This is a genomic window from Blastococcus sp. SYSU D00868, from assembly GCF_054050575.1.
Genome location: NZ_JBJGZO010000006.1, coordinates 1 through 229,944 on the forward strand (window position 1 = coordinate 1; position 229,944 = coordinate 229,944).

The following is a 229,944-nucleotide window of genomic DNA, read 5'->3' on the forward strand; positions in this document are numbered from 1 at the left end:
CCCCCCCCCCCCCCCCCCCCCCCCCCCCCCCCCCCCCCCCCCCCCCCCCCCCCCCCCCCCCCCCCCCCCCCCCCCCCCCCCCCCCCCCCCCCCCCCCCCCCCCCCCCCCCCCCCCCCCCCCACCCCACCCCCCCCCCCCCCCCCCCCCCCCCCCCCCCCCCCCCCCCCCCCCCCCCCCCCCCCCCCCCCCCCCGCCGGTCTGTCCGGCGCCGGAACACCTCCCGGCGCCGGGAGGCACGGGGGTGCGTCATCATGCGGCGGGGCGGCGCGAGCCCGCCCCCGCCCCGGCGCCGTGGCCGATCCCACGGTCCCGGACCGACGATCGACCGGCCCGCGCACCCGCGGGCCGTACCGAGGGAGAGGGCCCATGTCCGCACCGGTCCGACCACCGGCGTACGGCGGCGCCGACGACGGGGTGGCCGCGCCGGCCGTCGAGCTGCGCGGCATCACCAAGCGTTTCCCCGGCGTGGTCGCCAACCGCGACATCGCGCTGCGGGTCCGCCGGGGCGAGGTGCACGCGATCGTCGGCGAGAACGGGGCCGGCAAGTCGACCCTGATGAAGACCCTCTACGGCGAGCACCGGCCGGACGAGGGCCAGATCCTCGTCGACGGCCGCGAGGTCTCCTTCCGCAGCCCGTCGGACGCGATCGCCGCGGGCATCGGCATGGTGCACCAGCACTTCATGCTGGCCGACAACTTCACCGTCCTGGAGAACGTGGTCCTCGGCAGCGAGCCGACCCGCGGCGGACGGCTCGACCGCGCCGCGGCCCGCCGCCGGATCGCCGAGCTCTCCGACCGCTACAACCTCGGGCTCCGCCCCGACGCGCTCGTCGAGGACCTCGGCGTCGGGGACCGGCAGCGGGTCGAGATCGCCAAGGTGCTGTACCGCAACGCGCGCACCCTGATCCTCGACGAGCCCACGGCCGTCCTCGTCCCGCAGGAGGTCGACGAGCTGTTCGGCAACCTCGCCGAGCTCAAGCGTGAGGGGCTCACGGTCATCTTCATCAGCCACAAGCTGGACGAGGTCCGCCGCGTCGCCGACTCGATCACCGTCATCCGCCGCGGCACCACCGTCGGCGTCGCCGACCCGCGGACGACGACGACCAAGCAGCTCGCCGAGATGATGGTCGGCACGGAGCTGCCGACCCCGGAGACGCGGACCTCCACGGTGCGCGACACCCCGGTGCTCCAGCTGGCGTCCGTGACGGTCGCCGGTGCCGACGGCCGCACGCTGGTCGACGACGTCAGCCTCACCGTCCGGGAGGGCGAGGTCGTCGGCATCGCCGGCGTCGAGGGCAACGGCCAGGCCGAGCTGGTGGACGCGATCATGGGGCTGCGCGCCCTCGCCGGCGGGACGGTCACGCTCGCCGGCGACGACGTCACCGCCTGGTCCACCCGGGCGCGCCGGGAGGCCGGCGTCGGCTTCGTCCCGGAGGACCGGCACCGGCAGGGCATGCTGCTCGAGGCGCCGCTGTGGGAGAACCGGGTCCTCGGCCACCAGACCCGGCCGCCGGCGGCGCGGGGCTGGTTCATCGACCGGCGCTCGGCGCGCGCAGACACCGCCCGGATCATGCAGGAGTACGACGTGCGGGCACCCGGGCCGGACACCCTGGCCGTGGCCCTGTCCGGCGGCAACCAGCAGAAGCTGATCGTCGGCCGGGAGATGAGCGCCCGGCCGCGGCTGCTCGTCGCCGCCCACCCGACCCGCGGCGTCGACGTCGGCGCCCAGGCGGTGATCTGGGGGCTGCTCAAGGAGGCCCGCGCCGAGGGGCTGGCGATCGTGCTCATCTCCGCCGACCTCGACGAGCTGATCGGCCTGTCGGACACCCTGCACGTCATGCTCCGCGGCCGGCTGGTGGCCCGGCTCGACCCCGACCGGGTCACCCCGGAGGACCTCGGCGGGTACATGACCGGCGCGCGCACCGCGGCGGGTGCGGCGTGAGCGGCGGGCTGGGCGCGGCCCTGCGGCGGGCCGGCCTCGCGCTGCTCGGGCCGGCGATCGCCGTCGTCTTCGCCCTGGTCGTCTCGGCCCTCGTGGTCGCGCTGATCGGTGAGGACCCGTTCGAGTTCTTGAGCGTGATGTTCAACCTGGGGGACACCCCGGCCGCCCAGGTGCAGTCGATCGTCGTGATCCTGAACCGGGCGATCCCGCTGTTCCTGTCCGGCCTCGCGGTGTCGATCGGGTTCCGGATGGGCCTGTTCAACATCGGTGTCGAGGGCCAGTACCGGCTGGCCACGCTGGTGGCCGCGGCGGCTGGTGCGGCCGTCACCCTGCCGGCACCGCTGCACGTGCTGTTCGTGATCGTCGTCGCCATCGCCGTCGGGGCCGGGTGGGCCGGCATCGCCGCCGTGCTCAAGGTGACCCGCGGGGTGAGCGAGGTCATCAGCTCGATCATGCTCAACGCGATCGCGCTGGGGCTGGCGGCCTACCTCCTCACCGGCCCGTTCCTCGGCAGCGAGGAGGGCTCGAACATCGTCAACACGACGCCGCTGCCCGACTCGGCGCACGTCCCGCCGCTCACCGGCCTGCTGACCGGGCTGGGCCTGGAGGAGCCGCGGTCGGACCTGTACGGGTTCCTCCTCATCGCCCTCGTGGTCGGGGTGGCCGTGGCCGTCCTGCTGTCGCGGACGCGGTTCGGCTTCGACCTGCGCGCCACGGGCCTGTCGCCGTCGGCCGCCAGCGCCAGCGGGGTCAACGCCCGGACGATGACGGTCAAGGCGATGCTGCTGTCGGGTGCGGTCGCCGGCCTGGTGGGCCTGCCCGAGCTGCTCGGCTCGTCCTACGTGTACTCGACGGAGTTCACCGCCGGCCTGGGCTTCCTGGGCATCGCGGTCGCGCTGCTCGGCAAGAACAGCCCCGGCGGCATCGCCGTCGCCGCGCTGCTGTTCGCCTTCCTCGACCGGGCGGCGCTGCCCCTGCAGTTCGCCGACATCCCGTCGTCGGTCATCACGATCATCCAGGGCACGATCGTGCTCGCCGTCGTCGTCGCCAACGAGATCGCCCGGCGGCTGGCGCTGCGGTCGGCCGAGCGGGGGGCCGCTGCGGTGACCGGCGAGCCGCCGGACACCGGGGGCGGCGGCGGTCCGGTCGCCGCCGGGCCGGCCGGGGACGGGCCGGACGGCGGGCACCGGGTGCGCACCGGACTGCCGGGGACCGAGGAGCCGCGGGCATGACCACGACCGAACCGACGACCTCGGGCACCGGCACGCCGCCGCAGCGCGGCCCCGTGGCCGAGCTGTTCCTCGGCGGCGGGCCCGTCCGCCGTGCCGCCTGGATGGCGCTGGGCCTCATGCTGCTGTTGAGCCTCGCCCGGGTGATCTCCGGCCAGGACCGGCTCACCGCCGCGGCCACCATCTCGCTCGCCCTCGGCCTGACCGTGCCGATCGGGCTCGCGGCCCTCGGCGGGCTGTTCTCCGAACGGGCCGGCGTGGTCAACATCGGGCTCGAGGGCATGATGATCCTCGGCACCTGGGGCGCCGGCTGGGCCGGCTACCAGTGGGGCTGGCAGGGCGCGCTCGTCGGCGGGCTGGTGCTCGGCGCCGTCGGCGGCCTCGTGCACGCCGTCGCCACGGTCACCTTCGGCGTCGACCACGTCGTCTCCGGTGTCGCGATCAACATCCTCGCCGCCGGTGTCGTCCGGTTCCTCTCCGAGCTGCTCTACACCGAGGAGACCGGTGGTGGGCCGGCGCAGTCCCCGCCGATGCGGGGGGACGCCCCGGAGTTCACGGTCCCGCTGCTCTCCGACGGGCTGCGGCACGTGGAGGAGCTCGGCTGGTTCCTGCTCAGCGACGTCGCGGGTGTGCTGCGCGGCCTGGTGACCGACATCAGCTGGTTCACCTTCGGCGTGGTCCTGCTGGTGCCGCTCTCCTGGTTCCTGCTGTGGCGGACGTCGTTCGGGCTGCGCCTGCGGTCGTGCGGCGAGAACCCGGACGCGGCCGACTCGCTCGGCGTCCCGGTCTACCGGTTCAAGTACATCGCGGTCGTCGTCTCCGGCGCGCTGGCCGGGCTCGGCGGCGTGGCGCTCGTCTACTACGCCGACATCTACCGGGAGGGGCAGACCGACGGCCGCGGCTTCATCGGCCTGGCGGCGCTGATCTTCGGCAACTGGCGGCCCGGCGGGCTGGCGGCCGGCGCGGGGCTGTTCGGGTACTCCGACGCCCTCCTGGTGCGCAGCGCCTCCGCGGTGGTCGCGCTGCTGCTGGTGCTCGCGCTGCTGCTGGTCGCCGTCGCCGCCTACCAGCTGTGGCGGCGCAACACGCTCCGCGCGGGGGTCGCGCTCGTCTTCGCGGCGATCGCGCTGACCGGCTACCTGACCATCGACGACCCGAACGGCAGCCTGCTGTCGTTCACGCCGCACCTGGTCACGCTGCTGGTGCTGTCGCTGGCCAGCCAGCGGCTGCGGATGCCCAAGGCCGACGGCCTGGTCTGGCGACGAGGGGAGCACTGACGTGAGCGGAGGGGGCCGCGGGAGCGAACCGACGGCGGAGCCGGAGATCGACTGGGACGCGCTGCGCGCCGCGGCGCGGGAGGCGATGACCCACGCCTACGCGCCGTACTCGCGGTTCCCCGTGGGCGTCGCCGGCCTGGTGGACGACGGCCGCGTGGTCACCGGCTGCAACGTGGAGAACGCCTCCTACGGGCTCGGGCTGTGCGCCGAGTGCGGCATGGTCAGCGACCTGGCCCGCACCGGCGGCGGCCGGCTGGTCGCCGTCGCCTGCGTCGGCGGGGACGGGCAGCCGCTGATGCCGTGCGGCCGCTGCCGCCAGCTGCTGTGGGAGCACGGCGGCGCGGAGATGCTCATCGAGACCGTCTCGCTGGGCATCGTGCCGATGAGCCAGGTGCTGCCCGACGCGTTCGGCCCGGACGACCTGCTGGCGGCCGAGGCGCGGGGGCAGGGCGCGTGAGCGCGCACGACGCGATCGACGTCATCCGCGCCAAGCGGGACGGCGTCGAGCTGACCGCCGACCAGATCCACTGGGTGATCGGCGCCTACACCGCCGGGCGGGTGCCCGACGAGCAGATGAGCGCGCTGCTCATGGCGGTGTTCTTCCGCGGCATGTCGCCGGGGGAGCTCGCCGTCTGGACGCAGGCGATGATCGACTCCGGCGAGCGCAAGGACCTGTCCGCGCTGGGCCGGCCGACCGCGGACAAGCACTCCACCGGCGGGGTCGGCGACAAGACGACGCTGCCCCTGGCGCCGCTGGTGGCCGCCTGCGGCGTGGCGGTGCCGCAGCTGTCCGGCCGCGGGCTCGGGCACACCGGCGGCACGCTGGACAAGCTGGAGGCGATCCCGGGCTGGCGCGCCGACGTCCACGAGGAGGCCTACCTGCGGCAGCTGCGCGAGGTGGGCGCGGTGGTCTGCGCGGCCGGCAACGACCTGGCGCCCGCGGACAAGCTCCTCTACGCGCTGCGCGACGTCACCGGCACGGTCGAGTCGATCCCGCTGATCGCCAGCTCGATCATGAGCAAGAAGATCGCCGAGGGCGCCGACGCGCTGGTCCTCGACGTGAAGACCGGCTCGGGCGCGTTCATGAAGGACCCGGACGCCTCCCGGGAGCTGGCCCGCACGATGGTCGGGCTGGGGGAGGCGGCCGGCGTGCGCACGGTCGCGCTGGTCACGGCGATGGACCGCCCGCTGGGCCGCGCCGCGGGCAACGCCGTCGAGGTCGCCGAGTCGGTGGAGGTGCTGGCCGGCGGCGGGCCGGCCGACCTGGTCGAGCTCACGCTCGCGCTGGCCCGCGAGATGCTGGCCGGCGCCGGGCGGGACGACGTCGACCCGGCCGACGCGCTCGCCGACGGCCGGGCCATGGACGTGTGGCGGCGCATGATCGCCGCCCAGGGCGGGGACCCGGACGCGCCGCTGCCGCAGCCCGCCGAACGGCACGTGGTGACCGCGCCGGCCACCGGCACGCTCACCCGGCTGGACGCCTACGCGCTCGGGGTCGCCGCCTGGCGGCTGGGTGCCGGCCGGGCCCGCAAGGAGGACCCGGTGTCGGCCGCGGCCGGGGTCACCTGGACGGCGACCGTGGGAGAGCGGGTGACCGCGGGCCGGCCGCTGCTGGAGCTGCAGACCGACGACGCCTCGCGCATCCCGCGGGCGCTGGAGGCCCTCGAGGGGGCGGTCGGCGTCGACACCGACGACCGCCCGCTGCCCCTCGTCCTCGACCGGATCACGGCCTGAGCGGAGTCGCTCGGGCGCGCGAACCGCGCTCGAGCGACTCCGCTCGGGGCGGGGTGGCGCCGGTCACGTCGGAGTGCGGAGCACACTGGGTTCCCGTGAGCAGTCCGACCGCGGTCCCGGCGGCCAGCGTGGCGCCGCGTCCCGCCACCCCGCTCGACCCCGACGCGGCGATCTCCGTGCGCGGGCTGGTGCGCCGCTACGGCGAGTTCACCGCGGTCGACGGCCTGGACCTGGACATCCACCGCGGCGAGATCTTCGCCCTGCTGGGCCCCAACGGCGCCGGCAAGACGACGACGGTGGAGATCTGCGAGGGCTTCCGCCGGCGGGACGGCGGGGAGGTCCGGGTGCTCGGCGTCGACCCGGCGACCGGCGGGCGGCGGTGGAAGGCGCAGCTGGGCATCGTGCTGCAGTCCGGCGCCGGCGACAGCCAGCTGACCTGCCGCGAGCTGCTGCGCGCCCAGGCCGCCTACTACCCCGACCCGCGCGACCCCGACGAGGTGCTGGAGCTGGTCGGGCTCACCGAGAAGGCCGGCGTCCGCGGGCGGGCGCTGTCCGGCGGGCAGCGCCGCCGGCTCGACGTCGCGCTAGGCATCGTCGGCCGGCCCGCCCTGCTGTTCCTCGACGAGCCGACCACCGGCTTCGACCCCGAGGCGCGGCGCCAGTTCTGGTCGCTGATCCGGTCGCTGCGCGACCTGGGCACCACGATGCTGCTGACCACCCACTACCTGGACGAGGCCGAGGCGCTGGCCGACCGGGTGGGGGTCATCGCCCGGGGCCGGCTGGTGGAGGTCGCCGTCCCCTCGGTGCTGGGCGGACGGGGGAGCGCGCCCGCGGTCGTCAGCTGGACCGAGGACGGCGCCCGCCGCACGCGGGCCACCCAGGCCCCGACCGCCCTGGTCGCCGAGCTGGCCGCGCGCTTCGGCGGCGAGGTGCCCGACCTGGCGGTGGCCCGCCCGACGCTCGAGGACGTCTACCTGCAGATGATCGGAGACCCGGCGTGACGGCGACCGCGGAACGCGCCCTGCCCTCGGTGGGGTCGGTCTACCGGGCCCGGGCCGGGGTCGAGCTCAAGGAGTTCTTCCGGCAGCGGGAGTCGCTGGTCTTCAGCCTCGCGTTCCCGGTGATCCTGCTCGTCGTCTTCGGGGCGGTGCTCGACTACGACATCGGGCTGGGCATCCCGTTCACCCAGTACTTCATGGCCGGCATCGTCGCCGCGGGCATCCTCGGCGTCAGCCTGCAGAACATGGCGATCTCGATCGCCACGGAGCGCTCCGACGGCACGCTCAAGCACCTCATGGGCACGCCCATGCCGCGCAGCGCGTACTTCGCCGGCAAGGTCGCCCAGGTCCTGGTCACGACCGTGCTGATCCTGGCGATCCTGCTCGCGGTGGGGAACGTCTTCTACGACGTGCCGCTGCCGCGGGGCTCGGACTGGGCGACGTTCGCCTGGGTGACCGTGCTCGGCGCGGCCGCCTGCACGTTGCTGGGCATCGCGGTCTCCAGCCTCGCCCGCAACGGCCGCTCGGCGTCGGCGATGATCACCCCGATCGCGCTGGTGCTGCAGTTCATCTCCGGCGTCTTCTTCCAGTTCAGCCAGGTGCCGACCTGGATGCAGACGATCGCCTCGCTGTTCCCGCTCAAGTGGATGGCGCAGGGCTTCCGGTCGGTGTTCCTGCCCGACGCGCTCGCCGCCGACGAGCCGGCCGGCTCCTGGGAGCTGGACCGGGTCGCGATCGTGCTGGGCCTGTGGTGCGTCGCAGGGCTGGTGCTGTGCGTGCTGACCTTCCGCTGGCAGGACCGGGGGACCGACTGATGCCGCTGACCACCGAGGAGCTCCGCCGCGCCCCCAAGGTGCTGCTGCACGACCACCTGGACGGCGGCCTGCGCCCGCAGACGGTGCTCGAGCTGGCCGACGAGCACGGCTACCGCGACCTGCCGGCCGACGAGGCCGGGGCGCTGGGCCGCTGGTTCCGGGAGGCCGCCGACTCGGGCTCGCTGGTGCGCTACCTGGAGACGTTCGCGCACACCGTCGGCGTCATGCAGCGGCCCGAGGCGGTCCGCCGGGTCGCCCGCGAGTGCGCGCTGGACCTGGCCGCCGACGGCGTCGTCCACGCCGAGGTGCGGATGGCGCCGGAGCTGCTGACCGCGCAGGGCACCCCGATCGAGGAGGCGGTCGAGGCGATCCTCGACGGCTTCGCGGCCGGCAGCGCCGAGGCGGCCGCGGCCGGGACGCCGATCCGGGTCGGCGCGCTGCTGTGCGCGATGCGGCAGGCCGACCGGTGGGACGAGGTGGCCGGGCTGGTGGTCCGCTACCGCGACGCCGGGGTGGTGGGCTTCGACCTGGCCGGCCCGGAGATCGGGTTCCCGCCGGACCGGCACCCCTCGGCGATCGCGCTGCTGGACCGGGCGGGCGCGCACCGCACGATCCACGCCGGGGAGGCCGCCGGGGTGGACAGCATCCGCGCCGCCCTGGACGGAGCCGGCGCCGAGCGGCTCGGGCACGGCGTGCGGATCGCCGACGAGGTCCCCGCCGACGGCCCGCTCGGCCCGCTGGCGCGGCGGGTCCGCGACGAGCGGGTGCCGCTGGAGGTCGCGCCGTCGTCGAACGTGCAGACCGGCGCCTACCCGTCGCTGGCCGGTCACCCGGTGGACCGGCTGTACCGGGCCGGGTTCGTGGTCACGGTCAACACCGACAACCGGCTGATGAGCGGGGTCAGCGCCACCAGCGAGCTCGCCGACGTGGCGGCCACCTTCGGCTGGGGCTGGGACGACGTGCGGCGGGTCACCGAGAACGCGCTGGAGGCCGCCTTCCTCGACCCCGCCGAGCGGGACCGGCTGCTGACCGGCGTCGTCCGTCCGGGGTACGCGGCGCTGCGAGGCTGATCACTCCCGGAATGCCGGGTCGGGGGCCGCTGCTAACCTCGGTGTACCGGCAGTCGCCGGTCATCCTCCCGGACGGTCCGTCCGGGCATGAGCGCATCCGTGCAGATCCTCACCGTCGCCAGACGCGAGCGATCGCCAGTGAGGACGCCGGTCGCCGGTGTCCGCGCACCGCCACGGGACGCGCCCGAGCTGTATCGGAGTCCCACGCTTGACCACGTTCGACGCTGTCGACGTCCAGACCACCCCTGAGATCCCCGCTCCCGAGGACGCCGTCCTCGAGACCACCCCCGAGGCCGCTCCCGAGCCGCAGGGCCCGACCTTCGGTCAGCTGGGGCTGCCCCAGCAGCTGGTGACCGCGCTGGAGCGGCGCGGCATCCGCCACCCGTTCGCCATCCAGGCCTCGGCGCTGCCCGACGCGCTCGCCGGCCGGGACGTGCTCGGCAAGGCCGCCACCGGGTCGGGCAAGACGCTGGCCTTCGGCCTGCCGATGCTCGCCCGCCTCGGCGGCGACGCCCGCCGCGGGCCCCGCTCGCCGCGCGGGCTGGTGCTCGTCCCCACCCGCGAGCTCGCCCAGCAGGTGCACGACAACCTGGCCCCGCTCGGCCAGGCCCTCGGCGTCCAGGTCGCCGCCGTCTACGGCGGGGCCTCGATGTACCGGCAGATCCAGCAGATGCGCCGCGGCGTCGACGTCGTCATCGCCACCCCCGGCCGGCTGCAGGACCTGATCGGCCAGGGCGAGGTGACCCTCGACGAGATCGAGGTGTCGATCGTCGACGAGGCCGACTTCATGTCCGACCTGGGCTTCCTGCCGGTCGTGCAGGAGCTGCTCGACCAGACCCGGCCCGACGCCCAGCGGCTGCTGTTCTCGGCGACGCTGGACGGCGAGGTCGACTCGCTGATCCGCCGCTACCTCAAGGACCCGGCGCGGCACGAGGTGAAGCGGGCGGGCGACGACGCCCCGCCGGCCGAGCACCTCGCGTACAGCGTCGCCTTCCGCGACAAGGTGCCGGTGACCCAGGAGCTGGCCGCCCGGCCGGGCCGGACGATCGTGTTCGTCCGCACCCAGCTCGGCGCCGACCGGCTGGCCGAGAACCTCAAGGCCGTCGGCATCAAGGCCGAGGCCATCCACGGCGGCCTGCCGCAGTCGGCCCGCCGCCGCGCGCTGGAGGCGTTCACCGACGCCCGCAGCCCGGTGCTGGTCGCCACCGACGTCGCCGCCCGCGGCATCCACGTGGACGACGTCTCGCTGGTCCTGCACTACGACCCGCCGGCCGACCACAAGACCTACCTGCACCGCTCCGGCCGCACCGCGCGTGCCGGCGCCGCGGGCGTGGTCCTCTCGCTGCTGCTGCCCGACCAGGTCGGCCAGGCCAAGCGGCGGTTCCGCTCGGCCAAGGTCGACCCGGTGGTCAGCCGCATCCGCCCGGGCGACGCCCCGATCGCCGAGCTCGTCGCCACCGGCGTGCACGTGGAGCCCGTCGAGCGCCCGGTGCGCGAGTCGCGCCGGCCCTCCGGCGGTCACGGCGGCCCCGGCGGCCGTCGTCCGCGCCGGGACGGCGACCGGCCCCGCCGCGACGGCGACCGGCCCCGCCGCCCCTACGGCGAGCGGTCCACGGGCGAGCGCTCCGAGCGCCCTCACCGCGAGCGTCCCGCCGGCGACCGCCCCTACGGCGGCGACCGCCGGTCGAGCTCGTACCGCGGCCAGGGCCGGCGCCCCGGCTCGCACGTCGCCGAGTAACACCTCCGCACCACCGCGAACGGCCGGTCCCGGGATCCCCGGGGCCGGCCGTCCGTCGTCCTACCGGGTCAGCGCCTCGTCGAGGACCCCGCGGTCGACCGCCTCGAGGAACGACGGGAGCCACGGGCGCGGGATCCGCACCCAGCGGGGCCCTGCCGCGCCCTCGGCCCGGAAGACGTACTGCCACCAGGTCGCCGTCTCGAGCTCGACGCGCAGCCTCGGCCGCTCCCGGGTGGCCAGGTCCAGGGGCCGGACGGCGCGGCGCGGCGGGTCGGGATCCGCCGGCGCCGAGCGCTCCGCCGGCAACGGGGAGCGGCCCGTCACGACCGCGTCGAGTGCTGCCAGGTCCGCGGGGTGCAGCAGGTCGGCGAGGCGTCCCGCGAGCAGGTCCACCGCCGCGCGCAGGTGGTCCCCGGCCCGGACGGGGCCTTCCGCCCGGTCACGCAGCACGGCGGCCCGGCTCTCGGCGTACAGATCCGGCCCGAACGCCGTCCGATCCACATAGGTCCCGAAGCGCTGCCGCGACGGCTCCGTGCGGACCGCGAGCCGCGGCGGCAGCCCGGCACGGACCCTCCGGGAGCGGGCGGCCGCGGCGCACAGCTCAGCGGCCGCGAGCGTCACCGCGACGGCGAGGCGCAGCGGCCGGCCGGTCGCGTACTCCCCGCACACCTCCAGCCGGCCCGGCCGCGGTCGGACCAGCATCCCGGGTGAGGCGGGACCCTCCAGCAGCAGCATGAGCGCCGGAGACAGGTGCGCGACGAGCAGCGTGGCGGCCCGCCGGACGTCGCGGTCGGGCACGGACACGCTCACGTGCGTGGAGAAGCCGGCGAGCGCGTGCCCGTCGGGCAGGTGCGCCGAGAGGAACCCGCGGCCGGCCTCGGTCCAGGCGTACAGCTCGTCCACCGCGCCGGGGCCGACGGCGACCGGCGGTGTGACCACCTCGGCCTCGGCGCCGTCCGCGGTGACCACCCCGCCCCAGGCGCCACGGTGGGCGTGCGGGTCCCCGGGGTCGAGGCGCCGTCCCAGACCGAGGCCGTCGACGAGGACGCGGAAGTCCACCGGCCGCCCGCCGGCGAGGACGGCGTACTCGTGCTCGACACCGCAGACCGGCCGGTCGTCGGCAGCCAGGAGCGCGGTGAAGGAGCTGCCGGTCACGGTCAGACGGAGGCGAAGGAGGTGTCGTAGACGACGAAGTCGCAGACGCTGGTGCCGCCGTCGAAGCCCAGCGGCGCGGGGTGCTGCTGGACGGCGGTGCCGCTGAGCCGGTCGCCGTCCACGGCCACCTCGACGACGGTCCGGACGGCGCCGCACTCGGGCCAGGGGCGCCCGAACGCGGACGACTCGAACTGCCCCGTGTACCCGGACCCGGTGGGCGTGAAGGCGACCTCGTCGAGGCAGACGTCCTCGGCCCGGCACAGCCGCACGGTGCACGGACCGTCGCCGTCGCACGCGCCGGTCAGGACGAAGGTGCTGGGGAAGCTGCTGCCGACGGTGACCCGGTCCTCGAGTCCCGGCGCGGCCCGGACGGCGGTCACGGTGAACAGGACCTCCACCCGTCGCGTCCCGCCGACTGCCACGTCGGCCCCGCTGCCGGAGGTGTCGGCCGTCCCGCCGGGACCGGCGGCAGTGACGCCGCGCGAGGGCGACGCCGCGGAGTCCCCGGCGTCGCCGCCGCTCGCGGAGACCACCACGACGGCGACGAGCACGACCAGGAGCACGGCTCCGGCGACGAGCGCGGGGACGCGCCACGGGTGCGGACGGCGGGCCGAGGTGCGGCCCTTGTCGGCACGGCCGCCCGGCTCGCCGGCCAGCCGCCGGCCCGTGACCGGGTCGCGCTCGACCGGCACAGCGGACCGGGCCGGCGGTGGCGCGTCGAGCAGCTCGGGGCGGCCGGCACCGCGCGACCGCGCCCGACGCCCGGTCGGCCGGGTCACCGGCGGGTCACCGGGGGTCGCCGGGGGCTGCCCCGCGGTCGTCGTCCGGGTCCCGGCGGCCGAGCAGGCCGCCGCCGACGTGCCAGCCGCCGCCGTCCTGCGGGCCACCGGACGCCGCGTCGGCGGCCGCGCCGCCCTTCGTGCCGAACGGGTCCGCGGCCGAGTCCGGCGCGAGGGCGCCGCCCTCGGCCCTGAGCGCCGGGATGTCGGGGGAGTGGGACCCCTTGGCCGTCGCGCGGCCCGGCCCCTTGACGTCGGAGGCGGCCGGCCCCTTGACGTCGAACCCGGCGTCCCCCGCGAGATCCGCCGCGGAGACGGCCGGCAGGTTCCCCTTCTCACCCATCAGCGCAGCTCCCGCCGCCGGGCCGCCCCGGTCGGGCGGCGGTCGCGGGAGTATGCCCGACGGCGCTCAGTCGTGGAAGACCAGCGCGCCCTCGACCGCCCGGACGACCTCGTCCCAGTCGGCACGCACCGCGGCGGCGTCCTCGGCGCGCAGCGTGGCCTCGGGCTCGCGGTCGGCGCGGGCCAGCGCCCGGCCCAGCGGCGCCGGCGGGGTGAGCAGCTCGTCGACCCGGGTCAGCCGCGCGTACTCGGCGACGTCCCGGACGCCCTCCACCGGCTGCGCCAGCGCCGAGTGCGTCACCAGGCCGGCGGCGCCGTCGGCCACCTCGGCGAGCACCTCGGCCAGCTCGGTGAGGTCGTAGCGGTCCTGCTCGGCCGGCAGCGGGGGCGTGTCGGTGGTGGCGACCTCCGGCCAGGAGGCGATGCCGGTCAGGTCGTGCTCCTCGTCGCCGGCGCAGAAGCGGGCCAGCTCCGCCGGGGTGGCGAACAGGTAGACCTCGCCGTCGCGGCCGAGGAAGCGGGCCTCGTCCTCGACGTAGCAGCGCAGGGTCAGCCCGGCGCCCTCCGGCACGACGAGCTCGACCGGCAGGATCCCCACGCCCTCCCAGAACGGCGCCGCGGCGGCCACCGCGGCGGGGGAGGCGGTGATCCGGCTGCCGCCGCGGATGGCGCTGGTGCCGGCGGCGGCCGCCGGCGCGGCGGAGGCGCCCCCGGCCGGTGCCGTCGCCCGTGCCGGCGCCCGTGCCGCCGTACCGGCCGCAGCCCCGGCCGCGGCCCGGGCCCCGGCGGTGTCGCCGGCGGCCTCCTCGTCGAGTTCGTCGTCCTCGGGCTCGTCGTCCTCGTCCGCCTCGGCCGCGGACGGGTAGTCCTCGACGCGGACGGTGCCGGCGCCGGTCCAGTCCAGGTGCGCCGACAGCTCCTCGATCACGTCCTCCCACAGCTCGTCGAGCGCGGAGCCCATGCCGACCCAGGCGTCCTCCCCGGCGCGGCCGGCGAAGGCGTCGACGCCCAGGCCCAGCGAGCCGACCTCGGGGCGGGAGACCAGCTCGGCCAGCGCGGCGAACTCGCCGCCGCGCCAGGCCGTGGCCGTCTCGGGGTCCCGCTCCACGTCGACGTCCGGGTCGAACTCGGGGTCGTCGTCGGTGGGGGTGTCACCGGCGAACTCGTCGTCGTCCTCGTCGTCGCTGGTGTCCAGGCACTCGGCCAGCGCGCGGACGATGTCGATCGTCGCGGCGAGCTCCTCGACGGCCCAGCGGTCGGGGTTCTCGGCGGCGATGTCGTAGACGCCGTCGAGGTCGTAGCGGTGGTCGTCGTCGGGGGTCAGGTCGGCCGCGCCCAGCCCGGTGACGACCGGCCACACCGGGTGGTCGGCCAGGTCGTGGTCGCTGGCGGTGCGGCAGAACGTCGCCAGGGCCGCCGGGGTGGGGAACAGGTGGACGCGGGCTGTGGCGCCCTCGGTCGTGCCGAGGAACGCCTGCCACTCCTCGCCGTCCTCCTCCCACGGCGGCGCCCAGAGGGTGTATCCGGTGCGGTCGTCGAGGGTGAGCGCGATGGGGACGATGCTGGGCCTGGCCACCCGCCCATCCTGCCGGGTCGGGCCGGGAGCGCGCCCGGGGGTTCTAGAACCCCTTCGGGTGCCACACCGTCTTGGTCTCCAGGAACGCCCGCATGCGGGTGAGCCCGGGATCCGCCGTCCAGTCCGGCTCCTCGGCCGGCGGGCGCAGCACCCGCTTGATGCTGCCGGCCGCCTCCCGCTCGAACTCCATGGCCCGCTCGGCCGGGGCGCCGGTGAGGTCGATGGCGTCGACGTCGTCGTGCTCGGCCAGCCAGGGCCCCAGCTCGGCGGCGTCGCCCGTGAGCAGGTTGACCACCCCGCCGGGCACGTCGCTGGTCGCCAGCACCTCGCCGAGGGTCACCGCGGGCAGCGGCCGCTTCCGCGAGGTGACGACGACGGCGGTGTTGCCGGCCGCCAGCACCGGCGCGAGCACGCTGACCAGGCCCAGCAGCGACGACCGCTGCGGGGCGAGGACGGCGACCACGCCGGTGGGCTCGGGCAGCGAGAAGTCGAAGTACGGCCCGGCGACCGGGTTGGCGCTGCCGAGCACCGACGCGAGCTTGTCGGTCCACCCGGCGTACCAGACCCAGCGGTCGACGGCGGCGTCGACGGCGGCCCGCGCCCGGCCGGAGGAGAGCCCCTCGCCGGCGGCGACCTCCTCGCAGAACTGCGTGTGCCGGCCCTCCATCACCTCCGCCACCCGGTACAGCACCTGACCGCGGTTGTAGGCGGTCGCGCCCGACCACTTCGGGAAGGCGCCGCGGGCGGCCACGACGGCGTCGCGGGCGTCCTTGCGCGACGCCCACGCGGCGTTGGCGAGGAACCCGCCCTTGGCGTCGGTCACCTCGTAGGTCCGCCCGGACTCCGAGCGGGGGAACGCGCCGCCGAGGTACAGCTTGTAGGTCTTGCGGACCGCGAGCCGCTCGCCGCCGATCACTGCTCGTCTCCTGTCGAGAGGTAGGCGGCCAGCCCGTGCCGGCCGCCCTCGCGGCCGTAGCCGGACTGCTTGTAGCCGCCGAACGGCGACGTCGGGTCGAACTGGTTGAACGTGTTGGCCCACACCACGCCGGCGCGCAACCGGTCGGCGATCGCCAGGATCCGCGAGCCCTTCTCCGACCAGATGCCGGCCGACAGGCCGTAGGTGGAGTTGTTCGCCTTGGCCACGGCCTCGTCCGGCGTGCGGAAGGTGAGCACCGACAGCACGGGGCCGAACACCTCGTCCCGGGCGATGCGGTTGGCGGTGGAGACGCCGGTGAACACCGTCGGCGGGTACCAGAAGCCGCGGTCGGGCAGGTCGCAGGCCGGCTGCCAGCGGGTGGCGCCCTCGGCCTCGCCGACGTCGGACAGCTCCCGGATCCGGGCCAGCTGCTCGGCGGAGTTGATCGCGCCGAGGTCGGTGTTCTTGTCCAGCGGGTCGCCGACGCGCAGCGTGCCGATCCGCCGCTGCAGGGCCGCGATCACCTCGTCGTGCACGTTCTCCTGCACCAGCAGCCGCGAGCCCGCGCAGCAGACGTGGCCCTGGTTGAAGAAGATGCCCTGCACGATGCCCTCGACGGCCTGGTCGATCGGGGCGTCGTCGAAGACGATGTTCGCCGCCTTGCCGCCCAGCTCCAGGGTCAGCTTCTTGCGGGTGCCGGCGACCGCCCGGGCGATCGACCGGCCGACCTCGGTGGAGCCGGTGAACGCGACCTTGTCGACGTCGTCGTGCTCCACCACGGCCCGCCCGGTCTCGCCGGCGCCGGTCACGATGTTCACCACGCCCGGCGGCAGGTCGGCCTGCCGGCAGACCTCGGCGAACAGCAGCGCGGTCAGCGGGGTGGTCTCGGCCGGCTTGAGGACGACGGTGTTGCCGGTGGCCAGCGCCGGGGCGACCTTCCACGCCAGCATCAGCAGCGGGAAGTTCCACGGGATGACCTGCCCGGCCACGCCGAGCGGCCGCGGGTCGGGGCCGAGGCCCGCGTGGGCCAGCTTGTCGGCCCAGCCCGCGTGGTAGAAGAAGTGCGCCGCGGCCAGGGGGACGTCGACGTCGCGGGACTCGCGGATCGGCTTGCCGTTGTCCAGCGACTCCAGCACGGCGAACTCCCGCGCCCGCTCCTGCAGCAGCCGGGCGATGCGGAACAGGTACTTGCCGCGGTCGGCCGGGCGCATCGGCCCCCAGACGCGGGTGAACGCCCGGCGGGCGGCCCTCACCGCGCGGTCGACGTCGGCCTCGGTGCCGACGGCGACCTCGCTGAGCACCTCCTCGGTGGCCGGGTTGACCGTCTTCATGGCCTCCCCGGAGCCGTCGACGAACTCGCCGTCGACGAACAGGCCGTAGGAGGGGGCGATGTCGACGATCGAGCGGGACTCGGGGGCGGGGGCGTACTCGAAGACGCTCATGTCAGTCCACCGAGACGTGGTCGGGGCCGGAGTAGTGGCCGGTGCGGAGCTTCTGCCGCTGCAGGAGCAGGTCGTTGAGCAGGCTGGAGGCGCCGAGGCGGAACCAGTCGGGGGAGAGCCAGTCGGGGCCGGCGGTCTCGTTGACCAGCACGAGGTGCTTGATCGCGTCCTTCGTCGTCCGGATGCCGCCGGCGGGCTTGACGCCGACCTGGCGGCCGGTCGCGGCGCGGAAGTCGCGGACCGCCTCGAGCATCACCAGGCAGACCGGCAGCGTGGCGGCGGGGGAGATCTTGCCGGTGGAGGTCTTGATGAAGTCGCCGCCGGCCAGCATCGCCAGCCAGGAGGCGCGGCGGACGGCGTCCAGGGTGACCAGCTCGCCGGTCTCGAGGATGACCTTGAGGTGCGCGTCGCCGCAGGCCTCCTTGACGGCCACGATCTCGTCGTAGACGTCGAGGTAGCGGCCGGCGAGGAAGGCGCCGCGGTCGATGACCATGTCGATCTCGTCGGCGCCGTTGGCGACGGCGTCCCGCACGTCGGCGAGCTTCACCGCGCGGCTCGCGCGGCCGCTCGGGAACGCGGTGGCGACGGCGGCGACGTGGATCCCGGTGCCGGCCAGCGCCTCCCGGGCGACGCCGGCCAGGTCGCCGTACACGCAGACCGCGGCCACCGGCGGGCAGGTGGGGTCAGCCGGGTCGGGGCGGCGGGCCTTGGCGGCCAGCGAGCGCACCTTGCCGGGGGTGTCGGCGCCCTCGAGGGTGGTCAGGTCGACCATCGAGATCGCGGTGTCGATCGCCCAGGCCTTCGCCGTCGTCTTGATCGACCGGGTGCCGAGCACCGCGACGCGGGACTGGGCGCCGACCTGGTCGACGCCGGGCAGGCCGTGCAGGAAGGCGCGGAAGGCCGAGTCGGAGCGGGTCACGTCCGCGTACGGCGCCGGGGGCTCGCGCCGCGGCGGGGTCCCCGCCGTCGGGGCGTGCGGGTCGAGCACGTGCGTCATGCGGGCCATCATCCCCTGCGGCGGGCCCTGGTCCGACCCGCGGCCACCCGCCCGGGTCAGGAGGTGGGGACGGCGGCGAACTGGGCGCGCAGGGCCTCGAGGTTGGCGCGCATCTGCGGGCGCATGTCGCGGTGCTGGGGGAGCAGGGCGCCGGCCAGCGCGCGCAGCGGCCGCGGCAGGGGGCGGGTGATCGCGTAGGAGTGGGTGACCCGCGTGCCGCCGTCGGCGGGCTCGAGGTCGTAGCGCCAGGTGGTGGAGTCCGGGACGACCGCGGTGGGCAGCGTGCGGAAGGCGAAGGCGCGGCCGGGCTCGGCGGCGAGCACCTGGCAGCGGCGCGACCAGCGGGCCGCCCAGCCCGCCCGGTTCGAGCCGCGGAAGGTGGCGCCCACGGTGCCGGGCGGTGCGCCGGGGAGCCAGACCGCCCGGTGGCACTCCGGGCTGCGCTCGCCGATGCGGGTCACGTCCGCGACGACGGCGTAGACGGCCGCGGGGTCGCCGGGCACCACGACGTCCACGCTGCCCGAGGTGCGCCACGGGCGGCGGGTCCGGGGGCAGGGGGTCACGGCCGGACACGGTCGCCGAGGAGACCGCGCTGGTCAACACCCACCGGGTCGCTACGGTGGCGCCCGTGCAGCTGACCGTCGTCGACCACCCGCTCGCCCGCGCCCGCCTGTCGCACATGCGCGACGAGCGGACCGACAACGCGAGCTTCCGCGCGGCCCTGCGCGACCTCACCCAGATGCTGGTCTACGAGGCCACCCGCGACCTGGCGGTGGCCGAGGAGCCGATCACCACCCCGGTGACGACGACGACGGGCTACCGGGTCGCCGCCCCGCCGCTGATCGTCCCGGTGCTGCGGGCCGGGCTCGGCATGGCCGATGTCGCGCACCGGATGCTGCCGGAGTCGCAGATGGGCTTCGTCGGGCTGGCCCGCGACGAGGAGACCTTCCAGCCCAAGGCGTACATGGCCTCGCTGCCGGAGACGCTCGTCGGCCGGCACGTGTTCGTGCTCGACCCGATGCTGGCCACCGGCGGGTCGCTGGTGCACTGCTGCGGCCTGCTCACCGAGCGGGGCGCCACCGAGATCACCGTGCTGTGCGTGCTGGCCGCGCCGGAGGGGCTGCGCCGGCTGGAGGAGAGCGGGCTCCCGCTGCGGGTGTTCACCACCAGCGTCGACGAGGGGCTCAACGACAGCGCCTACATCGTGCCGGGCCTCGGCGACGCGGGGGACCGCCAGTTCGGGGCGGTCTGAGCCGTGCGCTTCGCCGTGCTGGGCACCGGGTTCTGGGCCCGGGCGGTGCACGCGACCGCGCTGGCCGCCCATCCCGACGCCGAGCTCGTCGCCGTCTGGGGCCGGGACCGGCGCAAGGCGGCCGAGGCCGGCGCGGAGTTCGAGGTGCCCGGCACCGACGACCTCGACGCCGTCCTCGCGCGGGCCGACGCGGTCTCGATCGCGCTGCCGCCGGACGTGCAGGCGCCGCTGGCCGAGCGCGCCGCGGCGGCCGGCAAGCACCTGCTGCTGGAGAAGCCGACCGGGCTGAGCCTGCCGGTGGCCGACCGGCTGGCAGCCGCCGTCCGGGAGGCGGGCGTGGCCTCGGTCGTGTTCTTCACGATGCGCTTCCAGCCGGCGACCTCGACCTGGCTCGCCCAGGCCGCCCGCACCCGGCTCGAGGGCGGCGCGGGCAGCTGGCTGGGCTCGATCGCGGGCTCGCCGTTCGCCGCCTCCCCGTGGCGGCAGGAGCACGGCGCGCTGTGGGACGTCGGGCCGCACGCGCTGTCGCTGCTCGTGCCGGCGCTCGGGCCGGTGGTCGCGGTGCAGGCCGCCGCCGGGCTGCGGGACACGGTGCACCTCGTGCTGCACCACCCCGGCGGCGTCGCGAGCACCGTCACCGTCTCGCACACGGTGGCGCCGATGTCGGCGGGCGTGGAGTTCTACGTGCACGGCGACGCCGGCCGGCTGGTGCTGCTGCCGCAGCAGGACGCGGCGGTCGAGTCGTTCACCGCCGCGGTCGGCGAGCTGCAGGCGGCGGCGCTCACCGGCGGGGCGCACCCGCTCGACGTCCACTTCGGCCGGGACGTCGTCGCCGTCCTCGCCGCCGCCGAGCGCGCGCTGGCCACCGGCTGCCGGGAGGCCGTCGCGTCCTGACCGGGTCAGCGGCGCCGGCGCCACCACAGCGCGAGCCCGCCCGCGACGAGCAGCGCCGCGACCGCGGTGCCGGTCGCGGCCGGCGTGGCCAGCGCGTCGGCCAGCCGGTCCAGGTGCTGCACCGAGGCGCCGGCGCCCACCTGCAGCACGGTGCTGGGCACCAGGCCCAGCGCGGTCGCCGCCACGTACGGGCCGGGCCGGACCGCGGAGAGCCCGGCCGCGTAGCTGACCACGGAGAACGGCGCGGCGGGGAACAGCCGCAGCGTCAGGACGGTGCCGAAGCCGCGGGTGTCGAGGAACCGGTCCGCGCGCGCCAGCCGCGGGCCGGCGAGGGCCGCCACCGCCGGCCGGCCCAGCAGCCGGCCCAGGGCGAACGCGCCGAGCCCGCCGAGCAGCCCGCCGGCCAGCGAGACCGCCAGCCCGGTCCAGAAGCCGGCGACCAGCCCCGCGAGCACCGACAGCGCGGTGCGGGGGACCGGCCCCAGCAGCGCGGCCCCGATCCCGAGGGCGAGCAGCGCCGGGCCGGCGGCTCCGGCGCCGTCGAGCCAGTCGCGGGCGGAGTCGACGGCGGGCAGGTCGACCGCGGCGACCGTCGCGACGCCCCCGGCGACCAGCACGGCGAGCGCCGCGGCGCGCAGCCACGCCCCTCGGCCTCGCTGCGGCGGCGCGTCGCGGGCAGCGAGGTCCTCGGTCACGTCCGGAAGACGACGAGGCGCAGCATCACGAAGTTGACCGCCGTCCCGAAGCCCTGCGACAGCGCCCAGGCCAGGGTGATCCGCCAGCTGCTCTCGGGCAGCACGGCCAGCGCCAGGGCGTTGACGCCGAGGATGACGAAGAACGTCGTCCCGTACAGGAGCGCGAAGCCGGTCGCCCGCCGGGCCGAGCCCTCCACCCGGAAGGCCCAGCGGCGGTTGAGGACGTACGCCGTCGTGGTGCCTGCGACGAAGCTGAGCGCCCGGGCGGCGGTGGTGCCCAGGCCCAGGTGCAGGGCCAGCGTGTAGACGCTGAGGTCCACGACCGCGCCGAGCAGGCCGACGACGACGAACCGCACGAGCTGGTCGAGCAGCCCGCGGCGGCCGCCGGCCGCCTCGTCAGGAGCCGTTCCCGGTCGGTCCGGGTCGCGTTTCAGCACGACCCATCGTGACAGCAGCCCCGGGGACGTCTCCGGGTCACGCGCCGAGGCGGTCGGCCAGCTCGCCGAAGGAGGCGACGGAGAGGTCGGCGTCCGGGTCCGCCGCCGGCGGGGTGCGCCGCCCCCCGAACTCGTCCGGCCGGTGCACGTACGCGGTGCGCAGGCCCCGCTCGCGTGCCGCGGCGAGGTCGTCGGTGTGCGCGGCGACCATCAGCACCTGCCCCGGCTCCAGCCCCAGCAGCCGGGGCGCGGAGTCGTAGACCGCGGCGTCGGGCTTGTAGGCGCCGACCACCTCCGCGCCGAGCACGGCGTCCCAGGGGAGACCGGACCGGCGGGCCAGCGCGACCTGCAGCGCCACGCCGCCGTTGGACAGCGGCGCGAGCACGAACCGCGCCGACAGCCGTCGCAGCCCCGGGACGGCGTCGGGCCACGGGTCCAGCCGGTGCCAGGCGAGCACCAGCTCGTCGCGCACCGCGGCGGGGACGTCGTCGGCGCCGTGGGCGGCGAGGACGCCGTCCACGGACTCGCGGTGCAGCAGGTCCAGCGGCACGAACGGGCGGCGGCCGCTGCGGACCTCCTCCATCGAGGGGGCGTAGCGCCCGCGCCAGTCGTCGGCGAAGCGCTCGGCGTCGACCCGCCCGCCGAGCAGCCGGGCGGCCTCCCGGGCGACGCCGGCGCGCCAGTCGACGACCGTCCCGAAGACGTCGAAGACCAGCGCGCGGACCTCGGTCACAGGCCCAGCGCCGCCGACATCTCCGCGCGCAGCGCGTCGAGCTCGTCGGCCCCGCGGCCGCGGGCGCCCACCACGCCGGCGTCGTCGTGCACCGGGACGACGGTCTCCAGGTAGGCCTTGAGCTTGGGCTCGGTGCCGCTGGGCCGGACGACGACGCGGACGCCGTCGCCGAGCAGCCGGACGGCGTCCACCGGCGGGTCGGCGTCGGCCAGGTCGGTCACCGTGACCGGGCGCCCGAGCAGCGTGGCCGGCGGCCGTGCGCGCAGCCGGGACATGGCGTCGGCGATCAGCGTGAGGTCCTCGACCCGGGCCGAGAGCTGGCCGGTGGCGAACAGCCCGTGCTCGCGGGCCAGCGCGTCGAGTCGGTCGAGCAGGGTGCGCCCCGAGGCCGCGAGCTCCGCGGCGAGCAGCGCCACGGCGAGCGCGGCGGACATGCCGTCCTTGTCGCGGACGACGTCGGGGGCGACGGCGTAGCCGAGCGCCTCCTCGTAGCCGAAGACCAGCGGTTGCCCCGGTGCGCCGGCCCGGATGATCCACTTGAAGCCGGTGGGCGTCTCGGCGAACGGCACGCCGTGCGCGGCGGCCAGGGCGTGCAGCAGCGAGCCGCTGACCAGCGAGGCGGCGTAGGTGCCGCGGACGCCGCGGCGCAGCAGCCAGTCGGCCAACAGCGCGCCCACCTCGTCGCCGGTGAGCTGCCGGCCGCCGCAGACCACCGAGCAGCGGTCGGCGTCGGGGTCCTGGGCGATGCCGACGGCGGCGCCGGTGCGCTCGGCGAGGGCGAGCAGCAGGTCGACCGCGCCGGGCTCCTCCGGGTTGGGGAAGGAGACGGTGGGGAAGCGGGGGTCGGGCGCGTCCTGCTCCGGCACGCCCACCGGCTCGGCGAACCCGGCGGCGGCGAACAGCGTGCGGGTCGTCGCCGCGCCCACGCCGTGCATCGCCGTGTAGGCGATCGTCAGCGCGGCCCGGTCGGCGGCGGGGGTGTCCTCCGGCCGCAGCGCCGCGAGCACGGCGGCGACGTAGTCGGTCTCGACGTCGTCGCCGAGGGTGACCCAGTCGTCGGACAGCGGGACGTCGCGGGCGGCGCCGACGGCGGCGATCGCCGCCTCGATCTCCCGGTCGGCGGGCGGCACCAGCTGGGCGCCGTCGCCGAGGTAGACCTTGTAGCCGTTGTCGTCGGGCGGGTTGTGGCTGGCGGTGACCATCACCCCGGCCACGCAGCCCAGGTGCCGGACGGCGAAGGCCAGCAGCGGCGTGGGCAGGGGGCGCGGCAGCACCTGGACGGCGAACCCGGCCGCGGACAGCACCGACGCCGAGATCCTCGCGAACTCGTCCGACCGGCGACGGGCGTCGAAGCCGATCACCACGCCCCCGCCGGTGTGCCCGGCGCCGGTCAGGTACCGGGCCAGCCCCGCGGCGGCGCGGGTGACCACCGCGGCGTTCATCCCGGCCGGCCCGGCGCGCAGCGGGCCGCGCAGCCCGGCGGTGCCGAAGGTGAGCGGTCCGGCGAAGCGGCGGGCGAGCTCGGCGGCGGCCGCGGGATCGGTCGACGCGGCCTCGACCAGCGCCTCGATCTCGGCGCGGTCACCGGGGTGCGGGTCGGCGGCGGCCCAGGCCCGCGCCTCCTCCAGCGGGCTCACGGCTGCCGGGACACCAGCTCGACGAGGAAGTGGCCCAGCCGGCCGGCGGCCTCCTTGCCCGCGGCGAGCACCTCGAGGTGGTCCAGCGCCTCGCCGGTGATCCCCGCCGCGGCGTTGGTGACCATCGACAGGCCGAACACCTCCAGGCCGGCCGCCCGCGCGGCGATCGCCTCGAGCGCGGTGGACATGCCGACCAGGTCGGCGCCCAGCGTCCGCAGCATGCGGATCTCGGCGGGGGTCTCGAAGTGCGGCCCGGGCAGGGCGGCGTAGACGCCCTCGGTCAGCGACGGGTCGATCTCGCGGGCCAGGGTGCGCAGCCGGGACGAGTACAGGTCGGTCAGGTCGACGAACGTCGGGCCGACCAGCGGCGAGCGGGCGGTGAGGTTCAGGTGGTCGCTGATCAGCACCGGCTGCCCGACCCGGTGCTCCGGGGCCAGCCCGCCGGCGGCGTTGGTCAGGACGACGGTGCGCACGCCCGCGGCCGCCGCGGTGCGCACCCCGTGCACGACCGCGTTCACGCCGCGGCCCTCGTACAGGTGGGTGCGGCCGAGGAACAGCAGGACGCGACGGGAGCCGACCCGCACCGAGCGCACCTCGCCGCCGTGGCCGGCCACGACGGGGGCGGAGAAGCCGGGCAGCTCGTCGATCGCGACGCTGTTGTCGGCCGGGCCGAAGGCCTCCGCCGCGTCGGCCCAGCCCGAGCCCATGACGACGGCGGTGTCGTGCCCCTCGCCGAGCGCGGCCCGGAGGTCGTCGGCGGCCAGCTTGGCCAGGGTTGCGGGATCGGGACCGGGGGACAGCTCGCTCACGGGCCGGACGGTAGCCCAGCCCGCTGCCACGGGAAGCGGGCGGCCGGACGCCTCCGCGGACCCGTCGCCGCGCGTCCGACGACCGGCCGACCGCGCGGGCACGCCGCCTGCCCCCGCGCACGCCGCCTGCCCCCGCGGACGGTGTCCGTGGGGGTGGCGGCGGCGCTGTTCCGGTGCCCGGCCGGCAGCGGCCGGTGGGGTCAGACGGGGACGAACGCGTCGTCCGGGTCGTGGGCGGCGTCGCGGTCGGGGAGCTCCTGCTGGATGGCGAGGGCCGCCTGGCTGAGGAGGTCGTCCCGGTCGAGGAGGATCTCGGTGCCGTCGGGGCGGTAGGTGTGCCAGCGCCCGTCGGGGTCGCGTTCGATGCGGTAGCCGTGATGGACCTTGCCGTGGTGGCGCTCGCACAGCAGGCCGAGGTTGTCCGGGTCGGTCTTGCCGCCGAAGGCCCAGTGGATGCGGTGGTGGGCCTCGCACCACCAGTGCGGGGCGTCGCAGCCGGCGAACACGCAGCCCCGGTCCCGCAGGTCCAGCAGCTGGCGTAGCGGGGCGGGGACGATGCGGACCTCGCGGCCGCGGTGGATCGGTTCCCCGTTCGGGCCCATGACGATCCGGGCGACGGTGGAGTCGCACGCGAGCCAGCGGGCGCGGGCGGCGGAGATGGTGGCGCCGAAGCCCAGCTCCGCGGCGGTCTTGCCGATCGCCGGGTCGACCAGGTCGTCCAGGTCCAGCACGGCGGCGATGCCCGGCCGGCGGGTGCGCTGGATCGGCACCGCTCCGGCGGCCAGGGTGTTGTCGGCCCACTGCACCAGCACGTCGCCGCGGAGCTGGGCCGGGGTGCGCTCGTCCCCGGCGCAGCGGGAGGTCGCGGCCATCGGCTCGATCACCGCCTTCACCTTCTCCCCGCCCACCGCGTCCAGCTCCGCGTAGAGGGTGACGGTGCTGTCGGGATGCGTGATCATCCGCAGCGACCGCTGGGTGATCGGCTCCGGTTCGGGTCCGTCGGGATCCAGCCGGGTCAGGTACTGCTGAACAGCCTCGGCGAGGGTCTGGAAGCTCTGCCCGGCGGCGATCGTGGCCAGCGCCTGGTCGACCTCTGTCAGGTCGATGCCCTGCTCGGCGGCCATCGCCAGGTGCTTCCCCGTGGTGATGGCGGCGATGGCGGTGACGTGCTCGACGCCGATCGCGCCCGAGCTGAACGCGGCGGCGGTGGCCGGCAGCAGCGCCAGCGCCCGGCCGCGGTGCACCAGCGCCGCGGCGGCCTCCTTCTTCAGCCCGGTGTGGGTGCGCAGCCAGGCCTGCATCGTCTTCAACCCGTCGTGCTCGCACGCCAGCCGCCCGTCGGCCACCTGCACCGCGGCGGTCAACCGCGCCTCGACCCGGTTCCGTAGGGCGACCAGCGCGGCCACCTCGGCGAGCAGCTCGCCGTCGGACAGCGCATGCAGGGCCTCGTCGGACGAGTCACCACTGATCGAACACATGTACGGATCCTAGCGGCTCGGCAGGCCTACGACTGACTGAATCCCCAGCTCAGACGCGCGTCCACAGATCGGGTCACCGTCTTGCGGCAGGCTCCGGTGGCGACCCCGGACGGGCGGTCCCGCCCGTCCGGACGGCTCCGGAGGAGGAGATCCCATGCGCAGCGTGACCTACTCGTTGAGCGCCTCGCTCGACGGCTACGTCGTCGGGCCGGACGGCGGCTTCGACTGGTCGGTGCCCGACGAGGAGGTCTTCCGCCTGGCGACCGACGAGACCCGGGGCGTCGGCGTCCACCTCCTGGGCCGGCGGCTGTACGAGACGATGCTCTACTGGGAACCCGACCAGGCCCCGGAGCTGGACGAGGCGGAGCAGGTGTTCGCCACGATCTGGCGGGCGCTGCCGAAGGTGGTCTTCTCCACCACGCTGTCGGAGGTGCGGGGGAACGCCCGCCTGGCCACCGCCGGACTAGCCGAGGAGATCGAGCGGCTGCGTGCCGAGCCGGGGGAGGGCGACATCGCCATCGGCGGCGCGACCCTCGCCGCCGAGGCGGCCGCGCTGGACCTCGTCGACGAGTACCGGGTTCGGGTCCACCCGGTGCTGGTCGGCGGCGGCACCCCGTACTTCGGGCACGACCGGCGCCGGGTGGACCTCGAGCTGGTCGAGGGCCGCGCCCTCTCCTCCGGGGTGGTCTACCTCCGGCACCGCGTGCGCCGGGGGTAGCCCCGCGGGCGCCGCCGGTGGCGCCGCGCGCGCTCGACCGGTGGGACTGCGTGATCGTTCTTAGACTCCGAGGGTGCAGATCCCCTTCAACTCGTCCGAGCGAGCCAGCCTCGGGGTCGAGTGGGAGCTCATGCTGGTCGACCGGCAGACGCGCGAGCTCAGCGCCGGCGCGGTCGAGATCCTGGCCGAGCTGACCCCCGAGGGGGCCACCGAGCCGGCCAAGGCCAAGCACGAGCTGCTCCAGTCGACCGTCGAGGTCATCACCGGCGTCTGCACCACGGTCGCCGAGGCCCAGGCGGACCTCGCCGGCACGGTGGCCGAGGTCGCGGCCGCCGCCGAGCGACGCGGGCTGGCGCTGATGTGCGCCGGCACCCACCCGTTCACCGACTGGCAGACCCAGCGCATCTCGCCGAAGGAGCGCTACCTCCAGCTGGTCGAGAAGATGCAGTGGCTGGCCCGCCGGCTGCAGATCTTCGGCGTGCACGTGCACGTCGGCGTCCGCGCGCCGGAGAAGGCCGTGCCGATCGTCAACGCGCTCACCCAGTACGTGCCGCACTTCCTGGCGCTGTCGGCGTCCTCGCCGTACTGGGTGGGCGCCGACACCGGGCTGGCCTCGGCGCGCAGCAAGGTGTTCGAGTCGATGCCGACCGCCGGCCTGCCCTACCAGCTCTCCGGCTGGGACCAGTTCGAGACCTACATGGAGACGCTGATCTCCACGCACGCGATCGAGACCGTGCGCGAGGTGTGGTGGGACATCCGCCCGCACCCGGACTTCGGCACCGTCGAGCTGCGGATCTGCGACGGCCTGCCCACCCTCGACGAGATCGGCGTGGTGGCCGCCCTCTCGCAGTGCCTGGTCGAGCAGTTCGACAACCAGCTCGACCGCGGCTACACCCTGCCCACCCCGCCGGACTGGGTGCTGCGGGAGAACAAGTGGCGGGCGGCCCGCTACGGCCTCGACGCCGACATCGTGGTCGACGAGAAGGAGACGGTCCGGCCGGTGCGCCAGGCGCTGCTCGACCTCGCCGAGGACCTCGCGCCCACCGCCCGCCGCCTCGGCTGCGCCGAGCAGCTCGCCGACATCGAGCGGGTGCTGGCCGCCGGCGCCTCGTACCAGCGGCAGCGGGCGGTCGCGGCCGCGCACGACGGCGACCTGCGCGCCGTCGTGGACTCCCTGGTCGCCGAGCTCCGCGACGGCCTGGGCGCGGCCCCGCCCGACGCCGGCCTGCCGGACCCGCCGCCGGGCCGGCCCGGCAGCGCCCCCGGGTCCGCGGCATGACGTCGGTCGTCGAGCGCGCGGCCGCGGCGGTCGACCGGTGGACGTCGGAGCGGGAGCAGCGGCTGGTCGCCGTCCGCCGGCACCTGCACGCCCACCCGGAGCTGGCCTACGCCGAGTTCGAGACCACCTCCTTCCTCGAGCAGAAGCTGCGCGACGCGGGACTCACCCCCAAGCGGCTGCCCTCCGGCACCGGGTTGGTGGTCGAGGTGGGGTCGGGGGAGCCGACCGTCGTCGTCCGCGGGGACATCGACGCGCTGCCGCTGGCCGACCTCAAGGACGTCCCGTACGCCTCCACCCGCGAGGGCATGTGCCACGCCTGCGGACACGACGTGCACACCACCGTCGTCCTCGGTGTCGTGCTGGCGCTGGCCGCGCTCGACGAGCTGCCCGGCACCGTGCGGTGCGTGTTCCAGCCCGCCGAGGAGACCGTGCCCGGCGGCGCCACCGAGGTGGTCGCCGCCGGCGTCCTGGACGGGGCCTCGCGGGCGTTCGCGCTGCACTGCGACCCGTCGCTGCCCGCGGGCACGGTCGGCCTGCGCACCGGGTCGATCACCGCCGCCTGCGACCGGATCGACGTCGTCCTCACCGGGCCCGGCGGGCACACCGCCCGGCCGCAGATGACCGTCGACCTGGTCGACGCGCTCGGCAGGCTGATCACCGACCTGCCGGGGCTGCTCTCCCGGCAGGTCGACCCGCGCGCGGGCATGTCGGTCGTGTGGGGGGCGGTCAACGCCGGGGTCGCGGCCAACGCGATCCCGCAGCGCGGCCAGCTGCGCGGCACGGTGCGCGTGCTGGACCGCGACGCCTGGCAGTCGGCCGAGGAGCTGCTGCGCGGCCTGGTCGAGCGGGTCGCCGCCACGACCGGCGCCGGGGTGGAGGTGGACTACGTCCGCGGCGTCCCCCCGGTGGTCAACGACCCCCGGGCGGTGGCGCTGCTGCGGTCGGCGGCGATGGAGACGGTCGGCGCCGACAACCTGCGGCTGTCGCCGCAGAGCATGGGCGGGGAGGACTTCGGCTGGTTCGCCGACGTGCTGCCCATCGCCCTGGCCCGGCTGGGCACCCACGGCGGCGGCCCGCCGCTGGACCTGCACCGCGGCACGTTCGACGTGGACGAGACGGCGATCGGGGTCGGCGTCCGGCTGCTGGCGCGCACGGCGCTGCACGCGCTGGTGGCCGACGTCGGCACTCCCTCGCAGGGGCGGTCCCCGGCCCCCGGGCGTCCGGCGCCGCGGGACCGCCGGTAGAACGTTCCCAGCGCACCGCCTCTCCGGAGGCCCGGACAGCACCGGAGCCCGTCGATGAGTTCCCCCGCACAGCCGGCCCCGGCCGACGCCGACGTCCCGGCCGAGCACGAGGTCCCCGAGGACCTGGTGCTGGCCGGCGAGTTCCCCGCGGCCACCCGCGAGCAGTGGCGCGAGCTCGTGGCCGGGGTGCTGCGCAAGGCCGGCCGCGAGGACCTGCCCGAGCACGCCGAGGACGCCCTGCGCCGCACCGTCGCCACGGGCGTGAGCGTCGCCCCGCTGTACACCGCCGAGGACGCCGGCGACCTGCCCACCGCGGTCGGCGTCCCCGGCCTGTCGCCGTTCGTGCGGGGCGCCCGCGCCGGGGCGCGCGGCGAGACCGCGGCCGGTGGCGCCGACAGCGACGTGCCGGCCGGCTGGGACGTCCGCCAGCGGCACGCCGACCCCGACGTCGACGCCACCCGCGAGGCGATCGCCGCCGACCTGGAGAACGGCGTCTCCTCGCTGTGGCTGGTCCTCGGGGAGGGCGCCGTCCCGGTCGCCTCGCTCGGCGAGGTGCTGGCCGACGTCTACCTCGACCTCGCGCCGGTCACCGTGCAGGGCGGCGCGGCCGCCGCCGGCGCGTTCCTGGCCCTGGTGGAGGACCGCGACGACCTGGCGCCCGGCGGCTCGCTGGGCCTGGACCCGATCGGCGTGCAGGCCGCGACGGGGGAGGAGCAGGACCTCTCCGAGCTCGCCGACGTCGCCCGCCGCGCGCTGGCCCACCCCGGCCTGCGCACCGTCGTCGTCGACGCCACCGTGGTGCACGACGCCGGAGGCGGCGCCGTCGAGGAGCTCGGCTGCTCGCTGGCCGCCGGGGTGGCCTACCTGCGCGCGCTCACCGACGGCGGCCTGTCGGTCGACGAGGCGTTCTCCCAGGTCGAGTTCCGCTACGCCGCCACCGCCGACCAGTTCACGACCATCGCCGCGCTGCGCGCCGCCCGCCGGCTGTGGGACCGGGTCGGCGAGCTCTCCGGCGCCTCGCCCGACGTCCGCGGCCAGCGGCAGCACGCCGTCACCTCCTCGGTGATGACCACCCGCCGCGACCCGTGGGTGAACATGCTGCGGACGACGGTCGCCTGCTTCGCCGCCGGCGTGGGCGGCGCCGACGTCGTCACCGTCCAGCCGTTCGACGCCGCCCTCGGCCTGCCCGATGCCTTCTCCCGGCGGATCGCGCGCAACACCCAGAGCCTGCTCATCGAGGAGGGCTCGCTCGCCCGCGTCCTCGACCCGGCCGGCGGCTCCTGGTACGTCGAGTCGCTCACCGAGGAGCTCGCGCAGGCCGCCTGGGCCTGGTTCACCGAGATCGAGCGGGCCGGCGGCATCGTCCGCGCGCTGTCCGACGGGCTCGTGCGGGAGCGGGTCACCGCGGCCTGGGAGGAGCGGCGGAAGCGGCTGGCGAAGCGCTCCGACGCGATCACCGGCGTCAGCGAGTTCCCCAACCTGACCGAGAAGCTGCCGCAGCGGAAGCCGGCGGTGGAGGTGCTGCCGGCCACCGGCGGCGGCCTGCCGCGGGTGCGGTCGGCGCAGGACTTCGAGGAGCTGCGCGACGCGGCCGATGCCGCGGCCACCCGGCCGCGGGTCTACCTGGCCACGATCGGCCCGGAGGCCCGGCACACCGCCCGCGCCTCCTTCGCCGCCAACCTGTTCCAGGCCGGCGGCCTGGAGACCCCCGCCACCGACGGCGCGAGCGGCCTGGCCGGCGCGGGGACGACGGTGGCCTGCATCTGCGGCACCGACGAGGACTACGCCGGGTCCGCCGCCGCCCTGGCCGCCGACCTGCGCGCCGCCGGCGCCACCTCGGTGTGGCTGGCCGGCAAGCCGTCGCTGGGTGTGGACGGCGTGGACGGGTACGTGTACGCCGGATGCGACGCGCTCGAGGTCCTGCGCGCCGCCCACGAGCAGCTGGGAGTCAAGGCATGACCGGCATCCCCGACTTCGGGTCCGCCGAGCTCGGCCGGCCGGCGGCGCACGCGTCGGCCGACGACTGGGCCAAGCGCTACGAGGAGGCGACCGGGCGCAGCGTCGCCGACGCGACCTGGCACACGCCCGAGGGCATCGACGTCCCGCCGCTGTTCACCCCCGCCGACCTCGCCGGGGTGGACTTCCTGGACACCTTCCCGGGCCTCCCGCCGTTCCTGCGCGGGCCCTACCCGACGATGTACACGACCCAGCCGTGGACGATCCGCCAGTACGCCGGCTTCTCCACCGCCGCGGAGTCCAACGCGTTCTACCGGCGCAACCTCGCCGCGGGGCAGAAGGGCCTGTCGGTCGCCTTCGACCTGGCCACCCACCGCGGGTACGACTCCGACCACCCGCGGGTGAGGGGCGACGTCGGCATGGCCGGCGTCGCGATCGACTCGATCCTGGACATGCGGCAGCTGTTCGACGGCATCCCGCTGGACCAGATGAGCGTCTCGATGACCATGAACGGCGCGGTGCTGCCGGTGCTGGCGCTCTACGTCGTCGCCGCCGAGGAGCAGGGGGTGGCGCCCGAGCAACTGGCCGGGACCATCCAGAACGACATCCTCAAGGAGTTCATGGTCCGCAACACCTACATCTACCCGCCCGGGCCGTCGCTGCAGATCATCAGCGACATCTTCGCCTTCACCGCGCAGCGGATGCCGCGGTTCAACTCGATCTCGATCTCCGGCTACCACATCCAGGAGGCCGGGGCGACCGCCGACCTGGAGCTGGCGTACACGCTGGCCGACGGCGTCGAGTACCTGAAGGCGGGCCAGGCCGCCGGGATGAGCGTGGACACGTTCGCCCCGCGCCTGTCCTTCTTCTGGGCGATCGGCATGAACTTCTTCATGGAGGTCGCCAAGATGCGGGCCGGCCGCCTGCTCTGGGCCAAGCTCGTGAAGGAGGCCGGCGGCACCTCGCCCAAGTCGCAGTCGCTGCGCACCCACTCGCAGACCTCGGGCTGGTCGCTGACCGCGCAGGACGTCTACAACAACGTCGTCCGCACCTGCCTGGAGGCCATGGCCGCCACCCAGGGGCACACCCAGTCGCTGCACACCAACGCCCTCGACGAGGCGCTGGCCCTGCCGACCGACTTCTCCGCCCGCATCGCCCGCAACACCCAGCTGCTGCTGCAGCAGGAGTCGGGCACCACCCGGGTCGCCGACCCGTGGGGCGGCTCGGCCTACGTGGAGAAGCTGACCTACGACCTGGCCCGCCGCGCCTGGGCGCACATCCAGGAGGTCGCCGAGCACGGCGGCATGGCCCGCGCCATCGACGACGGCATCCCGAAGATGCGCATCGAGGAGGCCGCCGCGCGCACCCAGGCCCGCATCGACTCCGGCCGGCAGCCGGTCATCGGCGTGAACAAGTACCGGGTGGACGCCGACGAGGCGATCGAGGTGCTGCGGGTCGACAACGCCCAGGTGCTGGCCGAGCAGACCGCGAAGCTGGAGCGGCTGCGCGCCGAGCGCGACGAGGCGGCCACCCGGGCGGCGCTGGCGGCGCTCACCGACGCCGCGCGCGCCGCCGCGGAGGGACGCCGGGGCAACGACCTCGACACCAACCTGCTCAAGCTGTCGATCGACGCCGCCCGCGCCAAGGCCACGGTGGGGGAGATCTCCGACGCGCTGGAGGCCGTCTACGGGCGACACCAGGCGCAGATCCGCACCATCTCCGGTGTGTACCGCGACGAAGCAGGCGCGTCCGGCCCGGTCGAGGAGACCCGCCGGCTGGCCGAGGAGTTCGAGGAGGCCGAGGGCCGGCGGCCCCGCATCCTCGTGGCGAAGATGGGCCAGGACGGCCACGACCGCGGCCAGAAGGTCATCGCCACCGCGTTCGCCGACCTGGGCTTCGACGTCGACGTGGGCCCGCTGTTCTCCACCCCGGAGGAGGTCGCCCGTCAGGCGGTGGAGGCCGACGTGCACGTCGTCGGCGTCTCCTCGCTGGCCGCCGGGCACCTGACCCTGGTGCCGGCGCTGCGCGAGGCGCTGGCCGAGCTGGGCGCCGACGACGTCGTCATCGTGGTCGGCGGGGTCATCCCGCCCGACGACGTGCCGACGCTGAAGGAGATGGGCGCCGCCGAGGTGTTCCTGCCCGGCACGGTCATCGCCGAGGCGGCCCAGGGCCTGCTGCGGACGCTGTCCTCGCGTCTCGGGCACTGATGGGCCCCACCGACTGATGGGCTCCGTCGACGTCGCGGCGCTGGTCGAGGGGGTCCTGGCCGGTGACCGCCGGTCGATGGCGCGCGCCATCACGCTCGTCGAGTCACGGCGGGCCGACCACCGCGAGCGCGCCCAGGACCTGCTGGTCGAGCTGCTCCCGCACGCCGGCCGTGCCCGGCGGGTCGGGATCAGCGGCGTCCCCGGGGTGGGGAAGTCGACGTTCATCGACCAGCTGGGGACGACGCTGACGGCGGCCGGCTCGCGGGTGGCGGTGCTCGCCGTCGACCCGTCCTCGGCCCGCTCGGGCGGGTCGATCCTCGGCGACAAGACCCGGATGCAGCGGCTGTCGGTCGACCCGCGCGCCTTCGTGCGGCCCTCGCCGACGGCGGGCACCCTCGGCGGCGTGGCGCAGGCGACCCGCGAGTCGATGGTCGTGGTCGAGGCGGCCGGCCACGACGTCGTCCTGGTCGAGACCGTCGGCGTCGGGCAGTCGGAGGTGACCGTCGCCGAGATGGTCGACTCCTTCCTCTTCCTCACCCTCGCCCGCACCGGCGACCAGCTGCAGGGGATCAAGCGCGGCATCCTCGAGATCGCCGACGTGATCGCCGTGAACAAGGCCGACGGCCCCGGCGCCGCCGACGCGCGCACGGCCGCCCGGGAGCTCGCCGGCGCGATCCGCATGCTGCGCGGGCACGGCGAGGACTGGGACGTGCCGGTGCTGACCTGTGCCGGGCTGACCGGCGAGGGGCTCGACGAGGTGTGGGCGAAGCTGGTCGAGCACCAGGACCGGGCGCGGGCGTCGGGGGCGTTCGACGAGCGGCGGCGCACCCAGCAGGTCCGCTGGACCTGGCAGCTCGTGCGCAGCGGGCTGGAGCACCGGCTGAGGGCGCACCCGCGGGTGCGGTCCCGCGCGCCGGAGCTGGAGCGGGCCGTGCTGGCCGGCGAGGTCACCCCCGCCGTGGCGGCCGCGGAGCTGCTCGGGCTGTTCCTCGCCGACCCCGGCCCGCCGCCGGGCAGCGACCCCGCGGCCGCGCCGGCCGACCCCGCGGCCGCGCCGGCCGACCCCGCGGCCGCGCCGGCCGACCCGGGCGCGGCGCGGTGACGACGAGCCCGACGGCCCGCGGCGACGCGACCCCGGCAACCGCGCCGACCACGGAGCCCGACCGCCGGCGGCGGTGGGTGCTGGCCGCCGCCGCGGTCGCCGGGACGCTCGCGGCCGCCTACCTGGCCCTGGCCGGCACCTCCGTCGGGCGGAAGGTCGCCGCCGACGACCTGTGGTTCTTCAACGTCGAGGCGCTCACCCGCACCGGGCTGGGCGCCCGGCCCGCGCTGGTGCTCTGCGGCCTGGCCCTCGCCCTGCTGGCCGGTGCGTGGCTGCTGCTCGGCTGGGCGCTGCGGCTGGGGGCGGGCACCCGCGCCGTCGCCGTCGTCGCGACGCTCTGGGCCGTCCCGTTCGCCGTCGGCATCCCGCTGTTCAGCCCGGACGTCTACCACTACGCCGCCGTCGGCTCGAGCATGCAGCACGGCGTCCAGCCGTTCGTCGACGGCCCGGCCGCCGCCGGGGACATCCCCGGCATCCGCGGCGGTGAGCAGATCTGGCTGGAGAACGCCTCCCCGTACAGCCCGCTGTTCGTCCGGCTCATCGGCGCGCTCGGCTGGCTGCTGGACGAGGACGTGCGCGCCATGGTGGTGGCGCTGCGGGTGCTGACCGTGCTCGCCCTGGTGGTCTCGGCGGTCATCGCGCTGCGCATCGCGCGGCTGTGCGGCCTGGACCCCGCGCTGACGCTGTGGCTGGTCGCGGCCAACCCGCTCGTCCTGATCCACGGCGTCTCCGGCAGCCACAACGACGCGCTCATGCTGGTGTTCGCGCTGGCCGGCGCCTGGGCCGCCCTGCTGCACCGGCCCTACCTCGGCGTCACGCTGTGCGCCCTCGGGGCCGGGGTGAAGATCATGGCCCTGGCCGTCGTCGCGGTCATCGCGGTCGACGCCGCCTGGCGGCACCCGGACACCCGCCGCCGCGTGCGCACGCTGCTGCAGGTCGGCGGGACGGGCCTGGCCGTCTTCCTCGTGGCCGTGACCGCCTGCGGCTACGGGCTCACCTGGGTGCGGAACCTGTCGGTGCCGGGCCTGGCCGTCGAGCCGCTGTCGCCGCCCACGGCTCTCGCGGTCGTCCTCCACCCCGGCGACCCGCCGGTGGACCTCGTGCGGGCCGTCGCGCTCGCCGTCGGCGCCCTGGTCTGCCTGGTCCTGCTCACCCGGGTGCCCCGGTGGGGAGTGCTGCGGAGCACGGCCTGGATCTTCGTGACCATCGTCCTGACCGGCGCCGCGGTGTGGCCCTGGTACCTGGCCTGGCCGCTGGCGTTCCTGGCCCTCACGGGGGTCCGGGCCGACCGCCTCGTGGTGGTCGTCGCCTCGGTGGGCGGGGTCTTCCTCGCCCTGCCGGGCGGGCAGGCGACCCTGCCGCTGCTGGGCCGGCCCCTGGCCGACGCCCTGGTCGTGGCCGCGCTGGTCGCGGTGGGGGCGGGCGTGCTGTGGCACCGCCGCCGCCGGCCGACCGTGCCCGCCGGTGCGCCGGCGTAACGACACCCGTCCGTCCGCGCGCCTCCGCGCGCGTCCCGACGGGGGTGGCACCCTCTCCGCCGTGGTCGAGGGGACGGGCGCGACGCAGGCCCGCCCGGGGCCGCCCCTCGTCGGCGCGGCCGTGGCGGGGACGGCGGCCACGGGCTGGCTCGCGCTGGCCGGGAGCGAGCTGGGCCGCAGCGGCCGGACCGAGGACCTGTGGTTCGACTCCGTGCCGGTGCTGCCCCGGGGCACGCTGGCCGAGCCCGCGGCCGTGGTGCTCACCATGAGCGCGCTGGCCGTGCTCGCCGCGGCCTGGCTGGTGCTCGGGACGGCGCTGCGCCGCGGTGCGGGCCCGCGCGCGGTCCTGCTCGTCGGCGCCGCGTGGTCGGTGCCGCTGCTGGCCGGCCCGCCGCTGTTCAGCCCCGACGTCTACGCCTACGCGGCCATCGGCTCGGCCATCCAGCACGAGGTCGACCCCTACGTCCAGGGCCCGGCCGCCGCCGGGGACGTCCCGGGCACCCGCGGTGCCGAGCCGTTCTGGCGGGACTCGCCGACGCCGTACAGCCCGCCGTTCGTCGTCCTGCTGAACCTCGTCTCGCGGCTGCTCGACGAGGACATGCTGCTGGTCGTGCTCGCCCTGCGGCTGCTGGCCGTCGGGGCCTGGGCGCTGCTCGCCGTCCTGCTGGTGCGGCTCAGCCGGTGCCGCGGGATCGACCCGGCGCGGACCCTCTGGCTGGTCGTCGCCAACCCGCTGCTGCTGGTCCACGCGGTCTCCGGAGCGCACAACGACGCCCTGATGACGCTGCTGGTCGTCGCCGGGATCGGCGCCGCGCTGGTCCGGCGCCCGTACCTGGGGGTCGCGCTGCTCGCCGCGGCGGCGTGCGTGAAGGTCACCGCGCTGGCGCTGGTCCCGGTGGTGGCGGTGCACGCCGCCGTCCGGCAGCCCACCTGGCCCCGCCGGCTGGGCGCCGTCGCCGGCGTCTCGGCGGTCGGGTTCGGCGCGTTCGCCGTCGTGGCCCACGCGGCCGGCTACGGCTGGCGGTGGCTGGACAACCTCGACGTGCCCGGGCGGGCGGTCGAGCCGCTGTCCCCGCCCACGGCGCTGGCGGTGCTGCTGGACGCCGACGACCCGCCGCTGGACGTCGTCCGCTCGATCGGGCTCGCCGTCGGCGTTCTCGTCTGCCTGTTCCTGCTCACCCGGGTGCCGCGCTGGGGCCTGCTGCGGGTCGCCGCGTGGGTGTCGCTGACCGTCGTCCTCTCCGGCGCGGCGGCCTGGCCGTGGTACCTCACCGCGCCGACGGCGCTGCTCGCCCTCACCGGGTGGCGCGGGCACGCCCGGCTGATCGCGGGTTGGTCGGTGGCCGGGCTGTTCCTGGCGCTGCCCGGCGGGCGGCCGACGCTGTCGACGCTCGGGCGGCCGTTCGCCGACGCCGCCGTCCTGGTCGTCCTCGCCGCCGTCGGCGCCGTCGCGGCGCGCACCCGGTCGCGCTCGCCGCGGGAGGGGGCCGCCGTCCCCCCGGCCGCTCAGACGCCGGTGGAGCGGCACTCCCGGGAGCGGAGCTCGCGGACGTAGTCGTCGGGGGCTCCGGCCGCCTGCGCGGCGTCGGCCAGCGCGCCCAGGTAGCGGGCGGAGGGCAGGCCGCCCTCGAACGCGTCCAGCGCGTACACGTAGGCCACCACGTCGCCGGCGAGCGTGTGCGCCCGCAGGTTGAGCTTGCGGTACAGCCCCAGGTCGGCGCCCTCCCAGGCGTCCAGGGCCCGCTCGTCGGCCTCGGTGAGGTCGTACAGCGCGACGAAGACGCCCGGCGCGTCCGGGTCGTCGGCCGGCACGAGCGTCGCGAGCGCGCCCTCCCAGCCGAGCTCCTCGGCGCCGAAGGTCAGCCGCCAGCCGCGGATCCACCCGGTGCCGGTGTGCGGGGAGGCGGGGCAGCGGCGCAGCATCTGTGCCGGGTCCATGTTCGATCCGTAGGCGGCGTAGAGGCCCATCGCGGTCGAGCCTACGGCGGCTGTGGCCGGCCCGACCCCGCGGCTGCCGACGCGGCCCCGGCCGACCGGGGACAATGGGCCCCGCACGTCGCCCGGGCACCCGGAGCCCAGGCACCCCGAGCACCGCAGGAGCTGACCCATGACCCGCATCGTCATCATCGGCGGCGGCCCGGCCGGCTACGAGGCCGCGCTGGTCGGCGCGTCCCTCGGCGCGGAGGTCACCGTGATCGAGCGGGACGGCGTCGGCGGGGCGAGCGTGCTCACCGACTGCGTCCCGTCCAAGGCGTTCATCGCCTCGGCCGGGGCGATGACCGGCGTCCGCGACTCGGCGGCGCTCGGCGTGCTGGGCAGCGACCTGCGCACCGCGGGCATGGACCTGGCGGCGGTCAACCACCGGGTCAAGGGCCTGGCGGTCGCCCAGTCCGCCGACATCCACGCCCGGCTGACCGCCGAGGGCGTGCGGATCGTCGCGGGCCAGGGGCGGCTGGCCGACGACGTCCGGGGCCTGGTCGAGCACCGGGTGGAGGTGCTCGACCGCGAGGGCGCCGTCGCCGAGGTGCTCGAGTGCGACGTCGTCCTCGTCGCGACCGGCGCCGACCCGCGGGTGCTGCCCGGCGCCGAGCCGGACCACGAGCGGATCCTCGACTGGCGCGACGTCTACGAGCTCGAGGACATGCCCGAGCACCTCGTCGTCGTCGGCTCCGGCGTCACCGGCGCGGAGTTCGCCTCCGGCTACCTCGAGGCCGGCGTCCCGGTCACCCTGGTCTCCTCCCGCGACCGCGTGCTGCCCGGGGAGGACGCCGACGCCGCCGAGGTCCTCGAGCAGGTGTTCCAGTCCCGCGGCGGCAAGATCGCCCAGCGCGGGCGGGCGGCCACGGTCGAGCGCACCGAGAAGGGCGTGCTGGTCACGCTGACCGACGGCCGCACGGTCGAGGGGTCGCACGCGCTGATGACCGTCGGCACCGTGCCCAACACCGAGGGGCTCAACCTCGAGCAGTGCGGGGTGGAGCTGGCGCCCAGCGGGCACGTCGTCGTCGACCGGGTGTCGCGGACGTCGGTGCCCGGCATCTACGCCGCCGGCGACGTGACCGGCGTCTTCCAGCTGGCCAGCGTCGCGGCGATGCAGGGCCGGATCGCGATGTGGCACGCGCTCGGCGAGGCCGTGCAGCCGATCCGGCTCAAGACCGTGGCCGCCAACGTGTTCACCCACCCGGAGATCGCGACCGTCGGGGTGCAGGAGGGGTCGTTCCCCGAGGGCATGCCGCTGGACAGCATCCGGCTGCCGCTGGCCACCAACGCCCGCGCCAAGATGGCCGACATGCGCGACGGCTTCGTGAAGCTGTTCGCCCGCAAGTCCACCGGGGTGGTCGTCGGCGGCGTCGTCGTCGCGCCCGGCGCCTCGGAGCTCGTGCTGCCGATCGCGCTCGCGGTCACCAAGGGGCTGACCGTCACCGACCTGGCGCAGACCTTCGCGATCTACCCGTCGCTGTCAGGGTCGATCACCGAGGCCGGCCGCCGGCTGATGGGCGCCGACGCCCTGGCGTAGCCCGGGCCGGGATCAGGTCCCCTGATCATCGAGCGTCCTCCCTCACCTCCCACCGTGAGGGAGGACGCTCCACGATCAGGTGGGCTGATCGTGGCCCGTGGGGCGGCCGTGACGGGGCGTCCGGGGCGGGGGAGGGCCCCGGGACGGATGTGACGGGAGTTCGGCTCAACACCGCCGATCCGGTGCCGACGCGCGCGCGGGCCGCCGATGCAGGAGGGGATGTCTCCCCGCCTGCCGCTGACCGGCCGCCGTCCCCGCCTGCTGCGCGCGACGCTGGTCGCCGCCGCCGCGGCGCTCGTGCCCGTCGCACTCCCGGCCGCGGCCTCCGCCGAGGGCCCGGCCGCCGAGACCGTCGTCGGCGAGCTGGTGCAGGCCTGGCCGGAGGACGTGCTGGCCGGCGAGGACGCCGCCGGGCACGACCACGCCGGGGATGAGCACACCGGGGCCGAGCACACCGGGGCCGGGCATCCCGAGCAGCCGCTGAGCTGGGTGGAGACCGCCGCGGGCGACGCCGTCCGGGTGCCGACCGAGGACGTCGCCGGCCTGCCCGTCGGGTCGACCGTCGAGCTCACCCTCGGTGCCGCCGTCGACGACGAGGCCGGGGTCGCCCACGAGCTGGACCCCGCACGGGAGGTCCTGGCCGGCGAGGTGCGCGACAGCGCGCCGGCCGCCGCGGGGACGCCGAGCAACGCCGTCACCGTGGTCCGGGTCGTGCCGGCCGGCGGCCGGCCGGACGGCACGAGCGTCGCCTCGCTGGTGGCCGCCGTGGACGGCCCGGTCGCCGGCTTCTGGGCCGGGCAGACCGGCGGCGCGGTGCGCTTCGGCGTCACCGCCGCCGCCCCGGACTGGGTGTACGCCACCGCGAGCTGCGCCGACCCGACGGCGCTGTGGGCCGAGGCCGCCGCGGCGGCCGGCTTCACCGCGGGCCCGGGCCGGCACCTGCTCGTCTACGTCAGCAGCCTGCCCGCCGACCTGCCGGGGTGCGCGGTCGCGCTCGGCCAGGTGGGCACCGGTCCAGGCGCCGGCGGCCGCGCCTACGTCCGCGCCGTCCTGCCGACGCTCATCGCCCACGAGCTCGGCCACAACCTCGGGCTCGGCCACTCCTCGGCGCGCCAGTGCGACGCCGCCGTCGAGACCGGCAGCTGCCGCACCGCCGGCTACCGCGACTACTACGACGTCATGGGCGCCTCCTGGGAGCGGGTCGGGTCGCTCAACGCGGCGCAGGCCGACCGGCTGGGCGTGCTGCCGGCCGGCGCCCGGCAGGTGCTGGCCGTCGGCGACCCGGACACGACGGTGACCCTGGCGCCGCTGGGCGGGAGCGCCGGCACGCGGGCGCTGCGGCTGGACGCCGCGGACGGCGGCACCTACTGGCTGGAGTACCGCGCGGCCGCCGGCGTCGACGCCTGGCTCGCCTCGGCCAACCGGTTCCGGCTCGACACCGGCGTCCTGCTGCGCCGGGCCGGTGACGCCACCGACTCCTCGCTCCTGCTCGACGGCACGCCCAGCGCCGCCGGCCGGTGGGACGACGACCTGCAGGCGGCGCTGCCCCTCGGCGTCCCGGTCCCGGTCGGGGGCGGCTTCACCGTGACCGTCCAGGCCACCGGCGCGGTCGGCGCGACGGTGCTCGTCCAGCCCGCCGCCCGGCCCGTCCCGGCGCCGCCGGCCGGCACGGACCCGGGCGCCGCGCCCGACGTCCTCCCCGGCGCCGCCGCCGCGGCGCCCGCCGCCGGGTCGGACGCCCCGGCCGCACCCCCGGGGGAGGCGGGCACCCCGGCCGAGCCGGCGCCCGTCGCCGCCCAGGCCGCCGCCGCCGACGAGCAGACGACGCTCGCGCCGCGGGCCCGCACCACCTCGACCCTGTGGCTGCTGCCGCTGCTCACCGGTCTCGGCGTGACCGGCACCGTCCTCGCCGGCTGGCGGGCGCTGGCCCGGCGCCGCGCCGTCGCCCGCTGACCCCCGTCCGGCTCCAGTCCGGCCGCTCGCGGCCGATGACAGAGGCGGATCCCTACGCCCTGGAGTCGGACGTGCCCGCTGCTCCCCGACCGCCTTCGATGCGGTCGCTGGCCATCGCCGCGATCGCGGCGGCGGTACTCCCCGCGCTCGCGACGCCGTCCCCGGCGTCGGCCACCCCGGCCGACGGGCAGCCGGCGGCCGGGACCACGCTCGTCGGCGAGCTGGTGCAGGGCTTCGCCGACCCCTTCCCCGAGTCCGCCGACGACCCGGCCGCAGCCCCGACGGCCGGTGAGGAGCACCCGGACGACGTCGTCAGCTGGATCCGCCCCGCCAGCGGTGCGGCGGTCCGTGTGCCCACCGAGGACGTCGATCACATCGACCCCGGCGCCACCGTCGAGGTGACCCTCGGCGCGACGGTCGAGGACGAGGTGGCCGCCGCCGACCTCGCCCCGGCGCACGAGGTCCTCGCTGCGGACGTCCTCGCGGAGCCGGCCGCTGTGACCGCGCCGGCCGTCGGTCCCGTCAACCACCCCGTGGAGGTGGTCATGGTCGCGCCGGCCGGGACCAGCGCCAACCGCGCGGCCGACTCCACCACCATCGAGGACGTGATCGCCGCGGTCGACGGTCCGGTGGCCGACTTCTGGTCCGAGCAGACCGGCGGGAACGTGCGCCTCGGTGTGGTGGACAGCCGCCCTGGGTGGCACACCAGCTCCGCCTCCTGCGCCGATCCCTGGGGGATCTGGCAGACCGCCGCCACGGCGGTGGAGTGGACGGGGGACAGCGGCTCGCATCTGTTGGTCTACGTCCCGGCCGACTCGCCGGGCTGTGCCTACGGGCTGGGGACGATCGGGAGCTGGCTGGGCGACGGGGGTCTGGCCTACGTGCAGGACACCGCGACCTCGGTGATCGCCCACGAGTTCGGGCACAACCTCGGTCTCGGGCACTCGTCGCTGCGGCAGTGCGACACCGAGCCCGACGCCGGGGCGTGCCGGACCTCGGCCTACGACGACCTCTACGACGTCATGGGTGGTTCGTGGGACCGCGTCGGCACGTTGAACGTCGCGCAGGCGGACCGGCTGGGCCTCCTGCCTGAGTCCGACGTGTGGCGCGTCGACTCCACGACCACCGTGTCGACGGGCGCCCTGGCGCCGGTCTCGGGCGGCACCGGTGTGCGCGCGCTCCGGCTGGTGATGCCCGGTGGCGGCGACTACTGGCTGGAGTACCGGCCGGCCCTCGGGCGCGATGCCTGGCTGGCGCCCGGTCAGAACCGCTACGGGCTGACCCCCGGCGTCCTGCTGCACCGTTCCGCCGCGGGCGACGACAGTTCCCTCCTGGTGGACGCCACCCCGTCTCTCGTCGCCGACTGGGTCCGGGACGGATCGCAGGTGTTGCCCGTCGGGGTGCCCACCGTCGTCGGCGGCGGGTTCGAGGTCACCGTCCAGGCCACCGGCGCGACCGCAGCCGTCTCCGTCTCGCGTGACGTCACCGGCTCCGGCCCCCTCGCGGTCGCAGCGGCCTGGCGCGCGACGGGAGCCACGGGCGGACCGCTCGGCTCCGCACGGACCCCGCTCCGCTGCGGACTGGCGGCAGGCGGCTGCGTGCGGGACTTCGCCGGAGGCGCGATCGCCTGGTCGCCGTCGACGGGGGCGCACGTCGTCCGCGGGGCGCTGCTCGACATGTGGCGCCGGCTCGGCGCGCAGGACGGGCCGATGGGCTACCCGACCGGCGACGACGCCGGGGTGCCGGGTGGGTTCAAGACCGACTTCGCCGGCGGGTCGATCTACTGGTCGGCGGCCACGGGCGCCACCGGGGTGCGCGGTGCCCTGCGGGACAAGTACGAGGCGGCCGGCGGTCCGGCGGTGTTGGGCTTCCCGGTGGCGCACGACGGGCCCACCTCCGACGGCCGGGGTGCGCTGGTGCGGCTGCAGGGCGGGTGGATCGTGTGGTCGCAGGCGACCGGGGCGCACGTCGTGCGCGGGGCGATCCTGCAGACCTGGCGGGACCTGGGCGCGCAGGGCGGGCCGATGGGCTTCCCGACCGGGGACGACACGGCCGTGCCGGGTGGCTACAAGACGGACTTCGCCGGCGGGTCGATCTACTGGTCGCCGGCCACCGGGACGGCCGGGGTCCGCGGTGCCCTGCGGGACAAGTACGAGGCCGCGGGCGGTCCGGCGGTGTTGGGCTTCCCGGTGGCGCACGACGGCGCGACCGCGGACGGCCGGGGTGCGCTGGTGCGGCTGCAGGGCGGGTGGATCGTGTGGTCGCAGGCGACCGGGGCGCACGTCGTGCGCGGGGCGATCCTGCAGACCTGGCGGGACCTGGGCGCGCAGGGCGGGCCGATGGGCTTCCCGACCGGGGACGACATGGCCGTGCCGGGTGGCTACAAGACGGACTTCGCCGGCGGGTCGATCTACTGGTCGCCGGCCACCGGGACGGCCGGGGTCCGCGGGGCGCTGCGGGACAAGTACGAGGCCGCGGGCGGTCCGGCGGTGTTGGGCTTCCCGGTCGCGCACGACGGCGCGACCGCGGACGGCCGGGGTGCGCTGGTGCGGCTGCAGGGCGGGTGGATCGTGTGGTCGCAGGCGACCGGGGCGCACGTCGTGCGCGGGGCGATCCTGCAGACCTGGCGGGACCTGGGCGCGCAGGGCGGGCCGATGGGCTTCCCGACCGGGGACGACACGGCGGTGCCCGGTGGCTACGAGACCGACTTCGCGAACGGCTCGATCTACTGGTCGGCCGCGACCGGCGCCCAGGGCGTGCGGGGAGCGCTGCGGGCGAGGTACGAGGCCGCGGGCGGTCCGGCGGCGCTCGGCTTCCCGATCGCGCACGACGGGGCGACGGCGGACGGCACCGGCGCGCTGGTGCGGCTGCAGGCTGGCTGGATCGTCTGGTCCCCGGCGACCGGGGCCCAGGTGCTGCGTGGCGCGGTGCTCGACCGGTGGCGGCAGCTGGGCGCCCAGGGCGGCGTCCTGGGCTACCCGACCGGGGACCCGGTCACCGGCGGGGACGGCCGCACGACCAGCCCGTTCCAGCGCGGCACCATCGTGCAGGCCCCCGACGGCACGCTGACGGTGACCACCGGCTGACCGGAGGCACCACGGCGGCACCACGCGACGAGGCCCGCCCCCGGGTACCGGGAGCGGGCCTCGTCGCGCGTGTGGGGACTACTCGGCGTCGGCGATGGTGCAGATGACCGCGCCGCTGGTGACGGTGGCGCCGACCTCGGCCGACAGGCCGGTGACCGTGCCGGCCTTGTGCGCGGTGATCGGCTGCTCCATCTTCATCGCCTCGAGGACGACGACGAGGTCACCGGCCGCGACGGTGGCGCCGTCCTCCACCGCGACCTTGACGATCGTGCCCTGCATGGGCGAGGTCAAGGAGTCGCCGGACGCCGCCGAGCCGCCGTGCCCGCCGCCGCGCTTGCGCGGCTTGGCGCCACCACCGGCGGCCACCGGGGCGCCCCCGCCCAGGGCCAGGCCCGCGGGCAGCGACACCTCGAGCCGGCGCCCACCGACCTCGACGACGACGGTCTGCCGCTCGCCGGGCTCCTCGCCCTCGGCCGGCGCGGCCGAGTACGGCGGGACCTGGTTGTCCCACTCGGTCTCGATCCACCGGGTGTGCACGGTGAACGGCGCGGACGTGAACGCCTCGTCGCGGACGACGGCGCGGTGGAACGGGATGACCGTCGGCATGCCCTCGACGACCAGCTCGTCGAGCGCGCGGGCGGCCCGCTGCAGCGCCTCCTCGCGGGTGGCGCCGGTGACGATCAGCTTGGCCAGCATCGAGTCGAACGCGCCGGCGACCTCGCCGCCGGTCTCCACGCCGGAGTCCCAGCGCACGCCGGGGCCCTGTGGGATCTCCAGCCGGTTCACCGGGCCGGGCGCCGGCATGAAGTTGCGGCCGGCGTCCTCGGCGTTGATCCGGAACTCGATGCTGTGCCCGCGCGGGGTCGGGTCCTCGGTGATCTCCAGCGGCAGGCCCTCGGCGATCCGGAACTGCTGCCGGACCAGGTCGATGCCGCTGGTCTCCTCGCTGACCGGGTGCTCGACCTGCAGCCGGGTGTTGACCTCGAGGAAGGAGATCGAGCCGTCGACGCCCACGAGGTACTCGACGGTGCCGGCCCCGTGGTAGCCGGCCTCGGCGCAGATGGCCTTGGCGGAGGAGTGGATCCGCTCCCGCTGCTCGTCGGTGAGGAACGGCGCGGGGGCCTCCTCGACCAGCTTCTGGTTGCGGCGCTGCAGCGAGCAGTCGCGGGTGCCGACGACGATCACGTTGCCGTGGGTGTCGGCCAGCACCTGGGCCTCGACGTGGCGGGGCTTGTCGAGGAACCGCTCGACGAAGCACTCGCCGCGGCCGAAGGCCGACACGGCCTCGCGGACGGCCGAGTCGAACAGCTCGGGGATCTCCTCCTTGGTGCGGGCGACCTTCAGCCCGCGGCCGCCGCCGCCGAACGCGGCCTTGATGGCCACCGGCAGGCCGTGCTCCTCGGCGAAGGCGATCACCTCGTCGGCGCCGCCGACCGGGTCCTTGGTGCCGGGCACCAGCGGGGCGCCGGCCTTCATGGCGATGTGCCGGGCCTGCACCTTGTCGCCCAGGGCGATGATCGCCTCGGGGGAGGGGCCGATCCAGGTGAGGCCGGCGTCGAGCACGGCGCGGGCGAAGTCGGCGTTCTCCGAGAGGAACCCGTAGCCGGGGTGGATCGCGTCGGCGCCGGACTGCTTCGCCGCGTCGAGGATCTTGTCGATCACCAGGTAGGAGTCGCCGGGCGTCGTCCCGCCGAGGGCGAAGGCCTCGTCCGCGGTGCGCACGTGCAGGGCGTCGCGGTCGGGCTCGGCGTAGACGGCGACGCTGGTGAGCCCCGCGTCCTTGCAGGCGCGGGCGACCCGGACGGCGATCTCCCCCCGGTTGGCGATCAGGACCTTCTGCACCGTGTCTCCTCCGCATGGCCGGCCGCCCCGTGGTGGTTCGCCCACGCGGCGGATCGGTCGGACTCTAGCCAGGTGCCACTCCGGCCCCGGCGACAGGTCGGGAGCCGGGGCTCAGCGGCGCCAGAGGTCGGTCAGCGTGACGCCGCGCGCCGCCAGCTGCAGGCGCAGCGTCGCCAGGGAGAGCCCGACCACCGCCGCGGGGTCGCCCTCGACCCGGCGGACCAGCGGCGCGCCCAGCCCGTCCAGGGTGAAGGCCCCGGCGACGGCCAGCGGCTCACCGGTGGCCAGGTAGGCCTCCAGCTCGGCCGGGGTGGGCCGGGCGAAGTGCACCGTCGTCGACACGACCGCGACGTCCCGGCTGACCACGGCGCCGTCGCGCACCTCGAACAGGGCCTGCCCGGTGTGCAGCACGCCGGAGCGCCCGCCCATGTGCTGCCAGCGGTCGCGGGCCTCGTGCACGTCCGCCGGCTTGCCCATGGCCTGCCCGCGGTACTCGAGCAGCGAGTCGGCCCCGATCACCAGGGCGTCGGTCTCCCGCTCGGCGACCGCGGTGGCCTTGGCCGCGGCCAGCAGGGCCACGCGCTCGGCGACCCGGGGCGCGGTCACGGTGGTCTCGTCGACGTCGCTGACCACGACGGCCGGCGCCAGCCCGGCCTGGCGCAGCAGCGCCAGCCGGGCCGGGGAGGCCGAGGCCAGGACCAGCCGGCGGGGCTCGGGACCCGAGCTCACGCGAGCCTCCCGGACGCCGCCCAGCCGCCCGGCCCGGCGAGCAGGGGACGGCGGTGCTGGTGCACCGGCGAGCCCCACGCGCCGACCGGGACCGGCCGGCGCCGGGGGGCGCGGCGCTGCGCGAGCGCGGCGACGACGACGGTCAGGGCGGCGAGCTCCTCGGCGGTGGGCTCGCCCTTCACCACCCGCAGCAGCGGGCGCTGGGGCTCGTTCGGCTCCGTCACAGGGGGATGTTCCCGTGCTTCTTCGGCGGCAGGGTCTGCCGCTTGTTGGCCAGCAGGCGCAGCGCCTTGGTGACCTCGACGCGGGTCTCGGAGGGGCGGATCACCTGGTCCACATACCCACGATCCGCCGCGATGTACGGCGACAGCAGCGCGTCCTCGTACTCGGTGATGAGCTCGGCGCGGCGGCTGTCGGGGTCCGCGGCGTCGGCGAGCTCCCGCCGGTAGAGGATGTTCACCGCGCCCTGCGCGCCCATGACGGCGACCTGCGCGGTCGGCCAGGCGAGGTTCAGGTCGGCGCCCAGGTGCTTGGAGCCCATGACGTCGTACGCGCCGCCGTAGGCCTTGCGGGTGATCACGGTGATCTTCGGGACGGTCGCCTCGGCGTAGGCGTAGATCAGCTTCGCGCCGCGGCGGATGATCCCGTCCCACTCCTGCGAGGTGCCGGGCAGGAACCCGGGGACGTCGACGAAGGTCAGCACCGGGATGTTGAACGCGTCGCAGGTGCGCACGAACCGGGCGGCCTTCTCGCTGGCGTCGATGTCCAGCGTGCCGGCGAACTGCGTCGGCTGGTTGGCCACGACGCCGACCGGACGGCCCTCGACCCGGCCGAAGCCGACGACGATGTTCGGCGCGAACAGCTGCTGGACCTCGAGGAACTCGCCGTCGTCGAGGATGTGCTCGATGACGGTGTGCATGTCGTAGGGGGTGTTCGCCGAGTCCGGGATGACCGTGTCGAGCTCGCGGTCCTCGTCGGTGACGCCCTCCGGGCTCGCGTCGACCGGCCCCACCTCGACGGCCGGCAGCGGGTCGAGGTTGTTGCTCGGCAGGTAGGACAGCAGCGCCTTGACGTAGTCGAGGGCGTCGGTCTCGTCCTCGGCGAGGTAGTGCGCGACGCCGGACTTCGTGTTGTGCGTGCGGGCGCCGCCCAGCTCCTCGAGCGTGACGTCCTCGCCGGTCACGGTCTTCACGACGTCGGGGCCGGTGATGAACATCTGGCTGGTCTTGTCGACCATGACGATGAAGTCGGTGAGCGCGGGGGAGTAGACGTGCCCGCCGGCCGCGGCGCCCATGACCAGAGAGATCTGCGGGATGACGCCGGAGGCGTGCACGTTGCGCAGGAAGATCTCGCCGTAAAGGCCGAGGGAGACCACGCCCTCCTGGATGCGCGCGCCGCCGCCCTCGTTGATGCCGATGATCGGGCAGCCGTTGCGGATGGCCAGGTCGAGGACCTTCACGATCTTCTCGCCGTAGACCTCGCCGAGGCTGCCGCCGAAGACGGTGACGTCCTGGGAGAAGACGCAGACCGGCCGGCCGTCGACCGTGCCGTAGCCGGTGACCACGCCGTCCCCGAAGGGGCGGCGGGCGTCCATGCCGAAGTTGGTGGACCGGTGCCGGGCGAACTCGTCGAGCTCGGTGAACGAGCCCGGGTCCAGCAGGGCCTCGATGCGCTCGCGGGCGGTCATCTTCCCCGCGGCGTGCTGCTTCTCCACGGCCCGCTCCGAGCCGGCGTGGGTGGCCTCCTCGACCCGCCGCTCGAAGTCCGCCAGCTTGCCGGCGGTGGTGTGGATGTCGATGTCGCCGGGGACGCCGTCGCCCGCGCTCTCCAGTTCAGCCGCGCTCACAGGCCCTGCTCCGCTCCGCTCGGGAATCCTCTCGCCGGCCCTCCGGGGGGCCGGGCTCGCGGCCGTAGCGTAGGGGAGTGGCCGGAGACCCCTCGTCGTCGCCGTCGGACTCGCGTTGGTCGGACCTCGAGCGCCCGGCGCTCGACGCGGGCGCGCTGACCGCCGCGCTCACCCGGGACAGCAGGCTGTGGCGTGCGGTCGAGGTGGTCGAGCGGATCGGCTCGACCAACGCCGCCCTCGCGGCCCGCGCCGCGGACGACGCCCCCGAGGGGACGGTCCTGGTCGCCGAGCACCAGGAGGCCGGCCGCGGGCGGCTGGACCGGACCTGGACGTCGCCGCCGCGGGCCGGGCTGACCGTCTCGGTGCTGCTGCGCCCGGACGTGCCCGCCGCGCGCCGCGGCTGGCTGCCGCTGCTGACCGGCGTCGCGCTGGCCGAGGCGGTGGGCACGGTGCCGGGCATCCGCGCGGCGCTGAAGTGGCCCAACGACCTGCTCGCCGCCGACGGCAGCAAGCTCGCCGGCATCCTCGCCGAGGCGGCCGGCGGGGCCGTCGTCGTCGGCACGGGCGTCAACGTCTCGACCCGGCCGGACGAGCTGCCCGAGGGCGCCTCGTCGCTGGCCATGGAGGTCGGGCGCACCGTGGACCGGGCGCCGGTGCTGCTGGAGTTCCTCCGCGCGCTGGAGCGCCGCTACCTCGCGTGGACGGCGGTGCTCGGCGACCCGGTGCAGAGCGGCCTGGCGCACGACTACCTCGCCTGGAGCGCCACCGTGGGCACCGACGTCGTCGTGACGCTGCCCGACGGCGGCCTGATCGAGGGGACGGCGGAGGCGGTGGACTGGGACGGCCGGCTCGTCGTCCGCAGCGCGGGCGGCCCGGTGGAGCTCGCCAGCGGGGACGTGAGGCACGTGCGGCGACGCGTGTGACGGATGGGTCCGGCCGCGGCACGTCGGGCCGGGCGGCGGCCGATGCAGACCCTACGGTCACCGCGTGCACACAGAGCGCGACGGGACGGGATCGGCGGCCGCGGGGCGGGGCGGGGAGATCCGCGCGCTGACCGGGCTGCGGATCGTCGCCGCCGCGTGGGTGGTCGTCTACCACTTCCCGTGGCGGGAGGACGCCGCGTTCGCCGGCGTCTGGGACACCTTCCGCTGGCTGATCGCGCCCGGCTGGCTGGGCGTCGACGTCTTCTTCGTGCTCAGCGGCTTCGTCATCGCGCACACCTACCTGGACACCCTGGGCCCGCGGCTGCGGCTGCGCCCGGCGGTCGAGTTCCTCTGGGCGCGGATCTGCCGGATCTGGCCGCTGTGGGCGCTGGTGACCGTCGGGTTCTGGCTCTGGCTGCTGGCCAAGAGCACGGTCGTCGCCGACGGCGCGGTGGCCTACCAGCGGGTGCAGCCCGACCTCGGCGTCCTGGACCTGGTCGAGCAGCTGCTGATGGTGCAGCTGTGGCACGGCCCGAGCCTGTTCGGGACCTCCTACGTCGGCCCCGGCTGGTCGGTCAGCGCCGAGTGGGCCGCCTACTGCGCCTTCCCGCTGCTGGTCCTGGCCGCGTGGCGCTGCCGCCGGCTGCCCGCCTGGGTGAGCGGGGCGCTGGCGGTCGGCGCGATGCTGCCCTTCGCCTACCTCTGCTACCGGACCGGGACGCCGACCCACGACTGGATCGGCCTCGGCCGCATCGCCGCCGGGTTCGCCGCCGGCGTCCTCACCTGCCTGGCGGTGCGGCGGCTCCCGCGGGGGCCGCGGACCGCCCGGGCGGCCACCGTCGTCGTCTGGGCCGTGCTCGTCGAGGCGGCGATCGTCGTCGTCTGGGCGACCTGGCGCGCCCAGGACGTGCCCGGCGTCGACCACTACGGCGTCCTGGTGCCGCTGATCCCGGTCCTGGTCGGCGCCCTGGCGCTGAGCCAGGACGGCGTGGCCGGCTTCCTGGCGCGGCCGGCGATGGTCCTCGGCGGCCGCATCTCCTACGCCCTCTACCTGGTGCACATGTGCCTGTTCGAGGTGGGCCGCACCGTGATGGACCGCGTCCCCGCCTTCGCCGACGGCACGGCGCTGGGCACCCTGCTGCTGCCGCAGCTGCTGTTCGTGTCGGTGGCGCTGGCCTACGTGCTGCACCGCTGGGTGGAGGAGCCGGCGCGCCGCCGGCTGCGCGGCCGCGGGCCCGGCCGCTGGGCCCAGGGCCCCCGGGTGCCGGCCGACGGGGCGGACCGCCCCACGGTGCTGCTCCGCCACGAGGGGACGGCGCGCCGCGTGCCCGCGCCGCGGGCGCGGGAACGGGTGGGGACCGTGGGGCCGGTGCGCGTCCCCGAGGACGTCGCAGCGCCCTGAGCGCCCCGGGCTGGGTCATCCTGTGCGCCATGGGCTACCCCGACAAGCTGCTCGCCCGCGACGAAGAGGTCGTGCGTCACCTGCACCCGCACTGGCTGACCGTCTTCTGGCCGGTCGTCGGCTTCCTGGTGATCGTCGGTGCCGCGTCGTTCGGGGCCGCGCTCGTGCCGTCGGACAGCGAGCGGGCCGGCCTGTACCGGCTGCTCATCGCCGGCGCGGCCCTGGTCCTGCTGCTCGTGCTCGTGCTGGTGCCGCTGCTGCGCTGGCGCACGACCCACTACGTGATCACCAGCCACCGGCTGCTGTTCCGCGAGGGGATCCTCGCCCGGAAGGGGCGCGACATCGGGCTGTCGCGGATCACCGACGTCTCCTACAGCCAGAACATCTGGGAGCGGCTCATCCAGTCGGGGACGATCACCATCGAGTCCGCCGGCGACAGCGGCGCCACGGTGCTCCGGCAGATCCCCGACAGCGACGGCGTCCAGCAGCTGATCAACCACATGATCGAGGAGGACGCCGACCGGCGCGGCCGGGAGAACGCCGGCTACCTGCGCGGCGACGACCAGGCCTACGGCGCGCCCACCCACTGACCCGCGGTCGCCCCGCGGAGTGTGACGGATCGGTCACGGCGAGCCTGGCCGGTTCTGTCGGTGGGGCGACCTACCGTCCCGGTCCATGCGGCTCCTGCACACCTCCGACTGGCACGTGGGGCGGTCGCTGCACGGCGTCGACCTGCTCCGCGAGCAGGAGGCCGTGCTCGGCGGCCTGGCCCGGATCGTGACCGACGAGGGCGTCGACGTCGTGGTCGTGGCCGGGGACGTCTACGACCGGGCGGTGCCCTCGGCCGACGCGACCGCGGTCCTCGACCGCGTGCTCACCCGCCTGCGGGCCGCCGGCGCCACCGTCGTCCTCACCCCGGGCAACCACGACTCCGCCCGCCGGCTGGGGTTCGCCGCCGGCCTGCTGGCCGTCTCCGGGGTGCACGTGCGCGCCGCCACCGCGGGCGTCGACGAGCCGGTCCTGCTGGCCGACGAGCACGGCGAGGTCGCCCTCTACGGGTTGCCCTACCTCGAGCCGGAGATCGCCCGCGACGAGCTCGGCGTGACCGGCGCGCGCTCCCACGAGGCCGTGCTCGCCGCCGCGATGGAGCGCGTCCGCGCCGACCTGTACATGCGCCCGGGGGCGCGGTCGGTGGTGCTCGCGCACGCCTTCGTGGGCGGCGGGCTGCCCAGCGAGAGCGAGCGCGACATCAGCGTCGGCGGGGTGGACCGGGTGCCGGTGCCGGTGTTCGACGGCGTCGACTACGTGGCGCTGGGCCACCTGCACCGCCCGCAGACCCTCACCGAGCGGCTGCGCTACAGCGGCTCGCCGCTGGCCTACTCCTTCGGCGAGGCCGGCCAGCAGAAGCAGGTGTGGCTGGTCGACCTCGACGCCTCCGGGCTGGCCGGGGTCCGCGCCGTGCCGCTGCCGGTGCCGCGGCCGCTGGTCGTGCTCGCCGGCACCCTCGACGAGCTGCTCGCCGACCCCGCCCACGCCGCGGCCGAAGAGGCGTTCGTCTCCGCCCGGCTCACCGACCCGGTCCGCCCGGTGGACCCGATGCGGCGGCTGCGCACCCGCTTCCCGTACTGCGCGCACCTCGAGTGGGCCGGCAGCGGCCGGGTCGGCGACGGCCGCAGCTACACCGAGCGGCTCGCCGGCCGCGGCGACCTCGACGTGGTGGGGGAGTTCGTCAGCCACGTCCGCAGCGGCGTCGGCGCCACCCCGGCCGAGCGGGAGCTGCTCGTCCGGGCGCTGGGCGCCGCCGCCCGCGCGGAGGCCGCCGGATGAGGCTGCACCGGCTGTCGCTGACCGCCTTCGGCCCCTTCCCGGCCACCGAGGACGTCGACCTCGACGACCTGGCCCGCGACGGGCTGTTCCTGCTCTGGGGGCCGACCGGCGCGGGCAAGACCACGCTGCTCGACGCGGTCGTCTTCGCCCTCTACGGCACGGTGCCGGGCGCGCGCGGCGAGGAGAAACGGCTGCGCAGCGACCACGCCGACGCCGCCACCCGGACCGAGGTCTCCTGCGAGCTCACCCTCGGCGCGGAGCGGCTGCTGGTCACCCGCCGGCCCGAGCAGACCCGGCCCAAGAAGCGCGGGGCCGGCACCACGACCGAGCCGGCCCGGCTGCTGGTCCAGCGGCAGGGGCCCGACGGCTGGGAGGCGGTGAGCACCCGGATCGACGAGGGCAGCGAGTACCTGCGCGGCCGGCTGGGGCTCGACGTCCACCAGTTCTGCCAGGTGGTGCTGCTGCCGCAGGGCGACTTCGCGCGGTTCCTGCGCGCCGAGCCCGAGCACCGCGCCGAGCTCCTGCGCACGCTGTTCGACGTCGGCCGGTTCGCCCGGGTGGAGGACTGGCTGGCCGGAGAGCGCCGGGCCGCGGAGGAGGCGCTGCGCGGGGAACGGCTGAACCTGTCCACCCTGCTCGCCCGGGTCGCCCAGACCGCCGACGCGGCCGTGCCCGAGGAGCTGGCGCCCGAGCTGGTCGGGGCCGATCCCGGCGGCCCGGTCGACGCGTGGGTCACCCGGCTGCGCACCGGCGCCGCGCGCGACCTGGCCGGCGCCCGGGAGGCCGCCGACGCCGCGGCCGCGGCCGCGACGGCGGCGACGCGGGAGCTGGCCGCCGCGCGCCTGCTGGCCGACCGGCACGCCCGGCGGGCCCGCGCCGAGCAGGAGCTGGCCCGCCTCGCCGCGGCCGAGCCGGCCCTCGCGCCGGTCCGCGCCCGGCTGGACGCCGGCCGGCGCGCCGAGGCGCTCCGGGACGCGCTGGAGGCCGCCGGCCGCGCGGCTGCGGAGGCCGAGCGCGCCGAGGCCGGCCTCGACGCCGCGCGGCGCGCGTGGGCGGCCACCGGCGAGCCGCACGACCCCGCCACCGACGTGGCCCGCCGGCTGCGCGACGCCGCCGCGGAGGCCCGGGCGCTGCAGCCGGAGGCCGGCCGGGCCGCCGAGCTGGCCGACCGGCTCGCCCGGCTGACCGCCGACACCGCCCGTCTGGCCCGGCGCTGCGCCGCCGCCGAGGAGGCCCTCGGCGGGCTGCCGGGGGCGATCGCCGCGGCGCAGACCCGGGTCGACACGGCCGCCGCGGCCGTCGCCGGGCTGCCGGCCCGCGCCGCCGACGCCGAGGCCGCGCGGGACGCGCTCGCCGCCGGGCGCGGCGCCGAGCGGGCGGCCGCGCGGCTGGAGCGGGCCCGCGCCGCCGCCGACGCCGCGCGCGAGCGCCGGCTGACCGCCCGGGAGGAGCTGCTCGACCTGCGCACGCGGCGGCTCGACGGCATGGCCGCCGAGCTCGCCGCCGGCCTGGCCGAGGGCGCCGACTGCCCGGTCTGCGGCTCCGTCGAGCACCCCCGCCCGGCCACCGCCGCCGGCCCGGCGGTCTCGGCAGAGGACGAGGACCGCGCCCGGGAGGCCGCCGACGCCGCCGAGGCCGCCGCCACCGCCGCGATCGCCACCGCCGAGGAGCGCGCCCGCGAGCTCGCCGTGCTGCGCGCCCGGGCGGGGGAGCGGCCGCTGCCCGAGCTCGAGGCCGCCGCGGCCGCCGCCGAGCGGGCCGAGGCCGACCTCGACGCGGCCGCCGCCGACCTGGCCCCGGCCCGCGCCGAGCTCGCCGGGCTCGTCGAGGAGCGGGACGGGCTGACCGCCCGGCTGGCCGCCGACCGCGAGCAGCTGGGCGGCCGCACCGCCGAGCGGGCCACGCTGGAGGCCGAGCTCACCGCGCTCACCGGCCGGCTGGACGCGGTCCGCGGGGAGGACGCCGACCTGGCCGCCCGCGCCCGCCGGCTGACCGCCGCCGCGGAGCGCTGCGAGGCGGTGCTCGACGCCGCGGCCGCCGAGCTGCGGGCCCGGGTGGCGGCCGACGCCGCCCGGCGGGCCGCCGAGGAACGGGCCGCCGGCGCCGGCTTCGACGACGTCCTGGCCGCCGCGGACGCGCTGCTCGACCCGGCCGAGCTGGCCGGGCTCGAGCAGCGGGTCACCGCGCACGAGCGGGCCCGGGACGCGGTCCGCCGCGTGCTGGCGGACCCGGAGCTCGGCGACCTCGGGCCGGCGCCCGACCCGGCGGCGGCCGAGGCCCGCTGCGCCGCCGCCACCGCCGCCCGCGAGGACGCCGTCGCCGCGCTGGACCGGGCCGCCCGGTGCAGCGCCGAGCTCGACGCCCTGGCCGGGGACGTCGTCGCCGCCGAGGTGCGGCTGCACGAGCGGCGGACCGTCGCCGACCAGGTCGCCGGGCTGGCCGACCTGGTCAACGGCCGGGGCGCCAACACCCTGCGGATGCGGCTGCAGTCCTTCGTGCTGGCGGCGCGGCTGGAGCAGGTGGCCGAGGTGGCCGGGCGCCGGCTGCTGGAGATGTCCGGCAGCCGCTACACCTTCCGGCACAGCGACGCGCAGGGCCGGCACGGCGCCCGCGGCGGCCTGGGGCTCGAGGTCTTCGACGAGTACACGGGCACCCTGCGGCCGACCAAGACACTCTCCGGCGGGGAGAGCTTCATGGCCTCGCTCGCCCTGGCGCTGGCCCTCGCCGACGTCGTCACCGCCGAGAGCGGCGGGGTGCAGATGGACACCCTCTTCGTCGACGAGGGGTTCGGCACCCTCGACGCCGGGGCGCTGGACGCGGTGATGGACGTCCTCGACGAGCTGCGGCGCGGCGGCCGGACCGTCGGCGTCATCAGCCACGTCGAGGAGCTGCGCACCCGCATCCCCACCCGCCTCGAGGTGATCAGCGGTCGGTCGGGCTCCCGGCTGGCGGGCTGACCCCGGCCCGGCGGTCGACGGCGGGGAAGACCCAGCTGCGGTAGGCGGTGAACCGGACCAGCGTGCCGACGGCGATCGCCGTGACGTTGGCCGCCTGCAGCTGCAGCGGCCCGGTCAGGCCCAGCCCGTAGCGGGCGACGCCGACGATCGCCACGCCGATCAGCAGGGTCACCACGTTCACCGCGGCGAACAGCAGGCCCTCGCGGGGCAGCCCGGTGCGGGCCCGCCGGGAGAACGACCACCACCGGTGCCCGACGAACGCGACCGCGGCCGACACCGAGGCCGAGGTCGCCTTGGCGAGGACCGGGCTCCAGCCGAGCCCCGAGGCGCACAGCTGGAACAGGCCGACGTCGAGGGCGAAGCACGCCGCCCCGACCACGCCGAAGGCGCCCAGCTCCCGCAGCAGCGACCGCCAGGACCGGCGCAGGCGCACGGTCCACGGGCGGGCGGGCGGCACCCGGTCGATCCTAGGAGGCGACGAGCGGGGGCCGGCCCGGCCCCGCCGGTCAGACGATCCCGGTCAGGGCCTCCTGCAGCGGGCCGGCCAGGCTCAGCGCGAACGTGTCGGTCATGTGGTTGTCCCGGTAGACCAGCACGTTGCCGATGACCGCGGGGCAGACCTCGCTGTTGCACAGGTGCGCCGTCAGGTCGAGCACGTGGACGCCGTCCATGCCCTCGGCGGCGGCGACCAGCGGGTCGGGCTGGTCGTCGACCCCCTCGGCGCGGGGGATGACGCACTCGCTGCTGTCCGGGCCGTGGCGCTCGACGCACTCGGGGCCGACGAAGGACGGCGTCGGGTTGTCGCGGATCACCAGGATCGGGATGCCGGCGGCGACCAGCGGACCCCACAGGTCGCGGTAGCCCTGCACCTGCTGGTCGAAGGACTCCCACCGCCAGGAGTGGTCCTGCGCGTAGCCGGCCGGGTTCATCGCGGAGGTGACCACGGCCCGCGGGTGGATCTCCAGGATCTGGTCCCGGGTGATCGCGTTGGCCTCGGTGCAGTCGACGTCGACCCGCTCGCCCTGGATCGAAGGCGCGGCACCGAAGGGGCACCCGTTGCGGGCCATGCTCTGCAGCCGCCAGCCCTGCGCCTGGGCGATCTCGTCCAGCGGGGTGCTGTACTGCCCGGCGTGCGAGTCGCCCGTCAGGACGACCGTGAACCGGGAGCTCGTGTCGCCGTAGACGCAGGCGTCGCGGTCCATCGTGCGCGGGTCGTAGACCGGGCACTCCTCGTCGTCGACCAGCGGACGGTCGGCGTCGGCGACCGCGGGGTCGGGGATGATCGGGGCGCTCGCGGCCGGCAGGTCCTCGGGCAGGACCTCGGCGCCACCCGGGTGGTCGGCGTCGAGCCGCTGGTCGGCCAGCTGCGCCTGCCGGTGGTCGACGTACAGCCACGGGCCGAGCCCGGCCGCCACGCTGGCGGCGACCAGCAGCGCGCCCAGCCGGAAGGCGCCGCGCGTGGGGGAGCCGCCGTGGCGGGTGCTCCGGCCGCTGCGGAACGGGGCCTCCACGAACCGGGTCGACACCCAGGCCAGCGCGATCGAGACGCCGAGCAGCACCAGGCACTCGACCTTGGTCGGCGGGTGCAGGACGAGGAAGCCGTGGAAGACGATGACCGGCCAGTGCCACAGGTACAGCGAGTAGCTGATGTCGCCGACGAACGTGGCCGGGCGGGTGCTGAGCAGCCGGGACACCGAGGTCTGCCCGGCGGCGTCCGCGGGCGTGCCGACCATGATCACGAACACGGTGCCGAGCACCGGGACGACGGCGATCCAGCCCGGGAAGGCCATCTCGGTGGTGAAGAGGTACGCCGACGCGGCGATCGCCGCGATGCCGACCCAGCCGGCGGCCTCGCGGACGGCGCGCGGCAGCCGCAGCCGGGTGCCCGCCAGGGCGAGCAGGCCGCCGGCGGTCAGCTCCCACATGCGGGTGGTGGTGGCGAAGTAGGCGACGTCGTGGTCGGTGACCGAGAACCACACGGAGTGGACCAGCGAGGCGACGGTGACCAGGACCATCCCGGCGACGATCAGCGCCATCCGGGGGCGGGCCAGGCGGCCGGCCAGCCAGACGAGGGCGATGATCAGCACCGGCGCGACGAGGTAGAACTGCTCCTCGACCGCCAGCGACCAGAAGTGCTGCAGCGGCGAGACGGCCTCGGTCGCGGCGGCGTAGCCGTCGCTGAGCGCCAGCGCCCAGTTCTGGACGTTGAGCGCGGAGGTGATCAGGTCCCTGCCGGTGTCGCCCCACCGGCTCAGCGGCATCAGGACGATCGTCGCGGCCATGACGGCGAGCAGGACCAGCGCCGACGCGGGCAGCAGGCGCCGGATGCGCTTGGCGTAGAAGGACCGCAGCGAGATCGTGCCGGTCCGCGCCGCCTCGCGGCCGAGGGAGCCGACGATGAGGAAGCCGGAGATCACGAAGAAGACGTCGACGCCGACGAAGCCGCCGCGCAGCACGTCGGGCCGCAGGTGGTAGACGACCACGAGCAGGACGGCGACGGCGCGCAGGCCCTGGATGTCCAGCCGCGGCGCGTGGCCGGCGGCCTTCCGCGGGGCCTCGGCCCGGGGTGCCGTCGGAGTCGGGGCGGCCGTTGAGGCCTCCGGCGCGCGGGGCGCCGGGACGGCGGGGAGCGGCCGGGTGGACGGATCGAGGACCTGGGTGTCGTGCACGCGCGTCTGAGCCCCCGTCGGGAAGTGGTCGGCAGCCGGCGGAAGCGCGGCCCAGTATCGGCAGTGACGTGCAGTATCTGAAGGCGTGCGTTCCGTTGCTTCTGCCGAAAATTAGCAGCCGCGGCGCGCGTCGCCCGTGGTGAAACGCTCCGTCACCGGTGCCCCCCACCACCAGCCACACGAGTCACAATCCCGCGCGGCTGACCTCGGCATATGGCGCCAACGAGCCCGGCCGGGACGGGCTCTCGCGGCGTGTCGCGGCCGCCCGCGGCGCTCCCGGACGGCCAGGTGACGCACAGCTGATCGGTCGCGACTCCCCGTCGCGGGCCCGACGCTGGACGGGTGACCGCACCGCTGCCCGCGCTCGTGCCCCGCCGGATCCGGGCCGTCGCGGGCGTGCTCGCGGCGGTCGCCCTGCTTGCGGGGCTCACGGCCTGCGCGCCGGCGGCCGCGGAGCAGGCGGCGGCCACGCCGGACGCCTCGCCCGCGGCCGCCCCCCGCGAGGCCACCGGCGCGGCGGGGACCGCGCCGACCGACGCGCTCGCGTCGACCAGCCGGCCGCCGAAGCGGGTGGCGCCGGTCCTCACGTCCTTCGCCGTGGTCGGCGACTCGATCACCGCCGGCGGCGCGGTGATCGACGGCGCCGTCGTCGCCGGCGGGGCCTCCTGGGTGCCCGCCGCCGACGCCGCCACCGGGCTGCGGCTGGTCGACGGCTGGGCGGTCCCGGGCGCGAGGACGACGGACATGCTCGCCGGGGTTCCCCCCATGGCCGCCGACGTGCTGGTCGTGATGGCCGGCACCAACGACGTGATGCAGGTCCGGCCCTGGGAGGAGTCCGCGGCCGCGCTGGAGGGGATCGTGGCGACCGCCGGGGCGCGGCGGGTGGTCGTCGTCGCGATCGCCCCCAACGACGTCGTGACCCCCGCGCGGCAGCAGTACGACGCGGCGCTGGCCCGGCTCGCGGCCGCGCGGGGCTGGACCCACGTCGACCCGTGGGGCGCCGCCGACGCCGGGGACGGCACGTGGGTCCCCGGCGCCTCGGCCGACGGGGTCCACCCCGAGGCCGCGGTGGCCGCCGAGGCCGGACGGCGGATCGGCGCCGCCCTCGCCGCTCTGCGCTGACCGACCGCGTCCCGGCACGGCCGGCCGGGTGGATCGGGCCGCCGACTAGCCTCGCGGGCGCCATGACTGCCCGCTCCGCTGCCGCCGCCCCGGTCGACGCCCGCACCGGCCTGCCCGTCGTCGCCATGGTGGGCGGGGGGCAGCTGGCCCGCATGACCCACCAGGCCGCGATCGCGCTCGGCCAGTCCCTGCGGGTCCTGGCCACCGACCCCGCCGAGTCCGCGGCCCTGGTCGCCGCCGACGTCCGGCTGGGCGACCACCGCGACCTCGACGCGCTGCGCGCCGTGGCCGAGGGCGCCACCGTGGTCACGTTCGACCACGAGCACGTGCCGACCGGGCACCTGCAGGCGCTCGAGGCCGACGGCGTCCGCGTCGCGCCGGGGTCGGCCGCGCTGGTGCACGCGCAGGACAAGCTCGTCCTGCGGCGGGCCCTCGCCGAGGCGGGGGAGCCCCAGCCGGCCTGGGCGGAGGTGGCCACCGACACCGGGATCGCCGACTTCGCCGGCGCCAACGGCTGGCCGGTGGTCCTGAAGACCCCGCGCGGCGGCTACGACGGGCACGGGGTGTTCGTCGTCGACGACGTCGCCGCCGCGCTCCCGCTGCTGGAACGGCACGGCACCCTGCTGGCCGAGGAGCGGGTGGACATGGTCCGCGAGCTCGCCGTGCAGGTGGCCCGATCGCCGTTCGGGCAGGTCGCGGTGTGGCCGGTGGTGGAGACGGTGCAGCGTGACGGGATCAACACCGAGGTGCTCGCGCCGGCGCCGGGCCTGGACGACGCCACCGCCACCGCCGCCCAGGAGCTGGCCATCCGGATCGCGCAGCGGCTCGGCGTCGTCGGCCTGCTGGCGGTCGAGCTGTTCCAGACAGCCGACGGCGTGGTGGTCAACGAGCTCGCGATGCGGCCGCACAACTCCGGGCACTGGACCATCGAGGGCGCCCGCACCAGCCAGTTCGAGCAGCACCTGCGCGCCGTCCTGGACTACCCGCTCGGGTCGACCGCGATGACCGCGCCCGTCGTGGTCATGGCGAACGTGCTCGGCGGCGACGCCGCCGAGCCCGGGTGGGCCGGGCCCCCGCTCGACGAGCGGGTGCACCACCTCATGGCGCACTGGCCCGACGTCAAGCTGCACTGGTACGGCAAGGGGCAGCGGCGCGGGCGCAAGCTCGGCCACGTCACCGCGCTCGGCGAGGACCTGGCGACCGTCCGGGCCCGCGCGGTCGCCGCGGCCCGGTACCTGGCCGACGGCGTCGTCGACCCGGCGTTCGCGTTCCCCGAGGAGCACTGAGAGAGGAGCGCTGAGGAGCAGCGTGAGCGATCCCCTGGTCGGCATCGTCATGGGCAGCGACTCGGACTGGCCGATGATGCAGCCGGCCGCCGAGGCGCTGGCCGAGTTCGGCGTCCCCCACGAGGTGCACGTCGTCTCCGCGCACCGCACCCCGCGCCGGATGCTCGAGTACGCCGAGTCCGCCGCCGGCCGCGGGCTGCGCGTGGTGATCGCCGGCGCCGGGGGAGCGGCCCACCTGCCCGGGATGGTCGCCGCCGCCACGCCGCTGCCGGTGATCGGCGTGCCGCGCCCGCTGGACCGGCTCGACGGCCTGGACAGCCTGCTGTCGATCGTGCAGATGCCGGCCGGGGTGCCGGTGGCCACCGTCTCGATCGGCGGCGGCCGCAACGCCGGGCTGCTCGCCGTCCGCATCCTGGCCGCCGCCGACGACGCGCTGCGCGCCGCCGTCGAGCGCTTCCAGGCGGGCCTCGCCGAGTCGGTGCTCGCCCGGGACGCGGCGCTGCAGGAGCGGCTGGCGAGCGAGGTCACCCCCCGCTGAGCGGCCGCACCGGTCCGTGGAAGTCCTAGCATCGACGCCGTGAGTGGCACCGGGCTGTACCAGCTGACCGAGGAACACGACGCGATCCGGACCGCGGTCCGCGAGATCGCCGAGCGGGAGATCAAGCCGTTCGCGGCCGAGGTGGACGCCGAGTCGCGCTACCCGATCGAGGCGCAGAAGGCGCTGACCGCCGCCGGGTTCCACGCCACGCACATCCCCGAGGCCTACGGCGGCGAGGGCGCCGACGCGATCGCGACCTGCATCGTGATCGAGGAGGTCGCCCGGGTCGACGTCTCCGCCTCGCTCATCCCGGCGGTGAACAAGCTCGGCTCGATGCCGATCATCCTGTCGGCGTCGGAGGACCTGAAGCAGAAGGTGCTGCCGAGCATCGCGTCGGGCCAGGCGATGATCAGCTACGGCCTGTCCGAGCGCGAGGCCGGCTCCGACGCCGCGGCGATGCGGACCCGCGCCCGCCGCGACGGCGACACCTGGGTGCTCAACGGCACCAAGGCCTGGATCACCAACTCCGGCGTCTCCGAGTGGTACACGGTCATGGCCGTCACCGACCCGGAGAAGCGGGCCAACGGCATCTCCGCCTTCGTCGTGCACCGCGACGACCCGGGCTTCGAGGTCGGCCCGAAGGAGAAGAAGATGGGCATCAAGGGCTCGCCCACCTGCGAGCTCTACTTCACCGACTGCACCATCCCGGCCGACCGGATCATCGGCGCCGAGGGCACCGGCTTCAAGACCGCGCTGCGGACCCTGGACTTCACCCGCCCGACCATCGGCGCGCAGGCGGTCGGCGTCGCCCAGGGCGCGCTGGACGCCGCCGTGGAGTACACCCGCGAGCGCAGGCAGTTCGGCCGCGCGATCAGCGACAACCAGGGCGTGCAGTTCATGCTCGCCGACATGTCCATGCAGATCGAGGCCGCCCGGCACCTGGTCTACGTGGCCGCCGCCCGCGGCGAGGCCGCCCACGACGGCGGCAAGGTCGACCCCGACCTGGGCCGGCTGTGCGCCGCGGCCAAGGCGTTCGCCTCCGACGTGGCGATGAAGGTGACCACCGACGCCGTCCAGCTGTTCGGCGGCGCCGGCTACACCTCCGACTTCCCGGTCGAGCGGATGATGCGCGACGCCAAGATCACCCAGATCTACGAGGGCACCAACCAGATCCAGCGCATGGTGATCGCCCGCAGCCTCCTGAAGTAGCCGGGACCCCACCGGGCGGGGCGGACGGCGGCGTCACCGCGCCAGCGGGACCACGGCGATCGGGCAGGCGGCCCGGTGCAGCAGCCCGTGGGTGGTCGACCCGATCCGCGCGAGCCGGCCCCGCTGCCGGTGCCCCACGACCAGCAGCTGCGCGGTGGCCGCCGCCGCGAGCAGCGCGGCGGCGGCCCGGTCGTGGGCGAGCGTCCCGGTGATCCGCACGCCGGGCTCGCGGTCCCGCCACGGGGCGACGGCGTCGGTCAGCTGCTGCCGTTCCACCTCCTCGACGCCGCTCCAGTCGACGAGCGGCCCGAATCCGCCGACGGCGGCCTCGATCCGCGGCTCCCGCCACGCGTGCACCGCCGCCACGTCGGTGCCGCGGGCGGCGGCCTCGGCCACGGCGAAGGCCAGGACCTCGTCGTCCCCGGGGCGGCCCTCGACCCCCGCGACGACGGGCCCCGTCTCCGCTCCCGTCCCGCCCCACTCGTCGGGCAGGGCGATCACCGGGCACCGCGCGCCCTGGACCACCGCGCCGGCGGTCGACCCGAGGAGCAGCCCGGGCAGCCCGTCCATGCCGCGCCGGCCGACCACCACGAGCGCGGCGTCCGCCGACAGCGCCAGCAGCCCGTCGACCGGGTGGTCGTCGACCACCGCCGCGCTCACGTCGGGCAGCCCGGTCCGCTGCCGCACGGTGCCGGCGGCGGCCTCCACCAGCAGCGTCGCGCTCTCCGCGAACCGTTCGCTGACCTCGCGCGAGGCGATCGGCAGCGCGTCGCCGGACCCCTGCCACGGCGTCACGTGCACGACGAGCAGGCCCACGCCGCGGCGGCGGGCGGCCTCCGCGGCGTAGACCGCGGCCTGCACCGACGGCTCCGACCCGTCGACGCCCACGACCACCCGCCCGCCCGCCGTCCCGCTCCGCCCGGTCACCCGCCGCCTCCGTCCGCACGCGCCGCGCCGTCGTCCGCCGCCGGCCGCAGCACCGCCAGCACCTGCCGGCGGATCTCCAGGTCCTCCCGCGCCGTGACGACCACGGTGCGCACCGCCGCACCCGGCGCGGTGACGTCGGCGTCGGCGCTCGCGGCGCGGTTGCGTTCCCGGTCCACGTCGACCCCGAGGTGGACCAGCCCGTCGGCGGCGGCCTCCCGCACCTGCCAGGCGTGCTCGCCGACGCCGCCGGTCAGCACGAGCAGGTCCAGCCCGCCGGCGGCCGCGGTCATCGCCGCGATCTCGCGGACCAGCCGGTGCCGGTAGACGTCGAAGGCCAGAGCGCAGTCGGGGTCCCCGGCCGCCCGGCCGGCCAGCACCTCCCGCAGGTCGCCGGAGGTGCCCGACAGCCCCTTCAGCCCGGCGTGGTGCTCGAGGACGTCGGCCAGCTCGGCCTCCGGCACGCCGCCGCGCTCCAGCAGCCAGAGCAGCAGTCCGGGGTCGAGGGTGCCGGGGCGCGTGTTCATGACCAGCCCGGCCAGCGGGGTGAACCCCATGGTCGTGTCGACCGACCGCCCGCCGACCACGGCGGCCAGCGAGGCGCCGGCACCGAGGTGGGCCGACACGATGCGCAGCTCCTCGACCGGCCGGCCGACCAGTTCGGCGCCCCGGCGGACGGCGTGGGCGTGGCTGAGGCCGTGGAAGCCGTACCGGCGCAGCCCCCAGCGGGCGTTCCACTCCCGGGGCAGGGCGTAGGTCCGCGCCGCGGGCGGCAGGCCGGCGTGGAAGGTGGTGTCGAAGCACGCCACGGCCGGCGCGCCGGCGAGCAGGTGGCCGGTGGCCCGCATGCCCGCCAGCGCCCGCGGGTTGTGGATCGGCGCGAGGTGGCTGATCGCGCCCAGCTGGGCGACCAGGTCGTCGTCGATCCGCGCGGGGCCGGTGTGCCGGGGCCCGCCGTGCACCACGCGGTGGCCGACGGCGTCGACCGGGCCGCAGGTCGCGAGGAACGTGGCCAGCGGTGCCAGGTGCTCCTCGCCGGCCCAGCCGTCGACCGTCGTCCCCGCGGTCACCGCGCCGTCCTCGTCCAGGCAGCTGAGCTTCAGGCTGCTGGAGCCGGCGTTGACCACGAGCACCCTCATCCCGCCGACGGCTCCCGCAGCGGATCGGCACCGGGGGTCTGCGGACCGCGGACCGGGGACCACTGCCAGTCGCGGATCTCGGGCAGGTCGATGCCGTGGGTGCGCACGTACCGCCGGTGCTCGATGAGCCGGTTGGTCAGCGCCTCCCGCGCGTGCCCGGCGGTGTCGCGCAGGCGCGGGATCCGGTCGATCGCGCTGATCGCGAGGTTGAAGCGGTCGATCCGGTTCATCACGCAGATGTCGAACGGCGTGGTGGTCGTGCCCTCCTCGACGTAGCCGCGGACGTGGACGTTCGCGTGGTTGGTGCGCCGGTAGGTCAGCCGGTGGATGAGCCACGGGTAGCCGTGGTAGGCGAAGACCACCGGCTTGTCCCGGGTGAACAGCGAGTCGAACGCGGCGTCGGACAGGCCGTGCGGGTGCTCGCGCTCGTCCTGCAGCCGCATCAGGTCGACCACGTTGACCACCCGGATCCGCAGGTCGGGGAAGAAGCCGCGGAGGACCTCGACCGCGGCCAGCGTCTCCATCGTCGGCACGTCGCCGGCGCAGGCCATGACGACGTCGGGCTCGCCGCCGGCGTCGGTGCTGGCCCACTCCCAGATGCCGATGCCCTTGGTCGCGTGCACCACGGCCGCGTCGGCGTCCAGGTACTGCAGCTGCGGCTGCTTCCCCGCGACGATCACGTTGACGTACTGCCGGGTGCGCAGGCAGTGGTCGGCCACCGACAGCAGCGTGTTCGCGTCCGGCGGCAGGTACACGCGGATGACGTCGGCCTTCTTGTTGACCACGTGGTCGATGAAGCCGGGGTCCTGGTGGGAGAAGCCGTTGTGGTCCTGCCGCCACACGTGCGAGGTCAGCAGGTAGTTCAGCGAGGCGATCGGGCGCCGCCAGGGGATCCCGTTCGTGGTCTTCAGCCACTTGGCGTGCTGGTTGACCATCGAGTCGACGATGTGGACGAACGCCTCGTAGCAGGAGAAGAACCCGTGCCTGCCGGTGAGCAGGTAGCCCTCCAGCCAGCCCTGGCAGGTGTGCTCGGAGAGGATCTCCATCACCCGGCCGCCGGGCGCGAGGTGGTCGTCGCCGGGCAGCCGCTCGGCCATCCAGGCGCGGTCCGTGGCCTCGAGCACCGCGCCGAGCCGGTTGGAGTTGTTCTCGTCCGGGGCGAACACCCGGAAGTTGCTCGTGTTCGCCCGCACGACGTCGCGGAGGAACTCCCCGAGGACCCGCGTGGACTCCACCGCCCCGGTGCCGGGGGCGGGGACGTCGACGGCGTAGTCGCGGAAGTCCGGCATCCGCAGCGGGGTCAGCAGCTGCCCGCCGTTGGTGTGCGGGTTCGCGCTCATCCGCCGCGGGCCTGCGGGGTGCAGGTCGCGGACCAGGGGGACCGGCGCCCCGGACTCGTCGAACAGCTCCTCGGGTTGGTAGCTGCGCAGCCACTCCTCGAGGACCGCGCGGTGGCCGTCGTCGTCCCGGGCGTTCGCGAACGGCACCTGGTGCGACCGCCAGGTGCCCTCGACCTGGAGGCCGTCCACGACCGCGGGGCCGGTCCAGCCCTTCGGCGAGGCGAGCACGATCATGGGCCAGCGCGGCCGGTCGCGGACGCCGTCCTCGCGGGCCCGGCGCTGGATGTCGGCGATCCGGTCCAGGCAGCGGTCCAGGGTGGCGGCGAACTGCTGGTGCATCGTGGCCGGGTCGTCGCCCTCGACCAGGTACGGCTCGTGGCCGTAGCCGCGCATCAGGTCCAGCAGCTCCTCCCGCGGGATGCGGGCGAGCACCGTCGGGTTGGCGATCTTGTAGCCGTTGAGGTGCAGGATCGGCAGCACGGCGCCGTCGGTCACGGGGTCGGCGAACTTGTTGGCGTGCCAGCTGGTGGCCAGCGGGCCGGTCTCGGCCTCGCCGTCGCCGACGATGGCCGCGACCACGAGGCCGGGGTTGTCGAAGGCCGCGCCGTAGGCGTGGGACAGCGCGTAGCCGAGCTCGCCGCCCTCGTGGATGGAGCCCGGCGTCTCCGGCGCCACGTGGCTGGGGATGCCGCCGGGGAAGGAGAACTGGGTGAACAGCCGCTCCATCCCGGCGGCGTCCTGGGAGACCTCCGGGTAGACCTCGCTGTAGGTGCCCTCCAGCCAGGCCGCCGCGACCGGACCCGGCCCGCCGTGCCCGGGGCCCATCACGTAGAGCATGTCCAGGTCGCGGGCGCGGATGGCCCGGTTGAGGTGTGCGTAGACGAAGTTCAGCCCGGGCGTGGTCCCCCAGTGCCCCAGCAGGCGCGGCTTGACGTGCTCCGGGCGCAGCGGCTCCCGCAGCAGCGGGTTGCCCATCAGGTAGATCTGCCCGACCGAGAGGTAGTTCGCCGCCCGCCACCAGGTGTCCAGTGCGGTCAGCTCGTCGGCGGGCAGCGGATCGGTCACGGCACCGGGGCGTGCCGTCGCGACGACGTCCATGGCGCGATCCCACCGGACGTCGTCCTGCCTCGGCAACCGAGGACGACGCGGGCGCGCCGAGGTGGCTGCCGCGGACGGGCGCGCTCGGCCCAGCCCGGATCCGCGGCCTCTGTGGCGTGCCGGCGGCGAGGCGGATGCCCTGGCGTCCCGTCCCGTCCCGTCGCGATGCGGGCCGAGCACGGACAGGCTCAGCGTGGGCGTTGGCCGGGGGCGGCGGGCCGTGCCAGGCTGAGACGCCCGTCCGCCGTCCGACCGGAGGCCGCGCATGGACTCGACCCGTCCCCCCGACCCCGCCGAGCCCGCGTCCCGCCGAGGTGCCGTGGTCGGCTTCGGCGAGCCCTACGAGCAGGACGGCCTCAGCGTCATCACCGCGACGGTCTCCCGGGCGCACACCGCGACCCGCCGCGCCGGCCGGCCGCAGGAGGCGGGCCTCGACGCCGAGATGGCCGGGACCCGTCCCCTGGGGGCGTTCGTCGTCCGGGGTGGACGGGTGCGCTGGCAGCCGGCGGTCGACCTGACCCGGGTGATCACCACGGCGGAGTGGGTGGTCGGGGGCGTGCTCGTCGCCCGGCGGCTGGCCGCCCGCCCCAGCGGGGCGAAGGCGGTGGTGCAGATGGGCCCCGGTGGCTGGGTCAGCATGAAGGGCGGGGCCATGGCGGTGCGCCCGGCGCGTCGCCTGTGGCGGCGCACCCGGCCCGCCCCGCCGGCTCCCCGGCGGCCGTGGTGGGCCCGGCTGCTCTCGGCGAAGGCCCTCCAGTCCCTGGTGGGGTGACCCCTGCCGCCCCGCGGGTCAGCGCAGGGGCGCCGCGCCGCCCTCCGTCACGGACACGGTCCGGCCCAGCGGGTGGCGGTGCCAGTGCGTGCACGCGCCGGGCGTGACGTGCACGAGGTCGGCGCTGACGTGGCGGGTGTCAGACGGTCAGCAGGGTCTTGATCGCGCGGCGCTCGTCCATCGCGCGGTAGCCCTCGGCGGCCTGCTCCAGCGGCAGGGCGAGGTCGAAGACCCGGCCCGGGTCGATCGCGCGGTCGGTGATCCGGCCGATCAGGTCGGGCAGGAACCGGCGCACGGGCGCCGGCCCGCCGTGCAGGTGGACGCCGGAGAGGAACAGCTCGTCGCCGGGCAGCGCGACGTCGTGGGCGACGCCGACGTAGCCGACGTGCCCGCCCGGCCGGGTGGCCCGGACGGCCTGCATCATCGACTCCTGGGTGCCGACGGCCTCGATCACCGAGTGCGCGCCGAGCCCGCCGGTGAGCTCCCTCAGCTCGGCGACGCCCTCGTCCCCGCGCGTGGTGATCACGTCGGTGGCGCCGAACTCGCGGGCGAGGCGCTGCCGGTCGGCGTGCCGGCTGAAGACGACGATGCGCTCGGCGCCGAGCTGCTCCGCGGCGAGGACGCCGAGCAGGCCGACGGCGCCGTCCCCGACGACCGCGACCGTCTTGCCGGGCCCCGCCTCGGCGGCCACGGCGGCGAACCAGCCGGTGCCGAGCACGTCGGAGGCGGCCAGCAGGGAGGGGACCAGGTCGGCGTCCGGCGTCTCCGGGGTGGCGACGAGCGTGCCGTCGGCCAGCGGGACGCGGGCGTACTCGGCCTGCGTGCCAATGGCGCCCATGGGGTGGGCGTGCACGCAGCGGGACTGGTAGCCGGCCCGGCAGATCTCGCAGGTGTTGTCGGAGGCGAAGAACGAGCCGACGACGAACTGGCCGGGCCGCAGGGTCGACACCTCGCCGCCGACCTCCTCGACCACGCCGACGTACTCGTGGCCCATCGGCGCCGGGCCCGCGACCGTCTCGGCGCCGCGGTAGGGCCACAGGTCCGAGCCGCACACGCAGGTGGCGGCCAGCCGGATGACGGCGTCGGTGGGCTGCTCGATCCGCGGGTCCGGGCGGTCCTCGACGCGGACGTCGCCGGGGGCGTGGAGAACGGCTCCTCGCATGGGTGGGTGCTCCTCGTGCTGTGGGCTGGTGGTGCGTCGGTGCCCACGGAACGCCCCGGGACGCGTGCGCGGGAGGTCGGGTCCCTGGGGGTACGGCCACGCCCCCCACCGGCGACAGGCGGCCGCACCACACCGCCGAGCCGGGCACCCCGGCCGAGGACGGGCGCGCGCTGCTGGCCGGCTGGGCGGCCACCGCGCAGCAGGTGCGCGACGCCGCCGACGCGACCTGGCCGGCGCCCGCCGCGGGACGACGACGGCCGCCCGGTCCAGGGACCGGGCGGCCGTCGTCGCGCAGTGCTGCCGGGCTCAGCCCCGGTAGTTCACGTGCACGTGGTCGAAGTGGTTGGCGGTCGCGCTGCCGCGGTTCTCCATCGCCTTCCAGGCGCCGCCCGGCGAGGTGATGATCCGCTGCTGCCAGATGACGTACTCCACGCCGAGCTCGTCCCAGTGGTCCAGGTGGTACTGGGCGATCGCGTCGCCGAGGCCGGCGTTCGACATGACCATGTAGTCGATGGCCAGGCCGGAGGGGTGGCCGCCCGGGTCGACCGCGCTGGCGCGGGTGCCGCCGAGGGTGATGGACGCGGCGCCCGGGACGTTGGACACCACCGCGTTCGCGGCGTTCTGTGCCTGCGGCTTGATCGCGCCGGCGGTGTTGCTGATGTGCGCGATCGCCGAGGCGACCTGGGCGACGGGCGCCGGAGCGGGCTCCGGAGCCGGCGCGGGGGCCGGGGCCGGGGCGGGCGCGGGGACCGGCGCCGGGGCGGGCGCGGGGGCCGGGGCCGGCGCCGCCTCGGGGGCCGGAGCCGCCTCCGGGGCCGGCGCGGCCTCGGCGGTCGTCTCGGCCAGCGGGGCCGAGTCGCCGGCGGGGCCGGTCGTCGCCGGGGCCTCGGGCGCCGCGCCGGTCAGGGCGAGCACCTGCCCGGGGTAGATCCGGTTCGGGTCGGCGCCGATGACCACGACGTTGCGCTGGTAGAGCTCGCGCCACGGCTGGTCGAAGGAGGCGGCGATCCGCGAGACGGTGTCACCGCGCTCGACGGTGTAGGTGCCGTCGGGGGCGGCGTGCCGGCCGTAGGTGTCGGTGGTGTCCCGGTAGGTCTCCGGGGAGGCCGACGACGAGTCGGCCCAGGTGTGCGGCCGCTCGTGGGTCTCGCCGCCGGTGTGGTCGGGGGTGGTGGGGGAGGCCTGGGCCGCCGGGGTGCCGAGGACGCCGAGCCCGATGAGGGTGGCGCCGGCGGCGATGGGCGCCCGGGAGAGGGCCTTCTTGGTGCGGACATAACGGGCTGCGCGGTGCTTGGACACGGGTGCTGTGATCTCCGATCACCGCCGGTGAGGTGAGCTGTCGGGTTCGGGCGATCGGTGCCCGGCCGCGTGCTGCGGCTTCACCCCGAGGCGTGCGTGCACGCCGTGGAACCGGTGGGTCCCCCACCCCTGCCCCAAGGGATGTCGGAGACGGCCGGTGGGCAGGGTTGGGCGGCCCGGCCGTCACGCCCTCTGTGCGGAGCGCAGCCAAGACGCTACGAGTCGTCATGTCGACTGTCGTCGTGACGCAGATCACTTCTGGCGAACCGGGCAGTTCGACACGGCGTGTTGCCAAACCGTGATGAAACCCACCGGCCACGCGTTCGGGCGCGGCGGGTGACCCACCTCACCCGACCGCTTCGGCCGGTTTACCGACCGAATCGGTCGGTCACGCCTACCGTGGAGGCGTGGCGCGACCGTTCCGGCAGCAGGTGGACGAGGGGATCCTCGACCGCGCCGCGGCGCTGTTCGCCCGCCGGGGCTTCGCGAAGACGTCGGTGCAGGACGTGGCCGCCGCCGTGGGGCTGTCCAAGGCGGGGCTGCTGCACCACTTCCCGAGCAAGGACGCGCTGTACGAGGCCGTGCTGTCGCACGCCGAGGGGATGGGGCGCCGGGTCGGGGGCGCGGTGGCGGACCTCCCGCCGGGCCGCGAGCGTGACCTGCGGGCCCTCGAGATCCTCGTGGACCTCGCCCTGGCCCACCCCGGCATCGTCGCGCTGATGCTCGCCCCGGCCACCGACCCCAGGCCCGCTCCCGAGGAGCCGGCGGCGGCGAGCGCGGAGGTGCTGCGCGCCTTCGGCGTCGATCAGGAGAGGGCGGAGCCCGAGCGGCTCGTCCGCGTCGTCGGAGCCCTCGCCGCCCTGGCCGTGCTCACGCTGGCGGCCCACGCCGAGGACGCGACCACCGCGTGGCGGCCGCACATCGTCGCCACCTGTCTCGACGCGCTCGGCCACCGCCGTCCCGCCGCCCCTCTCCCCGCACCCCACCAGGTGGAGGCCTGATCCCGCATGGCTGTCCTGTTGTCCCGACTCGGGGCCCTCTCGCACCGGCACCGGCTGCCGGTCGTGCTCGTCTGGCTGGTGCTGCTCGTCGGGGGAGGCGTCGGTGCCGTGACGCTCTCCGGCGAGACCACCGGCAGCTTCTCCATCCCCGGCCAGGAGTCGACCAACGCCCTGGAGCGGATCGACGAGCGCTTCGGCTCCGCGGCCGGCGGCGCCACGGCCCGGGTGGTGTTCGCCGCCCCGGACGGCGAGACGCTGGCGACGCCGGACAACGCCGCCGCGGTCACGCAGACGGTCGCCGCGCTGGGGGAGCTGCCCGGCGTCACCGGGGCCACCGACCCGTTCGACCCGCAGAACCCGGCTGTGAACTCGGCGCAGCCGACCATCGGCTACAGCACCGTCAGCTACGACGCGCAGCCCGGCGAGGTGACCCCCGAGCAGCGGGACGCCCTGCTGGCCGCCGTCGCCGACGCCGCGGACACCGGGCTGGCCGTCGAGGTCGGCGGTGAGGCGGTGCAGGCGCCGCCGCACGTCGGCGGCCCGGCCGAGGTGGTCGGCGTCGTCGTGGCCCTCGTGGTCCTCGCGGTCACCTTCGGCTCGCTGCTCGTCGCCGGGATGAACCTGCTCACCGCGGTGGTCGGCGTCGGCATCGGCGTCCTGGGCGTCACGATCGCCACCGGGTTCGTCGACCTGTCCTCCACGACGCCGATCCTGGCCGCGATGCTCGGCCTGGCCGTGGGCATCGACTACGCCCTGTTCATCATCACGCGGTACCGGCAGGAGCTGCGCCGCGGCGCGGACGTCGGCAGCGCGATCGGCACCGCCGTGGGGACCGCGGGCTCCGCGGTCGTCACCGCCGGCCTCACCGTCGTGATCGCCCTGGCCGGCCTCTCGGTCGTCGGCATCCCGTTCCTCACCCAGATGGGCATCGCCGCGGCGGCGACCATCGTCGTCGCCGTCCTCGTGGCGCTCACACTCGTGCCCGCCGTGCTGAGCCTCCTCGGCATGCGCGCGCTGCCCCGCCGGCAGCGCGCGGCCGGCGCCGGGGCCCCGCCGCGCGGCCGCGGCGCGCTCGCCCGGTGGGTCGCCGCGGTGACCCGGCGGCGGGTGCTCTCCCTGGTGGTCACCGTGCTGGCCCTGGGCGCGATCGCGATCCCGTTCGCCTCCATGCAGACCACGCTGGTCCAGGACCCGCCGGAGGGGTCCACCGAGGCCCGCGCCCAGGAGCTGCTCGCCGAGGGCTTCGGAGCCGGTTTCAACGGCCCGCTCGTCGTCCTCTTCGAGGGCGACGGCGCCGCGGCGGCCGCCCAGCAGGCGGTGGAGACGGTCGCCGGCACCGACGACGTGGCGCGCGCCGTCCCCGGGCAGGCGACGACCGACGGCACGGCGGCGACGCTGAACGTCATCCCCGAGTCCGGCCCGTCGGACCCGGCGACCGAGCAGCTGGTCGCCGACCTGCGCGCCGAGCTCGGCGACCTGGACGGCGTCGAGGTGTCGGTGACCGGCCAGACGGCGGTCAGCGTGGACGTCGCGCAGGCGCTCGACGAGGCGCTGCCGGTGTACCTGGTGCTGGTCGTCGGCCTCGCGCTGGTGCTGCTCGTGCTGGTCTTCCGCTCGCTGCTGGTGCCGCTGGTCGGCGTGCTGGGCTTCCTGCTCACCGTCGGCGCCTCGCTCGGCGCGACGGTCGCGGTCTTCCAGTGGGGCTGGCTGGCCGACGTCGTCAACCTCGACGACACCGGCCCGCTGATCAGCCTGGCCCCGATCCTGGTGATCGGGATCCTGTTCGGCCTGGCGATGGACTACCAGATCTTCCTGGTGTCGCGGATGCACGAGGCGCACAGCCACGGCGCCCGGCCGCTCGACGCGATCCGCACCGGCTTCCGGCAGGCCGCCCCCGTCGTCGTGGCGGCCGCGCTGATCATGTTCTCGGTGTTCGCCGGCTTCGTCCCCGCCGGCGAGGCGACGATCAAGATGATCGCCTTCGCGCTGGCCATGGGCATCCTGTTCGACGCCTTCGTGGTCCGTATGGTGCTGGTGCCCGCCGCCCTGGCGCTGCTGGGGGAGCGGGCCTGGTGGCTGCCGCGCCGGCTGGGCTGGCTGCCGCAGCTCGACGTCGAGGGCGCCGCGCTGGAGCGGACGGCGCCGGCCGAGCCCGTGCGCGCCGGCCGCAGCTGACCGCGGCCCCGCCGCGGACGAGGAGGGGGACCGATGGGGCGTTCCGGCAGGGGCGGGTGGCGCGCGCTCGTCGCCGTCCTGGCCGCCGCGGGGCTCGCCGGCTGCTCGGCGGCGTCCGGGGCGGCGACCGGGTCGCCGCCGGCCGGGTCGAGCCCGGCGGCCGGTGAGCCGACCGCGGAGCCGCAGGCGTCGGTCGACGCCGGCCCCGGCAGCCCGGTCGCGGTCTTCCTCGGCGACTCCTACACCGTCGGCCTCGGCGGCCAGGGGTACGTCACCCTCGCCGCCGAGGAGCTCGGCTGGTCGGCGCGCGGCGCCGGCCAGTCCGGCACCGGCTACGTCGCCCGCGGGGTGGCGTACTGGATGGAGCCCTTCGGCGGGCGGGTCGACGAGGTCGCCGCCGCCCGGCCCGACGTCGTGGTGGTGCAGGGCAGCACCAACGACGTCGGCCAGGCCCCGGACGAGGTGCGGGCCGCCGCCGCGGACCTGTTCGCCGAGCTGGCGCAGGCGCTGCCCGACAGCCGGCTGGTCGTGGTGGGCCCGGTGGCCGCGCCGGTCGTCGACCCCGCCGGGGTGCGGGCGATCCGCGACGCCGTCCGCGACTCCGCGGTCGCGGCCGGCCTGCCGTTCGTGGACCCGGTCGCCGAGGAGTGGCTGCAGCCCTCCGACGGCCTGTTCGCCGACGGCCTGCACCCCGACGACGACGGCTACGCGCAGATGGCGGCCGAGCTCGCCGCCGCCCTCGCCGAGCTCGGGTTCTGAGCGGGCCGCCCGATCAGTCGAGCAGCCGGGTGACCGCGGCCAGCCGCCCGTCGCCGGCCATCGCGCTGAGCCACGCCGACCAGCCCGGCCGCGACCGCATCGCCTCCAGCGCGCCCCGGGCGGCGGCCCGGTCTCCTCGGCGGGAGGCGGCCAGCGCCGCGTAGAGGTCGCGGGCGCCCTCGGGGGCGAACAGCGCCAGCAGGTCGTAGTCGCGGTCCTCGTAGGCCCGCTGCAGGTTCCGCAGCATGCGCAGCTGCGCCACCGGGTCGCCGGAGTCGTCGACGCGCAGGTCCACGCGCACGCCGTCGTCCTCCTCGGTCTCCGGCTCGCCGCCGACCACGAGCAGCGCCGCGGACTGCCGGCCGCGCAGGTCGCCACCGGCGTCCTGGCCGGCGGAGAGGGCCGCCAGCAGCCGGTCGGGCAGCGCGCCGGCGGTGACCGTGAAGGCGTGCAGCATCGCGGGCAGCACCGCGTCGGAGGCGAGCATGTTGCCCTGCACGCTGACCGCCTCGGCCACGATGTGCCCGCTGACCGGGAAGGCGCCGGGGCCGGTGTCGGCGGCGACCTCGCCGGTCACCGAGAGCACCGCCAGCTGCCGGTCGGCGTCCTCGGCCGGCGCGTGCGCCGCCCGCCGGACCAGGTCGGCCGGGGGCGTGCCCTCGGCGAGCCCGGCGAGCAGCACCCCGCCGAGCCCGCGCGGGCTGCGGGCCTGGACGGCGACCACGCCGACGCCCGGGCGGGCCCGCGGCACGGCCCGGCCGACGGCGAGGATGCAGGAGGAGACCGCGATGCCGACGTCCCCGGTCGCCGGGTCGCGCGCGACGACGGAGAAGGTCACCGGCGGGCGCCCGCTGGTCAGACGGAGGCGGGGAGCGACATCGTGGCCACGTCGTCGGCGACCGCGAGCGGGGCGCCGGTGGCGGCGACCACCTCGTCGACCTCGACGCCCGGCGCGGTCTCGCGGAGCACGAAGCCGCCCGGGGTGACGTCGACGACGGCCAGGTCGGTGACGACCCGGTCCACGCAGCCCTTGCCGGTCAGCGGCAGGGTGCACTCCTCGACGAGCTTGGGGGACCCGTCGCGGGCGACGTGCTCCATCATGATGATCACCTTGCGGGCGCCGTGGACGAGGTCCATCGCGCCGCCCATCCCGTTGACCATCTTGCCGGGGATGAGCCAGTTGGCCAGGTCGCCGCGGGGGTTGACCTGCATGGCGCCGAGGACGGCGACGTCGAGGTGCTTGCCGCGGATCATCCCGAAGGACATGGACGAGTCGAAGAAGCTGGCGCCGGGCAGGATCGTCACCGTCTCCTTGCCGGCGTTGATCAGGTCCGGGTCCTCCTCGCCCTCGAACGGGTAGGGGCCCACGCCGAGGACGCCGTTCTCCGAGTGCAGCACCACGTGCACGCCGTCGGGGACGAAGTTGGGCACCAGCGTCGGCATGCCGATGCCGAGGTTGACGTAGGAGCCGTCGGTGAGCTCCTGGGCCACCCGGGCGGCGAGCTGGTCGCGGGTCAGCGTCATCGGGCCTGCTCCTCGGTTGCTTCCTCGCCCGCCGCGGCCGGCGTGCCGGCCGAGGGGCGGGGCCGGGTGGTGCGCTTCTCGATGCCCTTGCCCTCGGTGCCGACCTCGACCACGCGGTCGACGAAGACGCCGGGCAGGTGGACGTGCTCGGGCCGGATCTCGCCGGGCTCGACGAGCTGCTCGACCTCGGCGATCGTGATCCGCCCGGCCATGCCGGCCAGCGGGTTGAAGTTGGCCGCCGACTCGTGGAACACCAGGTTGCCGTGCCGGTCGCCGATCGCGGCGCGGACCAGGCCGAAGTCGGCGGTCAGCGCGGTCTCCAGCACGTACTGCTGGCCGTCGAACTCGCGCACCTCCTTCGGCCTGGAGGTGGCGACGACGTTGCCGTCGGCGTCGTAGCGCACGGGGATCCCGCCGTCGGCGACCATCGTGCCGACGCCGGTGGGGGTGTAGAAGGCCGGGATGCCGACGCCGCCGGCGCGCAGCCGCTCGGCCAGCGAGCCCTGCGGGGTCAGCTCGACCTCCAGCTGGCCGGTCAGGTACAGCCGGGCCAGCTCCTTGTTGCCGCCGACGAACGAGCTGATGGTCTTGCGGATCCGCCCGGCGTACAGCAGGACGCCGAGGGCCTGGTCGTCCACGCCGCAGTTGTTGGAGATCGTGGTGAGGTCCCGGACGCCGGCCTGCAGCAGCGCGTCGATCAGGTTGATCGGGACCCCGCAGAGGCCGAACCCGCCGACGGCCAGCGTCGCGCCGTCCCCGACGTCCGCCACGGCCTCGCGCGCGGAGGCCACCACCTTGTCCATGCGCCGATCCACCGTCCGTCGGATGGGAGCCGGCCGGCACCCGCGTCAGGCGGGGCGGCCCAGCTCGCGGATGCCCTCGATCTTGGTGCCGAGCGTAGCCGTGACGCGTTCATCCGTGGCCCGCCGGGGCAGCCGCGAGACGTCGGGCGCGGTCACCAGGACGACGGAGGCCTGCGCGGCCAGCGGCGCCAGCAGCCACGCCACCGGACCGGCCTCGGCGGCGGTGCGGGTGTCCACGAGCACCCGGTCGCCGGCCTGCAGGTCCAGCCGGCCGGCCAGCTCGGTCGCGGTCTCCACCAGGCCGGCGAGGGTGAGCTCCAGCCCGCCGACCACCAGGCCGAGCGCGGCGGGGTCGGGCTGCTGCCAGGGGGTGAAGACGTCGCCGTGGGTGCGGACCTCGACGGCGTAGTCGCGGGCCGGCCCGGTGTAGCCGGCCATCCCCAGCCCCAGCGGGTGCAGCGACAGCCCGACGAGCTCGGGCAGGTCCAGCTCCTCCAGCGGGGGCAGCCGGCCCTGGTCGGCCAGCACGACGTCGGCGTCGGCGAGGGCGCCGTCGTCCTCGGCGGCCGGCTCCAGGACGGTGGCGCCGCAGCCCCAGGCGGCCATCAGCACGGCGGCGGTCTGCCAGTGGGCCGGCAGCACCACGGCGACCCGGCTGCCCGGCCCGACGTCGAACTCCTCCTGCAGCAGGTTGGCGGTCTTGGCCACCCAGTTGGCGAAGGTGGCCGCCGACAGCTCCACCCGGGAGGCGGCGACGTCGTCGTAGTGCGTGAGCAGCGGCGCCGCGCCCGCGCGGCGGACGGTCGCGTCGAGGAGGCCGGACGGGGTGGGTGGTCGCGAGGAGCTCACCGCACGAGAGTGCCCCGGTCGGGCCGGAAGCGCCTCCGAGCCGCCGGTGGCGGGGTCACGACACGGTTACAGTTCCTCGCGATGACTGCGACACCCGGCGGCGGTGGGTCCCCGCTCGCCCGCCTGGACCACGCGCTGCTGCGCAGCACCCGGCGGACGCTGGGGTCGACCCCCGCCGTCCCCCTGGCCCAGGGCCTGTCCCACTTCGGCGAGCACGCCCTGGGCTGGCTCGCGCTGGGCGCGGCCGGCTGGCTGTCCGGCCGGCGCCGCGCCGAGTGGGCGGCCGGGACCGCCGGGGTGGTGGCGGCGCACGCCGCCGGGGTCGTGGTGAAGCGCGTCGTCCGCCGGGTGCGGCCGCAGCTGGAGGACGTGCCCGCCCTGGTGCGCACGCCGAGCCGGCTGTCGTTCCCGAGCGCGCACAGCTGCTCGACCGCCGCGGCCGCGGTGGGCTTCGGGCCGATGGTCGGCCGCCTCCCGATGGCCGGCGTCGCGGGCGCGATGCTGGTGTCGCGGGTGCTGCTGGGGGTGCACTACCCGTCCGACGTCGTCTCCGGGGCGGCGCTGGGCGCCGGCACCGCGGCCGTCGTCCGGCGGCGGCTGGCCCGGCTCGACGGCAGGAAGGCGTGACCGTGACGATCTCCCAGCCCGGCCCCCCGGGGTCCGCCCCGCCGGACGCCGTCGTCCCGGCCGGCGCCCCGGCGCCGCCGGCGACTCCCGCGCAGCCGCCGGCGCCCCCCGCGCAGCCGGCGTCCCCGCCGCCGCTGGCCCCGCGCCTGCCCGGCTGGCGGGGCACCTTCGCCTGGGGCGTCGTGCGCTCCTGGCGGCCGCGCCAATGGGCGAAGAACGTCCTCGTGCTGGCCGCGCCGCTGGCCGCCGGCAAGGTCCTCGAGCCCGACGTCCTGGGCCCCACGGCGGTCGCGTTCGTGCTGTTCTGCCTGGCCGCCTCGGGCGTGTACCTCGTCAACGACACGATCGACGTGGAGGAGGACCGGCGGCACCCGCGCAAGCGGTTCCGGCCGATCGCCGCCGGCGTCGTGCCCAAGGCGCTGGCGATCGCGATGGCGGTGGTCTTCTTCGCCGTCGCGCTGGTCGTCGCCGTGCTGCTCACCCGCCCGGCGCTGGCCTGGGTGCTGGGCAGCTACGTGGTCATCCAGCTCGGCTACTGCCTGTTCCTCAAGAACCAGCCGGTCATCGACCTCGCGGTCGTGGCCTCGGGCTTCCTGCTGCGCGGCATCGCCGGCGGCGTCGCCGCCGGGCTCGCGCTCTCCCAGTGGTTCCTGCTGGTCGCCGCCTTCGGCTCGCTGTTCATGGTGGCCGGCAAGCGCTACTCCGAACTCGTGCTCATCGGGGACGCCGCCGCCACCCGCAAGACGCTGCAGGAGTACTCGGCCAGCTACCTGCGCTTCGTGTGGAGCCTGTCGGCCGGGGTGGCGCTGACCGCCTACAGCCTGTGGGCGTTCGAGATGGGGGAGACCCAGGAGGGCGCTCCCTGGTCGCTGATCTCGATCGCCCCGTTCGTGCTGGCCTTCCTGCTGTACGCCCGGGACGTCGACAAGGGCGCGGCCGGGGCGCCGGAGGACATCGTCCTCGGCGACCGCGTGCTGCTCACCCTCGGCGTGATCTGGGCCGCGACGATGGCCCTGGGGGTCTACGGTGTCTGACCTCGAGCCCACGACGCTCACCGGCTGGGGGCGCACCGCGCCCACCCCGGCCCTGCTGGACCGGGTGCACGACGAGGCCGAGGTCCGCAAGGTGCTCACCGAGGCGCGCGGCTCCGGCGCCCCGAGGGGCGTGGTGGCCCGCGGGCTGGGCCGCAGCTACGGCGACGCCGCGCAGAACGCCGGCGGCCACGTGCTCGACATGACCGGCTCGGACCGGGTGCTGGACGTCGACCTGGCCGCCGCGGAGGTCGAGGTCGAGGCGGGCATCTCCCTCGACCGGCTGATGAACCTCTTCGTGCCGCTCGGCATGTTCGTGCCCGTCACCGCCGGCACCCGCTACGTCACCGTCGGCGGGGCGATCGCCGCGGACATCCACGGCAAGAACCACCACGTCGCCGGCAGCTTCTCCCAGCACGTGCGGTGGCTGGACCTGCTGACCGCCGACGGCCAGGTGCGCCGGGTGGGCCCCGACGCCGACCCCGACCTGTTCTGGGCGACCGCCGGCGGCATGGGCCTGACCGGCGTGATCCTGCGGGCGCGGGTGCGGATGAAGCCGATCGAGACCTCGCGGTGCCTGGTCGACACCGACCGCACGCCGGACCTCGACGCGCTCATGACGCTGCTCGCCGAGACCGACCACCTCTACGACTACTCGGTCGCCTGGATCGACTGCGTCGCCAAGGGTGCCCGCATGGGCCGCTCGGTGCTCACCCGCGGCCGGTTCGCCCGGCGCGACGAGCTGCCCGCGCGCCGGCAGGCCGACCCGCTGCGCTACTCCGGCTCGGTGAAGCTCTCGGTGCCCGACGTCTTCCCGCCCGGCCTGCTCAACGTCGCCACGGTGTCGGCCTTCAACGAGCTCTGGTACCGCAAGGCGCCGAAGCGGAAGCGGGACCAGCTGCAGAGCATCCCGACGTTCTTCCACCCGCTGGACGGGGTGGGCGCCTGGAACCGGATCTACGGCCCCCGTGGCTTCGTGCAGTACCAGGTCACCGTGCCGTTCGGGCACGAGGAGACGATGCGCCGGGTGCTCGAGCGGATCGCCACCTCCGGGCACGCCTCGTTCCTGGCGGTGCTCAAGCGGTTCGGCGAGGGCAACCCCGGCATGCTGTCCTACCCGTCCCCGGGCTGGACGCTCGCGCTGGACATCCCCGTCGTCGCGGGCCTGGCCCGGCTGCTCGACGAGCTCGACGAGCAGGTGGTCGAGGTCGGCGGGCGGACCTACCTGGCCAAGGACTCCCGCGTCCGGCCCGAGGTCTTCGCCCGCATGTACCCCCGGCTGGCGGAGTTCCGGGCCGTCCGCGCCCGCGTGGACCCCGACGGCGTCTTCACCTCCGACCTCGCCCGCCGACTGGAACTGTGAGGCTCCCGCTGTGATCGACGCGCTCGGCTCCGTCGGCTCCCTGCTGCTCGTCGGCGGGACGTCGGACATCGCGGTGGCGACCGCCCGCCGCTACCTGCAGGAGCGGCCGCTGCGGGTCGTCCTCGCCGCGCGCGACAGCGCCCGGCGCACCGCCGTGGCCGAGGAGCTGCGCGCCGCCGGGGCGACCGTCGAGGTCGTCGACTTCGACGCCGACGACCCGAAGTCGCCCGAGCGGATGGTCACCGAGGCCACCGCCGGCGGGGACGTCGACGTCGCCGTCGTCGCCTTCGGGCAGCTCGGCGAGCAGGAGCGGCTGGCGCACGACCCCGACGCCGTCGCCGCGCTGGCCCGGGTCAACTACGTCGCGCCCGTCGTCGTCGGCACCGTCCTGGCCGAGCGGATGCGCGCGCAGGGCCACGGCGCGATCGTCGCGCTCTCCTCCGTCGCGGGGGAGCGGGCCCGGGCGTCGAACTTCGTCTACGGCTCGACCAAGGCCGGGGTGGACGCGTTCTTCAGCGGCCTGGCCGACTCCCTGGCCGGCACCGGCGTCTCCGTGCTCGTCGTCCGGCCCGGCTTCGTGCGGTCGAAGATGACCGAGGGCCTGCCGGAGGCGCCGCTGGCGACGACGCCGGAGGCCGTGGCCGAGGCGATCGTCACCGGCGTCCGGAAGGGGCGGCACACCGTCTGGGTGCCCGGCGCCATGCGCTGGGTCATGAGCGGGCTGCGGCACACGCCCCGCGCGGTCTTCCGCAAGCTGCCCATCTGAGGCGAGGACCACGTCCCCCTCCCGCCTCGCTCCGCTCGGCGCGAGCCTCTGGACGTGGCCGAGAACGCCCCCCCGTTCGCGGGCTCGCGGCGGGCCCCCGCGAGGGGGACGGCGCCGGCCGTCCTACCGGATGCAGCTCGTGTCGTCGGCGGTGCGCACGTCCTCGCCGACGACCTCCTCGGGCGCCGGCTGCGGGGTGGTGGCCACCCCGACGCCGTTGAAGTCCGAGCCGAGCACGAGCTGCACGGTGCCGGCCTCCAGCGACCCGTCGAGCCGGGTCACGGCGCCGGGCACGGCGGCGGCGACCGTGGCCGCCGCGGCCTCGTCCCCGGCGGCGTGCAGCACCAGCGTCTGGGTGTGGTCGCTGTCGTCGGCGTTGCCGGTCTCGGCGATCCGGAACCCGGCCGCGGCGAGCTCCTCGGACGCGCTCGCGGCCAGGCCGGAGACACCCGAGCCGTTGAGCACCGCGACGCTCACCGTGGCGGGGTCGACGGTCGCCGGCGGCTCCGCGGGCTCCCCGCCCGGCTCCTCCGGCTCGGCCGACAGCTGCGCGAAGAACCGGTGCAGCGTCTCCTCGTCCTCGAGCCGGATGATCGACCGGTCCTGGTCGTCGCGCTCGTTGCCGATGTAGGGCACCGTCTGGAAGACGATCCGGTCCAGCTGCACGGACTGCATCTGCTGCGCGAGCTGGAACAGGTCCAGGTCCTGGTCCACGGTCAGCGCCCGGGAGGCGGCCTCCACGAGCTGCCGCTGCCGGCCGAGGTCGAACAGCACGTTGCTGGACACCATGTTGCGCAGCACGCCGGCCATGAAGACCTGCTGGCGGATGATCCGGTCGTAGTCGCCGCGGCCGTCCTCGCCGAGGTTGTGCCGCTGGCGGACGAACGCGAGCGCGTCGGCGCCGGAGATGGTCTGCGGGCCGGCGGGGAAGTAGGCGCCGGAGTACTCCCGGTCGTCGACGGCCTCGCACAGGTTCACCTGCACGCCGCCGACGATGCTGGTGAGCTCGAAGAAGCCGAGCAGGTCGACCTCGGCGTAGTGGTCGATCTGCAGGCCGGTGAGGTCGCTGATCGTCTGCACCAGCAGCTGCGCCCCGCCGGCCTGCCGCTCGCTCTCCGGCAGCGTGTCGTCGACGGCGCCGTACCCGTAGGCGTAGGCGGCGTTGAGCTTGTCCCAGCCGTAGCCGGGGATCTGCACGTAGGAGTCGCGGGGGAACGACACGAACGACGCGCCCGACCCGTCGGCCGGCAGGTGCACCAGGATCATCGTGTCGGTGTTGAGCCCGGAGTCGGTGCCGGCGTTGAGCTCGACGAGCTGCTCCTCGGTCAGGTCCGCGCGGCTGTCGTTGCCGACCAGGAGCAGGTTCATCGCCTCGGGCGCGTCGCCGGACTGCTCGTTGCCCGAGTCGGGGATCGCGTCGGTGCGGTTGACCGAGGCCTCGGCGATCTGGCCGAGGTACCAGCTCCACCCCGTGGTGGCCAGCAGCGCCAGGGAGAGCAGGCCGGCCAGCACCCGGGCCGCGACGGTGACCGGCCGGGTGCGGGGCCGGCCGTCGGCGCGGACGGCGTCCCGCCGGCTCCCCGCCCGGGGCTCGGGCCGGGAGTCGCGCCCGGAGCCGGACCGGCCCAGCCGCGGGTCCAGGTGGGCCGGCAGCGAGCGGTCGCCGGACCCGGCGGGCTCTCTCGGGCTCACGCAGGTCTCCTCCCGTGTCTCCCCGTGTCCTCCCGCCGGCAGCGGCCGGAGCCGGCGGGGCGGCGGGAGGTGTCGGCAGGCTAGGGGGCCCGCCGCGGCGGCGGGGCCTCCGCGCGCGCGACACGGGACGGTTGGGACGCACGGGACACCGGCGACCCGGGAGGCCCGGACGCCGCCGGAGGGGACGGCGTCCGGGGGGAGCGCTGCGGTCAGGGGGCGGCGGTCAGGGGACGGCGGTCAGTTGATGCAGGTGGTGTCCTGCGCCGTGCGCAGGTCCTCGCCGGCGACCTCGCCGGGCGCGGGCTGCGCCGTGGTGGCGACGCCGACGCCGTTGAAGTCCGAGCCGAGCACGAGCTGGACGGTGCCGGAGGTCAGCGTGTCGTCGGCCTCGAGCACCGAGCCGGGGACCTGCGCGGCGACCGTGGCCGCGAGCGCCTCGTCGCCGGAGGCGTACCGGACGAGGGTCCGGTCGTGGTCGGCGTCGTCGGCGTTGCCGGTGCCGGCGACCTGGAAGCCGGCCGCGGTCAGCTCCTCGGCCGCGCCGGCCGCGAGGCCCGGGGTGCCCGAGCCGTTGAGCACCTCGACGCTCACCGTGGCGGGGTCGACGGTCGCCGGCGCCTCCGTCGGCTGGGGCTCGGGCTGCTCGGGCTCGGCCGACAGCGCCGCGAAGAACGCGTGCAGCGTGTCCTCGTCCTCCAGCCGGATGATCGCCCGGCCGTCGTCGTCCCGGTCGTCGCCGACGTAGGGGACGGTCTGGAACTCGATGCTGCCCTCGGTCACCGACTGCATCTGGTCGGCGAGCGCGAACAGGTCCAGGTCCTGGTCGACGGTGAGAGCCTGCGAGGCGGCCTCCACGAGCTGGCGCTGCTTGCCCAGGTCGAGCAGGACGTCGTCGGAGAGCATCTTGCGCATCACCCCGGCCATGAAGACCTGCTGGCGGATGATCCGGTCGTAGTCGCCGCGGGGCAGGCCGTGCCGCTGCCGGACGAACCGCAGCGCGTCGGCGCCGGAGATGGTCTGCGGGCCGGCCGGGAAGACGGCGCCGGAGTAGGCGCGGTCGTCCACCGCCTCGCACAGGTTCACCTCGACGCCGCCGACGACGCTGCTCAGCTGGAAGAAGCCGAGCAGGTCGACCTCGGCGTAGTGGTCGATCTGCAGCCCGGTGAGCTCGCTGATGGTCTGCACCAGCAGCTGCGCCCCGCCGGCCTGGCGCTCGGCCTCGGGCATCGACTCGTCGGTCGCGTTGTAGCCGTAGGCGTAGGCGGCGTTGAGCTTGTCCCAGCCGTGACCCGGGATCTGCACGTAGGAGTCGCGGGGGAAGGAGACGAACGACGCCCGGGAGCCGTCGGCCGGGACGTGTACCAGGATCATCGTGTCGGTGTTCAGCCCCGAGTCGGTGCCGGCGTTGAGCTCCGCCAGCTGCTCCTCGGTGAGGTCGGCCCGGCTGTCGCTGCCGACCAGCAGCATGTTCATCGCCTCCGGCGCCTCGCCGGCGTCCTCGTTGCCGGAGTCCGGGATGGCGTCGGTGCGGTTGACCGAGGCCTCGGCGACCTGACCGAGGTACCAGCTCCAGCCCGTGGTGGCGAGCAGCGCGACGGAGAGGACGCCGGCCAGGACGCGCGCGACCACGGTGACCCGCCCGGTGCCGCGGCGGGGAGCCCCGCGGCCGGCGGGCCGGTCGGCGCCACGGTCGGCACGGTGGTCGACGGCACGGTGGTCGGAAGCGCGGTGGTCAACGGCGCGGCGGCCGCCGGCGTCCCCGTCGGCGCCCTCGGCCCGGGAGGAGCGGCCCGACCCGGCTCGGCCCAGCCGCGGGTCCAGGCGCGCCGGCAGCGGCCGGTCGCCGGGATCGCCGGGCGGAACGGGCTTCTTCGGGCTCACGGATGCGTCCTCCCCTGTGCTGGTCACCCGCGCGCCCCGGGACGGTCACGGGTGCGCGGGACCCCTCCGTCACCCGCGGCGGCCGGGACGGGCCGCGGACGTGTGGGGGCCCGTCCAGGCTAGGCGCGCCCGCGGCGCCCCAGCGGGAGCGCGGGCTCCGACACGGGACGCCTGGGACGAGCGGGGCAGCGGGGGACCCGCGCCGCCGTCAGCGCGGGCCGCCGGCCGGGACGTGCCGGGCGAACAGGTGGTCGGCCAGGGCGCGGAAGGCCCCGGCCCCGCCGGCGGCGGGCAGCACGACGTCGGCGACGTCCTTCGCCTCCGGCCGGGCGTCGGCCGGGGCGGCGGCCACCCCGGCGGCGACCATCGCCGGCACGTCGTGGACGTCGTCGCCGACGTAGGCGATCTCGGCCAGCGGCACCCCGTGGCGCTCGCCGAGCGCGACCAGGTCGGCGAGCTTGTCGGTCGAGCCCAGCACGCAGTCGTCGACGCGGAGCTTCTGCGCGCGCTCGCTGACGCTGGGGTGGCGCTCGGAGGTCAGCAGCGCGGTGCGCACCCCGGCCTCGCGCAGCAGCTGGAAGCCCTTGCCGTCGCGGGCGGAGAAGGTCTTGGTCTCCGTGGCGACCGTCCCGTAGGTCAGGCCGTTGTCGGTGAGCACGCCGTCGACGTCGGCGACGACGAGGCGCACCGGCCCGGGCACCGCCTTCGCCGGGCGCAGGCCCCGCGCGCGCAGGAGGGCGTCGGCGACCACCAGGTCGGTGGGCGTGTCGATCTCGGCGGACTCGGCCTCGCCGGTCTCGACCAGGCCGATCCGGCCGCTGATCCGCACGCCCGTGGCGAGCAGCCGGTCGACCGACGTCGCGTACACCGCGCCCGTCTCGACGAGGTCGCCGGACCAGTCCTGCCGGCGCGGGCGCGCCGCCGGGTCGTAGTTCAGCGCGCGCCCGGCGCCGTCCTCGCCGACCCAGCGGAACGCGTGCCGGCGGACGACGGTGAGCGCGCTGTCGTGCGTGGCCAGCCGGGCCGCGACCTCGTCCAGGACGGCGCTGGTCAGCAGGGGGCTGGTCGCCTGCACCAGCGCCACGTCGCCGGTGACCGCGAGGTCGCGCACGGCCTCCACCAGCACCGACTCGCTGCTGGCGGTGTCGGTGGCCGACTCCGCCGAGCGCTCGTGCACCTCCACCCGGCGCCCGCCGTAGAGGGCGGCGACGGCGGCGATGTCCGCGGAGTCGGTGGAGACGACGACCCGGTCCACCGCGGCCCCGCACGCCGCGGCGACCGTCCACGCGATCAGCGGACGGCCGCCGACGACGGCGAGGTTCTTGCGCGGGATGCCCTTGCTGCCCCCGCGCGCGGGGACGACGACGGTCAGAGGCCGTCGGTCCACTTGAGCTTCTCCCGCGTCGCCTTCTCGACCTCGAGCAGCTCCTCGGCCTTGTAGGTCAGCGCCTTGCTGACGTTGACCGTGTCGCGCTTGAGCTTGCGCAGCCCGTCCGGCTCCAGCGAGGCGGAGTGGTCGGTGCCCTTGGAGGTGCGGTCGAGGGTGAAGTGGCGCTCGATGGCCGTGGCGCCCAGCGCCATCGCTGCGACGTCGGCGGCGATGCCCAGGTGGTGGCCGGAGAAGCCGATCCGCTGCACCCGGTCGCCGTAGGCCTCGCACAGCCGGCGGATCTCCAGCAGCGCCAGCTGGTCGAAGGGCACCGGGTAGCCGGAGGTGCAGGCGTAGAGCGTGACGTCGGCCAGCCGGCCGCGGCCGTCGAGGAAGGAGACGATCTGCTCCTCCTCGGCGCGGGTGGTCATGCCCAGCGAGAGGTGGATCCCGCCGCCGTACTCGTCGGTGAGGATGCCGAGCACCTCGAGGTTCAGGTTGGTCGCCGAGGGGACCTTGATGAACTCCGGGTCGAGCTTGGCGACCTCGCGGGCGGAGTCGGGGTCCCACACCGAGGTCGAGTAGACGACGCCCTCGGCCTCGCAGTGCTCCTTGAGCTCCTCGTGCTGGGCCATGTCGAACTCGAGGAACTCGCGGTGCGCACCGTAGGTCTCGCCGAAGCTGTGCATCGGGTTGGGGTGCGGCGCGTCGTACTGCTCGGGGGAGAGCAGCTGCCGGTTGTTCCGCTTCTGGAACTTGACCGCGTCGACCTCGCAGAACTTGGCCGCGATGGAGACCATGCGCTTGGCCAGCTCCAGGTCACCGGCGTGGTTGCAGCCGATCTCGGCGACCACCAGGGGGGCGTTGGGCACGGGGGAGTTCCCTTCCTCGTCGTCCGCGGGTGCGCGTCGAGAGCGCGTCGGACACGTCGTCGCGGGCCGGCGGGGACGGGCGGAGTCGCCAGAGGGGGGCCGGCCCCGCCCCTACACGCTAACCGGGACAGCCGTGACGCCGCGGGCCCGTGGGGCGGGTGGGACGGCCGTTCCGCACGGGGAGCGGTGCGCGACCCGGCTCACCCGCGGACGGCCCCCGTCGTCGGCCGCCGATCACCCGGCCGCCCGGCTCAACAGTCAGGGCCGGCCGGTCGATCCTCCCGGGAGCGGGAGCCACCGCGCCCGCTCCCTCCTCGCTCCCCCCGGAGGACCCTCGCTGTGCGTCGTCTCGTCGTCGGACTCCTCGCGTTCCTCTGCATGAGCGCGGTGATCCTCGTGCTGCCGGTCTACGCGGACCCCGGTCCGCAGCCGGAGCCCGTGGAGACCTCCACCGAGGAGGTGCCGATGGGGTCGGTCGCCGACCCCGCCCCCGAGGCCGAGGTGCAGCAGGGCACCACCGACCCGGTGGCCGGCGTGCCGCCGACGACGCCGGCGCTCACCGTCAGCGCCGTCGACGTCGAGGAGTTCTCGCTGGTCGGGGTGACCTGGGCGAACGACCCGGCGGTCACCGACACGGTCGTGCAGATCCGGGTCCGCGGGGCCGACGGCGCCTGGGGCGAGTGGACCGAGGTCGCGATCGACGACGCCGAGCAGGAGCCCGGCGCCGACGGCGGGGAGGTGCGCGGCGGCAGCGCGCCGCTGTGGACCGGCCCGAGCACCGCCGTCGAGGCCGAGGTCGTCACCCGGTCCGGGGCGCAGCCCACCGACGTCCAGCTCGACCTGGTCGACCCGGGGGAGAGCGCCGCCGACACGTCGCTGACCACCCCGGAGATCCAGGACACCGCCGACGCCGCCATGTCGATGCCCGCCGTCTACTCCCGGGCGCAGTGGGGTGCGGACGAGACGATCATGGGCTGGGACCCCGAGTACGCCGGCACGACCCGGGCGGCGACGCTGCACCACACCGCCGACACGAACAACTACACCGCCGACCAGGTGCCGGCCATGATGCGGTCGATCTACCGCTACCACGCGGTCAGCCGCGGCTGGGGCGACATCGGCTACAACGTCGTCGTCGACAAGTTCGGCCGGCTGTGGGAGGGCCGCTACGGCGGGCTGGCCCGTCCGGTCGTCGGCGCCCACGCCATCGGCTTCAACACCGGCACGTTCGGCGTCTCGATGCTCGGCACCTACGAGACCGTCGCCGTCCCGCAGGCGGTGACCGACGCCGTCGCCGGGATCATCGCCTGGAAGTTCTCGCTGCACGGCGTGGACCCCCGCGCGACCACCACGTTCACCGCCGGCGGCGGCGGGACCTCGCGCTACCCGGCCGGCGCGCGGGTCACCCTGCCGACGATCTTCGGCCACCGCGACGTCGGCAACACCTCCTGCCCGGGCGCCCAGGGGTACTCCCGCCTCGGCGAGATCCGCGAGCAGGTCGCCTCCCGGCTGGCCTCCTCCCGGGGGCCGATCGGGACCCGCTACGACAGCGACCCGGGCCTGCGGGCCTTCCTCGGCGCGCCGGTCGGCACGGAGCAGACCGTCAACGGCGTCACCTGGCAGGAGTACCGCAACGGCCGGATCTACTCGTCCGCGGCCGGCGGCGTGCGCGTGGTGGTCGGGGCGATCCTGCAGGCCTACCTCGCGGCCGGCGGGCCGGCCGGCATGGGCCCGCCGGTCTCCGACGACACCCAGACCGCCGGCGGCGCGTACGTGCGCTTCCAGGACGGGCACGTGTACTGGTCGCCGGCCACGGGGGCGCGTGTCGTCCGCGGCTCGATCCTGCAGAGCTACCTGCAGCAGGGCGGCCCGACCGGCTACCTCGGCTTCCCGACAACGGGCGACGCCGCGACCAACGACTCCCGCGGGGCGTTCGTGCGCTTCCAGGGCGGCGAGATCTACTGGTCGCCCGGCACCGGCACGCAGACCGTGCGCGGCGCGATCCTGGCGACCTGGCTGCAGACCGGCGGGGCGATCGGGTGGCTGGGCTTCCCCACCTCGAGCGACGCGGCCACCCCTGGGGCCAACGGCTTCTACACCCGGTTCGAGCGCGGCGACGTGTACTGGTCGGCGGCCACCGGCCCGCGGATCGTCCGCGGGTCGATCCTCGAGGCCTGGCGGGCGGCGGGCGGCGCGGCCGGGTGGATGGGCTTCCCGACCACCTCCGACGCCGCGACCAACGACAACCGCGGGGCGTTCGTGCGGTTCCAGGGCGGGGAGATCTACTGGTCGCCGACGACCGGCACCCGCATCGTGCGCGGCTCCATCCTCACGACCTGGCTGCAGACCGGTGGGGCGATCGGCTGGCTGGGCTTCCCGACCACGTCGGACACGCCGACCGCCGACGGCCGCGGCGCGTACGTCCGCTTCGAGCGCGGGGACGTGTACTGGTCGCCGTCCACCGGCACCCGCATCGTGGCCGGCTCGATCCTGACCACCTGGCTCGGCCAGGGCGGGGTGTCCGGCTGGCTCGGCTACCCGACGACCTCGGACGCGGCGACCGCGGACGGGCGCGGGGCGTTCGTGCGGTTCCAGGGCGGCGACGTCTACTGGTCGCCGACGACCGGCACCCGGTACGTGCGGGGGGCGATCCGCGACACCTGGCTGGCCACCGGTGGGGCCACCGGCCCGCTCGGCTTCCCGACGACCTCGGACACCCTGACCTCCGACGGCCGCGGCGCGTTCGTCCGGTTCGAGCGCGGCGACGTCTACTGGTCGCCGTCCACCGGGACCCGGGTCGTGATCGGCTCGATCCTCGCCACCTGGCTGGGGCAGGGCGGGGCGACCGGCTACCTGGGCTTCCCGACCACGTCGGACACGCCGACCGCCGACGGCCGCGGCGCCTACGTCCGGTTCCAGGGCGGCGACATCTACTGGTCGCCCACGACCGGCACGCAGATCGTGCGGGGCTCGATCCTGTCGACCTGGCAGTCGATGGGCGGCGCCACCGGCGTCCTCGGCTTCCCGACGACCAGCGATGCGGCCACGGCCGACCGGCGGGGTTTCGTCGTCCGGTTCCAGGGCGGGGACGTCTACCACTCCGCCGCGACCGGGACGCGCGCGGTGGTCGGGCCGACGGCGGCGGCCTACTGGGCCCGCGGCGGCAGCGCGTCGCCGCTGGGCTTCCCGACCCGGTCGACCTACGCCGTCCCGGGCGGGCAGCGCACCGACTTCCAGCACGGCTCCCTCACCTGGAACAGCGCGACGAACACCGTGTCGTGACCCGGCGCGGCGCCGTGTCGCGCCGGGTCCCCGAAACAGACGATCACAACCCGTAGCCTCCCCGATACAGAACGGCAGGGGGCCGGTCGAAGGCCGGCCCTGCACCCCTCCAGCAAGTCGACCGGGAGTCGCCCCATGTCTCGTGCCCGTGCCCGCAAGGGCCCTCGCCGCGGTCGGGTGGTCGCGGTCGTCGCCCTGGTGGCGGCGGCCGCCGTGGCCGGCGGTGCCGTGTTCCTGACCTCGCGCTGGGACGACGACACCTCCGAGTCCGCCTCGTCGACGACGCCCCCGGCGGCCACCTCGCCGACCGCGGCGGAGGAGACGGACGAGACGGACGGCACGGGACAGACCGTGCCGGCGACGGACGGCGCGGACGACAGCAGCTCGGCTGCCCCCAGCACGCCCGCGGGCCCGGTCGAGGTGACGGTCGTCCCGACCTACTCCGCCTGGGACCCCATCGCCTCGGCGTTCGTCGCCGGCGGCTACGTGCCCGACGTCATCGAGGACGGCGGCACCTGCACGCTGACCTTGAGTCACAACGGCGTCGTCCTCACCGGTGAGTCGGTCGCCTCCGCCGACGCCACCACGACCGACTGCGCGGAGGTGCGCATCGCGGCCGAGGAGCTCGCCCCCGGCCCCTGGGAGGCCGTGCTCGGTTACGCGTCCGCCGGGGCGACGGGGGAGTCCGCGCCGTTCTCGGTGGTCGTGCCGTGAGGGCCCGGCTCCGCCTGCCCCGGCTGCGCCTCGTCCTCGTCGGCCTGCTGGGCCTCGGCCTGGCGCTGACCCTGGTCACGGGCTCGGCGCCGCGACCGGACGAGGACGTCCGCGAGATCGCCGACATGGCGCAGTTCAACCCGGGCAACATCATCACCGACGGCGTCTTCTACGACACGTCGACCATGGACGCCGGCAAGATCCAGGCCTTCCTCGACGCCCAGGACGGCCGCTGCACGTCCAACTGCCTCTCCGGCTACCGCGAGAACACCCAGAACAGAGCGGCCGACCCCCGCTGCGCCGGGTACACGGGCGCGCCGAACGAGAGCGCCGCGACGATCATCTACAAGGTCGCCCGCTCCTGCGGCATCAACCCGCAGGTCATCCTGGTCATGCTCCAGAAGGAGCAGGGGCTGGTCACCGGGACCCCCAGCGGAAACGCCTATCGCTCGGCGATGGGCTTCGGCTGTCCCGACACCGCCGCCTGCGACAGCCTGTACTACGGCTTCTCCAACCAGGTCTACAGCGCCGCCAACCAGCTGCAGCGGTACCGCCAGAACCCGGGCAACTACAAGTACCGGGCCGGTATCACCAACAGCATCGGCTACCAGGTCGCGCCGTCACGGCCCGAGGACTCGCAGAAGTTCAACTACCTGGACAGGGACTGCGGGCGGGCCTCGATCTACATCCAGAACCAGGCCACGGCGGCGCTGTACATCTACACGCCCTACACGCCGAACGCGGCGGCGCTCGCCAACCCCTACGGCCTCGGCGACAGCTGCTCGGCGTACGGGAACCGGAACTTCTTCCGGTACTTCGTCGACTGGTTCGGCAGCACCCAGACCTCGGGCGGCGCGGCGGTGCTGGACAAGTACGACCAGCTCAAGGCCTCGGGCGTGGACCTGGGTGCGCCGATCTCCGAGACGGACTGTGGCCTGCCCGGTGGGGGCTGCTGGCGCAACTACCAGGGCGGGGCGATCCTCTGGTCCAAGGCGACCGGGGCGCACTCCGTCCGCGGCGCGATCCTCGCCAAGTACCTGTCGATGGGCGGCACCTTCGCGCTCGGCTACCCGACGAACGACGACACCGCGGCCGCGTTCGGCACGGGCTTCTACAACGACTTCCAGGGCGGGGCGATCTACTGGTCGCCGTCGACGGACACGCACCTGGTCCGCGGCGCGATCCTGGACATGTGGCGCTCCCTGGGGGCGCAGGCCGGCGTCCTCGGCTACCCGACCGCGGACGACGAGGGCGTGCCCGGCGGCTTCCGGACCCGGTTCTCCGGCGGCACGATCTACTGGTCGGAGGCGACCGGGGCCCGCGTCATCCGCGGCGCGCTGCTGCAGAAGTACGAGGCGTTCGGCGGCCCGGCGAAGCTCGGCTTCCCGACGGTCCACGACGGCGCGACCAGCTCCGGCGACGGCGCGTACGTCGACCTGCAGGGCGGCTCGCTCTACTGGACCGAGGCGACCGGGGCGCACGTCGTCCGCGGCGCGGTGCTGACCACCTGGCGCCAGCTCGGCGCCCAGTCCGGGCCGATGGGCTACCCGACCGGTGACGACACGGCGGTGGCCGGCGGCTTCGAGACGCGCTTCGTCAACGGCACCCTGTACTGGTCGCAGGCGACCGGCGCCCGCGGTGTCCGCGGTGCCCTCGACGCCCGCTACCGGGCCGCGGGCGGGCCGGCGGCGCTGGGCTTCCCGACCATGCACGACGGGCCGACCCGCACCGGCAGCGGCGCCTACGTCGACCTGCAGGGCGGGGCGATCTACTGGTCGCAGGCGACCGGGGCGCACGTCGTCCGCGGGGCGATCCTGACCACCTTCCGCCAGCTCAACGCCGAGGGTGGCCCGATGGGCTTCCCGACCGGCGACGACACGGCGGTGGCCGGGGGCAACGAGACGACGTTCGCCAACGGCACCATCTACTGGTCGCAGGCCACCGGCGCCCGCGGCGTGCGCGGGGCCCTGGACCAGAAGTACCGGGCGCTGGGCGGGCCGGCGGCGCTGGGCTTCCCGACGATGCACGACGGGCCGACCCGCACCGGCGGCGGCGCGTACGTCGACCTGCAGGGCGGCTCGCTCTACTGGTCGCAGGCGACCGGCGCGCACGTCGTCCGCGGGGCGATCCTGGCGACCTGGCGGGAGCTGGGCCTCGAGGGCGGGCCGATGGGCTTCCCGACCGGCGACGACACCGCGGTGGCCGGCGGCTACGAGACGACCTTCGCCAACGGCACCGTCTACTGGTCGCAGGCGACCGGGGCGCGCGGTGTCCGCGGTGCGCTCGACGCCCGGTACCGGGCCGCGGGCGGGCCGGCGGCGCTGGGCTTCCCGACCATGCACGACGGGCCGACCAGCTCGCGTGACGGCGCCTACGTCGACCTGCAGCGCGGCTCGATCTACTGGTCCCAGGCCACCGGTGCGCACGTCGTCGCGGGCGACGTCCTGACCCGCTGGCGGCAGCTGGGCGCGCAGGGCGGGTCGCTCGGCTACCCGACCGGCGACGACACCGTCGTCGGCAGCGGGCGGTCCACCGCCTTCAGCAACGGCAGCATCTACTGGTCGGCCGCCACGGGGGCGCGCGTCGTCATGGCGCCCGCCGCCGCCACCTACGCGCAGATGGGCGGGCCGGCGTCGGCCCTCGGCTTCCCGACGGCGGACACCCGCACCGTCCCCGAGGGGCGCCGGACCGACTTCCAGGGCGGCTACCTGCTCGCCGCGGCGGACGGGACGGTCACCACGCACACCGGCTGACCGCACCCCGGAACGGCCACGGGCCCCGCTCACGACACGTGAGCGGGGCCCGTGGCCGTTGCAGGACTCAGGCGGAGCCGGCGCCGTCGGCCTCCGCGTGCCCGTTCCCGTTGTCGGTACCGTTCCCGGCGCCGGGCCAGCGCGCGGCCTCCAGCCGGCGGAGCCGCTCCTCGTAGAGCGCCAGCCCGCTGAACCGGACCCGGATCCGCTCGTGCTCGCGCAGCACCTCGTCGACCAGCCGGCGGGCCTCGACCAGCTCGTCGGCCGAGCCGGCCTCCAGCGGGACGTCGGGTCGCGCCTGGTCGGCGACGCGGACCTCGAGGGCGGCCAGCTGCGGGCCCAGCCGGTTGAGGTCGAAGGTGACCTCGCCGTACTGGTCGCGCAGGGCGCCCACCGCCTCGTGCACCTGCCGCACCTCGTCGGCCAGCCGCTCCTCCAGCCGCCGGACGTCGGCGGCCAGCGCCTCGGCGCGCTCCGCGACCGAGCGCCGGACCTCGTCCAGCTCCGCCCGCAGTCCGGCGTCGGCCCGCTCCAGCGCCTCCAGCCGGGCGGCGACGGCGTCGCGCTCGGGCTGGGTCCGCACGTCGACGACGTGGTCGAGCTTGCGCTGCAGCGAGCCCCAGGCCCGGTGCCCGCGGGCCGCGCCGAGGACCGGGTCCACGACCCGGCGTACGCGGCTCACGGGAGGAACTCCGCCCGGTCGTCGTCGATCCAGCTGCGCAGCAAGGCGGCCTCCGCGTCGATCACGTGGTCGTCGGTCAGCAGCGCCGTGCCGCCGTAGGCGTGGTCCCACCCGTCCGGCGCCGCGGCGCCGAGGAAGGAGAAGCCGGCCAGCAGCAGGCGCGCGTCGGGGAAGACGGTGCGGGCGAGGTACGCCGCGACCGTGCCGGTCGTCGCCCAGCGCGGCTGGGCCAGGTCGAAGCCCAGGGCGCGCGACAGCGGGCGGGTGATCTCCCGGTTGGGCACGGGGAGGAGGCCGAGGTCGGCCGGCCACCAGCGGGGCAGCCGCTCGCCGTCGAAGTACATGGCACCCGGCTCGTTGTAGAGGTAGAGCCGCGACCGGTAGTCCTGGAAGACCCACGGCGTGGCGTGCAGCAGCCACTGCACGACGACGACGTCCGCCCGGGTGCCCAGCCCGCGGGGGACCGCCGGCGTGTCGAGCGCGAAGCCGTTGACCCGCACGACCAGGTCCGCCTCGTCGATGGCGCGCGCCCGGGCGGGGTCGGGGGTCACGGGCGCGTTGCCCACGACCGCGACCCGGCGGACGGGGCGGCGGGCCGCGTAGGCGGTCATCAGCCGGCCCACGAGGTCCAGCGATCCCGGGAGCGGGGGCGCCGAGGTGTCCTCCCGCACAGTCACGCGGCGCACGGTAACAAGGGGGCCGGGTCGCCCCCGCGCCCGCGTCGGGGCCCGCCGAGGCACCCCTGGGCAGCATGTGACGGATGGGGTGTCGAACCGCTCCGTCACCCCGTCCGGCACCGCCGCCGCGGTTATGCTGCCGTTATCAATGCCGGCCGGGGGTTGTCGATCCCCTGACCGGCGGAAGTCCACGCCCGGCGCCACGCCGTGCGAGTGGGCTCGTCATGCCGTCGTCAGCGAGGACCGCACAACCTATGACCACGACCTCCATCGAGCCCGCCGTCCCGGCGACCGAGCCCCGGCTGGACCGCGCGAGCCTCGCGCAGCGCGTCCTCACCCTCCCGCCGGCGCTGGGGCTGCCCGGCGAGCTGTACGCCAAGAAGGTCCAGGGCCGGGTCCACCTGCAGCGGACCTCGTTCACGCTCGACCCGCACTCGGCGCTGAGCACCAACACCTACTTCGGCCGGGTCCCCGCCTCCTACTGGCAGCGCTGGACCGGCGTGACCGAGATGACGTTCGAGGCCTCGTTCGAGGGCGAGGGCGTGGTCGAGCTGTTCGCCAGCGACGTCAACGGCGAGCCGCGGACCATCGGCGGCCAGGAGATGGTCGGCTCCGGCGAGGTCTCGCTGACCGTGGCGATCGACAAGTTCGTCGACGGCGGCGCCATCTGGGCCGACTTCCGCGCCGGCGAGAACGCCGTGACCGTCCGCGACGCCCGCTGGACGATCCCGCACCCGCCCCGGCCGCGGAAGACCGCCGTCGTCATCTGCACCCACAACCGCCCCGCCGACTGCGTCAAGACGCTGCAGTCCCTCGCCGCGGACCTGCCGGCGCTCGACGAGCTCGACGTCGTCTACGTCATCGACCAGGGCGACAAGCGGGTCGCCGACCGGCCCGAGTTCCCCGCCGTCGAGGCCGACCTGGCCGGGCGGCTGCGCTACATCACCCAGGCCAACCTCGGCGGCGCCGGCGGCTTCACCCGCGGCATGTACGAGGTCACCGAGGTCGAGGCCGAGCACCACGCCAACGTCCTGTTCATGGACGACGACATCGTGCTCGAGCCCGAGTCGATCGTGCGGCTCACCGCGTTCGCCAACTCGGCCCGCCAGCCGGTCATCGTCGGCGCGCAGATGCTCTACGCGCTGCACCCCAAGCGGCTGCACACCGGCGCCGAGTACGCCGACCTGCGCACGCTGGAGGCCGGCAAGGTCGTGCCCGGCGCGCTGTGGAACGCCGACATGACCGAGCAGAACCAGGAGGTGCGGGTCGACGCGGTCTACAACGCCTGGTGGAGCGCGATCCTCCCGTCGGAGATCGTGTCGGCCACCGGCTACCCGCTGCCGGTGTTCTTCCAGTGGGACGACATCGAGTACGGCTACCGCGCCAGCGAGGCCGGCTTCAACACCGTGACGCTGCCCGGCGCCGGGGTGTGGCACGCCGACTTCACCTGGAAGGACCAGGACGACTGGTCGCGCTACTTCAGCGTCCGCAACAGCCTGATCACCTCGTCGCTGCACACCGACTTCGACGCCAAGGGCGCCGCGCGGGCCCAGTTCGGCCGGATGGTTGCCTACGTCACCTCGATGCAGTACGGGCTGGCCGCCACCGCGATCAAGGGCATCGAGGACTTCCTCGCCGGCCCGGAGATCCTCGCCGACGGCGGCCAGAAGGCGCTGAGCGAGATCCGGGAGCTGCGCCAGAGCTACCCCGAGACCGTCAAGCACCCCGCCTCCGACGTCCCCGGCCTGCCGCTGCGCGGCGAGTCGATCGAGCGGGCGGCGCCGCACCCGTCGGCGCTGAAGGCCGTGCTGGCCAAGCGGTTGCTGTGGCAGCTGACCGGCCGCAACGCCGGCGCGGTGTCGATCACCCTGGACGACGCCCAGTGGTGGCACGTCTCCCGCTTCCGCAAGGCGATCGTCACCGACGCCTCGCAGGAGGGCGTGCGGATCCGCGAGTTCGACCGCGAGCAGACGATCCGCCTGCTCAAGGAGAGCGCCGCGGCGTGCCGGCGGCTGGCCCAGGAGGGCCCGGCGGCCGCGCAGCAGTACCGCGACGCGCTGCCGCAGCTCACCAGCCGCCAGAACTGGCGCCGGCTGTTCACCGGCCAGGCGGAGTGACGTCGATGTCGTCCACCCGCACCCCCGAGGGCGGGGTGGCCGAGGCCGCCGCGCCCGCGGCCGCCGCGCCGCTGCGGCCGCCCGGCCGGGACTTCCGGTCGGCCTTCCGCGACCTCTCCCAGGGGTGGGGGCAGCGGGAGCTGTGGTTCCACCTCGGCTGGCAGGACATCCGGCAGCGCTACCGCCGCTCCGTCCTCGGGCCGATCTGGATCACCATCAGCATGGCCGTCACGGCCATCGCGCTGGGCATCCTCTACGCCGGCCTCTTCGGCAACCCGCTCGAGACCCAGCTGCCCTACATCCTCGTGGGCTTCATCGTCTGGGCGTTCGTCTCCGGGTGCATCTCCGAGGGGTCGGAGGTGTTCGTCGCCAACTCCGGGCTGATCACGCACCTGCCGGCGCCGATCAGCATCCACGTGTACCGGCTGGTGTGGCGGCAGACGCTGTTCTTCGCCCACAACCTGATCGTCTACGCGGTCATGCTCGTGGTGTTCCCGCAGCCGCTGACCTGGATGAGCCTCGCGGCCATCCCGGCGTTCGGGCTGCTGATCCTGAACGGCGCCTGGGTCGCGCTGCTCATCGGCATCGTGAGCACCCGCTTCCGCGACCTGCCTCCGGTCACCCAGAGCCTCGTCCAGCTGCTGTTCTTCCTGACGCCGATCGTCTGGATCTACGACGACCTGGCCAACAACCCGGCGGTGGCCGAGCGGGCGCGGATCGTGCAGATCAACCCCGTCTTCCACTTCGTCGAGATCATCCGCCGGCCGATGCTCGGCGAGGACCAGCACCTGTCCAACTGGGTCGTCGTCTCCGTCATCACCGTCGTCGGCTGGGTGCTGTGCCTGCTGGTCATGCGCAGGTACCGCGGCCGCGTCTCCTACTGGGTCTGAGAGGGGACACCCCATGGTCAGCATCGACGTCGACGCCGCGAGCGTCGACTTCCCGATCTTCGACGCCAAGTCCCGGTCGCTGAAGCACACGGTGCTCGGCGTCGTCGGCGGCAACGTGGCGGCCAACGCGCGCAAGGTCGTCGTCATCGAGGCGCTGCGCGACATCGACCTGCACCTGCGCGACGGCGACCGGCTGGCGCTGGTCGGGCACAACGGCGCGGGCAAGTCGACGCTGCTGCGGCTGCTGTCGGGCATCTACGAGCCCACCAGCGGGCGGGCCCTGGTCAACGGCCGGGTCGCGCCCGTGTTCGACCTCGGCGTCGGCATGGACCCGGAGATCTCGGGGCTGGAGAACATCATCGTCCGGGGCCTGTTCCTCGGGATGACCCGCAAGCAGATGGAGGCGCGGGTCGACGACATCGCCGAGTTCACCGAGCTCGGCAACTTCCTCCAGATGCCGCTGCGCACCTACTCCACCGGCATGCGGGTGCGGCTGGCGCTGGGCGTCGTCACGAGCATCGACCCCGAGATCCTCCTGCTCGACGAGGGCATCGGCGCGGTCGACGCGGCGTTCCTCGAGCGCGCCAAGGACCGGCTGAAGGACCTCGTGGCCCGCGCCGGGCTGCTGGTGTTCGCCTCGCACTCCGACGACCTGCTCAAGCAGCTGTGCACCTCCGCCATCTGGATGGAGCACGGCCGCATCCGGCAGCACGGCACGCTGACCGAGGTCCTGGACGCCTACAAGGGCCGGACCCCGGCGCCCGCCGGGCAGGGGGGATGAGCGCGACCGACACGGTGACGGGGAGCCGCCCGGCGGCGCCGGACACCGACGTGGTCGTCGCGGTCATCGTCACCCGGCACCGGCCGGGCCCGCTGGCCTCGGCGCTGGCCACCTTGGCGGCGCAGAGCCGGCCGGTCGACCACGTCGTCGTGGTCGACAACGGGCCCGACCAGCCGGCCGAGGAGGTCGTGCGCGCCAGCGGGCTGCCGCACACCTACGTGCTCTCGCGCGCCAACCTGGGCGGTGCCGGCGGCTTCGCGCTCGGCATGCTCGAGGCCCTGGCCCGCGGCGCGGACTGGGTGTGGTGCGCCGATGACGACGGCCGCCCCGCCGACGAGCACGTGCTGGCCACCCTGCTGGGCGTCGCCCGCGACCGCGGCCTGGCCGAGGTCTCGCCCGTCGTCGCCGACATCGAGGAGCCCGAGCGGTTCGCCTTCCCGGTCCGCTCCGGGCTGCGCTGGCGGCGGGAGCGGTCGTCGCTGGACGGCGACTTCCTGCCCGGCTACGCCTCGCTGTTCAACGGCGCGCTGTTCGCCGCCGAGACGCTGCTGCAGGTCGGCGTCCCGGACCTGCGGCTGTTCGCCCGGGGCGACGAGACCGAGCTGCACCGCCGTCTCGTCCGCTCCGGGCTGCCGTTCGGCACCAGCCTGCGGACCACCTACCTGCACCCCAACGGCAGCGCGGAGTTCAAGCCGATCCTCGGCGGCCGGCTGTCGGCGCAGTACCCCGAGGAGGACTGGAAGCGGTTCTACACCTACCGCAACCGGGGCTACCTGATGCGGCAGCCGGGCATGCGCTGGCTGATGCCGCTGGAGGCGGTCCGCTTCTCCTGGTTCTTCCTCGTCACCCGGCGCGACCCCGCGGGCTTCCGCGAGTGGGTGCGGCTGGTCCGCGCCGGCCGCCGGGAGCGCTTCGCGCCCCGCTGACCGGCCACCCCGCGGGGACGGCGCGCCGTCCGTCCGGCACCAGAACGGCAGCAGGGCCCGGGAGGCATCGCCTCCCGGGCCCTGCTGCCGTTCGCGCGGGTCAGTCGTCCAGGTCGCCCTGCAGCTCCTCGCCCTCGGCGAAGAACGGCCGGATCCGGTTGTCGAACATGCTCAACGCCGACCCGATGGCCATGTGCATGTCGAGGTACTTGTACGTGCCGAGCCGGCCGCCGAACAGGACGCGCTTCTCGGCCGCCTCCTTCTTCGCCAGCTCGCGGTAGCGCTCGAGCTTGTCCCGGTCCTCGGGCGTGTTGATCGGGTAGTACGGCTCGTCGCCGGTCTCGGCGAACCGCGAGTACTCCCGGACGACGACCGTCTTGTCCTCGGGGTACTTGCGCTCGGGGTGGAAGTGCCGGAACTCGTGGATCCGGGTGTAGGGCACGTCCTCGTCGGCGTAGTTCATGACCGAGGTGCCCTGGAAGTCGCCGATCGGCAGGACCTCGGTCTCGAAGTCCAGCGTCCGCCAGCCCAGCTCGCCGGCCTCGTAGTCGAAGTACTTGTCGATCGGCCCGGTGAAGACGGTCGGGACGTCGCTGGGCAGCTCGTCGCGGACCTCGAAGTAGTCGGTCGACAGCCGCACCTCGATGTTCGGGTGGTCGGCCATCCGGGTCAGCCAGGCGGTGTACCCGTCGACCGGCAGGCCCTCGTAGGTGTCGTTGAAGTACCGGTTGTCGAACGTGTAGCGGACCGGCAGCCGGGCGATGACCGCCGCCGGCAGCTCCGTGGGGTCGGTCTGCCACTGCTTCTTGGTGTAGCCGCGGACGAAGGCCTCGTAGAGGGGGCGGCCGATCAGCGAGATCGCCTTCTCCTCGAGGTTGGTCACGTTGGCCGGGTCGATCTCGGTCGACTGCTCGGCGACCAGCGCCCGCGCCTCGTCGGGGGAGAAGCTCTTGCCGAAGTACTGGCAGATCGTCGCCAGGTTCATCGGCAGCGAGTAGGTCTGCCCCTGGTAGATCGAATAGACCTTGTGCTGGTAGTTCGTGAACTCGGTGAACTGGTTGACGTACTGCCAGACCCGCTCGTTGGACGTGTGGAACAGGTGGGCACCGTAGCGGTGCACCTCGATGCCCGTCTCCGGTTCGGGCTCGGAGTAGGCGTTCCCCCCGATGTGGTCGCGGCGGTCGATGACCAGCACGCGCTTGTCCAGTTGGCTGGCGACCCGCTCGGCGACGGTGAGCCCGAAGAACCCGGAGCCGACGACGACGAGGTCAGGACTGGCTGAAGTCACGCCTGCCGACTGTACCGGCGGCGGAGCGTGATCGACGGAGGAGTGGGACGGGACAGTCCCTCACGTCCCAGCAGTCCCACCGGGCCCGCGGAGCCCGGGTTCAGGCCCCGGGGCGGAGGACGGCGACCACCCACGTGCCCACCCGGGTGCTGGCGAACTGCGGGCCCTCCAGCAGCGACAGCGGCAGCCGGATCGACCACTCCACCGAGCCGCCGACCGAGGGGTCCCAGTCGGTCGACGCGTAGACGACGCTGCCGGGGTCGTTCTCGTCGAGGGCCAGCGCGAAGGCGGTGGGCGCATCCGGCGTCGTCCGCAACCGCGCCAGGACCTCGCCGTCGGGCAGGTCCTGCAGGCCCTCCAGGAAGGCGCGCCGCTCGGGGTACGCGCCGAGCGGGTTGGCGTACAGCGCCCACCACTGCTGGTAGCCGTGCAGCGGCGTGGTCGCCAGCAGCGGGACGTCGTCGGTGAGCACCGGCCCGGGCCCGTCCCGGCCGGCCTCGGCCGCGGTCGCCCGCAGCGCGGCGTGCAGGTCGTCGACCGCCGGGTCCTCGGCGCTCGCCGGGCGCGCGTCGGGCCCGGCCGCCTGCGGCAGGGAGCCGTCCGGGTAGGGGGTGTCCTGGGCCTGCCGGTGCAGGGCGATGGCCGTCTCGTCGGACAGCCACTCGCGGGCGTGCCCGCTCAGGCCGACGAAGAACAGGACGGTCAGGACGGCGACGAGCACGCGATGCGGCCGCCGCAGGACCTCCCGCCCCGCGAGCGCGGCGCGCAGCCGGGGCGCGAGGACGGCGAGGGCCAGCACGCCCGCGGCCAGCAGGGTCACGCCGAGGACGAGCAGCAGCCGGTGGAACAGCACGCCCCGGCCGGCCTGTCCGGCGACGGCCTGCACGACGCCGAGCGCCAGCACGGTGACCGCGAGCGCCTGCAGGCCGCGCAGCCGGCGGTGCGCGGCCGTGTCGGCGGCCATGAGCGCGACCGCCCCGGCCACGGCCAGCAGCAGCCACGGCGACGCCGCCGCGCTGAGCACCCGCCCGTAGGAGTCGTCCGGCTCGATCCAGGTCAGCGCGTCGGCCGTGGGCAGGCCGGCCTGCAGCCACCGGACCAGGAACGGGCCGAGCCACGGGGTGACCAGCACGACGCTGACCACGCCGGCGACGGCGACCTCGAGCAGCCGGCCCTCCCGCCGGCGCAGCAGCCCGACCACCGCCGCGGCCAGCGCCAGCACCAGCGCGTACAGCACGTACAGCCACGCGGCGACCCCGATGGCGACGCCCAGCGCGGCGCCGCGCCGCCAGGACCACCCGCCGCCGCTCGCGCCGAACCAGGCCAGCAGGGCAGGCGCCGGCAGCACGATGAGCCAGGCGTAGGGCTCGTAGGCCCCGGCGAAGAGCAGGGTCTGGCTCCACAGCCAGTCGTAGTCCATCGACGGCAGCCCGACGACGGTGACCGCCAGCAGCGCGGCCGAGCCCCGGGTGCCGCAGGTCCGCCGCCACAGGGCGAAGGCCACCACCGCGGCGAGGTACAGGGTCGCGACGGCCACCCACTTGTAGGCCTGCCAGCCGGCCAGGCCCGTGGCGCGCGCCGCCAGGCCGACCACCCAGAACCAGCCGGGGGAGTAGAAGGCCGGGACGTCGGCGTAGGTGTAGTCGGCCAGGGCGAGGTCGTCGGTGAAGCGGGTGGCGTACTCCAGCCGGAAGGACTGGTCGCCCGCCGGCCCGGAGAAGTACCAGTCGGTGCCGTGCAGCGCGACGAGCGTCATCGCGGGCAGCAGCGCGGCGACCAGCGCCGCGGCGGTGTGGTGGGCGAGCGCGCTGCCGCGGGTGAGCAGCCAGGCCAGCAGCGGGGCGGTGACCAGCACCAGCACGGAGATCTGGTACTGCGCCCGCAGGTCGCTGGCCGCGGGCAGCAGCGGGTACCCGGCGGCGAGCAGGACCGGGGCGGCCAGCCAGGGGACGAGGACGACGCGGGAGCCCGCGGGCCGGCGCCGCGCGGACGCCGATGCGGGCGCCTCCTCACCGGACGGGGCCGCCGGGGCGTCGGCCGCCGGGGCGTCGGCCGCCGGCGCGGCGGGGGCGGCGGCGGGGCCCGGGTCGACGGTGGCGGGGCCCGTGTCGACGGCGGCCGCTCCCGCCGGACGGTCCGGGCCGGGTCCGCGGACCATCTGCACCTCCGGGTCGTCGGCGCCCCGGCGTCCCTCGCCCGCGCGCGGGAGGGAGCTTCCCCCACCGCGGGCCGGACGGGCCAACCGGGCACGCCGTGCCCGGGTCCCGCCGGGGCCGCCGGTTACGTTCGTGCGCATGGACCCAGCCGTGCAGCCGGAGCCGCTCCGCGTGGTGGCCGTGACGTACTCCCCGGGCGAATCGCTCAAGGGGTTCGTCGAGTCGCTGGCCACGGCCACCACCCGCCCGACCGAGGTGGTGCTCGCCGACAACGGGTCCACCGACGGCGCGCCCGAGGCCGCGGCGGCCGCCCACCCGCACGTCCGGCTGCTGCGCACCGGCGGCAACGTGGGCTACGGCGCCGCGGTGAACGCCGGCATGGCCGGGCTCACCTCCGGCCACGCGCTCGTCGCCAACCCCGACGTCCGGTTCGAGCCCGGCTCGGTCGACGAGCTGCTCGCCGCCGCCGCCCGCTGGCCGCGCGCGGCGACCGTCGGCCCCGCCATCCGCACGCCGGAGGGCGAGCTGTACCCCTCGGCCCGGGACCTGCCGCGGCTGTCCACCGGGATCGGGCACGCCCTCGTCGGCTGGGCCTGGCCCAGCAACCCCTGGACGGCCCGCTACCGGCGCGAGCGGGAGGAGCCGCGCGAGCGGCCGGCGGGGTGGCTGTCGGGCTCCTGCCTGCTGGTCGACGTCGCCGCCTTCTGGTCGGTGGGCGGCTTCGACCCCGGCTACTTCATGTACTTCGAGGACGTCGACCTCGCCGAGCGGCTGGGCCGCCGCGGCTGGCTGCACGTCTACGCCCCGACCGCCGTCGTCGTCCACGAGGGCGGGCACGCGACCGGACGGGAGCCGCACCGGATGGCCCGGGTGCACCACACGAGCGCGCTGCGCTACCTGTCCTCCCAGCACCCGGGCCGGCGCAACGCCCCGCTGCGGGCGGCGCTGCGGGCCGGGCTGGGCGCCCGGATGCTCGTCTCCTACGTCAGCGGGCGGGTGGCCGCCGGCGCGCCGTTCCAGCGGCGGGCCGAGGGCGTGGGCCGCGCCGCCCGGGTGCCCGGGGCCGCCAAGCTCGCCCGCCCCGGGCGGGCCGCGCGCGGCGGGGCCGCCCGATGAGGCACGCGGTGATCATGGCCGGCGGCTCGGGGACGCGGCTGTGGCCGCTGTCCCGGGCGGGCCGGCCCAAGCAGCTGCTCGACGTGGTCGGCGACGGCGACGGCGGGGCGCACAGCCTGCTCGCCGAGGCCTTCGCCCGGCTGGAGGCGGTGCTGCCGGCCGAGCGGATCTGGGTGTGCACCGCCGCCCGCTACGGCGACCAGGTCCGCGCCGCGCTGCCGCGGCTGGACCCGGGCCGGCTGGTGCTGGAGCCCGTCGCCCGGGACACGGCCAACGCCGTGGGGCTGACGGCGGCGCTGGTCGCCGACGCCGACCCGGACGCCGAGCTGGCGGTCGTCAGCGCCGACCACGTCATCCGGCCGGTCGAGCGCTTCGCCGACGCGCTCCGCACCGCCTACGACGCGCTCGCGGCCCGGCCGCGCTCGCTGGTCACCCTCGGCATCCGCCCCACCTCCCCGGCCACCGGCTTCGGCTACGTGCGCCGCGGGGGGCCGACGGAGGTGCCGGGCGTCGCCGAGGCCGCGGAGTTCGTGGAGAAGCCGGACCGGGCCACCGCCGAGGGCTACCTCGCGTCGGGGGAGTACCTGTGGAACTCCGGCATGTTCGTGTGGCGGGCACGCACCGTGCTCGACGCGCTGGCCGACCACCTGCCCGCCAGCGCCGCGGGGCTGGCCCGGGTGGTGGCCGCGCCGGCCGGGTCGCAGCGGGACGCCGTCCTCGCCGAGGTGTTCCCGACCCTGCCGAAGATCAGCGTCGACTACGCCGTCCTGGAGCCCGCCGCCCGCGAGCCCGGCCGGGTGCTGGTCGCCGACCTCGACGTCGACTGGCTCGACGTCGGCTCGTGGCCGGCGCTGGCGCAGACGCTCGCGGTGGTGGGGGACAACGCCGTCCGCGGCATGGCGGTCACCCTCGACGCCGCCGGCAACATCGTGTTCAGCGACGACCCCGGGCACCTCGTCGCGCTGGTCGGCGTCCGGGACAGCGTGGTGGTGCACACCGCCGACGTCACGATGGTCTGCCCGGTCGGCGACGCCGAGCGGGTCAAGCAGCTGCTCGCCGAGGTCGAGGCGGGCCACGGCGACCGCTTCAGTTGAGCACGCCGGGCCTGGCTAGCCTCGGGGGCATGAAGAGCCTCGAGGTCGCCGCCGTCGTCTCCGGAGGGGCCTCGGGCCTCGGTGCCGCCACCGTCCGGGCGCTGGCCGCGCGCGGCGCCGCCGTCACGATCCTCGACCTCAACGCCGACGCCGGGCAGGCGCTGGCCGCCGAGCTGGGCGGGCACACGACGTTCGTGCGCACCGACGTCACCGACGACGACTCGGTGCAGGCCGCGATCGCCGAGGCCACGGCCAAGGACCTGCCGCTGCGGGTCGCGGTCAACTGCGCCGGCATCGGCTGGGCCGAGCGCACCGTCAACCGCGACGGCTCCGCGCACGGGCTGCCGCAGTTCACGAGGACGGTCATGGTCAACCTGGTCGGCACCTTCAACGTGCTGCGCCTGGCCGCCGCCGCGATGGCGCGGACCGAGCCGGGGGAGGACGGCGAGCGCGGGGTGATCGTCAACACCGCCTCGATCGCCGCCTACGACGGGCAGATCGGCCAGATCGCCTACGCGGCGTCGAAGGGTGGCATCGTGGGGCTGACCCTGCCGGCGGCGCGGGACCTGTCCAGCGTCGGCGTCCGGGTCTGCACGATCGCCCCCGGGCTGGTCGACACGCCGCTGCTGGGCAGCCTCCCCGAGGAGGCCCGCACGGCGCTGGCGGCCGGCATCCCGTTCCCGCGGCGGCTGGGCCGGCCCGACGACTTCGCCGAGCTGGCCCTGGCCATCGTCGAGCACGGCTACCTCAACGGGGAGGTCATCCGGATGGACGGCGCCCTCCGGATGGCGCCGCGCTGATCCACCCCGATCCACCAGCTCCACCCCGATCCACCAGCGAGGCGAGCACCGCTTCCCCTGCACCCCGGAGCACGCCCTGAGCACGCCGACCCTCCCGCGGACCCCGACCGCGCCGGCCTTCGAGTCGGCCTTCCGGCCGGACTGGCCCCTCGACGTCCGCCGCACGCTGTCCGTGCACCTGCGCGGCACCGGCGACCCGACCCTGCGCTTCGAGGCCGACGGCACCTGGCGGGTGACCACCACGCCGTGCGGCCCGGCGACCGTGCGGATCACGCAGGTGGGGGGCGAGGTGCGGATCGCGGCCTGGGGCCCCGGGGCGGCGTGGGCCGGCAGCCGGGTGCCGGCGTGGCTGGGAGTCGACGACGACCCGACCCTGCTCGACTGCGCCGGCCACCCGCTGGTGACCCGGCTGCACCGCACCACCCCGTGGCTGCGGCTGGGCCGCACCGAGCGCACCTGGGACTGCCTGATCCCCGCCGTCCTCGAGCAGAAGGTCACCACCATCGAGGCGCACCGCGTGTGGCGGGCGCTGCTGCGGCTGGCCGGCGAGCCGGCGCCGGGTCCCGCGCCCGAGGGGATGCGCGTGCCGCCGTCGCCTCGCCGGCTGCTCGACGTCACCGACTGGGAGTGGCACCGCTGCGGGCTGGACGGCGCCCGCCGCCGCGCGCTGCGGGCGGTCACCTCCGTGGCGGCCCGGATGGAGCCGCCCGAGGCGCTGGACTCCGCCGACCTGCAGCGCCGGCTGAAGACCGTGCTCGGCATCGGGGTGTGGACGGCCGCCGAGGTGGTGCAGCGGGTGTTCGGCTGCCCGGACACCGTCAGCTACGGCGACTACCACCTGAAGAACCAGGTCGGCTTCGCCCTGTCCGGGGCGGCCCGCACCGACGACGACGGGATGATGGCGCTGCTCGAGCCCTGGCGGGGTCAGCGGCACCGCGTCGTGCGGCTGCTCCTGGTCAACGGCGTGGCCCGGGCGCCGCGGTTCGGCCCGCGCAACGCGCCGACCGACCACCGCCGGATCTAGCCGGCGCCGGCCGGCCGGGTCTCAGCGCGACTCGGCCAGGAGCCCCAGCAGGTAGGCGCCGTAGCCGCTCTTGGCCAGCGGCTCGGCGATCGCGCGCAGCTCGTCGTCGGAGAGCCAGCCCTGCCGCCAGGCGACCTCCTCGATGCAGCCGATCTTGAGGCCCTGGCGCTCCTCGACCACGGAGACGAACTCCGTCGCCTGACGCAACGAGGCGAAGGTCCCGGTGTCCAGCCAGGCGGTGCCGCGGTCCAGGACGGTGACGGTCAGCCGGCCCTCGCGCAGGTAGTGCTCGTTGACGGCGGTGATCTCCAGCTCGCCGCGGGCGCTGGGGGTGATGCCCCGGGCGACCGCCACCACCGAGGACTCGTAGAAGTACAGCCCCGGGACGGCGTAGGAGCTCTTGGGCGCCGCGGGCTTCTCCTCGATGGAGAGCACCTTCCCGGCCCCGTCGAACTCCACGACGCCGTAGTCGGCCGGGTTGGCCACGTGGTAGGCGAACACGTGCCCGCCGTCGGGGTCGGGCAGCCGGCCCAGGGCGGTGCCCAGCCCGGCGCCGTAGAAGATGTTGTCGCCCAGCACCAGCGCCACCGACTCGCCGCCGACGAAGTCCGCGCCGATGAGGAAGGCCTGCGCCAGCCCCTCCGGGCGCTCCTGCGCGGCGTACTCGATCCGCATGCCCAGCCGACTGCCGTCGCCGAGCAGCGCCCGGAACGCGGCCTGGTCGCCGGGGGTGGTGATCACCAGCACCTCGCGGACGCCGGCCATCATCAGCGTCGACAGCGGGTAGTAGACCATCGGCTTGTCGTAGACCGGCATGAGCTGCTTGCTCACGGCCTGCGTGATGGGGAAGAGGCGGCTGCCCGTCCCCCCGGCCAGGATGATCCCGCGCATGGGCAGGGACGTTACCGAGTCCGCGCTGGTCAGGCCCGGTCCGAGCCGAGCCACAACCTCCCGACGAGTGAGGTGCCGCCGGCGGTGGCGACCGGCTCCCACCGGGTGGACCAGCCCTCGGCGTGCAGCTGGACGAGCACCCCGCCGAGCACCGCGCCGAGGTTGAGGGCGGCGGTCACGGTGGCCCGCTCGGGCAGGTGGACGTCGACCACGCCGTCGTCCTCCCCGCCGTAGCGGAGCACCACGGGGAACTCGGGCAGGGCGGCGACGGCGACGCGGAAGGCCTCGGTGACGGCCTCGAGGTGGCCCGGGCGCGGGACGAGCTCCGGCGCGGGGGCGCGGCTGGCGACCACGTCGCGGCTGCCCCAGCGGAACAGGTCGCCGGCGCCCAGCCGCACCAGGGGGCGGGTGCCGGTGTCCTCGGCCGGGCGTTCGGCCGGCCAGCCGCGGACGACGGCGACCGGCAGGCCGTCGAGCTTGCCCTTGACCAGGTCGGCGGCGGCGGCCAGCTCGTCGACGACGGCGACCTGGGTGGTCTCCAGCCGGTTGCCGTGCGCGTCGACGGCGCCGCGGTGGTCGACCAGCGGGCGGATGCCGGCCGCGCCGACGGCGACGTCGGTCAGCCCCTCCCGCCAGGTGCGGCCGAACGTGTCGCTGACGACGACCGCCACGTCCACGCCGAGCAGCTCGGCCAGCCGCGCGCGCAGCCCGCGGGCGGAGGCGTCGGCGTCCTCGGGCAGCAGGACGAGGGCGTCGCCGGGGACGTTGGAGGCGTCGATGCCGGCCGCGGCGACCACCCAGCCGTGCCGGGTCTCCACGATCCGCAGCGGCCCGCGGCGGGCCACCACCCGCACGGTCTCGCCGTCGATCGCCTTCTGCCGGGCGACCTCCCGGTCCTCCCCGGGGGCCACCGGTACCAGCCGGCCCTCCGCCTTGGCGACCACCTTGGAGGTGACGACGACGACGTCGCCGTCGGCCAGCCAGGGCGCGGCGGCGGCGATCGCGGCCGCCACGTCGTCCCCGGGGGCGAACTCGGGCAGCCCGGGGACCGGGTGCACCGACAGACCCGCCGGCGGCTCGGACGCCGGCTCCGACGCCGGCGGCCGGGACGGTTCAGACACCGGCGGCGTCCAGGGCGGCGCGGGCCAGCGCGGCGGTCGCCGCCGGGTCGGACATGAGCAGCGGGACCTGCCGCACGTCGACGCCGGGCACGTCGGCGGGGTCGCCGGGGGCGACCAGCCAGGCGTCGAGCAGGCCGCCGTCGGCGCGGGCGCCGTAGTGCCGGCCGACGCCCTGCGCGCTGACCTCGACGCCGACGACCGGCAGGCACCGGTCGGCCATCCCGCGGACCGGGCCGCCGCCGACGATGGGGGAGACCCCGACGACCCTGCCCGGGGTGGCCAGCAGCGCGTCGCGCAGGCCGGGCACGCCCAGCACCGTGCCGACCGAGACCACCGGGTTGGACGGCGCCAGCAGCACCGCGTCGGCGCGGGCGAACGCCTCGGCCACGCCCGGGGCCGGCTGGGCGGCCTCGACGCCCACCTGGACGAAGCCGGTCGCGGGCAGCTCCGCGCGGTGGCGGACCCACCACTCCTGGAAGTGGATCGCCGCGGGCCGACCGGTCTCCGGGTCGGTGACCAGCACGTGGGTCTCGACGCGCTGGTCGGTCATCGGCAGCAGCTCCACCCCGGGCTGCCAGCGGTCGGCCAGCGCCGCGGTCACCTGGGACAGCGGGTAGCCGGCGTCCAGCATCCGGGTGCGGATGAGGTGGGTGGCCAGGTCCCGGTCGCCGAGGCCGAACCAGGTGGGCTCCGCGCCGTAGGCGGCCAGCTCGTCCTTGACCCGCCAGGTCTCGCCGGCCAGCCCCCAGCCGCGCTCGGGGTCGATGCCGCCGCCGAGGGTGTACATGACCGTGTCGAGGTCGGGACAGATCCGCATGCCGTGCAGCGTCACGTCGTCGCCGGTGTTCACGACGGCGGTGATCCGTGACCCGGGCGTGACGTCCTTGAGTCCGGTGAGGAACCGGGCTCCGCCGATGCCGCCCGCCACCACGACGATCTCCACGAAAGTCATCGTGCCTCATGGTCACTTGTCGCCTTTTCGCCCGGCGTGTCGTGGCGCGGAACGAGAACTGACGAAGGATCTGTGACGGGTGGGGTTCCTGTGGTCATTTGGTTACACCATGCGAAGTTGACGGTCACCCAACGACACGCGTGTAATTCCCGCGGTGTCATCGAGGGCAGGGCCCGGGAACGTCCCGCGGACCACGCCTCGTGGCGAGAGCGAGAGGGGACGCGTCGTCATGGCAGAGGTGTCGTGGTTGAGGGACTACGTGAGCGCGTCGGAGCGGTCGGCCGACCGGGGCACCGTGGCCTCGACCCCCGCCTTCGGCAGCCTCCTGGGGCTGGGCGAGGACGACGCCCAGTCGTGGCAGGAGCGCGCCCTCTGCGCCGAGACCGACCCCGAGGCGTTCTTCCCCGAGAAGGGCGGCTCGACCCGCGAGGCGAAGAAGATCTGCACCGGCTGCGAGGTCAAGGCCGAGTGCCTGGAGTACGCGCTGGCCAACGACGAGCGCTTCGGCATCTGGGGCGGGCTGTCGGAGCGGGAGCGCCGCCGGCTGCGCCGCCGCGCCGTCTGAGCGAGTCCCCCGGTCCCGGAGCGGGCCGCACACAGCCGTCGACGAGTTCCTCGTCGGCGGCTGTGGTCGTATGGGGCCCGTGCAGACGCGGGTGGTCACCGGCCGCGAGCGCGTCGTCCGGGAGCTCCGCGCCGCCGCGCCGCTGATGGCCGCCCTGCGGGCGCCGGTCCCCGCCCGGGCGCCGTGGCTGACCGCCGTCCTGAACACCGGGGCCGCCGGCCGCCCGGTCGCGGTGGTCGTCGAGCGGGACCCCGCGTCCCGACCCGACGGGCTGGCGCTGCTGTCGGCGCGCCGCCGCGGCGCCGCGCTGGACCTGACGCTGCTCGGGTCGGCGGAGGGCGGGGCCGCCGTCCCCGCCCCGCCCGGCCGCCCGCCGGCCCGGCTGCTCGCCCGGGACGACGAGGTCGCCGCGCGCCTGGCCGCCGGCCTGCTGGCGCTCGGCGCCGGCCGCCGCGCCCCGTGGACGCTGGCGCTGACCGGCCTGCCGATGGGCGACCCGACGGCCCGGGCCCTGGGCGCGCTGCGGCCCGACGCCGCCTTCGCCAACGCCCGCAGCAGCCGGCTGGTCGACCGGCTGGACGCCCTCAGCGGCACGGTGACGCGCAGCCGGGACCCGCGCGAGGTCGAGCGCCGGCTGCCCGCGCTGCTCGCCGCGCAGCCCGGCCGCCGGGCCCGGGTGGCCCTGCGCGCCGCCGCTCGGCTGCACGCCGCGATGGGGCAGGTGGAGGTCGCCGCCGTCACCGACGGCACCCGGCTGCGGGCGGCGCTGCTGACCCTGGTCGACGGCCCGGACCGGCAGCCGTGGGTCGGCTCCGGCGAGCCGGCGGCGTTCGGCTCCGAGATGGGCGCGCCGGTCACCTCGCTGCGGCTGGCCGAGGGGTGGCTCAGCCGCCCCGTCGCACCGCGCTGACCCCCGCGTCCTCGAGGGCCGCGGCCCGGTCGGTGCCCAGGAACAGCGTGCCGCGCGCCGGCGCCCACCCGCCCGCGTCGACCGGCTCGCCGGCGGACAACGTCACCGTCAGCTCGTACACCCGGCCGGTGTAGAGCGGCGGGCCGCCGGCGGGCCGGGTGTAGGTGGGGAACCGGCCGGTGAGCCGCAGGCCGCCGTCCTCGGCCGTGGCGCGCAGGGCGGGGGAGGGCAGGTCGGCGTACTCGACGGGGCCGGGGACGCAGCCGGCCGCCGCGGGGTCCGTGGGCGCCTCGGTGGCGAGGCAGTTCCAGGTGGGGAGCCGCACGTGCGCCAGCGCGGTGCCGTCGGCGCGGCTGGTGACGCCCACCGCTGCTGCCGCGACCGTGACGCCCACCGCCCGGCGCTCCAGCACCAGCGGCGCGAAGGCCAGCCGCGCCGCCCAGCCGCCGGCGTCGGGCGGGACGGACACCGCGGCCAGCGTCCCGGCGCCCGGCTGGCCGGGGACGGGCTCGGGTGGCACCGGCGGCAGGTCGGGCACCGGCAGCGGCGCGGGCGGAGACGGCGGCGGGGCTCCGGCGGTCGTGGCGTCCGCCGGGGCGCCGGAGTCCTCCCGCGTGCCCCGGGCGGCCCCGGCCAGCAGCGCGAGGACCGCCAGCAGCGCCAGCGCCGCGGCGGTCATGGCGAGCAGCACCCGCCCGGGGGGTGGGCCGCCGTCCGCCCCGGTCCCGGCCGCCGCCACGCGCACGCGCGCCGGACTCTCCGGCGGCGGGGCCGCGCCCGGGGTGCCCGGCGGGGTGGCGGCGAAGGCGGGCAGGTCGTCGTCGGGGAAGGCGGGCGGCGGGGACGCCGGCGGCGGGGCGTCGGGCAGGGCGCCGGGCGCCGGCCGGCCCGCGTCGGACCCCGCTCCCGGGCGCCGGCGCCGGGCCGGGACGGCGGCCAGGGCGGCGAGCGCCAGGAGGACGACCCCCAGCACGGCCCAGGGCACGGCGGCGGCGTCCATCGCCGTCCAGCATCGCAGGAGCGTGCCGGCGGGCTCTCCGTGCAGGTGACCCGGCGGGCTGTCACGATCCGGGGATGGGGGGCAACGGGTCCGGCGCCGGCAGCGCCTCCGGCGACCGGCTGGGCGCGCTGCTGGCGGAGCTGGGGGTCTCGCCGGCGGGGCTGGCCGTGGCCGACCACAGCGCGCGGCTGGGGACCGTGACCGGGGTGCTGCCCGACCGGGTGCTCGACCTGGCGGTCACCGAGAGCGGCCGGCGCCGGCTGCGGGCCGAGCTGCGCGGACGGCGCTGGGCGGAGGAGCGGGGCATCGGGGTGCCCGAGGTGCTCGCCGCCGCCGACGACGGCCGCTGGCTGCTGTCCCGCCGGCTGCACCCGGCGCCGTCCGGGGGGCCGCGGTGGACCGAGGCGGCCGTCGACGCCGCCGTCCGCATCGCGCCGCCGCCGGCGCCGCCCGGCGCGCCGTGGCAGCCGCCGGCCGGCCGGGGACTGGGGCGGCTGCGCGGCACGGTGCAGGACACCGCGCGTCTCGTCCGCGCCGGCGTGCGGCTGGGGGAGCTGCGCGCCGTCCGGGCCGCGGCGGCGCAGCTGCCGCTGTCGGAGGTCACGCACGGCGACCTGCGGGCCGACAACGCCGTCCTGGACACCGATGGCGGGCTGGTGGTGCTCGAGTGGACCGGCGTGCGGGCGGCCCCGCGGCACCGGGACCTGCTCACCCTGTGGGCCACGGCCCCCGACGCGGAGGACCGGGCGGAGATCGCCGACGTCGTGTTCGACCGCACCGCCGGCTGGGAGGAGCCCGACGTCGGCCTGCTGTGGCACGCGGTCGCGCTGGAGCAGCTGGTGCGGCTCGTGGCCGCCGCCGGGCGGGCCGAGGAGCTGACCGCCGCACGCGCCCGGGTGGACGAGGCCCGGCGCCACGCCGCCGACCTGGGCAGCCCGGTCGCCGTGTGAGTCAGCCGGTCGGGTCGATCTCCTCGGGGTCGCGGCCGAGGAGCACGGCCACCTGGTCGACGACGACGTCGCGGACGAGGTCGGCGAGGTCGTCGCGGTCGTGGGCCCGGATCTCCAGTGGGCGCCGGTAGACGACGATCCGGGCGGGGACCTCCCGGCCGCCGTCGCGGTGGGCGGGCAGCACCCGCGCCAGGGGGACGCTGCTGTCGTCGAGGACGTCGGCGTCCAGCACCACCTCGTCCGGGCTGGTGTGCTCCACCCAGGGCACGTCCTCGACGGCGAACTCCACGCCTGCGAGCTCGCGCTCCCAGCGCCGCTCGAGGTCCTCCACCGCGTCGAGGACGAGGTCGTCGAACTGCTCGGCGCGGCTGCGCGACAGCGGTACCTCGGCGGGCACCAGGCGTCCGCGCAGGCCGCGGCCGTGCCGGTCCCGGCGGGACCGGACCGGGCGGCGGGGAGGTCGGGTCATGGCGGCAGAAGGGTACGTCTCAGCGCGGCAGCCGGCGCCACAGCGCGCGGGGGGTGACCCGCATCAGCGCCGACAGCCAGCGCAGGGACGACGGCACCCAGACCACCTCCCGATCGCGGGCCAGCGCGGCGACGACGGCGTCGGCGACGGTGTCCGGCGTGCTCGACAGGGGCGCCGGCGACATCCCGCGGGTCATCCGCCCGATGACGAAACCCGGCCGCACGAGCAGCAGCCGCACCCCGGACCCGGTGAGCGCGTCGGCGAGCCCGCTGGCGAACCCGTCGAGACCGGCCTTGGCCGAGCCGTAGACGTAGTTGGCCCGCCGGACCCGCACGCCGGCGACGGAGGAGAAGACGACGATCCGGCCGCGGCCGGCCTCGCGGTACCGCCGGGCCAGCAGCGTCAGCAGGTGCACCTGGGCCACGTAGTCGGTGTGCACCACGGCGACCGCCGCGGCCGGGTCCCGCTCGGCGGTGGCCTGATCGCCCAGGACCCCGAAGGCGACCAACGCGGTGCCGGGGAGTCCGTGCCGGCGTTCGATCTCGGCGAGGACGCCGGCCTGGGCCGCGAGGTCGTCGCCGTCGAACTCCACGGTGTGCACGGCCGTCGCCCCGGCCTCGAGCAGCAGCTGCTGCTCCGCGGCCAGGTCGTCGGCGCGCCGGGCAGCGAGCACGACCTCCCGGGCGCCGGCCGCGACCAGCCGCCGCGCGACGGCCAGCCCGATCTCGCTGCGCCCGCCCAGGACGAGGACCGGGTCGCCGTCGGTGCCCATGGGGTCCATCGTGCAGGATGTGGCTCCTGCTCCCGTCACCGGAGAAACCCGGTGCGCCTGCTCCCATCGTCGTCGCCGCGCGTCTACTGTCAGCCCCGTGAGGAACCGGTGGTGAGGCAGTCACGTCGCTGCTCGCGCAGCGGCTGCGCGCAACCGGCAGCGGCGACCCTGACCTACGTCTACGCGGAGTCGACCGCTGTCGTCGGTCCGTTGGCGACCTTCTCGGAACCGCACAGCTACGACCTCTGCGAGTTCCACGCCGAGCGGCTGACCGTGCCCCGTGGCTGGGAGGTCGTCCGGCACGAGATCGACGTCGACGACGTCGGCCCGACCGGGGACGACCTGCTCGCGCTGGCCGACGCGGTCCGCGAGGCCGCCCGGCCCGAGCCGCCCCGCGACCCGGCCGACGACGGCCGCGGAACGCGCCGCGGCCACCTGCGGGTCCTGCCCGACCTGAGCTGACGCCGGTGCGGGACACCGCACCCGGTGCCGCTGTCCGCGCCCGCCGCTGACCCCACCCGGCCGTCATCCGCGGGGCGAAGGCGGGGATCGGCTCCCGGTGGAGCCGGCTGAGCCGAGACCTGCGCCGCCTCGGGCCGGTGCGCAACCGCGTTCCGCGCCCCATCGGACGTGTGCGGGCGCTAGCCGTCCGGCGGCTGAGCTGCTGGCTGCCGGCTGTCGGCCGCGCACGGGATCGGCGCGCCGGACAGCCGGTCGGTTCGCGGCGCCACACCGTTCCAGCGCGCGCGGACCCCGTGGAGATCCCGGGTCCGCGTTCCGCGATCAGAAGGGCGCGGCTTCGTCCCCTGGCTGCGCGGGCCTGCCGGAGACGGCGATCCGGATGTGCTCGCGGCGTTCCTCGGGGGTGAGCCGCCTCCAGTCGATGGCCGGTGGCGGTCCGCCGGTGTCCGGGGCCGGCGCGGGTGTGGGTTGGCTGCCGTCGTCGGGGCCGAGGCTGGGTGGGGCGGTGGTGATGCGGGTGCCGCCGGGCAGCACCCAGATCAGGCCGTGGTCGGGGCGTCCTTCCAGGCGCCAGCCCGGGGCCTGGTGGGACAGCCGGTGGTGGTGTTCGCAGAGGGCTTCGAGGTTGGTGTGGGCGGTCGGGCCGTGCGGGTGGGGGATGCGGTGGTCGAGGTCGCCGCGGCGGGCGCGGGCGCGGCAGCCGGGGAAGCGGCAGCGGCGGTCGCGCAGGCGGACGAACCGGTCCAGTGGAGCGGAGGGGGTGTAGCCGGGGGTCTCCGGTGGTGGCCCGAGGCCGGTGCCGTCGCGGGCGGCGGCGCGGAGCTCGATGCTGTCGGTGAGCGCGAGCAGGCAGCCGGTCAGCGGGTCGGTCAGCGCGATCCGCGGCCGCTCGGCCAGCGCGGTGTCGCCCAGCCGCCGGAGGTCGAGCAGCCGGGCCAGCGCCGCCTCGGCCAGCACAACCTGCTCGGTCGGCGCGATCTGCTCGGCCGGCGCGGGCTCCTCGGCCGGCGGCGCGCCGTCGGGGGACACCACGTCCTCGGCCGGCAGCGCCTCCTTGTCCGACCCGACCCCCTCGGTCGGCGCCACAGTCTCGAGGAGCGCCACGTCCTGCGCCGGCACCGCGCCCTCGGCCGGCGCCGCGCCCTCGGCCGGTGCCTCGCCCTCGGTCGGTGCGATCTCCTCCGCCGGCCGCGCACCGTGGACCGACGTCGCCTCCGCGGCCGGTGGTTCGCCGGCGGTGTCAGGGCGGGGCAGGAGGCCGAGGGTGTGGGCGAGTTCGCGGACCAGGGGCGCGGGCACGGTGTGGCCGTCCAGCTCGCCGGGCTCGTCGGCGTCGGGCCCGGTGCCGGTGAGGGTGCCGGCGCCGGCGACGACGGTGAGCAGCACCCGCACCGGGGCACGGCCCTCGGCGTCGGGGCGCAGCAGCAGATCGGCGAAGGTGTCGGCCATCCGCTCGTCGCTGCTGCGCGGATCGGGCGGCCCGCCGCCCGCGGCCGCGCCGGTGCCGGCGGCGGCGTTGGCGTCGGTGTTGGCGCTGGTGTTGGCGCTGGTGTTGGCGGTGGCGGTGGCGGTGGTGTAGCCGCGCAGCGCCTCGTGGCAGGCCCGGGCGACCGGGGCGGGTAGCACCGCGGTGAGCACCGCCATGCCGTCCTGTCCGGCGTGCAGGGTCACCTTCCGGCCGCGGACCGCCGCGGTCAGCCGGGCCAGCGCGGCGTCGGCGTCGATCCGGGCGATCGCCCGCCGGGTGCACTCGCGCAGCTGGGCCACCGTCTGCCGCGGCGCGCGCGGCAGCACCCGGGCCTGCACCGCCGCCTTCTTACCCGCAGCCACCGGCCGCAGCAGCTCCACCAGCGCCCGCGCCTGCGCCCAGCCGATCTCCCCGGCCTCCAGCGCCGCCAGCGTGGCCGGCAGCTGCTCGACCAGCTCCACCGCCGCCACCAGCAGCTCCGACGCCGCACCCGCGGGCAGCCGCAACCGGGCGGCGACCTCATCGGCGGCCCACTCGCTGACCGCGGCCAACGCCGCCGGCCGCGCCTCCCGCGACGCCGCCGACGCCGCCCCCGGCTCACCCGGCTGCCGATCCCACGCCACCGGCCGGCACCGGGCGAACGCGGCCAGCGCCCGCACCCGCGCCCCGGCCAGCTGCGCCAGCCCCCGCTCCACCTCGGCCGCAGCGTCCAGCCACCCCGCACCCTCATCCAGCAACCGCGCCCGCCCGTCCACCGGCTCCGCCGCCGCAGGGGACAGAGCCGCAGGGGACAGATCAGGAGCAGGAGTGCCGGCGCCCGCAGGAGCAGGGCCCGGCGTGGACTCCGAGGCGGTTGCGTGATCGGGGGCCGGAGGGGCGTCGGGAACAAGAGCCCGGGCGGGGACAGGGCCCGGGGTGGCCTCGGACGCGCACTGCGGGGCCGAGACGGGATCAGGAGCGGCATCGGGAACAGGGCCGCGGCGGTCGATGGGGTCTGCCGTGGACTCCGACGTCGAGTCCGGGGGGGGGGGGGGGGCGGGGGGGGGGGGGGGGGGGGGGGGTGGGGGGGGGGGGGGGGGGGGGGGGGGGGCGGGGGGGGGGGGCCGCCCCCCCCCGCCCCCCGCCCCCCCCCCCCCCCCCCCCGGGGCAGGAGCGGCAGTGGAGGCAGGACCGGGATCGGCCGCAGGAGAGGCCCCCGGGGCGGACCCATGGTGGAGATCGGCCGCGTCGGCGACCTTCGCCGCGGCCCCGTCGGAGCCTGCCCTGGCCGGGAGCGCGCGACGCCCGTGCACCGCCTCGAGGATCCACGGCCCTCGAGGCCGCCGGACCGTGATCCGCGACGCCGACGCCCTGCACAGGAGACCGAGTAGGGCGATCTCGAGGGGCGTCGGATCGACGTCCTTCGCGAGCGTCCATGACTCGTACATGCGTTCGATTGTATCCGCGGGATGACCGGTTGAGCAGGCGAAACGCATCTGTGGAGAAGTGCTGCGCCTGTGGACGGGGAGGGGCCGACGGGCACCCCCGACCGGCATGGTGTCGCCCATGGGACGAGTGAGGGCTGGGGCTCCGCGTGACCACGGAGCCGGCAGTGGCAGCTCCGCGTACCCACCCGATGTGGTCGGCCTCGGGCGGCGAGGGGTGGCCAGAGCGGTGATCCTCTTAGGATCGACCGGCGCGGCCGCCGAGGAGCCAGCGCGACTGCGGCGAGGAGCGAGTGACACGTGGGCGATCTCCGCTCGATCATCAAGGCCTACGACGTCCGCGGTGTGGTCCCCGACGAGTGGGACGAGGACGTCGCCCGCCGGATCGGTGCCGCCTTCGCCGAGCTGGTCCGCACGGAGAGCGGCGCCAGCGCCGTCGTCACCGCCCACGACATGCGGGCGTCGTCGGTGCCGCTCTCGCGCGCCTTCGCCGAGGGTGTCCTCTCCCGCGGGGTGGACGTCGTCGAGGCCGGGCTGGGCTCCACCGACCTGCTGTACTTCGCGGCCGGCTCGCTCGACGTCCCCGGCGCGATGTTCACCGCCAGCCACAACCCGGCCCAGTACAACGGCATCAAGCTGTGCCGGGCCGGGGCCGCGCCGATCGGCCAGGAGTCGGGGCTGGTCACCATCCGCGAGTTGGCCGAGCGCGACAGCTATGAGCGTGTGCCCGACCGCCAGGCCTCCGTCGCGCAACGCGACCTGCTGCCCGCCTACGCCGCCCACCTGCGCTCGCTGGTCGACCTGTCGGGGATCCGCCCGCTGCGGGTGGTCGTCGACGCCGGCAACGGCATGGGCGGCCACACCGTCCCGGTCGTGCTGGACGGGCTGCCGCTGGACGTCGTGCCGCTGTACTTCGAGCTCGATGGCACCTTCCCCAACCACGAGGCCAACCCGCTCGACCCGGCCAACCTGGTCGACCTGCAGAAGGCCGTGGTCCGGGAGGGAGCCGACATCGGGCTGGCCTTCGACGGGGACGCCGACCGGGTCTTCGTCGTCGACGAGCGCGGCGAGCCGGTGAGCCCGTCGGCGATCACCGCGCTGGTCGCGGTCCGGGAGCTGGCCAAGGGCCGGGGGACGACGGTGATCCACAACCTGATCACCTCGCGGGCGGTGCCCGAGATCGTCCGCGAGCACGGCGGTGAGCCGGTGCGCACGCGGGTCGGCCACTCGTTCATCAAGGCCGAGATGGCCCGCACCGACGCCGTCTTCGGCGGCGAGCACTCCGCGCACTACTACTTCCGCGACTTCTGGCGCGCCGACACCGGCATGCTCGCCGCCATGCACGTCTTGGCCGCCCTCGGCGAGCAGAGCCGGTCGCTGTCGGAGCTGACCGCCGCCTACAGCCGGTACGCCGCCTCCGGCGAGATCAACTCCACGGTGGCCGACGCCGCGGCACGGACCGCGGAGGTGCGCGCGGCGTACGAGGAGGTCGAGGGCGTCGCCGTCGACGAGCTGGACGGGCTGACCGTCGAGCTGCCGGACGGCTCCTGGTTCAACCTGCGCGCCAGCAACACCGAGCCGCTGCTGCGGCTCAACGTCGAGGCGCCCGACGCGGCGACGATGCAACGGCTACGGGACCGAGTACTGGAGATGGTGCGTTCATGACCGAGACACCGACCGAGCCGACCGGACCGCTGGGCCTGGACCCGGCGCTGCTGGAGATCCTCGCCTGCCCGGACACCCACCACAGCCCCCTGACGGTGGACGAGGCCGCGAGCGAGCTGCTGTGCACCACCTGCGACCGGGCCTTCCCGGTCCGCGACGGCATCCCGGTGCTGCTGCTCGACGAGGCCCGGCACCGGGGGAACGCCGGCACATGACGTCCCCGGAGCTGGCCGAGGAGGTCCTCGACGACCTGACGGTGCTGCGCGCCCGCGACCCGCGGGGGCTGCTGCCCGCCGTGGCCGGCGCCGGCGCGCAGGTGCGGGAGACCGCCCGGCTGGCCGAGGAGGCCGGGCTGGAGCGGGTCGCCGAGGGCGGGCGGCCACGCGGGCTGGTCATCGTCGCCCGTCGCGAGGGGGCGGTGGCGGCCTCGGTGCTGCGGGCGCTGCTCGGCCCGGCCAGCCCGGTGACCGTGGACGTCGTCCCGGGGCCCGACCTGCCGGTGTGGACCGGACCGACGGACATCACCGTCGTCGCGACCCGGACCGGCGCCGGCCGCTACGCCGTCGCCCCCGCCTACGAGGCCGCGCGCCGCGGGGTGACCCTGCTGGGCATCGGCGCGGACGACGCACCGTTGCGCGCCGCCTGCTCCACCGCCCGCGCGCCCTACGTCCCGCTGCCGCGGTCCCGCGTCCAGCACACCTCCCTGTGGTCGCTGCTCACCCCGCTGCTCAGGCTGGCGACCGACCTCGGCCTGGTGTCGGCGCAGACCGCCGACCTCGAGCTCATCGCCGACGCCCTCGACGAGGTGGCCCGCGAGTGCGGGCCGGCGCAGGAGTCCTTCGTCAACCCGGCCAAGACCCTGGCGCTGGAGCTCCTCGACGCGCTGCCGGTGATCGCCGCCGAGGGACCGCTGGCCGGGGCGGCGGCCACCCGCGTCGCCGACCAGCTCGAGACCCTGGCGGGCCTGCCGGTCGCCGCGTTCCGGCTGCCCGACCAGCGGGTCGCCGCCCGGGCCGTGCTCAGCGGGCCGCTGGCCCCGCGCGACGGGGACGACGACTTCTTCCGCGACCGCGCCGAGGACACCGGCCGGCGGCTGCGGCTGCTCACCATCCGCGACACCGACGCCGGTGACTCCGACGGGGGCGGCGAGCGGGAACCGCGCTCGGCGAGCGAGGCGATGCACGAGGTGCTGCGCACCGCCGCGACCGCCAACGTGCCGGTGAGCGGGCTCGCCGAGCACGGCGAGCCCGAGCGCTACGGCCGCATGTGCCGCCTGGCGCGACAGCTCGCCGTCGCCGACTTCAGCGCCGTCTACCTGGCCCTCGCCCTGGACCAGGAGCGGGCCCTGCGGTCCTGACACCCGGTCGCGGGCCGCGGCCGGACCGACCACCATCAGACGACACGGAAACGACACACCGGCCGACGAGCGCCGGGCGAGCGGAGGGACCTCCCGTGGCGGGTGGACTGGCAGCCCTGTTCGACGACGTCGCGACGCTGACGCGCGCGGCCGCGGCCTCGATCGACGACGTCGGCGCCGCCGCGGCGAAGGCGAGCGCGAAGGCGGCGGGCGTCGTCGTCGACGACACGGCGGTGACGCCGCAGTACGTGCGCGGGCTGGCCGCCGAGCGGGAGATCCCGATCGTGTGGCGCATCGCCAAGGGCTCGCTGCGCAACAAGCTGCTGTTCATCCTCCCGGCGATCATGCTGCTGAGTCAGTTCGCCGACTTCCTGCTCACCCCGCTGCTGATGCTCGGCGGCACCTACCTCTGCTACGAGGGCGCGGAGAAGATCTGGGAGAAGGTCAGCGGCCACGCGCACGGGCACGGCGCGGACGACGGCGAGCCCAAGGACGAGAACACGATCGTCGGCGGCGCCATCCGCACGGACTTCATCCTGTCGGCCGAGATCATGGTCATCTCGCTCAACGAGGTCACCGACGAGCCGTTCGTCGCCCGGCTGTCGACCCTGATCGTCGTCGCCGTCGCGATCACCGCGCTGGTCTACGGCGTCGTCGGCCTCATCGTGAAGATGGACGACGCCGGCCTGCGCCTGGCCGAGCGCGGCAGCGGTGGCGTGGCCGGCTTCGGCCGGGGCCTGGTCAAGGCGATGCCCCGGCTGCTCGCCGCCCTCACCGTGATCGGCACCCTGGCCATGCTGTGGGTCGGTGGCCACATCCTGCTGGTGGGCGCCGACGACCTCGGCTGGCACGGGCCCTACGAGCTGGTGCACCACCTGGAGGAGGCCGTGCACGACGCCACCGGCGCGCTCGGCGGCGTGGTCGGCTGGCTGGCCAACACCCTCGCCAGCGCCGTCGCCGGGCTCGTGGTCGGCGCGGTCGTGGTCGCCGTCGTGATGCTCGTCCAGCGCCTGCGGCGCAAGGGGCAGCCGGCCGGCGCCGCCCACTAGCGCGTCCGGGGCGCCCGGCGGCGCCTGCGGGACCGGTCGGACGGCGGGGACAGTGGGGGACATGCAACGGGGAGACACCGACCGCACCGTGCTCTCGCCGCAGCGGCGGCGCGCCGACCGCGACCGGCTGGCCGCCGGCGTCGTGGACGTCCTCGTCATCGGCGGCGGCGTCACCGGCGCCGGCGCGGCGCTGGACGCGGCCAGCCGCGGACTGTCGGTCGGGCTGCTCGAGGCCCGCGACTGGGCGGCGGGCACCTCGAGCCGGTCCAGCAAGCTCATCCACGGCGGGCTGCGGTACCTCGAGCAGCTGGCCTTCCCGCTGGTTCACGAGGCGCTGCGTGAGCGCTCCCGGCTGGTCTCCACCATCGCCCCGCACCTGGTCCGGCCGCTGCCGTTCCTGCTGCCGCTGACCGCGCCGGTCTGGCAGCGGGCCTACTACGGCGCCGGCGTCGCCCTGTACGACGTGCTCGGCGCCGCGCTCACCGGCGACCGCGGCATCCCGGCCCACCGGCACCTGTCCCGCAGCGCCGCGCTCGCCGAGTTCCCCGGCCTGCGCGCCGACGCCATCCGGGGCGCGATCCGCTACTGGGACGCCCAGGTCGACGACGCCCGGCACACCCTCGCCGTGGTCCGGACCGCGGCCGGCTACGGCGCCGCATGCCTGTCCAGCGCGCGGGTCACCGGCCTGCTGCGGGACGGCGACGGTCCGGACTCACCGGTGGTCGGCGTGCGGGTGGCCGACCTGACCGACGGGTCCTCGTTCGTCGTGCGGGCGCGCAGCGTCATCGCCGCGACCGGCGTCTGGAGCGACGACGTGGGGGAGATGCTCGGCACCTCCGCGCCCAGCCTGCGGGTGCGCGCCAGCAAGGGCGTCCACCTGGTCGTGCCGCGCGACGCGATCGACGGCGACGCCCTCCCGGGAGCCTCCGGCGGGGTGGCGACCGGCGGCGGGCCGGACGAGGAGCGGCCCGGGCTGATCCTGCGGACGCCGACCAGCGTGCTGTTCGTCATCCCGTGGGGCGAGCAGTGGATCGTCGGCACCACCGACACCCCGTGGCGGCTGGACCGCGACCACCCCGCCGCCAGCAGCGCGGACATCGCCTACCTGCTGCAGCAGGTCAACCGGGTGCTGGCCCGGCCGCTCACCCCCGACCGCATCGTCGGCGTCTACGCCGGCCTGCGGCCCCTGCTGGCCGGGGAGGCCGACCAGACCAGCCGGCTGTCCCGCGAGCACGCGGTCGTGACGCCGGCCCCCGGCCTGGTGCTCGTCGCGGGCGGCAAGTACACGACCTACCGGGTCATGGCGGCCGACGCCGTCGACGCCGCCACCGCCGGCCTGCCCGGGGTGGCGGCCTCCCGCACGGCGCACCTGCCGCTGGTCGGCGCGCACCGCTGGGCCGCCGTGAAGGACGCCGCCCCCGACCTGGCGGCCGCCGCGGGCCTGCCCGAGGACACCGTCGCCCGGTTGCTGCAGCGGCACGGCGACCAGGTCGGCGCCGTGCTCGCCCTCGCCGCCGCCGACCCCGCGCTCGCCCGGCCCCTGCCCGGGGCGCCGGCGCACCTGGCCGCGGAGGTGGTGCACGCCGTCACCGCCGAGGGCGCGCTGCACCTGGACGACGTCCTCACCCGGCGCACCCGGGTGTCGATCACCACCCCGCACCGCGGGACGGAGTCGGCGCCGGCTGTCGCGGAGCTCATGGCCGGCGTCCTCGGCTGGGACGCCGAGCGGACCGGCCGCGAGGTGGCCCACTACGAGGCCCGGGTGGCCGCCGAACGGGAGTCGCAGCGGATGCCCGACGACCGCACCGCCGACGCCGCGCGGCTCGGTGCACCCGACGTGCGGGCCGCCGCCGTCTGATCCCACCCGCACGGGGTGATCGCCGGAGGGCTGCCCGCCCCCGAACCGAACCCGCCGGTAACCTCGTGAGCGATGTGGCACCTCACGAGCAACGTCCGGCACTACCCGTGGGGCAGCCACACGGTGATCCCCGAGCTGCTGGGCCGGCCCGCCCCCGCGGACCTGCCGCACGCCGAGCTCTGGATGGGCGCCCACCCCGACCTGCCCAGCCTGCTCGCCGACGGGCGCCGGCTGGACGAGGCCATCGGGGAGGAACCGCAGCGGCTGCTCGGCCCCCGGGTGGTCGAGCGCTTCGGCCGGCGGCTGCCGTTCCTGATGAAGGTGCTGGCCGCCGACGCCCCGCTGTCGCTGCAGGCGCACCCGACCATCGAGCAGGCGATGGCCGGCTACGCGGCGGAGGACGCGGCCGGCGTCCCGCAGGACGACCCGACCCGCACGTTCAAGGACCCCTGGCACAAGCCCGAGCTGCTGCTGGCGCTGACCACCTTCGAGGCGCTGTGCGGGTTCCGGCCGGTCGAGGAGTCCCTGCACTGCCTGGCCAAGCTGCAGCTGCCCGAGCTGAAGCCGACCATCGCGGCCCTCGCCCGCGGCGGCCTGCGCGCCGCCATCCCGCAGCTCATCGCGCTGTCGGGGAAGCGCCGGACCCACCTGGTCGAGGCGGTCGCCCGCCGGGCCGGCCAGTTCGTCGCCGCCGCCGACCCGGAGTTCATCAACACCTACCGCTGGGCCGCCCGGCTCGCCGACGCCTACCCGGGTGACCCCGGCGTGGTGATCTCGCTGATGTGCAACCACCTCAAGCTCGCACCGGGCGAGGCGGTGTTCCTCCCTGCCGGCAACCTGCACGCCTACCTGTGCGGCGCCGGGGTCGAGGTCATGGCGAGCTCGGACAACGTGCTGCGCGGCGGCCTGACCCACAAGCACGTCGACCTGGCCGCGCTCATCGAGGTGCTGGACTTCACCGACGGCAAGGTGCCGGTGATCCACCCGGTGCTGGGCCCGGGCGGGCTGCGCTACCCGGTGCCGGTCGAGGACTTCGACCTGACCCGCTGCCAGCTCGACGCCCAGGCCGGCAGCCTGACCACCACCGGGCCGCAGGTGCTGCTGTGCACCGAGGGCGAGGCGGTGCTGGCCGCCGCCGACGGCGAGCTGGTGCTGCGCCGCGGCCAGTCGGCGTTCGTGCCGGCCGGCGAGCCGGTGAGCGCCCGCGGCCCCGCCGTCCTCTACCGGACCACCACCAACCTGCGCTGACCCGGCCGAGGGGCCGCCGGGGCGGGCGGGTCAGTCGACGACCCGCTCCAGGTACATGGTCCCCGGGCCGCCGGGGCTCTCCGTGGTCCACGACGGCACGCCCTCCGGCGCCGGGCCGGTGACGAAGACGACGCGGTAGTCGACCTCTCGGGGGGTCTGCTCCCAGTCGAGGTGGACGAAGTTGACCTTGAGGACCAGCCGCGTCAGCGGGCCGGCCTCGTCGATCCGCTGCTGGATCAGGGGCAGCGTGCGGCCGGGGTCGGAGAACTGGTCGACCATCGAGCAGTCGCAGCCAAAGGCGGTGGCGCCGATCTCCGGGGGCGCGGCGACCGTGGCGTCGCCGACGATCTCCCCGATCTCCACCCCGACGGCGAGGTAGTCCAGCGGGTAGGCCCAGTTGCCGAAGACCACCGGGTGGGTCCAGGGCAGCGAGCGTCCGCCGAAGGACACGACGGCCAGCACCGCGACCGCCACGGCGGCCGCGCCGGCCAGGGCGTGCCCCAGCAGGACCGGGCCGCGGTCGCGCACCAGCCGCCGCAGGAACACCCCCGCGGACAGGACGGCGGTCAGTCCCAGCGCGACGGTCGAGGGCACGTAGTACCAGTGGTACGGCGGGACGTGCAGGTAGCAGTACGCCGCGAAGTGTGCGGCCCCGCCCACCCCCATCCCGGCCAGCGGCCACAGGTGCGCGGGCAGCCGGCGGGCCGCCGCGGCGGCGAGCATGACCACGGTCGCCAGGACGCCGAGCAGGGCGGGCACCACGGCGAGGGAGACGGCCAGGCCGGTGCCGTCGGCCGTCCACAGCTCCCACCAGCCGTTGGCGAAGGTGATGTCGCCGAAGGACCGCTGCAGCGTCTTGATGACGAAACTCGCGGGGATGGCCGAGCCCAGCGCGAACCAGCTGAAGACGAACCACGGCAGGGCCACCGCGACCGCCGTCAGCGGCGCGACCCACCACCGGCGGCGCAGCGCAGGAGTCAGCAGGTAGACGGCCGCGACGATCACCCCGACGTCCAGCCGGGCCAGCACGACCAGCCCCGCGAGGACGCCGAAGCCCACCCGGGAGCCGCGCACGGCCTGCGCGAGCAGCCCCGTGAGCAGCGAGGCGATGAGCAGGACCTCGAGGCCCAGCGACGAGTTGACGAACGGGTTGGCGAAGACCAGCACCACCACGGCCAGCGACCACGACGCCGCGATCCCGAGCCGCCGCGCGACCTGCGCCGTCCACACCGCCATCGCCGCCGACAGCAGCACGGTCACGATGCCCAGGGCGAGCACCGGCCGGACGTCGCCGGTCACCAGCTCCACCGCCTTGGTCGCCAGCGCCAGGACGATGATGTTCAGCGGTGACGTCGCGGTGTTCGACGTCTCGGTCGGGATCATCCCCCAGTGCAGGTCCCGGGCGAGGTTCCGCACGTAGTCGAGGCTGATGTAGGCGTCGTCGACGAGCCCCCGATGGGCGATCCAGATGACGACGGCGCCGATCAGCGCGCCCGGCAGCGCCCACCACAGGTCGGCGCCCGGCCGCCAGCCCCGGCGCCGTGCCGGCGGCGCGTCGGCGGGGGAGGCCTCGCGGGTCTCCACGGTCACCATCACGCGCTCCTCGTCTCGGGGACCGGGTGCTCCCGGCGGCGCGCCCGATGCACACCGCACCCCACGATCCCGACGTCCGCGCGCCCCGTCCACCGCCCGATGCGGTGGTCCGCGCCCGTCGTTCCGGCAACCCACCGTAGTCGGACCGCCGGAGGGCCGCCGGTCCTCCGGGCGTCCCGGGGACCGCCGCGGACGGGACGCCCGCGTGTCCGCCACGGTCCGCGGCCGTCCCCGGCCTAGCGTCGGGAGGTCCGATCCGCGAGGAGTTCCCGTGCCGCCGATCCCGCGCCGCTGGGCCGTCGCCGCCCTCGGCGTCCTGCTCGCCGCCGGTGGGGCGAGCGGCTGTGACCTGGGCACGGAGCCCGCCGCGCCCGCGCCGCCGCCGGCCTCCGCACTGGCCGCGCTCGACGGCCTGGAGGTCCGCGGCCGGGCGCCGACCACCGGCTACGAGCGCGACCGGTTCGGCTCCGGGTGGGTCGACACCGACCAGAACGGGTGTGACACCCGCAACGACGTCCTCGCCCGGGACCTCACCGGGGAGCGGTTCGAGTCGGGGACCCGGGGGTGCGTGGTCGTCGCCGGCACGCTGGCCGACCCCTACTCGGGCACCTCGATCGAGTTCCGCCGCGGCCAGGACACCAGCGACGACGTGCAGATCGACCACGTGGTCGCCCTCTCCGACGCGTGGCAGAAGGGCGCGCAGTCGTGGGACGCCGAGACCCGCACCGCCTTCGCCAACGACCCGCTCAACCTCCTCGCCGTCGACGGCTCGCTCAACCAGCAGAAGGGCGACGGCGACGCGGCCACCTGGCTGCCGCCCAACCGGGACTACCGGTGCACGTACGTCGCCCGCCAGGTCGCGGTCAAGCTGGCCTACGGGCTGTGGATGACCGCGGCGGAGCGGGACGCCGCCGCCGGCGTGCTCGCGACCTGTCCCGACGAGCCCCTCCCCGGCGGCCGGGGCGACGACACCGTGCCGGCCGACGAGGCGCCGACCACGTACGCCGACTGCGCCGCGGTCCGGGCCGCCGGGGCGGCGCCGCTGCGGCGCGGCGACCCCGGGTGGGACGACCGGTTCGACGGCGACGGCGACGGGGTGGGCTGCGAGGGCTGACTCCTCGCGGGCCGGCCCGCCCGCCGGCCCGCCCGCCGGTCGGCGCGGCCGGGCGGGCGGCTCCGGCGCGGCCGGGCGGCTCCGGAGGTCTGGCGCCGACGTCACGGAGGGTGAGATGGTCCACCCCCCGGCGCCGCCGACGGTGCCGGGACGGGACCCGGCCGCAAGGGCGGGGTCCCGGCCGCACACACGGGGAGCCGGCGGGGGTGCCCGCCGGCCGGGGGGACCGGAGCCGCCGAACGGGAGTGACACGTGGTCAGCACGGAGGACAGCACGGGGGGCAGCACGGAGGACCGCGGGCCGGAGCGGATCCCGCTGTGGCAGCGGTTGGTGCGCCCGGTCGCGCGCGCGGTCGTCTCCCGGATCGAGGCGCGGGTGGCCCACGTCGTCCGGACCGAGTCCGACCGCGTGATCCGCGAGGTGGTCAGCGAGGTCCTGGGCGCGGAGTTCCGGTCGCGGCGGGACATCCTCGCCGCCGGGGAGCGGGTGGCCGCGGCGGCCGCGTGCGAGTTCCAGATGCGCGAGATGCCCGACGCCCGGCCCTTCCACGACCCGCTCACCACCCTGCGCTACGGCCTGCAGATCGCGCCGGCCGAGGGCATGGCCCTGGAGTTCGGCGTCTTCACCGGCCGCTCGCTGCGGGTCATCGCCGAGTCCCGGCCCGGCAAGGAGGTCTACGGCTTCGACTCCTTCCAGGGGCTGCCGGAGGACTACCGGCCGCACGTCCGGCAGGGCACGTTCGCCGTCGACCGGACCCCGGACGTCCCCGGCGCCGAGTTCGTCGTCGGCTGGTTCGACGAGACGCTGCCCGGCTTCCTCGAGACCCACCCCGGGCCGGTGGCCTTCCTGCACGTGGACGGCGACCTCTACTCGTCGGCGAAGACGGTCCTGGACCTCGTCGGGCCGCGGCTGCGGGCCGGCTCGGTCGTCGTCTTCGACGAGTTCTTCAACTTCCCCGGCTGGGAGCAGCACGAGTTCCGGGCCTGGCAGGAGTGGCTGCAGGCCACCGGCGCGCAGGTGACGTACGAGGCCTACACCCAGGAGGACGAGCAGGTCGTCGCCCGGATCGTCGACCCGGGCTCGGCCGGCCGGTCCTGACCGGCGGCTACCGCGCCGGGGGCTGCGCCTCTGCCGGGGGTTGCGCCTCTGCCGGGGAGGGGCGCCGGGCCCGCCGCGCCGCGACCACCTGGGCCGCGCCCAGGCCGGCGAGCGTGGCGACGGCGAGCATGGCGAGCGGGACGAACCCGGGCGACCGGTAGCCGAGCACCAGCTCGCCGGACGCGCCGGCGGGCAGGTCGACGGCGACCAGCGTGTCCTCGTGCCGGACGACGTCGACCGGCCGGCCGTCCAGGGTCGCCGAGTAGCCGGGGAACCACAGCCGGGCGAAGACCACGCGCGCGGGCTCGTCGCCGGCCACCGTCACGTCGACACACTCGCGGGAGTGCTGCAGCGGGCACGCGCCCTCGGCGGTGACGCCCGGCGCCGCGTAGGACAGCAGCCCCGGCAGGCCGGCGGGCGCCCGGCGGTAGGCGGCGGTGTACTCGCCCTCGACGCGCTCCCAGCCGTCGCCGAGCCGCTCGCGCAGCGCGTCGTCCCGGGGCCCGAGGGGCGCGACCACCTGGTCGACCCGCAGCAGGTCCAGCCAGGTCAGCCCCGTGGCGGGGTCGACGGACGTGAAGGCCTCCACGCTGCTCGGGTCGGTGTTGCCCTGGTCGTCGAGCGGGACGTGCTCGAGCAGCCCGCGGTGGGCGAGCGGGCTGTAGCCGTTCACCGACCGGTCGCCGGCGTACAGGCCGGTCGAGGAGGGGTGGTACTCGGCGTAGTAGCCGTCGAGGACCTCCTGCGGCACGTCGGTGTCCTCGTCATCGGTGCCGTCCAGCACCTGCGGGTAGGTGCCGTACCAGAGCGTGTAGTCCTCCCGGCTCAGCGTCTCCATCTCCGCCACCCGGTTCGGGAAGCCCCACTCCGCGCCGCGGCCCAGCGGGTTGGTCCACACGGTGGCCAGCAGGACCAGCACGGTGCCGCCGACCGCGACCAGGCCCGCCGTGCGGTCGTGCCGGTCGGCGGCGGGCTCGGCCGGCCCCGCCCCCGCCGTCGGCCGTGCCCCCGGCCGGGCCGCCGCACGGACCGCCCGCGGCCCGGCCAGCGCGACGCCCAGGGCCACCACCACGGCGGTCAGCCCGGCGATGCGCACGAGACCGGCCGGGTCGGCCTGCCACGCGTGCACCGCGAGGACGGCGACCGTGCCGGCGTACAGGGCCACCCGCCGGCGGGTGACCACCCGGCGGCCGTGCGCCACGACCAGGGCGGCGGTCAGCAGCAGGAAGAACCCCGCGTACTGGAGGAACCGCGTGGGGAAGCGGAAGACCAGCAGCCGCTCGGGCCCCAGCGTGCCGAGGGCCGTGACGACCAGCAGCGCGACGGCGGCCCACAGCAGCGCCCGGACCTCCGGGCGCCGCGCGCTCGGGCCGAGCCGCCAGAAGAAGAGGACCGGGAGCAGGAACCAGGCGACGTAGTAGTGGGGGAGCGGCTGCAGCTCCAGCCCGTTGAAGAGGTCCAGCCAGCCGTGGTACGCGGGGTCGGCGGCGTGCACCAGGCCGTCGAGCGAGGCGACGTTCGCGTTCTGCTCGTTGCTGATCGACGAGCTGCGCGCCGCGAACTCGAAGGACACGAAGAGCGGGTACAGGCCGATCAGCGACGTGACGGCGCCCCCGGCGTACCAGGCCAGCATCCAGCCGGTGGAGGCGCGGGAGGCCCCGCCGACCAGCCGGGCCACCAGCACCACGACGACGGTGAGGCCCAGCAGGGGGACGGCGAGCGGCCAGCCGCTCTGATAGCAGAGGTACGTCGCTCCCAGCAGCACCCAGCCGTACCGCTGACGCCCGCTCAGGTGCAGCGCGACCAGGGCGGCGAACGCGAGGACGAACCAGGAGAACGAGGTGACCGCCTCGTACCAGCCCGCGCCCCAGTAGACCGTGTAGGTGCCGAAGCCGACCGAGACGGCGAACGCCACCGTCCACGCGGTCGTCAGACCCACCAGTCGCCCCAGCCACGCCGCCGCCGAGGTGAGCAGCACCAGGTGGGTGAGCAGCTGCAGGAACGACCCGAGCGCGAGGTCGTCCATGCGGGACACGAGCACGGCGAAGCCGAGGTCGACCGGGTTGAAGACGCCGTACTGGTTCTCGATCGCGTAGGCGCCGCTGTTCACCACGTGGGTGGACAGCCACGGCCACTCGCCCGACGTGAGGACCCGGCCGATGTCGACCATCTTCGCCAGCCCGTCGGCCTGGCGGTCGTCGATGAACGCGAACCGGTGGTTGCGCAGGAACAGCAGCGTGAACAGGCCGGCGACGACCGCCGAGGAGAGCAGCGCCGCGGGCCAGGTCCGCCCGGACGCCGACGGCGCCGTCGCGGGTGGGGGCGCCGCCTCGTCCGCCGGAGGAGGTGCGCTGGCTGCCGGGGCGTCGGCGTCGAGCGGCCGGCGGGTGGGAGTGCCCATGCGTCCTCTGCGATCGGGGGTCGGTCGGCGCCGCGTGCCCTCGGGCGTCACCGTGCGGTCGGGCGCCGGCCGGCGTCGCCGCCGGGAGCCGTGCCGCACGGCAAGCTACCGCCCGGCGGGCCGGCGGGCACGACCGCCGCGCTGTCCCGGGGCTCCGGCGCGGGGGCGGACGTCGCGTAGACTGCTCGGCGGCACGAGCCCCGCCGAGGCCTCGGCATGCTCGCTTCTCCCGAACCCCGGACCCGCCGCGACCGTCGCGGGGGGCCTGATCCCTGGAGCGACATGACTGCCTCCCCCGGCACCGCCGTCCTGTCCGCCGGTGACTTCAAGGTCGCCGACCTCTCCCTGGCCGGCTTCGGCCGCAAGGAGATCGCCCTCGCCGAGCACGAGATGCCCGGCCTGATGGCGCTGCGCGCCGAGTACGGCGACGCCCAGCCCCTCGCCGGCGCCCGCATCGCCGGCTCCCTGCACATGACCGTGCAGACCGCCGTCCTCATCGAGACGCTGACGGCGCTGGGCGCCGACGTCCGCTGGGTCAGCTGCAACATCTTCTCCACCCAGGACCACGCCGCCGCCGCGATCGTCGTCGGCGACGGCACCCCCGAGGCGCCCGCCGGCGTGCCCGTCTTCGCCTGGAAGGGCGAGACGCTCGAGGAGTACTGGTGGTGCACCCAGCGGCTGTTCGAGTTCCGCGACGAGACCGGCGCGGTGGTCGGCCCGAACATGCTGCTGGACGACGGCGGCGACGCGACCCTGCTGGTGCACCTGGGCACCCGGTTCGAGGCCGACGGCGCCGTCCCCGACACCACCGAGGCCGACTCCGAGGAGTACGGCGTCATCCTCGACGTCCTGCGCGGCACCCTCGCCGAGGACGGGCAGTACTGGACCCGTATCGGCCAGGGCATCAAGGGCGTCACCGAGGAGACCACCACCGGCGTCATGCGGCTCTACGAGCTCGCCCGCGACTCCCGGCTGCTCTTCCCGGCGATCAACGTCAACGACTCGGTCACCAAGAGCAAGTTCGACAACCTCTACGGCTGCCGGCACTCGCTGATCGACGGGATCAACCGCGCCACCGACGTGATGATCGGCGGCAAGGTCGCCGTCGTCTGCGGCTACGGCGACGTCGGCAAGGGCTGCGCGGAGTCGCTGCGCGGCCAGGGCGCCCGGGTGATCGTCACCGAGATCGACCCCATCTGCGCGCTGCAGGCCGCGATGCACGGCTACGAGGTGACCACCCTCGACGAGGTCATCGGCAAGGCCGACATCGTCATCACGGCCACCGGCAACAAGGACATCATCACCGCCGAGCAGCTCGCCCGGACCAAGCACCAGGCGATCATCGGCAACATCGGCCACTTCGACAACGAGATCGACATGGCCGGCCTCGCCCGCACCCCGGGCATCGAGAGGACCAACATCAAGCCGCAGGTCGACGAGTGGCGGTTCCCCGACGGCCACACGATCATCGTGCTCTCCGAGGGCCGGCTGCTGAACCTCGGCAACGCCACCGGTCACCCCAGCTTCGTCATGAGCGCCTCGTTCTCCAACCAGGTGCTCGCCCAGATCGAGCTGTGGAACAACCGGGCCGCCTACGAGGGCCGGACCCCCGGCGTCACCGTGCTGCCGAAGAAGCTCGACGAGCACGTGGCGCGGCTGCACCTCGACGCGCTCGGGGTCAAGCTGACCGAGCTCTCCAAGGTGCAGGCCGACTACATCGGCGTCCCCGTCGAGGGCCCGTTCAAGTCGGACCACTACCGCTACTGAGGCACGTGGGACACCCGTCCGGTCATCCGACCGGGCGGGTGTGCCCGTCTCGGGGGTCCGACAGCGCAGAATGGGGGCGTGGCATCCACCGCACCCTCGAACGGGCCCAGCCGCGGCCGCGTCCTGGTCGTCGACGACGACGCCGCACTCGCCGAGATGCTCGGCATCGTCCTGCGGCGTGAGGGCTACGAGCCCGCGTTCGTCTCGGACGGCAACCGGGCGGTGGGCGTCTTCCAGCAGACCCGCCCGGACATCGTGCTGCTGGACCTGATGCTGCCCGGCCGCAACGGGCTGCAGATCTGCCAGGACATCCGCACCCAGTCCAGCGTCCCCATCGTGATGCTGACCGCCAAGGGCGACACGATCGACGTCGTGCAGGGCCTGGAGGCCGGCGCCGACGACTACGTGACCAAGCCGTTCAAGCCGGTGGAGCTGGTCGCCCGGGTCCGCGCGCAGCTGCGCCGCGGGGAGACCGGGCAGGCGGAGAACCTGAGCATCGGCGACATCGCCATCGACGTGCCGGCTCACCAGGTGACCCGCGACGGCGTGCCGATCGCGCTCACCCCGCTCGAGTTCGACCTGCTGGTCGCCCTGGCCCGCAAGCCCCGCCAGGTGTTCACCCGCGAGCTGCTGCTCGAGCAGGTGTGGGGGTACCGGCACGCCGCCGACACCCGGCTGGTCAACGTCCACGTGCAGCGGCTGCGGGCGAAGATCGAGCGGGACCCGGAGCGGCCCGAGATCGTGCTGACCGTGCGCGGGGTGGGCTACAAGGCCGGCCCCCCGTGAGTCGCGGTCCGAACGGCGCTCGATGACCGCTCGGCCCGTGCCCGCGGAGGCGCCGGTCGTCGCCGCGTCCGCGCCCGCCACGTCGGCTCCCGCCGCGCCGGACCCGGCCCCCGGCCCGCCGCGGGGGGGCGGTCCCGACCGCGTCGCGCGGCTGCGTCGCCGGGCCCAGCTCCGTGCCGCCCGCGCGCGTCGCGCGTCGCGCCGGCTGGCGGCCTCCGTCGCCCACGCGTGGCGCTCGTCGCTGCACGTGCGGATCGGCGCGATCACCATGGTCGTGGCCGGCACCGTCGTGGTGATCGTCAGCCTCGTGCTGTTCAGCCAGATCCGCGACCAGCTGCTGTCGGTGAAGCGCGACGCCGCCATCGACCAGGCGCAGGCCGGCGTGGTCTACGCCCGCGACGAGGTCGCCGGGATCGCCACCGGCGACGCCGCCAGCCTGCGGTCCACCCTCGACCGCACCGTCCAGGGGCTCAAGAGCCGGGCGGGCTCGGCCGGCGACTTCGACGTCGTCATGGTCCACCGCAGCGGCGACCGCGAGCTGCCCGCCGGCCGCCGCGACGTCTTCGCGGCGCTGCCCAGCCAGCTGCGCGCCGGGGTGGACTCCGGCGGCCAGTTCTCCCAGTACGCGCTCGTGCCCGACGCCTTCGACCAGCCCCAGCCGACGCTGCTCATCGGCGCCCCGGTCACCGTGGACGCCGCCGGCGACGAGCGGATCGAGCTGTACTACGCCTTCCCCCTCGACCAGGAGGAGGAGAGCCTGTCGCGGATCCGCAGCACCGTCGTGATCAGCGGGGTCGCGCTCACCCTCTTCGTCGTCGGCATCGGGGTGCTGGTGACCCGGCTGGTGGTCGACCCGGTGCGGCGGGCCGCGGGCACCGCCCAGCGGCTGGCCGAGGGGCAGCTCGAGGAGCGGATGGCCGTGCGCGGGGAGGACGACCTCGCCCGCCTGGCCACCAGCTTCAACGCGATGGCCGACAGCCTGCAGCGGCAGATCACCCAGCTCGAGGGCCTGTCCCAGCTGCAGCAGCGGTTCACCTCCGACGTCAGCCACGAGCTGCGCACCCCGCTGACCACCGTGCAGATGGCCGCCGAGGTGCTGCACGAGTCCCGCGGGGACTTCCCGCCGCACGTGGCCCGGTCGGCCGAGCTGCTCCACGCCGAGCTCGACCGGTTCGAGTCCCTGCTCACCGACCTGCTGGAGATCAGCCGGTACGACGCCGGCGTCGCGGTGCTGGACTGGGAGCCCACCGACGTCGGTGCGCTCATCCAGCGGGTGGTGGGCGACATGTCGGCGCTGGCCCGCATGCACGACTGCGAGCTGCGGGTCAGTGGCCCCACCCAGACGGTCATCGCCGAGGTGGACGCGCGGCGGGTGCAGCGCATCCTGCGCAACCTGATCGGCAACGCCGTCGAGCACGGCGCCGGCCGGCCGGTGGAGATCACCTGGGCGGCCAACCGGGTCGCGGTGGCGCTCACGGTCCGCGACCTCGGGGTGGGGCTGAGCCCGGCGGAGGCCCAGCACGTGTTCGACCGCTTCTGGCGGGCCGACCCCTCGCGGGTGCGCACCGTCGGGGGCAGCGGGCTGGGCCTGTCGATCAGCCTGGAGGACGCCCGCCTGCACGGCGGCTGGCTGCAGGTCTGGGGCTCGCCCGGACTGGGCGCGCAGTTCCGGCTGACGCTGCCGCTGACCGCGGGCACCGAGCTGAGCAGCTCCCCGCTGCCGCTGCGGCCGGCGATCGTGCGCCGTCCGGGGAGCCCGTCGTGACCGGCCGCGCCCTCCGGCTGCTCGGGGCGCTGGTCGCCGTCGCGCTGGCCGGCTGCTCGACGGTGCCCTCGAGCTCGCCGACGGTGCAGATCACCCAGGAGCCGGCCCGCACCGCCGAGGCCGTCGGCATCGAGCCACTGGAGCCGGAGGAGGGCGCGACGCCGGAGGAGATCGTCCGCGGCTTCATCGACGCCGCGGCGAGCACCGCCCGCAACCACCCGGTGGCCCGGCAGTACCTGACCCCCGAGGCCGCCGAGGCGTGGTCGGACGAGGGCACCATCACCGTGCTCGCCGCCGACTACGCGACCGTGACGGCCAGCCCCGGCACGGTCACCGTCACCGCCGACCAGGTCGGCAGCGTCGACCCGCGCGGGGTGTTCAGCATCGGCGTGCAGGACTACACCCGGCAGTTCACGCTCGCCGAGGTCGACGGCGAGTGGCGGATCACCGACCCGCCGGACGACGGGCTGCTCATGCTGCAGCCGGACTTCGAGCGCATCTACGACCAGCGGGCGGTCTACTTCGTGGACCCGACCCTGCAGCGCGTCGTGCCCGACCCGCGCTACCTCATCCAGGGCGACGCCCAGCCCACCGCGCTGGTCGAGCGGCTGCTCGCCGGGCCGTCCCCGGCGCTGGCCGCCGGGGTGCGCAACCTGCTGAGCGGGGCCACGCTCGTCCGCTCGGTGTCCGTGGCCGGCCAGTCGGTCACCGTCGACCTCTCCGGGATCGCCGACCTCACCGCGCCGCAGCTGTCGGTGCTGTGCGCGCAGCTGGTCTGGACCCTGCAGCAGCTGCCCGGGTCGCCGTCGGTCCAGCTGCTGGTGGACGGCGAGCCGCTGCGGCTGGACGGCCTCCCCGAGCAGCAGACGGTGGAGGACTGGTCCGGCTTCGACCCGGAGAAGGCGCCCGTCGGGGCGGTGGGGCACTTCCTGGCCGACGGCGCGCTGCGGCTGGTCGACGGCTCGCCCGCGCCGGGGCCCGCCGGGGAGGGCGCCTACGGCCTGCAGAGCGCGGCGGTCTCCACCGACACGCGCACGGGGGAGCGGTCGTCGATGGTCGGGGTCACCGTCCGCGACGGGCGGGCGGTGCTGCTGCGGGGGTCCTACGGGGGCGACCTCGAGGAGGTGCTGGCCGGCGAGGCGCTGACCGTGCCCACCGTCGCGGCCACCCGCAACGAGTTCTGGACCGTCCGGGACTACACCGACGTCGTCCGCGTCCCCGCCGAGGGCGCGCCGCAGCCGGTCGACGCGACCAGCCTGGCGGCGCTGGGCCGCGCGTCGCTGCTGCAGCTGTCCCCGGACGGCGTCCGCGCGGCCGTGATCGTGAACGGCAACCAGCTGTACGTCGGCACCGTCGTCCGCGCCGAGGACTCGCCGGTGACCCTGCGGGACCTGCGCCCGATCGCGCCGTCGCTGGTCGGCGTGACCGACGTCGCCTGGGCCGCCGCCGACCGCCTCCTGGTCCTCGCCTCGGGCGGGACGGAGGACGGCGCCCCGTACTCGCTGGGCGTCGACGGGTGGGGGCTGACCCCCGTGGCGACCGCCGGGCTGCCCGGCCAGCCGACCACGATCGCCGCCGCGCCCGAGCAGCAGCCGCTGATCAGCGCCCGCGGCGAGATGTGGCAGCTGTCCGGCGGCACCTGGGTGACCCTGCAGCGCGGCCAGCCGCCGGTGCGCGGCAGCGAGCCGTTCTTCCCCGCCTGACGGGGCCGTCCACAGCCTGCCGACCGGCCTGGGCGGGGGCCGCCCGTCCGTGCAGGGTGGGGCGTGCGCGCCGTCCGGGAGCTGCTCCGCGCGGCGCCCGGCGCGCTCGCGGACCTCGTGCTGCCGCGGACCTGCGCGGGCTGCGGCGTGCCCGGGGCGGTGCTGTGCCGGTCCTGCGCCGCGGCGTTCGCCGTCCCGCACCTGGCGCAGCCACGGCGGTTCCCGGCCGGCTTCCCGCCCACCGTCGCGGCCGCCGTCTACGCCGGGCCGGTGCGCCCGGCGGTCAACGCGTTCAAGGAGCACGGCCGGGCGGAGCTGGCCCGGCCGCTGGGGGCGGCGCTGGCCCTGGCGGTGGCGGCGGTGCGGGCGGGGGTGCCCGCCGCGGGCCCGGACACCCCGGTGGCCCTGGTGCCGCTGCCGGCGTCCCGGGCGGCGCTGCGCGCCCGCGGCCGCGACCACGTCGCCGAGCTGACCCGCGCCGCCGTCGCCGAGCTTCGGGCCGCGGGGGTGCCCGCGACGGGCGCGCGGCTGCTGCGCCGCACCGGGCGGGTCGCCGACTCGGCCGGGCTGTCGGCCGCGCAGCGGCGCGCGAACCTGGCCGGCACGCTCGCTCTCCGGCCCGGGGCCACCGTCCGCCCGGGGACGCTTGTTGTCCTGGTGGACGACGTGGTGACCAGCGGGGCGACGCTGACCGAGGCGGCGGCCCCGCTGGCCGGGACACGCCGTCCCGACACGCCGGTGCTCGCCGCGGTGGTGGCGGCGACCCCGCGGCGGCCGCCGGCCGGCGGTTCGCAGGCCCACCTGCGCGGACCGTGCGGTCCCGGTGAGACGCCCCCACGGAGGGCCCTCGGTCGACTGTCGGGACACCTGGGGGACGACTAGCGTTCAACCGGACACATCCCCGTACACCCGGGAGGTCTCATGGAGATCGTTGTCCGCGGCCGGAACGTCGAAGTGCCGGAGCACTACCGCCAGCACGTCGAGGACAAGGTCGGCTCCCTCGATCGCTTCGACGGCAAGCTGAAGATGCTCCGGATGGACGTCGAGCTGTTCCACGAGAAGAACCCACGCCAGTCCGCGAACTGCCAGCGCGTGGAGATCACCCTGCGGGGGAAGGGCCCCGTCGTCCGGGCCGAGGCCGCCGGCCCCGACTTCTACGCGGCGCTCGACCTCGCCTGCACCAAGCTCGAGAACCGGCTGCGCCGGGCGGCCGACCGCCGCCGGGTGCACCACGGCCGGCGCACCCCGGCCAGCGTGCGGATCGCCGGCAACACCGCCGAACCGCTCGCCGCGACGGGCGGACCGTCGCAGACCGCCGACCTGGAGACCCAGTTCGACGGCGAACCCCTCGTCACCGACCTCGACGAGCACCTCCCCGGACGGGTCGTCCGGGAGAAGCACCACCCGGCGACGCCGATGACCGTCGACCAGGCCCTCCACGAGATGGAGCTGGTCGGCCACGACTTCTTCCTCTTCCAGTGCGCCGACACCGGCCGGCCGACGGTCGTGTACCGCCGGCACGCCTTCGACTACGGCCTCATCCGCCTGGTCGACGCCCCGCTCGACGGGGCGGCGTCCCGGGTCAGCGCCCCCGCCGAGCCAGCGGCGGTCTCCCTCTGAGGTGACTGCTGGACCGCCCGGCGACGTGACCCGTCGCCGGGCGGTCCCGCGTCAGTCCCCGGGCAGCCGGCCGAAGAGCACGGCGTCGGACCGCCCGCCCGAGCGGTCCTCCAGGCAGGACCGCACCACGCCCTCCCGCCGGAACCCGGCCCGCTCGGCCGTCCGCTGCGAGGACGTGTTGCCGACGTCGGCGACCAGGTGCACCCGCGGCGCGCCCAGCCTCAGGGCCCACTCGGCCAGCGCGTGCGCCGCCTCGGCGGCGTACCCGCGGCCGCGCGCCGGCGCGGTGATCCAGTAGCCGATCTCGGGGCCGAGCCGCCCGCCGCGGAAGTGCACGCCCGCGGAGCCGACCAGGACGCCGTCGGCCTCCACCACGACCGGCATCCCGCGGCCCCCGGCGCGCTCGGCCGGCGCCACCTCGGCCACCCAGGTCCGTGCCTGGTCGTGCGTGTAGGGCAGCGCGATCGCGGTGATCCAGCGCTGGATCCCCGGGTCCTGGCACGCGGTGAAGACGGCGTCGGCGTCGTCGGGCCGGTGCGGGCGCAGGACGAGCCGCTCGGTCCGCACCACCTCGGTGGTCAGGTCGATGCCGGACAGGTCCATGCCGGACAGGTCGATGCCCTCGGGGATCACCCGGCCATGTCTAGGCGTTCCCGAGCACCCGGTCGACCGAGATCTCGATGACCACCCGCGCCGGGTTCTCCCGCGGCTGCCGGTAGCGGCGGGCGTAGCGCTCCACGGCGTCGGCCACGGACCCGGCGTCGTCGCGCACCACCGCGGTCCCCTCGAGGGTCAGCCACCGGCGGCCGTCCACCTGGCACACCGCCACCCGGTCCTGCCCGGCGCGGACGTGCCGGGCCTTCGCGGAGGTGCCCGAGGTGATCACGCGGGCGGTGGCCGTCTCCGGGTCGAAGGTCACCCCCACGGGGACGACGTGCGGGGTGCCGTCGCCGCGCAGGGTGGTCAGCGTCGCCAGGTGCCGCTCGGTGAGGAAGGTGAGCGTGCCGGGGCCCAGGGTGCGCGGGTCGGATGCCACCGGCGGAGGGTATGCGCGCAGATGACCGTGCACGCGGGCGGGCCGCCTACCCTGGGTGTGTGGTGTTCTCGAGAATCCTCCGTGCCGGCGAGGGCAAGATCCTGCGGCGACTGAACAGGATCGCCGACGCGGTCGAGTCGCTCGCCGACGACGTCGCCGACCTCACCGACGCGGAGCTGCGCGCCAAGACCGACGAGTTCAAGGAGCGCTACGCCGACGGGGAGACCCTCGACGAGCTGCTGCCGGAGGCGTTCGCCGTCGTCCGCGAGGCCGCCACCCGGACCCTGGGCCAGCGGCACTTCCGCGTCCAGATCATGGGCGGCGCGGCGCTGCACCTGGGGAACATCGCCGAGATGCGCACCGGTGAGGGCAAGACGCTCACCGGCGTCCTGCCCGCGTACCTCAACGCGCTCACCGGCGACGGCGTGCACGTCATCACGGTCAACGACTACCTGGCCAAGCGCGACGCCGAGTGGATGGGCCGGGTGCACCGCTTCCTCGGCCTGTCGGTGGGCACCATCCTGTCCGGCGAGCGGCCGGCGCACCGGCGCGAGCAGTACGCCTGCGACATCACCTACGGCACGAACAACGAGTTCGGCTTCGACTACCTGCGCGACAACATGGCGTGGAGCAAGGCCGACCTGGTCCAGCGCGGGCACCACTACGCGATCGTCGACGAGGTCGACTCGATCCTCATCGACGAGGCCCGGACGCCGCTGATCATCAGCGGCCCCGCCGAGTCCGCCGGCAAGTGGTACCAGGAGTTCGCGCGGATCGTCCCGATGATGAAGCGGGACGTGCACTACGAGGTGGAGGAGGCCAAGCGCACGGTCGCCGTCACCGAGGAGGGCGTCGAGTTCGTCGAGGACCAGCTCGGCATCGAGAACCTCTACGAGGCGGTCAACTCCCCGCTGATCAGCTACCTGAACAACGCGCTGAAGGCCAAGGAGCTCTACCACCGCGACCAGCAGTACATCGTCAGCAACGGCGAGGTGCTCATCGTCGACGAGTTCACCGGCCGCGTGCTGTCGGGCCGGCGCTACAACGAGGGCATGCACCAGGCCATCGAGGCCAAGGAGAAGGTGCAGATCAAGGACGAGAACCAGACCCTCGCCACGATCACGCTGCAGAACTACTTCCGGCTCTACGAGAAGCTGTCGGGGATGACCGGCACCGCCCAGACGGAGGCGGCCGAGCTCTCGCAGACCTACAAGCTGGGCGTCGTCCCGATCCCGACCAACCGGCCGATGGTGCGCATCGACCGCTCCGACGTCATCTACAAGACGGAGAAGGCCAAGCTCGAGGCGGTCGTCGACGACATCGCCGAGCGGCACGAGGCCGGCCAGCCGGTGCTCGTCGGCACCGCGAGCGTGGAGAAGTCGGAGCTGCTGTCGAAGTTCCTGCTGCGGCGCGGGATCCCGCACGAGGTGCTCAACGCCAAGAACCACGCGCGGGAGGCGCACATCGTCGCCCAGGCCGGGCGGCTGGGCGCGGTCACCGTGGCCACCAACATGGCCGGCCGCGGCACCGACATCCAGCTCGGCGGCAGCCCCGACTTCATCGCCGACGAGGACCTGCGCGCCCGCGGGCTGAACCCGACGGACACCCCGGAGGAGTACGAGGCCGCCTGGGACGACGCGCTGGCCGCGGCGAAGAAGCAGGTCGAGGACGAGCACGAGCAGGTCGTCGAGGCCGGCGGCCTGTACGTGCTCGGCACGGAGCGGCACGAGAGCCGCCGGATCGACAACCAGCTGCGCGGCCGTTCCGGCCGGCAGGGCGACCCGGGGGAGTCGCGGTTCTACCTCTCCCTCGGCGACGACCTGATGCGCCGGTTCAACGGCCCGATGCTCGAGTCGATGATGAACACCCTGCGGGTGCCCGACGACCAGCCGATCGAGTCGAAGATGGTCAGCCGCGCGATCCTGTCGGCGCAGACGCAGGTCGAGCAGCAGAACTTCGAGATCCGCAAGAACGTCCTCAAGTACGACGAGGTGCTCAACCGGCAGCGCACCGTCATCTACGACGAGCGGCGCAAGATCCTCGACGGCGAGGACCTGGCCGACCAGGTCCAGCACATGCTCGACGACGTCATCGGCGCCTACGTCGACGGCGCGACCGAGACCGGCTACGCCGAGGACTGGGACCTCGAGCAGCTGTGGACCGGCCTCAAGGCCCTGTACCCGGTCGGGCTGGACCGGCAGGAGCTGCTGGACCGGACGGCGGACGGCGAGCAGGCGTCGCTGTCGGCCGAGACGCTGCGCACCGAGCTGCTCGACGACGTGCACCGGGCCTACGACGAGCGCGAGGCGGGGCTCGGCGCGGAGGTCATGCGGGAGCTCGAGCGGCGGGTGCTGCTCAGCGTGCTCGACCGCAAGTGGCGCGAGCACCTCTACGAGATGGACTACCTGCGGGCCGGCATCCACCTGCGCGCGATGGCCAACCGCGACCCGGTCGTGGAGTACCAGCGCGAGGGCTTCGACATGTTCAACGCGATGCTCGACGGCATCAAGGAGGAGTCCGTCGGCTTCCTGTTCAACCTCGAGGTCAAGACCAAGGAGCAGCAGGACGAGGAGGCCCGGGCCAAGCAGGCCGAGGCCGAGGCCCGCGCCCTGGCCGCCGCCCAGGAGGGGACGGCGCGCGTGCTGGCCCGCCAGCAGGCCGCTGCCGCCGCCGCGGCGGGCAACGGCGCCGGCACCGCTCCCGCCGGCGCCCCGGGCGGCACCGCGCCGGGCCGGACCACCTCGACGACGCCGGCCGGCGCCGCGCCGGCGGCCCGCCGGTCCGGTGCCGGGGCGGGGCCGGGCAAGAAGACGGCGAAGCCGGCGGCGCCGGCGGCCCGCTCCGCGGCCGCGGCAGCTCCCGCCGCCGCTCCCGCCGCCGCGGAGGAGGAGGCCCCGTCGGGCACCGGGCCGCAGCTGGCGGTCAAGGGCCTCGACGAGCCGCGCCGCCAGGAGAACCTGACCTACTCGGCGCCCAGCCTCGACGCCTCGCCCAAGGAGAGCGGCTCGGCCAAGGCGGCGAAGACGGCGACGGTGACCGGGTCCAAGGAGCCGGCCCGCAACGCGCCGTGCCCCTGCGGCTCGGGCAAGAAGTACAAGTTCTGCCACGGGGCGGCGCACTAGCCCGCGCCGTTCCCCCACCGCGCCCCCGCCGGCTCCCCGCCGGCGGGGGCGCGGTCGTCTTGCCGGCCCGGCCCGGCCCGGCCCCGAAGCCGGGCCCGGTCCCGGGGCGGGCGGCGCGGCGCTCAGCCGATCTGCAGAGCGGTGCAGCGCCACCGGCCGTCGAGACCCTCGAGCCGGGCCGCCACGGCGTGCGCCCGGCCGGACCGGCGCGCCACGGCGCTGACCTCGGCGACGCCGTCCACCGGCTCGCACACGCGCACGGGCCCGAGGAGCACCGGGGCGGTGCCGCCGGAGCACCAGGCCGGCCGCCGTCCGCTGGTGAGGCCCGCGTAGAGGCCGGGCGCGGTCAGGGCCTGGACCTGGGCGAGCGGACGCAGGCCGGCCAGCCCCTCCAGCACGAGCGTGAACACCCGCCGTCCGGTGAGCGCCGGGTCGGGCAGGTCGCTCCGGCTGGACCAGGCCGGCCCGAAGTCGGCCATCCGCTGGTGCTTCTCCCGCGGGCGCGGGCCGGGCCGGTGCGGCGCCCGCGGGGGGAGGACTCCCAGGCGCACGAGGGGGAACGCCGGGTCCTCCGTCAGCGGCGGTTGCGGCGTGCGGACGACGGTCAGCCGGAACGTCCGCAGCGGGGGCGCCCCGGTCGGCGAGGCTGCCGGGGCAGCCGGACTCGTCGGGGCGGCGGCGGGTGCGGCGGACGGGGGCGCGGTCATTCGGGGCTCTCGCTTCCGGTCGGGGGGTGGGGGGAGGCCGGCGCGCGCAGCACCTGGCCGGGGAGCAGCAGGTCGGGGTCGGGGCCGACGACGTCCGCGTTGGCCGACCACCAGGCCTCGACGGCGCGGGCCACCTCGGCGGCGTCCGGCTCCCGCCCGCTCCGGGCGCGCAGGTCGGCCGCGGCGATCCGCCACAGCGAGTCGCCGCGCACGACGACGTGCTCGCCGGCGGCCGGCCAGTCCGGCACCGGACCGGCCGGTGCGGCGTCCGGGGCTGCGGTGTCCGGCACCGCGTCCGCGCCGGTCGACGGCGGGACGGTCGGGTCGGGTGGGACGGTCGCCTCGGGTGGGGTGGTCGGCTCGGGGGGAGTGGCCGGCTCGGGCGTGGCCTGAGCGGCCGGCCAGTCCGGTACCGGGGCGGCGTGCGCCGGCGACGCCACCGTGGCCGCGGCCACCGTGGCCGGCCGCTCGCCGGCGGGTGCGCAGGCCGTCAGGGCGGGCGCGCCCACCACCAGCCCGACGCCGAGGGCCGCGGCGGCCGTCGAGCGGACGGCGGCGGGCACGAGCAGCCGGCCGAGCGCGCGGGCCACCGCGCCGACCGCGCCGGGTGCCGCCGACAGGGCCGTGAGCAGCACCCCGAGCGCGCCCCAGCCCCAGACGAGCCAGGCCAGCGCCGCGGCCACCGCGGCCACCACCGTGTCGGCGCCCGCGGTGTCGACGAACGCCTGGGGGTCCCCGACGGCGAGCGCGGGGTCGGGCACCGCAGGGGTGAGCTCGGCGAGCACGGTCGCGACGGCGGCCAGCACGGCGGCCGTCGCGACCAGGCGGCGCAGCGTCATCGGTCCTCCTCGTGTCGACTCGTCTACTAGAGCAAGCAAACGACAGTAAACGCAAGGTATGTGCACACAGGTACGCTGCCGACCGTGCGGTGGCAGCGGTTGTTCGCCGATCTGCAGGCGGAACTGGAGGCGGCGGAGGTCGCCGAGGAGCGGTCGGAGGACGCCGCGCGGGCACGGCTGGAGGCCGGCGCCGTCCGGCTGGCGGAGCGGCTGGGCGGCGCGGTGGGCCGCGAGCTGGCGGTGCGCTGCCGCGGGGCGGGGGAGCTGCGCGGCGTGCTCGCCGAGGTCGGTGCGGGCTGGGCCCTGCTCGCCGAGGACGGTGGCCGCGAGCTGCTCGTCGCGCTGGCGACGGTGCGCACCGTGGCCGGCCTGGACCGGGCGACCGCCGTCCCGGCCGCGGGAGAGGTGGCGCAGCGGCTGGATCTGCGGTGGGCACTGCGGGGCCTGGCGCGCGACCGCAGTCCGGTGCAGGTGCTGCTGGACGACGGCGGTGCGCACACCGGCACGGTCGACCGGGTCGGGGCCGACTTCCTGGAGCTGGCCGAGCACGCGGCCGACGAGCCGCGGCGGGGCGGCGCCGTGCGCGGGGTGCGGGCGATCGCGACCGATGCGGTCGCCGCGGTGCGACGGCTGGCCCCGCGGCTGGACTAGGCGCAGCGGCCGGGGCCTGTCCCGGGGCTAGCTGCCCTCGGCCCCGGCGCGGGAGTCCTCGGCGTCGGGCTCGAGGTCGGGCACGTCACCGGCGCGGGCCTCGGCGTACCGCTGCTGGATGAAGCGCTCGAGCTCGTCGACCTCGACGCGCCACTGCCCGCGGCCGCCGATCTGGATCGCGATCAGTTCCTTGCGCCGGACGAGCGCGTACACCTGCCGCCAGGAGACGTTCAGGATCTCCGCCACGTCGGCGAGGGTCAGGAAGCGCGGTGTGGGCATCGGCGGTCTCTCATCCGGGGTCGGCGTCAGTGTGTCAGCCCTCCGGAGGCATCGGCTGCACCGTCCACACCCGAACGTGTGGACAACCGGTGCACGGGAACGCGCCCGTCCCGCATCATCTGCGTCCGACCGTCGCCACCCGGCGGCGGGCGGCGAGCGCAGGAGGCGGTACCAACCGCCGGGAACGGACGGAGGCGGCGGCGGTGACCGACGTGCGGACGGCCCCACCCCCGCCTGCGCCGGGGGCCCCGGCGACCGTGCGCGTGCGCGGGCCGGTGCCCCGGCGGGTGCGCGCGCCGCGGTGGCTGGACCTGCGGCTCGTGCTCGGTGTGCTGCTCGTGCTCGTCTCGGTGCTGCTGGGCGCGCGGGTGGTGGGGGCCGCGGACACGACCGTGCCGGTGTGGGCGGCCTCCGGTGACCTCGCCGCCGGGACGGTGCTGTCGGCCGGTGACCTGGTGACCGTCGACGTCCGGCTCGACGTCGCGGCCGACCGGTACCTCGCCACCAGCACCCGGCCCGAGGGGCGCACCCTGGCCCGGGCCGTGCGCGACGGGGAGCTGCTGCCCCGGTCGGCGCTGGAGGACGTGCCCGAACTGGTGCAAGTCGCGCTGCCGGTGCAGGCCGGGTACGTGCCGCCGGGACTGACCCGCGGCCAGGTGGTGGACGTGTACGCGGTCGCCGACCCCGCCGCGGGCGCGGCCGGCACGGCGGACGGGGAGGTCGCCCTGGTCGTCGGGACGGCGCCGGTGCAGGCCATGTCCGGCCGCACGGACGGCGTGCTGTCCAGCGCGGCCACGACCGTGCAGGTGGTCGTGTCGGTCGAGGCGGACGACGCCGACCGCGTCCTCGCCGCGATCGGGGGCCGGCCCCTGGTCGTGGTGGTGCACGGGTCGGTCGACACCGCGCCGCCGTCGGCGGGGTCCGTGCCCTCCGCCGCGCCGGCATCCGCCGGCGCGGGAGGGTCGCCCGGGACCGCGGCTCCGTCCTCCGCGACCGCGCCCTCGTCGTCGCAGCCCGCGGGGCCGACGTCCTGATGGCGCTGCAGGTCTTCACCGCCGTCACGGGGGCGGCCTGGGAGTCCGCGCTCGTCGGGGCCCTCGACCGCGCCGACCACGGCGTCACGGTCGTGCGGCGCTGCGTGGACGTGTCGGAGCTCCTCGCCGCCGCGGCCACCGGGACCGGGCACGCCGCGCTGCTCTCGGCCGACCTGCGCCGGCTCGACGGCGACGCGATCGCCCGGCTGGCCGCCGCCGGGGTGGCGGTCGTCGGTCTGGTGGAGCCCGGGGACGAGCGGGCCGCGGCGCGGTTGCAGGCCCTGGGCGTGCTGCGGGTGCTGCCGGCCGACGCGGCCCCCGAGGAGATCGCGCAGGCCCTGCGCGACGCGGTGGCCGGGGGACCGCCCGCCGGTCGGGACGTCGCCGACCCCCGGGCGGCGCTGCCGGGGGCCCGCCTGCCGGAGGAGGCCGGCGACCGGGCCGGCGGGACGGGCCTGGTCCTCGCGGTCTGGGGTCCGACCGGCGCGCCGGGCCGGACGACGGTCGCCGTCGGCCTGGCCGACGAGGCCGCGCGGCTGGGCGTGGAGACGCTGCTGGTGGACGCCGACGTGTACGGCGGGGTCGTCGCCCAGGTGCTGGGCCTGCTGGACGAGTCGCCCGGCCTGGCCGCCGCCGCGCGGCGGGCCGCGACCGGCAGCCTGGACGAGACGACGCTGCGGCGGCTGGCGTGGGAGGTGCGGCCGGGCCTCGGGGTGCTGACCGGCCTGGCCCGGGCCGACCGCTGGCCGGAGCTGCGCCCCTCGGCGGTGGTGCGGGTGCTGGAGGAGGCGCGCCGGCTGGCCGAGCTGACCGTCGTCGACTGCGGTTTCAGCCTGGAGGAGGACGAGGAGCTGTCCTTCGACACGGCGGCTCCCCGGCGCAACGGCGCGACCCTCGCGGTGCTCGAGACAGCGGACGTCGTCGTCTGCGTGGGCGGCGCCGACCCGGTCGCGCTGCAGCGCTGCATCCGGGCGCTCGGCGACCTGCGCGACGCCCTGCCCGACGTGGAGCCGTTGCTCGTGGTCAACCAGGTGCGCCGCGGCCCGGTCCCGGGCGACCCGCGGCGGGAGATCGCCGACGCCGTCGACCGGTTCGCGGGGCGCGACGTCGACGTCTTCCTGCCGGCCGACCGCCGGGCGACCGACGCGGCGCTCGCGTCGGGCCGGACGCTGGCCGAGGTGGCGCCGGGCGCGGCGCTGCGGGAGGCGCTGCGGGAGCTGGCCGTCCGGGTCACCGGCGTCCCCGTCCGGGAGGTCCGGCGGGGCCGGCCGCGGCTGCGGCGGGCAGCGGGTTGAGCCGCGTCCCCGAGCGGCCTGGAGCCGTGCGGGCAGCGCGCCGGCGGTGCGTAGCCTGGGCCGCCCGACGGAGAGGGAGTCGATGCTGGAGCGCCTGACGACGATCGACGCGTCGTTCCTCTACCTGGAGGACCCGGACGCCCCGATGCACGTCGCCGGGGTCCTGCTGCTGGAGCCGCCACCCGGCGGGCTGGACGCGATCGCGGCGCTCGTCGAGGCCCGCCTGCCGCTCGTGCCGCGCTACCGGCAGCGGGTGCTGGAGGTGCCCGGCCGGCTCGCCGACCCGGTGTGGGCCGACGACCCCGACTTCGACGTGGCCTATCACGTGCGGCAGTCGGCGCTGCCCCGGCCGGGCACCGAGGAGCAGCTGCTCGACCTCGTCTCCCGGCTGACCTCCCGTCCCCTGGACCCCCGCCGGCCGCTGTGGGAGCTGTACCTGGTGGAGGGCCTCTCCGAGGGCCGGGTCGCGGTGATCACCAAGACCCACCCGGCGCTGGTCGACGGGCTCGGCGCCGTCGACATCGCCCAGGTGCTGCTCGATGCCTCCCCGGACGCCCCCGTGCCGGAGACCGAGCCGTGGCGGCCGCGCCGGCTGCCCAGCGGCACCGAGCTGCTGCGGACGGCGCTCGCGGAGTACGTGCAGCGCCCCTCGGCGGCCGTGTCGACCCTGGGGTCCGCGGTCACCGACGCCCGCGCGACGGTGGCCCGGCTCGGCGGGGCGGCCTCGGGCCTCGTGCGGGCGGCGCGGTCGGCGGTCTTCCCCGCGCCGAACAGCCCCCTGAACGCCACGCGGGGGCGCCAGCGGCGGGTGGCGATCGCCCGCGCCGACCTCGAGGACCTCAAGGCCGTGCGGCGGGCCCACGGCGGCACGGTCAACGACGTCCTGCTGACCGTGGTCACCGGCGCCCTGCGCGACTGGCTCCTCTCCCGGGGGGTGGCCGTCGTCGCCTCGACGTCCGTGCGCGCGCTGGTGCCGGTGTCGGTCCAGGAGGACGAGCAGGAGGCGCCGGGGAACCGGGTGGCCAGCTACCTGGTCGACCTCCCGGTGGGCGAGCCCAACCCCCGGGTCCGGCTGGCGCGGCTGAGCTACGCGATGCGCGGCGTCGCCAGCTCCGGCCGGTCGGTCGGCGCCGACACGCTCATCGCGCTGACCGGCTTCGCTCCGCCGACGCTGCACGCGCTCGGAGCCCGGGCGGCCCGCGGGCTGTCCCGGCGCATGTTCAACCTGGTCATCACCAACGTGCCCGGCCCGCAGCTGCCGCTGTACGCGGCCGGCGCGCGGATGCTCGAGGTCTTCCCGGTGGTGCCACTGGTCCGCGGGCAGGGCCTGTCGATCGGGATGACGAGCTACGACGGGCGGGTGTACGTGTGCCTGAACGCCGACCGGGACACCGTCGGCGACGTCGACCTGCTGGCCGACCTGATCGAGCAGGAGACGGCGGAGCTGGTCGAGGCCTCGCGCTGAGCCCGGCGGTCCGGCGGCTCCCGCGGGGCCGGGCGCGGCGGCCGGGATACCGTCGTCGCTCCACCGATGGAGGGAGCCACCCGGGTGCGCGTGTACCTGCCGGCGACGACGACGGTCCTGCGGACGCTCGTGGACGAGGGCCGGCTCCCCGGACCCCACACGGCCTTCGCCGTCACCGAGGTGCTGCGGCAGCACTACGCGGTCAGCGACGCGGAGGCCGACACCGAGGAGCTGGAGTACGCGGCGCTGCTGGCCGCCGCCCGCGCGAGCCTGCGCCTGCTCGACGTCGACCCGCTGGCGGCGCGGCGGCGAGCGGTGGTGGCCGCCGACGTGGCCGACGGCTCGGTCACCCCCCTCGACGAGCCGCACATCGAGGCGGGAGCCGTGCGGGTGACCACCGACATCGCGCTGCGGGACGTGGCCAGCGTCCACGTCGACGGTGCCGACGCCGAGAGCGACGTCCGGGCCGCGGTCGCGGTGGTGCTCGAGGCCGACCTCGGCAGCGACGACGCCCAGTTCGTGGTGGACCAGGCCGAGGGCAACGAGCTCGCCTGGTACGCGTCGCAGGAGATCGGCCCGCTGCTCGACCTGCTCTGAACCCGGCGGACCCGGCGGACCGGGCGCGCCGAGCGGGCTCACGGCTGCTCCCCGCGGACGCGCCGGGCGGCGACCTGGACCCGGCGTGGCACCCCCGCGTCGACCAGCCAGCCCGAGCCCGGCCGGGCCGGCACGGGCGTGCGCGGGAGACGGATGCCGAGCAGATCGGCGTCCCCGGGTCCGGGGCACAGGAGCAGCCCGCTCCGCCGGCGACGCAGCGCCGCCACCGGGCCGCGGAAGACGGTGGACAGGTCCGCGGCCGAGCCGGCGACGACGGTCACGACGCCGTCGGGCGGGCTCGCGCCCAGCGCGGCGACGACGGGTGCCTCGGCGACGTCGGCGTGGTCGTCGACGGTCACGACCCCCGGCCGGCCCGCCAGGTGGCTCGTCCAGGCCGCCCACCCCTCGGTGTCGGTCGCCTCGACGACCGTGACGCCGGCCGGTGACGCGCAGCCGGCCCCGGCTCGCCGGCCGGTGACGCGCAGCACCGGGACGTCCGCGGCGAGCAGGTGCGCGGTCACCGCGTCCAGCGTGGCCGAGCGACCGCTCCCGGGCGGTCCCGCCACGAGCAGCCCACCGGCGCGGAGCAGGTCCACGAGCAGGACGTCGCCCTCGTCGCCCCCGGGCCCGAGCGGCACGGCGCGCAGCGCCTCGCCCGGGTCGCCCCCGACCGGCAGGGGGAGCCGGGGGTCGGGCTCGAGGTCGGGGATCCGCAGCGCGGCCGACGCCGGCCGCGGGCCTGCCGGTCCCGGGCCCGTGGGCTGCGCGGCGCGGGGCAGGGCCCGGGGCAGCGCCAGCTGGCACTCCCAGGTGGCCTCGCCGACCAGTGCCCGGCCGGGCGGCCGGTGTCCAGGGACCGCGCGGGCGGGGATGCCGGCCACGCCGTAGTCGGCGCGGTCGGGCATGGGTAGCACCAGCCGGGTGCCGACGGCGGCGGCCGGCCGGCTCCCCGGCACGGCCCGGTCGGCCGTGAGCAGGCAGGTCAGGCCCGCCGCTCCGCCGTCCCGGACCAGGCGCAGCAGCGCGGCGGACCCCCGGGTGGGATCGGCCTCGTCCAGTTGCGCCGACAGCGACTCCAGGCCGTCGGCCAGCAGCAGCAGCCGGGGCGTGGATCGGCCGGACGCCCGGCGGGCCGCCACCTCCGCGGCGAGCCGGTCGACCAGGCGCGTGGTGCGCAGCGGGTCGTCCGCGCCGACCGCGGTGCCGGTGTGCGGCAGCCCGGCGGCGGCCGCCGCGAGGGCGCCGCCGCCGTGGTCGAGCACGTGCACGTGCAGCTCGTCGGGGGGTGCAGCGCCGACCGCCTCGGCGAGCACGGTGCGCAGGAACGTGCTCCGACCGCTGCCCGGACCGCCCACGACCAGCCACCCGCCACCGCGCCCGAGGTCGACGGTCAGCACCTCCTGGCCCTGGGTGTCCGGCCGGTCGACCAGCCCCACCGCGAGCACCGGTCCCGTTCCCGCGGCGGCCGACGGGACGGCGAGGTCCGCGGCGGCCAGCCGGTCGGGCAGGGGAGGGCACCACGGGCGGTGCGGCCGCCGCTCGCCGGCCCGTTCGGCACGCCGCCGCAGCGCCGCCGTCACCGCGGCCAGGTCCGTCCGTCCCGCGGCGCGCGCGGGTCCGCGGGACGCGGCACGGGGCCACTCCCACCGCCGGACCCGCGGGCGGTCCGGCGCATGCGGGGCGCGTCCGGCCACGCGGGCGACCTGGACGAGCACCGGTGCCGCCGCTCCGATCCGCAGATACGCGCGGCCGGGCCGGTCGACCGGCAGCGCGGCGGCCGCGCCGGTGCCCAGCACGTCCCGGGAGTCGGACTCGTCGGTGGTGCGCAGGCACAGCCGCAGGCTGCAGTTGGCGCGGATCTCCGGGGAGACCACCCCGGCGGGACGCTGCGTGGCCAGGACCAGGTGCACCCCCAGCGACCGGCCGCGCTGCGCGATGGCCACCAGCCCGGGCACGAAGTCGGGGAACTCCTCGACCAGGCCGGCGAACTCGTCGACGACGATCACCAGCCGCGCCAGGTCGACGTCCTCGGGCAGCGCCGCGACGTCGGCGACCCCGGCCGCGGCCAGCACGGCCTCCCGGCGGGCCAGTTCCGCGCCCAGCGAGCGCAGGGCGCGCGCCGTGGTCCGGGCGTCCAGGTCGGTCACCACCCCCACCGTGTGCGGCAGTTCCGCGGCCTCGGCGAACGCCGCCCCGCCCTTGTAGTCGACCAGCAGGAAGGAGCACCGGTCCGGCGGGTGCGCCAGGGCCAGGCCGGCGATCAGCGACTGCAACAGCTCGGACTTGCCCGCTCCGGTGGTGCCCGCGACGAGCGCGTGGGGGCCGTCCCGGCACAGGTCCACCGCGACCGCCCCCTCGGCCGAGGCGCCCAGGACCGCCACGAGATCGTCCCGTCGTCTCGACCAGCCGTCCGCCGGGTCCGCGCCCGGACGCACGCGCAGCCCGGCCGGGAGCAGGTCCAGCAGGCGGACCGTCGCGGGCAGGTCCTCTGCGCCGGTGGCCGCGGTGCCCAGCGGTGCCAGGTCGCGGGCGAGGGTCACGGCGGCGGGGCGGGACAGCTGGTCCACGACCAGCTCGCGGGCCGGGGAGCCGGTGACCTCCAGCCGCGCCTGGCCCGTCTCGCCGGTCACGTGCAGGACCGCGGCCGGCCGCTCCCGGGTCGGGCCGGCCGTCGTCAGCGTCACCACCCCGTTCGCCCGGGCACGCCGCAGGGCCGCCGCGAGCTGCGGGCCGGGCGGGCGGTCGAGCACGACGACCAGCCAGGGAGGGACGGTGCCGCCGGCTCTGCCGTGGCCGGACGCGACCGTCGCGTGCGACCGGCGGCCGATGGCCGCGTCCAGCCAGGACAGGTCGGGTCTTTCGTCGATCTCGCCCGAGAGCGCGACCCGCACGTCCGCGGGATCGACGTGCGGCAGCCAGCGTGACCAGGCCCAGTCCGGCAGCCCATCCGGCGTCGTGAGCACCGCGACGCCCAGATCAGCAGCGGGGAGCAGGGCGCAGGTCTGGGCGAGCACCGCCGCCACCACACCGAGCGCCGGCCGGCGCGGTGCGACGACGGCGAGCCCGCCGGTGGCGGCCAGGTCGACGCAGACGGGCAGGTCGCCGCACGGCTCCGGTGTCCTCGAGCCGTCGGGCTCGATCCGGACGACGCGGGTGGCGCCGGGGCCGCGGCCCAGCCGGACCACGAGCGCGTCGGGGTCTTCCCGGCGCCGCGTCCACAGGGGCGCGGCGCGGCGCCGGGCCGCGGCGGTGAGGCGTCCGAGGTCCGGCGGATCGGCCTCCGCCGCCCGGCGTTCGGCGCGCACAGCCTCGCTCAGCCGGGACCGGGCCTCGGCGACCTGCTCGGCGTGCGCCGCCGCGTCGCGCCGGCTCGTCCGGCGGCCGCTCCACCGGTCGCCCAGCCACGAGCCCAGGGCCACCACCGGGCTGAGCAGGGCGAAGAACAGGAAGGTCGGGGAGGCGAACCACCACGCGGCCAGCGCCCCCGCCGCGGCCGGGACCGCGATCGCGACCCAGGCGAGCCGCCGCCGCGCGGGCTCGGCGGGCTCGGCGGGGAACCGCACCTCCACCTCCTGGCGGGGCGGGCGCCGGGCGGCGACCGGGTGCACCAGCGTGCGACCGCCGGGCGCCGGCCGGTCGGCGAGCCGGACACCGCCGGGCCCCCGCACGGTGAGCGCGGAGGCGCCGATCCGCAGCACCGCGCCCTCGCTCCACTCGGTCGGCTCGGCACCGAGGACGCCGCCGTCGAGACGGCTCCCGTTGGCCGATCCGGCGTCCCGGACGGTGACCCTGCCGCCGCCGACCTCGACGACGAGGTGCCGGCGGGAGACGCCGGGGTCGTCGAGGGAGACGTCGGCGCCGCCGCCGCGGCCGACCACGCGCTGCCCGCCGTGGAGGGGGACGGAGAGGCCGGCGTCCGGCCCGCCGACCACCTCCAGGGACAGGGCGCTCGCGGCCGCCGCCGGTCGAGCGCGCGGCCCGGGGCGGTCGAGCCCGAGCACGGCGCCGTGCGCGAGGGCCGCCGAGCCCAGCTCGGTCGCCGCGTCCAGCGGCGTCGAGCCGCTGTACAGCCGCGGCTCGGAGGAGTCGACGACCGGGGCCAGGGCCTCGAGGACCGTGCCCAGGCACGCGCCGTCGGCGGCGGACACCTCGACGTCGAGGGCGCCGGAGGGCCGCACGAGGGTCCAGCGACGGGTCCGGGCCGGCTCGGGGGTGGCGCTCACGCCGGGATCGTGTGCCGACCCGGCCCGCGGCGGTCGGCCGGCAGCGGATCTGTGGACGCAGGCCCCGCCTGTGGACGGCGGAGCCCGTCCGGCGGGACGCGGCCCTACCGTTCGCCGCCACCGGGAGGGACCCGGACGCGAGGAGGACACGTGAAGGTCGACATCGCCACGCTGCAGTCGATGGCGGGGCAGTGCAGGGCAGAGGCAGCGGAGACGACGGCGCGCCAGGCGACGCTGTCGAGCAGCGTGAACACCTCGGTGCTCGACGGCTGGACCGACAGCCAGGCCGCGCTCCGCTTCACGGAGCTGTACGAGCAGTGGCGGCTGGCCGCCCAGGGTGTGGCCGACGCACTGACCGGCATGGGCGCGCTCCTGGCCGGGGTCGCCGACTCCTACCAGCAGCACGAGGCCGAGATGGCCGCCCGGATCGGGGCGCTGCTCTGAGCGGGGCGCGCGAGGGCCGGGCGGTCCGCGGCCCGTCAGCCGCCGGACGGCGACGGGGCGCGACGGCCGGGCCCGCCGCCGCGCCCTCCGCGCCGGCGGGTCAGGGCGCGGCGGCGGCCGCAGCCGGGGCGACGGGGCGACGGCTCCGCCCCAGCAGCCGGCTGCGCAGCTCCGGCGCGCGCTCCCACGGCAGGATCGACAGGACGGCGATGCAGTGCGGCAGGAAGACGATGGTCACGCCGGCGTAGACCATCAGGTGGAAGCCGATGAGGAAGGCCACCAGGGCGATCCGCGCCCGGTCCCGCCAGACCAGCAGCATCAGCGGCGCCAGGGCCTCGAGCACGATCATCGCCCACTGCATCGCCTCGAGCAGCCATGGGAAGTCCAGCGTCCAGTCCGACAGCGGGGTGCCGCGGCGGATGACGGCCCGCGCGAGGGTCGCGCCGGTGGGCCAGTCCCAGCCGCCGAAGCGGATCTTCGCCCAGGCGGCCAGGAAGTAGGTGAGCATCACGGTGACCAGCACCGCGGCCATGGCGAACCCCGCGGCCTCCGAGCGCCGCCGGTCCCGCCAGCGGGCGACGCCCACGGTGGGCAGCACGGCCAGCAGCACCAGGAAGGCGATGCGGTCGTGGTCCACCTTCCCGTAGCTCATCGCGATGACCATCCACTCGAAGTAGAGGAGGAACACCGCGGTGCCCAGCAGGCGGGGCGCCCGTCCCGTCGCCGCCGCCAGCGCCGTGAGTAGCAGCGCCCACTGCACGACCGTGACCACCGTGTGCGTCGGCGTGGGCAGGTGCAGCAGCCGGCCGACGGTCAGCGGCGCGTACCACTCCGGCGGCACGTCGGCGTGCGCTCTGACCCAGGCGGTGGTCAACCAGACGTCGACCCAGATGAAGAGGTAGGCGATGGTGCGCACGACCGCGATGCGGCTCAGGGGCACGGGCCGGAACCACCAGCCGCCGGTCAGCGGGAAGGGCCGGCGCCCGGCGCCGGTGGCGTCGGAGCCGGCGGCGGGGACGGCGGAGGACGGGGTCTCGGGCCGGCTCACGGGGTCAGCTCCAGGTCGTGGTCGACGACGACGGTGTCGGTGTACTCGCCGGTGCGCTGGCCGTCGACGAGTTCGAAGCGCCGGTGGACGACCTGGACCTCCACCAGGGGCTCGGCGTCGGGGTGCCGTTCGGCGTAGGTCTCGGCGAGCAGGCCGAGCAGCTCGGGGTGCTCCTGCATCCGGGGGAGCTGTCCCTCGAACTCGGCCCGGCGGAGGCCGACCGCTCCGCCGGACAGGCGCACCTCCTCGCCGTCCGCGGTGAGCCCCACCACGCGGGTGGAGACGACGGGGGCGTTCGGGTCGGCGCGGGTCGAGTACATGCGGAAGGGCCCGAAGGGGAAGTCTGCGTCGTCCCCCCAGACGGTCCCGGTCATGACCACCGCGAACACCAGGGCGGTGACGGCCAGTCGCACCCAGCGCGAGGCGCGGGGGAGCCGGACCACGTCCGTGCCGGTGGTGCCCTCGGCCGTGGAGAGCTCAGACACCCGAGCATCGTAGGATCGGCGCCCGTCCAGACGGGTCACCGACGCGTGCGTGGGCACAGCACCCGGGCCCACCCGGCGGCGGTGCGTCCCGCGCGTCCCGGTGCCCACAACAGCAACGACGCCGGGAGCCATCACATGCAGTTCGGTCGGTACTACGAGGAGTTCGAGGTCGGGGCGGTCTACAAGCACTGGCCCGGCAAGACGGTCACCGAGTACGACGACCACCTGTTCTGCCTGATCACGATGAACCACCACCCGCTGCACCTGGACACGCACTACGCGGGGGAGACGACCGACTTCGGCAAGAACGTCGTCGTCGGCAACTACATCTACTCACTGCTGCTGGGCATGAGCGTCCCGGACGTCTCCGGCAAGGCCATCGCCAACCTGGAGATCGAGTCGCTGCGGCACGTGGCGCCGACCTTCCACGGCGACACCATCTACGGCGAGACGACCGTCCTGGACAAGACCGAGTCGAAGTCGAAGGACGACCGCGGCGTCGTGTACGTCGAGACCATCGGCTACAAGCAGGACGGCACCGTCGTGTGCGTCTTCCGGCGCAAGGTCATGGTGCCCAAGCGCAGCTACGGCGAGGCGCGCGGCGGCGAGCAGCCCGGCCGTCCGGAGCCCCGCCCGCGCTGAGCCGCCCGTGCTGAGCTGCCCGTGCTGAGCTGCCCGCGCTGAGTCGCCGGCGGGGGAGCGGCGTCAGCGGGCCTCCGGCGGCCGAGCCGCGTCAGCAGGGCAGCACGCCCCAGCGGCCGAGGTGCTCGAGCAGCCCGTCGGTGCAGGTGAGCTCCGCCAGTGCTGCGGCGTCGGCGAAGGTGACCGCGTCGGCGTCGTCGCCGGCCACCGGCACGGCGTCCGGGTGGAGCAGCGTGCAGGCCAGGTCCGCGACGTCGTAGACGACGCCCGGCCCGGGGATGCGAATCCGGCCGAGGACCGCGCCGGCCCGCACCGCCAGGCCGGTCTCCTCCCGCACCTCGCGCTCGACCGCGGCCGCCGGCGACTCACCCGGCTCGACCCGGCCGCCGGGCACCGACCACCGCCCGCGGCCGGGCTCGGTGCCCCGCCGGATCAGCAGCAACCGCCCCGCGGCATCGTGCACGACCGCCCCGACGCAGGCCACCACCGCCGGCACCGGGGTGCCGTCGGCCGCCTCCGCCTTCGCGCCGGCGGCCGGCGGGCCGTCGCCCGGCCCCGCGCTGGCGGCCGGCGCGGCGGGGTCCTGCTCGGCGGGCACCTCCGCGACGCTACGCCGAGGTGGGCCCGCGGCCCGCTGCGCTTGACGAACCCCCACGGCCACAGGACGGTAACGACGATGAGTGCCTCCCCGGTCTGCCCCCGCTGCGGCGAGCGCCTCGCCGTCCGCCCCGGGGACTCCGCGCAGGCGTGGTGCCACGTCCACGGGGCGGTCACCCCGCTGCACCACACGGTGCTCATCGCGCACGACGCCATCGCGGCGGTGACCGCCGACGCCCGGGTCCCCGCGTGGGTGCCCGACCCCATGCCGCCGGGCTGGACGGTGACCGGGATGGCGTGGGGCGGGGAGCCGGGGGCGCGCGCGATCGTCGTCGACTGCTCCGGCCCGGCGCCGCTGGGCGGGACGGCGGAGCTGGTGCTCGTCGCCGAGGAGCCGGGCACCGGCGTCGGCTGCGGCTACGCGGGCCTGCCGGGCCCCGACCCCGGCGACGTCTTCACCGGCCCCTCCTCGGCGACGGTCAAGGCGGCCGGCCAGCACGCCCCCCTGTGGGCCGTGCCCACCAGCGACGACCGCGCGGCGTTCGTCGGCGAGTCCTTCGGCGTGTGGCTCTGGCTGGTCATGTGGCCGATGTCCGCGGCCTGGCTGCTGGCCGAGCAGCTCGAGCTGCTGGACCTGCGCGACCGGGTGTACCCGGACCTGCCGCTGGGCCCGCCCAGCGAGCACCTGCTGCCCGGCCGGTAGGGGACCGCAGCGCCTCGGAACCCGGCGGCGTGTCACCCCAGGGGGCAGGTGGGACCCGTGTTACCCATGGGGAGGCCCGCCCCGGGCCAACCCGGCGGGCGAGTCCGGCCGGTGCGCTGAGCACGCCGCGGAGGTTGCGTGAACCTCAAGAAGATCATCACCTGGCTGGCCGTCGCCTTCGTCGTCTTCTACGTCATCCAGGCACCGGAGAAGTCGGCGGATATCGTCAAGAACGCCGGGGAGACCCTGGGCGACGCCGCCTCGTCGCTGGCGGAGTTCGTCGGGTCGCTGATCTAGGCCGGCGTGACCGACCCGGCCCACGACCGCCGCCCGGAGCGGTGGCGCAAGGACGCCGCCAAGTACCTGCTGCCCGGGGAGCTGCCGCCCGTCGTCGCCACCCGGCGGCACTGGGCCGTGCTCATCGTCCCCGTGCTCAAGGCGCTGCCGGTGCTCGTCCTCGGCGGCTGGCTGCTGGTGCTGGACCCGCGCAACGAGCTCACCAGCACCGCGGGCCTGCTCGTGGTCGCCGCCGCGCTGGTCTTCCTCGCCCTGCGTGCCGGCGAGTGGTGGATGCGCCACTTCATCGTCACCAACCGCCGCGTGCTGCTGACCAGCGGCATCGTCGTCCGCACCGTCGCGCTGCTGCCGCTGCGCCGGATCACCGACCTGACCTGGAAGGAGACCCTGCTCGGCCAGCTGCTGGGCTACGGCACCTTCCGGTTCGAGTCGGCCGGCCAGCAGCAGGCGCTGTCGGAGATCACCTACCTGCCCGCGGCCGACGTGCTCTACCGGCGGGTCAGCCAGCTGCTGTTCGGCGAGGACGGACTGGTGGACGGCGACGACGAGGGCAGCGTCGAGCCCGTCGTCCCGCACTCCGCCGGCCGGCGGGACACCCAGCCCATCCCGCGGCCCCCGCAGACGCCCTGAGCGGCCACCCGGACGCGGCGCAGCCCCGTACGGCAGGCTGACCGGCGATGCTGATCGACCTGCACACCCACTCCTCGGTGTCCGACGGCACCGAGTCACCCGCCGAGCTGCTGGCCACCGCCCGCGACGCCGGGCTCGACGTCGTCGCCCTCACCGACCACGACACCACCGGCGGCTGGGCGGCCGCCGAGGGATCACGTCCGCGCGGGCTGACCGTCGTCCCGGGGATGGAGCTGTCCTGCCGCTGGACCCGGGCGGCCGGCAACCCGATCAGCCTGCACCTGCTGGCCTACCTGTTCGACCCCGGCCACCCGGGCCTGGCCGCCGAGCGGGCCCGGCTGCGGGAGGAGCGGCTCGGCCGCGGCGAGCGGATCGTCGCCGCGCTGGCCGGGGCCGGGTACCCGGTGGAGTGGGAGCGGATCGTCGCGGCGTCCGGCGGCGGGGTGGTGGGCCGCCCGCACGTCGCCCGCGCGCTGGTCGACGCCGGCGTCGTCGGCTCGGTCGACGAGGCCTTCGCCGACCTGCTGCACCACCGCAGTCCGTACTACGTGGCCAAGGCCGACACCGACGTCCTCGACGGCATCCGGCTGGTCCGCGCGGCCGGCGGGGTGCCCGTCTTCGCGCACGGCCTGGCCACCAAGCGCGGCCGGGTGGTGGACGACGACGCGATCGCCGCGATGGCCGAGGCGGGCCTGCTCGGCCTCGAGGTCGACCACCCCGATCACAGCGACGAGGAGCGGGCCCACCTGCGCGGGCTGGCCGCCGAGCTCGGGCTGCTGACCACCGGCTCCAGCGACTACCACGGCAGCAACAAGACGACGCCGATCGCCGCCTGCACCACCGCGCCGGACCAGCTGGAGGCCTTGCTGGCGGCCGGCACCGGCAGCGCGCCGTTCACCGACTGAGGCCCGGATCGTCGGTACCGGCGGTTAGCGTGGGACGCATGGCGAGCGCACAGCTGGAGATGCCCGGCATGCCGCGCCGGCTCTTCCCCGCCACCCCCAGCAAGCTGGCCACGTTCACCGACTGCCCGCGCCGCTACCGGCACGCCTACCTCGACCGGCCCACGCCGCCCAAGGGCCCGGCGTGGGCGCACAACTCCGTCGGCTCGGCGGTGCACGCCGCGCTGCGGTCGTGGTGGGAGCTGCCGGTCCGGGAGCGGACGCCGGCCGCCGCGCGGCAGCTGCTGTACGGCGTCTGGTCGCCGGCCGGCTTCCGCGACGCCGAGCAGTCCGCGCGGTGGCGGACGCGGGCGGCGGGCTGGCTGACCGACTACGTGACCGGCCTCGACCCGGCCGAGGAGCCGGTCGGCACCGAGCGCCAGGTCGCGGCCACCACCGAGCGGCTGGCGCTGTCCGGCCGGGTGGACCGCATCGACCAGCGCGGCGACGAGCTGGTGGTCGTCGACTACAAGACCGGCCGGGTGCCCAGCACCGACGACGAGGCCCGCGGCTCGGCCGCGCTGGCCGCCTACGTGCTCGGCGTCCGCCGCACCCTGCGCCGGGCCTGCAGCCGCGTCGAGCTGCACCACCTGCCCTCGGGCACGGTCGCCGCCTTCGAGCACACCGACCGCTCGCTGGCCAACCACGTGCGCCGCGCGGAGGACACCGCCGAGGACATCGAGCGGGCCACCGAGGCGCTGCGCGCCGGGGAGGACGCCGACGCCGCGTTCCCCGCCGTCCCGGGCCGGCAGTGCGGCTGGTGCGACTTCCGGTCCAGCTGCGCGCCCGGCCGCGCCGTCGGGCCCCAGCCGCAGACCTGGGCGTTCCTGGCCGAGGAGGAGCCCGCCGCTACGCCGTGATCCGGACCGCCGACGCCGTCCGCTCGAACCCGCCGCGCACGATCGGCGACTGCCGCACCCGCACCGGCAGCGCGAGCAGCCCCTGGCGGAAGGCCCGCAGCGCCCCGGTGGCCGCGGCGTCGGTCAGCCCGAGTCCCGGCATCGAGAACAGCTGGCGGGCCCACGGCGGCAGCAGCGCGAAGCCCAGCGCGGCCAGCCCACCCCACGCCGGCCGGGCCGGGGTGAGCAGCTGCACCCACGTGGGCATCGGCGGCAGGAGCAGCAGCCGGACGGCGTCGCGGGCGGCCGCCGTGGCCGCCAGCGTCGGCCGAACCTCGGCGAAGTACGCGTCCAGCGCGGCCGCGGTGCGCGGCACGGCGTCCTCCGGCACGCCGACCAGCGTGGCCGCGGTGACCTGCTCGGCGACGTAGCGGTCGGCGTCGCCGGCGGTCAGCGGCACCCCGGCGCGGCGCGCGGTCGACAGCAGCGACTCCACCTCGCAGTTGTGCACCCACAGCAGCAGGTCGGGGTCGTCGACGCGGTAGGCCCGGCCGCTGCCCTGCTCGACGCCGCCGAGCCGGGAGTGCAGCCCCCGCACCCGCGCCACCGCGCGGCGGGCCTGGGTGCGGGTGCCGAAGGTGAGCGTCTCGACGTACTGGCCGGTGCGCACCAGCCGCTGCCACGGCTCGTCGCGGAAGGCGGCGGAGTTGCGGGCGACGCCGTCCATCGCGACCGGGTGCAGCGCCTGCAGCATGAGCGCGCGCAGCCCGCCGACGGAGTAGCTGGGGTCGGCGTGCACCCGCCACGTGACGCTGTCGGGGCCGAAGAAGCCGGCGAGGTCCTCCTCCGGCGTCCAGTCGTCCGGCCCGGGCAGCCGGCCGCGGGTCACGGGCGCCCCGCGGTCGCGGTGTCGGAGTCCCCGGCGGCGCCCTCGTCGGCGGGGGAGACCGACACCGACGACCAGAAGTCCAGCAGCACGGCGAGGGTCTCCGGCGGGTTCTCGACGGCCGGCGAGTGGATCGCGCGGGGGATCACCGCGTGGCGGGCGCCCAGGCGCGTGGCCATGTCGGCCTGCGCGGCCGGGGTCCACGCGTCGTCGGCGACGCCGTGGGCGACCAGCACCGGCATGCCGGTGGCGGCGAGCTCGGCGACCCGGTCGGGCTCGGAGGTCATCGCGTCGGCCATCCCGCGCAGCCCGGCCGCGCTGTTGGCCAGGAAGCGCCGGGCGTAGAACTCCCGGGTCGGCGCCGGCACCGCCTGCGCCTTGGGATCGGTCATCGCCAGCTGCTCGAGGGTCTCGTGCACCAGCGGCACGCCGCCGGCGGCCAGCAGCGGACCGAGGTGGTCCAGCAGCTCGGCCCGCGGGCCGACCAGCCGCGACGGCCCCGAGCCCAGCAGGGTCAGCGAGCGGAACGCCGCCGGGTCGGCGAGGACGGCGGCGCGGGCCACCAGGCCGCCGAAGCTGTGCCCGAGCAGGTGCGGGACGCCGGTCTCGCCGGCCAGCACCCGGGCCACCGCCAGGAGGTCGCCGGCCAGCTCGGCCACCGAGTAGCGCGCCGGGTCGTCCGGGCCGGGGGACTCGAACTGCCCGCGCTGGTCGACCGCGACCACCCGGTACCCGGCGTCGGTCAGCGGGGCCAGCAGCGGCGCGAAGTCCTCCTTGCTGCCGGTGTAGCCGGCGACCATCAGCACGGTGCCGCGCTCGCCGGGCCCACCGGAGTCGAGGGCGGCCAGCGGCCCGGCGCCGCCGGCGAAGGTGCGCGCCGCGGCGTCGTGCCGGGCCAGCTGGCGCAGGTCGTCGGGGGCGATGGCGAGGGTGGTGCGGTCGTCGGGGCCGCCGGGCATGACCATGACCCCAGTGAACCCCCCGGCGGCGCCCGCCGCCGGTCCGCCCCCCGTCGTCGGGTGGTCAGCGGTAGCCGAGCACCCGGTCGGGCAGCCGGTACACCACGACCGGCCCGGCGGTGGCCGCGGTGCCGCCGGCCGGGACGTCGCCGTCCACCGTGCTGCGGCCGGTCTCCTCGCCGGTGCGCAGGTCGCGGGAGACGAACGCGCCGTCCTCCGGCACGAGCACCGGGGGGCTGATCGCGTCCAGGGCCTTGTCGGCGCTGACGGCCGGCAGCCCGCGGGCCGGCCGCGACCACAGCAGCCGACCCGCGGCCGGGTCGAGCGCGAGGACGGTGCCGCGCGCCCACACGAGCACCGCGGTGGCGCCCTCGACGGCCGCGGGGGGCGCGTCGTCCGGGCCGGGGGCGGGCAGGGCGACGGCGGGCAGCGGGTCGCCGGTCGCGCCCTGGAAGACCAGCAGCTCGTCGCCGCTGACCACGCCGACCAGCCGGCCCACGCCGGCGAGGGTCAGGGCGCCGTCGCCGGGCTGCGGCACGTCGCGGCTCCACAGCGGATCGCCGGCGCCGCGCTCCAGGCCGCGCAGCCGCGCCGTCCCGTCGCAGGACTCCAGCAGGACGACGGCGGCGCTGCCGACGTCCCCCGCCTCGATCCGGCAGCCCTCGGAGGCGTCGGCGCGCCAGCGCAGGGTGTCGCTGGCCGGGTCGACGACCACCACGCCAGTCGGCGCGGTCGCCAGCACCATGCCCGGGGAGCTGCTCAGCGTGATGTCGGGGCGCAGGCTCAGGTTGCGGGTCCACTGCCGCACGCCGGTGCCGGCGTCCAGGGCGACGGCCTCGTCGCAGCGGCCGGCCGTGGCGAACACCGCGACCGCCCGGCCGTCCACGGCGGTGAGGTCGCACAGCCGGGCGTTGGACCGGGTGTAGTGCCAGGCCTCCTCGCCGGTGACCGCGTCGAGCGCGCGGACGCCGTGCGCCTCGCCGACGAGGACGCGGCCGGCCTGCACGAGCGCCTCCGGGAGCGGTCCGCCCTCGGCGCTCCAGGCGGCGGAGACGGCACCGGCCGGCGCCCCCTCGGGGACGTCGGCCGGTGCGGCGGTCGTGCTCTCGGTGGCCGCGGCGTCCGAGCCGCGCCACAGCAGTGCGGCCACGACCACCAGGGCGACGGTGGCCGCGGTCCACACCCAGACCCGCAGCGGCGGACGCCGGGAGATCCTGGAACGTCCACCCTCCAGGGGCCCGCGCCGAGCGTGCGAGGCGTGGGGAGGAGGGTGGTCCTCCATCAGGCGGCGGACTCGGAGCCGCCGCCCGAGCCGCCGCGGCCGGAGCCGCCCCGGCGGCGGCGACGACGCCGCGGCTTGGTCGCGCCCTCACCGGACGCCTCGGGCGCGCCGCCGGAGGCGTCGGGGGAGCCGGTCGCCTCCTCGGCGGACGGCTGCGGGGTGTCGCCCGCGACCGCCCCGGCCGCGGCGCCGCCGCCGCGGGTGCGGCGGCGCGGCCGGCTCGTGCGGGCGCCGGCGGGACGCTCGGGGGCCTCGGCGGCGCCGTCGGCGGAGCCGCCGTCACGGCCCGGGCCGCGGCCGCCGGAGCGGGTGCGCTTGCCGGTCTCGCCGAGGTCCTCGAGGGTCTCGGCGTCCAGGCCCTCGCGGGTGCGCTGCGAGCGGGGGAGGCGGCCGGTGGCGCCCTCGGGCACGTCCAGGTCGCTGTAGACCCACGGCGAGGTGGAGTAGGTCTCCGGCGGGTCGGTGAAGTCGAGGTCCAGCGCCTTGTTGATCAGCTGCCAGCGCGGGATGTCGTCCCAGTCGACGAGCGTGACGGCGACGCCGGTGCTGCCGGCGCGGCCGGTGCGGCCGATCCGGTGCACGTAGGTCTTCTCGTCCTCGGGGCACTGGTAGTTCACGACGTGGCTGACGCCGGTGACGTCGATGCCGCGGGCGGCGACGTCGGTGGCGACCAGCACGTCCACCTTGCCGCTGCGGAACGCGCGCAGCGCCTGCTCGCGGGCGCCCTGGCCGAGGTCGCCGTGCACGGCGGCCGCGGCGAAGCCGCGCTCGACCAGCTCGTCGGCGACCTTCTGCGCGGTGCGCTTGGTGCGGCAGAACACCATCACCAGGCCGCGGTCGCGGGCCTGCAGCACGCGGGCCAGCAGCTCGGGCTTGTCCAGGTTGTGCGCCCGGTAGACGAACTGCGTCGTCTGCGGGACGGTGCTGCCCTCGTCGTTGCCGTGCGCCCGGATGTGCGTCGGCTGGGTCATGAACGACCGGGACAGCGTCACGATCGGCCCGGGCATCGTGGCCGAGAACAGCATGGTCTGCCGCTGCTCGGGGACCATCGCCAGGATCCGCTCGATGTCGGGCAGGAAGCCCAGGTCGAGCATCTCGTCGGCCTCGTCGAGGACCAGCACGCGGACCTTGCCCAGGATCAGGTGGCCCTGCTGGGCGAGGTCCAGCAGCCGGCCCGGGGTGCCGACGACGACCTCGACACCGGACTGCAGCGCCTCCACCTGCGGCTCGAACGCGCGGCCGCCGTAGATGGCCTGCACGCGGATGCCGCGGCGGGTGCCGGCGGCGGCGAGGTCGCGGGCGACCTGCACGCACAGCTCACGGGTGGGGACGACGACCAGCGCCTGCGGGACGCCGTCGCCGCCCTCGGCCGGCGGGACGACGCGCTGCAGCAGCGGGACGCCGAAGCCGAGGGTCTTGCCGGTGCCGGTGCGGGCCTGGCCGATGAGGTCGTTGCCGGCCAGCGCCAGGGGGAGGGTGAGCTCCTGGATGGCGAACGTGCGGGTGATCCCGACGTCGGCCAGCGCGGCGACGATGTCGGGGTGCACGTCGAAGTCGCTGAACAGCGGGCTGTCGGGGGCGACCGGCGCGCCGCCGAGCTCCTCGACGGTCTGCTCGATCTGCTCCGGTGCCGGCGCGCCGGTCTCGGCGTGCTCGAGCTCGGGGGTGGTGGGGGTGCTGTCGGTGGAGGTCAGTGCTCTCGCCTCGGTCTGCTGGGGGAGCGGGCACCGGCACGACGGTGTCGTCGCTGCGGTCCGCTCCGCGGTCGGTTGTCGCGGATCTCTCTCCAGCGCCGACGCGGCCAGCGGACCGGGCGTGGCCCTGCGGGGGCCGCCCGGGAGACTTCCCCGAGGGCCCGGTGGGGGCCGGCTCGGGGCGTCGTCCAAGACGTGTCAGCGCACGTGGATCAGGCGGGCGGAGGAGCCCACCGACCCCCATGTTAGCGCGCGGGGCGGTTAGCCTCCCTCCCGCAGCGTGTCGGGTCCCCCTCCGGGGGGCACGCCCGGCCGCTCCCGCCGACCCGAGGAGCCGCGTGACCACGGTGGAGACCCGCGCCGTCGTCGACCTGCTGGGCGCGCTCGCCTACGCCGAGCTGACCGCCTTCGACCGCCTGGCCGAGGACGCCCGGCTGGCTCCCACGCTGTCCGGGCACGCCGCGCTGGCCCGCATGGCCGCGGCGGAGCTCGCCCACCACGGGCGGCTCACCGAGCGGCTGGTCGAGCTCGGCGCCGACCCGGCCGAGGCGATGACCCCGTTCGTGGCCGCGCTCGACGCCTTCCACGCCAGCACCCGGCCGCGGACCTGGCTGGAGGGCCTGGTCAAGGCCTACGTCGGCGACGGGCTGGCGGCCGACTTCTACCGCGAGGTCGCCGCCTTCCTCCCGGAGCCGGACCGCGGGCTGATCCTGGAGGTCATGGCCGACACCGGGCACGCGGACTTCGCCGTCCGCGAGGTCCGCGCGGCGATCGCGACCAACCAGAAGGTGGCCGGCCGGCTGGCGCTGTGGGGCCGGCGGCTGGTCGGGGAGGCGATCACCCAGTCGCAGGCCGTCATCGCCGAACGGGACGAGCTCGCCCGGCTGATCATGGCGGGCACCGGCGACCTGTCCGGGATCGGCCGCCTGATCGAGCGGATCACGAGCGCACACACCGACCGCATGCGGACGCTGGGGCTCAACCCCTGAACCGGCCGGTCCCGCCGTCCGGTGCCCGGGCACCCGTGGTCGCCGTGCGCCCGGAGCAGACGACGACCACCCGCCCGCTGCCCCTGGTGTCGGCCCATCGCGGCGGAGCCGGGTCCGACCGGGCGCGCGAGAACACGCTCGGGGCGCTGCGCGAGGCGGCCGCGATGGACTGCGAGTACGTCGAGGTCGACGTCCGCCGGTGCCGGGACGGCGTCTACGTCGTCTTCCACGACGCGCACGTCCGGGACGGCGACCGGCGGGTGCCCGTCGCGGCGCTGACGTACGACGAGTTCACCCGCCTCGCCGGCACCCCCCTGCTGCTGGACGACGCCCTCGAGGCGCTGCGCGGGCGGACCGGGGTGCACCTGGACCTGAAGTTCCTGGCCGAGCCCGAGGCCGGCGACCCGGTGCCGCCCGCGCACGAGGTCGCGCTGGTGCGGCACGTGGTCGACGTGCTGGGTGCCGGCGACGTCCTCGTCACGGGCCTGCAGGACGAGGCCGTCGCCGCAGTCCGGGCGTGGGCGCGCGAGAACTCCGTGGAGCTGCTGGTGGGCCTGTCCCTGAGCCGCGACGTCGGCCTGGGCGGGCTGGCCCGGCTCCTGACCGGCCGGCTCGGCGACGCGCTGCCCGGCCGCCGGCTGCGCGCCACCGGAGCCAACCTCGCCGTCTGCCACCGCACGGTGGCGCGGCTCTGGGGTGCGCGCTGGGCGCATCGGCACGGCCTGCCGCTGCTGGTGTGGACCGTCGACGACCCGGCCGAGCTGCGCGCCTGGCTGCGCGACGAGCGGGCCTGGCTGGTGACGACGAACCACCCGCGGCGGGCGCTGGCCCTGCGCGACGAGCTCGCCAGGAAGCGGGTGCCCGCGCCGTGACCGCCGGGGCCGCGCGGGCCCCGGACGCGCTCGGGGCGCCCTCTCCGCGGAGAGGACGCCCCGAGCGCGCCGTGTCGCGGGTCAGGCGCCGGCGATGAAGCCCACCCGGCGCTGGTCGGCCGGGGCGATCTCCACGTAGGCGATCCGGTCCACCGGGACGACGACGCGGCGGCCGCGCTCGTCCTCCAGGGTCAGCAGGCCGTCCTTCGTGCTGCCCGCCATGGCCGCGGCCACGTCGGCAGCGATCTCGTCGGGCGTCTTGGGGCTGTCGATGACCAGCTCCCGGGGGGAGTGTTGGACACCGATCTTGACTTCCACGCGGATGCCTCCTCGAGTAGCACTGCTGGCGACCACGCTAGTCCAGCCGCGGCCGGCGGGAGCCGCCGCGCGGCTGCGCCGTCAGCGAACGCCGGCGTCAGTGCGACGCGTCGCCGGACTCCACGCGGGGGAACCCGGACATCCCGCGCCAGGCCAGCGCTGACATGAACGTGACCGCCTCGTCGCGGCTGACCGAGCCCTTCCGGGCCAGCCACCAGCGGGCGCTGGTCTCGGCCAGCCCGGTCAGGCCGGAGGCCAGCAGCAGGGCGCGCTCGTCGTCGGCGCCGGTCTCGGCGCCGATCACCTCGGCGATCGCCTCGACGCAGGCGCGCGTGCCGCGGTCGACGAGCGTGCGGACGTCCTCGTCGTTGCGCAGGTCGGACTCGAAGACCAGCCGGAACGCCTCGCCCTCGGCGTCGATGAAGTCGAAGTAGGCGCCCACGGCGCCGTCGACGCGCTCGCGGTTGTCCGCGGTGCCGGCCATCGCCTGGCGCACCCGGTCGGTGAGCTCCGTGACCTGCAGCTCCAGCAGCGCCAGGTACAGCTCCCGCTTGCCGGGGAAGTGCTGGTACAGGACCGGCTTGCTGACCCCGGCCCGGTCGGCGATGTCGTCCATGGCCGCGGCGTGGAAGCCCTGGGCCACGAACACCTCCTGCGCCGCCTGCAGCAGCTGGAGGCGGCGTGCGCCCCGCGGGAGGCGCGAGGTCCGGCGGGGCGGGGCGGGTGACGGGCGCGACAGTGACATGACGCCGGGGATGTTACCGACGGGTCACTCCGGTGCGCGCCGCGACGCGGAGAGGCTTACCGTTCCCCGGTGCCCCGAGCCGCCGTCGCCGCTCCGCCGGCCCCCGCCCGGCCGTCGGAGGTCGCGCTGCCCCCGGTGGACCCCGACTCCCCGGCGTGGCCCGGCGGGCCGGTGCCGGTCCGGGGCGGCGAGGTGTTCGTCCGGTGCACCCCGTGGCGTGGCCCGGTCGACGGGACGGACGCCGGCGCGCCCCGCGAGCGCGCCGTCTACGTGCACGGCCTCGGCGGCGCCTCGACCAACTGGACCGACCTCGCCGGGCTGCTCGCCGTCCGGATGGAGGGCTGGGCCGTCGACCTGCCCGGCTTCGGCCGCAGCCACCCGCCGCGGGGCTCCTACTCCATCCGCGGGCACGTGCAGGCCGTGATCGACGTGCTGGAGCGGGTGGTCGCCGAGCCGGGGGAGGCGGCCGGCCGGCCGGTGCACCTGCTCGGCAACTCCCTGGGCGGCCTGGTGAGCCTGATCGTCGCGGCCCGCCGTCCGGACCTGGTGGCCACCCTGACCCTGGTGTCCCCGGCGATGCCGGTCTACCGGGTGCCGCGGGCGTTCAGCCCGGCCCTCCTGCTGCTGCTCGTGCCCGGCGTGCCCACGCTGGCCGAGCGCCGGCTCGCGGGGGTGACCCCCGAGCAGCAGGTGCGCGGCATGGTCGCGATGTGCTTCGGCGACCCGTCGCGGATCCCGCGGCAGCGGCTGGCGCAGGCGCTCGACGAGATGCGCGAGCGGGCCGAGCAGGCCTGGGCGCACCGGGCGCTGGCCCGCAGCATGCGCGGGCTCATGACCTCCTATCTGCGCGTGGGTGCGGCCAACGCGTGGCGGATGGCGCGGTCGCTGCGCGTGCCCACCCTCGTGGTCTGGGGGGACCGCGACCGCCTGGTCGACCCGGCGCTGGCGCCGCGGCTGGCCCGGACGGTGCCCGGTGCCCGCTTGCTGCTCCTGCCCGGGGTGGGGCACGTGGCCATGCTCGAGGCGCCGGAGGAGACCGCGCGGGCCGTCCTCGGGATGGTCGAGGACGCCGCCGCGCGCTAGCCCCGCGCGGGGCGTCGCCGACACGCCTCGCCTCCGACGCGGGCTGCCCTCACGGGGCGTGATCGTGAGAGTCTGTCGAGTGGCCGCCGACCGGCCGGCAGACCGACGATCCGCGGGAGGGGTGCCGTGGCAGCACCGCCGGCCGGGGGTCGGTCCGGGGGCCGGCGACCCGGTGCCGAGGACGCCGCCCGCCGGGCGCCGCGGGTGCCGCCGCCGGCCGGACGCCGCCCGCCGCCACCCCGGCCGCCGCTGCCGCCCCGCTCCGCCGCCGCCCGCCCGCGCGTGCCCGGTGAGGACCGCCCGGCCGCCGACCCCCGGGGGACCGGACCCCGTGTGCCCGGCCCGCGGCCCCTGGACCCCCGCGCCGCCGAGCGTCCGGCCGGGTCCCGCGCCGCGGCCGGCCCGGCCCGCACCCCGGCACGGCCGCGTGGCGGACCGCCCCCGGGACGGCTGCGCCGCTTCGTCCGCCGCCACGGGTGGCGGGCCTACGCGATCCCGCTGCTCACGATCGCGACGCTGCTGACCCTGGTCGACCTCGCCCGCGACGGGGGCACGCCGTCGCGCGCGGCGTCGGCATCCGCGTCGCCGCCGGCGTCCGCCTCGGCGTCGGCGTCGGCCGGCCCGACCGCCGACGCCGCCGTCGGCCCGGGCACGCCGGAGCCGACCGGCCCCGCCGAGGGCGAGTCCGCGCCGACCGCCACGCCGTCCGTGCCCGCGCCCACCACCTACGTCGAGCGGGGCGCCGGCACGGTCACCGTCGTCCCGGGCGCCTCGCCGGTGTACGGCACCGGACCGCTGCGCCGCTACGTCGTCGAGGTGGAGGACGGCATCGGGGTGGACGGCGCCGCCTTCGCCACCGCGGTGGAGGCGACGCTGGCCGACCCGCGCGGGTGGGGCAACGGCGGGCGGATGTCGTTCCAGCGGGTCGGCGTCGACGAGGCCGCCGCCGGGCAGTTCGACTTCAAGGTGACCCTGATCAGCCCCGGCAACATGGAGACCTACTGCCCCGGCGTGGGCACCGGCGGCTACACCTCGTGCCGGTACGGCGACCGCGCCGTCATCAACCTCGCCCGGTGGGAGACCGCCGTCCCCGACTACCAGGGCGACGTCGCCACCTACCGCCTCTACGTCGTCAACCACGAGGTCGGCCACGCGCTCGGCAACGGCCACCAGCAGTGCCCCGGCCCCGGCCAGGTCGCCCCCGTCATGCAGCAGCAGACGCTCGGCCTCGAGGGCTGCCTGAAGAACCCCTGGCCCTACCCGTGACGGCCTGAGCCGCGCGGCGGCCCGGAGAGCCGGGCCGCGGCGCGGCCGGAGCGGCGCCGGCGCGGCTCCAGCCGCCTCGCGGCGGGGGGAAGAACTGGCTCTGGGACGCTGTTGGACGAACGAACGCCGGCCCCGTGGGGCCGCTGTCCGCGAACCCGAGGAGCAAGCGTGTCCCTGCCACCGCTGGTGGAGCCCGCCGCCGAGCTGTCGATCGACGAGGTCCGCCGCTACAGCCGCCACCTGATCATCCCCGACGTCGGGATGGACGGGCAGAAGCGGCTCAAGAACGCCAAGGTGCTGGCCGTCGGCGCCGGCGGGCTGGGGTCGCCGGTGCTGATGTACCTGGCCGCCGCGGGCGTCGGCACGCTGGGCATCGTCGAGTTCGACGTCGTCGACGAGTCGAACCTGCAGCGCCAGATCATCCACGGCGCCTCCGACGTCGGCCGGTCCAAGGCCGAGAGCGCGCGGGACTCCATCAAGGAGATCAACCCCTACGTCGACGTCCGGCTGCACGAGACGCGCCTGGACAGCGACAACGTGCTGGAGATCTTCAGCCAGTACGACCTCATCGTCGACGGCACGGACAACTTCGCCACGCGCTACCTGGTCAACGACGCCTGCGTGCTCCTCGGCAAGCCCTACGTGTGGGGCTCCATCTACCGCTTCGACGGCCAGGTGTCGGTCTTCTGGGACGAGCACGGGCCCAACTACCGCGACCTGTACCCGGTGCCGCCGCCGCCCGGCATGGTGCCCAGCTGCGCCGAGGGCGGCGTGCTCGGCGTGCTCTGCGCGACCATCGGCGCCATCCAGGCCACCGAGGCGGTCAAGCTGATCACCGGCATCGGCGAGACCCTGCTCGGCCGGCTGATGGTCTACGACGCCCTGGAGATGACCTTCCGCACGATCAAGGTGCGCAAGGACCCCGAGGGCGAGCCGATCACCGGCCTCATCGACTACGAGACCTTCTGCGGCGTCGTCTCCACCGAGGCCCAGGAGGCCGCGGCCGGCTCGACGATCACCGTCGACGAGCTCAAGGACATGATGGACGCCGGCAAGGACTTCGAGCTGATCGACGTCCGGGAGCCCAACGAGTACGAGATCGTCTCGATCCCCGGCGCGACGCTGATCCCCAAGGACGAGCTGCTGTCCGGCCGGGCCCTGTCGCGGCTGCCGCAGGACAAGCCGATCGTGCTGCACTGCAAGACCGGCGTCCGCTCCGCCGAGGTGCTCGCGGCGGTCAAGAACGCCGGCTTCAAGGACGCCGTCCACGTCCAGGGCGGCGTGACCGCCTGGGCGACGCGCATCGACAAGGCGCTGCCCACCTACTGAGCGGCGCACGAAGGGCCCGGCCCCCCGCGGGGAGCCGGGCCCTTCGTCGTGTCGGCGCCGCGCGGTTGACTGGGCCCGTGCCGACCGACGCCGCGATGCTCGAGCTGTTCCAGCGCGCCCAGAACGCCTTCACCGACCGGGTCGACGCCGTGGAGGCCGGCCAGTGGGACGCCGAGGCCCTGCCCGGCTGGACCGTCGCCGACCTGGTGGCCCACCTGGTCGACGAGGCCCGCTGGATCCCCGACCTGCTGGCCGGCGACCCGGCCGACCTGGTCGAGCCCCGCTTCTCGCACGACACCGCGGCCCTGCTCGGCGACGACCCCCTCACCGCCTGGGAGACCGCCGCCGACGCCGCCCTGTCCGCGCTGGCCACCACCGACCTGGCCGGCACGGTGCACCTGTACCGCGGGCCGACGCCGGTGCGCGAGTACCTGGAGGAGCTCACCGCCGACCTCGTCGTCCACGGCTGGGACCTCGCCCGGGCGACCGGCGGGGACGAGCGGATCGACCCCGCGCTGCTGGGCGCCGCGGCCGTCCTCGGCGACCGGCTGCCCGCCGAGGGCTGGCCCGGCCTGTTCGACCCGCCGCTCGAGGCGCCGGCCGGCGCCTCCGAGCAGGCGCGGGTGCTCGCCCGGTACGGGCGCCGGGCCTGACGCGGTGCCCGCCCAGGACCGGGCGCCGGGCGCGCGGCAGGACCCGGCCGACGTCGACGAGGCGGTGTACGACGCCGTCGAGGCCATCCCGCCGGGCCGGGTGAGCACCTACGGCGCGATCGGCCGGCTGGTCGGCGTGGGCCCGCGGCGGGTGGCCCGCGCGCTGAGCTCCGGCGGGGGAGCGGTGCCCTGGTTCCGGGTGGTCCGGGCCGACGGGACGGCGGCCGAGCCGGTGCGCGCGCGGCAGCTGGAGCTGCTGGCCGGCGAGGGCGTGCCGGTGCGCGGCGGCCGGGTCGACCTGGCCGCCGTGGGCTGGCCGGACTGACCCGCCGTCCCCCCGGGGTCGGACGCCGGCGCCGGCCATGATCGTCCTCCGGGCCGACGCGCCGACCTGACCTGCGGCGATGGACTGTCGGCATGGAGCCCACCGTCCTCTCGCCGTCCCCGTCGCCCCGCCGAGTCCGGGGCGTCCGGTTGCTGCGGAGGGCCGGGGCGGCCGGCCTGGTCGGGCTGGTCCTCGCCGTCCTCGTCGGCGCCGCGGCGTGGCTGGCCACCCCCGGTGTGGGCGACGCCCGCGCGCGGGTGGACGCGCTGCTGGCCGCGCACGGCGCCCCGGCGCTGACCGGCGAGCTGCCCGATCGGGTGGCCCTGGCGGTGCTGGCCACCGAGGACAGCCGCTTCGCCGGCCACGTCGGCGTCGACTGGCGCGGCGCGCTGCGCGCCCCGTGGGGCGTGGTCACCGGCCGCGACCTGGGCGGGTCGACGCTGCCGCAGCAGCTGGCCAAGAACCTGTACGAGGACGGCGCCGACGACCCGCTGGCCCGGGCCCGGTCCGTCGTCCTGGCCGTGAAGCTCGACGCGCACTGGAGCAAGGCCGACCTGCTGCGGATGTACCTGGACGCCGCCTACCTCGGGCACGGCTTCCACGGCGTGGCCGCCGCGAGCGAGGGCTACTTCGGCCTGGCGCCGGACGAGCTGTCGTGGGCGCAGGCGACGTTGCTGGCCGGGCTGCTGCAGGCGCCCAGCGCCTACGACCCGCTGCGGCACCCCGAGCGGGCGGCCGCCCGGCAGGCGCACGTGCTGGACCGGCTGGTGGCCGTCGGGACGCTGACCCGTGCCGAGGCCGACGACGTCGCCGCCGCGCCGTGGGGGCTCGTCGCGGTCTGACGCCGCCGGACCTGCGGGTCCCCGGGACTGTCGGCGGCCCGTGCTTCCATCGGTGCGTGGCAGTGCGGGGGGACGTCGAGCCGGTCTACCGGCTCGTGCAGGCCGACGCGGCGCCGGCGGTCCGGCCGCGGCTGGACCCGACCCAGCAGGCGGTGGTGGACCACCCGGGCGGCCCGCTGCTCGTGCTCGCCGGCCCGGGCACCGGGAAGACGACGACCATCGTCGAGGCGGTCGCCGCCCGCATCGACCGCGGCGTCGACCCGGAGCAGATCCTGGTCCTGACGTTCAGCCGGAAGGCCGCCGCCGAGCTGCGCACGCGGATCACCGCCCGGGTGGCCCGCACCATCCGCGAGCCGCTGGCGCGCACCTTCCACTCCTACGCCTACGGGGTGCTGCGCCGGGCGGCGCTGCTGCGCGGCGAGGCCCCGCCCCGGCTGCTGACCGCCGCCGAGCAGGACGCGGTCGTCGCCGAGCTGCTCCGCGGCGACCTCGCCGAGGAGGGCGCGGTCCGCTGGCCCGAGGAGCTGACCCCGGCGCTCACCACGGCCGGGTTCCGCACGGAGCTGCGCGACCTGCTGCTGCGCGCGACCGAGCGGGGGGTGGGCCCCGACGTGCTGGCCGCGTGGGGCCGCGAGCTCGGGCACGACGCGTGGGTGCACGCCGCGGCCTTCCAGGAGCAGTACGAGGCGGTCACCGCGTTCTCCACCGCCGGCCGCGGCGACGCCTCCGGCTACGACCCGGCGGAGCTGGTCCGCGCCGCGATCGCCGAGCTGGCGGCCGACCCCGAGCTGCTGCGCCAGGAGCGCGAGCGCGCCCGCTGGCTGTTCGTCGACGAGTACCAGGACACCGACCCCGCCCAGGTGGAGCTGCTCGAGCTGCTCGCCGGCGGCGGCGGGGACCTGGTCGCCGTCGGCGACCCCGACCAGGCCATCTACGCGTTCCGCGGCGCCGAGCCGCGCGGCATCGTCGAGTTCCCCGAGCGCTTCCGGCACGCCGACGGCCGGCCCGCCGCCCGCCTGTCGCTGGGGGTCTGCCGGCGCTCGGGCGCCGAGCTGCTGGCGCTCAGCCGCCGGGTGGCGGAGGGGCTGCCCGGGCCGTGGGAGCACCGGCGGCTGACGCCGGGGGAGCACACCGACCCGGGCACGGCGGAGGTGCACGTCTTCGGGTCGACGTCGGTCGAGGCCGCCTACGTCGCCGACGCCCTGCGCCGCGCGCACCTGCTCGACGGCGTGCCGTGGTCGGAGATGGCCGTGGTGGTGCGGACGGCGCTCGCGCTGGCCCCGCTGCGCCGCGCGCTGACCTCCGCCGGGGTGCCGGTCGCGGTCTCCGCCGACGACCTGCCGCTGCACGCCCAGCCCGCGGTCGCCCCGTTCCTCGGCGCGCTCACCGTGCTGCTGCCCCGGCCGGGGGTCGCCGAGGGCGAGCTGCCGCTGGACGAGCCCGCCGCCGAGGCGCTGCTGGCCTCGCCGCTGGGCGGGGCCACGGTGCTCGACCTGCGCCGGCTGCGCCGCGCGGTGCGCATCGCGCTGGCCCGCCGGGGGGTGGACGCCGCGGAGCGGGGCGTGCCGCTGGCCACGGCGCTGACCGACGAGTTCCTGCTCGCCGAGCTGCCCGAGCACGTGGCGCGCCCCGCTGCCCGGGTCGCCGGCGTGCTGGCCGCCGGCCGGGCCGCCCTGGGCACCGGCGGCACCGCCGAGGACGTGCTGTGGGCCATGTGGCAGCGCAGCGGGCTGGCCGGCCGGTGGGCGCGGGCCAGTGCCGCCGGAGGGGCGGCCGGCGCGGTCGCCGACCGGGACCTCGACGCCGTCGTCGCGCTGTTCGACGCCGCCGCCGGCTTCGTCGACCGGCTGCCCTCGGCCGACGTGCGGGCCTTCGTCGAGCACCTCGCCGCCCAGGAGCTGCCCGGCGACACCGGCGCCGCCCGGGCCGCCACCCCCGAGGCGGTGCGGGTGCTCACCGCGCACGCCAGCAAGGGGCTGGAGTGGGACGTCGTGGTCGTCGCCGGCGTGCAGGAGGGCGTCTGGCCGGACCTGCGCGACCGCGGGTCGCTGCTGGCCACGGAGCTGCTCGTGGAGCGCGCCGCCGGCATCGACGGCGCCGCGGTCGACCGGCGGACCCTGGCGCTGGCCGAGGAGCGGCGGCTGTTCTACGTCGCCTGCACCCGCGCCCGACGCCGGCTGGTCGTCACCGCGGTGGAGGGCGCCCTCGACGGCGCCGACGCCGGCGCGACCGCCTCCCGCTTCCTCGACCTCGTCTCGCCGCCGCCGGAGGACGGCCGGCCGCTGACCCCGCTGCCGCGTTCGCTGACCCTGCCCGCGCTGGTCGCCGAGCTGCGCCGGGCGGTCGCCGACCCGCACACCCCGCCGGCCCGCCGGTCGGCCGCGGCCGCCGTGCTGCGCCGGCTGGCCGACGAGGGCGTCCCCGGCGCCGCGCCGGAGGACTGGTGGGGGCTGGCCCCGCTGTCGGACGACGCGCCCCTGGTGCCCGAGGAGCTGACCGTGCGGGTCCGCCCCTCGGCCATCGAGACCTTCCAGCGCTGCCCGCTGCGCTGGGTGCTCGGCGCGGTCGGCGCGGAGGCCTCGCCGGACGCGACCCGCACCGTCGGCTCGGCCGTGCACGCCGTGGCCCAGCGGGTGGCCGACGGGCTGCCGGCCGCCGAGGCGCGGACCGCGCTGGCCGCCGAGCTCGACCAGCTCGACCTGGGGCCGGGCTGGTCCGACCAGCGGCAGCGGGTCGCCGCGCACGACATGCTCGACCGGTTCCTGCGCTGGCACGCCGCCAACGCCCGGCAGCTGGTCGCCGCCGAGGCGGAGTTCGACGTCGTCCTGGGCCGGGCCCGCATCCGCGGCCAGGTCGACCGGCTGGAGCGCGACGCCGAGGGGCGGCTGGTCGTCGTCGACCTCAAGACCGGCAAGAGCGCGCCGCGGGAGGTCGAGACCCACGGCCAGCTGGCCGCCTACCAGGTGGCGATCGCGGCGGGGGCCTTCGGCGAGCACGGCAGCGAGGCCGGCGGCGCGGCCCTGCTGCAGGTGGGCACCGGTGCCAAGGCCAAGGAGCAGCACCAGCCGCCGCTGCCGCCCGGCGTCCCGGTCGAGCAGACCTGGGCCGGCGAGCTGCTCGCGCAGGTGGGGGAGGGCATGGGCGCGGCGACGTTCGAGGTGCGCACCGGCTCGCACTGCTCCCGCTGCCCCGCCCGCCGCAACTGCCCGCTGCAGGAGCGCGGCCGGCAGGTGACGTCGTGAGGTCCCGCTCGACCGCCGCCGAGGACCAGCTCTCGTTCGACGACCTGTTCGGCGGCGCCGGCGAGCCGGCCCCCGCTCCGCGCCGGGTGCTGACCCCGGCGGAGGTCGCCGCGCGCTGCGGGCTGTCCTACGCGCCCTCCGACGAGCAGGCGCGCGTGGTCGCCGCGCCCGCCGACCGGCCGCTGGTGGTCGTCGCCGGCGCCGGGTCGGGCAAGACCGAGACGATGGCCGCCCGGGTGTCGTGGCTGGTCGCCAACCGGGTGGTCGAGCCCGAGGCGATCCTCGGCCTGACCTTCACCCGCAAGGCCGCCAGCGAGCTCAACGAGCGGATCCGGATGCGGCTGGGCGCCCTGGCCCGGCACCCGGAGACCGAGCCCGAGCTGCGGGACCGCCTGGCGATCGCCATGCCGACCGTCTCCACCTACCACGGGTACGCCGCGTCCCTGGTCTCCGAGCACGGGCTGCGGATCGGCGTGGAGCCCGGCGCCGGCGTGCTCGGCCCGGCCATGTGCTGGGGCCAGGCGGCCACCGTCGTCACCGGCTACACCGGCGACATGGACGACGTGCCGCTCGGGCTCGTCTCCACCGTCGAGGACGTCCTGGCGCTGGCCGCCGAGCTGGGCGAGCACGACGTGACCCCCGCCGCGCTGCGCGCCTGGACGACGAAGCTCGAGCACCAGATCGGCGGCTATCCCGACGCGCCGCGCAAGAAGGGCCCGTACGCGCCGGTGCTGGAGATGCTGACCCGGCAGCGGGCGCGGGTCGCGCTGCTGCCGCTGGTCGAGGCGTTCGAGGCGCGCAAGCGCGCGGCCGGCGCCATCGACTACGCCGACCAGGTCAGCTCCGCCGCCCGCATCGCCGTCGCCGCCCCCGAGGTCGGCCGCCGCGAGCGGGCCCGCTGGCAGGTCGTGCTGCTCGACGAGTACCAGGACACCAGCGTCGGCCAGCTGCGCATGCTCGAGGCGCTGTTCGGCCGGACCACCGGCCACCCGGTGCTCGCCGTCGGCGACCCCCGGCAGTCCATCTACGGCTGGCGGGGCGCCTCGGCCGGCACCATCGAGCGCTTCGCCCGCACGTTCCCCGGCGCCCGCGGCCGGCCGGCGCAGCGGCTCACGCTCGCCACCAGCTGGCGCAACGACGAGTCCGTGCTGGCGATCGCCAACGCCGTCTCCGGGCTGCTGCCGCCCCCGCCGCAGGCGCTGCCCGACCTGGCGCCGGCCCCCACCGCCGGCCGCGGCGCGGTCGGCGTCGGGCTGTACGAGACCGTCGCCGAGGAGAACGCCGCGCTCGCCGACCGGCTCGCCGCCTGCTGGCACGGCACCGACCCGCAGTTCCCGCCCCGGGAGGACGGGCGGCGGCCCACCGTCGCCGTCCTGGTCCGCACCCGCAAGCAGCTGTCCGCCATCGCCGCGGCGCTGCGCGAGCGCGACCTGCCGGTCGAGGTCGTGGGCCTCGGCGGGCTGCTCGAGGTGCCCGAGGTGTCCGACGTCGTCGCCACGCTGACCGTGCTCGTCGACCCGACCGCCGGCGACGCGCTGGGCCGGCTGCTGACCGGCGCCCGGTGGCGGATCGGTCCCCGCGACCTGGCCGCGCTCGAGGCCCGGGCCCGGGCACTGGTGCACGCCCGCCGCCCCGAGCGGCCCACCGCCGGGGGAGCCGGGGCCGCCGGGGAGGCCGCCGCGCCCGAGCCGCCGACCGAGCGGGGCAGCATCGTCGAGGCCCTCGACGACCTGGGCGACGCGTCGGCCTACTCCGCCGCGGCCTGGCGCCGGCTGCGCCGGCTGGGCGCGGAGCTCGACCGACTGCGCGCGCGGATGGGCGACCCGCTGCCCGACCTGGTCGACGAGGTGGCCCGCACGCTGGGCCTGGAGACCGAGCTGGCCAGCGCCCCCGGGGTCAGCCCCGCCGGCGCGCGGGCGCACCTGGACGCGCTGCACTCCGTCGCCGCCGAGTTCACCGAGCTGGCCGAGCTGCCGTCGCTGCCGGCCTTCCTCGGCTACCTGCGCGACGCCGAGGAGCGCGAGCGCGGCCTGGAGCCCGGCGAGGTCGCGGTCAACCCCGAGGCGGTGCAGCTGCTCACCGCGCACTCGGCCAAGGGGCTGGAGTGGGACGTCGTCGCCGTCCCCGGGATGACCGCCGACCAGTTCCCCGCCCGCACCGACAGCAGCGACTCGTGGGTGAAGGACCCGGGCTCGATCCCGGTCGACCTGCGGCTCACCGACCGCGAGGAGCTGCCCCGGCTGCGGTTGCCCGTGCCCGGCTCGGGCGACCAGGCCGTGGTCAAGGCGGCGCTGGAGGACTACGTCGCCGAGTGGAAGGAGTTCGGGCTCGGCGAGGAGATCCGCATCGGCTACGTCGCGGTCACCCGGGCCCGGCACCTGCTGCTGTGCTCGGGCAGCTGGTGGCGCGACGGGGTGAAGCCGTGCGGCCCGTCGGTGCTGCTGGACACCGCGCGCCGCGCCTGCTCCGCCGGCGCCGGGGTCGTCGTCTCCTGGGCCGAGCCGCCGGCCGAGGGGGCGACCAACCCCGCGCTCGAGGAGTGGCCGGTCGGGGTCTGGCCCGCCGACCCGCTGTCCGAGCCGCGCCGCCGCGCGCTGACCGCCGCCGCCGAGCTGGTCGCCGCCTCCGAGCCGCACCCGCTGGACGCCGCCCGGCTGGGCGACGGGGACGAGCTGGTCGACTCCTGGGTGCGCGACGCCGACCTGCTGCTGCGCGAGCGGGCGCGCACCGACCGCCCGCAGGTGGACGTGCCGCTGCCCTCGCACCTGTCGGTGTCGGCGCTGGTCACCCTCCGCCGCGACCCCGCGGAGCTGGCCCGCCGGCTGCGCCGGCCGATGCCCGCCGCGCCCGCGCCGCAGGCCCGCCGGGGCACCGCCTTCCACGCCTGGCTGGAGGAGCGGTTCGGCGCCTCCCGGCTGCTCGACCTCGACGAGCTGCCCGGCTCCGGCGACGAGCTCGCGGTGCCGGACAGTTCCCTGGCCGACCTGCAGGAGGCGTTCCTGGCCAGCGAGTGGGCCGACCGGCAGCCGGTGGAGGTCGAGGTGCCGTTCGAGACGCCGTTGGGCCCGCTGACCCTGCGCGGCCGGATCGACGCGGTCTTCGCCGACGGGGACGGCGGCTTCGAGGTGATCGACTGGAAGACCGGCCCGCCGCCGCGGGGTGCCGAGCTGGCCGCCGCCGGGGTGCAGCTGGCCGCCTACCGGCTGGGCTGGGCCCGGCTGACCGGCGTGCCCGTCGAGCGGGTCAGCGCCGGCTTCCACCACGTCGCGGCGCGGGAGACCGTCCGCCCGGTCGACCTCCTCGACGAGGCCGGCCTGCTCGCCCTGGTCTCCGGGACGGCGTGACGCGCGTCCGGGACGCGCCCGGCCACCGAGCAGCTGCCGCCGCACGGGTTCCAGGGCACCCGGGCGCGCGCACCGCGACCGGCTGACCGACCGGCCGCCCCGCGCCGACGCCCGGGAACGGCGACACCGGTCGGCGTCACCGGCCGGCGTCACCGGCCGGGCGCCGGCCCGGCGGCACGGTCAGCTCGACGCGACGCGGTCCAGGATCGCGCGGGCCAGCGCCTCCGGCGCCTCCTCGGGGATCCAGTGGCTGACCCCGGGCAGCTCCACGAACCGGTAGTCGGCGGTCACGTGCGCGGCGCAGCCCTCCGCGGCGGTCCGGCCGATCGCCGTGTCGCCGTCGCTCCACACGTACGTCGTGGGGACGGCGACGTCGTCCACGGGCGTCGACGAGCTCATCGCCCGGTACCAGTTCAGCGCCGCGGTCAGCGCCCCCGGCGCCGACAGCACCGCCACGTACTCGTCGACGGCCTCCTCGGGCACCGTGCCGCCGAACATCCGGCGCAGCCGGCGGCCGTCGTCCTCCAGCAGCACCTCCTCGGCCTTGCCCGGCTGCCAGAACAGCCGGATGTAGGCCGAGCGCTCCTGCTGCTCCGGGTCGCCGCGCCAGGCCGCGGTGAACGCCGACGGGTGCGGCACCGACACCGCGGTCAGCGACCGCACCCGGTCGCCGTGCCAGGCGGCCAGCGCCCACGCCGCGTTGGCGCCCCAGTCGTGCCCCACCACGTCGGCGACCGGCGCGTCGAGCGCGGTCATCAGGTCGGCGGTGACCTGCGCGAGGTTCGTCATCGCGTAGGCGTCGACCTCGGCCGGGCGGGCGCCGGGGGAGTAGCCGAGCTGGTCGACGGCGTAGGTGCGCAGCCCCGCCGACGTGAGCAGCGGGGTGACCGCGGCCCACGACAGGGAGGTCTCGGGGAAGCCGTGCAGCAGCAGCACCGGCCGCCCGTCCTCGGGGCCGTCGGCCCGGACGTCGAAGGTCAGGTCGCCGACGTCCACGCGTTCCAGGGCTGTGGTCATGGCCGAACGCTAGTGCCGCCGCCACCCCGCGAGGCGTCGGCCCGGGAACGGTCATCCCGGACACCGGGGTGGCCGGTCCCGGGACGACGCCCCCGCACGACGCCCAGGAGGAGTCCTGCACGACGAGCTCGCCGGACCGCGTCCGATGCCGCCGGGTACGGGCCACCGGCGGCGTCCTCGGTCCGCGGGGCCCGACCCCGTTACCGTCGCAGGCGTGACCAGCCCGGAGCGCGCGTTCGTGCACGCGCACCTCGACGACCTCTTCGACGACCTCGACGCGTGGCTGCGCATCCCCTCGATCTCGGCCGACCCGGCGCACGCGCCGGAGGTCGCGCGCAGCGCCGAGTGGCTGGCCGCCGCGCTGCGCCGTACCGGGTTCCCCGTCGTGGAGATCTGGCCGACCCCCGGTGCGCCGGCGGTCTACGCGGAGTGGCCCTCGGCCGACGCCGGCGCCCCGGTCGCGCTGGTCTACGGCCACCACGACGTGCAGCCGGTCGACCCGGTCGAGCTGTGGGCGCACCCGCCGTTCCTGCCCACCCTCGTGGAGGGTGCCGACGGGGAGGAGCTGCACGCCCGCGGCGCGATCGACGACAAGGGCAACGTCGCCTTCCACCTGCTGGGGATCCGCGCGCACCTGGCCGCCACCGGCCGGGACACCCCCGCGGTCACCGTGAAGCTGCTGGTCGAGGGCGAGGAGGAGTCGGGCTCGCCGCACTTCGCCGCCCTGCTGCGGGAGCGGGCCGACCGGCTGGCCTGCGACGTCGTCGTCGTCAGCGACACCGGCATGGTCGCCCCGGACGTGCCCAGCGCCGTCGTCGGCATGCGCGGCCTGGCCGACGCCGAGATCACCCTCCGAGGGCCGGCCGTGGACCTGCACTCGGGCTCCTTCGGCGGCGGCGTCCCCAACCCGCTGCACGCGATGGCCGAGCTGATCGCCGCGCTGCACGACGAGCAGGGCCGGGTCACGCTGCCCGGCTTCTACGACGCCGTCCGGCCGCTGTCCGACCGCGAGCGCGAGCTCATGGCCCGGGTGCCGTTCGACGAGCAGGCGTGGCTGGCCGGCCCCGCCGCCTCCCGCGCGACCGCCGGCGAGGCCGGCTACAGCACCCTGGAACGGATCGGCGCCCGCCCGACCGCCGAGGTCAACGGCATGTGGGGCGGCTACACCGGCCCCGGGCACAAGACGATCATCCCGGCCGAGGCGCACGCCAAGCTGACCTTCCGGCTGGTCGCCGACCAGCGCCCCGAGGACGTCGCCGCGCAGGTCCGCGCCTGGGTCGAGCAGCACCTGCCCGCGGGCATCGAGGCCGAGGTGCACACCCCGCCCGGCGGCGTGTCGCCGTGTGCCAGCGACCTCGACTCCCCGGCGATGAGCGCGCTGCTGGCCGCCATCGCGCAGGCCTTCGACACCGACCCCGGGTCGGTGCTGTTCACCCGCGAGGGCGGCAGCGGCCCCGAGGCCGACCTGGTCGACGTCCTCGGCGCGCCGCTGCTGTTCCTCGGCGCCGGCCTGCCGACCGACCGCATCCACTCGCCGAACGAGCGGGTGCTGCTGCCGATGCTGTACCGGGGCGCCGAGGCCGCGGCGCACCTGTGGCGGGAGCTCGCCGCGGCCGCCCGCCGGTGAGCGAGGGGCAGGAGGGCTGGACCTTCGGCCCGTACCGCGTCCTCGGCGTCCTCGGCCACGGCGGCATGGGCCAGGTGCTGCGCGCCCACGACGCCGAGCACCAGCGGGACGTCGCCCTCAAGCTCCTGCCCGCGCAGTGGGCCGCCGACGAGCACTACCGCGAGCGGTTCCGCCGGGAGGCGCGGATCGCGGCGCGGCTCAACGAGCCGCACGTCGTCCCCATCCACCGGTACGGCGAGATCGACGGGCAGCTCTTCCTGGACATGCGGCTGGTCGAGGGGGAGGACCTCGGCTCGCTGCTGGCCCGCTCCGGCCCGCTGGCGCCGGCCCGCGCGGTCGACGTGGTCGGCCAGGTGGCCCGCGCCCTCGACGCCGCGCACGCCGGCGGGCTGGTGCACCGCGACGTCAAGCCGTCCAACGTGCTGCTCGTCGGCCGCGCGGACGGCGGTGACCTGGCCGCCTCCGCGCCCGGCGAGGACTTCGCCTACCTCGCCGACTTCGGCATCGCCCGGGTCGCCGACGGCGACGGCACCGGGCCCGGCCTGACCGGCACCGGGCTGGCCGTCGGCAGCACCGACTACATGGCGCCCGAGCGGTTCACCGGCGACGCGCTCGACGGCCGGGCCGACGTGTACTCGCTGGCCTGCGTGCTGTTCGAACTGCTCACCGGCCGCCGCCCCTTCACCCCGGGCGACCCGATGGGGCTGATGTACGCGCACCTGCACGAGGAGCCGCCCGCGCCCTCGGCGGTCCGCCCGGGGCTGCCGCCGGCGCTGGACACCGTCGTCCTGCGCGGCCTGGCCAAGGACCGCGACCGGCGCTGGGCGACCGCCGGTCGGATGGCCGCCGCGGCCCGCGAGGCGCTGGCCGACAGCGGGGTGCCGGTCCCGCGGCCGGACGGCAGGCGGACCGCCGTCGCCCCGCTGCCCGGGGACGGCGACCGCCCGGCGACCCGGCGGCAGTCCCTCGCCGGCGCCGGGCCCACGGTGGTGGGCGGCGTCGCGCCGGCGACACGCGGCCCGCGGCGGCGCGGCGCGCGGCGGCGCAGCCCGCTGCCGTGGGTGCTGGTCGGGCTGCTCACGGCGGCCGCGGTCGCCCTCGCCGTCCTCGTCGTCGTCCTCGACCGGCGGTCCGACGCGACCGGCGACGACCTGACCGCCACCGCCGACCGGCTGCTGGGCCTCGCGCTGCCCGGCGACGTGACCACCGATGAGTGCACCGCCGGGGAGCCCGGGGACGGCGAGCTGCGCCTGCTCTCCTGCCCCGACGGCTCGCCGGACGCGGCGCTGCCGGAGGGCACCTACACGCTGTACGCGGACGACGGCGCCGCGGCCGCGCTGGAGGACGTGGCCGCCGGGCTCCCCGAGCTCGGGCTGGTCAGCGACTGCGGGGACACCGACAGCCCCGAGGGCCGCTACGCCGTCACCGACGTCGAGGACGTCGACCACGGCACGGTGGCGTGCTTCGTGGACGAGGCGACCAACGACGCGGTGCTCGTCTGGGCCTGGGACGACCTCGGCGTGCTGGGGGAGGTCCGGGTCCGGGACGGCGGGGTGGACGGCGTCGACGAGCTGGCGACCTGGTGGGGAGGCGCCGCCGACCGGGGCATCTGACGCCCTACCCTGACGGCGTGACCGGACCCGGCGAGCCCTCCGCGCCCGCGGGCTGGTACCCCGACCCCGACGGCGCGCCCGGCATGGTGCGCTGGTGGAACGGCCTGAGCTGGTCCGACGTCACCACGCCGGCCGGCCCCGGGGTCGCGGTGCAGGCCGCCCCGACGCTCGCTCCCGCCCGGCCGCCGGTCCCCGCCGAGCCGGCCTGGCGCCCGCAGGGCGGCACGCGACCGCCCCGCCGCGGCGGCCTGGCGTGGGGGCTCGGCCTCGGCGCGCTCGCGCTGGTGCTCGTCGTCGTCCTGGCGCTGCTGGTCGGCCGCGGGGACGGCGGAGGCACCGGGCAGGCCGTGGCGACCGACGACCCCGCGGGCCCGAGCGGCAACGCGTTCCCGCCCGGCACCGTGCGGATCATCGACGAGGCCGCCGGCATCGCCTATCCCTACCTCGGCGACGGCTGGTACGAGTACGACCTGTTCCCGATGACCGAGACCACCGAGACCGCCGGCCAGTACTTCGTCACCCAGGAACTCGTCCCCTCCGGCGGCGACTTCATCGCCCAGTGCACCTCCGGCCCGCTCTCCCCGGAGTTCGGCTACGCCGGGCCGGGCAGCCTGGGCGTCACCCTGCAGCAGGTCGTGGACAGCGCGCGGGTGAACTACTATCCGGCGCCCAACGAGCAGGAGGTCCGGCGCGACGAGGAGCTCACCGTCGACGGCGCCCCCGCCCACCTCATCGAGTTCCAGCTCAGCTGGGACGTCGAGGGCTACGAGGCCACCGGGGAGCGCGCGGCGCTGCTCCTGATCGACGTCGGCCGCGCCCAGCCGGCCCTGCTGTACCTGTCGATCCCCAACACCCACGCCGAGCTCTACGGCGTCATCGACCAGGTCATCGCGTCAGTGGATGTGTTGTGAGGTCCTGACGAGTCGCGGTCGTCGCCGATGGGGCACGGCACGGGTCTCTCGCAGCTCGAGGGGCGCGGAGCCGGGGTGGCGCGGTCGCGGGGGCCCGGAGGGCAGCCCGACCGGGACACGGGCAGCGGCTCCGCGGCACCGGGGGGCGGCACCTGGCCGCGGTGCGGTCCGGAGGACCGCAGAGGCATAGGGTCGGGGCGTGACAGCAGCTGGGGCCGACCTGACCATCCGGCACCCGGTGGAGCGCTTCCGCCTCGACAACGGCCTGCGGGTCGTCCTGGCGCCCGACCGCAGCGTGCCGGTCGTGGCCGTGACCGTCTTCTACGACGTCGGGATGCGCAACGAGCCCGAGGGCCGCACCGGATTCGCCCACCTCTTCGAGCACCTGATGTTCCAGGGGTCCGCGCACGTCCCGAAGATGGAGCACGCCCGGCTGGTCCAGGCCGCCGGCGGCACCTTCAACGGGTCGACGCACCAGGACTACACCAACTACTACGAGGCGCTGCCCTCCGAGGCGCTGGAGCGGGCGCTGTTCCTCGAGGCCGACCGGATGGCCTCCCCGGCGATCACCGCGGAGAACCTCCGCAACCAGATCGACGTGGTCAAGGAGGAGATCCGGGTCAACGTGCTCAACCGGCCCTACGGCGCCTTCCCCTGGCTGCAGCTGCCGCCGGTCGCGTTCGAGAGCTTCGCCAACACCCACGACGGCTACGGGTCGTTCGTCGACCTGGAGTCCTCCACGGTCGAGGACGCCGCGGACTTCTTCGACAAGTACTACGCGCCGGGCAACGCCGTCCTGTGCGTCGGCGGCGACCTCGACGTGGCCGAGACCGAGCGGCTGGTGCAGCGCTGGTTCGGCGCCGTCCAGGCCCGCGACGTGCCCCCGACCGCGCACACCGGGGAGCCGTCGCCGACCACGGTCCGCTCCGCGGTGGTCGAGGACCGGCTGGCGCCGGCCCCCGCCGTCGCCCTGGGCTGGCGGGTGCCCGACCCCGTCGGCGACCTCGACACCTACCTCGGGACCGTGCTGCTGGCCGAGCTGCTCAGCGAGGGCGACGCCTCCCGGCTGGAGCGCCGGCTGGTGCACGACGACCAGCTCGCCGTGGCCCAGAGCAGCTACGTCGGGCTGTTCGGCGACCCCTTCGACGTCCGCGACGCCACGCTGCTGACGACCCAGGTGCACCACCCGGCCGCCGTCCCGGTGGACGCCGTCGTCGCCGCCGTGCACGACGAGATCGGCCGGGTGGCCGCGCAGGGCGTCGAGCCCGAGGAGCTGGCCCGGGTGCAGGCCCGCGCCGAGGCGCAGCTGCTGCGCCAGGCCGACAGCGTGCTGGGCCGCACCCTCGGCTTCGCCGCGGCCGAGCTGGTGCACGGCCGCGCCGAGCTGGCCGGTGAGCTCGCGGCCCGCCTCGCCGCGGTCGGCCCCGAGCAGGTGCAGGCCGCCGCGAAGGGCCTCGATCCCGGCACCGTCGCGGTCCTGGAGCTGCAGGCCACGGGAGGACGGCGATGACCGCCTCGGTGCTCGACCTGGCCCTCGTCCCGCCGCTGGGGGAGCCCCGCCCGCAGCCCGAGCTCGCGGTCACCGAGCAGACGCTGCCCAACGGCCTGCGCGTCGTCGTCGTGCCGCGGCCCGGCGTGCCGCTGGTCGAGCTGCGGCTGCGCGTGCCCTTCGCCGCCGGCACCTCCCGCGCCGCCGCCCAGCACGCCGCCCGGGCCTCGGTGCTCTCCGGCGCCGTACTGCTCGGGACCGAGCGGCACGACCAGACCGAGATCGCCCAGCTGGTGCAGACCCACGGCGGCGAGCTGTCGGTGTCCACCGACCCCGACCGGGTGCTGTTCTCCACCACGCTGCTCACCGAGGGGCTGGCGCCGGTCCTCGGCGTCCTGGCCGAGCTGCTGACCTCGGCCACCTACCCCAACGGGCAGGTGGAGGCCGAGCGCGCGCGGGTGGCCGAGCGGATCGCCATCGCCCGCTCGCAGCCCGGCGTCATCGCCCGCACGGCGCTGGCCGAGCGGCGCTACGGCGCGCATCCCTACGCGCTGCAGCTGCCCGCCCCCGAGCTGGTGGCGCTGGTCCGCGCCACGGCGCTGCGCAAGCTGCACCGCGAGCGGGTGGTCCCCGCCGGCAGCACGCTGGTGCTCGTCGGCGACCTGGAGCCCGCCGCCGCCATCGACGCCGCCGCCGGCGCGCTGGCCGGCTGGACCGGCGAGGGCAGCGCGGTGACCGCCCCCGCCGTCACCGAGCAGCGGCACGGCGCCCTGCAGGTGGTCGACCGGCCCGGCGCCGTGCAGTCCAACGTCCGCCTCGGCGGCACGGCGCCGCGCCGCACCGACCCCGACCTGCCCGCCGTCCGGCTGGCCAACATGGTCTTCGGCGGGTACTTCTCCTCGCGCCTGGTGGAGAACATCCGCGAGCGGCGCGGCTACACCTACAGCCCGCGCAGCTCCGTGGACCACCTCGCCGCCGCGTCGTCGTTCCTCGTCGAGGCCGACGTCGCCACCGAGGTCACCGGCCCGGCGTTCCTCGAGACCGTCTACGAGCTCGGCCGGATGGCGCTGCTGCCCGTGACCGAGGCCGAGCTGGACGGCGCCCGCCGGTACGTGCTCGGCAGCATGGCGCTGTCCACCGCCACCCAGGCCGGCCTGGCCAGCACCGTCTCGGCGCTGCTGGGCGCGGGGCTGGCCCCCGAGTGGCTGGCCGACCACCAGCGCGCCCTGGCCGCCGTCACCGTCGAGGAGGTGCGCGAGGCCGCCCGCCGGTACCTGGCGCCCGACGCCCTCACCGCGGTCGTCGTCGGCGACGCGGGCCAGATCGCCGAGCCGCTGCGCGCCCTGGGCGCCGTTGAGGTCACCGCGGCGGCGGAGCAGGCGGCGGACGAGGCATGAGCGTCCCCGCGGGCGGCAGCGGCCCGGCGGACAACCCGCCGCCGGACGCCTGGGGGGACGACACCCGGTCGACCACCGGGTTCGTCCCCGTCCTCTCCCGGTCCGCGCACGACCGCGCCCACCTGTCCCGGGCGCTGGCCGACCCCGCGGGCGGCCGCCCGGTCCGGGTGCTCACCGTGGACCCGCGCGGCGCCGTCCCGGTGCACCGCAACGCCGCCGGTCCCCGGCTGGTGTGGGACGAGCAGCCGGCCCTGCCGCCGGGCGCGGTCTACCTCGGCGAGGCCGGTGGCGTGCCCTACGCCGCCGTCCGCGGCGAGCGGGGACAGGCGGGGGACGGCCGGGACGTCGACGGCTGGCACGACCTGCGCGAGCTCGGCGCCGACCTCGACGACCTCGACGCCGGGCTGCTCGCCCAGGCCATCGGCATCCTCGAGTGGCACGCGCGCGCCCGGTTCAGCCCGCTGTCGGGCGCGCCGACGACCGTGGAGAAGGCCGGCTGGGTGCAGCGGGACCCGGTCACCGGCGCGGAGCTGTTCCCGCGCACCGACCCCGCGGTGATCATGCTCGTGCACGACGGCGGCGACCGCTGCGTGCTCGGCCGCCAGGCGGTCTGGCCGCCGGGCCGGTTCTCGATCCTCGCCGGCTTCGTCGAGCCGGGGGAGTCGGCCGAGGGCGCCGTGGCGCGCGAGGTCTTCGAGGAGGTCGGCGTGCAGGTGACCGACGTCCGCTACGTCGCCAGCCAGCCCTGGCCGTTCCCGCAGTCGCTGATGCTGGGCTTCGTCGCCCGCGTCGACGGCGACCCGACCCTGCGGCTCGACCCGACCGAGATCGAGGAGGCCCGCTGGTTCACCCGCGACGAGCTGCGCTCGGGGGAGGGCCCGCGCGCGCTCCCGCCGCCGGTGTCGATCGCGCGGAACATCATCGACCGCTGGGTGGCCGGCGAGATCTAGCCGGCGCCGCCGTCCTCCCTCACCGCAGCGCGTCCTCCCCCACCGTCCACCGTGAGGGAGGACGCTCCACGATCAGGTCCCCTGATCGTGGCCGGGCCGGGCCGGGCGCTAGGCGAACCGGCCCTGCAGCACCAGGGCGGGGTGGTCGGGGGAGTCGGCCAGCACCACCGCGTCGGCCAGCGCCGCCGGGTCGACCTCGTCGTCGTAGCGGTCGAACGCCGGCAGCTGCCACGCGTCCTCCGCCGGCGTCCGCCGCCGCCGGGCCGCCGGGGCCACCCGCAGGTGGACGACGGCGTCGAAGGCCAGGCCCAGCCCCTGCAGCAGCGCGCCCGCGACGAGCACCACCCCGCCGGGGGGCAGCGGCCGGCGCGGCGCCCGGGCCGCCCGGTCGCGCTCGAGGTCCCACAGCACCGGCAGGTACTCGCCGCTGCCGCCGGGCCCGAGCGGGTCGAGCACCTCGCGGGCCAGCGCGCCGGTGTCCAGCCAGTCGGTGTACCGGGCGTCGGGGTCGGTGCGGCCGTGCTCCAGCCGCAGGGACGCCGGCCGGTAGAAGCCCGGCGCCGGGACGACGACCGCGGGCCGGCCCAGCACGGGCAGCCGCTCGGCCACGGCGCCGGCCAGCGCGGCGGGCGCGGCGACGTCGGGGCCGTCGACGGCCACCCGCAGCGCGGTGGCCCCGGGCTCCGGCGGCAGCCCGGCCAGCAGCTCGGCCAGCCGGGCGGCGAGCCCCTCGGGGGTGAGCGGTTCGGGGCCGGTCAGGAGCGGCCATCCGCCGCGACGACGGCGCCCGAGCGGGTGCGGGTCCGTCGCGCGCCGGGCACCCGCGGGGCCGGCGGCTGCGGCGCCCCGGCGCCGCCTTGGGCCTCGGCGGGCGTCGCGGGCGTCGCGTGCCCGGTGGTCAGCGGGACGGCCGGGTGCTCGTCGAGCTCGGCCAGCACGGCGCGGGCGAGCTCGTGCACCGGCCGGCCGCTGCTGCGGGCCTGCCCGCGCAGCAGCTCGAACGCCGAGCGCGGGCTGGTGCGGTGCCGCTCGGCGAGGACGCCGATCGCCCGCTCCGTGGCCACCCGGGCGGCCAGGGCGTGCTCGAGCTGGGCGACGGTGCGCTCCAGGGCGGCCAGCCGCGCGTCGCGCGGGTCGGCCTCGGGCGCCGGGTCGGCCGCCGCCGGGCCGCGGGCGGCGCGCCGGGCGGTGCGGTCGGGCTCGGGCGCCGCGCCGGCGGCCTCGGCGAGCAGGTCGGCCAGGGAGAGCCCCTCGAGGAGGTCGCCGACGTCGGAGGCGGCCCCGGCGGCGACCACCGACCACCCGCGCGCGGTGCGCGCGACCATGACCGGGGGGACGGGAGCTGCCTCGCCGTCCGGGCAGCCGGGCGCAGGACCGGCGTGCTCGGGGCGGTTGCTCACGTGACGACCTCCGACGCGGACCGGGGGCGGACCGGGCGCGGGACCGCCCGTCGCGGTCCGCTCGGACGTCGATGATGCACCGTCCCCGGGTGCGCTCGGGGCACCCCCCCGGCGCGGCACGGGCGGTGTCAGGCGCCGGGCAGCTGCGCGAGCTGGGCCTTGACCTGGTCGAGGCTGGGGTTGGTGAGCGCCACGCCGTCGGCGAAGACGAGGGTCGGGACGGTCCGGTTGCCACCGTTGGCGGCCATCACGACGTCGGCCGCGCCCTCGGTCACCTCGATGTCGACCTCGGCGAACTCGATGCCCTCGCGCTGCATGAGCTTCTTGAGCCGGTTGCAGTAGCCGCACCAGGTGGTGGTGTACATGGTCACGGCGGCGGTGGCGGCGCTCATACGGGCGGTCCTCCCAGGGGCGGTCGGTCGGGGCTGTCGATGCGGGACCGCGCGGTCCCGTCGTCCTCCCCGCCAACACCGGCGGGGTGTGGATGCTTCCCCGGTGTCGTCGGACCGGGCTGGGAGGATCGAGGGGTGAGCGCAGGGGAGCGGGGTGGCGAGGCGGTGCTCGCCGGGCTGGACGACGAGCAGCGGGCGGCGGCCTCGGCGGTGAGCGGGCCGGTCTGCATCCTGGCCGGTGCCGGCACGGGCAAGACCCGCACCATCACCCACCGCATCGCGTACGGCGTGCACGTCGGCGCCTTCACCCCGGAGGCGGTGCTGGCCGTGACCTTCACCGCCCGCGCGGCCGGCGAGCTGCGCACCCGGCTGGCCTCCCTGGGCGTCGGCGGCGTGCAGGCGCGCACCTTCCACGCCGCGGCGATGCGCCAGCTGCGCTACTTCGCCCCGCAGGTACTCGGCGGGCCGCTGCCCCCGCTCGTCGAGAACAAGCTGCGGGTGGTCGGCAACGCCGCGGCCCGCGCCCGGCTCACCACCGACCGGACGAGCCTGCGCGACCTCGCCAGCGAGATCGAGTGGGCCAAGACCACGCTGGCCACGCCGGAGGACTACCCGGCGAAGGCGGCGGCCGCGGGCCGGGAGCCGCCGTTCGAGGCCGCCGCCGTCGCGCAGGTCTACGCCTCCTACGAGGCGGCCAAGCAGCGGGACGGCGCGCTGGACTTCGAGGACCTGCTGCTGGTGACGGCCTACGCGCTGGAGGAGCACCAGCAGGTCGCCCGGCAGGTCCGCGCCCAGTACCGACACTTCGTCGTCGACGAGTACCAGGACGTCAACCCGCTGCAGCAGCGGCTGCTGGACGCCTGGCTCGGCGGCCGCGCCGACGTCTGCGTGGTGGGCGACCCGAACCAGACGATCTACTCGTTCACCGGCGCCGACCCCGACTACCTGCTCGGCTTCGCCGACCGCTATCCCGACGCGGAGGTCGTCAAGCTCGAGCGGGACTACCGGTCCACGCCGCAGGTCGTGGCGCTGGCCAACAAGCTGATCGGCCAGGCCCCGAAGCGCAAGGGCCTGCCCGGGCTGCGGCTGCTGGGGCAGCGCGCCGAGGGCCCCGCGCCCCGCTTCGTCGAGCACCCCGACGAGCCGGCCGAGGCCGCCGCCGTGGCCGCCGCGTGCCGCGCGCTGATCGACGCCGGCACGCCCGCGGCGGAGATCGCGGTGCTCTTCCGGATCAACGCCCAGTCCGAGGTCTACGAGAACGCGCTGACCGACGTCGGCGTCCCGTACGTGCTCAAGGGCGGCGAGCGGTTCTTCGAGCGACCCGAGGTCCGCGAGGCGGTGCTGCTGCTGCGCGGCGCCGCCGCCGGGGGCAGCGAGCCGGGCGCGCTGGTGCCGACCGTCCGCGACGTGCTCGCCTCCACCGGCTGGGTCGAGCACCGGCCGCCGGCCGGCGGCGCCGCCCGGGACCGCTGGCAGTCGCTGTCGGCGCTGGTCGACCTCGCCGTCGACCTGGTCGCCGAGAACCCCGCGCTCGACCTGGCCGGTTTCGTGGCGCACCTGGCGCAGCGCGCCGACGCGCAGCACGCGCCGACCGTGCAGGGGGTCACGCTCGCCTCGATGCACGCCGCCAAGGGCCTGGAGTGGGACGCGGTCTTCGTCGTGGGACTGGTCGACGGCGTCGTCCCCATCGCCCAGTCGCTCGCCCGGCCCGACGCCGTGGAGGAGGAGCGCCGGCTGCTCTACGTCGCCGTCACCCGGGCGCGGGAGCAGCTGACCCTCTCCTGGTCGCTGGCCCGCAACCCCGGCGCGCGGCGCAGCCGCCCCCGCAGCCGCTTCCTCGACGGGCTGGCGCCCGACGCCGCCGCGCCCGTGCCGGCGCGCCGGCCGAAGAAGGCCAAGGTCGTGCTCGAGGGGGAGGCCGGGGAGCTGTTCGAGCGGCTGCGCGCCTGGCGGAGCTCTGCGGCGCAGGCGGCGTCCGTCCCCGCCTACGTCGTCTTCCCCGACGCGACGTTGCAGGCCATCGCCGAGACCCGGCCGGCGACGCTGCGCGAGCTGGCCGGGCTGCCCGGCATCGGGGCGCGCAAGCTCGAGCTCTACGGCGAGGACGTGCTGGCCACGGTCAGCGAGTGACGGTCGACACATCGTTCCGACATGACGGCCGGTGGGGACGCTGTCCCGCGTCCGGAGGACGCGCCCGTTAATTGCGTTGACCGCCTTCCGCGGCGGCCCCTACTGTCCTGATCGCGCCCGGGGACGACCTCGGGCCGCACCAAGCTCCGGTGCCGCCGACCACGGCCGCACCGCGTCCCCGGGAGGAGGGGTGGCACAGATGATCGACATGACCTGGACGACCGCCCCCGCCTCCGTCGCCGGGGTCCTCGTCGCGCGTCCGGCTCCCGCCGTCAGCGCCTGCGTCCCGTCCGTCGCGACGCCGCCCGCTGCCGTCCCGGCCCCGCTGTACGGGACCCGTGTGCCCTCGGCCCGCCTGCGCGCCCTCACCGGCGGCATGCCGTTCGGCGCCGGCACCGCAGCCGACGAGAAGCACCTCGCCTTCGACATCCAGAACACCCCCCTCGGGATCCGATCCCCGGGCAGGCCGCTGAGCTAGCGCTCACCGGACCTCCTCGAGGCCGCGGAACCCGAATCCCGGGATCCGCGGCCTTCGTCTTTTTGCGGCACCCGGCCCGACATCCGGTCGGCGAACCCGCCGGCCGCAGACGACGAGTACGAGGAGGAGCGGCAGTGCAGTCGACCCTTACCCGCCCGACGTCCCACCGCCGACCCGGGCTCCCCCGGACCGGCGGCGCCACCCCCCGGCACCCGCAGGCGCCCCTGGCCCCGGCGCCGGTGCGGCGGCCGCTGCCGTGCCGCGAGGAGGACCGCGACCTGTGGTTCGCCGAGCGACCCGAGCAGCTGGAGATGGCCAAGGCGCTCTGCGCCGGCTGCCCGGTGCGCGACGCCTGCCTGGCCGGCGCCCTGTCCCGCGGCGAGCCGTGGGGCGTGTGGGGCGGCGAGATCTTCGAGCGCGGCACGGTCATCGCCCGCAAGCGGCCGCGGGGACGCCCCCGCAAGGTCGTCGCGGCATGAGCGGCGGCCCGGCTCCGGACGGCCCGGCCACCGACCCGGGCCGTCCGGCCCCCACCCCCACCGGCACCACCCGACCAGCACAGCGACCGACCCTGTCGAGGGCGGTCGCCCTCCGGAACGAGGCGATCCAGATGTACGGATACGAGTACGACCTCGCGTGCCACCGGCTCGCGGAGCTGCGGTCGCAGGCCGACACCGCATCCCGCACGCGCCGGCTGCGGGCGGCCCGCCGCTGGGCGCGGCGTGCCGAGTACGCGCGGCTGCGTGCCGCGCGCGCCAGCGCCGCCGTCCGCTGACGGCGGACTGCCGACGAGCAGGAACCGCGGGGGAGACCCCGCACCCGACCGAGGCCGGTCCCGGACGCTTCCCGGTGCGTCCCGGGGCCGGCCTCGCCGTGTCCGGGGAGCGGGCGGGGCTCAGGCGGTGAAGCCGGGGAGCCACTCCTCCAGCACCGACCGGAAGTCGCCCGCCGAGTCGAGCTGGCAGAGCACCCCGATGGAGCCGATCGTCACCCGGTGGATGAGCAGGTAGGCCGGGGGCAGGTTGAGCTGGCGGCCCAGCCGGCTGGCCTCGTTGCGCGGGTCGGCGACCCGCGCGGCCTGCTCCTGCATCCAGGCGCGGGTGAAGTGGAAGGAGTGCGTCTCGATCGGCGCCAGCAGCGGCCGCAGGTAGTCCAGGACACCCTCGGCGTCGACCTCGATGCCGGTGCGGACGAACCCCTCGGCGCGCAGGTCGACCAGGACGTCCTCCGCCCGGCCGGCCAGCGCCCAGCGCAGCAGCCGGCCGATCGGCTCGGGGTGCCCGTCGGGCAGCCGGGCCGTGGCGCCGAAGTCGATGACCCCGAGCCGGCCGTCGCGGGTGAGCCGGAAGTTGCCCGGGTGCGGATCGGCGTGCAGCAGGCCGGCGCGCTGCGGGCCGGAGAAGTGCAGCTCGGCCATGAGCAGGCCGGCCCGGTCCCGCTCCTCCCGGGACCCGTCGGCGATGATCTTCGACAGCGGGATCCCGTCGAGCCACTCCGAGACGATCACCTTCGGCGCGCTGGCCACCACCCGCGGGACGACGATGCGCGGGTCGCCGACGTAGGCCGCGGCGAACTGCCGCTGCGCGTCGGCCTCGAGCCCGTAGTCCAGCTCCTCGATGACCCGGGCCTTGAGCTCGGCGATCAGCGGCTTGACGTCCATGCCGGGGAACATCGCGGCGAAGACGCGGGCGAACCGGGCGAGCTGGTTGAGGTCGGCCATCAGCGCGGTGGCCGCGCCCGGGTACTGGATCTTGACCGCGACGTCCCGGCCGTCCCGCCAGGTGGCGCGGTGCACCTGGCCGATGCTGGCCGCGGCGGCGGGGGCGTCGTCGAAGTGCCGGAACCGCTCCCGCCACTTGCCGCCGAGCTGCTGGGCGAGCACCGCGTGCACGGTGCGCACCGGCATCGGCGGCGCCTCCTCCTGCAGCTTGGTCAGCGCCTCGCGGTAGGGGGCGGCGACCTCCTCGGGCACCGCGGCCTCGAACACCGACAGCGTCTGGCCCAGCTTCATCGCCCCGCCCTTGAGCTGGCCCAGGACGGCGAACAGCTGCTCGGCGGTGCGCTGCTGCAGCTCCGCGGTGACGGCCTCCGAGGACTGGCCCGACAGCCGCTTGCCGATGCCCAGGGTGGCGCGCCCGGCGGCGCCGAGGGGGAGGGAGGCCAGACGGGCGGTGCGGGCCATCGAGCCCCTCGGGATCCCCCGCTCGCTGTCGGGCACGTGTCCTCCTCGCTGAGGCTCGTCGGTCACGGCGCTCGCAGGTCGTGGTCGCGGAGGGGGCCGCCGGCGCGCCGCTCCGGGGACCATTGTCCCCGTCCGGGGTCCGGGACGCCGAGTGCGGGTCCGCGCGAGTCCCCCGTTGGGGTCGCGGGCGCCTCCGCCGGAGCGGCGTCGAGGCAGCCGCAGTCGGGGTGCACCGGCCACCGCCGGCGGGCCGGCACCAGCCCGGGGGGCCGCAGCTCGACCGTCGCGCCCAGGGCGGCCGGCGCCCCGCTGCGGTCCAGGTAGGCCAGCACCTGCTGGGCCGCGGTCACGGCGGTCAGCAGACAGGTGACGGTCGAGCCGCTGGGCAGCGCCTCCGCGGCGGTGAGCTGGGCGGCCAGCGCCGGCCAGGACGGGTCGGCGTCGCGGCGGTGCAGGTCGGCGCAGGCCAGGCAGCTGGTGCGCCCGGGCACCACGAGCGGCCCGACGACGCCGGTCTCCCCGCGGACGGTCGCCACCAGGTGCACCGTGCCGGCCCGCTGCAGCGCGGCCACCAGCGGGTCGGCGGCCGCCCAGGGCCGGGCCAGCACCACCAGGTCGGGGGCCGCGCCCTCGGGCAGCGGGCGGACGTCGGCCAGCGGGCTGGCCCGGCGGACGGCGTCGGCGGCGGCCAGGGCCCGGGGCCGCCCCTCGTCGCCGGCGCTCAGCCCCCCGACGACGGCGTCCGCGGCCGCGGTCAGCTCCCCGTCGCGGACGCTCACCCGGCCGACCCCGCTGGCGGCCAGGACGGCGGCCAGCGGCACCCCGACCCGCGTGGCCCCCTCCACCACCACGGCCGCCCGGCGGCGGGCCGCCCACCGGGCCGGGCCGCCCGCGGGCAGCTCGGCGGCGGTGCGCGCCGCGGCGGCCGGGCCCGCCTCGGCCGCCAGCAGGTCGGCGGGGTCGAGGTCGACCAGCAGCCCGGTGGCCCGCAGCCCGTGCAGCAGGCCCGTCACGGCGGCCGGGTCGAAGCCGGCCTCGGCCGCGTCCGCCACGACCGCCCGCTGCGGACGGCGGCCGTCCAGGCCCCGCAGCAGGGCGGTCAGCTCCGCCGCCCCGGGCCGCAGGAGCAGCCCGTCGCCGGTGTCCACCCCGCCCACCTGGACGGCGTCGGCGGGCCGGCGCAGCAGCGGGGTGGCCGGGGGCAGGAGGGGGTGGGCGGTGTCGGACACGCGGCGCAGCCTCGCACCGCGCACGGGCCGGGGCCGCCGTCGTCCACAGCCCCCGGGGACGCCGACGGCGGCGCCCGCCGTGCGGGACGCCGCCGTCGATGGCCCCCTCGCAGGGGCCCACCGCGAGCTCGCGAGTGGTGGGGCGAGGGGGTCCTCCCTCAGGCCTTGCCGAGGATCCGGTTCATCTTGGTGCCGCAGACCGGGCACGTGCCCTGGGCCATCCGGCGGCCGGACTCGCTGACCTTCACCTCGCCGTCGAAGTCGCGCTTCTCCTTGCACTTCACGCAGTAGCCGTTGTAGCTCTCCGCCACGGTGCTCCTCCTCCTGCTGGGCTGGTCCGGCACCCGGTCCGGGGCGCCGCTGCGCAGGAACGCTACCCGCCGGTCGGGTCCCGCCCCGGGGCGCGGCGGTGCCGCCGCCGCCGGGGGACCGGCCGGTTCCCCACAGCCTGTGGACGACGCTGTGGAGGAGCTGGGGAGCCCGCGGCGTGTCGCTGTGGGCGGCCGGGGGACGGCGCCGGCCGGGCGCGCCCCTGCTCCGGCCCCGACTTGCGGGCCCACCTGCGGGAACGGCCTCGCGGGGGGTGTGGAAGCCGCGCAGTGGAGCACGTCCCCGGGACGGGGGCACGCGGTGTCCACCGTCCGTGCGGACCTGCACCCGAGCGGGTGTCGTGGAGCGGCGACGCCCGGCCGCCGGAACTACGGTGCTCTCGTGCCCGGAAGGACTCCCGACACCCCGAACACCCCCGGACCGGCGGACCGACCGCCGGCCGCGCGGGCCGTCCGCGCCGTCCCCGCGTCCGGGTCGGAACTGGCGCGTCCCGCGACCGGTCCGGTCGAGGTGCGCCGCAGCGCGCGGCGGCGGCGCACGGTGACGGCGTACCGGGAGTCCGGCCGCACCGTGGTCCTCATCCCGGCCGCCTTCACGCCGGCCGAGGAGCGCCGCTGGGTGGCGCAGATGGTGGCCAAGCTGCAGACCCGCGAGGAGCGGCGGCGCCGCTCGGTCGGCGGCGACGAGGAGCTCCTGGCGCACGCGCGGGCGCTGTCCGCGGCCCACCTGGCCGGGGCGCCGCAGCCGACCAGCGTGCGGTGGGTCGACAACCAGAACCGGCGCTGGGGGTCGTGCACGCCGGCCGACGGCAGCATCCGCCTGTCCAGCCGGCTGCGGGGCATGCCGCAGTACGTCGTCGACTACGTGCTCGTGCACGAGCTGGCGCACCTGATCGAGCCCAGCCACGACGACCGGTTCTGGGCGCTGGTCGCCGGCTACCCCCGGGCGGAGCGGGCCCGCGGCTTCCTGGAGGGCGTCGAGCTGGCCCGCCACGAGGCCGGCGAGCCCGCCACCTCCGAGGACGACGTCGACTAGACGAAGCCCTCCCTGCCCCTCACCCCTCGCGCGCCCGGGGCGGGCCCCTGCAGGGGGCCGGCGGCTACTGCTGCTCGGGCCGGTCCTCGTCCGTGGGGGGCTGCTCGGTGAGGGCGCGCAGCTCGTCGTCGGCGCCCTGCCGGGCCACGAAGTCCAGCGGCTCGTCGAGGTCGTCCGACGTCGGCAGCAGGTCGGGGTGGGACCAGAGCCGGTCGCGCGCGGCCGTGCCGTGCTGCTGGGCCATGGCGCCCCACACGGTGGCGGCGTCGCGCAGCCGGCGGGGCCGCAGCTGCAGCCCCACCAGGGTGGCGAAGGTCTGCTCGGCCGGCCCGCCGGAGGCCCGGCGGCGGCGCATCGTCTCCGCCAGGGCGCCGTGCCCGGGCAGTCGGTCGCCGGCCGCCGCGGCCACGACGGCGTCCACCCAGCCCTCGACGAGCGCGAGCAGCGTCTCCAGCCGGCGCAGCGCCATCTGCTGCTCCGGCGTCTCCTCCGGCTCCAGCATCGGCAGCAGCCGCTGCAGGCTCTCCGGGTCGTTCGGGTCGATGCCGCCGGACCCCATCGCCTCGCTGATCCCGCGCTCGATGGCCTCCCGGTCGACGTTGATGCCGCGGGCGTAGGCGTGAACGGCGTCGTGCAGCTGCTGGCGCAGCCACGGCACGTGCGCGAACAGCCGCAGCGACGCGGCCTCGCGCAGGGCCAGGAACAGCCGCACCTCGTCGGCCGGCCGGTCCAGGCCGGAGGCGAACTCCTCGACGTTCTGCGGGACCAGGACCGCCGCGCCGGCCGGGGCCAGCGGCAGGCCGACCTCGGTGCCGGTGAGCACCTCGCCGGCCAGCCGGCCGAAGGCCTGCCCGACCTGGGCGCCGAACATCAGGCCGCCGACCTGGCCCATCATCCCGGCCAGCGGGCCGGCCATGGCCATGGCCTCCTGCGGGAGGGCGCCGGTCATCGCGGCGACGACGCGCTCGGCGAGCGGGTCGATCAGGGTGGCCCACTGCGGCAGCGTCTGCTCCACCCACTCGACGCGCGACCAGGCGAGGGTGCGCTCGACGCCCGACGGCAGGTCGGTCACCGGGTCCAGCCACAGGTCGGCCAGCCGCAGCGCCTCGGTGACCGCGGTGCGCTCGGCGTCGGAGACCGGCTGGGTGCCGGCGGCCAGGGCGCTGATCGCGCCCTGCCGGGCGAGGTCCCAGTTCACCGGCCCGCCGGACCAGCTCATGAGCTTCTGCAGCTCGGCGAACAGCGGCATCTTCGCCAGGAACTCCTGCGGCGTCCCGGCGCCGGCGCCCGCGCCGCCGCCGAAGAGGGCACCGAACCCGAAGGGGTCGTTGCCCGGGCCGGGCTGGTCCCGGCGCTCGGGGTCGCGGTCGGGGAGCCCGAAGCCGAACGGCACGTCACTCATGGCTCCACGGTAGTCGCGGTGATCTCCGGGGGACCGGCGTCGGACCCGGCCCGGACTACGCCGGCAGCGGACACCGCCCGCGGGCGGCGGCGCCGGGCCCGCGTCGCGGCGGTTGCCAGCTCCGCCTCCTAAGCTGCCCGGTCGTGACCCGACGGATCGCCGTGCTCGCAGTGGGCACGGTGCTGCTCCTGGTCCTGGGCGTGCTGGGCGCGGCCGTGCCGGTGCCCTACGTCGCCCAGGTGCCCGGCCCCACGCTGAACACCCTGGGCGAGGTCGACGGCGAGCCGGTGATCGCGGTCGAGGGCCGGGAGCGCAACGACGTCAGCGGCAACCTCAACCTGACCACCGTCGGCGTCAGCCGCGCCGGGCTGAGCCTGGTGGAGGCCGTGCAGGGCTGGTTCGACGACGAGGTCAGCATCGTCCCCGAGGAGTCGGTCTACCCCTCCGACCAGACCCGCGAGGAGACCCAGCGGGCCAACCGCCAGGCGTTCCTCACCTCCGAGGAGCGGGCCGAGGCGGCGGCGCTGACCGAGCTGGGCTACGGCGACAAGGTCGTCGTCCGGGGGCTGTCCGGGGACGACTCCCCGTCCGAGGGGCTGCTCGAGGAGAACGACGCCATCGAGTCGGTCGACGGGCGGCCGACACCCGACACGGCCGCGCTGGACGAGGTGCTCACCGGCATCGAGGGCGGCAGCACGGTGACCGTCGCCTACACCCGCCTCGGCGAGCCCGGGACCGCGGAGATCACCACCGGGACGTCGGAGGAGCGCGGCGGCGCGCTGCTCGGCATCCTCGTGGCCGACCGGCCCTCGGCGCCGTTCGACGTCGACATCCAGGTCGCCGACGTCGGCGGCCCCTCGGCCGGGCTGATGCTGACCCTGGGCATCCTCGACCTGGTCGGCGACACCGACCTGACCGAGGGGGCGGTCGTCGCCGGCACCGGCACGATCGACGCGGCCGGCACGGTCGGCCCGATCGGCGGCATCCAGCTCAAGATGGTCGCCGCCCGCGAGATCGGCGCCGAGCTGTTCCTCGTGCCCGCCGACAACTGCGCGGAGGCGCTGGACGCGCCGCAGCCGGGGCTGACCATGGCCCGGGTGGCCGACCTGCAGGACGCGCTGGACGCGCTGGACGACCTCCGCGCCGGGCGCACCCCGGCGGGGTGCTGACCGTGCGCCGGCGGTACGCCGCACCGCCGCGCCCCGCCGTGGGGGAAGCTGGACCCGGCCGGGGAACCCCGGGCCGCCCCGTGCGTTGTCCTGGGTTGACCGGGCCCGCGCCGGGTCGGCCGACCCCCTCCCGACGCCGCCCCGACCGCCCGCGGTCGAACGCCCGGTGACGGGGCAGCCGGTGGTCGCAGCCGCCGGACGCCCCCCGCACCACCGCAACTGAAGGAGACCGCTCGTGGCCATGCGGCCCCCCGTGTCCGTGCCGACGCTGTCGCGGCGCGCCAAGATCGTCATCGGGGCCATCGCCGTCCTGCTGGTGCTGTTCACCGCGATCGGGACGCTGACGAACGTCTACGTCGACTACCTGTGGTTCGACGAGACCGGCTACACCGAGGTGTTCTGGACCGAGCTCCAGACCCGCGCGCTGCTCTTCGCGGTGGCCGGGGTGGCCACCGGCGGGCTGACCGCGCTGGCGATCTACCTCGCCTACCGGTTCCGGCCGACGTTCCGGCCGATGTCGCTGGAGCAGCAGAACCTCGAGCGCTACCGGCAGTCGCTGGAGCCGCGCCGCACGCTGGTGCTGTCGGCGGTCGCCGTCGTCGTCGGCCTGTTCGCCGGCTTCACCGCGCAGGGCAGCTGGGAGACCTGGCTGACCTTCCGCAACGCCACCGACTTCGGCCGGACCGACCCGGAGTTCGGGCTGGACCTGTCCTTCTTCGTCTTCGACTACCCCTTCTACCGGCTGCTGCTCGGCTTCGGCTTCGCGATCGTGCTGCTGGCGCTGATCGGGTCGCTGCTGACGCACTACCTGTTCGGCGGGCTGCGGCTGCAGACGCCGGGGCAGAAGCTCACCTCGGCGGCGATGGTGCAGCTGTCGGTGCTGCTGGGCCTGTTCGTGCTGCTCAAGGCGCTGGCCTACTGGATGGACCGGTACGGGCTGGTCTACTCCGACCGCGGTGACCTGTTCACCGGCGCCAGCTACACCGACGTCAACGCGCTGCTGCCGGCCAAGACGATCCTGGTGTTCGCCGCGGCCTTCTGCGCCCTGGCCTTCTTCGCCAACGTCGTCGTCCGCAACCTGCGGCTGCCGGCCGCGGCGCTGGTGCTGCTCCTGCTGTCCAGCCTGGTCATCGGCGTCGCCTACCCGGCGATCGTGCAGCAGTTCGTGGTCAAGCCCAGCGCCGACCAGCGCGAGGCCGACTACATCTCCCGGGCGATCGAGGCGACCCGCGACGCCTACGACCTGCGCGACGTCGACTACGTCGACTACGCGCAGAGCGCCACCGGCGAGGAGGTCGACACCGAGGCGGCGCAGGCCGAGCTGCGCGCCGACAGCGAGACGATCCCCAACGCCCGGCTGCTGGACCCCAACGTGCTGTCGGCGACGTTCACCGCGCGCCAGCAGATCCGCAACATCTACGGCTTCCCGGAGAAGCTCGACATCGACCGGTACACCCTGCCCGACCCGCAGACCGGCGACCCGGTGACGCGGGACTACGTGGTCGCCGTCCGCGAGCTGGACAGCGAGAGCCTGTCGGAGAACCAGTCGAGCTGGATCAACCGGCACACCGTCTACACCCACGGCAACGGCTTCGTGGCCGCGCCGGCCAACCAGGTCGTCGAGGTGGCCGCCGGCCAGGAGGGCGGCGTCCCGAACTTCACCACCCTGGACCTGCCGACCCGCGGCAACATCGAGGTCGACCAGTCGCGCATCTACTACGGCGAGCTCCTGCAGGACCAGGGCGAGGACGTCTACTCCGTCGTCGGCGCGCCCGAGGGCGAGGAGCCGCGCGAGTTCGACCGGCCCGAGGACGGCTCCGACGAGGGGCAGATCAACAACACCTACGACGGCGACGGCGGGGTGTCGATCGGCAGCTTCTTCCGGCAGCTGACGTTCGCCATCTACTACCGGGAGCGCAACTTCCTGCTCTCCGGGGCGGTCAACGACGCCTCCCGCGTGCTGTACGTCCGCGACCCGCGCGACCGCGTCGAGAAGGCAGCGCCCTTCCTCGAGGTGGACGGCGACCCGTACCCGGCCGTGATCGACGGGGAGATCACCTGGGTGCTGGACGGCTACACGACGTCGGACTCCTACCCGTACGCGGAGTTCATGGAGCTGGGCGAGGCGGCCACCGACGCGCTGACGGGCACCGGCAGCACGGCGCTGCCCGACGAGCAGTTCAACTACATCCGCAACTCGGTGAAGGCCACCGTCGACGCCTACGACGGCACCGTGACCCTCTACGAGTGGGACACCGACGACCCGGTCCTGCAGACGTTCATGAAGGCCTTCCCGGGCGTGGTGCAGCCGCGCGACGAGATGCCCGACGAGCTGGTCGAGCACGTGCGCTACCCCGAGGACCTGTTCAAGCTGCAGCGGGACATCCTCACGCGCTACCACGTGTCGGACCCGCAGGACTTCTACCAGGGCAACGACCGCTGGCAGGTGCCGGCCGACCCGACGGTCGACACGGACGACGCCCAGCCGCCGTACTACATCCTGGCGCAGCGGCCCGGGGACGAGGACGCGACGTTCCAGCTGACCAGCGCGCTCAACGCGTTCCGCCGGCAGAACCTGTCGTCGTTCATCTCCGCCTCCAGCGACCCGGACACCTACGGTGAGATCCAGATCCTGCGGTTGCCCGGGAACACGCCGTTCCTCGGCCCGCAGCAGGTGCAGGACACGTTCAACACCAACGACGAGGTCGCGCGTGACCTGAACCTGTTCCGCAGCGCCGACTCGCAACCGGTGTTCGGCAACCTGCTGACCCTGCCCATCGGCGAGGACGGGCTGCTGTACGTCCAACCGCTGTACGTCGAGGGCACGGGGCAGAACTCATTCCCGCTGCTGCGGAAGGTGCTGGTCAGCTACGGCGACCAGGTCGGCTACGCCGACACCCTCTCGGACGCGCTGGACCAGGTCTTCGGCGCCGGGGCGGGCGACGTGGCCACCGACGGCGGGGACGCGGGCAGCGAGCCCGACACCGAGACGCCGCCCGCGACGTCGGCGCCCCCGACGACGTCCGCGCCCCCGACGACCGAGGCGCCCCCGCCGCCGGCCGGCGGGACCGGCTCCACCCCGGAGCTGGAGCAGGCGGTCGCCAACCTCGACGCGGCGCTGAGCGCGCTGGCCGAGGCGCAGCGCAGCGGCGACTTCTCGGCCCAGGGCCAGGCACTCGAGGACCTGCAGGTGGCGGTGGACGCCTACCAGGCGGCGCAGGCCGCCGCGGCCTCGGCGACGCCGGGGGGCTGATCCCGGGAACCGGCCCGCGCGGGGCGGGGTGTGCCGAGGGGCACTCCCGCCCCGCCGGTCGGCGGCCGGCAGGGCGTGTACAGTGGAGTCACCGACGCGGGGTGGAGCAGCTCGGTAGCTCGCTGGGCTCATAACCCAGAGGTCGCAGGTTCGAATCCTGCCCCCGCTACCACCACAGGACCCCGGCACTCATCGAGTGCCGGGGTCCTGTGCCGTCCCGGGCCGGCGCCCGGGTGTCGAGGGAGGACCGCGTGACCAGCCTGCAGATGAGGGCGGTCGCGGCCGTCCTCCGGCTCACCCGCAAGCGGGCGCTGGCGACCCCCGAGCGGGCGCGGCGGCGCCTGGCGGCGCCGAAGGGGTCCACGGCCCCGCCGGCCGCGCTGACCCGGCGGCACGACGTCCGGCAGCGGGAGGTCGGCGGCTTCCCGTGCACGACCGTCGCCCCGCGCGGCGGCCCGGCCCGCAGCGCGGCGGTCTACCTGCACGGCGGCGCCTACATGAGCGCGATCTCGCCGCAGCACTGGGCGCTGGTCTCCCGGCTGGCCGACGCCGGCGTGCGGGTGGAGGTGCCGCACTACGGCCTCGCGCCGGAGCACACGTACCGGGCGGCGTATCCGTTCGTGACCGCCGTCTACCGCGACCTCGTCGCGGAGGTGGGCGCCGCGGCGGTGACCGTCGCGGGCGACTCCGCCGGCGGCGGGCTGGCCCTCGGTCTCGCGCAGACGCTGGCCGGTGCCGGGCTGCCGCAGCCGCGGCGCCTGGTGCTGCTCTCGCCGTGGCTGGACCTGACGCTGGGCCACCCCGACCTGCCGGCGGTGGAGGCGCGCGATCCGTGGTTGTGCAGCGCCGGGCTGCGCGTCGCGGCGGCCGCCTGGGCCGGCGGGGACGACCCGACCGACCCGCGGCTGAGCCCGGGCAACGGCCCGCTGACCGGGTTGGCGCCGGTGCACGTGTACGTCGGCACCGCCGAGATCTGCCTGCCCGACGCGCTCGCGCTGCGGGACCGGGCGCGGGCGGAGGGCGCCCCGGTGGAGGTCACCGTCTGCCGGGGAGCGGTGCACGTGTACCCGCTCGTGCCGGCCCCCGAGGGCCGGGCGGCCGCCCGGGCCGTCGTGCGGGAGATCGCGGCCCCGGCGGCGTGATCGGGGCCGCGCCGCGCCTGCTCGCCGGCTGAGCCGACGCCGCCGGACGGGACGACGAGCCGCTGCTGCCGGCCGTTCCGGCCGCGGCGACCGCCGCGCGCCTCGGCTGAGCCGCGCGCGGACGATCAGGCCGGGACCGGCGGGAGCGGCCGCCCGACGCGGTCGGCCGGCAGCGACGGCCGCGGCCGGGGCAGCGCCGGAGTCCGGGCGGGCGCGTCCCGGTCGCCGTGCCGGACCAGGCGCGGCGGGGCGGACGCGGCGGGCGCGGTCCCGGGCAGCCGGACCGCGGCCAGCGGCACCCACGCGGACTGCTTCAGCCCGTCGACGACGGCGCTGACGCGCAGCCAGCAGGCGTCGTCCGCGTCGTGCCGCCAGCCCAGCAGCACGCCGCGGTGCCAGCCGTCCCGGTGGTGCACCTCGACCCGCAGGGGCTCGGCGAGGAAGGCCACCGAGAACATCCGGCGACCGTACGTGGTCGGACGGTCACGTTCCGGGAGGCGCGCTCCGACCCCCGGAGGTCCCGCCGAGGGGCACGCCGAGGGCCCCGCCGAGGGCTCACCTGACGGGTGGTACCGTGGTCTCACCGACGCGGGGTGGAGCAGCTCGGTAGCTCGCTGGGCTCATAACCCAGAGGTCACAGGTTCGAATCCTGTCCCCGCTACTGGCACGAGGGCCCGGTCACCACGGTGACCGGGCCCTCGTCGTGTCCGGGCCCCCGTCGGGGGCCGGGGAACAGCCGGCCGCCGCCCCCGGTTGGGCCGCACATGGAGCCCACCGTGCACGACGTCCCCGAGTCCTCCCGGTACGAGATCCGCGACGGCGAGCGCGTGCTCGGCCACGCGGCCTACCGCCGCGAGCCGGGCCGCATCGTGTTCACCCACACCGAGGTCGACCCCGCCGCCGAGGGCACCGGCGTGGGCGGGCGCCTGGTCCGCGGGGCCCTCGACGACGTGCGGTCCCGCGGCGAGCGCGCGGTGCCGCAGTGCTCCTTCGTCCGCGGCTGGATCGGCAAGCACCCCGACTACGCCGACCTGGTCGACTCCGCGGCGTGACCGCCGCCGGGCCCGTCGGGCAGCATCGTGGCGTGCCCGACCTCCGCGCCGGCGACCTGCTGGCCGACCACGTCCTCGGCGACCCCGCCGCCCCGGTCACCGTCCTGGAGTACGGGGACTACGAGTGCCCCTACTGCGCCGCCGCGGCCCCGGTGCTGCGCCGGCTGGTGGAGGAGTCCGGCGGCCGGGTGCGCCTGGTCTTCCGCAACTTCCCGCTGGCCGACCGGCACCCGTACGCGCTGACCGCGGCGCTGGCCGCCGAGGCGGCCGCCGCCCAGGGCGCCTTCTGGCAGATGCACGACCTGCTGTTCGCCAAGCAGGACCGCCTCAACGACGCCGCCCTGCGCTCCTACGCCGAGCACCTGGGGCTGGACGGCGACCGGGTGGTGGGGGCCGCGGCCCAGCCCTTCGGCGACAAGGTGGAGGCGGACTTCGCCGCCGGCCTCGAGATGGGCGTGGAGGGCACGCCGACGCTGTTCATCGGCGGCCGCCGCTACGCGGGCCGGGTGGAGATCGCCGCGCTGCGCCGGGCGGTCGCCGCCGCACCGGGCGTCGTCGCCGACCCCGAGCCGGCACCGGAGGCCCCGGCCTGCACCTGGATGCCCGGCGCCGGGCCGGGCACGGCCGGCTCAGCGGCGGAGGGCGGGCTCCAGCCAGGGCCGCGGCGGCAGCGTCGGTGGCCCCTCGGCCTCCGGCGTGCACAGCGGGAAGCGGTCGCCGAGGACGCGCAGCAGCACGACGCCGACGATCGCGGCGGTCAGCGAGCCGCCGAGGATGCCGATCATCGCCTGCTCGCGCAGGGCCGGCTGGTCCCGGAAGGCCAGGTCGGCGATGAACAGCGAGATGGTGAAGCCGATGCCGGCCAGCGTCGCGCCGGCCACCAGGTGTGACCAGCGCACCCCGCCGGGGAGGATGCCCAGGCCGGCGCGCAGCGCGACCGTCGCGCCGAGGGTGATCCCGATGGCGTTGCCGACCAGCAGCGCCACCGCGACGCCGATGGTCACCGGCGAGGAGGCCGCCTCGCCGAGGGTGGCCGGGTCCAGCGGCACGCCCGCGTTGGCCAGTCCGAACACCGGGACGACGACGTAGGCCGTCCAGCGGTGCAGCCGGTGCTGCAGGCGGGCGTTCGCCGGCACGGTCGAGGCCACCGCGAGGCTGGCCAGCCGCGCCCGCTCGGCGTCGGGCTGCTCGCGCAGCGCCCGGCCGTAGGCGCTGGTGCGCTGCACCTCCTCGTGCGGCGGCGGCCGGGAGGGCATCAGCAGGCCGAGGACGACGCCGGCCAGCGTGGCGTGCACCCCCGACTCGTGCACCGCCACCCACAGCGCCGTCCCGAGGACGACGTAGGGCCACAGCCGCCACACCCCGGCCCAGCGCAGCGCGACGACGGCGGCGACGAGCACGGCCGACACCGCCAGCGCCGGCAGCACCAGGTCGTCGGAGTAGAACAGCGCCATCACGGTGATCGCGCCGATGTCGTCCACGATCGCCAGCGTCAGCAGGAACAGCCGCAGCCGGTCGGGGCAGCGCGGCCCGAACAGCGCCAGCACGCCCAGGACGAACGCGGTGTCGGTGGACATGACGATGCCCCAGCCCGCCGACGCCTCGCCCCCGGCGTTGAACGCCAGGTAGATCACGGCGGGGACGACGAGCCCGCCGAGGGCCCCGAGCGCCGGCGCGGCGACCGACCGGCGGTCGCGCATCTCCCCGGTGCTCACCTCGCGGGTGATCTCCAGGCCGACGACGAGGAAGAACAGCGCCATCGCGCCGTCGTTCACCCAGTGCCGCAGGTCCATCTCGAGGACGACGTCCCCGACGCCGACCACCGCCGGGGTGTGCCAGAACGAGTCGTAGGCGTCCGACCAGGGCGAGTTGGCCCAGGCCAGCGCGCACAACGTCGCCACCAGCAGGAGGGCGGAGCCGCCGGCCTCGGTGCCGACGTAGAGGCGGGAGGACGGCGAGAGGGTGGGGAGGGTGACCCGGGTGGGCGGGCCGGGGCGGGGCGGCTGGCTCACCGGCTCACAGGACCTGCTGGCCGTACATCTCGCCGAGCGGGTCGGCGATCAGCTCGATCCGGGCGCCGTCGGGGTCGCGGAAGTAGACCGAGACGCCGCTGTGCACCTCGTGCGCGACCCCGGCGGACTCCAGCCGGCCGACGAGCTCGCGCCACCGGTCGGGCTCGACGCTGATCGCCATGTGGTGCAGGCCGCCGAGCACCTCGGCGTAGGGGCCGACGTCCAGCCCGGGGAAGTCGAAGAAGGCGATCAGGTTGCCGTTGCCGATGTCGAAGAAGAAGTGCGAGGAACCGGGGTAGTCGCGGTTCTCGATGAGCTCGGTGAGCGGGAAGCCGAGCACGTCCTGGTAGAAGCGGACGGTCCGCTCGACGTCGGAGCTGATCAGCGCCGTGTGGTGCAGGCCCCGGGCCGTCGAGGCGGGCCGCTCGCCGGCGGGCCGCAGGTGCGCCGCCCGGATCCGGGCGCGCTCCTCCTCGGCGGCGGCGGGGTCGAGGCGGCGGTCGGTGGTGCTCATGGCGGCGATCCTCTCGCGTCCGGCGCCGGCGTGGGTGCCCTGCGACAACCCGGCCGACCGCCGGGTGCTTCCCGGTGGTGTGCCGGGCTTGACGGCGGGTGTGACCCCGGCCACGGTGGCAACGCCGCGTTCCGATCCCGGGAGGTCCCGTGTCCGCCACCGTCGTCCCGTCCGGGATCGACCTCGACGCCGTCGACCTGTCCGACCGGGCGTTCTGGGCGAACCCGCCGGAGGTGAAGCACGCGGTCCTGGACCTGCTGCGGGCCCAGGCGCCGTTCGCCTTCTTCGCCGAGCCGGAGATCCCGTACCTGCCGGTCGGTCCGGGCTACCACGCGGTCACCCGGTACGCCGACGTCGAGGCGATCAGCTGCCGCCCGGACCTGTTCTCCTCCGGCCAGGGCGCGGTGTCGATCCAGGACATGCCGCCGGACCTCAACGAGTTCTACGGCTCGCTGATCAGCATGGACGACCCGCGGCACGCGAAGATCCGCCGGATCGTGGCCAAGGCGTTCACCCCGCGGATCCTGGAGGGGCTGGTCGGCTCGGTGCAGGCGGTCGCCGAGGACGTCGTCGCCCGCGCCCGGCGCACCGCGCAGGACGGCGACGGCACGCTCGACGTCGTCGCCGACCTCGCCGCCCCGATCCCGCTGCGGGTGATCTGCGACCTCATGGGCGTGCCGGACGACGACCGGGCGATGGTGCTGCAGCAGTCGAACGTGATCCTCTCCGGCGGCGACCCGGAGCTGATCGACAGCGAGGAGCACGCCGTCGCCGCCTTCCTGACGGCGGGGGAGCTGCTGGCCGGGCTGATGACCCGGATGGCCGTGGAGCGCCGCGGCCGGCCGACCGAGGACCTGACGACGGCGCTGGTGCACGCCGAGGTCGACGGCGAGCGGCTGACCGACCAGGAGATCGCCAGCTTCTTCATCCTGCTGCTGGTGGCCGGCAACGAGACCACCCGCAACGCCATCTCCCAGGGCGTGCTGGCGCTCAGCGAGCACCCCGCTGAGCGGGACCGCTGGGCCGCCGACCCGGGCCTGACCCGCACGGCGGTGGAGGAGGTGGTGCGCTGGACCAGCCCGATCACCTGGATGCGCCGGACGGCCACCCGCGAGGTCGAGCTCTCCGGGCAGACCTTCCCGGCGGGCAGCAAGTTCCTGCTGTTCTACGCCGCGGCCAACCGGGACCCGGCCGTCTTCGCCGACCCTCACCGCCTGGACCTCGGCCGCGACCCCAACCCGCACGTCGGGTTCGGCTCGCGGGGCCCGCACTTCTGCCTCGGCGCGCACCTGGCCCGCCGGGAGATCGCCGTGGCCTTCCGGACCCTCTTCGACGCGCTGCCCGACCTGGAGGTGACCGGCCCGCCGGACCGGCTGCAGTCCTCCTTCGTCAACGGGCTCAAGCGGCTGCCGGCCCGGCTGGCGCGGTGAGCCGGATCGAGGTCGACCGGGACCGGTGCATCGCCAGCGGCGTCTGCGAGGTGGTCGCCCCGGAGGTGTTCGAGCTCGACGACGACGGCGTGCTGCAGGTGCGGCAGGCCGCCCCGGCCGACCCCGCCGCGGCGGCGGAGGCGGTCCGGGGCTGCCCCAGCGGGGCGCTGCGGCTCAGCTGAGCGCTCGCTCCAGGTCCGCCAGCAGGTCCTCGACGTCCTCGATGCCGACCGACAGCCGCACCAGGTCGGCGGGCACCTCCAGCGGGGAGCCGGCGGCGCTGGCGTGCGTCATCCGGTGCGGGTGCTCGACCAGCGACTCCACGCCGCCCAGGGACTCGGCGAGGGTGAACAGCTCCGTGCGCTCGCAGACCCGCAGCGCCGCCTCCTCGCCACCGGCCAGCCGGAACGACACCATCCCGCCGAAGCCGGACATCTGCTTCGCGGCGACCTCGTGGCCCGGGTGGTCGGGCAGCCCCGGGTAGAGGACGGCCGACACCTCCGGCCGCGCGGACAGGAACTCCACGACCCGGGCGGCGTTGGCGCAGTGCCGGTCCATCCGCACGCCGAGGGTCTTGATGCCGCGCAGCACCAGCCAGGCGTCGAACGGGCCGTTGACCGCGCCCATCGCGTTCTGGTGGAAGGCCAGCTGCTCGGCGAGGCCGGCGTCGGCGACGACCAGCGCCCCGCCGACGACGTCGGAGTGCCCGCCCAGGTACTTGGTCGTCGAGTGGACGACGACGTCGGCGCCGAGCGTGAGCGGCCGCTGCAGGTAGGGCGAGGCGAAGGTGTTGTCGACGACGAGCAGGGCGCCGGCGTCGTGCGCGACCTGGGCCAGCCCGGCGACGTCGGCGACGTTAAGCAGCGGGTTGGTCGGCGTCTCGCACCACAGGACGGCGGTGGTGTCGCGCATCGCCGCGCGGACGGCGCCGAGGTCCCCGAGGTCGACCGGCGTGTGCTCGACGCCCCAGCGCGCGGCCACCTTCGACAGCAGCCGGAACGTGCCGCCGTAGGCGTCCCCGGCGAGGACGACGTGCGAGCCGGGCGTGCAGACGGTGCGCAGCAGGGTGTCCTCGGCGGCCAGCCCGGAGGCGAACGCCAGGCCGGCGACGCCCTCCTCCAGCGCGGCCAGCGCCTCCTGCAGCGCCGTCCGGGTGGGGTTGGCGCTGCGGCTGTACTCGTAGCCCTGCCGCAGGCCGCCGACGCCGTCCTGCTTGTACGTCGTCGTCAGGTGCAGCGGCGGGACCACCGCCCCGGTCGCCGGGTCCGGGTCCTGGCCCGCGTGGATCGCCCTGGTGCTGAAGCCGTGGCTCATGCGCCGACCGTAGGCGCAGGGCTGCCGGCGGACAGGCCCGCCAGGTGGCCGAGCACGTCCTGCCGGGTGACCACGCCGGCGGGCTTGCCGTCGACGTGCACCAGCAGGGCGTCGGCCGAGCCGAACGCGCTCACCGCCTCGCTGACCGGCTCGCCCGATCCGATGATCGGCAGCGGGGCGGACATGTGCTTCTCCACCCGGTCGGCGAGCGTCGCGCGGCCGGCGAACAGCGCGTCGAGCAGCACCTTCTCGTCCACCGACCCGACGACCTCGCCGGCGGTCACCGGCGGCTCGGCGCGGACCACCGGCATCTGGCTGACGCCGTACTCGCGCAGGATGTCGATCGCCTCGCGGACGGTCTCGTTCGGGTGGGTGTGCACCAGCGACGGGGTCTCGCCGGACTTGGTGTGCAGCAGCTCGCCGACGGTCTCGCCGGCGGTGGAGTCCAGGAACCCGTAGTCGGCCATCCAGGTGTCGTTGAAGATCTTGTTCAGGTAGCCGCGGCCGCCGTCGGGCAGCAGCACCACGAGGACGTCGTCCCTGGTCAGCTTCTCCGCGGCCCGCAGCGCCGCCACCACCGCCATCCCGCAGGAGCCGCCCACGAGCAGCCCCTCCTCGCGGGCCAGCCGCCGGGTCATGGCGAAGGAGTCGCCGTCGGAGACGGCGATGACCTCGTCGGCGATCTCGCGGTCGTAGGTCGAGGGCCAGAAGTCCTCGCCGACGCCCTCGACCAGGTAGGGCCGGCCGGTGCCCCCGGAGTACACCGAGCCCTCGGGGTCGGCGCCGACCACCCGTACGCGGCCGCCGGAGGCCTCCTTGAGGTAGCGGCCGATGCCGCTGATCGTGCCGCCGGTGCCCATGCCGGTGACGAACGTGGTGATCCGGCCCTCGGTCTGCGCCCAGATCTCCGGGCCGGTCGTCTCGTAGTGCGACTGCGGGTTGGCCGGGTTGGAGTACTGGTCGGGCTTCCAGCCGCCGGGGGTCTCGCGGGCCAGCCGGTCGGACACCGAGTAGTAGGAGCGCGGGTCGGCCGGGTCGACGGCGGTGGGGCACACGACCACCTCGGCGCCGTAGGCCTTGAGCACGTTGATCTTCTCCTGGCCGACCTTGTCGGGGCAGATGAAGACGCACCGGTACCCGCGCTGCTGGGCGACCAGCGCCAGGCCGATGCCGGTGTTGCCGCTGGTCGGCTCGACGATCGTGCCGCCGGGCTGCAGCGCGCCGCTGGCCTCGGCGGCGTCCACCATCCGGACGGCGATGCGGTCCTTCACCGACCCGCCGGGGTTGAGGTACTCGACCTTCGCCAGCACCAGCGGCGCGTCGGGGCCGAGGTCCCGGGTGACCGAGTTCAGCCGGACCAGCGGGGTGTTCCCGACCAGGTCGACCACGGATTCGGCGTACTGCACGGCGGACCTCCTCGTTCGGCGCCCGGGCCCGGACGGGCGGCGCCGTCCCCATCCCAGCAGAGCCGCACGCCGCGCGCTGCGGGTGTCACCGCGGCGGCCCGCGGGCACCGGACCGGCCATGACCGAGACCGTCCCCGCCGCGCCTCTCGCCGGCGGCGGCACCATGCCGCTGCTGGGCTTCGGCACCTGGCAGCTGACCGGCCGCGCCTGCCGGGACGCCGTCCGCACCGCGCTGGACGCCGGCTACCGGCACCTGGACACCGCGACGATGTACCGCAACGAGGCCGAGGTGGGCCGGGCGCTGCGCGACTCCGGCATCGCCCGCGACGAGGTGTTCGTGACCACCAAGCTGCCGCCGCGGGAGACCGGCCGGGCCGACCGGGTGCTGGCGCGGTCCCTGGACGCGCTGGGCCTCGACGCGGTCGACCTGTGGCTTGTGCACTGGCCGCCGCCCGGCGGCAGCGAGGCGGTCTGGGAGCGCTTCGTCGCCGCCCGCGAGGACGGCCGGGCCCGCGCGATCGGGGTCAGCAACCACTCCCTCGCCCAGGTGGACGCGCTGACCCGGGCGACCGGTGTGACGCCGCAGGTGAACCAGGTCAGCTGGGCGCCGTCGCGGTACGACGCGGCGGTGGAGAGCGGGCACCGGGAGCGGGGGGTCGTCCTGGAGGGCTACAGCCCGTTCAAGAACACCGACCTGGGTGACCCGGTGCTGCGCGAGGTGGCGGCGGCGCACGGCGTCACGACGGCGCAGGTGGTGCTGCGCTGGCACGTCGAGCACGGCGTCGTCGTGATCCCGAAGTCGGCGACGCCGGAGCGGATCCGGGCCAACCTCGCGGTCGGCGGGTTCACGCTGTCCGCGGAGGAGGTGGCCCGGGTCGACGGCCTGGCGCAGCGCTGAGCGGGGGCGCGAGGATGCCGGGGTGACCCCACCCCTCGGCACCCGCACCCTCGGCGACGGGCTGACCGTCTCCGCCCTCGGCCTCGGCTGCATGGGCATGAGCGAGATGTACGGCACCGCCGACCGGGACGAGTCGGTCGCCACGATCCACCGGGCGCTGGACCTCGGCGTCACCCTCCTGGACACCGCCGACGTCTACGGCGACGGGCACAACGAGGAGCTCGTCGGGGAGGCGATCGCCGGCCGGCGCGACGAGGTGGTCCTGGCGACGAAGTTCTCGCTGTCGCCGGGGGAGCGGGGCATGCGGATCGACGGGCGGCCGGAGAACGTCCGGGCCTGCGCCGAGGCCAGCCTGCGCCGGCTCGGCGTGGACGTGATCGACCTCTACTACCAGCACCGGGTCGACCCCGCCGTCCCGATCGAGGACACCGTCGGCGCCATGGCCGAGCTGGTGCAGCAGGGGAAGGTGCGCCACCTCGGGCTGTCCGAGGCCAGCGCCGCCTCGGTCCGCCGGGCCGTCGCCGTGCACCCGATCGCCGCGCTGCAGAGCGAGTGGTCGCTGTGGACCCGCGATCTGGAGGCGGTCGGGGGCGGCGGGGCGGACCCCGTGCTGGGCGTGGCCCGCGAGCACGGGATCGGGCTGGTGCCCTACAGCCCGCTGGGCCGCGGCTTCCTCACCGGCGCGATCCGGACCCCCGCGGACTTCGCCGAGGACGACTGGCGCCGGCGGATGCCGCGCTTCCAGGGGGAGGCGTTCACCGCCAACCTGCGCCTGGTGGACGCGGTGCGCGCGATGGCGGAGGAGAAGGGCGTCACCGCCGGCCAGCTCGCGCTGGCCTGGGTGCTGGCGCAGGGGCCGGACGTCGTCCCCATCCCCGGGACCAAGCGCCGGCGCAACCTGGAGGAGAACGTGGCCGCGGCGGCGGTGGAGCTGACCGCCGGGGACCTGGCGCGGCTGGCCGAGATCGCCCCGCCCGACGTGGCGCAGGGCGCCCGGTACGCGGCCACCGGGCCCGGCTACGGCGACAGCCCCGAGCGGGGCGCGGCGTGACCGACCGGGTGCTCGTCGCGGTGTTCGCCTCGCCGACCGCCGAGGTGCTGCTGCGCTGGGCGCCGGAGCTGGGCTACCGCGCCGTGCTGCTCGACCCGGACCCCGCACGGGGGGCCGGTGCGACCGGCTTCGACGGGCTGGACCTGCGCCTGGAGGACGCCGACGTCGTCGTCACCGACCACCACCGGCCCGAGCTCGGCGCGGTGCTGCGCGACGCGCTCGCGCGGCCGGTGCGCTGGGTCGGCGTGATGGGCAACCCGCGGCACGAGGGCCCGCACGTCGCCGCCCTGACCGCGCTGGGGGTGCCGCCGGAGGACATCGCCCGGGTGCACCGGCCGATCGGCCTGGACATCGGGTCGAAGGCGCCCGCGGAGATCGCGCTGAGCACGCTCGCCGGGCTGCTGGCCGACCGCAACGGCCGCACCGGCGGGACGGCGCACGGCGGGGCCGCTCAGGGCTGAGGACGCGGCCGCAGGTGGGACAGCGCCGCCGCGTGCAGCGCGCCGTTGCTCGCCAGGGCGCTGCCGCCGGCCGGGCCGGGGGCGCCGGTCACGTCGGTGAAGGTGCCGCCGGCCTCGCGCACGATGACGTCGAGGGCGGCGAGGTCCCACACCGAGACCTCGGGCTCGCAGGCGAGGTCGACGGCGCCCTCGGCCAGCAGCACGTAGCTCCAGAAGTCGCCGTAGGCCCGGGTGCGCCAGACCGTGCGGGTCAGGTCGAGGAAGCCCTCGAGCATGCCGCGCTCCTCCCAGCCGGACAGGGAGGAGTAGCTGAGGCTGGCGTCGGCCAGGTCCCGCACGCCGGAGACGCGGCACCGGGTGGCCGACTCCAGCCGCCGGCCGGTGAAGGCGCCCACGCCCTTGGCCGCCCACCAGCGGCGGTTCAGCGCCGGCGCGGAGACCAGCCCGACCACCGGCTCGTCGCCGTCGAACAGGGCGATCAGCGTGGCCCAGACCGGCACCCCGCGGACGAAGTTCTTGGTCCCGTCGATCGGGTCGAGCACCCAGCGCCGCGGCCCGTGGCCGGTCGTGCCGAACTCCTCGCCCAGCACGGCGTCGCGGGTGCGGGCCCGCGCCAGGGTGATCCGCAGCTGCTCCTCGACCGCCCGGTCGGCGTCGGTGACGGGCGTGAGGTCGGGCTTGGTCTCGACCTCCAGGTCCTGCGCGCGGAACCGCTCCATGCTGATCGAGTCGGCCTGGTCGGCAAGCACGTGCGCCAGGTGCATGTCCCCGGTGTGGTCGCGGCCCGACGTCATGGGCACCGAACCTAGCGGGCCGGTCATGGCTACCGTCGGACGCGTGGACGCGGCGACCATCGTGGGGCTCCTGGCCGACCCCACCCGCCTGCGGGTGGTCGCGGCCCTGGCGCTCGGCGCGACGACCATCGAGGAGGTCGCCGAGGCCTCGGGGCTGTCGCTCAAGGACGTCGCGCTGGCCGCCCGCCGGCTGGCCCGCGCCGGCCTGGTGCGCCGAGACCGGCACTCCCTCGAGCTGCTCACCGACCGGTTCGGCGCCGCCGCCCGCGCCGCCGCGGCCGCCGCGCCCCGGCCCGAGCCGCTGTCCGACGACCCGGCGCAGGACGCCGTCCTGTCGGCGTTCGTCCGCGACGGGCGGCTGGTCTCCGTCCCGGCGCAGGCCAGCAAGCGGCGGATCGTGCTCGAGCACCTGGTGCGGGTGTTCGACGTCGGCGTCCGCTACCCGGAGCGGGAGGTCAACGCGCTGCTCGCCGTCTGGCACCCCGACACCGCGGCGCTGCGCCGGTACCTGGTCGACGAGGGGCTGCTGACCCGGGAGGCGGGGGTGTACTGGCGCAGCGGCGGCTGGGTCGACGTGTAGCCCTGTCGACGAGTCGCCCCGCGGGAAACCGGTCGCCTCCGGCCGTGGCGCGCGCCCACACTCGCCGGGTGCCCGACGCCGACGACCTCCGCGCGCTCGCCCGGTCCTCCCCGTGGCTGTTCACCACCCTGCGGTTCACCTACCGCCGCGGCCGGTCGGCCGAGGGGATCCGCGCCTGGCTGCGGCGCCCCGACGCCCTGCGGGTCGAGACCGTCGGCGGGGTGCTCCTGGACACCGTGCACGGTCGCCCGGGGGCGGCCGACCAGCCGCTCGCCGGGCCCCGCCGGCGTGCCGACGGCCTCGTCGCCGGGCCCCGCCGGTACCTCGACCGGGAGGGCGACCCGATGTGGCAGGACTACTCCTTCGTCGCGATGCTCGACCCGGTCGAGCTCGCCGACGGGCAGGACCGGTTCGGCGACGGGCCCGGGCCGGCCGGGCCGCCGCTGGAGATCGCCGACGTGCGGGAGGTCGAGCACGGCGGGCGGCCGGCGTGGGAGGCGGTCGTCGCCACGACGGACACCTACGAGCCGCGCTGCGGCTGCTGCCCGCTGCTGCGCGACCCGCTGATCGACCGGCTGGAGTGGGACGACGCGGCGGAGCGGTTCGCCGGGGTCCGGTACCCCAGCGCCACCCGCGTCCGGCTGGACGTGGGGACCGGGGTCTGCGTGGCCACCGAGGCGCTCGACGGGACCTACGCCGGCGACGGGCACGAGGTGCTGGTCGAGGCGGTCGACGAGCCGATGGCCGACGACCTGTTCGTCCAGCCCTGGCGCCGCCGGCCCCGGGGGTGGGGGCGCCCGCCGCGGCCGGGCCGTCAGTAGCCGGGGCCGACCTGGCCGACGGCGCCCAGCAGCACCCGCAGCGCGGCCAGCTGCTCCTGGCGGGCCGGCGGCCCCGCCGCGGCCCACGCGTCGAGGGCGCACTCGGGGTCGTCGGCGGTGTGCCCGCACAGCGGCGGGCAGTCGACGGCCGCCTGGGCGATCTCCTCGAACGCGGCGAGCACGTCGTCGGCGGTGACGTGGGCGAGCCCGAACGACCGGATGCCGGGGGTGTCGATCACCATCCCGCCGCCGGGGAGGTCGAACAGCACGACCGACGACGACGTGTGCCGGCCCTTGCCGATCTTGCTGACGTCGCCGGTCGCGCGGGCGGCGTCGGGCACGAGCCGGTTGACCAGGGTCGACTTGCCGACACCGGACTGCCCGACGAGCACGCTGATCCGGGACGCGAGCCGCTCCAGCAGGGCGTCCAGCGGCAGCTCCCGGGAGATCGCGACGGCGTCGAGGCCGAGCCCGGCGTACCGGTCCAGCAGCGGCCGGGGGCTGGCGAGGTCGGTCTTGGTCAGGCAGAGCAGCGGCTCCAGGCCGCCGGCGTAGGCGGCGACCAGGCACCGGTCCAGGAAGCCGATCGCGGGCTCGGGGTCGGTCACCGCCGTGACGACGACGAGCAGGTCGGCGTTGGCCACCACGACCCGCTCGGTGGGGTCGGTGTCGTCGGCGGTGCGCCGCAGCGACGTCGTCCGCTCCGCGATCGTGACGATGCGGGCCAGGCTGTCGGTGCGGCCGCTGGTGTCGCCCACGACGCGGACCCGGTCGCCGACGACGACGCCGTGCTTGCCCAGCTCCCGCGCCCGCATGGAGGTGACGTCGACCGGGGCGCCGTCGGGCCCCTCGACGCGCACGGTCATCCGGCCGCGGTCGACGGCCACGACGAGGCCGGGCACCGCGTCGTCGTGGCTGGGGCGGGTCCGGGTCCGCGGCCGGGAGCCGCGCCGGTTGGGCCGGACCCGGACGTCGTCCTCGTCCGAGCGGCTGTCGTGCCGGCGGGGGCTCAGCGTGCCGCTCCGAGCATCGCCGCCCACCGCTCGCGGAAGTCCGGCAGCGTCTTGGTGACCGCGCCCGGGTCGGCCACCCGCACCCCGTCGACCGCCAGGCCCAGCACCGCCGCGGCGTGCACCATCCGGTGGTCGGCGTAGGAGTCCAGCTGCGCGGGCCGGCGCGGACCGGGCTCGATCACCAGGCCGTCGGGGAGCTGCTCCACCCGCGCGCCGACGGCCGTGAGCACCTCGTCGAGGGCCTGCAGCCGGTCGGTCTCGTGCCCGCGCAGGTGGCCGATGCCGGTCAGCCGGGACGGGCCGTCGGCCAGCGCGCACAGCGCGGCCAGCACCGGGGTCAGCTCGCCCACCTCGCCCAGGTCGGCGGTCAGCGGGGCGATCGCGCCGCGGCCGGTCACGGTCAGCCCGGCGTCGTCCCGCTCGACGTGCGCGCCCATCGCCCGGAACAGCCGGTCGAGCTGCGCGCCGGGCTGGGTCGTGGTCTCCGGCCAGTCCGGCACCGTGACGCGTCCGCCGGTGACCAGCGCGGCGGCCAGGAACGGGGCGGCGTTGGACAGGTCGGGCTCGACGGCGCGGTCCCGTGCCGCCACCGGGCCCGGCGCCACCCGCCAGCCGCGGTCGGTGCCGGCCACCCCGACCCCGTGGTCGCGCAGCGCGGTCACGGTCATCTCGACGTGCGGCATCGACGGCAGCCCGCCGGCGAGCGCGAGGTCGAGCCCCTCGTCGAACCGCGCGGCGGCCAGCAGCAGCCCGGAGACGATCTGCGAGGACTCCGAGGCGTCCACGGTCACCGCGCCGCCGCGGACCGCGCCGGTGCCGTGCACGGTGAACGGCGCCCGGCCGCGGCCGTCGTCGTCCACCCGCACGCCGAGCGCCCGCAGCGCCGCGATCAGGCCGGCGTTGGGGCGCTCGCGCAGCCGCGGGTCGCCGTCCAGCCGGACCGGGCCGTCGGCGAGCGCGGCGACCGGCGGGAGGAAGCGCAGCACGGTGCCGGCCAGGCCGGCGTCGACCTCGGCGGGCCCGCGCAGCGGGGCGGGGGTGACCAGCCAGTCGGCGCCGTCCTCCTCGACCAGCACCCCGAGGCCGCGCAGCGCGGCGGCCATCAGGTCGGTGTCGCGGGCCCGCAACGGGCGCACCAGCCGGCTGGGGCCGTCGGCCAGCGCGGCCAGGACGAGCGCCCGGGCGGTGATCGACTTGGAGCCGGGCAGGGGGACGACGGCGTCCACGGGGGAGGGCGCGTGCGGCGCCGGCCAGACCTCGCTCACGCCGTCAGTCTGCCCGGTGGAGGACCCCGCCCTCCTCATGCCCGGTGAGCCCGGCACGAGCCTCGGAGCGGGTCGGGGGAGGGCGGGGTCCGCACGTCAGCCGCTGATCGGCTTCGACGCCTTCTTCACGGGCACGGTGCGCACCAGCCGCCGGTTGGCGAACTCGAACATCGCCAGCTCGGAGAGCTCGCGGCCGTAGCCGGACCGCTTGACGCCGCCGAAGGGCAGCTCGGGCGAGGAACCCGTGGGCTGGTTGATCCACACCATGCCGGCCTCGAGCCGCTCGGCCACCGCCCGGGCGCGGTCGACGTCGCTGCTCATGACCGTGGCGCCGAGGCCGTAGTCGCTGTCGTTGGCCAGGGCGACCGCCTCCTCGTCGTCCCTCACCTTGTAGACGACGGCCGCGGGCCCGAACAGCTCCTCGCGGTAGGCGCGCATCTCCGGGGTGACGTCGGTGAGGATCGTCGCCTCGACGAAGGCGCCGGGCCGGTCCGGGCGCCTGCCGCCGGCGACCACGGTGGCGCCCTTGTCGATCGCGTCCTGGATCTGCGCGTGCAGGTCCTGCGCGGCGCGCTCGCTCGACAGCGGCGCCAGGGACGTCGACGGGTCGGCCGGGTCGCCGGGGGAGAATGTGGAGAAGGCCTGCCTGAGGCCCTCGACGAAGGGCTCGTAGAGCTCCTCGGTGACGATCAGCCGCTTGGAGGCGGTGCACGCCTGGCCGGTGTTCTGCATCCGGCCCGAGGTCGCGGCCTTGACCGTGGCGGCCATGTCGTCGGCGTCGAGCACGATGAACGGGTCGCTGCCGCCGAGCTCGAGCACCGACTTCTTCAGGTACTTGCCGGCCAGGGCGCCAACGGCGCTGCCTGCCCGCTCGCTGCCGGTCAGGGTGACGCCCTGGATGCGCGGGTCGGCGATCACCTGCTCGACGTCGTCGATCCGCAGGAAGGTGTTGGTGAAGACGCCCTCGGGCGCGCCGGCGTCGACGAACAGCTGCTCGATCGCCTGGGCGCACTGGGGGGTGATCTCGGCGTGCTTGAGGATCACCGTGTTGCCCAGCACCAGGTTCGGCCCGGCCACGCGGACCACCTGGTAGAAGGGGTAGTTCCACGGCTCGATGGCCAGCAGCACGCCGATCGGCCGCGTCTCCACGACCGCCTCGCCCTTGCCCATCAGCGGCGTGATGGACGTCGGCTCGAGGAAGCCGGGGCCGTTGTCGGCGTAGTACTTGAGGATCATCGAGCACAGGTACAGCTCGCCGGTCGCCTCGTCGTGCCGCTTGCCCATCTCCGTGGTGATGAGCCGCGCGAGGTCGTCGCGGCGCTCGTCCATGAGCTCGGCGGCCCGGCGGACGACGGCCGCGCGGTCGGCGACCGGCCGTCGCGCCCACTCCTGGTAGGCGGCGTGCGCCCGGCCGATGATGCCGTCGATCTCCTCGGTGGGCGTGAAGTCGAACTCCTTCTCCGTCTCACCGGTGAAGGGGTTGACCGTCGCGTACCTGCGCTCACCGGAGTCGCTGGCGGTCTTCGGCTGCTGGGTGTCTGGCTGCTGTGTCGCGGTCACGCCTGGATCCTCGTCTCGTCCTCGTCCGTCCCGACACCGGCCCCTACCCGCGGTCGGGCCGGTCACGCACGCCCGCGCCGGCTGTCGGTGCCCGCCCCTAGGCTCGACACGAGCTGTCACCCGAGCAGGGAGGAGCCGTCCCATGTGCGGTCGGTACGCCGCCAGCCGCCGTCCCGAGGACCTGGTGGTCGAGTTCGAGGCGGTCCCCGCCGAGGGGCAGCAGCCGCTCCCGGCCGACTACAACGTCGCGCCGACCAAGGACGTCTACGTCGTCCGGCACAAGCGCGAGCGCGACGCCGAGGGGGCGCTGACCGGCGGCGGGCACCGCGAGCTGCGCGAGGTCCGCTGGGGGCTGGTGCCCTCCTGGGCCAAGGACGCCTCGATCGGCAACCGGCTGCTCAACGCCCGCGTCGAGTCGCTGGCCGAGAAGCCGGCGTTCCGCCGGGCCGCGGCCTCGCGCCGCTGCCTGGTGCCGGCCGACGGCTGGTACGAGTGGGCCAAGCGGCTGGACCGGCCCGGCAAGCAGCCCTACTACATGACCCCGGCCGACGGCTCGGTGCTGGCGTTCGCCGGGCTGTGGGAGGTGTGGGGCGAGGGCGCGGACCGGCTCTACACCTGCACGGTCGTCACCGCGCCGGCCGTCGGGGCGCTGGCCGAGATCCACGACCGGATGCCGCTGGTGCTGCCCCGCGACCGCTGGGCCGAGTGGCTCGACCCGGCCCGGGACGACGTCGCGGCGCTGGCCGCGCCCACCCCGCCGGAGCTGGTCGAGTCCCTGGAGCTGCGGCCGGTGAGCGCGATGGTGAACAGCGTGAAGAACAACGGCCCCCAGCTCCTCGAGCGGTCCGAGGGCGTGAGCGAGCCGGCCGACCAGCCGGCGCTGTTCTGAGGTGTCCGAGGATCCCGAGGGCGCGCCGCCGGCCCTGCGCAGTCGCGCGCTGCCCGGCTGGGTCGCCGCCGGCCTGACGTTCCTGTGCTCCGGCGCGGTGCTGGTCCTGGAGATCGCCGGGCTGCGACTGATCGCGCCCTACGTCGGCATCACGCTGCAGACCAACACCGCGGTCATCGGCTTCGCGCTGGCCGCCATCGCCGTCGGCGCCTGGGCCGGCGGCAGCCTGGCCGACCGCACCGACCCGCGGCGGCTGATCCCGCCGCTGGTCGTGGCCGGCGGGGCGCTGGTCGTCGCCGTGCTGCCGCTGGTGCGCTTCACCGGCGAGGCGTTCAGCGGGGCCGACGCCGGGAGCGTGCTGCTGCTGGCCTTCGTCGCGATCGTCGTGCCGGCCGCGCTGCTGTCCGCCGTCCCGCCGATGGTGGTCAAGCTGCAGCTGGCCAGCCTGGCCGAGACCGGCTCGGTCGTCGGCCGGCTGTCCGGCATCGGCACCCTCGGCGGGATCGCCGCGACCTTCCTGACCGGCTTCGTGCTGGTCGCGCTGTTCCCGACCAGCGGGATCCTCGTGGGCACCGGGCTGGTCACCGTCGCCGCCGGGATCGCCGCGGCGGTGTACCTGCGCCGCGCCGGCGGCCGGCTGCCCGCCGGGCTCGTCGTCCTCGCCGTGGCGGGCACGGGGCTGGCCGCGCTGGCGCCCAGCCCCTGCGAGGAGGAGACCGCCTACCACTGCGCGCGCGTGGTGGCCGACCCCGACCGGCCGACCGGGCGGGTGCTGCTGCTGGACACCCTGCGGCACTCCTACGTCGACCTCGCCGACCCCACCCACCTGGAGTTCGAGTACGTGCGGGCCATCGCCTCGGTGACCGACGTGGTCGCCCCGGCCGGCGAGCCGCTCTCGGCGCTGCACCTGGGCGGCGGCGGGCTCACCGTGCCGCGCTACCTCGCCGAGGTCCGGCCCGGCACCGAGAGCCTGGTGCTGGAGGTCGACCCGGGCGTGGTCGACGTCGACCGCGACCAGCTGGAGCTCGAGACCTCCGACGAGCTCGCGGTGCGGGTCGTCGACGCCCGGATCGGGCTGGCCGACGAGCCGGCCGGCGGGCGCGACCTGGTGGTCGGCGACGCGTTCGGCGGGCTGTCGGTGCCCTGGCAGCTGACCACGGTCGAGGCCCTGGAGGCGGTCGACGCGGCCCTGGCAGAGGACGGCGTCTACGTGGTCAACCTCATCGACCACCCGCCGCTGGACTTCGTCCGGGCGGAGCTGGCCACCCTCCGGGCCGTCTTCGCCGACGTCGTCCTGCTGGCGCGGGCGCCGGTGCTCGCCGGCGAGGACGGCGGCAACGTCGTCGCCGTCGCCTCGCAGCGGCCGCTGCCGGTCCAGGAGATCACCGCGGCGCTGCCCGAGCGGGACCTCGCGTGGCAGGTCGCCGCGGGCGCCGAGCTGGACGCGTTCGTCGGCGACGCCGGGGTGCTCACCGACGACCACGCCCCGGTCGACCAGCTGCTCAACCCCTACGCCGACCCCGGCTGACGGCCGATCGGCGCGGTCCGCGCGCGGGTGAGCCGGACCAGCTCGGCCGGCGGGAGCTCCACCTGCAGCCCGCGGCGGCCGGCGCTGACCATCACCGTGGCGAACCCCAGCGCGGACTCGTCGACCACCGTGGGCAGGGCCTTGCGCTGCCCCAGCGGGCTGATCCCGCCCAGCACGTAGCCGGTGGTGCGCTCGGCGTCGGCGGGGTCGGCCATCACGGCCCGCCGGCCGCCGGCCGCTGCGGCCAGCGCCTTGAGGTCCAGGGTGCCGGCCACCGGGACGACGGCGACGGTCAGCGTGCCGTCCACCCGGGTGACCAGCGTCTTGAACACCTGGCGCGGGTCGGCGCCCAGCGCGGCGACCGCCGCCTCGCCGTGCCCCTGGTCGCTGGGGTGCTCGGGGTCGTACGGGTGCAGGGTGTGCGCGACCCGCGCCCGCTCCAGGGCCCGGACCGCCGGAGTGGCCGCCACGGCGGGGCAGCCTAGCCAGCGCGCCGCCCGGCACACCGCCGGTTCCCGGCGGGGGAACAGGCCGCGTCCCCCGGCGGTTGGACCGGCCGTGAGCAGCACCCTCCCGACCGCCCGCGCGCGGTCCGGCGCCGGCCCGGCCGTGCGCCGGCGCCCGCCGGGCCGCCCCGATGCCGCGCGACTAGGATCGACCGAGGTGGCACCCCGCGTCCGGGGTGCGCAGAGAGGACGGTCGGTGCCCGAGGAGCCCACGAGCACGCCCCGGGACGAGGCGACGGCCGGCGCGGCCGGCGTGCCCGTCGAGGTGCCGGAGGCGCGTGAGGGCGGCAGCCGCACCGAGGTGGCCGAGACCCGCGCCGAGCGGGACGCCCGCTTCGAGCGGGACGCGCTGCCGTTCCTCGACCAGCTCTACCCGGCGGCGCTGCGGATGACCCGCAACCCGGCCGACGCCGAGGACCTGGTCCAGGAGACGTTCGTGAAGGCCTACTCGGCCTTCCACCAGTTCGCCGAGGGCACCAACCTCAAGGCCTGGCTGTACCGGATCCTGACCAACACCTACATCAACAGCTACCGCAAGAAGCAGCGGCAGCCGCAGCAGTACCCCACCGACCAGGTGCAGGACTGGCAGCTGTACGCGGCCGAGGAGCACAGCTCCAGCGGGCTGCGGTCGGCTGAGATCGAGGCGCTGGACCACCTGCCGGACTCCGACATCAAGGAGGCCCTGCAGCAGCTGCCGGAGGACTTCCGGCTGGCGGTGTACCTCGCCGACGTCGAGGGCTTCTCCTACAAGGAGATCGCCGAGATCATGGGCACGCCGATCGGCACGGTGATGTCCCGACTGCACCGCGGCCGGCGGGGCCTGCAGAAGCTGCTGGCCGACTACGCCCGCGAGCGGGGCTTCGTCCGCGCCGGTGCCGGTGAGGAGGCGTCGTGAGCGAGCACCCGGAGCACGCGGGCGAGCCGCTGCAGATCGACTCGTGCGACGACGTCCTGTCGCACGTCTTCGAGTTCCTCGACCACGAGACCGACGACTCCCGCCGGGCGGTCATCGCCGAGCACCTCGAGGACTGCTCGCCGTGCCTGCGGCAGTTCGGCATCGAGCAGGAGTTCAAGGCGCTGGTCCGCCGCCGCTGCGGGGGCGACGCGCCGCCGCTGGGGCTGCGGGACCGGATCAAGATGCAGCTGACCACCGTCTCCTTCGAGGAGGACGGCACCACGGTCAGCGTGGAGCGGGTGACCACCGAGGTCGTCACCGAGCGGAGCACCGAGCGCCCCACCGCCTGAGCGGCGGGGCGCCCGCGCCGGCTCAGGCGTTGGGCCGCTTGCCGTGGTTGGCCTTGTTCCCCTTGCGGGAGCGACGCTTGCGTCCACGCTTGGACATCGCTGCCCTCCTCTCCTCGTGCGTGCGCCGGGGCGCCCGGTCGGGCGCCCCGTTCGGGCGGGTGGATCCGGGGGGCCGGGTGTGCAGGCTCCCGGCGGACCCGCCAAGCTGACCGGACAAGCCTCTCACGTCCGGGGCGGGGGACCGCGCCGGGCGGCACGGACCGACACGGGGAGGGACCGCCGGCGGTGGACCAGTTGGGGATCGAGAGCGTGCTCGTGGCCGGGCGCGGCCCCGCGGCGTGCGCGGTGATCGCGGCCTGCTCGCGGCTGGAGGTCAAGGCCGTCGCGGTCCACTCGGAGGCCGATCGGCACGCCCTCCACGTGCGGCTGGCCGACGACGCCGTCCTGCTCGGGCCGGCGCCCGCGGCCGAGTCCTACCTGGCCGTCGACCGGATCGTCGAGGCCGCCCGCCGCAGCGGCGTCTCCGCGGTGCTGCCGGTGCCGCCGGCCCTGGCCGGCAACGCCCGGCTCGCCGGTGCCGTCGTCGCGGCCGGGCTGACCTGGGTGGGGCCCGACGCCGCCGTCCTGGAGCGGCTCGGCGGGGACGGCGTGGAGCCGGCCAGCGAGCGCGGGCTGCTGGGGCTGGTCACCGACGACGGCCTGCGCTGCGCCACCCCGGTCACCCGCGACCGCGCCGCGGGCATCGCCCGCGTCTCGTGGACGCCGGACGAGCCGCCCCCGCTGCCCCCGACCGCCGGCCGGCTGGTCGACGTCGGCTGGCGCGGCCTGGTCACCGTCGGCGTCGCCCCCGACGGCGAGCTGGCCGAGGTCGCCGCCGGCTTCTCGCTGGACATGGCGGTGCTCGAGCGGGCGCACGGCGTGGACGCCGTCGAGCTCGCGCTGCGCAGCGCGGCCGGCACGACCGGGCGGCTGCCCACCCCCGCGGACCCGCCGCGGGCCGCCGTCGCCGTCCAGCTGCGCTCCACCCTCCCGCCCGGACGCGCGGGGCGGGTCACCGGCCGGCTGCCCGGTCCCGGGCGGCTGCGCGGCCGGCGACGGTCCCTGGAGCTGGTCGCCACCCGCGGCTACGAGCCCGGCGACCGGCTCGACGGCTGGTACGACGCGCTGCTGGCCACGGTCAGCGCCGGGGCCGCCGACGTCCCGACCGCCGCCCGCGCGGTCAGCGACGCGCTCACCGGCCTCGGCGAGACCGGCGTGCCGCACGACGGCCCCGAGGTGTGCGCCGTCCTCGAGCGGCTGACCTCCGGGCACCCCGCGCCGAGGAGCTGACCGGTCCGTCCTGCCCGCCGGGGGTGGTTGGATGAACCGGCAGCGTCGAGGTGGAGGAGGTGCCGGTGGCGGTCGAGGAGATCCACGCGGAGATGGTGTCCAGCGTCTGGAAGGTGCTGGTGACGCCGGGCTCGCCGGTCGCCGCCGGCGACACGCTGGTCATCCTCGAGTCGATGAAGATGGAGATCCCCGTCCTCACCGAGCGCGCCGGCACCGTGGCCGAGCTGCACGTCACCGAGGGCGAGGTGCTCCAGGAGGGCGACCTGATCGCCACCGTGGAGTCCTGAGCCCGGGGTCCCGGGCCGCCGGCGGCTACAGCGCCCGGGCGTACACCCACAGGTCGACGCCCGGCAGCGGCGACCAGTCGCGCTCGGGCAGCCGGCGGAAGCCCAGCCGCCCGTAGAGGCGGTGGGCCGCGGTCATGCGCGGGTCGGTGGAGAGCACCATCGCCGCCTTGCCCGCGGCCCGCGCCCGGTCCAGGCACGCGCGCACCAGCAGCTCCCCGACGCCGGCGCCGCGCGCGGCCGGGTCGACCACCAGCATGCGGAAGGCGGCCTCCGAGTCGTCGGCCGTGACCTCGCCGAAGTCGCCGCCCAGCACCAGCGCCACGCTGCCGACCACCCGGCCGCCCAGCCGCGCCACGAGCAGCTCGGCCCGCCCGGCCCGGCCCTCCACGTCGGCGAGCTCGGTCAGGTAGGACGGCGAGGCGTACCGCTCGTCCCGGTACACGCCGACGGTCAGCTCGCGGATGCGGTCGAAGTCCGCGGGGGCGGCCGGCTCGACGGTCGGCAGGGTGGGCGGGGCCGGGGAGGTCACGTCGAGGCAGCGTAGGCGGCGGCCCCGCCTAGGCTCGGAGCACCATGAGCAGCCTCTCCGACCGCCTCACGCGCGGCTCGGCCACGTCGCCGTCCCAGGTCGACCACGCCCGCCGGCTGGTCGCCGACTGGCAGTTGCTGGCCGACCTCTCCTTCGCCGACCTGACCCTGTGGGTGCCGCTGCGGACCGGCGCGTGGTGGTGCGTCGCGCAGGTGCGCCCGCTGACCGCGCCGACCAGCCAGCCGGAGGACCTCGTCGGCAGCGAGGTGTCCGGCGCCGACGCCGAGCCGTTCCTGGTGGCCCACCGGGAGGGCCGGCCGGTCACCGAGGGCGAGCCGGACTGGTCGGGCCCGGCGCCGCGGCGGCGCGAGGTCATCCCGGTGCGCCACGACGGCGTGGTCGTCGCCGTCCTGGCGCGGGACACCAACCTGGCGGTGACCCGCTCGCCGTCGACCCTGGAGCTCACCTACCTCGACATCGCCGCCGACCTGTGCCTCATGGTCTCGGCCGGCACCTTCCCGCCGCAGAAGATCCTCGACGCCGAGCTCAGCCCGCGGGTGGGCGACGGGCTGGTCCGCCTCGACGGCGCCGGACGCGCCGTCTACGCCAGCCCCAACGCGCTGTCGGCCTACCGCCGGATCGGGGTGACCGGTGACGTCGTCGGCGCCGACCTGGCCCGGCTCAGCCGGGAGGTCGCCGCCGACCGCGTCGCCGGGGAGGCGGTCGCGGCCGGGATCCGCGCCGCGGTCGCCGGCCGGTTCCCCGAGCCGACCGACCTGGAGGGGATCAGCGCGACCATGCTGGTCCGCGCGCTGCCGCTGCAGGCCCCGGGCGCCGAGGAGGGCGCGCTGGTCCTGGTCCGCGACGTCACCGACGTGCGCCGCCGCGACCGGGCGCTGCTCACCAAGGACGCCACCATCCGCGAGATCCACCACCGGGTGAAGAACAACCTGCAGACGGTGGCGGCGCTGCTGCGGCTGCAGGCCCGGCGGATGACCGAGCCCGCCGCCCGCGCCGCGCTCGAG

The 229,944-nt window shown here is 76.2% G+C and carries 202 protein-coding genes, 2 tRNA genes, 1 pseudogene and 1 riboswitch (1 of these 206 only partly in view); of the genes and pseudogenes, 123 read left to right on the top strand and 82 right to left on the bottom strand.

The window, feature by feature from the left end:
• Nucleotides 1-367: 367 nt before the first annotated feature.
• The 9 genes from ACI79F_RS07110 to ACI79F_RS07150 all read left to right on the top strand — a co-directional run bounded on the left by ACI79F_RS07110 (nt 368) and on the right by ACI79F_RS07150 (nt 10,803).
• Entirely contained in the window at nt 368-1,942 is a 1,575-nt protein-coding gene (locus ACI79F_RS07110; protein ID WP_456545843.1) for an ABC transporter ATP-binding protein, read from the top strand.
• Nucleotides 1,939-3,174: an ABC transporter permease gene (locus ACI79F_RS07115; protein WP_456545842.1), complete on the top strand. Its 1,236-nt coding sequence runs from the start codon at nt 1,939-1,941 to the stop codon at nt 3,172-3,174. The genes ACI79F_RS07110 and ACI79F_RS07115 overlap by 4 nt, the downstream gene beginning before the upstream one ends.
• Complete coding sequence (locus ACI79F_RS07120) at nt 3,171-4,448, top strand: ABC transporter permease (protein WP_456545841.1); 1,278 nt, start codon at nt 3,171-3,173, stop codon at nt 4,446-4,448. The genes ACI79F_RS07115 and ACI79F_RS07120 overlap by 4 nt, the downstream gene beginning before the upstream one ends.
• A gap of 1 nt (nt 4,449) precedes the next feature.
• The gene (locus ACI79F_RS07125) at nt 4,450-4,905 is read left to right on the top strand and encodes a cytidine deaminase (RefSeq protein WP_456545840.1); all 456 of its coding nucleotides are present in this window, start codon (nt 4,450-4,452) and stop codon (nt 4,903-4,905) included.
• Nucleotides 4,902-6,182: a thymidine phosphorylase gene (locus ACI79F_RS07130; protein ID WP_456545839.1), complete on the top strand. Its 1,281-nt coding sequence runs from the start codon at nt 4,902-4,904 to the stop codon at nt 6,180-6,182. Before ACI79F_RS07125 ends, ACI79F_RS07130 begins: the two co-directional genes overlap by 4 nt.
• A gap of 95 nt (nt 6,183-6,277) precedes the next feature.
• Nucleotides 6,278-7,183 carry an ABC transporter ATP-binding protein gene (locus ACI79F_RS07135; protein WP_456545838.1) on the top strand — a complete coding sequence of 302 codons (906 nt, stop codon included), beginning with the start codon at nt 6,278-6,280 and terminating at the stop codon, nt 7,181-7,183.
• Entirely contained in the window at nt 7,180-7,995 is an 816-nt protein-coding gene (locus tag ACI79F_RS07140; RefSeq protein ID WP_456545837.1) for an ABC transporter permease, read from the top strand. Before ACI79F_RS07135 ends, ACI79F_RS07140 begins: the two co-directional genes overlap by 4 nt.
• On the top strand, nt 7,995-9,065 hold the full coding sequence (locus tag ACI79F_RS07145) for an adenosine deaminase (protein WP_456545836.1): 1,071 nt from the start codon (nt 7,995-7,997) through the stop codon (nt 9,063-9,065). The genes ACI79F_RS07140 and ACI79F_RS07145 overlap by 1 nt, the downstream gene beginning before the upstream one ends.
• Before the next feature lie 208 nt (nt 9,066-9,273).
• Complete coding sequence (locus ACI79F_RS07150) at nt 9,274-10,803, top strand: DEAD/DEAH box helicase (protein ID WP_456545835.1); 1,530 nt, start codon at nt 9,274-9,276, stop codon at nt 10,801-10,803.
• 60 nt (nt 10,804-10,863) lie between these two features.
• On the opposite strand, the gene ACI79F_RS07155 is transcribed toward ACI79F_RS07150, so the two are convergent.
• The 8 genes from ACI79F_RS07155 to ACI79F_RS07190 form a co-directional block, all read right to left on the bottom strand.
• Nucleotides 10,864-11,958, bottom strand: coding sequence for a hypothetical protein (locus tag ACI79F_RS07155; RefSeq protein ID WP_456545834.1), 1,095 nt, complete (start codon nt 11,956-11,958; stop codon nt 10,864-10,866).
• Between the two features lie 2 nt (nt 11,959-11,960).
• Entirely contained in the window at nt 11,961-12,650 is a 690-nt protein-coding gene (locus ACI79F_RS07160) for a hypothetical protein (RefSeq protein WP_456545833.1), read from the bottom strand.
• A 94-nt stretch (nt 12,651-12,744) separates the two neighbouring features.
• Nucleotides 12,745-13,080 (bottom strand): hypothetical protein, encoded by a 336-nt coding sequence (locus ACI79F_RS07165; protein WP_456545832.1) that lies wholly within the window; start codon nt 13,078-13,080, stop codon nt 12,745-12,747.
• 66 nt (nt 13,081-13,146) lie between these two features.
• The gene (locus ACI79F_RS07170) at nt 13,147-14,655 is read right to left on the bottom strand and encodes a hypothetical protein (RefSeq protein ID WP_456545831.1); all 1,509 of its coding nucleotides are present in this window, start codon (nt 14,653-14,655) and stop codon (nt 13,147-13,149) included.
• Nucleotides 14,656-14,698: 43 nt separating this feature from the next.
• Entirely contained in the window at nt 14,699-15,571 is an 873-nt protein-coding gene (locus ACI79F_RS07175) for an aldehyde dehydrogenase family protein (protein ID WP_456545830.1), read from the bottom strand.
• On the bottom strand, nt 15,568-17,013 hold the full coding sequence (locus tag ACI79F_RS07180; protein WP_456545829.1) for an aldehyde dehydrogenase family protein: 1,446 nt from the start codon (nt 17,011-17,013) through the stop codon (nt 15,568-15,570). The genes ACI79F_RS07175 and ACI79F_RS07180 overlap by 4 nt, the downstream gene beginning before the upstream one ends.
• Before the next feature lies 1 nt (nt 17,014).
• The gene (gene deoC / locus ACI79F_RS07185; RefSeq protein ID WP_456545828.1) at nt 17,015-18,010 is read right to left on the bottom strand and encodes a deoxyribose-phosphate aldolase; all 996 of its coding nucleotides are present in this window, start codon (nt 18,008-18,010) and stop codon (nt 17,015-17,017) included.
• A gap of 56 nt (nt 18,011-18,066) precedes the next feature.
• Nucleotides 18,067-18,573, bottom strand: coding sequence for an SRPBCC family protein (locus ACI79F_RS07190; protein WP_456545827.1), 507 nt, complete (start codon nt 18,571-18,573; stop codon nt 18,067-18,069).
• A gap of 65 nt (nt 18,574-18,638) precedes the next feature.
• Here ACI79F_RS07190 and upp point away from each other — a divergent pair, with 65 nt between their 5' ends.
• Both upp and ACI79F_RS07200 read left to right on the top strand, forming a co-directional pair.
• Entirely contained in the window at nt 18,639-19,262 is a 624-nt protein-coding gene (gene upp, locus ACI79F_RS07195; protein ID WP_456545826.1) for a uracil phosphoribosyltransferase, read from the top strand.
• A gap of 3 nt (nt 19,263-19,265) precedes the next feature.
• On the top strand, nt 19,266-20,156 hold the full coding sequence (locus tag ACI79F_RS07200) for a Gfo/Idh/MocA family protein (protein WP_456545825.1): 891 nt from the start codon (nt 19,266-19,268) through the stop codon (nt 20,154-20,156).
• A gap of 5 nt (nt 20,157-20,161) precedes the next feature.
• Here ACI79F_RS07200 and ACI79F_RS07205 read toward each other — a convergent pair whose 3' ends face one another.
• The 6 genes from ACI79F_RS07205 to ACI79F_RS07230 all read right to left on the bottom strand — a co-directional run bounded on the left by ACI79F_RS07205 (nt 20,162) and on the right by ACI79F_RS07230 (nt 25,945).
• A complete protein-coding gene (locus ACI79F_RS07205; protein ID WP_456545824.1) occupies nt 20,162-20,851 on the bottom strand; it encodes a TVP38/TMEM64 family protein in 690 nt (229 codons plus the stop codon).
• Nucleotides 20,848-21,288, bottom strand: a complete 441-nt coding sequence (locus ACI79F_RS07210; RefSeq protein ID WP_456545823.1) for a GtrA family protein — start codon at nt 21,286-21,288, stop codon at nt 20,848-20,850. The genes ACI79F_RS07205 and ACI79F_RS07210 overlap by 4 nt, the downstream gene beginning before the upstream one ends.
• A gap of 37 nt (nt 21,289-21,325) precedes the next feature.
• Nucleotides 21,326-22,021, bottom strand: coding sequence for a haloacid dehalogenase type II (locus ACI79F_RS07215; protein ID WP_456545822.1), 696 nt, complete (start codon nt 22,019-22,021; stop codon nt 21,326-21,328).
• Nucleotides 22,018-23,658, bottom strand: coding sequence for a phospho-sugar mutase (locus ACI79F_RS07220; protein ID WP_456545821.1), 1,641 nt, complete (start codon nt 23,656-23,658; stop codon nt 22,018-22,020). Before ACI79F_RS07220 ends, ACI79F_RS07215 begins: the two co-directional genes overlap by 4 nt.
• Nucleotides 23,655-24,467, bottom strand: coding sequence for a purine-nucleoside phosphorylase (locus ACI79F_RS07225; RefSeq protein WP_456545820.1), 813 nt, complete (start codon nt 24,465-24,467; stop codon nt 23,655-23,657). Before ACI79F_RS07225 ends, ACI79F_RS07220 begins: the two co-directional genes overlap by 4 nt.
• Nucleotides 24,468-24,667: 200 nt before the next feature.
• Nucleotides 24,668-25,945 (bottom strand): DUF222 domain-containing protein, encoded by a 1,278-nt coding sequence (locus tag ACI79F_RS07230; RefSeq protein WP_456545819.1) that lies wholly within the window; start codon nt 25,943-25,945, stop codon nt 24,668-24,670.
• A 154-nt stretch (nt 25,946-26,099) separates the two neighbouring features.
• Between ACI79F_RS07230 and ACI79F_RS07235 the strand changes: the two genes are divergently transcribed.
• The 8 genes from ACI79F_RS07235 (at nt 26,100) to mptB (ACI79F_RS07270) (ending at nt 37,484) form a co-directional block, all read left to right on the top strand.
• Nucleotides 26,100-26,663, top strand: coding sequence for a dihydrofolate reductase family protein (locus tag ACI79F_RS07235; RefSeq protein ID WP_456545818.1), 564 nt, complete (start codon nt 26,100-26,102; stop codon nt 26,661-26,663).
• A gap of 73 nt (nt 26,664-26,736) precedes the next feature.
• The gene (locus ACI79F_RS07240) at nt 26,737-27,942 is read left to right on the top strand and encodes a glutamate--cysteine ligase (RefSeq protein WP_456545817.1); all 1,206 of its coding nucleotides are present in this window, start codon (nt 26,737-26,739) and stop codon (nt 27,940-27,942) included.
• A complete protein-coding gene (locus ACI79F_RS07245) occupies nt 27,939-29,186 on the top strand; it encodes an amidohydrolase (protein ID WP_456545816.1) in 1,248 nt (415 codons plus the stop codon). Before ACI79F_RS07240 ends, ACI79F_RS07245 begins: the two co-directional genes overlap by 4 nt.
• A gap of 54 nt (nt 29,187-29,240) precedes the next feature.
• Complete coding sequence (locus tag ACI79F_RS07250; protein ID WP_456545815.1) at nt 29,241-31,145, top strand: methylmalonyl-CoA mutase subunit beta; 1,905 nt, start codon at nt 29,241-29,243, stop codon at nt 31,143-31,145.
• Nucleotides 31,142-33,349: a methylmalonyl-CoA mutase gene (gene scpA / locus ACI79F_RS07255; RefSeq protein WP_456545814.1), complete on the top strand. Its 2,208-nt coding sequence runs from the start codon at nt 31,142-31,144 to the stop codon at nt 33,347-33,349. Before ACI79F_RS07250 ends, scpA begins: the two co-directional genes overlap by 4 nt.
• 16 nt (nt 33,350-33,365) lie before the next feature.
• Nucleotides 33,366-34,451: a methylmalonyl Co-A mutase-associated GTPase MeaB gene (gene meaB / locus ACI79F_RS07260; protein ID WP_456545813.1), complete on the top strand. Its 1,086-nt coding sequence runs from the start codon at nt 33,366-33,368 to the stop codon at nt 34,449-34,451.
• Nucleotides 34,448-35,929 (top strand): polyprenol phosphomannose-dependent alpha 1,6 mannosyltransferase MptB, encoded by a 1,482-nt coding sequence (gene mptB / locus ACI79F_RS07265; protein ID WP_456545812.1) that lies wholly within the window; start codon nt 34,448-34,450, stop codon nt 35,927-35,929. Before meaB ends, mptB (ACI79F_RS07265) begins: the two co-directional genes overlap by 4 nt.
• A gap of 61 nt (nt 35,930-35,990) precedes the next feature.
• Nucleotides 35,991-37,484 (top strand): polyprenol phosphomannose-dependent alpha 1,6 mannosyltransferase MptB, encoded by a 1,494-nt coding sequence (gene mptB / locus ACI79F_RS07270; RefSeq protein WP_456545811.1) that lies wholly within the window; start codon nt 35,991-35,993, stop codon nt 37,482-37,484.
• Here the strand turns inward: mptB (ACI79F_RS07270) and ACI79F_RS07275 are convergent.
• Nucleotides 37,436-37,897 (bottom strand): gamma-glutamylcyclotransferase family protein, encoded by a 462-nt coding sequence (locus ACI79F_RS07275; protein ID WP_456545810.1) that lies wholly within the window; start codon nt 37,895-37,897, stop codon nt 37,436-37,438. The two genes, mptB (ACI79F_RS07270) and ACI79F_RS07275, sit on opposite strands and share 49 nt — an antisense overlap.
• Before the next feature lie 139 nt (nt 37,898-38,036).
• Here ACI79F_RS07275 and ACI79F_RS07280 point away from each other — a divergent pair, with 139 nt between their 5' ends.
• The 3 genes from ACI79F_RS07280 to ACI79F_RS07290 all read left to right on the top strand — a co-directional run bounded on the left by ACI79F_RS07280 (nt 38,037) and on the right by ACI79F_RS07290 (nt 44,482).
• The gene (locus ACI79F_RS07280) at nt 38,037-39,443 is read left to right on the top strand and encodes an NAD(P)H-quinone dehydrogenase (protein ID WP_456545809.1); all 1,407 of its coding nucleotides are present in this window, start codon (nt 38,037-38,039) and stop codon (nt 39,441-39,443) included.
• 219 nt (nt 39,444-39,662) lie between these two features.
• Complete coding sequence (locus tag ACI79F_RS07285) at nt 39,663-41,396, top strand: reprolysin-like metallopeptidase (RefSeq protein WP_456545808.1); 1,734 nt, start codon at nt 39,663-39,665, stop codon at nt 41,394-41,396.
• Nucleotides 41,397-41,467: 71 nt separating this feature from the next.
• Entirely contained in the window at nt 41,468-44,482 is a 3,015-nt protein-coding gene (locus ACI79F_RS07290; RefSeq protein ID WP_456545807.1) for a hypothetical protein, read from the top strand.
• Between the two features lie 78 nt (nt 44,483-44,560).
• Here ACI79F_RS07290 and ACI79F_RS07295 read toward each other — a convergent pair whose 3' ends face one another.
• The 4 genes from ACI79F_RS07295 to ACI79F_RS07310 all read right to left on the bottom strand — a co-directional run bounded on the left by ACI79F_RS07295 (nt 44,561) and on the right by ACI79F_RS07310 (nt 48,899).
• A complete protein-coding gene (locus tag ACI79F_RS07295; RefSeq protein ID WP_456545806.1) occupies nt 44,561-46,324 on the bottom strand; it encodes an acetyl/propionyl/methylcrotonyl-CoA carboxylase subunit alpha in 1,764 nt (587 codons plus the stop codon).
• Between the two features lie 111 nt (nt 46,325-46,435).
• Nucleotides 46,436-47,053, bottom strand: a complete 618-nt coding sequence (locus tag ACI79F_RS07300; protein WP_456545805.1) for a Maf family protein — start codon at nt 47,051-47,053, stop codon at nt 46,436-46,438.
• Nucleotides 47,050-47,277: an acyl-CoA carboxylase subunit epsilon gene (locus ACI79F_RS07305; protein ID WP_456545804.1), complete on the bottom strand. Its 228-nt coding sequence runs from the start codon at nt 47,275-47,277 to the stop codon at nt 47,050-47,052. The genes ACI79F_RS07300 and ACI79F_RS07305 overlap by 4 nt, the downstream gene beginning before the upstream one ends.
• Nucleotides 47,274-48,899 (bottom strand): acyl-CoA carboxylase subunit beta, encoded by a 1,626-nt coding sequence (locus ACI79F_RS07310; protein WP_456545803.1) that lies wholly within the window; start codon nt 48,897-48,899, stop codon nt 47,274-47,276. The genes ACI79F_RS07305 and ACI79F_RS07310 overlap by 4 nt, the downstream gene beginning before the upstream one ends.
• A 77-nt stretch (nt 48,900-48,976) precedes the next feature.
• Here ACI79F_RS07310 and ACI79F_RS07315 point away from each other — a divergent pair, with 77 nt between their 5' ends.
• The 5 genes from ACI79F_RS07315 (at nt 48,977) to ACI79F_RS07335 (ending at nt 56,008) form a co-directional block, all read left to right on the top strand.
• Nucleotides 48,977-49,822 carry a biotin--[acetyl-CoA-carboxylase] ligase gene (locus tag ACI79F_RS07315; RefSeq protein ID WP_456545802.1) on the top strand — a complete coding sequence of 282 codons (846 nt, stop codon included), beginning with the start codon at nt 48,977-48,979 and terminating at the stop codon, nt 49,820-49,822.
• Between the two features lie 64 nt (nt 49,823-49,886).
• Entirely contained in the window at nt 49,887-51,224 is a 1,338-nt protein-coding gene (locus ACI79F_RS07320; RefSeq protein ID WP_456545801.1) for an acyltransferase family protein, read from the top strand.
• Nucleotides 51,225-51,253: 29 nt separating this feature from the next.
• Nucleotides 51,254-51,814: a PH domain-containing protein gene (locus ACI79F_RS07325; RefSeq protein ID WP_456545800.1), complete on the top strand. Its 561-nt coding sequence runs from the start codon at nt 51,254-51,256 to the stop codon at nt 51,812-51,814.
• 85 nt (nt 51,815-51,899) lie between these two features.
• A complete protein-coding gene (locus tag ACI79F_RS07330) occupies nt 51,900-53,051 on the top strand; it encodes an exonuclease SbcCD subunit D (protein ID WP_456545799.1) in 1,152 nt (383 codons plus the stop codon).
• The gene (locus ACI79F_RS07335) at nt 53,048-56,008 is read left to right on the top strand and encodes an AAA family ATPase (RefSeq protein ID WP_456545798.1); all 2,961 of its coding nucleotides are present in this window, start codon (nt 53,048-53,050) and stop codon (nt 56,006-56,008) included. The genes ACI79F_RS07330 and ACI79F_RS07335 overlap by 4 nt, the downstream gene beginning before the upstream one ends.
• Here ACI79F_RS07335 and ACI79F_RS07340 read toward each other — a convergent pair.
• Together ACI79F_RS07340 and ACI79F_RS07345 are read right to left on the bottom strand one after the other, a co-directional pair.
• Complete coding sequence (locus tag ACI79F_RS07340; protein ID WP_456545797.1) at nt 55,974-56,465, bottom strand: GtrA family protein; 492 nt, start codon at nt 56,463-56,465, stop codon at nt 55,974-55,976. The two genes, ACI79F_RS07335 and ACI79F_RS07340, sit on opposite strands and share 35 nt — an antisense overlap.
• A gap of 49 nt (nt 56,466-56,514) precedes the next feature.
• Nucleotides 56,515-58,677, bottom strand: a complete 2,163-nt coding sequence (locus ACI79F_RS07345; protein ID WP_456545796.1) for an acyltransferase family protein — start codon at nt 58,675-58,677, stop codon at nt 56,515-56,517.
• Between the two features lie 342 nt (nt 58,678-59,019).
• Between ACI79F_RS07345 and ACI79F_RS07350 the strand changes: the two genes are divergently transcribed.
• From ACI79F_RS07350 to ACI79F_RS07365, 4 genes are all read left to right on the top strand, one after another.
• Nucleotides 59,020-59,799 carry an SGNH/GDSL hydrolase family protein gene (locus tag ACI79F_RS07350; RefSeq protein ID WP_456545795.1) on the top strand — a complete coding sequence of 260 codons (780 nt, stop codon included), beginning with the start codon at nt 59,020-59,022 and terminating at the stop codon, nt 59,797-59,799.
• Between the two features lie 62 nt (nt 59,800-59,861).
• A complete protein-coding gene (locus tag ACI79F_RS07355; protein WP_456545794.1) occupies nt 59,862-61,085 on the top strand; it encodes a 5-(carboxyamino)imidazole ribonucleotide synthase in 1,224 nt (407 codons plus the stop codon).
• A 22-nt stretch (nt 61,086-61,107) separates the two neighbouring features.
• The gene (gene purE, locus ACI79F_RS07360; RefSeq protein ID WP_456545793.1) at nt 61,108-61,623 is read left to right on the top strand and encodes a 5-(carboxyamino)imidazole ribonucleotide mutase; all 516 of its coding nucleotides are present in this window, start codon (nt 61,108-61,110) and stop codon (nt 61,621-61,623) included.
• A gap of 39 nt (nt 61,624-61,662) precedes the next feature.
• The gene (locus ACI79F_RS07365; RefSeq protein WP_456545792.1) at nt 61,663-62,832 is read left to right on the top strand and encodes an acyl-CoA dehydrogenase family protein; all 1,170 of its coding nucleotides are present in this window, start codon (nt 61,663-61,665) and stop codon (nt 62,830-62,832) included.
• A 33-nt stretch (nt 62,833-62,865) separates the two neighbouring features.
• Here ACI79F_RS07365 and ACI79F_RS07370 read toward each other — a convergent pair whose 3' ends face one another.
• From ACI79F_RS07370 to ACI79F_RS07380, 3 genes are read right to left on the bottom strand one after another with little or no spacing between them, the layout of a single operon-like run.
• The gene (locus ACI79F_RS07370; protein WP_456545791.1) at nt 62,866-63,759 is read right to left on the bottom strand and encodes a universal stress protein; all 894 of its coding nucleotides are present in this window, start codon (nt 63,757-63,759) and stop codon (nt 62,866-62,868) included.
• Entirely contained in the window at nt 63,756-64,895 is a 1,140-nt protein-coding gene (locus tag ACI79F_RS07375) for an acetate/propionate family kinase (RefSeq protein ID WP_456545790.1), read from the bottom strand. The genes ACI79F_RS07370 and ACI79F_RS07375 overlap by 4 nt, the downstream gene beginning before the upstream one ends.
• Nucleotides 64,892-67,333 (bottom strand): phosphoketolase family protein, encoded by a 2,442-nt coding sequence (locus ACI79F_RS07380; RefSeq protein WP_456545789.1) that lies wholly within the window; start codon nt 67,331-67,333, stop codon nt 64,892-64,894. The genes ACI79F_RS07375 and ACI79F_RS07380 overlap by 4 nt, the downstream gene beginning before the upstream one ends.
• Before the next feature lie 265 nt (nt 67,334-67,598).
• Between ACI79F_RS07380 and ACI79F_RS07385 the strand changes: the two genes are divergently transcribed.
• A complete protein-coding gene (locus tag ACI79F_RS07385; protein WP_456545788.1) occupies nt 67,599-68,105 on the top strand; it encodes a hypothetical protein in 507 nt (168 codons plus the stop codon).
• Nucleotides 68,106-68,244: 139 nt separating this feature from the next.
• Here ACI79F_RS07385 and ACI79F_RS07390 read toward each other — a convergent pair whose 3' ends face one another.
• Nucleotides 68,245-69,267 (bottom strand): zinc-dependent alcohol dehydrogenase family protein, encoded by a 1,023-nt coding sequence (locus ACI79F_RS07390; protein ID WP_456545787.1) that lies wholly within the window; start codon nt 69,265-69,267, stop codon nt 68,245-68,247.
• Between the two features lie 306 nt (nt 69,268-69,573).
• A complete protein-coding gene (locus ACI79F_RS07395) occupies nt 69,574-70,566 on the bottom strand; it encodes a LysM peptidoglycan-binding domain-containing protein (RefSeq protein WP_456545786.1) in 993 nt (330 codons plus the stop codon).
• 7 nt (nt 70,567-70,573) lie between these two features.
• Nucleotides 70,574-70,726, bottom strand: a riboswitch (cyclic di-AMP (ydaO/yuaA leader).
• A gap of 247 nt (nt 70,727-70,973) precedes the next feature.
• On the opposite strand from ACI79F_RS07395, the gene ACI79F_RS07400 reads away from it, so the two are divergent.
• The 3 genes from ACI79F_RS07400 to ACI79F_RS07410 are packed head-to-tail and all read left to right on the top strand — an operon-like array spanning nt 70,974 to nt 74,501.
• Nucleotides 70,974-71,567, top strand: a complete 594-nt coding sequence (locus ACI79F_RS07400; protein ID WP_456545785.1) for a TetR/AcrR family transcriptional regulator — start codon at nt 70,974-70,976, stop codon at nt 71,565-71,567.
• Between the two features lie 6 nt (nt 71,568-71,573).
• The gene (locus tag ACI79F_RS07405; RefSeq protein ID WP_456578892.1) at nt 71,574-73,742 is read left to right on the top strand and encodes an MMPL family transporter; all 2,169 of its coding nucleotides are present in this window, start codon (nt 71,574-71,576) and stop codon (nt 73,740-73,742) included.
• 33 nt (nt 73,743-73,775) lie between these two features.
• On the top strand, nt 73,776-74,501 hold the full coding sequence (locus ACI79F_RS07410; protein WP_456547325.1) for an SGNH/GDSL hydrolase family protein: 726 nt from the start codon (nt 73,776-73,778) through the stop codon (nt 74,499-74,501).
• A gap of 13 nt (nt 74,502-74,514) precedes the next feature.
• Here the strand turns inward: ACI79F_RS07410 and ACI79F_RS07415 are convergent, their stop codons facing one another.
• The 4 genes from ACI79F_RS07415 to ACI79F_RS07430 are packed head-to-tail and all read right to left on the bottom strand — an operon-like array spanning nt 74,515 to nt 77,677.
• The gene (locus ACI79F_RS07415; protein WP_456547326.1) at nt 74,515-75,339 is read right to left on the bottom strand and encodes a DUF1028 domain-containing protein; all 825 of its coding nucleotides are present in this window, start codon (nt 75,337-75,339) and stop codon (nt 74,515-74,517) included.
• A 17-nt stretch (nt 75,340-75,356) separates the two neighbouring features.
• Nucleotides 75,357-76,025 carry a CoA transferase subunit B gene (locus tag ACI79F_RS07420; protein ID WP_456547327.1) on the bottom strand — a complete coding sequence of 223 codons (669 nt, stop codon included), beginning with the start codon at nt 76,023-76,025 and terminating at the stop codon, nt 75,357-75,359.
• The gene (locus ACI79F_RS07425) at nt 76,022-76,828 is read right to left on the bottom strand and encodes a CoA transferase subunit A (protein WP_456547328.1); all 807 of its coding nucleotides are present in this window, start codon (nt 76,826-76,828) and stop codon (nt 76,022-76,024) included. Before ACI79F_RS07425 ends, ACI79F_RS07420 begins: the two co-directional genes overlap by 4 nt.
• 45 nt (nt 76,829-76,873) lie before the next feature.
• Nucleotides 76,874-77,677, bottom strand: a complete 804-nt coding sequence (locus tag ACI79F_RS07430) for a TIGR03089 family protein (RefSeq protein ID WP_456547329.1) — start codon at nt 77,675-77,677, stop codon at nt 76,874-76,876.
• Between the two features lie 81 nt (nt 77,678-77,758).
• Here ACI79F_RS07430 and ACI79F_RS07435 point away from each other — a divergent pair, with 81 nt between their 5' ends.
• The 4 genes from ACI79F_RS07435 to ACI79F_RS07450 are packed head-to-tail and all read left to right on the top strand — an operon-like array spanning nt 77,759 to nt 81,464.
• The gene (locus ACI79F_RS07435; RefSeq protein ID WP_456547330.1) at nt 77,759-78,304 is read left to right on the top strand and encodes a phosphatase PAP2 family protein; all 546 of its coding nucleotides are present in this window, start codon (nt 77,759-77,761) and stop codon (nt 78,302-78,304) included.
• A 2-nt stretch (nt 78,305-78,306) separates the two neighbouring features.
• Nucleotides 78,307-79,338 (top strand): decaprenyl-phosphate phosphoribosyltransferase, encoded by a 1,032-nt coding sequence (locus ACI79F_RS07440; protein WP_456547331.1) that lies wholly within the window; start codon nt 78,307-78,309, stop codon nt 79,336-79,338.
• Nucleotides 79,331-80,698 carry an FAD-binding protein gene (locus ACI79F_RS07445; RefSeq protein WP_456547332.1) on the top strand — a complete coding sequence of 456 codons (1,368 nt, stop codon included), beginning with the start codon at nt 79,331-79,333 and terminating at the stop codon, nt 80,696-80,698. The genes ACI79F_RS07440 and ACI79F_RS07445 overlap by 8 nt, the downstream gene beginning before the upstream one ends.
• A 10-nt stretch (nt 80,699-80,708) precedes the next feature.
• A complete protein-coding gene (locus ACI79F_RS07450) occupies nt 80,709-81,464 on the top strand; it encodes a decaprenylphospho-beta-D-erythro-pentofuranosid-2-ulose 2-reductase (RefSeq protein ID WP_456547333.1) in 756 nt (251 codons plus the stop codon).
• Between the two features lie 123 nt (nt 81,465-81,587).
• On the opposite strand, the gene ACI79F_RS07455 is transcribed toward ACI79F_RS07450, so the two are convergent.
• The 4 genes from ACI79F_RS07455 to ACI79F_RS07470 form a co-directional block, all read right to left on the bottom strand.
• Entirely contained in the window at nt 81,588-83,156 is a 1,569-nt protein-coding gene (locus ACI79F_RS07455; protein WP_456547334.1) for an LCP family protein, read from the bottom strand.
• A 237-nt stretch (nt 83,157-83,393) separates the two neighbouring features.
• Nucleotides 83,394-85,037, bottom strand: a complete 1,644-nt coding sequence (locus ACI79F_RS07460; protein ID WP_456547335.1) for an LCP family protein — start codon at nt 85,035-85,037, stop codon at nt 83,394-83,396.
• Between the two features lie 208 nt (nt 85,038-85,245).
• Nucleotides 85,246-86,424 (bottom strand): cytidylyltransferase domain-containing protein, encoded by a 1,179-nt coding sequence (locus tag ACI79F_RS07465; RefSeq protein WP_456547336.1) that lies wholly within the window; start codon nt 86,422-86,424, stop codon nt 85,246-85,248.
• A complete protein-coding gene (locus ACI79F_RS07470) occupies nt 86,406-87,278 on the bottom strand; it encodes an N-acetylneuraminate synthase family protein (RefSeq protein ID WP_456547337.1) in 873 nt (290 codons plus the stop codon). The genes ACI79F_RS07465 and ACI79F_RS07470 overlap by 19 nt, the downstream gene beginning before the upstream one ends.
• Nucleotides 87,279-87,656: 378 nt before the next feature.
• On the opposite strand from ACI79F_RS07470, the gene ACI79F_RS07475 reads away from it, so the two are divergent.
• The 3 genes from ACI79F_RS07475 (at nt 87,657) to ACI79F_RS07485 (ending at nt 94,027) form a co-directional block, all read left to right on the top strand.
• Complete coding sequence (locus ACI79F_RS07475; protein ID WP_456547338.1) at nt 87,657-90,560, top strand: N-acetylmuramoyl-L-alanine amidase; 2,904 nt, start codon at nt 87,657-87,659, stop codon at nt 90,558-90,560.
• A 135-nt stretch (nt 90,561-90,695) separates the two neighbouring features.
• Nucleotides 90,696-91,274 carry a hypothetical protein gene (locus ACI79F_RS07480; RefSeq protein ID WP_456547339.1) on the top strand — a complete coding sequence of 193 codons (579 nt, stop codon included), beginning with the start codon at nt 90,696-90,698 and terminating at the stop codon, nt 91,272-91,274.
• Nucleotides 91,271-94,027, top strand: a complete 2,757-nt coding sequence (locus ACI79F_RS07485) for a hypothetical protein (protein ID WP_456547340.1) — start codon at nt 91,271-91,273, stop codon at nt 94,025-94,027. Before ACI79F_RS07480 ends, ACI79F_RS07485 begins: the two co-directional genes overlap by 4 nt.
• A 67-nt stretch (nt 94,028-94,094) precedes the next feature.
• On the opposite strand, the gene ACI79F_RS07490 is transcribed toward ACI79F_RS07485, so the two are convergent.
• A complete protein-coding gene (locus ACI79F_RS07490) occupies nt 94,095-94,709 on the bottom strand; it encodes a hypothetical protein (RefSeq protein WP_456547341.1) in 615 nt (204 codons plus the stop codon).
• On the bottom strand, nt 94,706-95,386 hold the full coding sequence (locus tag ACI79F_RS07495) for a hypothetical protein (protein ID WP_456547342.1): 681 nt from the start codon (nt 95,384-95,386) through the stop codon (nt 94,706-94,708). Before ACI79F_RS07495 ends, ACI79F_RS07490 begins: the two co-directional genes overlap by 4 nt.
• 254 nt (nt 95,387-95,640) lie before the next feature.
• On the opposite strand from ACI79F_RS07495, the gene ACI79F_RS07500 reads away from it, so the two are divergent.
• Genes ACI79F_RS07500 through glfT1 form a run of 4 tightly spaced genes read left to right on the top strand, consistent with a single transcriptional unit; the run spans nt 95,641 to nt 100,100 of the window.
• The gene (locus ACI79F_RS07500) at nt 95,641-97,503 is read left to right on the top strand and encodes a glycosyltransferase (RefSeq protein WP_456547343.1); all 1,863 of its coding nucleotides are present in this window, start codon (nt 95,641-95,643) and stop codon (nt 97,501-97,503) included.
• 5 nt (nt 97,504-97,508) lie between these two features.
• A complete protein-coding gene (gene wzm / locus ACI79F_RS07505) occupies nt 97,509-98,393 on the top strand; it encodes a galactan export ABC transporter permease subunit Wzm/RfbD (protein ID WP_456547344.1) in 885 nt (294 codons plus the stop codon).
• 13 nt (nt 98,394-98,406) lie between these two features.
• Nucleotides 98,407-99,174, top strand: a complete 768-nt coding sequence (gene wzt, locus ACI79F_RS07510) for a galactan export ABC transporter ATP-binding subunit Wzt/RfbE (RefSeq protein ID WP_456547345.1) — start codon at nt 98,407-98,409, stop codon at nt 99,172-99,174.
• Nucleotides 99,171-100,100: a galactofuranosyltransferase GlfT1 gene (glfT1, locus tag ACI79F_RS07515; protein WP_456547346.1), complete on the top strand. Its 930-nt coding sequence runs from the start codon at nt 99,171-99,173 to the stop codon at nt 100,098-100,100. Before wzt ends, glfT1 begins: the two co-directional genes overlap by 4 nt.
• 100 nt (nt 100,101-100,200) lie before the next feature.
• Here glfT1 and glf read toward each other — a convergent pair whose 3' ends face one another.
• A complete protein-coding gene (gene glf / locus ACI79F_RS07520) occupies nt 100,201-101,388 on the bottom strand; it encodes a UDP-galactopyranose mutase (protein WP_456547347.1) in 1,188 nt (395 codons plus the stop codon).
• Between the two features lie 100 nt (nt 101,389-101,488).
• The gene (locus tag ACI79F_RS07525; RefSeq protein ID WP_456547348.1) at nt 101,489-103,546 is read right to left on the bottom strand and encodes an arabinofuranosyltransferase; all 2,058 of its coding nucleotides are present in this window, start codon (nt 103,544-103,546) and stop codon (nt 101,489-101,491) included.
• Between the two features lie 136 nt (nt 103,547-103,682).
• Here ACI79F_RS07525 and ACI79F_RS07530 point away from each other — a divergent pair, with 136 nt between their 5' ends.
• The 4 genes from ACI79F_RS07530 to ACI79F_RS07545 all read left to right on the top strand — a co-directional run bounded on the left by ACI79F_RS07530 (nt 103,683) and on the right by ACI79F_RS07545 (nt 107,578).
• On the top strand, nt 103,683-104,660 hold the full coding sequence (locus ACI79F_RS07530) for a glycosyltransferase family 2 protein (RefSeq protein WP_456547349.1): 978 nt from the start codon (nt 103,683-103,685) through the stop codon (nt 104,658-104,660).
• Nucleotides 104,657-105,754, top strand: a complete 1,098-nt coding sequence (locus ACI79F_RS07535) for a mannose-1-phosphate guanylyltransferase (RefSeq protein ID WP_456547350.1) — start codon at nt 104,657-104,659, stop codon at nt 105,752-105,754. The genes ACI79F_RS07530 and ACI79F_RS07535 overlap by 4 nt, the downstream gene beginning before the upstream one ends.
• A 29-nt stretch (nt 105,755-105,783) precedes the next feature.
• Nucleotides 105,784-106,554, top strand: coding sequence for an SDR family NAD(P)-dependent oxidoreductase (locus ACI79F_RS07540; RefSeq protein WP_456547351.1), 771 nt, complete (start codon nt 105,784-105,786; stop codon nt 106,552-106,554).
• Between the two features lie 172 nt (nt 106,555-106,726).
• On the top strand, nt 106,727-107,578 hold the full coding sequence (locus ACI79F_RS07545; RefSeq protein ID WP_456547352.1) for a DNA-3-methyladenine glycosylase family protein: 852 nt from the start codon (nt 106,727-106,729) through the stop codon (nt 107,576-107,578).
• A 21-nt stretch (nt 107,579-107,599) separates the two neighbouring features.
• Here ACI79F_RS07545 and rfbA read toward each other — a convergent pair whose 3' ends face one another.
• From rfbA to cofD, 3 genes are read right to left on the bottom strand one after another with little or no spacing between them, the layout of a single operon-like run.
• Nucleotides 107,600-108,469, bottom strand: a complete 870-nt coding sequence (gene rfbA / locus ACI79F_RS07550; RefSeq protein WP_456547353.1) for a glucose-1-phosphate thymidylyltransferase RfbA — start codon at nt 108,467-108,469, stop codon at nt 107,600-107,602.
• A 29-nt stretch (nt 108,470-108,498) separates the two neighbouring features.
• Entirely contained in the window at nt 108,499-109,590 is a 1,092-nt protein-coding gene (locus tag ACI79F_RS07555; RefSeq protein ID WP_456547354.1) for a coenzyme F420-0:L-glutamate ligase, read from the bottom strand.
• The gene (gene cofD / locus ACI79F_RS07560; RefSeq protein ID WP_456547355.1) at nt 109,583-110,542 is read right to left on the bottom strand and encodes a 2-phospho-L-lactate transferase; all 960 of its coding nucleotides are present in this window, start codon (nt 110,540-110,542) and stop codon (nt 109,583-109,585) included. Before cofD ends, ACI79F_RS07555 begins: the two co-directional genes overlap by 8 nt.
• A 229-nt stretch (nt 110,543-110,771) precedes the next feature.
• On the opposite strand from cofD, the gene ACI79F_RS07565 reads away from it, so the two are divergent.
• Nucleotides 110,772-111,107: a WhiB family transcriptional regulator gene (locus ACI79F_RS07565; protein WP_456547356.1), complete on the top strand. Its 336-nt coding sequence runs from the start codon at nt 110,772-110,774 to the stop codon at nt 111,105-111,107.
• A gap of 70 nt (nt 111,108-111,177) precedes the next feature.
• Nucleotides 111,178-112,017: a hypothetical protein gene (locus tag ACI79F_RS07570; protein ID WP_456547357.1), complete on the top strand. Its 840-nt coding sequence runs from the start codon at nt 111,178-111,180 to the stop codon at nt 112,015-112,017.
• On the opposite strand, the gene ACI79F_RS07575 is transcribed toward ACI79F_RS07570, so the two are convergent.
• Complete coding sequence (locus ACI79F_RS07575; RefSeq protein ID WP_456547358.1) at nt 111,992-113,017, bottom strand: hypothetical protein; 1,026 nt, start codon at nt 113,015-113,017, stop codon at nt 111,992-111,994. The genes ACI79F_RS07570 and ACI79F_RS07575 overlap by 26 nt on opposite strands.
• Before the next feature lie 74 nt (nt 113,018-113,091).
• On the opposite strand from ACI79F_RS07575, the gene ACI79F_RS07580 reads away from it, so the two are divergent.
• Nucleotides 113,092-113,967 carry a hypothetical protein gene (locus tag ACI79F_RS07580; RefSeq protein ID WP_456547359.1) on the top strand — a complete coding sequence of 292 codons (876 nt, stop codon included), beginning with the start codon at nt 113,092-113,094 and terminating at the stop codon, nt 113,965-113,967.
• A 1-nt stretch (nt 113,968) separates the two neighbouring features.
• Here ACI79F_RS07580 and ACI79F_RS07585 read toward each other — a convergent pair whose 3' ends face one another.
• Complete coding sequence (locus ACI79F_RS07585) at nt 113,969-114,436, bottom strand: metallopeptidase family protein (RefSeq protein WP_456547360.1); 468 nt, start codon at nt 114,434-114,436, stop codon at nt 113,969-113,971.
• 19 nt (nt 114,437-114,455) lie between these two features.
• Nucleotides 114,456-115,208, bottom strand: coding sequence for an SDR family NAD(P)-dependent oxidoreductase (locus ACI79F_RS07590; RefSeq protein ID WP_456547361.1), 753 nt, complete (start codon nt 115,206-115,208; stop codon nt 114,456-114,458).
• A gap of 111 nt (nt 115,209-115,319) precedes the next feature.
• Here ACI79F_RS07590 and ACI79F_RS07595 point away from each other — a divergent pair, with 111 nt between their 5' ends.
• Nucleotides 115,320-115,670 carry a DUF3499 domain-containing protein gene (locus ACI79F_RS07595; protein ID WP_223223002.1) on the top strand — a complete coding sequence of 117 codons (351 nt, stop codon included), beginning with the start codon at nt 115,320-115,322 and terminating at the stop codon, nt 115,668-115,670.
• 321 nt (nt 115,671-115,991) lie between these two features.
• Here ACI79F_RS07595 and ACI79F_RS07600 read toward each other — a convergent pair whose 3' ends face one another.
• A complete protein-coding gene (locus ACI79F_RS07600) occupies nt 115,992-117,833 on the bottom strand; it encodes a DUF222 domain-containing protein (protein WP_456578893.1) in 1,842 nt (613 codons plus the stop codon).
• A 1,029-nt stretch (nt 117,834-118,862) separates the two neighbouring features.
• Between ACI79F_RS07600 and ACI79F_RS07605 the strand changes: the two genes are divergently transcribed.
• The 6 genes from ACI79F_RS07605 (at nt 118,863) to manA (ending at nt 125,739) form a co-directional block, all read left to right on the top strand.
• On the top strand, nt 118,863-120,227 hold the full coding sequence (locus ACI79F_RS07605) for a phosphomannomutase/phosphoglucomutase (protein ID WP_456544623.1): 1,365 nt from the start codon (nt 118,863-118,865) through the stop codon (nt 120,225-120,227).
• Nucleotides 120,224-120,442 (top strand): Trm112 family protein, encoded by a 219-nt coding sequence (locus ACI79F_RS07610; protein ID WP_456544622.1) that lies wholly within the window; start codon nt 120,224-120,226, stop codon nt 120,440-120,442. Before ACI79F_RS07605 ends, ACI79F_RS07610 begins: the two co-directional genes overlap by 4 nt.
• A complete protein-coding gene (locus ACI79F_RS07615) occupies nt 120,439-121,584 on the top strand; it encodes an SIS domain-containing protein (RefSeq protein WP_456544621.1) in 1,146 nt (381 codons plus the stop codon). Before ACI79F_RS07610 ends, ACI79F_RS07615 begins: the two co-directional genes overlap by 4 nt.
• Nucleotides 121,585-121,679: 95 nt before the next feature.
• The gene (locus tag ACI79F_RS07620) at nt 121,680-122,633 is read left to right on the top strand and encodes a DUF808 domain-containing protein (RefSeq protein ID WP_456544620.1); all 954 of its coding nucleotides are present in this window, start codon (nt 121,680-121,682) and stop codon (nt 122,631-122,633) included.
• A gap of 61 nt (nt 122,634-122,694) precedes the next feature.
• Nucleotides 122,695-124,491 carry a glycerol-3-phosphate dehydrogenase/oxidase gene (locus tag ACI79F_RS07625; protein WP_456544619.1) on the top strand — a complete coding sequence of 599 codons (1,797 nt, stop codon included), beginning with the start codon at nt 122,695-122,697 and terminating at the stop codon, nt 124,489-124,491.
• 72 nt (nt 124,492-124,563) lie between these two features.
• Entirely contained in the window at nt 124,564-125,739 is a 1,176-nt protein-coding gene (manA, locus tag ACI79F_RS07630) for a mannose-6-phosphate isomerase, class I (protein ID WP_456544618.1), read from the top strand.
• Nucleotides 125,740-125,769: 30 nt separating this feature from the next.
• On the opposite strand, the gene ACI79F_RS07635 is transcribed toward manA, so the two are convergent.
• Entirely contained in the window at nt 125,770-127,332 is a 1,563-nt protein-coding gene (locus tag ACI79F_RS07635; RefSeq protein WP_456544617.1) for a hypothetical protein, read from the bottom strand.
• Nucleotides 127,333-127,603: 271 nt separating this feature from the next.
• Here ACI79F_RS07635 and ACI79F_RS07640 point away from each other — a divergent pair, with 271 nt between their 5' ends.
• Nucleotides 127,604-128,446, top strand: coding sequence for an HNH endonuclease family protein (locus tag ACI79F_RS07640; protein ID WP_456544616.1), 843 nt, complete (start codon nt 127,604-127,606; stop codon nt 128,444-128,446).
• Nucleotides 128,447-128,698: 252 nt separating this feature from the next.
• Nucleotides 128,699-129,544, top strand: coding sequence for a class I SAM-dependent methyltransferase (locus ACI79F_RS07645; RefSeq protein ID WP_456544615.1), 846 nt, complete (start codon nt 128,699-128,701; stop codon nt 129,542-129,544).
• Nucleotides 129,545-129,551: 7 nt separating this feature from the next.
• On the opposite strand, the gene ACI79F_RS07650 is transcribed toward ACI79F_RS07645, so the two are convergent.
• Nucleotides 129,552-131,945: a hypothetical protein gene (locus ACI79F_RS07650; RefSeq protein ID WP_456544614.1), complete on the bottom strand. Its 2,394-nt coding sequence runs from the start codon at nt 131,943-131,945 to the stop codon at nt 129,552-129,554.
• 282 nt (nt 131,946-132,227) lie between these two features.
• Here ACI79F_RS07650 and ahcY point away from each other — a divergent pair, with 282 nt between their 5' ends.
• From ahcY to hpf, 6 genes are all read left to right on the top strand, one after another.
• Entirely contained in the window at nt 132,228-133,712 is a 1,485-nt protein-coding gene (gene ahcY, locus ACI79F_RS07655; RefSeq protein WP_456544613.1) for an adenosylhomocysteinase, read from the top strand.
• A 78-nt stretch (nt 133,713-133,790) separates the two neighbouring features.
• The gene (mtrA, locus tag ACI79F_RS07660) at nt 133,791-134,498 is read left to right on the top strand and encodes an MtrAB system response regulator MtrA (RefSeq protein ID WP_456544612.1); all 708 of its coding nucleotides are present in this window, start codon (nt 133,791-133,793) and stop codon (nt 134,496-134,498) included.
• Between the two features lie 22 nt (nt 134,499-134,520).
• On the top strand, nt 134,521-136,263 hold the full coding sequence (gene mtrB, locus ACI79F_RS07665) for an MtrAB system histidine kinase MtrB (protein WP_456544611.1): 1,743 nt from the start codon (nt 134,521-134,523) through the stop codon (nt 136,261-136,263).
• Nucleotides 136,260-137,966 carry an LpqB family beta-propeller domain-containing protein gene (locus ACI79F_RS07670; RefSeq protein WP_456544610.1) on the top strand — a complete coding sequence of 569 codons (1,707 nt, stop codon included), beginning with the start codon at nt 136,260-136,262 and terminating at the stop codon, nt 137,964-137,966. The genes mtrB and ACI79F_RS07670 overlap by 4 nt, the downstream gene beginning before the upstream one ends.
• A gap of 63 nt (nt 137,967-138,029) precedes the next feature.
• Nucleotides 138,030-138,848 carry a ComF family protein gene (locus ACI79F_RS07675; RefSeq protein ID WP_456544609.1) on the top strand — a complete coding sequence of 273 codons (819 nt, stop codon included), beginning with the start codon at nt 138,030-138,032 and terminating at the stop codon, nt 138,846-138,848.
• Between the two features lie 39 nt (nt 138,849-138,887).
• Nucleotides 138,888-139,586, top strand: coding sequence for a ribosome hibernation-promoting factor, HPF/YfiA family (gene hpf, locus ACI79F_RS07680; protein WP_456544608.1), 699 nt, complete (start codon nt 138,888-138,890; stop codon nt 139,584-139,586).
• A gap of 51 nt (nt 139,587-139,637) precedes the next feature.
• Here the strand turns inward: hpf and ACI79F_RS07685 are convergent, their stop codons facing one another.
• Both ACI79F_RS07685 and ACI79F_RS07690 read right to left on the bottom strand, forming a co-directional pair.
• On the bottom strand, nt 139,638-140,219 hold the full coding sequence (locus ACI79F_RS07685) for a GNAT family N-acetyltransferase (RefSeq protein ID WP_456544607.1): 582 nt from the start codon (nt 140,217-140,219) through the stop codon (nt 139,638-139,640).
• A gap of 10 nt (nt 140,220-140,229) precedes the next feature.
• Nucleotides 140,230-140,622 carry a pyridoxamine 5'-phosphate oxidase family protein gene (locus tag ACI79F_RS07690; RefSeq protein WP_456544606.1) on the bottom strand — a complete coding sequence of 131 codons (393 nt, stop codon included), beginning with the start codon at nt 140,620-140,622 and terminating at the stop codon, nt 140,230-140,232.
• A 59-nt stretch (nt 140,623-140,681) separates the two neighbouring features.
• Here ACI79F_RS07690 and secA point away from each other — a divergent pair, with 59 nt between their 5' ends.
• On the top strand, nt 140,682-143,744 hold the full coding sequence (secA, locus tag ACI79F_RS07695; protein WP_456544605.1) for a preprotein translocase subunit SecA: 3,063 nt from the start codon (nt 140,682-140,684) through the stop codon (nt 143,742-143,744).
• A gap of 122 nt (nt 143,745-143,866) precedes the next feature.
• On the opposite strand, the gene ACI79F_RS07700 is transcribed toward secA, so the two are convergent.
• A complete protein-coding gene (locus ACI79F_RS07700; RefSeq protein WP_456544604.1) occupies nt 143,867-144,223 on the bottom strand; it encodes an Rv3235 family protein in 357 nt (118 codons plus the stop codon).
• 224 nt (nt 144,224-144,447) lie between these two features.
• Complete coding sequence (locus tag ACI79F_RS07705; RefSeq protein WP_456544603.1) at nt 144,448-145,290, bottom strand: LysM peptidoglycan-binding domain-containing protein; 843 nt, start codon at nt 145,288-145,290, stop codon at nt 144,448-144,450.
• Nucleotides 145,291-145,374: 84 nt separating this feature from the next.
• Here ACI79F_RS07705 and ACI79F_RS07710 point away from each other — a divergent pair, with 84 nt between their 5' ends.
• Nucleotides 145,375-145,941 (top strand): hypothetical protein, encoded by a 567-nt coding sequence (locus ACI79F_RS07710; RefSeq protein WP_456544602.1) that lies wholly within the window; start codon nt 145,375-145,377, stop codon nt 145,939-145,941.
• 27 nt (nt 145,942-145,968) lie between these two features.
• Here the strand turns inward: ACI79F_RS07710 and ACI79F_RS07715 are convergent, their stop codons facing one another.
• Nucleotides 145,969-146,220, bottom strand: coding sequence for a helix-turn-helix domain-containing protein (locus tag ACI79F_RS07715; RefSeq protein WP_456544601.1), 252 nt, complete (start codon nt 146,218-146,220; stop codon nt 145,969-145,971).
• Between the two features lie 263 nt (nt 146,221-146,483).
• Here ACI79F_RS07715 and ACI79F_RS07720 point away from each other — a divergent pair, with 263 nt between their 5' ends.
• From ACI79F_RS07720 to ACI79F_RS07735, 4 genes are all read left to right on the top strand, one after another.
• On the top strand, nt 146,484-147,254 hold the full coding sequence (locus ACI79F_RS07720) for an SAF domain-containing protein (RefSeq protein WP_456544600.1): 771 nt from the start codon (nt 146,484-146,486) through the stop codon (nt 147,252-147,254).
• On the top strand, nt 147,254-148,549 hold the full coding sequence (locus ACI79F_RS07725; RefSeq protein ID WP_456544599.1) for an AAA family ATPase: 1,296 nt from the start codon (nt 147,254-147,256) through the stop codon (nt 148,547-148,549). The genes ACI79F_RS07720 and ACI79F_RS07725 overlap by 1 nt, the downstream gene beginning before the upstream one ends.
• Before the next feature lie 82 nt (nt 148,550-148,631).
• On the top strand, nt 148,632-150,014 hold the full coding sequence (locus ACI79F_RS07730; RefSeq protein WP_456544598.1) for a WS/DGAT/MGAT family O-acyltransferase: 1,383 nt from the start codon (nt 148,632-148,634) through the stop codon (nt 150,012-150,014).
• Between the two features lie 66 nt (nt 150,015-150,080).
• A complete protein-coding gene (locus tag ACI79F_RS07735) occupies nt 150,081-150,611 on the top strand; it encodes a DUF6912 family protein (protein WP_456544597.1) in 531 nt (176 codons plus the stop codon).
• A 38-nt stretch (nt 150,612-150,649) separates the two neighbouring features.
• Here ACI79F_RS07735 and ACI79F_RS07740 read toward each other — a convergent pair whose 3' ends face one another.
• Nucleotides 150,650-154,834 carry an FtsK/SpoIIIE domain-containing protein gene (locus ACI79F_RS07740; RefSeq protein ID WP_456544596.1) on the bottom strand — a complete coding sequence of 1,395 codons (4,185 nt, stop codon included), beginning with the start codon at nt 154,832-154,834 and terminating at the stop codon, nt 150,650-150,652.
• 150 nt (nt 154,835-154,984) lie between these two features.
• Between ACI79F_RS07740 and ACI79F_RS07745 the strand changes: the two genes are divergently transcribed.
• Nucleotides 154,985-155,278 carry a WXG100 family type VII secretion target gene (locus ACI79F_RS07745; protein WP_456544595.1) on the top strand — a complete coding sequence of 98 codons (294 nt, stop codon included), beginning with the start codon at nt 154,985-154,987 and terminating at the stop codon, nt 155,276-155,278.
• 100 nt (nt 155,279-155,378) lie between these two features.
• Here ACI79F_RS07745 and ACI79F_RS07750 read toward each other — a convergent pair whose 3' ends face one another.
• Both ACI79F_RS07750 and ACI79F_RS07755 read right to left on the bottom strand, forming a co-directional pair.
• Nucleotides 155,379-156,326: an MFS transporter permease gene (locus ACI79F_RS07750; RefSeq protein ID WP_456544594.1), complete on the bottom strand. Its 948-nt coding sequence runs from the start codon at nt 156,324-156,326 to the stop codon at nt 155,379-155,381.
• Nucleotides 156,323-156,811, bottom strand: coding sequence for a hypothetical protein (locus tag ACI79F_RS07755; protein ID WP_456544593.1), 489 nt, complete (start codon nt 156,809-156,811; stop codon nt 156,323-156,325). The genes ACI79F_RS07750 and ACI79F_RS07755 overlap by 4 nt, the downstream gene beginning before the upstream one ends.
• A gap of 135 nt (nt 156,812-156,946) precedes the next feature.
• Here ACI79F_RS07755 and ACI79F_RS07760 point away from each other — a divergent pair, with 135 nt between their 5' ends.
• Nucleotides 156,947-157,453 (top strand): MaoC family dehydratase, encoded by a 507-nt coding sequence (locus tag ACI79F_RS07760; RefSeq protein ID WP_456544592.1) that lies wholly within the window; start codon nt 156,947-156,949, stop codon nt 157,451-157,453.
• A 91-nt stretch (nt 157,454-157,544) separates the two neighbouring features.
• Here the strand turns inward: ACI79F_RS07760 and ACI79F_RS07765 are convergent, their stop codons facing one another.
• On the bottom strand, nt 157,545-158,051 hold the full coding sequence (locus ACI79F_RS07765) for an NUDIX domain-containing protein (protein WP_456544591.1): 507 nt from the start codon (nt 158,049-158,051) through the stop codon (nt 157,545-157,547).
• Between the two features lie 78 nt (nt 158,052-158,129).
• On the opposite strand from ACI79F_RS07765, the gene ACI79F_RS07770 reads away from it, so the two are divergent.
• The 5 genes from ACI79F_RS07770 (at nt 158,130) to ACI79F_RS07790 (ending at nt 161,481) form a co-directional block, all read left to right on the top strand.
• The gene (locus ACI79F_RS07770; RefSeq protein WP_456544590.1) at nt 158,130-158,753 is read left to right on the top strand and encodes a DUF6758 family protein; all 624 of its coding nucleotides are present in this window, start codon (nt 158,130-158,132) and stop codon (nt 158,751-158,753) included.
• A gap of 138 nt (nt 158,754-158,891) precedes the next feature.
• On the top strand, nt 158,892-159,050 hold the full coding sequence (locus ACI79F_RS07775; protein WP_456544589.1) for a hypothetical protein: 159 nt from the start codon (nt 158,892-158,894) through the stop codon (nt 159,048-159,050).
• A 6-nt stretch (nt 159,051-159,056) separates the two neighbouring features.
• Nucleotides 159,057-159,680: a PH domain-containing protein gene (locus ACI79F_RS07780; protein WP_456544588.1), complete on the top strand. Its 624-nt coding sequence runs from the start codon at nt 159,057-159,059 to the stop codon at nt 159,678-159,680.
• 47 nt (nt 159,681-159,727) lie between these two features.
• A complete protein-coding gene (locus ACI79F_RS07785) occupies nt 159,728-160,585 on the top strand; it encodes a PHP domain-containing protein (RefSeq protein ID WP_456544587.1) in 858 nt (285 codons plus the stop codon).
• A 38-nt stretch (nt 160,586-160,623) separates the two neighbouring features.
• Nucleotides 160,624-161,481, top strand: coding sequence for a RecB family exonuclease (locus ACI79F_RS07790; protein ID WP_456544586.1), 858 nt, complete (start codon nt 160,624-160,626; stop codon nt 161,479-161,481).
• On the opposite strand, the gene ACI79F_RS07795 is transcribed toward ACI79F_RS07790, so the two are convergent.
• The 4 genes from ACI79F_RS07795 to ACI79F_RS07810 all read right to left on the bottom strand — a co-directional run bounded on the left by ACI79F_RS07795 (nt 161,471) and on the right by ACI79F_RS07810 (nt 166,473).
• Entirely contained in the window at nt 161,471-162,349 is an 879-nt protein-coding gene (locus tag ACI79F_RS07795; protein WP_456544585.1) for an oxygenase MpaB family protein, read from the bottom strand. The two genes, ACI79F_RS07790 and ACI79F_RS07795, sit on opposite strands and share 11 nt — an antisense overlap.
• A complete protein-coding gene (locus tag ACI79F_RS07800; RefSeq protein ID WP_456544584.1) occupies nt 162,346-163,311 on the bottom strand; it encodes an alpha/beta fold hydrolase in 966 nt (321 codons plus the stop codon). Before ACI79F_RS07800 ends, ACI79F_RS07795 begins: the two co-directional genes overlap by 4 nt.
• Nucleotides 163,312-163,369: 58 nt before the next feature.
• On the bottom strand, nt 163,370-164,461 hold the full coding sequence (locus ACI79F_RS07805) for an outer membrane protein assembly factor BamB family protein (protein ID WP_456544583.1): 1,092 nt from the start codon (nt 164,459-164,461) through the stop codon (nt 163,370-163,372).
• Between the two features lie 125 nt (nt 164,462-164,586).
• The gene (locus tag ACI79F_RS07810) at nt 164,587-166,473 is read right to left on the bottom strand and encodes a DEAD/DEAH box helicase (protein WP_456544582.1); all 1,887 of its coding nucleotides are present in this window, start codon (nt 166,471-166,473) and stop codon (nt 164,587-164,589) included.
• A 146-nt stretch (nt 166,474-166,619) separates the two neighbouring features.
• On the opposite strand from ACI79F_RS07810, the gene ACI79F_RS07815 reads away from it, so the two are divergent.
• Nucleotides 166,620-167,270, top strand: coding sequence for a ferritin-like fold-containing protein (locus ACI79F_RS07815; protein WP_456544581.1), 651 nt, complete (start codon nt 166,620-166,622; stop codon nt 167,268-167,270).
• A gap of 35 nt (nt 167,271-167,305) precedes the next feature.
• A complete protein-coding gene (locus ACI79F_RS07820; protein ID WP_456544580.1) occupies nt 167,306-168,142 on the top strand; it encodes a glycerophosphodiester phosphodiesterase in 837 nt (278 codons plus the stop codon).
• Nucleotides 168,143-168,223: 81 nt separating this feature from the next.
• Here ACI79F_RS07820 and ACI79F_RS07825 read toward each other — a convergent pair whose 3' ends face one another.
• Together ACI79F_RS07825 and ACI79F_RS07830 are read right to left on the bottom strand one after the other, a co-directional pair.
• The gene (locus tag ACI79F_RS07825) at nt 168,224-168,460 is read right to left on the bottom strand and encodes a DUF3107 domain-containing protein (protein ID WP_456544579.1); all 237 of its coding nucleotides are present in this window, start codon (nt 168,458-168,460) and stop codon (nt 168,224-168,226) included.
• 97 nt (nt 168,461-168,557) lie between these two features.
• Entirely contained in the window at nt 168,558-169,205 is a 648-nt protein-coding gene (locus ACI79F_RS07830) for a TetR/AcrR family transcriptional regulator (protein ID WP_456544578.1), read from the bottom strand.
• 69 nt (nt 169,206-169,274) lie between these two features.
• Between ACI79F_RS07830 and ACI79F_RS07835 the strand changes: the two genes are divergently transcribed.
• From ACI79F_RS07835 to ACI79F_RS07870, 8 genes are all read left to right on the top strand, one after another.
• Nucleotides 169,275-170,288: an alpha/beta fold hydrolase gene (locus tag ACI79F_RS07835; RefSeq protein ID WP_456544577.1), complete on the top strand. Its 1,014-nt coding sequence runs from the start codon at nt 169,275-169,277 to the stop codon at nt 170,286-170,288.
• A 333-nt stretch (nt 170,289-170,621) separates the two neighbouring features.
• The gene (locus ACI79F_RS07840; protein WP_456544576.1) at nt 170,622-171,554 is read left to right on the top strand and encodes a DUF3152 domain-containing protein; all 933 of its coding nucleotides are present in this window, start codon (nt 170,622-170,624) and stop codon (nt 171,552-171,554) included.
• Between the two features lie 168 nt (nt 171,555-171,722).
• On the top strand, nt 171,723-172,883 hold the full coding sequence (gene moeZ / locus ACI79F_RS07845) for an adenylyltransferase/sulfurtransferase MoeZ (RefSeq protein WP_456544575.1): 1,161 nt from the start codon (nt 171,723-171,725) through the stop codon (nt 172,881-172,883).
• Between the two features lie 77 nt (nt 172,884-172,960).
• Nucleotides 172,961-173,536, top strand: coding sequence for a TIGR03086 family metal-binding protein (locus ACI79F_RS07850; protein WP_456544574.1), 576 nt, complete (start codon nt 172,961-172,963; stop codon nt 173,534-173,536).
• A gap of 4 nt (nt 173,537-173,540) precedes the next feature.
• Nucleotides 173,541-173,861 (top strand): MGMT family protein, encoded by a 321-nt coding sequence (locus tag ACI79F_RS07855; protein ID WP_456544573.1) that lies wholly within the window; start codon nt 173,541-173,543, stop codon nt 173,859-173,861.
• A 92-nt stretch (nt 173,862-173,953) separates the two neighbouring features.
• The gene (locus ACI79F_RS07860; protein WP_456544572.1) at nt 173,954-174,703 is read left to right on the top strand and encodes a biosynthetic peptidoglycan transglycosylase; all 750 of its coding nucleotides are present in this window, start codon (nt 173,954-173,956) and stop codon (nt 174,701-174,703) included.
• A 56-nt stretch (nt 174,704-174,759) separates the two neighbouring features.
• Nucleotides 174,760-177,945, top strand: coding sequence for an ATP-dependent helicase (locus ACI79F_RS07865; protein WP_456544571.1), 3,186 nt, complete (start codon nt 174,760-174,762; stop codon nt 177,943-177,945).
• Nucleotides 177,942-181,289, top strand: a complete 3,348-nt coding sequence (locus tag ACI79F_RS07870; protein WP_456544570.1) for an ATP-dependent helicase — start codon at nt 177,942-177,944, stop codon at nt 181,287-181,289. The genes ACI79F_RS07865 and ACI79F_RS07870 overlap by 4 nt, the downstream gene beginning before the upstream one ends.
• Before the next feature lie 180 nt (nt 181,290-181,469).
• Here ACI79F_RS07870 and ACI79F_RS07875 read toward each other — a convergent pair whose 3' ends face one another.
• Nucleotides 181,470-182,306 (bottom strand): alpha/beta fold hydrolase, encoded by an 837-nt coding sequence (locus tag ACI79F_RS07875; RefSeq protein WP_456544569.1) that lies wholly within the window; start codon nt 182,304-182,306, stop codon nt 181,470-181,472.
• Nucleotides 182,307-182,520: 214 nt separating this feature from the next.
• On the opposite strand from ACI79F_RS07875, the gene ACI79F_RS07880 reads away from it, so the two are divergent.
• The 6 genes from ACI79F_RS07880 (at nt 182,521) to nudC (ending at nt 190,293) form a co-directional block, all read left to right on the top strand.
• A complete protein-coding gene (locus ACI79F_RS07880) occupies nt 182,521-183,933 on the top strand; it encodes a M20/M25/M40 family metallo-hydrolase (RefSeq protein ID WP_456544568.1) in 1,413 nt (470 codons plus the stop codon).
• A complete protein-coding gene (locus tag ACI79F_RS07885) occupies nt 183,930-185,546 on the top strand; it encodes a serine/threonine-protein kinase (protein ID WP_456544567.1) in 1,617 nt (538 codons plus the stop codon). Before ACI79F_RS07880 ends, ACI79F_RS07885 begins: the two co-directional genes overlap by 4 nt.
• Nucleotides 185,547-185,563: 17 nt before the next feature.
• Nucleotides 185,564-186,457: a DUF2510 domain-containing protein gene (locus ACI79F_RS07890; protein ID WP_456544566.1), complete on the top strand. Its 894-nt coding sequence runs from the start codon at nt 185,564-185,566 to the stop codon at nt 186,455-186,457.
• 199 nt (nt 186,458-186,656) lie between these two features.
• Nucleotides 186,657-187,967, top strand: a complete 1,311-nt coding sequence (locus ACI79F_RS07895) for a M16 family metallopeptidase (RefSeq protein ID WP_456544565.1) — start codon at nt 186,657-186,659, stop codon at nt 187,965-187,967.
• On the top strand, nt 187,964-189,343 hold the full coding sequence (locus tag ACI79F_RS07900; RefSeq protein ID WP_456544564.1) for a M16 family metallopeptidase: 1,380 nt from the start codon (nt 187,964-187,966) through the stop codon (nt 189,341-189,343). Before ACI79F_RS07895 ends, ACI79F_RS07900 begins: the two co-directional genes overlap by 4 nt.
• Nucleotides 189,340-190,293 carry an NAD(+) diphosphatase gene (gene nudC / locus ACI79F_RS07905; RefSeq protein WP_456544563.1) on the top strand — a complete coding sequence of 318 codons (954 nt, stop codon included), beginning with the start codon at nt 189,340-189,342 and terminating at the stop codon, nt 190,291-190,293. Before ACI79F_RS07900 ends, nudC begins: the two co-directional genes overlap by 4 nt.
• 108 nt (nt 190,294-190,401) lie before the next feature.
• Here nudC and ACI79F_RS07910 read toward each other — a convergent pair whose 3' ends face one another.
• From ACI79F_RS07910 to ACI79F_RS07920, 3 genes are all read right to left on the bottom strand, one after another.
• Entirely contained in the window at nt 190,402-190,953 is a 552-nt protein-coding gene (locus ACI79F_RS07910; RefSeq protein ID WP_456544562.1) for a uridine kinase, read from the bottom strand.
• 95 nt (nt 190,954-191,048) lie between these two features.
• Nucleotides 191,049-191,693, bottom strand: a complete 645-nt coding sequence (locus ACI79F_RS07915) for an ANTAR domain-containing protein (RefSeq protein ID WP_456544561.1) — start codon at nt 191,691-191,693, stop codon at nt 191,049-191,051.
• A 128-nt stretch (nt 191,694-191,821) separates the two neighbouring features.
• The gene (locus tag ACI79F_RS07920; RefSeq protein WP_456544560.1) at nt 191,822-192,085 is read right to left on the bottom strand and encodes a mycoredoxin; all 264 of its coding nucleotides are present in this window, start codon (nt 192,083-192,085) and stop codon (nt 191,822-191,824) included.
• 135 nt (nt 192,086-192,220) lie between these two features.
• Between ACI79F_RS07920 and ACI79F_RS07925 the strand changes: the two genes are divergently transcribed.
• From ACI79F_RS07925 to ACI79F_RS07940, 4 genes are all read left to right on the top strand, one after another.
• On the top strand, nt 192,221-194,215 hold the full coding sequence (locus ACI79F_RS07925) for an ATP-dependent helicase (protein WP_456544559.1): 1,995 nt from the start codon (nt 192,221-192,223) through the stop codon (nt 194,213-194,215).
• A 199-nt stretch (nt 194,216-194,414) separates the two neighbouring features.
• Nucleotides 194,415-194,693: a hypothetical protein gene (locus ACI79F_RS07930; RefSeq protein WP_456544558.1), complete on the top strand. Its 279-nt coding sequence runs from the start codon at nt 194,415-194,417 to the stop codon at nt 194,691-194,693.
• Between the two features lie 134 nt (nt 194,694-194,827).
• Nucleotides 194,828-195,172 carry a WhiB family transcriptional regulator gene (locus tag ACI79F_RS07935; RefSeq protein ID WP_456544557.1) on the top strand — a complete coding sequence of 115 codons (345 nt, stop codon included), beginning with the start codon at nt 194,828-194,830 and terminating at the stop codon, nt 195,170-195,172.
• Between the two features lie 131 nt (nt 195,173-195,303).
• Nucleotides 195,304-195,468, top strand: coding sequence for a hypothetical protein (locus ACI79F_RS07940; protein WP_456544556.1), 165 nt, complete (start codon nt 195,304-195,306; stop codon nt 195,466-195,468).
• Between the two features lie 120 nt (nt 195,469-195,588).
• Here ACI79F_RS07940 and ACI79F_RS07945 read toward each other — a convergent pair whose 3' ends face one another.
• The 3 genes from ACI79F_RS07945 to ACI79F_RS07955 all read right to left on the bottom strand — a co-directional run bounded on the left by ACI79F_RS07945 (nt 195,589) and on the right by ACI79F_RS07955 (nt 198,415).
• Nucleotides 195,589-196,911: an ABC1 kinase family protein gene (locus tag ACI79F_RS07945; protein ID WP_456544555.1), complete on the bottom strand. Its 1,323-nt coding sequence runs from the start codon at nt 196,909-196,911 to the stop codon at nt 195,589-195,591.
• 26 nt (nt 196,912-196,937) lie between these two features.
• A complete protein-coding gene (locus ACI79F_RS07950; protein WP_456544554.1) occupies nt 196,938-198,104 on the bottom strand; it encodes a ThiF family adenylyltransferase in 1,167 nt (388 codons plus the stop codon).
• Nucleotides 198,105-198,262: 158 nt separating this feature from the next.
• Complete coding sequence (locus ACI79F_RS07955) at nt 198,263-198,415, bottom strand: DUF5679 domain-containing protein (RefSeq protein WP_012950213.1); 153 nt, start codon at nt 198,413-198,415, stop codon at nt 198,263-198,265.
• A gap of 529 nt (nt 198,416-198,944) precedes the next feature.
• Here ACI79F_RS07955 and ACI79F_RS07960 point away from each other — a divergent pair.
• Complete coding sequence (locus ACI79F_RS07960; protein ID WP_456544553.1) at nt 198,945-199,469, top strand: M48 metallopeptidase family protein; 525 nt, start codon at nt 198,945-198,947, stop codon at nt 199,467-199,469.
• Between the two features lie 64 nt (nt 199,470-199,533).
• Here ACI79F_RS07960 and ACI79F_RS07965 read toward each other — a convergent pair whose 3' ends face one another.
• Nucleotides 199,534-200,871 (bottom strand): zinc-dependent metalloprotease, encoded by a 1,338-nt coding sequence (locus ACI79F_RS07965; protein WP_456544552.1) that lies wholly within the window; start codon nt 200,869-200,871, stop codon nt 199,534-199,536.
• Nucleotides 200,872-201,014: 143 nt separating this feature from the next.
• Here ACI79F_RS07965 and ACI79F_RS07970 point away from each other — a divergent pair, with 143 nt between their 5' ends.
• From ACI79F_RS07970 to ACI79F_RS07985, 4 genes are all read left to right on the top strand, one after another.
• Complete coding sequence (locus ACI79F_RS07970) at nt 201,015-202,040, top strand: YlbL family protein (protein WP_456544551.1); 1,026 nt, start codon at nt 201,015-201,017, stop codon at nt 202,038-202,040.
• Between the two features lie 241 nt (nt 202,041-202,281).
• Nucleotides 202,282-205,293 carry a UPF0182 family membrane protein gene (locus ACI79F_RS07975; protein WP_456544624.1) on the top strand — a complete coding sequence of 1,004 codons (3,012 nt, stop codon included), beginning with the start codon at nt 202,282-202,284 and terminating at the stop codon, nt 205,291-205,293.
• Between the two features lie 95 nt (nt 205,294-205,388).
• Nucleotides 205,389-205,465 (top strand) — tRNA-Met (locus ACI79F_RS07980).
• 79 nt (nt 205,466-205,544) lie between these two features.
• On the top strand, nt 205,545-206,435 hold the full coding sequence (locus tag ACI79F_RS07985) for an alpha/beta hydrolase fold domain-containing protein (RefSeq protein ID WP_456544550.1): 891 nt from the start codon (nt 205,545-205,547) through the stop codon (nt 206,433-206,435).
• Between the two features lie 125 nt (nt 206,436-206,560).
• Here the strand turns inward: ACI79F_RS07985 and ACI79F_RS07990 are convergent, their stop codons facing one another.
• Nucleotides 206,561-206,893, bottom strand: coding sequence for a hypothetical protein (locus ACI79F_RS07990; protein WP_456544549.1), 333 nt, complete (start codon nt 206,891-206,893; stop codon nt 206,561-206,563).
• 129 nt (nt 206,894-207,022) lie between these two features.
• Here ACI79F_RS07990 and ACI79F_RS07995 point away from each other — a divergent pair.
• The 3 genes and pseudogenes from ACI79F_RS07995 to ACI79F_RS08005 all read left to right on the top strand — a co-directional run.
• A tRNA-Met gene (locus ACI79F_RS07995) sits at nt 207,023-207,096 on the top strand.
• 103 nt (nt 207,097-207,199) lie between these two features.
• A complete protein-coding gene (locus ACI79F_RS08000; protein ID WP_456544548.1) occupies nt 207,200-207,487 on the top strand; it encodes a GNAT family N-acetyltransferase in 288 nt (95 codons plus the stop codon).
• A 32-nt stretch (nt 207,488-207,519) separates the two neighbouring features.
• Nucleotides 207,520-208,011: pseudogene (locus ACI79F_RS08005) on the top strand (DsbA family protein); the annotation flags it as partial.
• Nucleotides 208,012-208,116: 105 nt separating this feature from the next.
• Here ACI79F_RS08005 and nhaA read toward each other — a convergent pair.
• A complete protein-coding gene (gene nhaA, locus ACI79F_RS08010) occupies nt 208,117-209,499 on the bottom strand; it encodes a Na+/H+ antiporter NhaA (RefSeq protein ID WP_456544547.1) in 1,383 nt (460 codons plus the stop codon).
• Nucleotides 209,500-209,503: 4 nt separating this feature from the next.
• Nucleotides 209,504-210,013, bottom strand: coding sequence for a VOC family protein (locus ACI79F_RS08015; protein ID WP_456544546.1), 510 nt, complete (start codon nt 210,011-210,013; stop codon nt 209,504-209,506).
• Nucleotides 210,014-210,162: 149 nt separating this feature from the next.
• Here ACI79F_RS08015 and ACI79F_RS08020 point away from each other — a divergent pair, with 149 nt between their 5' ends.
• Complete coding sequence (locus tag ACI79F_RS08020; protein ID WP_456544545.1) at nt 210,163-211,443, top strand: cytochrome P450; 1,281 nt, start codon at nt 210,163-210,165, stop codon at nt 211,441-211,443.
• Entirely contained in the window at nt 211,440-211,625 is a 186-nt protein-coding gene (locus ACI79F_RS08025) for a ferredoxin (protein WP_456544544.1), read from the top strand. Before ACI79F_RS08020 ends, ACI79F_RS08025 begins: the two co-directional genes overlap by 4 nt.
• On the opposite strand, the gene ACI79F_RS08030 is transcribed toward ACI79F_RS08025, so the two are convergent.
• Together ACI79F_RS08030 and ACI79F_RS08035 are read right to left on the bottom strand one after the other, a co-directional pair.
• On the bottom strand, nt 211,618-212,757 hold the full coding sequence (locus ACI79F_RS08030; RefSeq protein ID WP_456544543.1) for a cystathionine gamma-synthase: 1,140 nt from the start codon (nt 212,755-212,757) through the stop codon (nt 211,618-211,620). The two genes, ACI79F_RS08025 and ACI79F_RS08030, sit on opposite strands and share 8 nt — an antisense overlap.
• Nucleotides 212,754-214,163 (bottom strand): cystathionine beta-synthase, encoded by a 1,410-nt coding sequence (locus ACI79F_RS08035; RefSeq protein ID WP_456544542.1) that lies wholly within the window; start codon nt 214,161-214,163, stop codon nt 212,754-212,756. The genes ACI79F_RS08030 and ACI79F_RS08035 overlap by 4 nt, the downstream gene beginning before the upstream one ends.
• A 118-nt stretch (nt 214,164-214,281) precedes the next feature.
• On the opposite strand from ACI79F_RS08035, the gene ACI79F_RS08040 reads away from it, so the two are divergent.
• The 3 genes from ACI79F_RS08040 to ACI79F_RS08050 are packed head-to-tail and all read left to right on the top strand — an operon-like array spanning nt 214,282 to nt 216,573.
• Nucleotides 214,282-215,061, top strand: coding sequence for an aldo/keto reductase (locus tag ACI79F_RS08040; protein WP_456544541.1), 780 nt, complete (start codon nt 214,282-214,284; stop codon nt 215,059-215,061).
• Nucleotides 215,062-215,083: 22 nt separating this feature from the next.
• Nucleotides 215,084-216,112 carry an aldo/keto reductase gene (locus ACI79F_RS08045; protein ID WP_456544540.1) on the top strand — a complete coding sequence of 343 codons (1,029 nt, stop codon included), beginning with the start codon at nt 215,084-215,086 and terminating at the stop codon, nt 216,110-216,112.
• Complete coding sequence (locus tag ACI79F_RS08050) at nt 216,109-216,573, top strand: XdhC family protein (RefSeq protein ID WP_456544539.1); 465 nt, start codon at nt 216,109-216,111, stop codon at nt 216,571-216,573. Before ACI79F_RS08045 ends, ACI79F_RS08050 begins: the two co-directional genes overlap by 4 nt.
• Here ACI79F_RS08050 and hisN read toward each other — a convergent pair.
• Entirely contained in the window at nt 216,564-217,367 is an 804-nt protein-coding gene (gene hisN / locus ACI79F_RS08055; protein ID WP_456544538.1) for a histidinol-phosphatase, read from the bottom strand. The two genes, ACI79F_RS08050 and hisN, sit on opposite strands and share 10 nt — an antisense overlap.
• A gap of 43 nt (nt 217,368-217,410) precedes the next feature.
• Here hisN and ACI79F_RS08060 point away from each other — a divergent pair, with 43 nt between their 5' ends.
• A complete protein-coding gene (locus ACI79F_RS08060; protein WP_456544537.1) occupies nt 217,411-217,947 on the top strand; it encodes a DUF2087 domain-containing protein in 537 nt (178 codons plus the stop codon).
• A 68-nt stretch (nt 217,948-218,015) separates the two neighbouring features.
• Nucleotides 218,016-218,768, top strand: coding sequence for a hypothetical protein (locus ACI79F_RS08065; RefSeq protein WP_456544536.1), 753 nt, complete (start codon nt 218,016-218,018; stop codon nt 218,766-218,768).
• Here ACI79F_RS08065 and rsgA read toward each other — a convergent pair.
• From rsgA to ACI79F_RS08080, 3 genes are all read right to left on the bottom strand, one after another.
• Nucleotides 218,762-219,670 (bottom strand): ribosome small subunit-dependent GTPase A, encoded by a 909-nt coding sequence (rsgA, locus tag ACI79F_RS08070; protein ID WP_456544535.1) that lies wholly within the window; start codon nt 219,668-219,670, stop codon nt 218,762-218,764. The two genes, ACI79F_RS08065 and rsgA, sit on opposite strands and share 7 nt — an antisense overlap.
• Nucleotides 219,671-219,777: 107 nt before the next feature.
• On the bottom strand, nt 219,778-221,046 hold the full coding sequence (aroA, locus tag ACI79F_RS08075) for a 3-phosphoshikimate 1-carboxyvinyltransferase (protein WP_456544534.1): 1,269 nt from the start codon (nt 221,044-221,046) through the stop codon (nt 219,778-219,780).
• A 96-nt stretch (nt 221,047-221,142) separates the two neighbouring features.
• Nucleotides 221,143-222,606: an NAD-dependent succinate-semialdehyde dehydrogenase gene (locus tag ACI79F_RS08080; protein ID WP_456544533.1), complete on the bottom strand. Its 1,464-nt coding sequence runs from the start codon at nt 222,604-222,606 to the stop codon at nt 221,143-221,145.
• A gap of 142 nt (nt 222,607-222,748) precedes the next feature.
• Between ACI79F_RS08080 and ACI79F_RS08085 the strand changes: the two genes are divergently transcribed.
• The gene (locus tag ACI79F_RS08085; RefSeq protein ID WP_456544532.1) at nt 222,749-223,495 is read left to right on the top strand and encodes an SOS response-associated peptidase; all 747 of its coding nucleotides are present in this window, start codon (nt 222,749-222,751) and stop codon (nt 223,493-223,495) included.
• Between the two features lies 1 nt (nt 223,496).
• A complete protein-coding gene (locus ACI79F_RS08090) occupies nt 223,497-225,023 on the top strand; it encodes a fused MFS/spermidine synthase (RefSeq protein ID WP_456544531.1) in 1,527 nt (508 codons plus the stop codon).
• Here the strand turns inward: ACI79F_RS08090 and ybaK are convergent.
• Complete coding sequence (ybaK, locus tag ACI79F_RS08095; RefSeq protein ID WP_456544530.1) at nt 225,005-225,493, bottom strand: Cys-tRNA(Pro) deacylase; 489 nt, start codon at nt 225,491-225,493, stop codon at nt 225,005-225,007. The two genes, ACI79F_RS08090 and ybaK, sit on opposite strands and share 19 nt — an antisense overlap.
• Before the next feature lie 232 nt (nt 225,494-225,725).
• Between ybaK and ACI79F_RS08100 the strand changes: the two genes are divergently transcribed.
• Complete coding sequence (locus ACI79F_RS08100) at nt 225,726-226,424, top strand: sigma-70 family RNA polymerase sigma factor (protein WP_456544529.1); 699 nt, start codon at nt 225,726-225,728, stop codon at nt 226,422-226,424.
• Nucleotides 226,421-226,774, top strand: coding sequence for a mycothiol system anti-sigma-R factor (gene rsrA / locus ACI79F_RS08105; RefSeq protein ID WP_456544528.1), 354 nt, complete (start codon nt 226,421-226,423; stop codon nt 226,772-226,774). The genes ACI79F_RS08100 and rsrA overlap by 4 nt, the downstream gene beginning before the upstream one ends.
• A 22-nt stretch (nt 226,775-226,796) precedes the next feature.
• Here the strand turns inward: rsrA and ACI79F_RS08110 are convergent, their stop codons facing one another.
• A complete protein-coding gene (locus ACI79F_RS08110) occupies nt 226,797-226,871 on the bottom strand; it encodes a 50S ribosomal protein bL37 (protein WP_014377707.1) in 75 nt (24 codons plus the stop codon).
• A 188-nt stretch (nt 226,872-227,059) separates the two neighbouring features.
• Here ACI79F_RS08110 and ACI79F_RS08115 point away from each other — a divergent pair, with 188 nt between their 5' ends.
• Nucleotides 227,060-228,103 (top strand): biotin carboxylase N-terminal domain-containing protein, encoded by a 1,044-nt coding sequence (locus ACI79F_RS08115; protein WP_456544527.1) that lies wholly within the window; start codon nt 227,060-227,062, stop codon nt 228,101-228,103.
• Between the two features lie 65 nt (nt 228,104-228,168).
• Nucleotides 228,169-228,390, top strand: coding sequence for a biotin/lipoyl-binding carrier protein (locus ACI79F_RS08120; RefSeq protein WP_456544526.1), 222 nt, complete (start codon nt 228,169-228,171; stop codon nt 228,388-228,390).
• A gap of 25 nt (nt 228,391-228,415) precedes the next feature.
• Here ACI79F_RS08120 and ACI79F_RS08125 read toward each other — a convergent pair whose 3' ends face one another.
• Entirely contained in the window at nt 228,416-228,919 is a 504-nt protein-coding gene (locus ACI79F_RS08125; RefSeq protein ID WP_456544525.1) for a GNAT family N-acetyltransferase, read from the bottom strand.
• 44 nt (nt 228,920-228,963) lie between these two features.
• Between ACI79F_RS08125 and ACI79F_RS08130 the strand changes: the two genes are divergently transcribed.
• Nucleotides 228,964-229,944: the 5' portion of a sensor histidine kinase gene (locus ACI79F_RS08130; protein WP_456544524.1), read on the top strand. 504 nt of this gene lie beyond the right edge of the window; the window shows 981 of its 1,485 coding nt (coding positions 1-981); its start codon is at nt 228,964-228,966; the stop codon falls past the right edge of the window.

Coding starts and splice junctions, on each gene's coding strand:
- ACI79F_RS07110 (WP_456545843.1), top strand. CDS start 368: ATGTCCGCACCGGTCCGACCACCGGCGTACGGCGGCGCCGACGACGGG.
- ACI79F_RS07120 (WP_456545841.1), top strand. CDS start 3,171: ATGACCACGACCGAACCGACGACCTCGGGCACCGGCACGCCGCCGCAG.
- ACI79F_RS07145 (WP_456545836.1), top strand. CDS start 7,995: ATGCCGCTGACCACCGAGGAGCTCCGCCGCGCCCCCAAGGTGCTGCTG.
- ACI79F_RS07165 (WP_456545832.1), bottom strand. CDS start 13,080: ATGGGTGAGAAGGGGAACCTGCCGGCCGTCTCCGCGGCGGATCTCGCG.
- ACI79F_RS07180 (WP_456545829.1), bottom strand. CDS start 17,013: ATGAGCGTCTTCGAGTACGCCCCCGCCCCCGAGTCCCGCTCGATCGTC.
- deoC (WP_456545828.1), bottom strand. CDS start 18,010: ATGACGCACGTGCTCGACCCGCACGCCCCGACGGCGGGGACCCCGCCG.
- ACI79F_RS07230 (WP_456545819.1), bottom strand. CDS start 25,945: ATGTGTTCGATCAGTGGTGACTCGTCCGACGAGGCCCTGCATGCGCTG.
- ACI79F_RS07235 (WP_456545818.1), top strand. CDS start 26,100: ATGCGCAGCGTGACCTACTCGTTGAGCGCCTCGCTCGACGGCTACGTC.
- ACI79F_RS07245 (WP_456545816.1), top strand. CDS start 27,939: ATGACGTCGGTCGTCGAGCGCGCGGCCGCGGCGGTCGACCGGTGGACG.
- ACI79F_RS07250 (WP_456545815.1), top strand. CDS start 29,241: ATGAGTTCCCCCGCACAGCCGGCCCCGGCCGACGCCGACGTCCCGGCC.
- scpA (WP_456545814.1), top strand. CDS start 31,142: ATGACCGGCATCCCCGACTTCGGGTCCGCCGAGCTCGGCCGGCCGGCG.
- meaB (WP_456545813.1), top strand. CDS start 33,366: ATGGGCTCCGTCGACGTCGCGGCGCTGGTCGAGGGGGTCCTGGCCGGT.
- ACI79F_RS07275 (WP_456545810.1), bottom strand. CDS start 37,897: ATGGGCCTCTACGCCGCCTACGGATCGAACATGGACCCGGCACAGATG.
- ACI79F_RS07280 (WP_456545809.1), top strand. CDS start 38,037: ATGACCCGCATCGTCATCATCGGCGGCGGCCCGGCCGGCTACGAGGCC.
- ACI79F_RS07285 (WP_456545808.1), top strand. CDS start 39,663: ATGTCTCCCCGCCTGCCGCTGACCGGCCGCCGTCCCCGCCTGCTGCGC.
- ACI79F_RS07325 (WP_456545800.1), top strand. CDS start 51,254: ATGGGCTACCCCGACAAGCTGCTCGCCCGCGACGAAGAGGTCGTGCGT.
- ACI79F_RS07330 (WP_456545799.1), top strand. CDS start 51,900: ATGCGGCTCCTGCACACCTCCGACTGGCACGTGGGGCGGTCGCTGCAC.
- ACI79F_RS07335 (WP_456545798.1), top strand. CDS start 53,048: ATGAGGCTGCACCGGCTGTCGCTGACCGCCTTCGGCCCCTTCCCGGCC.
- ACI79F_RS07355 (WP_456545794.1), top strand. CDS start 59,862: ATGACTGCCCGCTCCGCTGCCGCCGCCCCGGTCGACGCCCGCACCGGC.
- ACI79F_RS07375 (WP_456545790.1), bottom strand. CDS start 64,895: ATGAGGGTGCTCGTGGTCAACGCCGGCTCCAGCAGCCTGAAGCTCAGC.
- ACI79F_RS07380 (WP_456545789.1), bottom strand. CDS start 67,333: ATGGACGTCGTCGCGACGGCACGCCCCGGTGCCGTGACCGATCCGCTG.
- ACI79F_RS07385 (WP_456545788.1), top strand. CDS start 67,599: ATGGACTCGACCCGTCCCCCCGACCCCGCCGAGCCCGCGTCCCGCCGA.
- ACI79F_RS07390 (WP_456545787.1), bottom strand. CDS start 69,267: ATGCGAGGAGCCGTTCTCCACGCCCCCGGCGACGTCCGCGTCGAGGAC.
- ACI79F_RS07405 (WP_456578892.1), top strand. CDS start 71,574: ATGGCTGTCCTGTTGTCCCGACTCGGGGCCCTCTCGCACCGGCACCGG.
- ACI79F_RS07410 (WP_456547325.1), top strand. CDS start 73,776: ATGGGGCGTTCCGGCAGGGGCGGGTGGCGCGCGCTCGTCGCCGTCCTG.
- ACI79F_RS07420 (WP_456547327.1), bottom strand. CDS start 76,025: ATGACGCTGACCCGCGACCAGCTCGCCGCCCGGGTGGCCCAGGAGCTC.
- ACI79F_RS07425 (WP_456547328.1), bottom strand. CDS start 76,828: ATGGACAAGGTGGTGGCCTCCGCGCGCGAGGCCGTGGCGGACGTCGGG.
- ACI79F_RS07435 (WP_456547330.1), top strand. CDS start 77,759: ATGACTGCGACACCCGGCGGCGGTGGGTCCCCGCTCGCCCGCCTGGAC.
- ACI79F_RS07475 (WP_456547338.1), top strand. CDS start 87,657: ATGAGCGCGGTGATCCTCGTGCTGCCGGTCTACGCGGACCCCGGTCCG.
- ACI79F_RS07480 (WP_456547339.1), top strand. CDS start 90,696: ATGTCTCGTGCCCGTGCCCGCAAGGGCCCTCGCCGCGGTCGGGTGGTC.
- ACI79F_RS07500 (WP_456547343.1), top strand. CDS start 95,641: ATGACCACGACCTCCATCGAGCCCGCCGTCCCGGCGACCGAGCCCCGG.
- wzm (WP_456547344.1), top strand. CDS start 97,509: ATGTCGTCCACCCGCACCCCCGAGGGCGGGGTGGCCGAGGCCGCCGCG.
- wzt (WP_456547345.1), top strand. CDS start 98,407: ATGGTCAGCATCGACGTCGACGCCGCGAGCGTCGACTTCCCGATCTTC.
- glfT1 (WP_456547346.1), top strand. CDS start 99,171: ATGAGCGCGACCGACACGGTGACGGGGAGCCGCCCGGCGGCGCCGGAC.
- ACI79F_RS07525 (WP_456547348.1), bottom strand. CDS start 103,546: ATGGTCCGCGGACCCGGCCCGGACCGTCCGGCGGGAGCGGCCGCCGTC.
- ACI79F_RS07530 (WP_456547349.1), top strand. CDS start 103,683: ATGGACCCAGCCGTGCAGCCGGAGCCGCTCCGCGTGGTGGCCGTGACG.
- ACI79F_RS07535 (WP_456547350.1), top strand. CDS start 104,657: ATGAGGCACGCGGTGATCATGGCCGGCGGCTCGGGGACGCGGCTGTGG.
- ACI79F_RS07540 (WP_456547351.1), top strand. CDS start 105,784: ATGAAGAGCCTCGAGGTCGCCGCCGTCGTCTCCGGAGGGGCCTCGGGC.
- rfbA (WP_456547353.1), bottom strand. CDS start 108,469: ATGCGCGGGATCATCCTGGCCGGGGGGACGGGCAGCCGCCTCTTCCCC.
- cofD (WP_456547355.1), bottom strand. CDS start 110,542: ATGACTTTCGTGGAGATCGTCGTGGTGGCGGGCGGCATCGGCGGAGCC.
- ACI79F_RS07565 (WP_456547356.1), top strand. CDS start 110,772: ATGGCAGAGGTGTCGTGGTTGAGGGACTACGTGAGCGCGTCGGAGCGG.
- ACI79F_RS07570 (WP_456547357.1), top strand. CDS start 111,178: ATGGGGCCCGTGCAGACGCGGGTGGTCACCGGCCGCGAGCGCGTCGTC.
- ACI79F_RS07575 (WP_456547358.1), bottom strand. CDS start 113,017: ATGGACGCCGCCGCCGTGCCCTGGGCCGTGCTGGGGGTCGTCCTCCTG.
- ACI79F_RS07580 (WP_456547359.1), top strand. CDS start 113,092: ATGGGGGGCAACGGGTCCGGCGCCGGCAGCGCCTCCGGCGACCGGCTG.
- ACI79F_RS07585 (WP_456547360.1), bottom strand. CDS start 114,436: ATGACCCGACCTCCCCGCCGCCCGGTCCGGTCCCGCCGGGACCGGCAC.
- ACI79F_RS07590 (WP_456547361.1), bottom strand. CDS start 115,208: ATGGGCACCGACGGCGACCCGGTCCTCGTCCTGGGCGGGCGCAGCGAG.
- ACI79F_RS07610 (WP_456544622.1), top strand. CDS start 120,224: ATGACCGAGACACCGACCGAGCCGACCGGACCGCTGGGCCTGGACCCG.
- ACI79F_RS07615 (WP_456544621.1), top strand. CDS start 120,439: ATGACGTCCCCGGAGCTGGCCGAGGAGGTCCTCGACGACCTGACGGTG.
- ACI79F_RS07625 (WP_456544619.1), top strand. CDS start 122,695: ATGCAACGGGGAGACACCGACCGCACCGTGCTCTCGCCGCAGCGGCGG.
- manA (WP_456544618.1), top strand. CDS start 124,564: ATGTGGCACCTCACGAGCAACGTCCGGCACTACCCGTGGGGCAGCCAC.
- ACI79F_RS07635 (WP_456544617.1), bottom strand. CDS start 127,332: ATGGTGACCGTGGAGACCCGCGAGGCCTCCCCCGCCGACGCGCCGCCG.
- ACI79F_RS07650 (WP_456544614.1), bottom strand. CDS start 131,945: ATGGGCACTCCCACCCGCCGGCCGCTCGACGCCGACGCCCCGGCAGCC.
- ahcY (WP_456544613.1), top strand. CDS start 132,228: ATGACTGCCTCCCCCGGCACCGCCGTCCTGTCCGCCGGTGACTTCAAG.
- mtrB (WP_456544611.1), top strand. CDS start 134,521: ATGACCGCTCGGCCCGTGCCCGCGGAGGCGCCGGTCGTCGCCGCGTCC.
- hpf (WP_456544608.1), top strand. CDS start 138,888: ATGGAGATCGTTGTCCGCGGCCGGAACGTCGAAGTGCCGGAGCACTAC.
- ACI79F_RS07700 (WP_456544604.1), bottom strand. CDS start 144,223: ATGGCCGACTTCGGGCCGGCCTGGTCCAGCCGGAGCGACCTGCCCGAC.
- ACI79F_RS07705 (WP_456544603.1), bottom strand. CDS start 145,290: ATGACGCTGCGCCGCCTGGTCGCGACGGCCGCCGTGCTGGCCGCCGTC.
- ACI79F_RS07715 (WP_456544601.1), bottom strand. CDS start 146,220: ATGCCCACACCGCGCTTCCTGACCCTCGCCGACGTGGCGGAGATCCTG.
- ACI79F_RS07725 (WP_456544599.1), top strand. CDS start 147,254: ATGGCGCTGCAGGTCTTCACCGCCGTCACGGGGGCGGCCTGGGAGTCC.
- ACI79F_RS07730 (WP_456544598.1), top strand. CDS start 148,632: ATGCTGGAGCGCCTGACGACGATCGACGCGTCGTTCCTCTACCTGGAG.
- ACI79F_RS07735 (WP_456544597.1), top strand. CDS start 150,081: ATGGAGGGAGCCACCCGGGTGCGCGTGTACCTGCCGGCGACGACGACG.
- ACI79F_RS07760 (WP_456544592.1), top strand. CDS start 156,947: ATGCAGTTCGGTCGGTACTACGAGGAGTTCGAGGTCGGGGCGGTCTAC.
- ACI79F_RS07770 (WP_456544590.1), top strand. CDS start 158,130: ATGAGTGCCTCCCCGGTCTGCCCCCGCTGCGGCGAGCGCCTCGCCGTC.
- ACI79F_RS07785 (WP_456544587.1), top strand. CDS start 159,728: ATGCTGATCGACCTGCACACCCACTCCTCGGTGTCCGACGGCACCGAG.
- ACI79F_RS07790 (WP_456544586.1), top strand. CDS start 160,624: ATGGCGAGCGCACAGCTGGAGATGCCCGGCATGCCGCGCCGGCTCTTC.
- ACI79F_RS07800 (WP_456544584.1), bottom strand. CDS start 163,311: ATGGTCATGCCCGGCGGCCCCGACGACCGCACCACCCTCGCCATCGCC.
- ACI79F_RS07830 (WP_456544578.1), bottom strand. CDS start 169,205: ATGTCACTGTCGCGCCCGTCACCCGCCCCGCCCCGCCGGACCTCGCGC.
- ACI79F_RS07860 (WP_456544572.1), top strand. CDS start 173,954: ATGGAGCCCACCGTCCTCTCGCCGTCCCCGTCGCCCCGCCGAGTCCGG.
- ACI79F_RS07875 (WP_456544569.1), bottom strand. CDS start 182,306: ATGACCACAGCCCTGGAACGCGTGGACGTCGGCGACCTGACCTTCGAC.
- ACI79F_RS07900 (WP_456544564.1), top strand. CDS start 187,964: ATGACCGCCTCGGTGCTCGACCTGGCCCTCGTCCCGCCGCTGGGGGAG.
- nudC (WP_456544563.1), top strand. CDS start 189,340: ATGAGCGTCCCCGCGGGCGGCAGCGGCCCGGCGGACAACCCGCCGCCG.
- ACI79F_RS07920 (WP_456544560.1), bottom strand. CDS start 192,085: ATGAGCGCCGCCACCGCCGCCGTGACCATGTACACCACCACCTGGTGC.
- ACI79F_RS07930 (WP_456544558.1), top strand. CDS start 194,415: ATGATCGACATGACCTGGACGACCGCCCCCGCCTCCGTCGCCGGGGTC.
- ACI79F_RS07940 (WP_456544556.1), top strand. CDS start 195,304: ATGTACGGATACGAGTACGACCTCGCGTGCCACCGGCTCGCGGAGCTG.
- ACI79F_RS07965 (WP_456544552.1), bottom strand. CDS start 200,871: ATGAGTGACGTGCCGTTCGGCTTCGGGCTCCCCGACCGCGACCCCGAG.
- ACI79F_RS07975 (WP_456544624.1), top strand. CDS start 202,282: ATGCGGCCCCCCGTGTCCGTGCCGACGCTGTCGCGGCGCGCCAAGATC.
- ACI79F_RS07990 (WP_456544549.1), bottom strand. CDS start 206,893: ATGTTCTCGGTGGCCTTCCTCGCCGAGCCCCTGCGGGTCGAGGTGCAC.
- ACI79F_RS08000 (WP_456544548.1), top strand. CDS start 207,200: ATGGAGCCCACCGTGCACGACGTCCCCGAGTCCTCCCGGTACGAGATC.
- ACI79F_RS08015 (WP_456544546.1), bottom strand. CDS start 210,013: ATGAGCACCACCGACCGCCGCCTCGACCCCGCCGCCGCCGAGGAGGAG.
- ACI79F_RS08030 (WP_456544543.1), bottom strand. CDS start 212,757: ATGAGCCACGGCTTCAGCACCAGGGCGATCCACGCGGGCCAGGACCCG.
- ACI79F_RS08040 (WP_456544541.1), top strand. CDS start 214,282: ATGACCGAGACCGTCCCCGCCGCGCCTCTCGCCGGCGGCGGCACCATG.
- hisN (WP_456544538.1), bottom strand. CDS start 217,367: ATGACGTCGGGCCGCGACCACACCGGGGACATGCACCTGGCGCACGTG.
- ACI79F_RS08085 (WP_456544532.1), top strand. CDS start 222,749: ATGTGCGGTCGGTACGCCGCCAGCCGCCGTCCCGAGGACCTGGTGGTC.